Below are 224,061 nucleotides of genomic sequence, written 5' to 3'. Positions count from 1 at the left end.
GTTCTGCGCGCCCGGCCTGTGGGCCGCTACACGCCGATCATCGTCAGCATCACGAAGGTGGCAAACAGCACGAAGTGCGTCATGCCTTCGATGGCATTGGTCTGGCCGTCGTTCAGGTTGATCGCGGCGACGATCAGGGTCACCAGCATCATCACGGTCTGCACCGGCGTCATGGCCATCTGGAAAGGCTGGCCCGTGTACAGGGCCAGCGCTTCCATCAGCGGCACGGTCAGGATGACGGTGGCCAGCGAGGCGCCCATGGCGATGTTGACCACGGCCTGCATGCGGTTGGCCAGTGCGGCCCGCAGCGCGGTAAGGATCTCGGGGCTGGCCGAGATGACCGCGACGACCAGCGCGGGCAGGGCGGGCGGCGCCGCCACGCCGCGCAACGTCTCGCCCAGCGTGTGCGACATCACCTCGGCCAGTGCGCCGATCAGCGCCACGCCGACAGCCAGCACGGCGATCGAGGTCCGAACGGGCAGCGCAGGAGCGGGCGGCGCGTCGAGGCTGGCCGGCGCCTTGCGGCCCCGCGGCTTGTCCGGATAGCTGTAGCTGAAGAAGTAGCTGTGAGGCCCGGTCTGCATGCGCAGGAACACGGCGTACAGCGTGATCATCGCGACGATGGTGAACGCCGAATAGATGTGCCAGACCTCGCGCGGAATGAACTCGGGCACCACCATGGAGACGGCGATGGCGGTAAGAATCATCACGCCATAGGTGCGGCCCGAGTCGTCGTTGTACGACTGCTCGCCATGCTTGAGGCCGCCCATCAGGGCGGCCAGGCCCAGGATGCCGTTGATATCGAGCATCACGGCGGAATAGATCGTGTCGCGCACCAGCGTGGGCGAGTTCTGGTTGGACATGACGATGGCCAGCACCACCACCTCGACCAGCACGGCCGACAGCGTCAGCACCATCGTTCCGTAAGGGTCTCCGACCCGATGGGCAATGGATTCGGCGTGGGCGGCCACGCGCAGCGAAGCGCACACGATGGCCGCCACCAGGGCAGCCGTCGCCGCGCCCGCCACTGCCGTGCCGCCGTGCGCCAGCGCATCCTGGAAGACATAGGCGAGCACGGCCGCGCCCGCCGCCACCCACAGCAGGGTTTCCTCCTTGGCCAGGCGCAGCATCGTATGCATTCTCCGAAAAAGGCAGTGGACGGCGCGGCCAGCGTACCGCGCGACGCAGGCTTGAGCAAAGCCCATGCCGGAACGAGCCCGGCGCCAGGCCTGGGCACGCCGGTTGCTTCAGTGCCGGCGACGGGTGGGGCGATCCAAAGGACGGACCGTCCAGCCGCCATCCGCTGGCTTCAAAACTTTTGCGAGGGACTTTTCCATGAAAGTGCAGATTCTGGCCTTGAGCATCATCGCGGGCGGCGCCATCGCCTGGACCCAGCCTGCCGCCGCGCAGCCAGCGCCGGCCACGCCGGCTCCGGCCGAACGCGCCGACGCCAAGCAGGCCGACATGAAGCAGAAACTGGACGGCGAGGACGAGGACTTCCTCGAGCGCGCCGCCCAGGCAGGCCATACCGAGATCGCCGGCAGCAAGCTGGCGCAGCAGAAGGCGCGCTCGGCGGACGTGAAAAAGTTCGCCGAACAGATGGTCGCCGACCACACCAAGGTAGGCGAGCAACTGGCGGCGCTGGCCAGGAGCAAGGGCTACACCCCGCCCGACGAGCCGTCGCTGATCGACAAGGCCAAGCTGAAGACGCTGGAAATGCGCGACGAAGGCTTCGACAAGGCCTATGCCGATGAGATCGGCGTGCAGGCGCACCAGGACACGGTGGACCTGTTCAAGAAGGCGGCCGAGCAGGCCAAGGACGCCGACGTGAAGGCCTTTGCCGCCAAGACGCTGCCCGCCCTGGAGCAGCATCTGACGATGGCGAAGGAACTGCAGCAGAAGGTGGGCAAATAAGCCCCCGGCCGTGCGGTGGAGGCGCGGCCGCCTCCGCCGCCGTCAGGCCGGCAGACCGGGAGCGTCGTCGGCGTAATCCTCGTCGGCGGCGCTCTGCGCTTGAGGCCGGGCCCCGTCGTCCAGCCTCAGGCCGCGCGTCAGTTCGAGCGCCTGGCGCTCGAACAGGCGCCGGTAAAGGCCGTTGGGCAACTGGATCAGCGATTCATGGCTGCCTTCTTCCACGACGCGGCCGCGGTCCAGTACCAGCAGCCGGTCCAGCGCTCGAACGGTGGACAAACGGTGCGCCACTACCAGCGTGGTGCGGCCTACCATCAGCCGCTCCATGGCGTGCTGGATCAGCACCTCGCTTTCGCTGTCCAGGCTGGAGGTCGCCTCGTCCAGGATCAGGATGGGCGCGTCGGCCAGGAAGGCGCGCGCGATGGCCACGCGCTGGCGCTCGCCGCCCGACAGCTTGATGCCGCGCTCGCCCACCAGGGTGTCGTAGCCCTTGGGCAGCCGCTCGATGAAATCGTGCGCGCTGGCCAGGCGGGCGGCGTGCTCGATGTCGGCCCGGGTGGCGCCGGGCCTTCCATAGGCAATGTTCTCGGCCAGCGTGCGGTGGAACAGCACGGGTTCCTGCTGCACGATGGCGATCTGGCTGCGCAGCGACTCCTGCCTTACCGTGGCGATGTCCTGCCCGTCGATCCTGATCTGTCCGCCGTTGATGTCGTACAGGCGCTGGATCAGCTTGATGAACGTCGTCTTGCCCGAACCCGAATGGCCTACCAGGCCGACCCGTTCGCCCGGCGCGATGCGGATCGAGAAATCGTCGTACAGCGGGTCCGGATGGTTGCCGTACCGGAACGTGACGTGGTCGAAGCGGATCTCGCCGCGTTCGATGCGGATCGCCGGCGCGCCGGGCCGGTCTTCGATGCCCAGCGGCTGCGCGTCCAGCGCGACCAGTTCTTCCATGTCGTTGACCGAGCGCTGCAGGTTGCGGATGTGCTGGCCCACGTCGCGCAGATAACCTTCCATGATGAAGAACATGGTCAGCGCGAACGTGATGTCGCCCACGCTGGCCTCGCCCCGTACCCACAGCAGCAGCGCCACGCCCAGGATGGCGGCCTGCATGGCGGTCAGCATCAAGCCCTGTGCGCCGCCGTTGAGCGTGCCGCGCCGCCAGGTGCGGCGGGTGCGGTTGCGCCACTTGCCGACGACCCAGCCCAGGCGCGTCTCTTCGCGCGACTCGGCGCCGAAGGCCTTGACCACGGGGTTGCAGCTGACCGCGTCGGCCAGCGCGCCGCCCATGCGCGTGTCCCAGGCGTTGGCCAGACGCGCCGCCGGCGCCACGTAGCCCAGCGACAGCATGACCGTCACGCCGATGTACAGCAGGGAGCCCAGGCCTACCACCAGCCCCATCACGGGCCAGTGCCAGCCCAGCAGCACGGTGGCGCCCACCAGCATGGCCACCGACGGCAGCAGGGCGGTCAGCAAGGTGTCGTTGAGCAGGTCCAGCGCCCACATGCCGCGCGTGATCTTGCGCACGGTGGAGCCGGCGAAGCTGTTGGCGTGCCAGTCGGTGGAGAAGCGCTGCACCTTGTGGAAGGCGTCGCGGGCGATGTCGCTCATCATGCGCAGGGTCAGGCTGATGATGTTCATGTACACGAACTGGCGCAGCACCGTGCCGCCCAGGCTGAGCGCGGTCAGCGCCCAGAACGCGGCCACCGCCGCATTCCACGCGACGGTTCCGGCGCCGGCGCCCGAAGCCAGCGCGTCGACCAGCCGGCCGGCATACAGCGGCGTCAGCACGTCGCTCAGTGCGGCCAGCAGCATCAGCGCGACGATGGCGCCTATGCGGCCCGGTTGGTGGCGCCAATGGCGGAAAGTGAAGCCGAGGACGTCCTTGAAGGCCTGTCCGCGTAGATCGAGTTTTTTGCGAGTCATGACTGCACCCCGGGCGCGCGGCGCCCATGGGGTTCCTGGAAAGAAATGACGAACACGGCCGCGGAGGCGGCGTGGGGAAATCAGGATTGCTGGAAGAAGCGTCGCGGGCGGGCCGCGGGCGCGTTGTCCGCCGGACGGGATCGCCTGGGCTCGGCAGGCCCGCGGACGACTTGGTGAGCGGACCTAATGCGGCGACATGCGACGCGGGAGGACGGTACGTGCGATGAACATGAAGCGCCTCCCTGGTGTGGTGTGGAGAATGCGGCGGGGCGACGCCCGGGAGCCGCTGGACCTAGGGATTCTACCAATGCATGGACGGGCAGGCAACGCCGGCGGCCAATGCCCGCTGTGCTCGCGCGCGAGGGACGCGTCGGCTCAGTGATCGAAGTGCAGCCGGAACCACGACTGTCCGCCGCGCTCGCCGGCGCCCAGCCGGTCGGCCAGCCTGTGCAGCAGCACGGCGGAGACGCCGGGCAGGGCGCGGTCAAGCGCGGCGTGGAAGGCGTCGTCATCGGCATCCAGCAGGTCGGCGGCCGCCGGCGCATGGCCCGCCAGCTGCAAAGGAGGGCCGCTGTGCAGCAGCTCGATGTCCAGGTTGAACTCGTCGAAGCTGCCGCGGATCTCGCGCACCGCGCGCCCGCCGCCGGCCGCGGCGATGGCCTCGGCGGCTTCCAGCGCGGCCGAGGCCGCCCGTCGCACCACGTCGCGGCGCGCGCCCCAGGCCGCGCCCTGCGTCTCGACGAAGTCGACGATGGCGCCGGCCAGTCCCCCCGCCGCGGGATGCGGCGTGTGCGCGGCCGTGTCGTCCGGCAGGGCGGACAGGTCGCGCACGGCGCGCCGCGAGGTGCCCAGCCGGAACAGCAGGTTCAGCAGGATGGCCGCCAGGCCGGCGACGATCACGCTGTTCTCGACCAGGAAGCGCAGGGACTGTGGGAAATGCCCGGGCAGGCCGGGCACCAGTATCACACCCATGCCCGCCACGAACGACAGGCCGACCATGAAGGTGCCGCGCGCATCGATGGCCCGCGAGGCGATCAGCTCGACGCCCGATACGATGAGGTAGGCCGCCGCGTAGAGTTCGACCGCGCCGATCACCGGCGTGGGGATCAGCGTGAGCGCCACCATGGCTTGCGGCGCCAGTGCCAGCAGTACCAGCAGCGCGCCGGCCGCCAGGCCGACATAGCGCGACGTCGACCGGCTGATGTGGGCCAATGCGATGTTGGCCGACGAGGTGACGCTGGGATATCCGCCGAACAGGCCGACGAATATGTTGGACAGCGAGCCGGCCCGCATGCCGCGGCCCACCATGCGCATGTCGGCGCGGCGCCAGTCGGCATCGTCCATCTTGTCCAGCAGGATGGCGGTGCCCAGCGTGTCCAGCTGCGCCATCACGGACAGCAGCGCGACCGCCACCAGCAGGCCCGGATCCACGTTCAGCGTCGGCATCACCAGTTCGGGCAGGGCGAAGACAGGCGCGGCCAGCAGTGCGTCGGCGCCGTGCAGCCGGCCCAGCACGCCGGACAGCGCCACGCCGGCAAGCACGCCGGCCAGCAGCGCGAACAGCCGCATGCGGCGAGTGCCCCACACCGACAGCACGATGATGACGGCCAGCGTCACGGCCCCCACCAGCACGCTGCCGGCGTCGTAGCCGCCATCGTGCAGGCCGCCCGCGTGCCGCAGGGCGGGCGCGATCAGCGACAGCCCCGTCACGCAGATGACGACCCCGGCGACGGGCGGCGGAAACAGCGCGCGCAGGCGCGGAATGACCTGGCCGATCAGCAGCCCCGTCAGGCCATTGACGATGCCGGCCAGGAGCAGCGCGGCCGGACCGTACTGCAGCAGCAGCGTGCCCGCGACCATGACGACGATGGCATCGGGCATGTGCACGATGAGCGCCCCGGCGCCTACGCGCCCGCCCCAGGCCTGCAGGATGGTGGCCAGGCCCATGCCCAGCACGGTGGCGGTGACCAGGCTGCTGGTGGCGTGGGTCGACAGGCCGGCGAGGTGCGCCGCGGCCAGCACGTAGGCGATCAGCCCCAGCGCGGTGGCGGCATGCTGCATGCCCAGGCCCAGCAGGGCGCCTGGCGTGGGCAGCTCGTCCGCGGCATAGACCAGGTCGGGCGGGCGCCGCCGCGACGAGGGGGAAGGGGGCAGACGCAGGCTGGGCAGGAGCGGCATGGCTGGGCTGGCGGTGGAAGGGGACCGTATTATCGGCGCGCGCGGGCGGCTTGGCGAGCGTGACGCCGGGAAGCCGGGCCCCGGTCCGCACGACGGCGGCATAAGCATTCGCCTAATTCTTCGTCGTCCTGCGCGCGGCGATGCCGCACACTGCCCGCCACACGGCAACAGCAACGAGGCGGTGATTTCGATGGATACGAACCTGGGCGCCGACGGCGCGGTGCGGCGGCAGGCCGCGCTGGCCGCACTGCCCGAACTGGCGCGGCGCATCGGCGAGGATGCCGCGGGCCGCGAGGCGCGGCGCGAACTGCCGTACTTCGCCTTCACCCTGTTTCGCGACTCGGGGCTTGGCGCGTTGCGCATTCCCGTGGAGCAGGGCGGGCTGGGCGGCTCGCTGGAGGAGGTGTTCGAACTGGTGGCGTCCCTGGCTGCCGAAGAGCCGAACGTCGCGCATGCGCTGCGGCTGCATTTCGACGTGACGGAGACCTTGCTGCTGGGCCCGCGCACGGCGCACGCCGAGCTGCAGGTGCAGCGCGTGCTGGCAGGCGCGCTGTATGGCGGCGCCTCCACCGAACTGGGCACGGCGCGGCCGGGACAGATCGAGACGGTGCTGGTGCGGCATGGCGATCACTATCGTATGTCCGGGCGCAAGTACTACTCGACCGGCACGGCCTTTGCCGATTATGCCCGCCTGAACCTGAAGGACGAGCAGGGCGCCGACGTGATCGCCTTCATTCCCGTGGACAGAGAGGGCGTGCGCGTGCTGGATGACTGGGACGGCATGGGCCAGCGCATGACGGCCAGCGGCACGCTGGAACTGAACGAGGTGCGCGTCGAGGATGACGAGGTGCTGCCGCGCGCATCGGGCACGCTGGTCGGCAGACATACCGGCGCGCTGCGCCAGCTGCACCTGGTCGCCACCGCGGCCGGCATCGTGCGGCGCGTCTATGCGGACGCGCGCGACTACGTGCTGTCGCATGGCCGGCCGGTACAGCACAGCCCCGCGCCCACCGCGCGCGAGGATGCCTTCGTGCAGCAGGTGGTGGGCGAGCTGGCCGCGCACTCGCTGGCCATCGATGCCCTGGTGCGCGAGAACGCGCGTGCGCTGGACCGGTCCGCGCGAGCGCTGCTGGACGGCGATGCAGAGGCCGGGCAGCGCGTGCTGGAGGGCGCGCTGGTCACGGCCAAGACGCAGCTGGTGGTGGCGCAGCTGGCGTTGCGCGCGGGCGAGCGGCTGTTCGAGGCGGGCGGCGCGTCGATGACGGGGCGCAAGTACAACTTCGACAGGCACTGGCGCAGCCTGCGCACGATCTTCAGCCACAACCCGCTGCTGCACAAGGCCAGGGTGGTGGGCGACTATCACTTGAACGGCACCACGACGCACTTGCAGGAAGGCAAGGTGTTCTGAATGCAGCGTACATAACCGGCGGCCATTGCGCGGCGCCGGCACCGCCGGGCGGGCGCATATCGACATGCCGAGTAAGTATTTTTCGCGCGCTCAGGCGCGGTGCAGAATCCTCCCGGTCGGCCGCATTCTCCTTCTTACATGCACTCGCGGCCTGCGCGTCGCGGCACACGCCGCATCGCGTGCCCTTATCGGTTGTACACAATGAGCATTCTGACTTTGGCAGGCAGCCCGTCGAGTCGTTCGCGGTCCTCCGCGCTGCTGCGCCATGCGGCCCAGCGCCTGGAACAGCGGGGATTGAGCGTGCGCGAGATGGGCCTGCGAGACATACCGGCCGAAGAACTCATCGAGGGGCATTACACCAGCCACGCGGCGGCCGCGCTGCGGCGGCGCGTCGAGGGATGCGGCGCGGTGCTCATCTCCACGCCCGTCTACAAGGCCTCGTTCGCGGGCGGCCTGAAGGCCGTCCTGGACCTGCTGGACGAGAAGGCGCTGGCCGACAAGATCGTGCTGCCCATCGCCACCGGCGGCAGCCCGGCCCATCTGCTGGCGCTGGAATACAGCCTGAAGCCGGTGCTGTCGTCGCTGGGCGCCCGGCACATCCTGGCCGGCGTGTATGCCACCGATCGCCAGGTGACGTTCGACGAGCACGGACGCGCGAGCATCGACGACGACGTGCTGCACCGGCTGGACGATGCCGTGGACCGCGTGCATCGCCACCTCTACGCCACTCGACCCGCCGCGCACGCCGTCGACCTGGGCCCCCTGGCCGCCAGCGGCCAGCTCAGCGTATAGCCGTATAGCGCGGCAGTCACCGGGCGGCACGCCGGGCGGGATGCATCGCCTGGCCGAAGCTCCGGTTCTTTGCCAGCAACTCCAACCGCAATTGATCACGAGACCCTGATTCATGGACATTCTTTGGTTCATTCCCACGCACGGCGACTCGCGCTACCTGGGCACCAGCACGGGCGCGCGCGCCGGCAGCCATGACTACTTCAGGCAGATCGCCGTGGCAGCCGACACGCTGGGCTACGACGGCGTGTTGCTGCCCACCGGGCGTTCGTGCGAAGACGCGTGGGTGGTGGCCTCCAGCCTCATCGACGCGACGCGGCGGCTGAAATTCCTGGTGGCGGTGCGGCCAGGCGTCACGTCGCCGCAGATGGCCGCGCGCATGGCGGCCACGTTCGACCGCCTTTCCGGAGGGCGCCTGCTGATCAACGTGGTGACGGGCGGCGATCCCGGCGAACTGGAAGGCGACGGCGTCTTCGTCGACCACGACCAGCGCTATGCCATCACGAGCGACTATCTGCGCATCTGGCGCGGCGCGCTGGAGGCCAGCCACCACGGAGGCGACTACAGCCTGGCCGGCGAGCAACTGATCGCCAGGGGCGCCAAGGTGCTGTATCCGCCGGTGCAGCGGCCCTATCCGCCGCTGTACTTCGGCGGATCGTCCGAGGCCGCGCACCAGCTGGCCGCGGAACAGCTGGACGTGTATCTGACCTGGGGCGAGCCGCCGGATGCCGTGCGCGCCAAGATCGCGGACGTGCGCGAACGCGCGGCGCGGCTGGGCCGCACGCTGCGCTTCGGCATCCGGCTGCACGTGATCGTGCGCGAGACCGAGGCCCAGGCCTGGGCCGCCGCGGATGCGTTGATCAGCCACCTGACCGAGGACACCGTGCGGTCCGCGCAAGCCGCCTTCGGCCGGATGGACTCCGAAGGGCAGCGCCGCATGGCAGCGCTGCACGGAGGCAGGCTGGACGATGGCCGGGGCGGACGCGCCCATCTGGAGATCGCGCCGAACCTGTGGGCCGGCGTGGGACTGGTGCGCGGCGGGGCCGGCACCGCCCTGGTGGGCGATCCGCGGACGGTGGCCCGGCGCATCCAGGAGTATGCGGAACTGGGCATCGATACCTTCATCTTCTCGGGGTATCCGCACCTGGAGGAGTCTTACCGCTTCGCGGAGCTGGTGTTTCCGCTGCTGCCGGGCAAGACCCGGGCGGCGGTCACCGGCACCGGAGTGCTGACCGGTCCGTTCGGCGAGGTCATGGGTACCGAACTGGTGCCTCAGGCCACGGCGCGATAAGCCACGAGGAACGATGCGATGAGCACGATACACGCGTATTCAGGCGGGCTTGCCGAGGCGCTGGAAGCGCTGGCGGCGCAGCTGGCGGCGACGGCGGTCGAGCGCGACCGCGCTGGCGGGCATGCGGCGCACGAGCGCGAACTGATCCGCGCCAGCGGCCTGCTGGCGCTGTCGGTGCCCACCGAGTTCGGCGGGGCGCAGGCGCCGTGGTCGGTGACGCTGGCGGCGGTGCGGCGGCTGGCCCAGGCCGACAGCGCGCTGGCGCACCTGTTCGGCTTTCATCACCTGCAGGTGGCCGGCGTGCTGCTGTTTGGCAGGCCCGAGCAGCACGAATACTTCCTGGCGCCCACGGTGCGGCGCAAGCTGTTCTGGGGCAACGCGCTGAATCCGCTGGACAGGCGGGTGCTGGCCGCGAACGAAGGCGAGGGCTTCCGGCTGGATGGGGTGAAGAGCTTCAGTTCAGGCTCCGTCGGATCGGACATCCTGACCCTGTCGGCATGGCACAAGCCCACCGAGACCGCGCTGATCGCGGCATTGCCGACCGATGCCGACGGCATCACGGTCAATCCCGACTGGGATGCGTTCGGACAGCGGCAGACCGACAGCGGCACGGTGCGGTTCGACCACGTGCGGCTGGATCCCGTGCAGATACTGCAGGCGCCGGGCGTCACGCCCACGCCCAGGGCCACGCTGCGGTCACAGGTGGCGCAACTGATCATCACCAATCTGTACCTGGGCATCGCGCAGGGCGCGCTGGCCGAGGCGCGCCGCTTCGTGCACGACGACGCGCGGCCCTGGTTCGCGGCGGACGTTGCACGGCATGCCGACGACCCGTACGTGCAGGAACGATTCGGGGAATTCCGGCTGGCCGTGCGCGCGGCCGAGGCGCTGGCCGACCAGGCCGGCATCCGGCTGGACGCCGCCCTGGCGCGGGGAGATGCGGTGAGCGCTGCCGAACGCGGCGAGGTGGCCGTGGCGGGCGCCGAGGCGAAGGTGTGGGCGCATCGCGCGGCGCTGCGCCTGGGCACCGAGCTGTTCGAAGTCACCGGCGCGCGCTCGACCTCGGCGCGCTACGGCTACGACCGCTACTGGCGCAACGCGCGCGTGCATACGCTGCACGATCCCGTGGCCTACAAGGTGCGCGACCTGGGCCGCTACGCGCTGGACGGCAGGGCGCCCGAACCCACTGCCTATTCCTGAGCGCCTGCAAGCTTTCGTCCGGGCCGTCGGTTCGCGGCGGCCGGGCCTTGTTCGATTCTTCATTCCAACACAGGAGTACGCCATGAGCACCCCCACCATCAACGCCCGCAACCAGTTCCGCGGCAAGATCCGCGAGATCGTGCACGGCCCCGTGCTGTCCGAACTGGACATCGAGACGCCGGCCGGCACGGTGACTTCCGTCATCACCACGCGGTCGGTAAAGGAACTGGACCTGCAGGTGGGCACCGAGGTGCTGGCCTTCGTGAAGGCAACCGAGGTGGCGGTGGCAAAGCTGTGATCCCTTCGCGCCGGCAAGGCTGCCGGGTCACGCGGCGCTGATATCGAAGCCGATGCGAGTGACGCCATCGCGCGACTGCGCCACGGGGCGGCCGGCGTGCATGCGCGCGATGGCGGCCACGATGGCCAGTCCCAGGCCATGGTGGCTTTCCCCGTCGGCGCGTCCCGCCTCGATGCGGAAGAACCGGTCGAACAGGCGTTCCAGCGCGGCTTCCGGGATGGTCTGTCCGAGGTTCTCGACCGCGACCTCGACGCGGTTGCCGCGCGCCTCCTGCAGAAGAATGCGGATGGTCGACCCGGGGGCGGCGAAGCGCGCCGCATTGTCGAGCAGGTTCGACACCGCCTGCTTGAACAGGTTCTCGTCGATGCGCGCGCATGCCTGGCCTATCACCGCCAGCTTCAGTGCCCGCTCGTCGAGCACCGCTTCATGGAAGTCCGCCACCTCGTCCACGATGTGGGCGAGCACCTTCGCATCGCCGCGCCTGGCGGTCTCGCCGCGGTCGGCTCGCGACAGAAACAGCATGTCCTGCACCAGCCGCGCCAGCCGCTGCAGTTCCTCCAGGTTCGATTGCAGCGTCTCGTGCAGCTGGTCCGGCGTACGGGGGCGCGAGAGCGCGACCTCGGTCTGGCCGATCAACACCGAGAGCGGCGTGCGCAGTTCGTGCGCGACGTCGGCGTTGAAGCATTCGAGCTGCTGATAGGCCTGTTCGACGCGATCCATCAGTCCGTTGAATTGGTCGACGGCCGGCTGCAGTTCCCGCCTGGGCGCGGCCAGGGCGACGCGCTTGCGCTCGCTGCCCGGGGAGATCGCCCGCATCTGGCGCGCCAGGTCGTCCAGTGGACGCAGGCCGCGGCGTGCGGCCAGCCAGGCTGCGGCGCCTATGCCCAAGGTACCCAGCAGCGTGGCCATGGCGAGAATGATGCCCAGGCTGGCCAGCATGTCCTCGTCATGGGCGACGTCTATCGCGAAGCGTCCTCGCAGCGCGGCGCCGCCGTCGGGGGACGGCAGGTCGAATTGGATCTCGCGTTGCGAGCGCGGCGGCAGCAGGAACGGCGATGCGGCGGGATCGGCATAGAAAACGCGTCCGTCGGTGTGCCGGAGTTCGAGCCGCGAGCCCGGACGGCGCGGCGCGTTCTCCGCAAGCAGGGCGACGAAGGCGGCGCCGCCCTGCTGGCGCATGGCCTGCGCCGTTTCGACCAGCTTGTTGACCTTGACGGCGAGCAGCCGGTCTTGCGCGCGGCTGAGCTGTGCGCTGCTTGCCCAGTAGATGCCCGCGCACATCAGGCACAGTCCCAGGCTGGCGATCGCCATGAGACTCCATGACAGCCGCCGCACGATCGAGGGGGCCAATGCGTGGCTCATGAGCCGCGTGCCTCCAGCACATACCCCATGCCGCGCACATTGTGCAGCAGCTTGGGGGAGTAGGGATCGTCGATCTTGGCGCGCAGGCGGCGGATGGCGACCTCCACCACGTTCGTGCCGGAATCGAAGTTGATGTCCCAGACGCGTTCGGCCAGCGTGGTGCGCGAGAGAATCTGGCCCTGCCGCCGCAGCAGCAGGGTCAGCAGTTCGAACTCGCGGGCGGTCAATCCGAGCGGCTGCCCGGCGCGCCAGGCCTTGCGGCTCTCCAGGTCCAGTTCCAGGTCGGCCAATGAGAGACGCGTCGAGGCCGAGACCGGCGATTGCCCGCGCCGCAGGATGGCGGTGATACGGGCCAGCAGTTCCGAGAAGGCGAACGGCTTGACCAGATAGTCGTCGGCCCCGGCCTGCAGGCCGCGAACGCGGTCGTCCACGCGTTCGCGCGCCGTCAATACCAGGATGGGCAGGTGGGATGTCTGCCGGACGGCCTCGAGCAACGCGAAGCCGTCCAGGCCGGGCAGGCCGATGTCCAGCAGCGCCAGGTCGTAGCTGCCATGCAGAGCCAGGCGGCGCCCGGCGATGCCGTCGCTGGCAACGTCCACCACGTGCCCGTGCTCGCTGAGACCGCGGCGCAGGTAAGCGGCGATTTTCTCTTCGTCTTCTACGACCAATAGGCGAGCCATGGCAAGCAGCAGCGGTGATATTCCGCGATTCTAGACGCGCGCAGGAAGCGCGTTGATTACTTATTTGTAATCCCGTTGTTCGGTCGAACGCCGGGTTGGCGGCCTAGAGTGCATGACCATGGAGGGCCAGCCGAGTCGGCGTAGCGGCGGGCTCCCATCCCCATTACCGAACCCGCTGAATGGACGCGACGACTATGCTTACCCAACCCGAATTCATCTCCCATCGCGATGGTCGCAGAGACTTCTTGCGCGCGGGCGTATCCGCCGCCGCGCTGACTGGCGCCGGCCTGCTGCCCCTGGCCGGCCTGGCGCAGCGCGCGCCGGCCACTACGGTGGCAGCGGCTTCCGCGCCACCCGTGCTGACCCGCAGGATTCCCAGCACCGGAGAGGTGCTGCCCGCCATCGGGCTGGGCACCTTCCTGACCTTCGACGTACTGCCCGGCCAGCCGCGCCAGCACTTGCGCGAGGTGATGCAGCGCTTCTGGGAAGCCGGAGGCCGCGTGCTGGATACCTCGCCGCTTTATGGCACCGGCGAGATCAGCGTGGGCGACCATGCCGCCTCGCTGGGCATCGCCGAGGGGCTGTTCATGGCGAACAAGATCTGGTCCACCGGCGAGTTCCTGGCCGACGAAAGCCATGCCTCGCGCAGCCTCGCCCAATCGCAGAACCGGCTGTGGCGCGAGCGCATGGACCTGATGCAGGTCCACAGCCTGACGAACATCGAGTTCGTATTGCCCTACCTGAAGGCCTGGAAGAAGGAAGGCCGCATCCGTTATACCGGCATCACGCATTACGAGGATGCCTATCTGCCCTTGCTGGCCGCCTGGATCGAACGCGGCCAGCCGGATTTCGTGCAGGTGCAGTACTCGATCGCGTCGCGACGCGCCGAGGAACGGGTGCTGCCGCTGGCGGCCGAGCGCGGCGTCGCGGTGCTGACCAATCTGCCTTTCGAGAAGGCGCGATTGTTCGCGCTGGTGGAGGGGCGCCCCGTGCCGGATTTCGTCAAGGAGATCGGCGTGCAGACCTGGGCGCAGTACTTCCTCAAATGGGTGATCTCGAACCCCGTAGTGACGTGCGCCTTGCCATCCACGTCGAATCCGGCGCACATGGCCGAGAACATGGAGGCACTGCGCGGTCCCTTGCCCGATGCGGCCATGCGCGCCCGCATGCTCAAGCACATGGAAGGCATCCCGGGATTCGACAAGGTGACCCAGATGCCGTGGTATCCGGGCAAGCGCTACCAGGGCCTCATCGCCAGGAACCAGGCTGCGTTGCGGGCGCGTACTTAGCGGGGTGTATCCTGTGGATCAGCCATGAGTTCATAACCAGATCTTCGCAGGTACGGCCCATGGCATGGCCCGCGCTGGAGGACAATCGGTGTCACGCCCATCGCGGCTGCATCGCCATCGCGCGTCCTCCCCGCTTCAATCGAGATCGCAGAATCCATCATGCCCGCCATTCAAGTCACTCCCGCCGTTGCGCTTTCCGACGTATCCCGCCGCATCCAGTTGACCGGCTTTCCGGCTGACGCCGAGGTGCGGCTGACGGCCACTTCGCGCCAGCCCGATGGCGGCCTGTGGCAGAGCCAGGCCGTGTACCGAGCCGATTCGACGGGCACGGTGGACGTGTCGGCCGCTGCGCCGTTGTCGGGCTCGTATCAGGGCGTGGACGGCGGCGGCCCGCTGTGGTCGCAGGCGCCGTTGGGCGCCGAGGTGGTCGAGGCGGCGGCCGCGCTGCCCAAGAGCATCGGGCCGGGCGAAGCCGTCGTCGTGTCGCTCGAGGCCAGCGCCGGCGCGCAGCGCGCAGAAGCCACGCTGACGCAGGTATACGCCGACCAGGGCGTCACGCGCCGCGAGGTGCGCGGCAACGGCCTCGTGGGATCGCTGTACACGCCGGCCACGCCCGGCCCGCATCCCGCCATCGTCGTGCTGAACGGCTCGGGCGGCGGCATCAACGAATCGCGCGCGGCACTGTTCGCCTCGCGCGGCTATGCGGCGCTGGCGCTGGGCTACTTCGGCGCGCCGGGATTGCCTTCGCACATCTCGCAGACGCCGCTCGAGTATTTCGAGAAGGGCCTGCAATGGCTGCGCGACGAGGTGCGGCCGGCGCATGGGTTCATCGCGGTCTCGGGCCAGTCGCGCGGCGGCGAACTGTCGCTGCTGCTCGGCGCCACCTATCCCGGGCTGGTGTCGGCCGTCATCGGCTACGTGCCCAGCTCGGTGGTGCACAGCGTGCTGAACGCCGGGCGGCCGGGCGAGGGCCGCTTTGCGCCGACGTGGATGCTGCGCGGCGAACCCGTGCCGCACGTGTGGCAGGACAATGCGGCGACCGACTGGTCGGGCATCGACAGCCTGCCCGAGCCGCGCCGCCAGGCCCAGGCCTTCGTCGATGCGCAGCGCGACGCGGCCGCGGTGGCGCGCGCGCGGATTCCGGTGGAACGCATCGCCGGCCCCGTGCTGCTCATCTCGGGCGGCGACGACGGCTACTGGCCGTCCACCGCCTACTCGCGCGAAGTGGCGCAGGCGCTGCGCGAGGCGCATCATCCTTATCCGGTCGAGCACCTGGATTATCCCGACGCGGGCCACGCCATCCAGGCGCCCAACGTGCCCACCACCGAGATCGCCAAGGCGCATGCGGTGTCCGGCATCGTGTTGACGGGCGGTGGCACGGCGCTCGCCAATGCGCGGGCCAATGCGGAGTCTTGGGAGGGCGTGCTGCGCTTCCTGAAGGAAGCGGTGGCGGCGCGCGCTGCCGCCGCGGCACGCTGACAGATCGGGCGCGCACCTTGGCCGGCATCCTGCCGGCCAGCAGCCGCGCCGCCGCCGCGCCACCTCGGGCGGCCGGTGGCTTGCGCGGCCCTTGCTACATCACGTCTGTGCCGCCGTGCGCGATCGCTCGGCGCGTTCCGCTTCCCAGAACACCACTTTGCGATGCAGCAGGCGCACGGTCTCGGTGCCGGCGATGCCGATGACGGCCAGCAGCATCACCGCGGCGAACATCGTGCTGACGTTCATGTTGACGGCCGACGAGCCGATCAGGTAGCCGAGTCCGGCTTCGGACGACACCAGTTCGCCGACCACGGTGCCGATCAGCGCCAGCGAGATGCCGATCTGCAGGCCCGCGAAGATGTCGCCGGCGGCGGCCGGCAGCTTCACGTGGCGGAACAGATACCACCTGCTGGCGGAGAACGCCTTGCACGCATCGATGAGGTCGGGGTCGACGCGGCGGATGCCCACGATGGTGTTCACGAACAGCGGGAAGAAGCAGATCAGCACGACCAGCACGATTTTGGACGCGACGCCGAAGCCGAACCACACCAGGATCAGCGGCGCCAGGGCCACCTTGGGCGTGGCCTGCACCGCCACCAGCACGGGATAGACGAACTTCTCGAAGGTGCGCGATTCGGCCAGCAGCGCGCCCAGCAGCAGCGCCAGCACGCTGCCGATCAGGTAGCCGACCAGCGTCGCGTACAGGGTGTAGCCGATGTGGCGCCAGATGGTGCCGTCGGCGAAGCCGGCCACCAGCGCGCGCAGCACGGCCATGGGGCCGGGCAGCACGTAGTCGGGCATTTCCAGCAGCACCACGGCGTAGTGCCAGGCCGCCAGTATCACGGCCAGGGTGATGAGGGGGTAAACCAGGTCCAGCAGGCGTCGCATGATCTCTGCGCCTCAGTGCGCGAAATGTTGCCGCAGGTGGCGGCAGGCCTCGGTGAATTCGGGCGTGGCCATGGTGTCCAGCGTGCGCGGCCGAGGCAGGTCGATGCGGAAATCTTCCACGATGCGGCCGGGACGCGGGGACATGACCAGCACGCGATCCGACAGGAACACGGCCTCGGGGATGCTGTGGGTGATGAACATCACCGATTTCTGGTCGCGCATCCACACGCGCTGCAGTTCCAGCGACAGGTGCTCGCGCGTCAGGGCGTCGAGCGCCGAGAAGGGCTCGTCCATCAGCAGCAGGCGCGGGTCGCGCAGCAGCATGCGCGCCAGTCCCACGCGCTGCTGCATGCCGCCGGAGAGCTCGTTGGGATAGTTGTCGGCGAAGGCGGACAAGCCCATCAGGTCGAGCAGCGCGCGAGCGCGTTCGCGGGCCCGGCCGAGGTCCTGGCCCAGCGTTTCCGCGGGCACGATCACGTTGGCCAGCACGGTCTTCCAGGGCAGCAGGGTTGGCTTCTGGAAGGCGATGCCGATGTCGGGGCGCGGCCCGCGCACCGGCTCGCCGGTGATCTCCATGACGCCCGAGGTAGGCGCCAGCAGGCCGGCGGCGATCTTCAGCAGCGTCGACTTGCCGCAGCCCGACGGGCCCAGCAGGGTGACGAACTCGCCGGCGCCGATGCGCAGGTCCACGTCGCGCAGCGCCTCGATGGCGCCGCGGCGCGTGCGATAGACCAGTGACAGGCGCTGGGTGTCGAGCATGGCGGCTTCGCGCGCGGCGGGCGCCGCGTCCCCGGCCTGGACTGCTGCCTGCGTCATTTGGCCGCCTGCGCCTTGGCGCGCACGGCCGCGGCGTCGAAGCGCGAGAACTCCGGCACCAGCGCGTTGCTGAAGATGCGGTCGACGGGAATCTGCTCCGTGTTGAATTCGCCGGCCGCGTGCATGGCCTTCACGAAGTCCGCGATGACGGGCAGGTCGAACTGGCCCGGCACGCGCGGCTGGCCTTCAGGCGTGCGCAGCACCTTGGACATGCGCAGCCTGGCCAGCGCGACAGCCTGGTCCAGCTGCTGCGCGCTGTCGCCTTCCTTGGGCTTCGATTCGGGCTGCATGCGCCAGAACGCTTCCACGCACAGGCGCGGGTTGGCGTCGCAGGCCACCAGCGCCTTGGTGTAGGCGCGGCCGAAGCGGGCGAGCAGCTGGGGCTGGTCCTTCAGCGTGTCCTGGTGCGCGATGAAGCCGTTGCTGTTCATGCGGCGGAAAGTGCCGGGGTAGGGCAGGCGACGGATCTTGGTGCCGCTCTGCTCCAGCATGGCGTGCCAGATGCTGTTGTAGTTCAGCGCGTCGACCCGGCCCTGGCGCAGCGCCAGGAAGCCCGACCCAAGCACGCCGACGGCGACGATGTCCACGTCCTTGCCGGCGGTGAGTCCCTGGGTGCGCAGCAGCGCGCGGGTGCTGGGTATCGTGCCCCAGGTCAGCGCGCCCACGCCGATCTTCTTGCCCTTGAGGTCGGCGATGGTCTTGATGTCGCTCTCTTCCAGCACGGCCAGCTCGATTTCGTTGGCCGGCGTGGCGTTGTAGAAGTAGGTGACGGGCAGCGGCGTCTTGCCGGTCTCGTACGAACCCAGCACGGGTTCCGGCAACGGGAAGCCGACCGTGATCTTCCTGGATGCCACCTGCGGCAGCAGCGCGCCGGCGCCCTGGAACACGATGGTCTTGACGGAGATGTGCTCTTCGGCGAAGAAGCCCAGCTCGTTGCCCAGCGCATACACGCCGCCGCTGTCGGCGGTGAGCGGGATGGCCAGGCCGACGGTGACCTCGTCGACTTGCGTCGCGGCGGCCTGCGCGGCGGCGCCCGCGCCGCCCAGCAGCAGCGCCGCGCCCAGCGCGGCCACGCGGGCACGGCCGCGGGAATACAGGTGATGGAGCATGCTTGCCTCGATTCGGTAGGTATTCAGTGAAACTGCGTCGCGCGGCCGCCGGCCTGCCCGTCGCGGTGGCGCGCATCCGTCGCGCGGCCGACCGGCGATGATGCCCGCGCATCGCGCCATCGCCAAAGAACGGTTGCTTGTATGGGAAGGCGCGCCAGGCATATGCGGCGCCGGCACGCGTTGCGGCGCGCCGCGCCACGACGTGCCCAGGCGGCCGCCACGTTCATCCGGCGCGGTCCTGCGCGCCCATCAGCGCCTGCGCCTCGGCCTGCAGCACTTTGCGGTCCAGCTTGTTGGTGGAGGCCAGCGGCAGCGCGTCGACGATCCAGACGCGGCGCGGATGCTGGTAGGCGGCGGCGTTGGCCAGGGTGTACTGGCGGATCTCGTCTTCGGTCAGCACGGCGCCGGCGCGCGGCACGACGAAGGCCACGGGCTTGGTGCCCTTGATGTCGTCGGGCACGGGCACCACGCAGGCCTGCTGCACGCCCGGATGGGTCTCGATGATCTTCTCGACCTCGCCGGGATAGATGTTCTCGCCGCCGCTGACGAACATGTCGTCGCGCCGGCCCACGAAATAATAAAAGCCGTCGGCGTCGCGGCGGAACACGTCGCCGGTGACGTAGTAGCCATCGGGCGTGAAGGGCTCGGCGAGGTCGGGCCGCTGGTGGTATCCCAGCATCAGGCCCGGACTGCGCAGCTCCAGCATGCCCTGGTCGGGCCCGTCGGCGGGGCCGCGCGACAGCCGCACCGAAACCTCGGGGTGCGGATAGCCCACCGACATGGGCGGCGTGGGCAGGCCCTGCGGGTGGGGGCCGAACACCACCGGACCGCCTTCGGTGGTGCCGTAGGCATTGATGACGCGCGCATTGGGCAGCATGGCGTGGATCTGCGCCAGCAGGCTGGCGCTGACCGGCGCCGAGCCCATGCGTATCACGCGCACCGAGGACAGGTCCGTCTGCGCCAGCAGGTCGCGCTCGCGCAGCATCATGGCGATCATGGGCGGCACGGCGGTCAGCCAGGTGCAGCGGTAGCGCTCGATGCAACGGATGTAGGCCGGCGCGGTGAACTGCGGCAGCAGCACCGTGGTGGCATGGCTGGCCACCGACAGGAACACCAGCGCCAGGGCGTTCATGTGGTACAGCGGGGCGGCGATCAGCGCGCGCTCGTCGTCCAGCGGAGTGGCCTGGCGGCGCATCTGCACCGTCCAAAGGTGGCTGGCGTGCGACAGGCGCACGCCCTTGGGCTTGCCGGTGGAGCCCGAGGTGTACAGCATCAGCGCCACGTCGTCGGGCGCGGGCTGATGCGGGTCTTCCGCGCCGGGCCGCAGGAATTCGAGGAACGCGTCGCCGTCCAGCGGCACGGCGTCCAGGCCCGCGGGAACGCTGTCCCGGCGCGGGGCGTCGTACAGCACCAGGCGCGCCCCGCTGTCGGCCAGCACGTAGGCGATGGTGGCAGCCGGAAACTTGAAGTTGACCGGCACCGCCGTGAGGCCGGCGCGCATGATGCCCATCACCGAGGCGACGTAGCGCACCGAGTTGGCGGCCAGCAGCGCGATGCGCGTGCCGCGCGGATAGCCGGCCAGCGCCTGCGCCACGCCCTGGGCCATCGCGTCCAGTTCGGCGTAGGTGCAGCGGGTCTCGTTCAGTTCGGCGTCCACGCCGATCAGCGCGACCCGCTGCGGGTCGGCCGACCGGTCGATCAGGTCGCCCAGGTTCGGGATGCTCATCATGGGTACGGCCTCGTGCTGTATGCGCCGCCTCAGGCCTTGGGCGTGGCGGTGGAGTAGGCGCCGCGGCCGCTGGCGACCAGCTTGCCGTCGGCGTCGAACACCTGGGCCTCGGCCACCGAGATCTGCGACCCGAACTTGACGACCTTGCCGCGGGCGGTCAGGTCGCCGGGCGCGGCGGCGCGGTGGTAGTCGACGCGCAGGTCGATGGTCGGCACGCCGCGCCCGGTGTACGACACCAGCGCCCAGTCGGCCGTCAGGTCGACCAGCGCGGCCAGAATGCCGCCGTGCGTGTAGCGCTTGTCGGGATTCACGACCCATTCTTCGCGCCACTTGGCGCGCAGCTCGATCTCGCCTTCGGCCACGGACAGCACTTCGATGCCCAGCCACTGGTGATAGGGGCCGCGCGTCAGGCGGGCCTGGATGTCTTCTTTGGTGGGGACGGTGTTTTCGCTCATGGGATGCTCCCCTCAAGGATTGACGATGACTTTGCCCAGCACTTCGCGGTCGCGGATCAGCGCCAGGCCCTCGGCGGCCTGCTCCAGGGGCACGGCGCGGTCGATCAGCGGGTCGACGGTGCCGTCGGCCACCATGTCCAGCAGGGCCTTCAGGTTGTCGTCGTAGAAGCTGTTGGAGCCGCGGATGTTCAGTTCGAAACTCCACACGTAGCGCAGGTCCTCCTTGGGATCGTGGCCGGCCGTGGCGCCGCACACCAGCAGGGTGCCGCCGCGCTTCAGGCACTTCAGCGAGGGCACCCAGGTGTCGCCGCCGGTGAAGTTGATGACCACGTCCACGCCGCCCTCGTGGGTGCGGCGCTGCGGCTTGCCGTACTGGGCGATCGCCCACTTCGAGAAGTCGGTGTCGCGGTAGTTGATGACGTGGTCGGCGCCCAGTTCCTTCAGGCGCTGCGCCTTGGCATCGCTGCCCGCGCAGGCGATCACCTCGGCGCCCAGCAGCTTGGCCAGGATGACGCAGGCCGTGCCTACGCCGCCGCTGGCGCCCAGGATCAGCACGCGGTCGCCTTTTTTCACGGTGTTGTGGGTGATCAGCATGCGGTGTGCCGTGCCATAGGCGACGGGCAGCGCGGCGGCGTCGTCGAAGCTGACCTTCTCGGGCATGGCGATCAGCTGCTCGGCCGACACGAGGCAGTATTCGGCCATGCCGCCGTCCAGCATCTCGCCCATCAGGCCCTTGGAGCGGTTCAGGGGGTTGACCAGCACGCGGTCGCCCACGTTCCAGCCGGTGACGCCCGCGCCGACCTCGGCGATCTCGCCGGCCATGTCCAGGCCGATGACCACGGGCAGCGGCACCTTGATGCCGGGCATGCCCTGCACGGTGAACACGTCGTGGTAGTTGAACGACGACGCGCGCACGCGGATGACCACGTGGCCTTCGGTGACCGCAGGCACGGGCTTGTCGGTGACGACCTTCAGCTGGTCCAGGCCGCCGTGCTGATCCAGGACCAGCGCTTTCATCGTCTTGCTCATGGGGATTCCTTGTATGAGGGAGTCATTTGATGGATTTGGATTGCTGCCAGGGACCCGCGACGAACAGGTCTTCAGACAGCGCGCCCTTGATCAGGCCGCTTTCGGCGAACACCTGGTGCTGGCGCTTGAGGGTCTCGATGTCGGCCGGCTCGAACGAGATGCGGTACATGTCGTTCCACAGTCCGGCATACACCTTGGCGTCGTTCTCGGGCAGGTTGGCCGACTTCTGCAGGATGCCGACCACTTCGGTCTCATGGCCCTGCGCCCAGCCCAGCGCGTTGCGCAGCCCGGCGATGACGCGCGCCACCACCTCGGGATGCTTCTGCACGAACTCGGTACGCACCGCCCCGATGCCGATGTAGGGCACCGAGTCGGACTTGGTCAGGCGGCGCCATTCGTCGGCGAACGAGCCCAGCTTCGTCACCTTCAGCTCGTCGAGCTGTGCCACGGTGACCGAGCGCAGCGCGGCCGCGTCCACCTGCTTCTGCGCGAGGAACTGCGCCAGGCGCGATTCGTTGCCGCCCACCAGCGAGAAGTCGCCGGCCTTGATGTTGTGATTGCCGGCCAGCACGGCGCCGGCGATGACGGCCACCGAGCTGCCGGCGGGCGACATGCCGACCTTCTTGCCGCGCAGTTCGTCCAGCGACTTGATGGGCGAGCCTTGCGGCACCACGAACTGCACGTCGGCCGGCTGGGTGGCGGCGAAGATCTTGATGGGCACGCCTTCGGCGGCGCTGCTGAACACGCCGGCGGCCGGCGCGCCATAGGCCAGGTCGATGGAGTTCGAGGCCAGCGCGCGCAGCGGCGCGTTGACGTCGGGGAAGCGCACGAACTCGACGTCCAGGTCCTGCTGCTTGAGGAACTCGGTGGCCTCCAGCACGGCGCCGTAGCCCAGGCTGACGCCGCTGCTCCAGTAACCGATGCGCACCTTGTCGGCGGCGTGCGCGGCGCCGCCGGCGACGGCGGAGAGGGCGACCAGCGCCACGGAGAGGGTTTTCTTCCATTGCATGGTGGGGACTCCCGATGTCAAAGAGGTTTCCAGCGGAACAGGCGGCGTTCCAGGGGCTTGAGCACGCCGCTTTCCAGCAGCAGCATCAATACGATCAGCAGCAGGGTCCAGGCGAACACCTGGTCCGTCTGCACCAGGTCGGCGGCCTGCCGCAGGCGATAGCCGATGCCATCGGACGACCCCAGCGTCTCCGCCACCAGCGACACGCGCCAGCCGAAGCCGAACGCAAGCCGCGCGCCCGAGAAGAAGTAGGGCAGGATGCTGGGCAGGTAGATCTTGCGCAGCACCTGCGCGCGGCCCATGCGGAAGCTGCGCGCCAGCTCGACGTGCTGGCGATCCACATTCTGGGCGCCTTGCCACACGTTGGTGAGGATCAACGGCATGGCGGTCATGAACACCACGAACACCGTGGTGGCATTGGAGATGCCGAACCAGATGATGGCGAACACGGCCCAGATGGCCGACGACACGGTGTTCATCACGGCCAGCAGCGGCTCGAAGAACCGCGCCAGCGCGCGGCTGGAGCCGAGCGCCAGACCGAGCGGCGTGCCCACCAGCGCGGCCAGGATGAAGCCAGTGACCACGCGCGACATGGTCACGCCGATGTCGTGCAGGAAGGTGTCGGTGCGGGTAAGCGCCAGCAGGGCGTTCAGCACGCGCTCGGGGCCGGGCAGCACGAAGGCCGGCATGCGCTGCGCGGCCAGGTACCAGATCGCGACGAAAATGGCGGCCAGCGCGATGCGCTGCGCGACGAGCAGGCCGATGCGGGCGGCGGGATGGGTCGCGACAGTCATTGCTGCACCTTCATGCGCAGCTGCCGCGTCTGCTCCGCCACGTCGCGGTCGGTGGGCACGCGGGGCCGCGCCAGGGGAACCGGAACGACCTCGCGCACGCGTCCCGGCCGCGGCGCCAGCAGCACGATGCGATCGGCCAGCACGACGGCCTCTTCGACGTCGTGCGTGACGAACAGCACGGTGGTGCCTTTCTGCGCCTGGATGCGCATCAGTTCTTCATGCATCTGCGAGCGAGTGTGCGGATCGAGCTTCGAGAAGGGCTCGTCCATCAGCAGGATGTCGGGTTCGATGACCAGGCTGCGCGCCAGCGCCACGCGGCTGCGCATGCCGCCCGACAGCTGGTGCGGCCAGGAGCGCGAGAAGCCGGCCAGGCCCACCATCTCGAGCGCGGCTTCGGCACGGCGGCGGCGTTCGGCGCCCGGCACGCCCTGCGCCTCGAGTCCCAGCGACACGTTGTCGCGCACGCTGCGCCATGGCAGCAGGCGGTCTTCCTGGAACAGGTAGGCCATGCGGTGCCAGTCGCGGAAGCGTTCGGCGGGCTCGCCGGCGATCTCGAGCGCGCCGCTGTCGTACGGCATCAGGCCCGAGATGATGTTGAGCAGCGTGCTCTTGCCGCAGCCGGACGCGCCCAGCAGGGCCACGACCTCGCCCTGGCCGACGGTGAAGGAGATGTCGCGCAGCGCCTGCAGGTTGCCGAAGTGCTTCGAGACGTTGTCGACGCGCAGCATGGCCGGACCGGCGCCGGGAACGGCGGCGGGCGGTGCGGCCTTCGCATGGACGGCTAGAGTGTTCATCGCCAGCTTCCTGGACCGTTGACGGGGATCGCCGCGCCGGTCTCTGCCAGGCTGGCGTACAGTTTTTCCAGGGTCATGGCCTGGAATGTCTCGATATGGCGGCGCGCGATCGTCTCGGCGCGCTTGCCATCTCCCTCCGCCAACGCGTCTATCAGCGCGTTGTGGTCATGCTTGATCTCGGGCTTGGTCTTCTGCACGCCGAAGCCCAGCGCCACCAGGCGCGACATCTCGTCCAGCAGCAGCGCCAGCGTGCGATGCAGGCGGACATTGCCGCTGGCCGCGGCGATGGCCAGGTGAAAGGCCTTGTTCGCGTCCATGAAGGCGTCGATCTGCTCGGTGAGCTGCAGCACCGGATGCTGCACGCGGCAGGCCGCTTCGAGTTCGCGCAGCCGGGCGATGTCGGCGCGGCCGGCGGCCAGGCGCGCCGCCAGCGGCTCGAGCTGCACGCGCAGCGTGAACACTTCTTCGACGTCGCGCAGCAGGATGGGGGCGATCTGGTAGCCCTTGCGCGGCCGCGACCGCACGAAGCCTTCCTGCGCCAGGCGCGTCAGCGCGATGCGGCAACTGGTCTTGCGTATGGCGTAGCGCGCCATGAGCTCGGGTTCGGTGACGAACGCGCCCGGCGGAAGCCGGCACGACAGCACGTCGCGACGGATGCGCACATAGGCGTCGTCGCCGAAGCTCAGGGCCGGCGTGACGTCGGCGGTCGATGCGGAAGATTGAATATCTGACATCCTGGTGGGGCTTTCTCATCGCTGCGTTGAGCGGCTCACAGAAGCGATGAAGTGCGCTTACACCTGGACGATTCTAGGTTTGCACCCGGCCGATGCGAACGAAGAAAAAGCGCTATGCATATATCGCGCAGGAGGGGTTTGAGGGGTCTGGTGAGCTGCTTAGCTAGGCCGCCTACAAGGCGCGCCGCACCGTCATGGACATTGCACCGCGCCGGGGCGAAGCACGATCACGGCGGTTTTGCGGGCTTGCCAGCCATGACGGCCGAAATTATCATGATGAACATAATTTATTTTCGGGCATCGAGCATTTAACGTGCCCGGCGCGCTCGCGCATGGTGCGGGCATGGCCGCGCACCAGGGCAGGGCGCACTTCCGCGTTCCTCATCAATGGAGTTCGCATGAGCACTGAAGACCCCGTCGTGATCGTTTCCGCGGCCCGTACGCCGCTGGGTCGCTTCCAGGGCGCGTTGGCGCCGTTGTCCGCGCCGGCGCTCGGCGCGCACGCCATACGCGCGGCCCTCGAGCGCGCAGGGCTCGACCCGGCCCGCGTGGACGAAGGATTCATGGGCTGCGTGCTGCCGGCGGGCACGGGTCAGGCCCCTGCGCGGCAGGCCATGCGCGCGGCGGGCCTGCCGGATGCCGCCGGAGCCACCACGGTCAACAAGGTGTGCGGATCGGGCATGAAGGCCGTGATGCTGGCCCACGACCTGTTGCGCGCGGGCTCGGCCGACGTGGTGCTGGCCGGCGGCATGGAGTCGATGAGCAATGCTCCGTACCTGCTGGCCAAGGCCCGCGGCGGCTATCGCTATGGCCACGACAGGCTGTACGACCATGCCGCGCTGGACGGCCTCGAGGACGCCTACGAGGCCGGACGCCCGATGGGCGACTTCGGCGAGGCCGCGGCCCAGGCCTATGGGTTCGGCCGCGCCGAGCAGGACGCCTACGCCATCGAGACGCTGCGGCGTGCCCGCGCGGCCATCGAGAACGGCGCCTTCGCCGACGAGATCGTCGCGGTGCCGGTGCCCGGCAAGGGCGGCGACACACCGGTGGCGCAGGACGAGATCCCTTTGCGCGTGTCGCCCGACAGAATCCCCGCGCTCAAGCCTGCCTTCCGGGACGACGGCACCATCACGGCCGCCAGCGCATCGGCCAATGCGGACGGCGCGGCCGCGTTGTTGCTGACGCGGCGGTCGCTGGCCCTGCGAGACGGCTTGCCGGTACTGGCCGAGATTCGCGCCCATGCGACCCACAGCCAGCAGCCGGCCTGGTATACCACCGCGCCCATCCCCGCGATCCGCAAGGTGCTGGACCGCGCGGGCTGGCGCGTGGCCGACGTGGACCTGTTCGAAATCAACGAGGCCTTCGCCGTGGTGGCCATGGCCGCGGCGCGCGACCTGGAGATAGCGGCCGACCGCCTGAACGTGCACGGCGGCGCATGCGCGCTGGGACATCCCATCGGCGCCACCGGGGCTAGGCTGATCGTGACCTTGCTGCACGCGCTGCGGCAGCGTGGGCTGCGCAGGGGCGTTGCGGCGCTGTGCATCGGCGGCGGCGAGGCCACGGCCGTCGCGCTGGAAATGGCGCGGGCTTAGGAAGGCCGCCACCCGCCGAGCACGCCGCGAGGCCGGGCGGCGCGCCCTTTGCATGCGTGGGCATGGAGCTACTGCAGCATCTGCCTGGCGCGTTGCTGCAGCAGTTCCTGTTCGCTGCTGTTGTGGGTCATCGATGCGGCGCGCAGGAATTCGGCGCGCGCCTCTTCGTGGCGCCCCAGCTTGGCCAGCAGGTCGGCGCGCACGCTGGGCAGCCAGTGATAGTTGGCCAGCGCCGCGTTGCCCGCGAGCGTATCGACGCAGTCCAGACCGGCCTGCGGACCATAGGCCATGCCCACCGCGACCGCGCGATTCAGTTCCACGACGGGAGACGGCGCGACCTGCGCCAGCGCGTCGTACAGGCCGACGATCTGCGCCCAGTCGGTATCCGCGGCGGTGGCGGCGCGCGCATGGCAGGCCGCCAGCGCGGCCTGCAGCGCATAGGGGCCGCGCGCGCCGCCCAGCGACTCGGCCCGGGCCAGCGCTTCCAGGCCGCGCCGTATCAACAGGCGATCCCAGCGGCCGCGGTCCTGGTCCATCAGCAATACCGGTTGCCCGCGCGCGTCGCTGCGGGCGTTCAGCCGCGAAGCCTGTATCTCCATCAAGGCGCACAGGCCATGCACTTCGCTTTCCTGCGGCGCCAGCCCCGCCAGTACCCGGCCCAGGCGCAGGGCTTCCGTGCACAGCGCGGGACGGGTCCAGTCGTCCCCCGCGGTCGCGGAGTAGCCTTCGTTGAAGATGAGATAGATCACCTCCAGCACGGAAGCCAGGCGGGCGCCGCGCTCGTCGGCGCGGGGCACTTCGAACGGCACGCGGGCGGCCGACAGGGTGCGCTTGGCGCGCACGATGCGTTGCGCGATGGTGGGCTCGGGCACCAGATAGGCGCGCGCGATCTCCGTGGTGGACAGGCCCCCCAGCACGCGCAGCGTCAGCGCCACGCGCGCGTCGGCCGACAGCACGGGATGGCAGGCGGTGAAGACCAGGCGCAGCAGGTCGTCGCCGATGTCATCCTGCCGCGCCGCGTCCAGCGCATCGACGAAATCCGGCTCGACGTGTTCGCTGCGCGATTCCATTTCCTGGCCCAGTTCCTCGTGCTTGCGCGCGTGCAGGGTCTGCTGGCGCAGCAGGTCGCGCGCGCGGTTCTTGGCGGTGGTCATCAGCCAGGCTCCGGGATTGTCCGGCACGCCGCTGGCGGGCCAATGCTCCAGCGCCGCCAGCAGCGCGTCCTGCGCCAGTTCTTCGGCCAGGCCGACGTCGCGCACCAGGCGCGCGACGCCCGCGATCACGCGGGCGGCCTCGATGCGCCAGACCGCTTCGATGGCGCGATGCGCCGCCTCTTGCGTCATTGCTCGCCGCCCATGGCGCCAGGCTCCATGTAGAACACTTCCCACGCATGGCCGTCCAGGTCGTCGAAGCCGTGCTGGAACATGAAGCCGTGGTCCTGCGCCGCGCGCGGCGCACTGCCGCCGGCGGCCAGCGCCTTGGCCACCATCTGTTCGACTTCCGCCCGGCTGTCGCAGTTCAGCGCGATCAGCACTTCGGTGGCCTGCCTGGCGTCGGCGACGGGCTTGCTGCAGAAACCCTGGAAGTAATCTCGCACCAGCAGCATGACGTGGATGTTCTCGCCCACGATCATGCAGGTGGCCTTGTGGTCGGTGAACTGGGGATTGAAACTGAAACCCAGTGCCGTGAAGAAAGCCACGGACTTGTCCAGGTCGGCCACGGGCAGGTTGACGAAGATTTGCTTGGGCATGATGGTCTCGCTTGCGTTCAGGGTAGGGGTGTGGGCTATACGGGTGGCAATCGTTTCAGGCTTATCGGTCGATGGACGAGCCGGGCGCCAGGTCTTCCATTTCGAAGACGCGGCGGACCTCGATGGCGCATCGGCTGCCCGCGCTGCGCGGGTTGGGATATCGCTTGCTCCACTCCAGCGCTTCCTCGCGCGTGCGCACCTGGATGAGGGTGTAGCCGGCGATGAGCTCGTGGGTCTCGGCGAACGGGCCGTCCGTCACGGTTCGGCGGTCGTCGGCGCCGTACTCGATGCGCCAGCCGTGGCGGGTGGCGCGCAGGCCATTGAAGTCGAGCAGCACGCCGGCGCTGGCCAGCTCGGCGTGGTAGGCGCGCATGGCCGACATCATGGATGGGTCGGGCGGCGCCTCGGCCTCGCTTTCGGGGCTGGCCTTGACGATGATCATGTATCGCATGTCGATCTCCCTGGATTCGGACATGCCGCAAAATCGCGGCGTTCGTGTACACGACGAACGGCGCGGCGTCGGATCGACAGGACTTTCGCCGACCCTGGGGAAAACCCTTGAGCTACTCGAAGCAGGGGCCCAGCTTGCGGACCTCGACCGTGCACCATTGAGCGGCGGGGCAATCCCGGGCAATGGCGATGGCTTCCTCGTAGGTGACGTCCTGCAGCAGGAAGAAGCCGCCGATCATTTCCTTGGCCTCGGCATAGGGACCGTCCAGCAGCGTGGTGCGTCCGCCGCGGGCTTGCACGCGCACGCTGTCCGAGGTGGACGCCAGCGACCGGGCATCCACCAGCTTGCCGCGCGCCTCTAGGCTCTGGGCGTAGTCGACCATGGCGGCATAGGCTTCGCGGCCTTGCTCGGGCGTGCGTTCGGCGCGCTGGCCAACGGGTTCCACGATAAGCAGCATGTATGACATAGGGCCTCCACCCTCGATATCCGTCGACCGGCCGGCGTGCCGGCTCAAGCGGCGGTTTTACGCCGTGGCGGGGGCGGCGCGCAAGAGGCGTTTACGCCGTGGGGTGGGGCGTTTGCGACAATGCAGGATTCAGTCCCATAGGTCCGCCGAAGGCTGGCGTGCGGCGCCAGACGCCTGTATATTTGTACAGTACTTCTTTTATCCGAGCCTGGCCGGCCCCGCCCCGACGGGCGTTACTTCGATTCCCATGCAAGCTTCCTCTTCCGACTGGACGTCCCGATTCATCGCCATTGCCACGGCGCAGGCCGACGGCGACGGCGCGCACGACCTGAACCATCTGCATCGCGTCTGGCGCGTGGCCGCGGCGCTGCTGGCCGAATATCCCCAGGCCGACAGGCTGGTGGTGCAGGCCGCCTGCTATCTGCACGACCTGGTCAACCTACCCAAGAACCATCCCGAACGCACGCAGGCCTCCCGCATGGCCGCCGAACTGGCGGCACGCATGCTGGCCGAGGCGGACTTCCCGGCCGATCGCCTGCCGGGCGTTTGCCATGCGATCGAAGCGCACAGTTTTTCGGCCGGCATCGCCCCGCGCACCATCGAAGCTCGCATCGTGCAGGACGCCGACCGCCTGGATGCGCTGGGCGCCGTCGGCCTGGCGCGGCTGTTCTATACCGCCGGGCGCATGGGTTCGGCGTTCGCGCATCCGTCGGATCCGCTGGGGCACACGCGCGAACTGGACGACCAACGCTATGCGCTGGACCACATCGAACGCAAGCTGGCCGGCCTGCCGGCCTCCATGCAGACCGAGGCCGCTCGCCGGCTGGGCCAGCAGCGGCTGGAATGGCTGCGTGGTTTCAGGGATACCTTCGTGGCCGAATGGGGGCAGTCAGCGCCGGCCCAGGGAATGGCGGATTAGCGCTGTTCGACTGTGCGGCTGGCTTGGGGCGCGGCGGGCGCCGATGTTGAAGTGCTCGATGCCGGATCGCCGGACGGGGAGCTGGCCCCTGTCGGGATGGTGGATGCAGAAGCAGCTGCTGCAGAGTTGGTCGATGCAGTCCCGGCCGGTGCTGCGCCACCGATGGCCGTGGTCTGGCTCGCAGCCGGCGCAGCGGCCAATGGCGCGGCGCGAGAATGGGCCGCGCCGGCCCCGGCTTTCGCCGCCGGCGTGCGCGGCGCCTCATCCGCGGGTTTCGGCGTGATGCGCATGATCAGTTCCACGCGCCGGTTGGCGGCGCGGCCCTGTGCGGTGTCATTGGGCATCAGGGGCTGGGTGTCGGCGTAGCCCACCGCGCGCAGCCGGCTGCCGTCCACGCCGTCACGAACCAGTTCGCGCAGCACGCTGGTGGCGCGGCTGGTGGACAGTTCCCAGTTCGACGGGAACTGGCGCGTCTGGATGGGCACGTTGTCGCTGTGGCCTTCGATCGACAAGGGATGGCCGCTGCGGTTGATCACCTCGGCCAGCTTCTTGATCAGGCCCAGGCCCGTGGGGCTGAGCGCGGCCTGGCCGGACGGAAACAGCAGTTCGGTGCTGATGCGGAAACTGACCGACTGGCTGTTGACCAGCACCTGGATGGAATCCCCCAGGTCGCCCAGGCCCAACTCGTCCAGCGTAGGCGGAGGTGCAGGCGCCGGTACGGTGTGCTGGGCGTCGACGGCGGTCGGCGCGGATGCGCCGATCGTTTTCATGGCCAGCGGCGCGGCAGCCGCGGGGTCCGGCAGATGCGCCCAGGCCGCCGGGATCGTCGGCAGGTCCTCCAGGCGCGCGTAGTCGCCCTGGTAGGCGGGCAGCCCGCTCTTGGCCACCGAGCCCACCAGCGCCACCGGTTTGTCGTCCGCGGCATGCCAGCCGTACACGCGCGTGACGCCCAGCATGACGACCAGCATGGCCAGCAGCAGCGTCAGCAGGTCCAGGTAGGTGACGAGCCAGTTGTCGGGTTCGTGGTCGACCACTTCGGGAACGTGCCAACGCGCGAAGCGGTCGCCGTTCTGGCGATTCGCGCGCGCCAGCGGCGACGACCGCCGCCGCTCGGCCTGGCGCCGTTCCTCGATCAGGTCGGCCAGGGTCGGCCGTGCCGCACTCATTGCCGTGCCGCCGCCTTGATGGGGGCCGGCGCGACGCCCGGACCCTGCGCCGCTGGCACTGCCGCCGGGCGGCCGGGCGCCGCGCTGCCGCGAGCCCGGCGCGCGGCCGGCTTGGGCTCGGCGACGCCGCCGTCATAGACCTCGTCCTCGATGTGCAGCATGAACGAATTGAGCGTCTCGCGCACCACGGCCGGACCGCGCCGCTCGCACATCATCGAGATGCCCTGCAGCACCATGTTCAGCAGCGTGACGCGGCGTTCGGTGCGTCGCTCGAGCTTGACGGCCACGGGCTTGCAGACCAGGTTGGCGATCAGCAGGCCGTAGAACGTGGTCATCAGCGCCACCGCCAGGTGCTTGGCGATGGCGTCCATGGCGCCGTCGCCCAGCACGGACATCAGGTTGATCAGGCCGACCAGCGTGCCCAGCATGCCGAAGGCGGGGGCGAAGCTGGCCATGGTGCGGAACATCTGCGCCTCGGCCTGTTCGCGCGCGCGCATGCGGGCGATGCGCCATTGCAGCAGTTCGATGATCTGTTCTTCGGGCGTGTTGTCGATGATGAGCTGCACGCCGGTGCGCAGGAAGGGATTGGAGACCTTCTTCAGGGCCTCTTCGACCTTGCGCACGTCGTTGTTCATCCACAGCTGCGCCATGGCCACGAGTTCATCGATGTCGCGCTGGGTGTCGACGCGGTCGTTGCGGAACACGGTGCGCAGCAGGTGCGGAATGCGGCGCACCTCGGCCAGCGGGTAGCTGATGAAGAGGGCGGCGGCGGTGCCGCCGAGCACGATGGCCAGGCCGGGCAGGTTCAGGTAGGCCAGGGAGTCGATGGCGGAGGACGCGATCACCAGGATCAGCGTGACCACGCCGAGCAGCAGGCCGATGAGAGTGGAGAGATTCATGAATTCAGGCCCCGGAAAGGAAGGGGAGCTCGGGAACTGGGGCAGGCATGATGCGCTGCGCCGGCAAGACGCCCCGGCCGGAGGATTCTAGCCACGGAGGCACGCGGCCAATCGGCCGAAAAAGGCCCAAATCCGCGGGCTTGCCGATGGCTAGCCGTACCATCTTCAGGGCTTACCCGGACGTGCCGGCCGTGGGGTCGTGCGATCATGATGGCTCTGTGATCCGACCCCATCAATCTGGAGCAGCCTATGGCGGTCCTCAACGAAAACGTCAACATGGCGGTGTTCTGCGACTTCGAGAACGTCGCGCTGGGCGTGCGCGACGCCAATTACCCGCGCCTGGACATACGGCTGGTGCTGGAAAGGCTGCTGCTCAAGGGCAGCATCGTGGTCAAGAAGGCCTATTGCAACTGGGACCGGTACAAGGAATTCAAGGACGGCATGCACGAGGCCAATTTCGAGATGATCGAGATCCCGCACGTGAGGCAGTCGGGCAAGAACTCGGCGGATATCCGCCTCGTCGTGGATGCGCTGGACCTGTGCTACACGAAGGCCCACGTCGATACCTTCGTGATCGTCAGCGGCGACTCCGACTTCTCGCCCCTGGTGTCCAAGCTGCGCGAGAACGCCAAGCGCGTGATCGGGGTGGGGGTGAAGCGCTCGACCTCGGATCTGCTGGTGTCCAACTGCGACGAGTTCATTTTCTACGACGACCTGGAGCGCGAGCGGCGACGCGCCAGCGAAATGCGCGCGGCCGCCATGCCGGCGGCCGTTCCGGCGCCCGCGAGCACGCCGCCGCAGCCCGTGGACGAGGCCGAGAAGCGCATGCGCGAAGCCCTGGAGATGGTGGTGCAGACGCTGGACGCCCTGGGGTCCGAAGCGGGCGACGGCCAGCGCGTGTGGGCGTCGACGCTGAAAAGTGCGATCAAGCGCCGCAAGCCGGATTTCGCCGAGTCGTACTACGGCTTCAAGGCCTTCGGCCAGTTGCTCGAAGAGGCGCAGGCGCGCGGCTTGATCACTGTGGGCAGGGACGAGAAATCGGGCACTTATGTGGGGCGGCCAAGCGCGCCCGACCCGGCGCCCGAGCCGGCTCGCCCGGGGCGCACGCGATCCGGCCGGGGAAGCGGGCGCAAGGCGGCCGCCAAGGTGGCCGGCCGCGTGGCGGCGAAAATGGCGGAAGAGGTGGCGTCAAAGGCCGCCAGGCGCAAGGCGACGGAGGAGAATGCTGCAACGTCCAAGCCGGCGCGGACTAGACGGGCTCGCAAGACCGCGCCGGCAGCGGACGAGTGAAGCATGCATCAGTGATGCGTGGTTGACGAACTCTTGTGGCGCGGCTTGCCGCTGCGGGGCGTCGAGGCCATCTTCTTCAGTTCCGTCTGATCCATGGACTTGTACATGGACTTCGACGCGCCTTTCAGTTCACTGGGCTTGGTGTCGCCGCGCTTGGCGGACAGGGCCGCACCGGCGGCCATCTGCTGGGCTTTGGACTTGGCTGGCATGGAGCACCTCCTTGACAGGGTTGTCGCCGGCCTGCGCGCGCCAGACGGGAAGCCGGCAGCCGCGCAGGCATGACCCATCCTATCAAGCGGGCCCGGGCCTGAATGCAACCTGCGGTTGCCGGATGAAAACCCGCTGTGCCGCGCACGGGCACGGGGGCCGCGATGTCGACAGGCGTTACATAAAAACCGACGGATCGGCTTTCCTACACACCCAGATATCGCGCCAGCTGCGCCGGCTGTGCGGCGAACGCGGCGCTGTCGCCGCTTTCCACCAGCTCGCCTTTCTCCATGACCACGCAGCGATCCGTATGGGCCAGCACCGCGCGAAAATTGCGGTCGACGATCAGCGTGGACATACCGGTGGCGCGTATGCGGCCGACGATGTTCCAGATCTCGGCCACGATCAGCGGCGCCAGGCCCTCGGTGGCCTCGTCCAGCACCAGCAGCTCGGGGTTGGTCATCAAGGCTCGTCCGATGGCCAGCATCTGCTGTTCGCCGCCCGACAGCTGCTGGCCGCCATGGCCGATGCGCTCGCGCAGCCGCGGAAAGGTCTCGAGTACCCGTTCGTAGGTCCAGTCGGGCCGTTGGCCGCGTCCGGGCCGGGCGGCCACCAGCAGGTTCTCGCGCACGCTCAGGTTGGGGAAGATGCCGCGCCCCTCGGGCACGTATGCGATGCCCAGCCGAGCGATGGCATGCGGCGCCGCGCGCGTACAGTCGCGGCCACTCACGCTGACGCTGCCGCGCGCGGGCCGCACCAGGCCCAGCAGGGTGCGGATCAGCGTGGTCTTGCCCATGCCGTTGCGGCCGACCAGCCCGATGGATTCGCCCGGGGCCACGTCGAGGTCGACGCCGCGCAGCACGTGGCTGGCGCCGTAGTACGTGTGCAGGCCGCGCGCCTGCACCAGGCCCGCGCGCGACGCGATGGGCGCCGTCATTGGTGTTCTCCCAGGTAGGCGGTCTGCACCGCGGGGTTGGCACGGATGGCGGCCGGGTCTCCGCTGGCGATGGCGCAGCCGTTGACCATCACGGTGATGGTCTCGGCCACGCGGAACACGGCGTCCATGTCGTGCTCGACCAGCAGGATGGCGTGGTCCCGCTTCAGCGACTGCAGAAGTTCGAGGATGCGGTCCGTCTCCTCCGGCCCCATGCCGGCCAGCGGCTCGTCCAGCAGCAGCACGTCGGGCTGCCCGGCCAGGCACATCGCGATCTCCAGCTGGCGCTTGCGGCCGTGCGGCAATTGCCCCGCCGGACGGTGGGCGTCGGGCTGCAGGCCGGTGCTTTCGATGGCCTGGCGCGCCAGCCCGGTACTGTGCGCGCAGTCGACGGCGCTCCGCCACCAATGCCAGAAGCGCTGGCGGCCGGCCTGCGCGGCCAGGCGGCAGTTCTCGTGCACGCTCAGTTCGGGAAAGATCGTCGAGCGCTGGTAGGTGCGGCCCAGGCCCGCGCGGGCGCGGCGCGGCTGTGGCCATGCGGTGACGTCATGCGGGCCCAGGCGCACGGTGCCGCCGCTGGGCGGCAGCTCGCCGGAAAGAATGTTGATGAGGGTGGACTTGCCGGCGCCGTTGGTGCCGATGACGGCGTGCACGGCGCCGCGCGCCAGTTCGAGCGACACGCCGTCCACGGCCACCAGCCCGCCGAAGCGGCGCGAGATACCTTGCGCGGCGAGCATGACTTCAGCCATGGGGACCTCCGGAGGTGATGAGCGCGGCGGCGCGGTCGCGGACCGGGGCGCCTGCAGGCCCCCTGACAGCGGTGCCTGTGGATGCGGCCGTCGCGCCGGCAGGCGCGGAAGAGGCGGCAGGCGCAGCGGCGCCCGCCGCGCCGCCGCCGGGCGGTGCGCCGTCCGGAGTAACAGGCGCTGCGCCGGCATCGCCGCCGCGCCGGGCGGCCATGCCGCGCAGTCGGTCCGGCAGGGCGATCAGGCCATCGGGCAGCAACGCCACCAGCGCGATGATGGACAGGCCCAGCGACAGGTGCCAGTGCGTGGCGAAGTCGCCGAACACGGCCTCGGACTGGAACAGTTCCTGCAGCAGCACCAGCCCCACGGCGCCCAGCACCGCGCCGCCGGGCCGGCGCAGGCCGCCCAGGATCACCATCAGCAACGCCATGCCCGACTGTTCCCAGGCCAGCAGTTCGGGCGTGACGAAACCGTCCTTCAACGCATACAGGAAGCCGGCCAGTCCGGCCAGCATGCCTGCCGCCACGTAGGCCGTCAGCTTGTACGGATACGTGTCGTAGCCGGCCGCGCGCATGCGCTGCTCGCTGATGCGGATGCCGGCCAGCGCCGCGCCGAACGGCGAGCGCCGCAACAGCCCCAGGAACAGCCAGCCCAGCGCCAGGCATGCCAGCGCGAACAGATAGAACACCGTGTCGTCGCCCAGGTCGAACAGCAGGCCGCCGGCCATCGCGGCCTCGGGACGGAAGTACAGGTAGATGCCGTCGCTGCCGCCGCCGATCCTGGTGTCGTGGAACACGTAATAGGCCATCTGGGAAAAGGCCAGCGTGACCATGATGAAGTAGATGCCGCGAGTGCGCAGCGCCAGCGCGCCGGTGAGCAGCGCATACAGGCCCGCCGCGCCCAGCGCCGCGGGCAGCAGCCACCACAGCAGCGCGGGCCCGCCGTCGGGCGTCAGCAATGCCGCGGTGTAGGCGCCGATGCCGAAGAACGCGGCGTGTCCCAGGCTGACCAGCCCGGCCCCGCCCACCAGCAGTTGCAGGCTGAGCGCGAACAGCGCGTAGATCATGATCTTCAGCGCCAGCCCGGCGGCATAGCCGCCCGCCAGCCAGGGCAGGGCGCCGAGCGCCAGCAGGGCGAGCACGGGTAGCAGTAGCGGTACGGCCTTGCGCATGGAATCAGCCTTGTTTGAACAGCCCTTCGGGCTTGCACAGCAGGATGCCGGCCATCAGTACGTACACCAGCACGCCGGCGGCGGCCGGGAACAGCACCTGGCCGAAGGTCTCGACCAGGCCCACCAGCATGGCGGCCAGGAAGGCGCCGCGGATGGAGCCGATGCCGCCGATCACCACCACCACGAAGCACACGATCAGCACGCCGTGCCCCATGCCGGGGTACACGGAGGACACCGGCGCCGCGATGGCCCCGGCCAGCGCCGCCAGCGCCACGCCGGCCGCGAACACCAGCCGGTACAGCCGGTTGATGTCGATGCCCAGCGAGCCGATCATCTCGCGGTTGCTGGCGCCCGCGCGCACCATCATGCCCAGGCGTGTGCGCGTGATCACCAGGTACAGCAGCAGCCCGATGCCCAGCCCCACCGCCGAGATGAACAGCCGGTAGACGGGGTAGGTCATCACCTCGCCCAGCGAGATGGAACCCTGCAGCCAGGCCGGCACCGGCACGCCGTGCACGTCGTTGCCCACCAGGATGCTGCGCAGCTCTTCGAAAACCAGGATCAGCCCGTACGTCATCAGCACCTGCTGCAAGTGGTCCCGCCGGTACAGGTAGCTGAAGAACGCGGCCTCGAGCAGGTAGCCCAGCAGTGCGGCGGCCGCCACGCATACCAGCAGCGTGACGAAGAAGCCGCCGCCCAGCAGGCGATCGACCCACGGCCCCAGCGCGAACGCCATGTAGGCGCCGATCATGTAGAAGCTGCCATGGGCCAGGTTGATGATGCCCATGATGCCGAAGATCAGCGTCAGTCCGCTGGCCACCAGGAACAGCAGCAGGCCGTACTGCAGGGCATTCAGGCACTGGATGAGGAAGACGCCGGGATCCATCGCCGCTCCGGATTACAGGCGGCAGCCGCGTGCCGGGTCGGCCAGCTTGCGCACGGCCACTTCCTGCACCACGTTGTCCAGGCCGGCGACCTTGCGCAGGTAGATGTCCTGCACCGGATTGCCGGCCGGCGACAGCGTGAACTGTCCGCGCGGGCTGTCGATGGTGGCAGAGCGCATGGCCTTGCGGAAGTCGTCCTTCCGGCCGATGTCGCCCTTCACGGCCGCCAGGCCGGCCTGCATCATCTGCGCGGCGTCATAGCCCTGCACCGCGTACACGTCGGGCGCGATGGTGTGGGCCTTGGTGTAGGCGGCGCGGAAGGCGTTGTCGCGCGGGGTGTTCAGGCCGTCGGCATAGTGCAGCGTGGTCAGCAGGCCCTGCGCCGAATCGCCCTGCGCTTTCAGGGTGCCGTCGGTCAGGAAGCCCGAGCCGTACAGCGGAATGGTCTTGCCCAGGCCGGCCGCGTGATAGTCCTGCACGAACTTGACGGCCCCGCCGCCCGCGAAGAAGGCGAACACCATGTCGGGCTTGGCCGCGGCGATCTCGGTCAGCAGCGACTGGAACTCGACGTTGGGGAACGGCACGGACAACTGCTTCTGCACCTTGCCGCCCGCCTTCTCGAAGCCTTCCTGGAAACCGTTGACGGCCTCGTCGCCCGCCGCGTACTTCCAGGTGACCGTGATGGCGGTCTTGTGGCCCTTGGCCGCGGCCACGGGGCCCATGGCGAAGGCGGGCTGCCAGTTAGTGAACGAGGTGCGGAAGATGCCGGCGCCGCACATGGGGCCGGTGATGGCGTCGGCGCCTGCGTTGGGCACGATCAGCGTGGTGTTGCTGTCCTTCGCGGCCTTGGCCAGCGCCATCGCCACGCCGGAGTGCACGGTGCCGATCAGCACGTCGACCTGGTCGCGCTTGATCAGCCGGTTGGCGTTCTCGGAAGCCTTGGCGGGATTGGACTCGTCGTCCACCTTGAAGTATTCGATCTCCCTGCCGCCCAGCTTGCCTCCCTGTTCGGCCACGTACAGCCGGAACCCGTTCTCGATGGCGGTGCCCAGCGCGGCATACGTGCCGCTGTACGGCAGCATGAAGCCTACCTTGATCTTGTCCTGGGCCGATGCGCCGGCCGCGAGGCAGAGCAGGGCGCCGGCCGTGGCGCCGCGTAAAAAGGCATGTTGCATGACGTTGTCTCCTGGTTTTTTGTGTGTGTGGCGGTGTGGCCTCCGGCGCTAGCCGGGTCGTGCAAGACCGTGGACGAAGTCGGCCACGGCGCGGATGACGATGTCGGGCTGGTCCCGGTGCGGCGAATGACGGCAGTCCGGTATCTCGAACAGGCGGGTCTGGGGCGCGCGCCGGCGGATGCCGCGGATCTGTTCCAGCGTGCCGTACTCGTCGTCCACGCCCTGCAGCGCCAGCACCGGGCAGCGGATGCCGTCCAGGTACTCCTCTATGTTCCAGCGGCGGAAGTCCGGATTCAGCCAGATGTCGTTCCAGCCCCAGAAGGCCGAGTCGGGGTCGGCGTGGTGGCGGCCCAGCCGGGCCGGCAGGTCGGTGCTGCGGTACTGGGTGCGGGCGGTCTCGATGTGCGCCACCGTGACGTCCTCGACGAAGATGTGGGGCGCGGCCACCACGATGCCGCCCACGGCGTCCGGGTACATGGACGCGTACAGCAGCGCGATGGAGCCGCCGTCGCTGTGGCCATACAGCAGCGGCGGTTCGCGCCGGGCATCGACGCCCAGCGCCGCCAGGAACGCCGGCAGTACGTCGCGCGCCTGTTCGTGCATGAAGTCCACCGGCCATTTCTCGTCGGCCGGGCGCGGCGTGGATTGTCCATAGCCATAGCGCGAATAGACCAGGCCGCGGCACCCCGCCGCGGCACAGGCCTGGTCGGGCCAGTCGCGCCACATGGACACCGAGCCCAGCCCCTCGTGCAGAAACACCATGAGCGGCGCGTCGCGCCGGTCGGGCGCGATCCAGCGGTACTCCAGCCGCAGCGCGCGGGCCGGCGTGTCGAATTCGATCCAGGCGGTGGGGGACGCCGAGGCGGCGGCTTGGGTCACAGCGTGGCCTCTTCGAGCTGCCGCAGGCGGAACCGCTGGATCTTGCCCGTGGCGGTCTTGGGCAGTTCTTCGGTGAAGTTGATCTGGCGCGGATACTTGAAGGGAGCCAGGTGCTGCTTCACGTACTGCTGCAGCGCCGCGCCCGTGTTGTCGTCCGGCTGGAAGCCCGGCCGCAGCACCACGTAGGCCTTGGTCTTGACCAGGCCGTCGTGGTCGGGCACGCCGATGACGGCGGCCTCGAGCACGGCCTCGTGCTGGATGAGCACGTTCTCGACCTCGACCGGCGAGACGTACTGTCCGCTGACCTTGATCATGTCGTCGCTGCGGCCCGCGTACGTGTAGTAGCCGTCGGCGTCGCAGATGTACTTGTCGCCGCTTTTCAGCCAGTCGCCCAGGAAGCACTGGCGGGTCTTGTCGCGGTTGTTCCAGTACATCAGCGCGGTGCTGGGGCCCTTGATGTACAGGTCGCCGATGGCGCCGGGCGGCACGGGCTGCCCCGCGTCGTCGCGCAGCTGCACTTCGTAGCCGGGCACGGGCTTGCCGGTGGTGCCGTAGCGCAGGTCGCCGCTGCGGTTGGACAGGAAGATGTGCAGCATCTCGGTGGAGCCGATGCCGTCGAGGATCTCGCAGCCGAAATGCCGCGTGAAGCGGTCGCCGATGTCGCGCGGCAGCGCCTCGCCGGCGGAGGCACAGACGCGCAGCGCCACTTGGTCGCGAGACGGCAGGTCGGGCGCGGCCAGCATGCCCGCGTACAGCGTGGGCACGCCGTAGAAGATGGTGGGACGATGCGTGACCAGGCGCTTGAACACCGCCTGCGGCGTGGGCCGTTCGCCCATCAGCACCGTGGTGGCGCCCACCGACAGCGGAAAGGTAAGTCCGTTGCCCAGGCCATACGCGAAGAACAGCTTGGCGGCCGAGAACACCACGTCGTCCTCGCGGATGCCGAGCACGGGCTTGGCATACAGCTCGGCGGTATGCCACAGGTTGCCGTGCGTGTGCACCACGCCCTTGGGCTTGCCGGTGGAGCCGGACGAATACAGCCAGAACGCGATTTCATCGGCCAACGTGCGCACGGCCGGCACGGTGGGCGCGGCCGACAGCAGCGTGTCGAAGTCGTGTACGTTCGGCGCCAGCGTGCCCCCGGGCTGCGACACCACGATGTGCTCGAGGTCGCCCGCGCCTTGCGCCATTGCGGCCTGCAGCACCGGCAGCAAGGGGCCCGACACGAGCGCGGCGCGCGAGCGGCTGTGCTGCAGGATATAGGCGTAGTCGTCGGGCGTGAGCAGCGTGTTCACCGCCACCGGCACCACGCCGGCGTGCAGCGCGCCCAGGAAGGCCACGGGCCAGTCCACCGTGTCGTGCATCAGCAGCAGCACCCGTTCCTCGCGGCGCAGGCCCAGGCCGCGCAGCAGGCCGGCGCAGCGCGCCACGCGCTCGGCCAGTTCGCCGTAGGTGAGGCGGCGCTGGTCGTCGATATAGGCCGTCTTGGCCGCCCGCGCGGCATTCAGCGCGGCCAGGTGGCTGGCGAAATTCAGTTCGGCGGGGCAGTGGTTCATGCTTGTCTCCGGTTCTTGTGTGGGTGCGGGCCGTGCGCCGCGGCTTCAGTCCGTGCGCGGCGAGACATCCAGCGCGCGCAGCCGCCCGGGCGCGCCCTGTACCGCGCAACGCCGGTGATAGAAGCCCAGCGCCCGCAGCCCGCCCAGCTCTTCGCCGCCGCCGGCGCGGCCGGGCCCGCCATGCATGGACTGCGGCATCACGTTGCCATGGCCGGTATGCGCGCGCGCCGCTTCGGGGCTGACCAGATGCACGCGGCCGTGGCTGTCGGCCAGTTCGGCGGCGGTGCGGGCCAGGAAACCCGTGTCATCGCTGTAGGCCGATACCACCAGCGAGCCCTGGCCGCGCCTGGCCATGTCCCAGGCGTGATCGACATCGCGATAGGGCAGCAGCGTGGCCACGGGCCCGAAGACCTCGGTGTGGTGCGCGGAGGGATGGGCGTCGGGGTCGGGCGCGCCCAGCAGCCACGGCGCCATGCAGGTGGCCACCGCCGGATCGGCGTCGACCAGCGCGACGCTGCCGCCGTCGAACAGCACGTCGCTGTCGGCGCGCAGGCCAGCCAGGCCGGCCTGCACGGCGTCGAACTGCGCGCGGCTGACCAGCGCGCCCATGCGCACGGATTCATTGCGGGGATTGCCCACGGTGACCTCTTCCAGCCTGGCCGCGATGGCCTCGGCGGTGGCCTGGTAGTGGGCGCTCGGCACCATGATGCGGCGGATGGCCGTGCATTTCTGGCCCGACTTCACGGTGATTTCGCGGACGGCCTCTCGCACCAGGCTGTCGAAGGCGGGAGCGCCGGGGGCGGCATCGGGGCCGAGGATGGCGCTGTTGACGCTGTCGGTTTCGGCATTGAGCCGCACGCCGTCATGCGCCAGGCGCGGATGCGCGCGCAGCCGGGCAGCGGTGTCGGCCGATCCCGTGAAGGACAGCAGGTCCAGTGGATGCAGCGCGTCGAGCAGTCCGTCGGCGCCGCCGCAAACGACGCTGAGCGCGCCGGGCGGCAGCACGTCGGCCGCAATGGCGTCGCGCACCATCTCGTGCGCCAGCCACGCGGTGGCGGTGGCCGGCTTCAGCACGATGGGCACGCCGGACAGCAGCGCGGGGGCGGCTTTTTCCCACAGCCCCCAGGCCGGGAAGTTGAAGGCGTTGATCAGCAGGGCCAGTCCGCGCACCGGCGCCAGCACGTGCTGCGAGGCATAGGCGTCGTTCTTGGCCAGTGCTGCCTGCTCGCCGTCCAGGCGCAGCGCCCCGCCTTCCAGCGTCGCGCCCAGCCTGGCGTAGTAGCCCAGGGTGTACAGGGCCCCGTCGATGTCCACGGCGGAGTCGTTGCGTACGGTGCCCGAATTGCGCAGGGCGATGTCGTAGTACTTGTCGCGGTGGGTCTGCAGCGCCTCGGCCAGCCGCGCCAGCATCGCCGCGCGCCCCGCGTAGCCCAACGCTCGCAGTGCCGCGCCGCCGTGGCGGCGGGCATGATCGAAGCCGGCGGCGAGGTCTAGTCCGGCGCTGCTGGCCCGCGCCAGCGCTTCGCCGGTGACGGGATCGCGCAAGGTGGCGCCCGCGCCCTGGCCGTCCAGCCAGCGGCCGCCCAGGTAGTTGGATAGCGTATGCAGGGACAAGGCGGCCTCTCTAGTGGCGGGTGAACTCGATGGCGCCCTGCGGCAGCAGGTACAGCACCAGGGCGCGCCCCTGGGTGACGGTGGGGCGATGCGCCGAGCCGGGCCCATAGACCAGCCACCCGGCGCCCCGGCCGTCGAAGCGCGCGGCCGCGTCCAGCGGCATGATCAGGTCGATCTCGCCGTTCGGATGGGAGTGGTGGGGGCCGGCCAGGTCGTCCATGTCGACCACGTCGACCGAGAAGCCGGCCAGGTCGTCGGCCGGCTTGATGACGCGGCCGTAGCGGACGCCGCCGCCTTCGCGCTCGCACATCCAGCCGGCTTCGATGGCGCTTCGACAGGCGAGAAAGATGTCCTGGTATTGCGCGCTGCCCGGCCCAAAATCCTGGTTCAGCCGCGCTTGCAGCCGGGCGTCCAGCGGCGCGCCGGCAATGCGATCGGTGACCTGCCGGATCAGCGCGCGGAACTGTTCCGGCGTGCTGGCGGGTTGGCCTGCGTCGGGGTGGGTGCCGGGCTGGCTCATTGCTTGTCTCCTTTACACTGTGCGCGGGCGGTTGCGGCATGAATTCCACTGCTTCTTCGTGCCTGTCCGCCTGATGATGTGCGTCAGTTTTTGGAAAAATAGTGCTTTGACGAAGACGCGTCAAGCATTATAGTGCATGAAACTGCGATCTAAGGGTTATTGCGGAGCAACGAACAGTCATGACTCAAGCGCTCGATATGGCGCCTTCCGAACCGCGGCGCGAGCCTTTCCTGGTGGCGCTGGGCGAGCGCGTGCGCCGCCTGCGCGCCATCCGCGGCATGACGCGCAAAAGCCTGGCGCAGGCCACCGGCGTGTCCGAGCGTCACCTGGCCAATCTCGAACACGGCGTGGGCAATGCCTCGGTGCTGGTGTTGCTGCAGATCGCGCGCGCGTTCAATTGCGCGCTGGCCGAACTGGTGGGCGACGTCACCACCGAATCGCCCGAATGGCTGCTGATCCGCGAACTGCTCAGCGGCCGCAGCGAATCCGACCTGCAGCGCGCGCGCGAGTCGCTGACCCAGCTGTTCGGCGCCGGCTCGCAGCGGCCCAACCGCTTCCAGCGCATCGCGCTGATCGGCCTGCGGGGCGCGGGCAAGTCCACGCTGGGCCAGATGCTGGCCGAAGACCTGGGCTATCCGTTCGTCGAGCTGAATCGCGAGATCGAGCGCGTGGCCGGTTGCGGCATCCTCGAAATCCACAACCTGTACGGCCCCAACGCCTACCGCCGCTACGAGCGGCGCGCGCTGGAAGAGGCCGTGCAGCTGTATCCCGAAATGGTGCTGGCCACACCGGGCGGGCTGGTCTCCGAGCCCGCCACCTACAACCTGCTGCTGGCGCATTGTTATACGGTGTGGCTGCGGGCCACGCCCGAGGAACACATGAGCCGCGTCATGGCGCAGGGCGACTTCCGCCCGATGTCGGGCAACAACGAAGCCATGGCGGATCTGAAGCGCATCCTGGCCGGGCGCGAGGCCTTCTATGCCAAGGCCGATCTCACGTGGCCCACCAGCAATCTCGATCTGCAGGAGTGCTTCGCCGGCCTGCGCACGCAGGTGCGCAAGGCGGGCGGGCTGCCGTTGTAGGCGCACAAGCTTGTCCGCAGACACCGAGCCCCTGGCCAGGCGCAAGCCGCTGCGCGGGCATCCTGCAGGGGCATGGCCCGTATCGTTTCAGGGCCGCGCCAGCCGCCTGCGCAGCCACGGCAACGCCAGCAAGGCGGCGCCGGCCAGCACCGCGCCCGCCAGAAAGGTGCCCTGATAGCCCAGCTTGTCCCATAGGGCGCCGGCCAGCACACTGGCCAGCAGCAGCGCCACGCCCGTCATCAGATTGAAGGCGCCGAATGCCGTGCCACGCAGTTCGGGCGGCGCGTGATCGGCGATCAGGGCGCCGAACAGTCCCTGCGTAAAGCCCATGTGCAGCCCCCACAGCACCACGCCCGCACCCAGGCCGGCGAGGCCAGGCATGAAGGCCAGCACGAGGTCGGCCGCGACCAGCAGCAACAGGCCGATGGCCATCATGCCCAGGCGCCCGTGGCGGTCGGACAGCGCGCCCGCCGGGTAGGCCGACAGCGAGAACGCCAAGGACATCACCACCAGCACCGCCGGGGTCCAGACGGCATCCACGCCGGCCGACTGCGCCCGTAGGATCAGGAAGGCCTCGCTGAAACGCGCCAGCGTGAAGATGACCGCCACGGCCACCACCGACCAATACGCGGCGCCCAGGCGCGCCAGCTCGCGGCGGGACAGGGGCGCGCGCACGACGCGTGTGCCGGGCGGCCGGGCGGGCTCGCGCACGAATATCGCCAGCACGCCCACCGCCAGGAAGGCCGGTATCACCGCGACCCAGAAGATGGATTGGTAGTGGCTGGCCGTCAGCCACATCAGCCCGATGGCCAACAGCGGGCCGATGAACGCGCCGAAGGTGTCCAGCGTCTGGCGCAGTCCGAAGGCGGCGCCGCGCATCGCCGGTTCGGTGACGTCGGCGATCAGCGCGTCGCGCGGCGCGCCGCGGATGCCCTTGCCGATGCGGTCGACGAAGCGGGCCCCGACCAGCCACTCCAGCCCGGTGGCCAGCGGAAACACGGGCTTGGTCACGGCCGCCAGGCCGTAGCCGATGACGGTAAGCAGTTTGCGCCTGCCCAGCCTGTCGCTCAAGGCGCCCGAGAACACCTTGGTAATGGAGGCGGTGGCTTCCGCGATGCCTTCGATGATGCCCACGGCCAGCACCGAGGTGCCCAGCACCGCGACCATGTAAAGCGGCAGCAGCGCGTGAATCATCTCCGACGAGATGTCCATCAGCATCGAGACGAAGCCCAGCGCCCAGACGCTTCGGGGGATGCCGGGACGGGCGGACGACGGCGTCGCCGCAGAGCCGGCGACCTTCATCGGGCGCCTCGCAGGCTGGGCGTAACGGTGCGGGTGACGGGGCGGCGGTAGGGCGTCTGCATGAGTCGATGCGGGGTATGGCCAAGTTGGGGAGCTTATACCCGGGCGCCGTTACCGGAATCGTGGCGGTAGCAGCGAACGGCGCGACGGGCGCGTCACCTGCACTTTGGTGCACATTTTGTTGACCACCGTGAAGCGATGCATTATTCTGCATGTCATGCAGTATTCTGCTGGTAGAGGAGACCCAACATGAACAGCAATGCCGCGCCGGTCGAGTTCCGCACCGCCCCGGATCAATACCGCCATTGGCGCCTCAGCGTCGATGGCCCCATCGCCACCCTGGCCATGGACGTGGCCGAAGACGGCGGGCTGCGGCCGGGCTACAAGCTGAAGCTCAATTCCTACGACCTGGGCGTGGACATCGAACTGCACGACGCCTTGCAGCGCATCCGCTTCGAGCATCCCTCGGTGCGCACCGTCGTGGTCACCAGCATGAAGGAACGCGTCTTCTGCTCGGGCGCCAACATCTTCATGCTGGGCCTGTCCTCGCATGCCTGGAAGGTGAACTTCTGCAAATTCACCAACGAAACGCGCAACGGCATCGAAGATTCCAGCCGTCATAGCGGCCTGAAGTTCGTGGCGGCGCTCAACGGCGCCTGCGCGGGCGGCGGTTATGAACTGGCGCTGGCCTGCGACGAGATCCTGCTGGTGGACGACCGTTCGTCGGCCGTCGCGCTGCCCGAGGTGCCGCTGCTGGGCGTATTGCCGGGCACGGGCGGGCTGACGCGGGTTACCGACAAGCGCCGCGTGCGGCACGACCATGCCGACATCTTCTGCACGCTGGTGGAGGGCGTGCGCGGCGAGCGCGCCAAGGCCTGGCGCCTGGTCGACGACGTCATCAAGCCGGCCCAGTTCGAAGCCGCCGTCAAGGCGCGCGCGCTCGAATTGGCCGAAGGCAGCCGCCGCCCGGCACAGGCGCAGGGCGTGGCGCTCACGCGCCTGGAACGCACCGATTCCGCCGACGGCATCGCGTACCGCTATGTCGACGTGCGCATCGACCGCGAAAAGCGCCTGGCCACCTGGACCGTGCGCGCGCCGCAGGCGGACCTGCCCACGGGCATCGACGCCATCGTGGCCGCGGGCGCGGGCTGGTGGCCGCTGCAAATGGCGCGCGAACTGGACGACGCCATCCTCTACATGCGCACCAACGAACTGGACATCGGCACCTGGCTGCTCAAGACCGAAGGCGATGCGCAGGCCGTGCTGGCCGCCGACGCCGCGCTGCAGGAACATGCCGGCCACTGGTTCGTGAACGAAACGGCCGGCATGCTGCGCCGCACGCTGGCGCGTCTGGACGTCACTTCACGTTCGCTGTTCGCGTGCATCGAGCCGGGTTCCTGCTTCGCCGGCACGCTGTTCGAGCTGGCCCTGGCCGCCGACCGCATCTACATGCTGGACGACGGCCAGGGGCAGTCGCCGGCCTGCATCCAGCTGAACGAGCGCAACTTCGGCGCCTATCCCATGGTCAGCGGGCAAAGCCGCCTGCAGCGCCGCTTCCACCAAGAGGCCGAGCCGCTGGAGGCCGTGCGCCGCAGCACGGGCCAGCCGCTGTCGCCGTCGCAGGCCGAGCAGCTTGGGCTGGTCACCTTCGCGCCCGACGAGATCGACTGGGACGACGAACTGCGCATGGCGCTCGAAGAGCGCCGCGCGCTGTCACCCGATGCGCTGACTGGTCTCGAGGCCAACCTGCGCTTCGGTGCCGCCGAAACCATGGAGACCCGCATCTTCGGCCGGCTGACCGCCTGGCAGAACTGGATTTTCAACCGGCCCAACGCGGCCGGCGAGAAGGGCGCCCTGAAGCTGTACGGCAAGGGCGAGCAGGCCGCATTCGACTGGAACCGCGTCTGACGGCGCGAGCGCGCGGGCCTGCATCGCCCGCACGGGCGCAGACCCGCGCCCGGCCCGACGACAACCGCCCGCATACCGCGCCGCCCGGCACCGACCGGCGGCACACCGAGGAGACAAGCATGTCCGGCATCAACTACAGCGAGAAGATACCCAACAACGTCAACCTGTCCAGCGATCGCACGCTGCAACGCGCGCTGGAGCACTGGCAGCCCAACTACCTCAAGTGGTGGCAGGACATGGGGCCCGATGGCTCGCACGACTTCGACGTGTACCTGCGCACCGCGGTCAGCGTCGAGCCCGACGGCTGGGCGCATTTCGACCACGTGAAGATGCCCGACTATCGCTGGGGAATCTTCCTTGCTCCGCAGGACGGCCAGCGCAAGATCCACTTCGGCGAGAACATCGGCCGCGATGTCTGGCAGGATGTGCCCGGCGAACATCGCGCCAACCTGCGCCGCATCATCGTCACGCAGGGCGATACCGAACCCGCGTCGATCGAGCAGCAGCGCCACCTGGGCCTGACGGCGCCGTCGCAGTACGACCTGCGCAACCTCTTCCAGATCAACGTCGAGGAAGGCCGCCACCTGTGGGCCATGGTGTACCTGCTGCACCGCTACTTCGGGCGCGACGGCCGCGAAGAGGCCGATGCGCTGCTGCAGCGCACCTCGGGGGATGCCGACAACCCGCGCATCCTGGGCGCGTTCAACGAGAAAACGCCCGACTGGCTGGCCTTTTACATGTTCACGTACTTCACCGATCGCGACGGCAAGTTCCAGCTGTGCGCGCTGGCCGAGTCGGGATTCGACCCGCTGGCCCGCACGACCAAGTTCATGCTGACCGAAGAGGCGCACCACATGTTCGTGGGCGAGTCGGGCGTGTCTCGGGTCATCCAGCGCACCTGCCAGGTGATGAATGAGCTGAAGACCGACGACCCCGCCGCGGTGCGCGCGGCCGGCGTCATCGACCTGCCCACCATCCAGCGCTATCTCAACTTTCATTACAGCGTCACCATCGACCTGTTCGGCGCCGACCAGTCGTCCAACGCCGCCATCTTCTACAGCGCCGGCCTGAAAGGCCGCTACGAAGAAGGCAAGCGCACCGACGACCACCAGCTGAAGAACGACACCTATCGCATCCTGTCGGTGGACGGCGGACGCCTGGGCGAGATCGAGGTGCCGATGCTGAACGCGCTGAACGAGGTGCTGCGCGACGACTTCATCCGCGATTCCATGGCCGGAGTGGGGCGCTGGAACAAGGTCATCGAGAAGGCCGGCATTCCGTTCCGGCTGTCGGTGCCGCACAAGGCCTTCAACCGCCAGATCGGCACCCTGGCCGGCCTGCGCGTGTCGCCCGAAGGCGACGTGCTGACCGAAGAACAATGGAAGGCCAACGTCGACAAGTGGCTGCCCACGCCCGAAGACCGCGCCTTCGTGGCTTCGCTGATGGGCCGCGTCGACCAGCCAGGCAAGTTCGCCAACTGGATCGCGCCGCCCGTCATGGGCGTGAACCGCCAGCCCGTCGACTTCCAGTACGTCCGTTTCAACTGATCCGGCCGGGCCGCCGCGTTGCAGGCGGCCCGCGCCCGAGTCCGGAATCACGCCATGAACGCGCCCCTGCCGCCGCAAGTTCTCAAGCAGCACCTGATCGACCCCGAGATCTGCATACGCTGCAATACGTGCGAAGAAACCTGCCCGATCGATGCCATCACGCATGACGGGCGCAATTACGTGGTGGACCCCGCCATCTGCAATGGCTGCATGGCCTGCGTGCCGCCGTGTCCCACGGGCTCCATCGACAATTGGCGCATGGTGCTGCGCGAGCAGGCCTATACGCTGGACGAGCAGTTCGGCTGGGACGAGCTGCCGGGCGAGAAACCGTTGCCCGCCGACGGCGCCGTGGCCGACGCGGCGGCGGACTACGCCGTGGCGGGTGCGGCAGCGGCCGATCAACAAGCCGCCACGGCCGAAGCGGCCGCGATGCTGGCCGAGCCCGCCGTGGCCTATGTCGCGCCCGGATCCACCGTGCCGCCCTGGTCGGCTGCGCATCCCTACGTCAACCTGTACACCCACAAGACCCCCATCACCGCCACCGTGGTGGGCAACTACCGCGTCACCGACGACGATACCGACAGCGACATCCATCACATCGTGCTGGATTTCGGCAAGCTGCCGTTCCCGGTGCTCGAGGGCCAGTCCATCGGCATCCTGCCGCCGGGCGCCGATGCGCAGGGCCGCGCGCATCATGCACGCCAATACTCGCTGGCCAGCCCGCGCGATGGCGAACGGCCCGGCTACAACAACCTGTCGCTGACGGTGAAGCGCGTCACCGAAACCCATGAGGGCCAGCCGTTCCAGGGCGTGTGTTCGAACTATCTGTGCGACCTGGCCAAGGGCGATCGCGTGCAGGTCATCGGCCCGTTCGGCAATACCTTTCTCATGCCGAATCACCCGCGCGCCAACCTGGTGATGATCTGTACCGGCACCGGCGCCGCGCCCATGCGGGCCATGACCGAGCATTGCCGGCGCCGGCTCGAACAAGGCGTGAACGGCAAGCTGATGCTGTTCTTCGGCGCGCGCACCCAGCGCGAACTGCCGTATTTCGGGCCGTTGATGAAGCTGCCCAAGGACTTCATCGACATCAACCTCGCGCTGTCGCGCGAGACCGGCCAGCCCAAGCGCTACGTGCAGGACGCCATCCGCGAGCGGGCCGCCGACATGGCGGCGCTGCTGGCCGACGAGGAAACCTATCTGTATGTGTGCGGCCTGAAAGGCATGGAGGCGGGCGTGCTGCACGCGCTGCGCGAGGTCGTCGAGCAGGCGGGCCGCCAATGGGAACCGCTGCATGCCGAGCTGCGCACGCAGGGGCGGCTGCACCTTGAGACCTATTGATTCGTGCGCGTCGTCGCGTGCAGCCATTGCTGCCTGAAAGACGGGCGCCGCCTGCCTGCGTAAAATCTCCGCAGTCCTCATGGCTTCCGAACGAACCGCGAGGCCGAAGGATGATGGCAGAACAATACGCAGGTGGAGATGGATTCGGTCTATGTGGCAGTGGTGGCGGGCGCCGTCCTGGCGGGTTTCGTGCAGGGCTTGTCGGGCTTCGGGTTCAGCCTGGTATCCATGTCGTTGTGGGCATGGACGGTAGACCCGCAGTTGGCCGCCGTACTGGCGGTGTTCGGCGGGCTGACCGGCCAGGTCATCGCGGCCGTGTCCATGCGGCGCGGCTTCGATGCGCGCCTGCTGTGGCCCTTTCTGGCGGGCGGGCTGGTGGGCATTCCGGCGGGGGTGGCGATATTGCCCATGCTCGAGGTGCATGTCTTCAAGGCCGCGCTGGGCGTGCTGCTGGCCGTGTGGTGTCCCGTCATGCTGTTGTCGCGCCACCTGCCCGCGATCAGGGCGGGCGGGGCTGCGGCCAACGGCGTGGTGGGCCTGATCGGCGGCGTCATGGGAGGACTGGGCGGGTTCACCGGTGTGATTCCCACGTTGTGGTGCACCCTGCGCCGCTTCGACAAGGACGTGCAGCGCAACATCATCCAGAACTTCAACCTGGCGACGCTGGCCTTCACCATGCTGGGCTATGTGGTGTCGGGCGCGGTCACGCGCGAGATGCTGCCCATGTTCGCCGTGGTGGCCCCCGCCATGCTGGTACCCACCTTGATAGGCGCGCGGCTGTATCTGGGCATCAGCGACGCGGCGTTCCGCCGCATCGTGCTGACCATGCTGACCTTGTCGGGCGTGGCGCTGCTGGCATCTTCGATTCCGACTTTCTTCGCCGGCTGAATGGTAGTCCGCCGCGTGGGCGATCACGCCTTCGGCTTCAATCGTCGAACGGATTGCGCAGTCGGATGCCCAGGCCGGAATAGTCGCTGGTGTTGCGCGTGACAACGGTAAGGTCGTGAATCAGCGCGGTGGCGGCGATAAGCTTGTCCAACGCGTGTTCGGGATGGGGTACGCGCAGCCGGCCCCATATCACCGCGACGTCATGGTCCACGGGAAGTACCTGTCGGGCGAACTGATCGAGCAGCGCCGTCAGCCATTGGTCCAGGCGGTCGGCCTGCTGGTCGTCGCCACGGTGGCGCAATAGGTCGACGCCGCGGCGCAATTCGCCGACCGTGATGGCGGACAGGTATAGCGGGGTATCCGCCGCCGCGGTCTCGCGGAAGAACGCCCGTACGCCCGGATGGGCACGCCTTCCTTTCCGGGCCTCGCTGATGACGTTGGTGTCAATCAAATACATTCGGCTCGGCCCCGGCTTCATCTTCGCGCCGTGCGAAGTCAGCGTCATGGCCGACATCAGGCATCGAGGCCAACACTTCGGCGAAGCTGCGCCGCCGCGGGCCGCGCAAGGCACGCGCGAGAATATCGCGATGTTCCGCCTCGGCGCTGCGCCCATGGGCGGCAGCGCGTTCGCGCAGGCTTTGGACCAGGGCTTCGTCGATGCCACGGACAAGTAGATTGGCCATAAGCGCCTCCCGTTGAATGATATCAATGATATCACTGTCGGAGGGCGCAGAATGATGAGTTTCGTACGGCAAACGGAGCTCCATGGACGAGGCCGATCCTGGCCATCCCAAGCGTTGGCCCAGCTTGGATTCTCTCGCCTGATCTGCGTATTGTCTTCCCGGCGCCGGCTTACCGCTGCAATGCACCCGCGGATCGCCCATGCTGCGCAGGCTCATACTCTCCATCGACCGTTCGTTGCAGCTCGGTAATCCTGAAAAACTTTCGTACACCTCTCGCGCCAGCCTTGCGATAGAGTCGTCCGCATTCCGATAACAAACACGGATTGCCTTGCCGCGCCGCGCCACGCCGCCGCGCGTCCATGGCAACGTACGAGGGAGACACCATCTCGCCATGCGTTCCGCATGGCTGCCCGCAGTTCACGGCGACCGTTCCTGCGCGGCAGCATTGCCCGCGCCTGGCCGGCGCCCGGCTTGCGCATTACCCACCACAGAGAAAGGAAGAGGAGACATGTCCAGGAACCATGGAATGCGCCGGCCATATGGCCCGGCCCGCACTGTGCTGCTTGCCGCCATCGTCGCGTTGATGGCCACCGCGTGCGGGGGCAGCGACGATGACGACGACGATGAAGAGACTCCGCCACCTCCCCAGGGGCAATCGCTGTCCATGACCACCGTGTCCTCGCTGCCCGACTATGTCAGCGGCGGCGACGCATTGGTCCAGGTGCAGTTGCCCGCCGGCGTCAGCGGTCCGCCCACGGTCTCGCTGAACGGCAGCAAGGTCTCGCGCGCGTTCACCGACCTGGGCGACGGGCGCTGGCAGGGATTGGTGGAATCGATGGAGCTGGGCGAGAGCACGCTGCAGGCCAGTGCCGGGGACGCCTCGGGCAGCCTGACGGTGACCAACTATCCGATCACGGGACCCATGCTGTCCGGCCCGCACGAGATGCCCTTCGTGTGCAAGCTGACCAGTTTCGGCCGGCTGGGCGGCGGCGCCCTGGACGGCCCGCTGGACGCGAACTGCTCGGCCAGCACGCGCATCGACTACTTCTACCGCAATACGTCGGGCGGCAATTCGCGCTGGAACAATCCGACCGCGCACCCGGCGGACATGAGCTATCTGACCATCGACGCCGGCAAGCCCACCGAGCGCCGCGTCGCCTACCTGGTGCGGCTGGAAACCGGCACGATCAACCGCGGCATCTATCAGTCGGCCATGCTGCACGACCCGCTGGTGGACGGACCGATCGGTCCGGACAAGCGGTCCGCAGGCTGGAACGGCAAGCTGATCTATCCGTTGGGCGGCGGCTGCCAGGGCGGCTGGTACACGCAGGGCGATACCTTCGGCACGCTGATCGTGGACGACTGGATGCGGCGCGGCTATGCCGCCGTGACGTCCACGCTGAACGTGTTCGGCTCGAACTGCAATGACCTGCTGTCGTCGGAAACCGTGGCCATGACCAAGGAGCGCTTCATCGAGGCCTATGGCGTGCCCACCTACACGATCGGCACGGGCGGGTCGGGCGGCGCCTATCAAAGCTTCCAGACCTCCGACAATTTTCCCGGGCTGTTCGACGGCATCATCGTCAACATGGTGTTCCCCGACGTGACCTCGGCCACGCTGTTCAAGGTGTTCGATTCGCGCCTGCTGAACAATTACTTCAACCGGCCGGGCGGGCTGGCGTACAGCGACGACAAGAAGCGCGCCATCTCGGGCTACCTGCAGGTGGGCAACATCGCCGCGATGAGCGGCAGCGCCGGCCGGCTCGATCCGCTGGTGTCGTTCCCCTCGGGCTTCCCCAGCGAACTGCGCTATCACCCGGTCAACAACCCCACCGGCTCGCGCGCCACGGTCTACGACCATACGGTGAACGTGTACGGCAAGGACGCGCGCGGCTTCGCGCTGCGTCCGATCGACAACGTGGGCGTGCAGTATGGGCTGAAGGCGCTGAACAGCGGGGCCATCACCGTGGACGAGTTCCTCGACCTGAACGAGCACATCGGCGGGCTGGACGTGGACCTGCAGCCTACCGCGCAGCGCACCGCGGGCGACCTGCCGGCGATACGGCGCGCGTACCAGTCGGGGCGCATCACGAACGGCGGGGGCGGGCTGGCCGGCACCGCCATCCTGGAGCACCGCGACTACTTCGACGACGCGGTCGGCGGGGACATCCACAACAAGATCCACTCGTATTCGGTGCGCGAACGCCTGAAGAAGGCCAACGGCGACTTCGACAACCACGTCATCCTGGGCCCCGGTCCGATCGCCGGCGCCGGCAACCTGTTCGACCACATGGACCGCTGGCTGATGGCCGCGCTGGACGACGAGGCGCCGGGCGACAAGGCCGAGCGCATCGTGCGCGCCAAGCCTGCCGACCTGGTGGATGCGTGCTTCGCCGCCGACGGCACGAAGATCGTGGAGCCGTCCACGGCCGACGGTCCGGGGCAGTGCAACACGCTCTATCCCGCCGGCACCACGCCGAGGCTGGTCGCGGGCGCGCCGCTGGCCGACGACATCGTCAAGTGCCAGCTCAAGCCGGTGGACGCCGCCGATTACGCGGTCACGCTCACCGGCACGCAGCTGGACAGGCTGCGCGGGATATTCCCCGAAGGCGTGTGCGACTGGAACAAGCCGGGCGTGGAGCAGCAGCCGCTGCAGGGCACGTGGCTGTCGTTCGGCCCGTCGACGAAGAACCAGGTGTTCGACGTGACGCGGCCTTGACGAGGCAAGGGGCCGGTCCGGGCCGGCCCCTTCGGCGCGCCGCGCGTCACGCGTCGCGCATTTTCAGCCGCGCGCATCCCCAGCCTGCGCGCGGTTTCAGCGATGGCCCAGTCTCAGCCTGCGCCCAGGCAGCCTTGCAGCGCCCGGTTGTAGCTATCCACGGCGACTGCCGTGGTCCAGGCCGAGGGGCTGGCCGGATCGTAGCCGCTGTAGTTGACGGCCTGGCGATGGCACTGGGCACGGTCGCCGGCTGCGGACGCGGCGCGAGGCGCGGCCTGCGGCGCCTGCCTCTGGACCTGCGGCTGGGCCTCATAGGATCGCGCAGCGGAGTCGTACGCCTGCGGCGGCGATGCGTAGGCCTGCGGCGGTTGCGCTGCGTAACCCTGTTGCGACGGCCGATCGACCGATGCGGGCGGGTTGTACGCGTCCGGCGGCACCGAGTACGTGACCGGCGGGTCGACCGGAGCGGCGTAGCCGTACCCCTGGTCGCCGTAGGAATACGAGTACGTGCCGGGCGAGGCGTAGTCGGGCCCGTCATCGGCCGAGGCCAGCACGAGGCCCGTGGCCAGCAGCGCCAGGGCACCGCCTATCCACCAGCCGTCGGAACTGCTGCTGTGGCCGCCGTGATGGTGGTGGCCGTGGTGACCGTGGCGGCCGCCCCAGTCTCCGCGATGGCCCCAGCCGCGGTCGCCGCGGCCCGCCAGGGCAGGCGTGGCCAAGGTGACCATCAGGGCCGCGACAGCGGTGCGGCGCAGAATGAGGGAAGTGCGCATGATCGAAGCTCCTGCACCGCGGCCGGCCACGGGCTTGCGCCCGGCCGCGGTCGATATCCCACTTTACTGCGGCGCGGGCCGTGCGGTGGTTCCGACCCGGCGCAAAGGTGATGCAGCGCGTTTCAGGGCAGGCCTCGGCTACCATGGAACGGAGCCGGCGCCGTCCGCGGGGCGGCATACCCGCAGCCGATCCGGATGGCGCACACATTCCACACGCGAGACGACAACCCGATGCACGTGCGAACCCCCGCCATGGCCTTGCGGCCGGCCACCGAGGCAGACGTGGACTTCCTGCTGGCGCTGCGCAAGGCCACCATGGGTCCGCATATGCGCGCCGCGGGCCTGCCCGACGATGACGCGGCCCACATGACGCGCCTGCGGTTTCACTGGGCGGACGCCCAGGTGATCCTGCTCGACGGGCGACCCGCGGGCCTGTTCAAGGCCTTTCGCGAATCCGACCATTGGTACGTGCAGCAAGTGCAGGTGTCGCCGGCCTGGCAGGGGCACGGCGTGGGGGCCAGGGTGTTGGCCACGCTGCTCGAGCAGGCCGACCGCGACGGCCTGCCGGTGAGGCTGTCGGTGCTGCATGCCAATCCCGCCCGGCGGCTGTACGAGCGGCTGGGCTTTCGCGTCGTCGCCACGGAAGGGCCCGAGTATGTGATGCAGCGCGACGCGCGCGTCGACCGCTAGGGCCCGTTGAACGCTGAATTGCCGTACGACAGGCCGCAGGTGCGGCGTCTCGTCAAGCGAGCGCCACGAGCATTCGATATCATGGCGGCGGAGCCGGTCCGCGGGATCGGCCCTCCGGCCCGCGCGGGCGGCCCGGAAGCCTCATCATCCTGCCTTCATTCCATGCGACTGCTTCTGGCGATTTTCCTGCCCTTCATGGTGTTTTTCACGATCGGCCGTCCCATAGCCGGCATCATCTGCCTGATCCTGCAGATCACGCTGATCGGCTGGATCCCGGCCGCCCTGTGGGCGGTATACGCGCTCAGCCAATACAACACGGACAAGAAAATCCGCGAGTCCATGCGCTGAGACGGCGCCGCGCCCCGGGGCCTTCGGGCAGCCCGGGTTGCCACGTCGGCAAGGCCGGCGGCGCGAGGCCGAATCGCCTCGCGCGGCCGGGATGACCTCAGGCCGCGCGCCCGTCGTAGTGCTGCACGGGTATGCCCGTCAGGTCGATGCCTTCCAGGCAGCGCAGGTTGATGGCCGCCATGGCGGTGCCGTCGGGCGCCGTGCCTTCGCCGTAGGCGTGTATGCCGCAGGTCTTGCAGAAGTTGTGCTTGATGACGTGCCGGTTGAAGGTATAGGTGCCGATGGCATCGGGCGCCGCGTCCAGCCGCAGCGCGTCGCGCGGCACGAACCACAGCAGGGCGCCCTTGCGCACGCACATCGAACAATTGCAGTCCAGCGCTCCGTCGATGGTGCCGGTGACCTCGAACGAGATCGCGCCGCAATGGCAGCTGCCTTGGTAATTCATGGTCTTCCTCCGGTTGGCAAAGGCGGCGTCATGCTGCCGCACTGGTATCGATGGCGGCCGCGCGATTGCGGGTGCGCACCAGAAGCAACGCCAGCACGCCGGCCAGCGCGGCGAACAGCGCGCCCACGCCGAAGGCCAGCTGATAGCCCGCGTTCAGCGCCGTGCCCTGGGCGGCGCCCACGGCAATGGCATGACCGGTACGCGCCGAGGCCAGGCTGGCCAACACCGCCAGGCCCAGCGAGCCGCCCATCATGAAGGCGGTATTCACCACGCCCGAGGCCAGGCCGGACTCGTGGGTATCCACGTCGCTCATGGCGGCCAGCAGCAGCGGGTTGAATGCGATGCCGCCGCCCAGGCCCAGCAACAGCATGCCCGGCAGCACGTCCACCGCGAAGCTGCCGTCGGCGGGCGCGCGCGCGAACAGCAGCAGCCCCGTGGCGGCGACCAGCAAGCCGCCACCCAGAGGCAGGCGTATGCCCAGGCGCATCACCAGCCAGGCCGAGACCCCCAGCGAGAACACGCCCATGATGAGGTTGGCCGGCAGGAAGGCCAGGCCTACGTCCATGGCGTCATAGCCCAGCACCAATTGCAGGTACAGGGCCGAGATGAAGAACCAGGCGAACATGCCGGCCGCCCACAGCACGGCGATCACGTTGGCCGCGGCCACGTTGCGCAGCCGGAACAGCCCCAGCGGCATCAGCGGGTTCGCCACCCGCGACTCGATGACGAGAAACACGGCGAACAGCGCCACCGCGGCGGCCAGCAGGCCGATGGACTGCGCCGAGGTCCAGCCGGCCTCGTTGCCGTTGACCACGGCGTACACGGCCAGCATCAAGGCCAGCGTCACGGTCACGGCTCCGCCCGTGTCCAGCTTCGCGCCGCCGGCCCGGCCCTGGCCCTGGCCGCGCGGCAGCAGCGCCACGCACAGCGCGTACACGGCCACGCCGATGGGCAGGTTGACCAGGAAGATCCAGTGCCAGCTGAGGGAGCTGGTCAGCAATCCGCCCAGCAGCACCCCGATGCTGCCTCCGCCCGCGCACACGAACCCGTAGACGCCCATGGCCTTGGCGCGTTCGGCGGGTTCGGTGAACAGCGTCATGATGAGCGACAGCGATACCGCCGACACGACGGCGCCGCCCAGTCCCTGCACCGCGCGCGCGGCCACGAGCATGTGCTGCGACCCGGCCACGCCACAGGCCAGCGACGCCACGGTGAACAGCGTGATGCCGGCCAGGAACACGCGGCGGTGGCCAAACAGGTCGCCCAGGCGCCCGCCCAGCAGCAGGAAGCCGCCGAACGTCAGCATGTAGGCGTTCACCACCCATACCAGGGCGGTCTCGGTGAATTGCAGGTCGGCCCGGATGGAGGGCAGCGCCACGTTCACGATGGTCGTGTCCAGCACGATCATCAAAACTCCCAGGCACAGGACTGCCAATGCCCACCAGCGTTTTCGGCCTTCGATGCCGTGCGTCATGCGATGTGTCTCCGTGGCCTGCGCCGCCGCGTATCGCGCGGCGCGTCAGGCTGCATTAGAAGGGCGGGCAGGGCGCGTTGGCAACCGGCGGCCCGCCGATGGCCCGACAGATGAGCCCGCCAGCCGCCGCCCCGGGCCGACCGGCGTCCGGGAGGACCGTGAACCATTCCCCCCGGCGGCGTCGTACACTGGACCTGGCCCGTCCAGCCCTGTCAGGCCCTGGATGAGATCGTCGCAGGCGGGCCGGCCTTGCCACGGTCTTCATGTCATCATTGCATATGGCCGAGATTCCCCTGTTTCCGCTTTCCACCGCCTTGTTCCCCGGCGGAACGATGCATCTGCGCGTCTTCGAGGTGCGGTACCTCGACATGGTCAAGCGCTGCCTGGCCGACGACACCGGCTTCGGCGTCGTCGTGCTGCTGTCCGGCCGCGAGGTGCGCACGCCGGAAGGCACGGAAACGCTGGCCACGGTGGGCACCATGGCGCGCATCCTGCAATGCGACGCCCCCACGCCGGCCTTGCTCGAACTGTCGTGCACGGGCACGACGCGCTTTCGCCTGGCCGCGGCGCGGCAGGGCCGCTACGGGCTGTGGATGGGCGAGGCCGAGCTGCTGCCCGAAGCGCCCGCCGTGCCGGTTCCGCGCACGCTGCAGCCCAGCGCCGATGCGCTGGGCAGGCTGATCGCCGGCATGCAGCGCGACGGCGTGCCGGCCCAGGCCATGCCGCTGGCGCCGCCGTTCCGGCTGGACGACAGCGGCTGGGTGGCGGACCGCTGGGCCGAGCTGCTGCCCCTGCCACCGGCGGACAAGGCGCGGCTGCTGGCCATGGACGACCCACTGGCGCGCCTGCGCATCGTCCAGGACGCGCTGCAGGGATTGCCGTCGGCCGACGACCAGGCATAGGGCGCCCCGCGCCGCGGGCTCCCGGGTTCCATTTTCAGGACTATGACGACGATACGTATCGAAGAAGAACTGCGCGCGTATATCGAACCGCTGACGCCGGACGAGTACGCCACGCTGGAACGCAGCCTGCTGGCCGAAGGGTGCCGCGACGCGCTGGTGCTGTGGGGCGACCTGCTGGTCGACGGGCACAACCGCTACGAGATCTGCCAGAAGCATGGCATTGCCTTCAACACCGTGCAGAACGATCGCTTTCGCAGCATGGACGACGTGCGGCTGTGGATGATAGAGAACCACCTGGGGCGTCGCAGCGTGTCGGATTTCCAGCGGGGCGTGCTGGTGCTGCGCAAGAAGGAAATCCTGCAAATGCGCGCGCAGGCGCCGTCACAGGCCGCCGAGGATGCCGCGGGGGCAGCCGCGGCGCCCACGGGCCAGGCCGACGACGGCTCGCCGCCATGGGACCAGGAGGGCGATTCGCGCACGGCCCCGGTCGCGCAGGCGGTGCACGCGGCGCGTCAGCCCGCCGCCGCCGTGCCGGTGCCGTCGCGCCAGGCCATGGCCCGCGAAGCGCGGCTGAGCAGCGTGGCGCTGGGCCAGATCGAGAAGATCCAGCGCCAGGCCACCCCCGAGGTGCTGCGCGCGGTGCGGGCGGGCGACCTGTCGATCAATGCGGCCGCCGCGGTGGCCAGCCTGCCCGTGGACCGCCAGGCCGCGGCCGCCAGCGGCGGCGCCAAGTCGCTGCGCGAAGCGGCCCGCGAGGCGCGAGCGTTGGCCGCTGCCGCGCGGCCGCTGCCGGAGCCGCCCGAGCCGCCGCCGCTGCCCGAGAACGTCGAGGACTATCCGGCGGAGCTGACCCGCCTGGCGCAGCGCGTGGCCGAACTCACGCAGGAACGCGATGCGTTGAAAAAGAAGGTGGCGCAGCTGACGGTGGCGCTGTCGCAGGCGCGCCGCGGCGAGGAATGATGCGGGAATGATCCGGCGCGCGACGATGGGTCGGCTTCGGGCGCCGCGGCTTCGGGCGTCGTAGCGGCGGGTTTCGGGCTGCCTAGCCGCGGCCTGCGGCCATCGCGCCCGTTCCCCAGCCCGCATCGCGCAGCCGCGCCACGTCGCGCACCGGCGGCGCGCCATACATGCGACTGTACTCGCGGCTGAACTGCGAGGCGCTTTCGTAGCCGACGCGGTGCGCGGCGGTGGCCGCGTCCAGCATCTCGGCCAGCATCAGCCGCCTTGCCTCGTGCAGCCGCAGCTGCTTCTGGTATTGCAGCGGGCTCATCGCCGTCAAGGACTTAAAGTGATGATGCAGCGAGGACGCGCTCATGTTGACGCGCTGCGCCAGGTCGTCGATGCGCAGCGGGTCGGTGTAGTGGCGCTTGAGCCAGTCGATGGCGCGCGAGATCTGGTTCATGGCGCCGTGGTTCAGCACGATGTGGCACAGACGCTGGCCCAGCTCGCCCTTGAGCAGGCGATAGTGGACCTCGCGTTCGATCAGCGGCGCCATCACGGGGATCTCGTCGGGAGTATCCAGCAGGCGGGCCAGGCGCATCAGCGCCTCCAGCAGTCCGGCATCCAGCTGGGCGGTCGCCAGGGCGCGCGGCGCCGCTCCGCCCTCGGCCCGGGGCGCGCAGTCCATCTGGCTCATCAGGTCCGCGATGCGCTGGATGTCCAGGTCGAACCCCATGCACAGATAAGGCGTGCCGCTGCTGGCCAGCGTGATGCGCGAGGCCACCGGCAGGTCCACCGAGCTGAGCAGGAACTGCCCGCTGGTGTACTCGTGCACCTCGCTGCCCAGTTCGACGCGCTTGGCGCCTTGCGCCATCACGGCCAGCGAGGGGCGCACCACGCCGTGCGTCTTCTCGGTGGGCGCGGAGGCGTGATGAAGGCTCAGGCCGGGCACCGGCGTGCGCGTCGACCCATCGGCCGGCGCGTGGCGTGCGATGAGGGCGACGAGGTCTGACTGACCCGGCAGCGGCAGGGGCCGCGCATCGGGCCGCGGCTGCAGCCGCAACCCGGGCCGGTCCATCGGCAGTGACCGCGGGTCGGCGCTCATGCGGCGCGGCCGCCGGCCTCGCGTGCCAGCGCGTTCTTCGCGGTGCCCACCGCGACCTCGCCGGGCAGCGCCACGCCATTCTTCTGCGCGACGATCTCGGCCAGGATGGACAGGGCGATCTCGGGGGGCGTGCGGCTGCCGATGTACAGCCCCGCCGGCCCGTGCAGGCGCGAGAGCTGCGCCTCGGTCAGGTCGAAATGCTCGCGCAGGCGTTCGACGCGCTTGGCGTTGTTCACGCGCGACCCCAGCGCGCCCACGTAGAAGGCCTCGGACTGCAGCGCGTAGATCAGCGCCATGTCGTCGAGTTTGGGGTCGTGGGTGAGGGCCACGATGGCGGTGCGCGCATCGGGCTTGGCCGCCAGCACCACGTCGTCGGGCATGTCATGCGTGATGCGGACGCCAGGCACGTTCCACTGCGCGCGGTACTCCTCGCGGGGGTCGCACACGGTGACGTCGAAATTCAGGCCCACCGCGATCTCGCACAGGTAGCGCGACAACTGTCCCGCGCCGATCACGATCAGGCGATGGCGCGGCCCCAGCACGCAGGAGAACCGGTCTTCCTGCAGCTGCGGCTCGGCATCCGCGGGCGCCGCGCCCAGGGTGACGTCGCCGCTGCGCATGTCCACCGCGCGGCAGATCGAATCGCGCTGTTCCAGCCGCGCCACCAGTTCGTCGACGCGGCTGCGGGCCGCCAGGGGCTCCATTACCAGCTGCAGCGTGCCGCCGCAGGGCAGGCCGAAGCGGTGCGCGTCCTCGGCCTTCACGCCGTACGTGGCGACGGCGGGGCGGTCGCCGGGGCACAGGGCGGCGATGCCCTGGCTGCGGACCTTGTCGATCAGGTCGTCCTCGATACAGCCGCCCGATACCGAGCCGCTGACCACGCCGTCCTCGCGGATGGCCATCATGGCGCCGGGCGGGCGGGGCGAGGAACCCCAGGTGCGCACGACCGTCAGCAGCACGACCTTGCGGTCCAGCGCCATCCAGTCGCGGCAGGCGAGCAGTACGTTCAGATCGGCGGCGTGCATGGCGAGACTCCTGTTCAGACTGGTTTCAACGTAGTGCCCATCGGCAGCGTGCGCACGCGCCGGCCCACGGCATGATGCAAGGCATTGGCCACGGCGGGCGCCACCGGCGGCACGCCGGGTTCGCCGACCCCGGTGGGCAGTTCGCCGGACGGCACGATATGCACTTCGACGGCGGGCATCTCGTCGATGCGCAGCACCGGATAATCGTGGAAGTTGCTCTGCTGCACTTCCCCGTCCTCGAGTGTAATGGCTCCGTGCAGGCAGGACGCCAGGCCGAAGCCGATGCCGCCCTCCATTTGCGCCCGCACCACGTCGGGGTTGATGGCCACGCCGCAATCCACGGCGCAGACGACGCGGTCCACCTTGAAGCTGCCGTCGGCCGCCACGGTCACTTCGGCCACCTGCGCCACCACGCTGCCGAACGAGGCGTGCACGGCCACGCCGCGGCCGCGCCGGGTGCCGAGCTTGCCCGGGGCCAGCGGCCGGTCCCAGCCGGCCTGTCGTGCCGCCAGCGCCAGGGTGCGGCGATGACGCGGATGGCGGGCGAGCAGCGCGTCGCGATAGGCGACGGGGTCTGCGCCCGCCGCGGCGGCCGCCTCGTCGATGAGGGTCTCGGCCGAGAAGGCGGTGTGGGTGTGGCCCACCGATCGATACCACAGCACGGGCACGCGTACGTCGCGCGGCGTGTGCAGTTCGACCTGCAGGTTCGGGATGGCGTAAGGCAGGTCGGCCTGGCCCTCCACCGACGTGGGGTCGATGCCGTCTTTCACCAGGCCCGCCAGCGGGGTGTCGGCCAGCACCGACTGGCCCACCAGCCGCGCATGCCAGCCGATCAGGCGGCCGTCCGCGTCCAGCGCCAGGCGGGCGCGATGCAGGTTCATGGGGCGGTAGTAGCCGGCCCGCATGTCGTCCTCGCGGGTCCAGACCAGCTTGATGGGAACGTGCAGCCCCTGGCGGCGCGCGGCGCGCGCGATGGCCACTGCCTCGATCAGGTAGTCGGCATGCGGATTGGCGCGCCGGCCGAAGCTGCCGCCCGAATACAGCTGGGTCAGCGTGACGCTGCCCACGGGCAGTCCCAGATAGCGTGCCACCGCCGCCTGGTCCGAGGTCTGGAACTGCTCGCCGTTCCAGATGTCGCAGCGCCGCTCTTCCAGGCGCACCAGGCAGTTCAGCGGCTCCATGGCGGCATGGGCCAGGTAGGGCACGTGGTAGTCGGCCTCGATGACGCGCGCGGCGCCGGCAAAGGCCGCCTCGACGTCGCCGCGGCGCGCCGCCACGGCGCCGGGCGTCGCGGCGGCGGCGCGGTACTGCTCGAGTATCTCGGCCGATCCCAGGCGGTAGGCCTCGCTGTCGTCCCAGCGCGCCTGCAGCGCATCGCGGCCGGTGCGTGCGGCCCAGGTGTTGTCGGCCAGCACCGCCACGCCGCCCGCGCCGTGCGGGGTGGGCGGAAACTCGACGACGGCCCGCACGCCGGGCACCGCGCGCGCCGCCTTGGCGTCGTAGCCGGCCAGCCGCGCGCCGAAGCGCGTGGGATGGGCCACCACGGCGACCAGCATGCCGGGCAGTTTGAAGTCCTGCGTGTAGACCGCGGTGCCGTTGGTCTTGGCCGGGCCGTCGGTGCGGCGCAGGCTTTCCTTGCCGATCAGCTTGAACTCGGCGGGCGTCTTCAGCCGCGGCTCTTGCACGGCGGGCAGGGCGGCGGCCGCGCCGGCCATCTGCCCGAATCCCGCCTGGCGCTGCGTGGCGGCGTGCCGCAGCACGCCTTCGCTGACCGTGATCTCTTCCGCCGGCACCTGCCATTGCTGCGCGGCGGCCTGGACGAGCATGGCGCGCGCGGCAGCGCCGGCGCGGCGCATGGGCAGGTATGAGTCGGCCATGGCGGTGCTGCCGCCGGTACCCTGCACGCCCAGCAGGCCATTGCGATACAGGGCGGCATTGGCGGGCGCGCCTTCCACGCGCACCTGGCGCCAGTCGGCGTCCATCTCTTCTGCCACCAGCGTGGCCAGGCCGGTGTACACCCCCTGGCCCATCTCGAGGTGCTTGGCCAGCACCGTGATCCAGCCGTCGGCGCCAATGCGCACGAAGGCGTTGGGCGAGAAGGCCGCCGTGGTATCGGCGGCGGTGCGGGCCGAAGCGGCGCGCGGGGCGACCGCGCCGATGCTCATGCCCAGCACCAGGCCGCCGGCGGCGTGCATGAAGCGGCGGCGGCTGACGTTGTGGATGGGGTGTTCGGGCAATACGACGTAGCTGTCCATGGAGGCTCCTCAGGCAAGGGCCGCGGCGGCGTGGTGAATGGCCGCGCGAATGCGGCCATAGGTTGCGCAGCGGCACAGATTGCCGCGCATGGCGTCGTCTATCTGGGCGTCGGTGGGACGGGAATGCTGGCGCAGCAGGCTGACCGCGGCCATGATCTGGCCGGACTGGCAATAGCCGCATTGGGCCACGTCCAGTTCACGCCATGCGTTTTGCACGGCTTGCCCAACCCTGTCGGCGCCCGCGCCCTCGATGGTCGTGACGCGCTGTCCCGCGACGGCGGAGGCGGGCGTGATGCAGGAGCGCACGGCCGCTCCGTCGACGTGGACCGTGCACGCGCCGCACAGGCCCATGCCGCAGCCGTATTTGGTTCCCGTGAGGTCGGCGGCGTCGCGCAGCGCCCACAGCAGAGGCATCTCTGCCGGGACGTCCAGGGACGTGGCCTTTCCGTTGATATCGAGTGTAAGCATCGCGGATTTCCTCTGCTGGTCGTACCGTGACGTAGCATAGGAAAACCGCTTGTTGCACCGCAATGCCGATTACTGTTCGATTCTTGCCTGATCCTGTCAGGCAAGGCCGCAGCGGTGCGGGAAGGCGGCCTCAGCCGCAGCGCAGCGCCTCGATGGCGCCGCTGCCATTCAGGATGATGTTGAGGCGGGCTTCGTCGTATTCCATGGTCATGACCTGGCCGGGCTTGAGCACGCGGACCGATTTCGAACCCGAACCGTTGCGCGCCGACTGGGCGACGGCTTCGGAATAGGTCTGGCCCAGCATGTTCTGCACGCGCTGCGAATCGCATACCTGGCGGGAGCTGCTCGGCGCGCCCATCTGGGACCCCGATGCGGAGGCGGACGGCGCCGACTGGCTCGACGGGGTGGGCGTATCGCCCGTGCGCTGCGTGCCGCTGCTGCAGGCGGCCAGGGTGGCCAGCAGGACGACGGGGATCAGTTTCCGGATCATGGGGGCTCCTCGTACTGGGGGGTGAAACCGAATCGTCATCATAGTGGAAGGAAGACGATCCGGAGCCGGTACGACCCGCCCTGGTTGTTACTTTTAGCGGCTGCCAGCGCCGCGGCGCTCGCGCACCGCCGCGGCCAGTTCGTGCAGCAGCGGCTCGGTCTGCGCCCAGCCCAGGCACGCGTCGGTGATGGACACGCCGTGGCGCAAGGACACGCCGGGTTTCAGATCCTGGCGGCCGCCCTCGAGGTGGCTTTCGATCATGACGCCGACGATGCGCCGGTCGCCCGCGGCGATCTGTCCGGCCAGGTCGCGCGCCACGTCCACCTGGCGCTCGTGCGATTTGTTGGAGTTGGCGTGCGAGCAATCCACCATGACCTGCGGGCGCAGGTCGGCCTTCTGCAGCGCGGCGCAGCAGGCGTCGATGCTGGCGCGGTCGTAGTTGGCGCCTTGCTTGCCGCCACGCAGGATGACGTGGGTGTCGTCGTTGCCGCGCGTTTCGAATATGGCCGCCATGCCCATCTTGGTCATGCCCATGAAGGCATGGCTGGCGCGCGAGGCGACGATGGCGTCGGCCGCCACCTGGATGCCGCCGTCGGTGCCGTTCTTGAAGCCCAGCGGGCAGCTCAGGCCGGACGCCAGCTGGCGGTGGCTCTGGCTTTCGGTGGTGCGGGCGCCGATGGCGCCCCACGCCACCAGGTCGGCGATGAACTGCGGGCTGAGCAGGTCCAGGAACTCGGTGCCCACCGGCAGGCCCAGGCCGCCGATCTCGAGCAGCAGTTCGCGGGCGCGGCGCAGGCCCTCGTTGATGCGGAAGCTGCCGTCCAGGCGCGGATCGTTGATGTAGCCTTTCCACCCCACCGTGGTGCGCGGCTTCTCGAAGTAGACCCGCATCACCACCAGCAGATCGTCGGCCAGCGCGTCGGCCGCCTGTTTGAGATGCCGCGCATACTCCATGGCCTGGCCATGGTCGTGAATGGAACAGGGACCGACCACGGCCACCAGCCGGTCGTCACGGCCGTGCAGCACGTCGGCGATGCGCGCCCGGCTGTCCTCGACCTGGTCCAGCAGGGCGTCGGGCACGGGCAGCTCGTCCAGCAGCAGGGCGGGCGAGATCAGCGGACGCACGGCGCCGATGCGCACGTCGTCGACGCGGGTGGTGTCCTGGGTGGCGTCGGCCTGGCCGACTTCGTGGTCGTGGGTGGGGTCGTCGATACGGGTCACAGCAGTCTCCGGCGCGGCGCGCGCATGCCGGATTATCGCATTGCCGGTGGCGCCTTCCGCGTGCGGCAGCGCCCGCGATAGGGCGGCACCCACGGTGCGCGCCCCTCGGCACGTGGTCAGCGCCGCGCCGCCAGCGCCCACAGGCCGGCCGCGCCCAGCAACGACCCGCCCGCGAGATTGAAGCGCCGTTGCGCGCGCGGCGACGCCAGCAGGCGCCGCGCCTGAGCGGCGAATGCGGCGTAAAGAGATGCGTTGATCGTGCCCAGCGCCACGAAGGTGAGCGACAGCGTCCACAGTTGCGGCGCGGCGGGCGCGTCGGCGCGGATGAACTGCGGCAGGAAGGCGACGAAGAAGATGATGCCCTTGGGGTTCAGCGCTGTCACCAGGTAGGTGCTGGCGAACAGCTTCGCGCGCGAGGCGGGCGCGGCGGGCGCCGGCGAGCCGGCCGGCGCCACGCCGGCGCGCAGCAGCTTGATGCCGAGGTACAGCAGGTAGAGGCCGCCCACGGTCTTGACTACCGTGAACCAGAAGGCCGAGGTGGCCAGCAGGGCACCCAGGCCCACCAGCGAAGCCAGCAGGGCGGTGGAATCGCCCAATGCCACACCCGCCACCAGCGGCAGGCGGGCGCGGCGGCCGTGGGTCGCCGAATAGCTGATGACGGCCAGCAGCGTGGGGCCGGGAATGACCAGCATCACCGTGGAAGCGGCGACGAAGGCGAGCCAGGTATCGAAAGGCATGGGGACGACTCCTGCTTGTGATGGGCGGCGTGGCGCGGCCCGCTACGGTATCAGCGCCGCGAGTCCAGCGCCAGGCGCACGGCCAGGCCGGCCAGCACCAGTCCCATGAACCAGCGCTGCGCGGCCAGCCACAGCGGGTTGCGCGCCAGGAAGCCGGAGATGGTGCCGGCCGTCACGGCGAGCAGGCCGTTGACGCATACGCTGATGACGACCTGCGTGAAGCCCAGCGCCAGGGCCTGGGTCAGCACGCTGCCGCGCTCGGGGTCGATGAACTGCGGCAGCAGCGACAGGTAGAACATGGCCACCTTCGGATTCAGCAGGCTGGTCAGCAGGCCCATGCCGAACAGCTGGCGGCGGCTGCTGGGGGGCAGCTGGCGCACCTCGAACGGCGAGTGACCGCCGCTGCGCAGAGACTGCCAGGCCAGGTACAGCAGGTATGCCGCGCCGCCGATGCGCAGCGCATCATAGGCGTACGGTACCGACAGCAGCAGGGCGGTCAGCCCGAATGCCGTGCACAGCACATAGAAGGTGGCGCCCAGGCCCACCCCGCACACCGACACCAGGCCGGCACGGCGGCCCTGCGACAGCGAACGCGACACCAGGTAGATCATGTTCGGGCCTGGCGTCAGCACGAGGCCCAGGGCCAGCAGGGCGAAGGTGAACAGCGTGGTCGGTTCGGGCATGGGACGAGCTTGCGAGAGGGACGATAACGGCGACGATATCCCACCTCTGTATCGGCGGGCGCGAAATATCTGTCGTGGCGGGGGCGGACGACGCCGGACAGGCGCGTGGCAACTTTGCCTGCCGTCGCCGCCCCGCCTCGCGATCAGGCCACGGCCGTGCGCATGGTCACGAACTCTTCCGCCGCCGTCGGGTGGATGCCGATGGTCTCGTCGAACACCTTCTTGGTGGCGCCGGCCTTCAGCGCCACGGCCAGGCCCTGCACGATCTCGCCGGCGTCGGGACCGACCATGTGGCAGCCCAGCACGCGATCGGTGTTCGCGTCGACGACCAGCTTCATCAGCGTTCTTTCCTGGGACTCCGTCAGCGTCAGCTTCATGGGCCGGAAGCGGCTTTCGTACAGGCGGACCTCGTGGCCGGCGGCGCGCGCCGCTTCGGTGGTGAGGCCCACGGTGCCGATGTTGGGCAGGCTGAATACCGCCGTGGGAATCAGGCTGTAGTCGACCTTGCGGTACTCCTCGGGACGGAACAGGCGGCGCGCGATGGCCATGCCTTCGGCCAGGGCCACCGGCGTGAGCGGCACGCGATTGATGACGTCGCCCAGCGCGTAGATGGACGGCTCGGCCGTGCGGTATTCCTCGTTCACTTCGATGAAGCCCTCGTCGTCCAGGCGCACGCCGGTGTTCTCGAGGCCCAGGCCGTCGAGCATGGCGCGTCGGCCCGTGGCGTAGAACACGCAGTCGGTGTCGATGTGCTCGCCGGTCTTCAGCGTGACGCGCAGCGACCCGTCTTCCTGGCGGTCGATGCGGGCCGGGTCGGCGTTGAAGCGCAGGTCCAGGCCCTTCTTGCGCAGTTCGTCGCGCAGGTGCTCGCGCACGCCGCCGTCGAAGCCCCGCAGGAACAGCTCGCCGCGGTACAGCTGCGTGGTCTGCGCGCCCATGCCGTGGAAGATGGACGCGAACTCGACCGCGATGTAGCCGCCGCCCACCACCACCACGCGGCGCGGCAGCTCCTTCAGATAGAAGGCTTCGTTCGAGGTGATGGCAAGTTCGCGGCCCGGCAGGTCGGGCACCATGGGCCAGCTGCCGGTGGCGACCAGGATGTGGGCGGCGGTGTGCCGGCGGCCGTCGACTTCGACGGTATGCGGATCTACGATGCGCGCGTGGCTCTCGTGCAGCGTCACGCCGCTGCCGGTCAGCAGGTTGCGGTAGATGCCGTTCAGGCGCTCGATCTCGCGGTTCTTGTTGGCGATGAGCGTGGGCCAGTCGAAGCTGGGCTGGCCGGGGTTCCAGCCGAAGCCGGGGGCCTGTTCGAAGTCGTCGGTGTACGAAGCGCCGTAGACCAGCAGCTTCTTGGGCACGCAGCCCACGTTGACGCAGGTGCCGCCCAGGTAGCGGCTCTCGGCAACGGCCACGCGGGCGCCGAAGCCGGCGGCGAAGCGCGAGGCGCGCACCCCGCCCGAGCCGGCGCCGATGACATACAGGTCGAAATCGAAATCCATGCTGATCCTTCGGGCGCCGGGCGCCCCAATGCGTATTGAATGACTGCAGCCCGTATTAAACCGCTTTTCCCGTGGGTGGCCGGACGACCGTCGCCGGGATGGGATATAAAGAGCGCATTCGGGCGCCGGGTCTGCCGGGCCTACGACCGCCGCAATGGAGCAGCATGCAGACGGAAGACAGTTTTTTCGGATCCCTGGGGGCCATCCTGGGCGGCGTGATCCGCGCCATCGTCGAAGCCCTGCAGGGCGTGTTCGGCGGCCTGGGTACCGCGCTCGCCCAGTTTTTCTCGGGCCTGGCCCATGCGATGGGCATGAACCCTTCGGTTTTCAACTTCGCGCTGCTGTTGCTGGGACTCCTGCTGTTGTGGGCGGCGCTGCGCGCGTTCGTGGCACGGTCCATCATCGCGGGCCTGTTCTGGCTGTTGCTGGCCCTGCTGCTGCTGGGCGGCCTGATCGGCGGATAGCGCTTTTGCGCAGTACACCGATGCGGGACAATGGTCCCGGAGGCTAGATCATGGAATACCGCCTGCTCGCCGACCTGACGCTCGCCGTCCATGCCCTGTTCGTGTTGTTCGTGGCCCTGGGCGGCCTGCTGGTGCTGCGCTGGCCGCGCGTGGCGTGGCTGCACCTGCCGGCCGCGGCCTGGGGGGCCGGCATGATGTTCGCGGGCGCGATCTGCCCGCTGACGTATCTCGAGAACCACTGGCGCGTCCTGGCCGGGCAGCAGGGCTACCCTGACGGCTTCGTGGCCCATTACCTGCTGGCGCTGGTCTATCCGCAAGGCGTCACGCGCACGATGCAGGCCGTGCTGGGCGTGCTGGTGGTGGGCGGCAATGCCGCCGTCTATGCCTGGGCCTGGCGCCGCGCCAGGCGCCAGGCTGGCGACCCGGTCAAGCGGTCCGCATGACGAGGCTAGCGTGCGGGCCCTGTTCGACAGGCCACGGCTTGCCTATCGTAAGGCCGGGTCGCGCGCGCGGGCCGCTTTCCCATCGCGAATCAGAGGCGCCGATTCGCCGCCAACCACAGCCGCCAACCACAGGAACCGCCTGGCATGTCCTCCACGCCCCTGACCAATGAATACGGCCAGCCCGTCGGCCAGCCGCTGCCCGACTGGCAGCCGCGCCCGCTGCCTCCGCGTACCGCCATGCAGGGCCGGCTGTGCCGCCTCGAGCCGCTGGACGCCGCCCGCCACGCCGAAGACCTGGCCGAGGTGTTCGGCACAGAGCCCGACGGACGCGGCTGGACCTATCTGTTCAAGGGCCCGTTCCTCGGCGACCGCGCGGGATATCGCGCCTATCTGGAAGAACTGGCGGCCAGCAAGGACACGCTGCACCACGCCGTGGTCGACCTGGCCACGGACCGGCCAGTGGGTCACCTGGCGTTGATGCGCATGGATCCGGCCAACGGCGTCATCGAAGTGGGCCACGTGACGTTCTCGTCGCGCCTGCAGCGCACGACGATCGCCACCGAGGCGCAGTATCTGCTGATGCGCCGGGTGTTCGACGAACTGGGCTATCGCCGCTATGAATGGAAATGCGACAGCCTGAACGAACCCTCGCGCGCGGCCGCCGCACGGCTGGGCTTCCAGTTCGAGGGCGTGTTCCGGCAGGCCGTCGTGTACAAGGGCCGGTCTCGCGACACGGCGTGGTTCTCCATCATCGACGCCGAATGGCCGGCCCGCAAGGCCGCGTTCGAACGGTGGCTGTCTCCGGACAATTTCGATGCGGCGGGCGCGCAGCGCCGCAGCCTGCGCGAGCTGGCACAAGAGCGGCGCTAGCGCCCGCGCAGGCGCAGTTTTTCGCTCAGCAGTTCGGCGCCGCTTACCAGCACGATGCCCGCCAGCACCAGCAGCGCGCCCACCGCGAAGCTGGGCTCGATGGGTTCGTCCAGGATCAGCACGCCGAATATCACGCCGAACAGGGGCGTCACGAAGGACAGCACCGACAGGCGCGTGGCCAGGTAGCGGCGCAGCAGCCAGAACCACGCCAGATAGCTGGACAGCGCCACTACCACGCACTGGAACGCCATGCTGGCGATGGCGGGCGCGCTGAACACCGGGGCCGGGTCGCCCGATACGGCATGCCAGGCGCACAGCAGCAGCGCGGCCATGGCCATCTGGTAGAACAGGGTCTTGGCGGGCCGCGCGTCCGCCAGCGCCGAACACCGGATGGCGACCGTGGTGGCGCCCCAGCCGGCGCCCGCCAGCAGGGCCAGCAGGTCGCCCAGCAGCATGTCGGGGGCCGATGCGATGGCGGTTTCGCGCTTGCCCAGGAAGGCCGCCGCGATGCCCGCGAAGGCGATGGCGATGCCCAGCCATTGCAGAGGCCGCATGCGTTCGTCGGGATGGCGCAGATGCAGGCCCAGCGCGGTGAAGATGGGCGCGGTGTACAGGAACACCGCCGCATGCGAGGCCGTGGTGTAGCGCAGCGCAAGCCCGAGAAGCAGGAACTCCAAGGCGAACAGCGTGCCCACCAGCAGGCCCGCGGGCAAGGTGCCGTCGCCCAGCACGCGCCGACCTTCGGCGCGCAGCAGCACCAGGCCCAGCACGAGGGCGGCGAAGACGGAGCGCAGGCCGATCTGCAGCGTGGCGGAGATGTCGTCGGCGACCATCTTGATCGCCACTTGCTGGAAACCCCAGCACAGGCACAGCACCAGCATCGTGCTGGTGGCGGTCAGGTCCAGCGGTTTGCGTGCGCAGGGCGGCATGGCGGGTCAGGGCAGTTCGGCAGGATGATTGTCCAGCGCAAGCGAGATCTGCTGCTGCAGGTCCCATTGCGCCAGTTGGGCGGCCACGGGGCCGTAGTAGGCGCCATCGCGCACCACGAACAGCGCGGGCAGGTGGAACACCTCGTAGCGCTCCACCAGGCCGCCGTTGTCGCCCGCGTCGATCCAGCACAGGCGCTGCACCGGCAGTTCCAGGTCGGGCAGTTGCGCGCGCGCCACCTTGCAGGCGCCGCAGGTGCGGCTGTAGAAGGCCAGCAGCGATATTCCCGGCGCATCCAGCAGGAAGCGGTCGGCGGTGCCGTCGTCCAGTTCGTGCTGGTCCATGCTCATCCCTGGCGCGCCAGCACGGCGTCCAGTTCGAGCACCGTCTCGTACAGCACGCGCGTGCCATCCAGCAGCTGCGAGGGGTCGATCCACTCTTCGGGGCAGTGGCTGCGGCCGTTCAAACAGGGAATGAAGATCATGCCGATGGGACCGGTGCGCGCCATCTGCACCGCGTCGTGGCCGGCGCCGCTGGGCAGCCGCATCGAGGCGTAGCCCAGCCGGTCCGTTGCCGCCTGCACCGCGTCCATCACCAGCGGCGTGCAGTCGGTGGGCCGTGCGCGCGTGACGTCGTCGCAGGCCAGTTCGAGCCGCAATGCCGTCATGTCGGCTGCCACGCTGCGCACCACTTCTTCGGGAAAGCTGTCCAGCACGGCCTGGCTGTCGCTGCGCACCTCGAGCATCATCTCGGCGCTGCCGGGCACCGCGTTGGTGGCGTTGGGCGTGATCGCGATGCGGCCCACGGTGGCCACCACATAGTGCGGCTGGCCGGTCAGTTCGCTGGCGTGGCGGTGCGCCGCGTCGATCACGCGGGCGGCGCCGACCAGCGCGTCGCGGCGGATGTCCATGGGCGTGGTGCCGGCGTGGTCGGGCTGGCCGGTGACCCGGACACGCACACGGCGAATGCCGACGATGTTGGTGACCACGCCGATCGGCAGTCCGCGCGCTTCCAGCACGGGACCCTGCTCGATGTGCAGCTCGACGAAGGCGGCGGTGGCGTCGGGGCCGCGCCGGATGGAGTCCAGGGCCGTCGGGTCCGCGCCGATGCGCGCCAGCGCCTGGTCCAGCCGTTCGCCGCCGGGATTGGTGGCGGCCAGCATGTGTTCGTCGAGCGTGCCGGCCAGCGCGCGGCTGCCGATGCACGACACGCCGTCATAGTCGCTGGGCTCTTCGGACAGGAAGTCGATGACTTCGAAGGGATGGCGCAGTTGCACTCCCTGTTCCTGAAGGGTGTGCGCGACTTCGATACCCGCCAGCACGCCGATGATGCCGTCGAAACGGCCGCCGCTCATCACCGTGTCGCAGTGCGAGCCCGTGACGATGGGCTTGCGCGCGGCGTCCGTGCCCGCGCGCCGGCCCACCAGGTTGCCGCCCGCGTCCTGCGCCACCGCCAGGCCGGCCGCGGCGAACTCGTCGCGCAGCCATTGCCGGGCCTGCACGAACTGCGGCGAGAAGGCGCGTCGCGTCCATGGCAGATCGGGCAGGGTATGGCGAGAGAGGACTTCGACGCGGGACCACAGGCGGTCCGCGTTCAAGGGTGGAAAGGCGGGCATTGCGACTTAGGCTGAACGGCGGTGTAGGGGCAGCCGATTATGTCATACGCCCGAACGGCGGCATTAGGCCAGGTGATGGATCGGACCCGGCACGGCGCCGATGAAGAACACAACAAAGAAGTACAGCCAAAGAAGTAGAGCCGTTGCAACGAGGTTTGTCGGAAGCCTTGCACGTTGCTTTTGCTTGCATCCTTGTTCCGGAGGTGCGCCGGGCGCAAGTATGATGGTCCTGTTTCATTCGCGCGGCGACGGTCGTTGGCGCCGCCGCGTGGCCGATAAATCCAGGAGACCCACCATATGATGTCCCGTTCCGCTTCCTCCAAGGTTACGCCCGTCGATCTCAACGTGCCGTCGTACGTCAAACACCAGCGGCTGATCGATTGGGTGGCCAGCGTGGCCGCGCTGACCCGCCCCGAACGCGTGGTCTGGTGTGATGGCTCGCAGGAGGAATACGACCGCCTGTGCGAGATGATGGTGCAGGCCGGCACGATGCGCCGCCTCGATCCCGCCAAGCGTCCCAACTCTTATCTGGCCTGGTCCGATCCTTCGGACGTGGCGCGTGTCGAGGACCGCACGTTCATCTGTTCCGAGCGCGAGGAAGACGCGGGCCCCACCAACAACTGGGCCGCGCCCGACGAGATGCGCGACACGCTGGGCCAGCTGTTCGACGGATCGATGGAAGGCCGCACCATGTATGTGGTGCCGTTCTCGATGGGCCCGCTGGGTTCGCCCATCGCGCACATCGGCGTCGAGGTCTCCGACAGCCCCTATGTGGCCGTGAACATGCGCATCATGACCCGCATGGGTCGCGCGGTGTTCGACGTGCTGGGCGCCGACGGCGAGTTCGTGCCCTGCGTGCACAGCGTGGGCGCTCCGCTGCGCGAGGGCAAGGCCGACGTGCCGTGGCCCTGCAACGACCTCAAGTACATCGTGCACTTCCCCGAGACCCGCGAGATCTGGAGCTTCGGCTCGGGCTATGGCGGCAACGCGCTGCTGGGCAAGAAGTGCTTCGCGCTGCGCATCGCGTCCACCATGGGCCGCGATCAAGGCTGGCTGGCCGAACACATGCTGATTCTTGGCGTGACCTCGCCGCAGGGGCAGAAGTATCACGTCGCTGCCGCGTTCCCGTCGGCCTGCGGCAAGACCAACTTCGCCATGCTGATCCCGCCCCAGGGCATGAACGGCTGGAAAGTCAGCACCATCGGCGACGACATCGCATGGATCAAGCCGGCGGCCGATGGCCGCCTGTATGCGATCAACCCCGAGGCGGGCTACTTCGGCGTGGCGCCGGGCACCGGCGAGAAGACCAATCCGAACGCCATGGCCACCCTGAAGGAAAACGTGATCTTCACCAACGTGGCGCTGACCGATGACGGCGACGTGTGGTGGGAAGGCATGACCGACGAGCCGCCCGCGCACCTGATCGACTGGCAGGGCCAGGACTGGACGCCCCAGATCGCGAAAGAAACCGGCCGCAAGGCGGCGCACCCCAATGCGCGCTTCACCGTGCCGGCGCAGCAATGCCCGTCCATCGATCCCGACTGGGAGAACCCGCGCGGCGTGGCCATCGACGCCTTCATCTTCGGCGGCCGCCGCTCCACCACGGTGCCGCTGGTGACCGAGGCGCGCAACTGGCGCGAGGGCGTTTACATGGCCGCCACCATGGGCTCCGAGACCACCGCCGCGGCCGCCGGCCAGCAGGGCGTGGTGCGGCGCGATCCCTTCGCCATGCTGCCGTTCTGCGGCTACAACATGAGCGACTACTTCAACCACTGGCTGAAGCTGGGCGAGCGCCTGGAAGCGGACGGCGCCACGCTGCCGCGCATCTACTGCGTGAACTGGTTCCGCAAGGGCCCGGACGGCAAGTTCGTGTGGCCCGGCTATGGCGAGAACATGCGCGTGCTGCGTTGGATCCTGGGCCGCCTGCAGGGCGAGGCCCAGGGCGTCGAGCAGGTCTTCGGCATCTCGCCGAGCTACGAAGACATCGACTGGACCGGCCTGGACTTCAGCCGCGAGCAGTTCCGGCAGGTCATCTCCGTCGACCTGCCCGCGTGGCGGGACGAGCTGGCGCTGCACGACGAGCTGTTCGCGCAGCTGGCCCAGCGCCTGCCTGCCGACCTTCCGCGCACCAAGACCGAGATCGAGAAACGCCTGGCGGCGTGATGCGGCGCGGGGCGCGTGTAGCGCCCCGTCGGTTTGCAACGAATGAAGGCCGCGAGGATATCCTCGCGGCCTTTCCTTTCTACGTTGCCAGTCAGGTCTGGATCTGCGGCGCGGGCGCGTGCGGCCAGGGCTCGCGCTGCGCATGCGCCTCGCTCCACAGCGCGGCAAGGTCGGCGGCGCGATAGAAGCCCACGCCCGGCCTGCGCTGCAGGTTGCGCAGGAACTCGGCCACCAGCTTCATCTGCGGCAGCCGCCCCGAACCGGTATCGCCGCGCGTATGCAGCGTGAAGTTCACGTAGCCGCCGGCGCAGTACTGCGCGTCCGCCTCCTCGGCCCAGGCCTTGGCCGCGCGCTGGTGCGTGTGCCGCTGCGCGAAGAAAGGAGCGTCGGTCAGGTAGTCGAATACCGGCAGCTCCACCAGCGTGGCGCCGCCGTCGTCCGCCATCACGTAGGGCACGTCGTCGTCCTGGAAGCTGCTGTCGTAGCGATATCCCGCCTGCGCCAGCGCGGGCAGCGTGGCCTGAGTGACCAGGCCGTTCAGCGCCCGCCAGCCCAGCGGCGCGCTGCCGGTCAGGCGCTGCACGGCCTCGCGGTCGCGCGCCAGCGCGTCCAGCGTCTCGGCGGCGTCCGGCTTGGCGCAGACCATGCCGCGCACGGCGATCTCATGCCCGCCGTCCAGCAGCGCGCGCATCAAGTCGGGGTGCCGCTGCAGGTCGTCGGGCGTGCAGAAGAAGGTGGCGGGGATGCCCAGTTCGGCGAATAGGTCGAGCATGCGCCAGGCGCCTTCGCGCACGCCATAGCGGCCATACGAGTAGCGGCCGAACAGGCCGGCCTGGCCGGCATTGGCATGGTCCAGGGTCTCGACGTCGACGTTCACCCCGACGACGACCGGGCAGGATTGCAGGGCAGGGCTCATACGCGCACCTCGTCGTGGCTGTCGGCCGTGCCGGCTACCCAGGCCTGTATCTCGGAAAGACTCGCGAAGCGCACGCCGCTGTGCTGCTGCATGTGGCGCAGAGTGCGCTCGATCGCCGCCGTGCGGCTGGGCGTGCCCGAGCCCCAGCCGGCGCGCGGATGGACGGTCAGCATGAAGAAGCCGCCTTCGGCGTAGCGCGCGTCGAACTCGGCCTGCCATTGCGCCTGCACTTCCGAGACGGGCGTCATCGAGAAGTGGAAGAACGGAAAGTCGTCCAGGCTGTAGGTGTTGTTGGGAATCTCTACCATGGTCCGGCCCTGGCCGATGTCCAGCATGTAGGGTGCGTCCGCGTCCTTGTCGCTGCTGTCGTAGACATAGCCCAGTTCGTGCAGCACCGGCAGCGTCACGCTGGTCTTCTGGCCCGAAGGCGAGCGCCATCCGCGCGGCGCCTGGCCCAGCAGGTCGCCCAGTATGGCGTGCGTCAGCCGCAGCCGGCGCGCTTCTTCCTCGGGCGGCATCAGCGTGCCCTCGTGCACATAGCCGTGGGCGCCCACCTCGTGGCCCCGCTCGGCGATGCGCTTGACCACCTCGGGCGCGCATTGCGCGTCGTAGCCCGGCACGAAGAAGGTGGCCGGAATGCCCAGGCGGTCCAGCATGTCCAGGTGGCGGTCCACGCCGCGGCGCGCCGAATAGCGTCCGGCCGAGTGCATGCCGTAGGGGGCAAGGCCCTTGCCGACCTCGTTGCCCATGCCGTCGAAGTCGACGGTGAAGGCGGCCAGGCAGCGGACGCCATCGGGCAGCGGCGGCGGGCCCCGGCGCGTGACGCGCCGGTTTCTCGCGATGACGGGGTAGGTCATGGACATCGTGGTCTCCTGCGTCAGTCCGTGAACAGATAAGTCGTGAAGGGCGTGTCCAGGGCGGGCAGCGGCGCGATCTCCATGATGCGGGCGGCAGGCCGCATGACCACGGTGGCCACGGTGGCGCTGAGGTTGTTGGCCAGGTTCATGCGCGGCGGCCGGCACACCGACCACGGCGAGGCGAAGTCGTCCAGCAGCGCGGCCTTCACCTCCGCCACGCCGATGGCGTTGCCATGGGCCCGCAGCAACTGGCGCACGCGCACGTCGCGGTACAGCGTGTCCGGCGTGGACATGATGCCCATGTCCTTCAGCTTGCCCAGGGCCACCGGGCTTACCCAGTGGTTGGCATGCACCAGCAGTCCGTCCTCGGGATGCAGCAGGAAGGTCTCGTCGGGCGCGCATTCGAAGTTCAGCGCGCAGCCGCCTTCGTGGCCCACCATCATGTTGTTGGAGCCGGACTTGGCCGTGACGTAGGCCGCCCGGTAGGCCAGTGGCAGGTGCTCCTGTTCGAGGATCTTGCGGCGTATCAGGGCCAGCGGCACGCCGATGCGCTGGAAGTCCAGGCTGGATTCGAGGAAGTTCGCGGTCAGCGAGATGCCCGCGTCGTTCAGCCCCGACCGCGCCAGGCCGCCTGCCTCGGTAAAGGTCAGGATGTCGGGGCCGTCCTCGCGACGGATGCGCAGCACCACCGAGGTCTCGGCGCACTCCATCTTCCAGTCCCAGTTCTGCGCGTGTATCAGGCTGCCGTCGGCCGATCGCTCGGGCATCACCACCACGCCCGTGCAGCCGTCCGCGTCGTCCAGCCGCATAGTGTCGCGCAGGGCCGGCCGGGCCGCCAGCTTCAGGATCTCGGTGCGCGCGTTCAGCAGCATCACGTCCTCGAAAGAGATGTCGGCGCCGCTGGCGATGCCGTGCATCTCCTCGACGTAGGCCGCATCGAAGCGTTCGATGATGGGCACGTAGTCGCGCACCACCTTCTCGAGATCGGCGCGCTGCAGGGCCAGTTTGCGCAACTGCTCGGCATAGTGCGAGGCGCCCAGGTGGATGCGCTCGGCCGCCTGCCGGCCGTACTGAAGGCCGCGCTGCGCGGGCTTGCCGGAAACTTCTATCAGGGGAAAGGGAGTTGCTGTCGTCATGGAGAATAGGTCCAGCGGCGCCTCGGCCGCTTGTCGGATAGTGGTCAGGATTGGATGACGCCGGCCTTGCGCAGCAGCTCGCCGGATTCGGCATAGACCTGCCGGGCATAAGCCTCGAAGCCCGCCGGGTCGCGGTACCACTCCGGCTGGTTGAGCACGTCCAGCACGGCGGCGATCTGGGGCGCGCGCATGGCCTGGCGCAGGGCATCGTGCAGCCGCCGCACGACGGGCTCGGGAATGCCGCGCGGTCCGATCAGGCCCATCGGAGAGCTGAGCACCAGGTCGTAGCCCTGTTCGCGGGCGGTCTGTATCCCGGGCCAGGCCTTGAAGCGAACCTCGCCCAGCGCGGCCAGCAGGCGCAGCTTGCCGGCACGGATGTGCGGCACGTAGGTGCCCACGGAGTCGATGACGATGCCCACGTGCCCGCCCAGCAGCGCGGTCGCCATCTCGGAGCCGCTGTTGAAGGGGATGTGCTCCAGCTGCACGCCGAACTTTTCTTCCGAAGCCTTCAGCGTGACCGGACCCAGTGTGGTGGGATCGCCCGCGGCGTACTGCGTGCCGGGATTGGCGCGGGCATGGGCCATGAAATCAGCGAAGCTGCGCAGCGGCGAGTCCGCCCGCACGACGGCACAGAACTCCAGGCTGGTCATGCCCACGATGTAGCTGAAGTCCTCCAGGGGCGAGAAGCCGATCTGCGGCTGCAGCCATGGCGCCCGGAAGGTCGAGCCGCTGGTCATGGCGAGCGTGTATCCATCGGGCCTGGCGCGCGCCGCCATGGCCGAGGCCAGCGCGCCGCCCGCGCCGGGCTTGTTCTCGATGATGACCTGCTGGCCCAGCTGCTTTGCCAGCAGCGGCGACAGTGCGCGCATGTACTGGTCGACGGAGCCGCCCGCCCCGAAGGGGCACAGCAGGGTGATGGGCCGTATCGGGAAGTCGGCGGCCCTCGCGGCGCGGCCGGCCAGGCCGAGCAGGGGCAGCGCGCCCAGCGCCTGCAGCGCGCGGCGGCGTGTGCGATCGGTATGCATGTGTCTTGAGTCCCGTAGTGCGCGGCGGCGGCATGCGCACCGCCGCGCCGCGGCCGTCATGCGGCCGTGATCTTGCCGGCCTTGACCAGGCGGCCCCATTTCTCCGACTCGCGCGCGATGAACGCGGCCATCTCCTCGGGCGTGGTGTACTGCACCTCCAGGCCTGCCGCGGTCAGGTTGTCGAACGCGTTCGACTGCACGGTCTTGCGCATGGCCTCGTTCAACTGCTGCAGCATGGGCGCCGGCGTGCCGGTGGGCGCCATCACGCCGCCCCAGCCGATGGCCACGATGGAGGGATAGCCGCTTTCGGCCACGGTGGGCACGTCGGGCAGCACCGGCGAACGCTCGGCGCCGGTGGTTGCCAGCGCGATCACCTTGCCCGCGCGGATGTGCGGCAGCTGGTTGATCACCGTGTCCATCAACACCGGATACTGGCCGCCCAGGAAGTCCGACACCGCGGCCGGCGCGCTGCGATACGGCACGCCGGGCAGGTCCAGTCCGGCTTCGCTCTTGAGCAGCTCCATGGCCAGGTTGCTCGAGCTGCCGTTGGCCGTGATGCCGTAGAACTGACGTTCCTTCGAGGTCCGCACACGCTCGATGAACTCGGCGAAGGTCCTGGCGCCGTAGTCGGGCCGCACCACCAGCACGTTGTTGTACTTGCAGGCCAGCGACACCGGCACGAAGTCCTTCACGGGGTCGTAGGTGAGGTTGGGGTACAGGAACTGGTTGACCGTGTGCGTGCCCGTGATGGCGAAGAACAGCGTGTAGCCGTCCGGCGTCGCCTTGGCCACGTACTGCGCGCCGATGGCGCCGGCCGCGCCGGGCATGTTCTTCACCACGACCGAATGGCCCAGGTGGTCGTTCAGGCCCTTGGCCACCACGCGCGCCACCACGTCCGTGCCGGCGCCCGGGCCTCCCGGCACGATCAGCTCGATGGGACGGCTGCCGGTATAGCCGCCTTGCGCGGCCGTCGCGCGTCGCGGTGCGCCCATGCCCAGCAGGGGCAGGGCGCCGAGGCCGGCGAGGATGCGGCGCCGCAGCATGCTGCGGCTGGAAGCGTCGATGGACGCCGGATGATGGGATATCGCCATGCTTGCCCCTTGCGGTCTGGCCGGCCGGGCGATGCTGCCAACATGGAGCCGCCGCCGGTTTCTGGTCTGTGCGGCATGATGATTTTTCTACTGCGGAAAGTAAATCTAGAATAACTTTCGCCTGACTAAAGCAACTATTTATTCGAGACTAGGCGACATCATGAGCGGCATACGCAACTTTCGCACCTTCATCGAAGTGGTGCGACACGGGTCGTTCGCGGCGGCTTCCGAGCACGTCTGCCTTACCCCCGCAGCGGTGGGGCTGCAGATCCAGGCCCTGGAGAACGAGCTGGGCTTTCCGTTGTTCGATCGCGTCGGCCGCAGCGTCACCTTGAACCGTCGCGGCCATGCGATGCTGCCGATGGCGCGCCAGATGGTGGCGCTGTACGAGAGCATGCGCGCGCAGGACCCCGAGCAGCAGGAGCTTGCCGGCACGATCCGGCTGGCCACCATCGCCACGTCGATGAAGGTGGTCGTGCGCGCGCTGCTGGCCATGCGCAAGTCCTATCCCAAACTGGACGTGCAGCCCGGCATCAGCTATTCGGGCGACCTGATCGAGCGCATCAAGGAAGGCACGCTGGATGCCGCGCTGTCGGTGAAGAGCCATCACCGGTCGCCCGCGGGCGTGTTGTGGACCCGGCTGTACGAGGAACCCTTCGCCTTCATGTGCAGCGCGCAGGCCGCACGCGAGGCCGACATGGAGCAACTGCTGGCCACCCGCATGTTCCTGCGCGTGTCGCGCTCGTCCACCACCGGCACGCTGATCGACGAGCTGATGCGCAGTCTGCACCTGAAGCCTCGCGAGTTCATCGAAATGAACTCCATGCGCACCATCGCGGATCTGGTGAAGGACGACCTGGGCGTGACCATACTGCCGGTGCCGCACAGCGTGGACTGGGAAAACGATCCGCAGCTGCACGTGCAGCGTTTCGACGACCCGCGCGCCAGCCGCGTGGTGGGTCTGTTCGAAAGCGAGAGCCGCACGTTCCTGACCAGCGTGCTGCGGCAGCACCTGCTGGCGCAGCAGCCATGACGGCGATCGATTCCGCGCACTACGTGCAGGGCTTCGCGCCAGAGTCGCGGCCCGACGCGCGCGTGCTGGTGCTGGGCACCATGCCCGGCGTGGCCTCTCTGGCGGCGGGTCGCTATTACGCCCATCCGCGCAATGCATTCTGGCCCATCGCCGCGGCGCTGCTGGACTTCGACGCCGCCTTGCCCTACGAAGCGCGCATCGCCGCCCTGAACGCGGCGGGCGTGGCGCTGTGGGACGTGCTGGCGGCCTGCGAGCGGCCGGGCAGCCTGGATGCCGCCATCGCCGCGAAGTCGGCGCAGCCCAACGATTTCGCAGGCTTTCTGGCCGCGCATCCGCGCGTGTTCCGCGTCTGCTTCAATGGCGGCAGTGCGCAGGCGCTGTTCCGCCGCCATGTGCTGCCCGGCCTGGCCGGCATCGGGCGGGATCTGGAGTACGTGGCGCTGCCGTCCACCAGTCCGGCCCACGCCGCCATGCCGTATGCCGCCAAGCTGCAGGCGTGGCGGGCGATACGGCCCGATCAGCGGATGGTGCCGTAGATTGCGCGCGCCTGGTCGGCGTCCGCGATGGGGCGTCCCAGCACGAGCCCGCCTTCCGCGGCCTGCGCCACCAGCGCCGCATTGCCGGGCGCCTGCGTGCCGTCGCGCAGCAGCAGGTTGTTCTCGAAGCCCACGCGCATGTGGCCGCCGAACGCGGCGGCGGTCGTCACGCAGGCGTTCTCCTCGCGGCCGAATGCGCATACGGCCCAGGGCAGGCTGTGGTCGTAGACCTGCAGGAAGGGCAGCAGGTCGCGCGGCGACGAGGTCTGGCCGGCGCTGTAGCGGCCCAGCACGAACAGCACCGACCAGGCGCCTGCCGGCGCCAGGCCGCGCGCGCGCAGGCTCTGCCAGCGCGCCACGTCGGCCGCGTCGTACAGGATGATCTGCGTCATGATGCGCTCGGCAGCCAGCCAGCCCAGGAAGCGCGCCAGCTCGTCCTCGGGCACTTCGGGCACGGCGATCTCGCGCAGTCCGATGGACACGGCCTGCGGACGCAGTTCTCGCACCACGGCGATCTGCTCGGGCGCGCGGTATACGCCCGCGGCTTCGCTGGTGACCTGCACCAGCAGCGCTTCGCCAACCTCGGCGCGCACCGCCTTCAGGGCCGCGCGATAGGACTCTACGTCCAGCGTATGGCGGCCTTCGGGGGTGCGCACGTGCATGTGCATCATGGCGGCGCCGGCTTCCAGGCACGCCCGCGCCTCGGCGGCAAGCGTGGCCGGCGTCATGGGCACGGCCGGGTGCTCGCGCGCGGTCTTGTAGGCGCCGTTGGGCGCCACGGTAATGATGAGCGGGGAGTCCGCCAGCGCGGCGGGAGCGGATGCGTTCATGGCTTGATCTCCGGCAGTTCTTCGGCAAGCAGGTCGAGTCCGGCGCGCAGCAGGCGGTCGTAGCGCGCCCGTTCCGCCTGGATGGATTCGGGCGTCCAGCGGTAGAAGCCTTCGCCCGTCTTCATGCCGTGGCGTCCGTCCTGCGCGCGTTCGGTCAGGCAGCGGGCCGGACGGTCGGCGTTGCAGAACGTGGGATACATGGTGGCGCCCGCGGCGGCGTGCACGTCGATGCCGGCGTGGTCGCGCTGCATCACCGGGCCCGCGGCCAGGAAGCGGAAGCCGAAGCCGAAGCGCACCGCCGCGTCCACGTCCTCGGGCGTGGCGATGCCGCGGTCGATCAGGTCGAAGGCCTCGCGCGACAGCGCATGCTGCAGGCGGTTGGCCAGGAAGCCCGGCAGGTCCTGCCCCACGCGCACGGGCACCATGCCGCAGCGGCGCATGAAGGCGATCACCGCATCGGCGCATCGCGGGTCGCTGGCCTCGCCCAGCACGACCTCGACCAGCGGCACCAGGTGGGCGGGCATGAAAAAGTGCAGGCCCAGCATGCGGCCGCGGGTCGACAGACCCTGGCCGATGGCGCTGATGGGAAAGCTGGAGCTGTTGCTGGCCAGGATCGCGTCGGGCGGGGCCAGGCGCTCCAGTTCGGCGAACAGCGCCTGCTTGATGTCGAGCCGCTCGGGGATGCATTCGATGACCAGGTCCACCGTCGGCCAGTCGACCTCGTCCAGGCTGGCCACGACGGCGATGCGGTCGGCGCCCGCCTCGCGTCCGACGGCCTGCAGATTGGCGAGCGCGCGCTGGGGCAGGGCCTGCGCGCGGCCGGCGTCGGGTTCGATCACGGTGGTGCGGCACAGCGCGCGCGCCAGCACCACGGCCACGTCCGCCCCCATGGTGCCGCCGCCCACCACCACGGCGTGCGCAGCGCCGGGCGCGTGCAGGCGCCGGTCAGTGTTTGCGTTCATCTTCGGTTCGTTCCTCCAGCTCGATATGGCCGCAGTGTAGAGAAGCGACTTTGATAGATGAATCAGATTTTTTGGATAGAATGATCGGCCAAACAGATCAACGGCCGACGCCGGGATCGACCTCGACGGGGCACCCATGCAGATCAATCTGTCCATGCGCGACATCGACACCGTGCTGGTGCTCGGGCGCACGCTGAACTTTCGCCAGGCCGCCGTGCAATTGCACCTGTCGCAATCCGCGCTGTCCACGCAGATCCTGCGCATCGAGGAAGGACTGGGCGTGCGGCTGTTCGACCGCACCACGCGGTCGGTGCGCCTGACCGCGGCGGGCGAGGTCTTCATGCAGCAGGCGGCCACCCTGCAAGTGGCGTTTCGCGAGGCCATCGCGGCGGTGGGCGGCATCGCGGGCGCCGAGCAGGGGCACGTGGCGGTGGCGGCGCTGCCTTCGCTGGCGGCCCGCCTGTTGCCGCGTGTGCTGATGGCCTATCGGCAGGAACATCCCGGCGTGGCGCTGAAGGTGCACGACACGCTGTCCGGACCGGCATTCGACCTGGTGCGGGCGGGGCAGGTCGACTTCGCGCTGACCGCCGCCGATCCGCAGCAGGCCGATCTGCACTACGTGCCCATGATGTCCGACAGCTTCATCCTGCTGATTCCGGCGGGCCATCCGCTGGCCGCGCGGCGCGGGCCCGTGCGCTGGGCCGATACCGTGGACGTGCCGCACGTATCCATGGTCCACCCCAGCAGCGTGCGGCAGTACACCGAGTGGGCTTTTTTGCAGAACCGCATCCGCTTCCAGCCGGCCTTCGAGGCGGAGCATCTGGCCACCATCGTGGCCATGGTGGAATGCGGCTTCGGCGTGGCCGCCCTGCCCGAGATCGCGGCGGCCGCCGTGGCGCATCCGGGCGTGGCCGAACGCCGCCTGATCGGCCCGGTGACCGAACGCTCGATCGGCCTGGTCACCGCGCGCAACCGCAGCCTGTCGCCGGCCGCGGCCGCGCTGGTCGAGCTGCTGCGCGGCAGCCTGCCGTAAGGCGCGTCAGGGCTTGCGCGGCACGGTCTCGCGGGTGTGCTCGGCGCGCAGGAAGTCGAAGTCGACGCCCTGGTCGGCCTGCGTGACGGCCTGCAGGAACAGCTTGCGATAGCCGCGCGCCGCCGACGGGCGCTCCACCTTGTGCGCCGCGGCGCGGCGCGCCAGTTCCTCGTCGCTGACCAGCAGCGTGATCTCGCGCCTGCCGACCGACAGGCGGATGCGGTCGCCGTTCTGCACGTGCACCAGCGGGCCGCCCACGGCGGCCTCGGGCGTGACGTGCAGCACGATGGTGCCGGCCGCGGTGCCGCTCATGCGGCCATCCGAGATGCGCACCATGTCCTTCACGCCGGCCCGCGCCAGCTTGCGCGGGATGGGCATGTAGCCGGCCTCCGGCATGCCGGGCGCGCCCGTGGGCCCGATGCGCTTGAGCACCAGGATGTCCTCGGCGGTGACGTCGAGGTCGTCGTCGTCGATGCGCCGCGCCATGTCCTCGGCGTCCTCGAACACGACGGCCCGGCCCTCGTGCTCCATCAGCTTCGGATTGGCGGCCGATTGCTTGATGATGGCGCCGCCGGGCGCAAGGTTGCCGCGCAGCACGGCCAGGCCGCCCAGCGGATAGATGGGCGAGTCGAAAGGCCGGATGACATCCTGCACGAAGGGCGGGGGGGCCTCGTCCAGCATCTCGCCCAGTGTGCGGCCGCTGACCGTCAGCACGTCCAGGTGCAGCAGCGGGCGCAGTTCGCGCAGCAGCGCCGGCATGCCGCCGGCCTTGTGGAAGTCCTCCATGTAATGCTGGCCCGAAGGCTTGAGGTCGACCAGCACGGGGGTCTCGCTGCTCATGCGGTCCAGGCCCGCCAGGTCGATGTCGATGCCCAGGCGGCCCGCGATCGCGGTCAGGTGCACGATGCCGTTGGTCGAGCCGCCGATGGCCAGCAGCACGCGCAGCGCGTTCTCGATGGCCTTGCCGGTAAGGATGCGGTCGGGCGTCAGGCCCGAGGCCGCCATGGCCACGGCGGTGGCGCCGGTGCGCTCGGCGACCCGCACGCGGTCGGCCGTGACGGCCGGCGCCGAGGCGCCGCCGAACACCATCATGCCCATGGCCTCGGTCACGCATGCCATGGTGCTGGCGGTGCCCATGACGGAACAGGTGCCCACGCTGGCCACCAGCTGGTTGTTGACGTCGCTGATCTCGGCGGTGTCGATCTCTTCGGCGCGATACCGGCCCCAGTAGCGGCGGCAGTCGGTGCACGCGCCCACGCGTTCGCCGCGATGCGCGCCGGTCAGCATCGAACCCGTGACCAGCTGGATGGCCGGCACGCCGGCCGAGGCCGCGCCCATCAGCTGGGCCGGCACGGTCTTGTCGCAGCCGCCGATCAGCACGACGGCATCCATCGGCTGCGCGCGGATCATTTCCTCCGTGTCCATCGACATCAGGTTGCGCAGGTACATGCTGGTGGGATGCGAGAAGCTCTCGTGCACCGAGATCGTCGGGAAGTCGACGGGCAGGCCGCCGGCCAGCATCACGCCGCGCTTGACGGCCTCGACCAGCTGGGGCGCGTTGCCGTGGCAGGGGTTGTAGCTGCTGCCCGTGTTGACGATGCCGATCACGGGTCGCGACAGGGCGTCGTCGGTATAGCCGGCGCCCTTGATGAAGGCCTTGCGCAGGAACAGCGAGAAGCCGGTGTCCCCATAGTTGGTCAAGCCCTTGGACAAGCCCTGCGCGCCGGCCGGCGCTGCTTTTTTCTCGCTCATGCGTGTTCCGACTCTTCAACAAGATTATTGATAATTCGACCGGGCATCATAGCCAGACTGCTTTTAGCCCAGCAAGCACTTTCTGGTCTCGAAAAAAATTGATCAATATGGCCGATTAGTTGATGGAAAAATACTGATTAATGAATCAAGGCCGTACCCCTAAACTGCTGCAACACAAGAGCCGGGCGTACACGCTACAGCCATCCTCGATAGCCCGGCCCATTCAGGAGACAATCCATGCCCGTATCCCGCTGCACGGCGGCCGGGCGGCCCATGCGCCGCGCCGTCGTCCGTTCCCTGTTCGCGCTGGCCGCCTGTGCCGCCGGCCTGCCGGCCGTCCAGGCGCAGACTGCCTATCCCGATCGACCGGTGCGCCTGATCGTGCCGTATCCGCCCGGCGGCGCCACCGACGTGATCGGCCGGGTGCTGGCGCAGGAACTGAGCGGCGCGCTTGGGCAGAGCGTGGTGGTGGAGAATCGCGCGGGCGCCGCGGGCAACATCGGCGCCGACCAGGTCGCCAAGGCCGCACCTGACGGTTATACGTTGCTGATGGGCGCCCTGACCAGCCATTCGATCAATGCCGTGTTGTACCAGGGTCGCGTGTCATACGACATCGAAAAGAGCTTCGCGCCGGTGTCCATCGTGGGCACGGTGCCGCTGGTGTTCGTGGTGAACCCGTCGGTCAAGGCCAGCACGCTGCAGGAGTTCATTGCGCTGGCCAAGGCGAAGCCGGGCAGCATCACCATGGCTTCCGCGGGCAACGGCTCCCCGCAGCACCTGGCGGGCGAAATGTTCAAGCGCGTGGCTGGCGTGGACGTGCTGCACGTGCCGTACAAGGGCAGCGGTCCCGCCATGACCGACCTGATGGGCGGCCAGGTGCTGAGCATGATCGAGACGGCGCCGGCGGCACAGGCCAACATCAAGGCCGGCAAGCTGCGCGCCCTGGCCGTGGCGGCCTCGGCGCGCTCCGAGACCCTGCCCGACGTGCCCACCGCCACCGAGGCCGGGCTGAAGGGCTTCGAGGTGAGCTCGATGTTCGGCATCGCGGCGCCCGCCGGTACTCCGGCCGCGGTGGTGGACAACCTCAACGGTACGCTCAAGACCATCCTGGCCAAGCCTGAGGTGCGCCAGGCGCTGCTGAACCAGGGCGCGATCGCAACCTGGACGACGCCGGCCGATGCCGCCGCGCGCATCGCGGCCGAACGCAGGCAGTGGGCCGACGTCATTCGCGATGCGGGAGTGAAGGCCGATTGACAGGGCGGTGCGAGGTGCGATGCAGCGCACCTCGCCTCGCGATCGCCGGATTGAAGCAGAACGGGGCGCACGTCGGTGCGCCCCGTTCTTCATGGCGTTGCGGGAAGCGCCCGCAGGCGCTTCGTGCCTACTTCTTCTTGGCGCTCTGGGCCAGGCGCTCCTGCATGCGCGCGGCGCGTTCGGGCGAGGAGGGGTGCGAGTCGAACATGCTGTGCTCGGCGCCGCTTTCCAGCTTGGCCAGTTTCTCGAACGCCGTCACCAGACCCTTGCGGTTCATCTTCTTCTCGGTCAGCAGGTCGAACGAGTAGTCGTCGGCCGCGATTTCCTGAGATTGCGAGAACTGCGCGTTGATGAACTTCTCGGTCAGGTCGCCCAGCTGAGACTGGGACAGCGAGGACACCACGCTGCCGCCCGCGGCGCCGGCGGCCGACCGTGCGGCGCTGACCGTGTAGGCGGTCTGCATCGCTGCCTTGCTGTGGCCCAGGGCCACGTGGCCCATTTCGTGGCCGATGACGCCGCGCAGCTCGTCGTCGTTCATCAGGTCCATCAGGCCGGCGTAGACGCGCACGCAGCCGTTGCCCATGGCCCAGGCGTTCACGTCCTTGGTCATGTAGACCTTGTAGTCGACCTTCTGGCCGTTCAGCGTCATGTTGCCGAAGCCCTTCATCAGGCGGTTCAGGCGGACCGTGTACTTGCTCTTGGGACCGGCGACCTGCGATTCGGCGTCGCTTTGCTTGCACGCGGCGTCCGACATCTGCACGATTTCCGCATCGGACAGCGTGGCGGCCTTGTACAGGCCGGCGCCGGCCTGCAGCAGGCCTTCGGTGCTCTGCGCCCCGCCCATGTTGTTGCAGCCCGCCAGGAACATGCTGGCGGCGAGCGCCGTCAGGCCGTACGTGATCTTGCGCATGGAAGTCCTCTTTCTTGAAGTTAGCTTTGTCTTATGCAGCGGCCTGGGCTTTCACCCTTGAAGGGCGGAAAGATGGCGCGGGCTAGACTTTAAAGAGGCGTCCGGCGGGTCCGGGTGTTTTTGCTTATCAGTGTGCAACAAATGCCAACCGCGCTGGAAGATGCAGCAGACGTGTGCTCGCGATTGAAGCAAGGGACGCGCGTCGAGGCGCGCGCGGCTCGCGAGACGAGCAAGCGGGGCGGTATGGTGACGTGCCGAGGGCACGTCGCATGCTCAGTGGCGATGGCCGTGGTTGTGGCCGTGATCATGGTCGTGCTCGTGATCGTGGCCGTGGCCGTGGTCGTGACCATGATCGTGGCCGTGGGCGTGGCCATGATCATGGCCGCAGCCCGGCCCGTGCACATGGCCGCCGTGTTGATGACCCGCATGGCCGTGGCCATGACTATGATCATGCTCATGATCGTCGCCGGGCCCTTCGTAGGTCTCGCGCTCGGGGTCGAACGCCGCCTCGACGTGCTCAGCCTGCAGGCCCAGGTGCCGCAGCAGTCCATGCACCCCTTCGTCATCCGGCGCCAACAGCGCATCGCCCTGCACCTGCACCGGCACGTGATACTGACCCAGCTGATAGGCGGCACGCAGCAGCGCCCCGGGCTCGGCGCCGGTGGCGCGCAACAGCCGCTGGACCGCCGCGGTAATGCGTACCAGCGTGCCGTCGGTGGCCACCACGATGGCGCCGTCATGGAGCACGGTACCCTCGGGCATCGACAGTTCGGCCTCGCGCCCGTCGTCCAGCTTCACTGTCAGCTGGTGGCGGCAGCGGTCTTCGAACGGCAGGGTAAGCGACACGGCGCGGCGACGAAGCACCGGCGCCAGGCCGGCTTCGTCTCCCAGGACTTTCTCGATATGGATCATGGCGATTCAAGCGGTGAGTGGCAGTGCGCCGCGTCGGCGCGGCGACTATGTGGCGGCAGTGTGGCACATTTGCCGGGCCGCTGCCATGGCGCCCGCCAGGCAGACGGGCGCGGAGCAGGCCCTTCCGCCGACTTCAGGCCGCCAGGCTCTGCGCCACCGGCGGCGTCGGATAGTGCGTGGCGCACACCAGCCGGCCCTGCGACCACGCGTGGCTGACCACGGGCAGCTTGCCCACCTGGGTGACCGCGATCAGGTCGGCGCGCAGCCCGGGCGCGATGCGGCCGCGGTCGCCGAGGCCGCACGCGTCCGCGGGGTTGGCCGTCACCAGCGCCGCGGCTTGCGGCAAGGTCAGGCCGGCCTGCGAAGCCGCCACGTATACCGCGGCAATCAACGTGGAGGGCTGGTAGTCGGAGCACAGGCAGGTGACCGCGCCGGCGCGGATCGCGTCGATGGCCCGCATCGAGCCGCTCTGGCTGGCGCCGCGCAGGATGTTCGGCGCTCCCATGATGGTGGCCAGCCCGCACGACACCGCCGCCTTGGCGGTGTCCATCGTGATGGGAAACTCGCTCAGCGTCACGCCCAGGTTGCGCATGGCCGCGATGCGGTGCACCGTGTCGTCGTCGTGGCTGGCGGTGGGCACGCCGGCGCGTTGCGCGTGCGACAGCAGCTGCTCGACCCGTGCGCCCGCGCCCGCCGCGGCCAGCGTCTTGGTCTGCGCCGCGATCTCGGCCTGCTGACGGTCCATGCCGTGGTTGCCCATCATGTACTGCACGTAGGATTCCAGCGTCTTGAACTGGCCCTGGCCGGGCGAGTGGTCCATCACCGACAGCAGGTCCACCACGCCCTCGTCCAGCAGCGTGCGCAGCACGTCCACGGCCTGCGCGTCGGTGATTTCATAACGGCAGTGCACCCGGTTGTCCACCAGGCCATGGCCGCGAAACGCGCGGATGCTGCGCGCCAGCTGAGCCGCGGTCGCGTTGTTGCGCACGCCCCATTCGTTGTTGGCGAAGGACAGCGCGTGATAGGGCGTGGTGATGCCGGCGGCGGCGTTGCGGCGATCCACCTGCGCCACCGCGAAGTCCATGGGGAACTGCACGCGTGCCCGGGGCTCGGTCTCTTTCTCGATGGCGTCGCAGTGCAGGTCTATCAGCCCCGGCATCAGGGTCTGGCCCGCCAGGTCGATAACGTGCGCGCCGCGCGGCGCGCCGGCCGGTTCGATCGCCGAGATGCGGCCGTCCTGGATGAGCAGCGCACTGTTCTCGAGCATGCGGTCCGGCATGACGATCCGGGCGCCGGTCAGGTAGGTAGCGGACATCCTCACTCCATGGTGGCGGCCGGCGCGGGTGCGGCGGCGCGCAAGGTTAGCAGGCGTGTGGCGACGGCGTCGCGCACCGCTTCGTCGTGGAAGATGCCGACCAGGCAGCGCCCGGCCGACAACGCTTCGCGGATCAGGTCCACCACGACGGCCCGGTTGCCGGCATCCAGCGAGGCGGTGGGCTCGTCGAGCAGCAGAATGGGATGGCCGGCGATGAAGCCGCGCGCGATGTTCACGCGCTGCTGCTCGCCGCCCGAGAAGGTGGCGGGCGCCAGCGCCCACAGGCGCTCGGGCACGTTCAGGCGCGCCAGCAGTGCGGCGGCGCGGTCGCGCGCCTCGGCGGCGGGGGCGCCGCGTTGGCGCAGGGGCTCGGCCACGACGTCCAGCGTGCCCACGCGCGGAATCACGCGCAGGAACTGGCTGACGTACGAGACCGTCTCGCGCCGCAGCGCCAGCACCTGTTGCTCGGTGGCTTGCGTCAGGTCGGTCCACCGCGTGCCGTCGCGCACGCGGATGCTGCCCGCCGTGGCCAGGTAGTTGCCATACAGGCAGCGCAGAAGCGTGCTCTTGCCCGCGCCCGACGGCCCGGACAGCACCAGGCAGTCGCCCGCCGCGGCGTCGAAACTCACCTCGTCCAGCACCGGCAGTTCGATGCCGCCTTGATTGTGCAGGGTGAACCGCTTGCGCAGGCCGCGCACTTCGATCATGGTGTCGCCTGGCGTCATGCTCAGCTCTGCAGAATGGAAGAGACCAGCAGCTGCGTGTACGGGTGCTGGGGATCATCGAGAATCTGGTCCGTCAGCCCGCTTTCCACCACGGCGCCGCCGCGCATCACCAGGGTGCGCTGCGCCAGCAGCCGCGCCACCGCCAGGTCGTGCGTGACGATGACGGCGGCCAGTCTCAGTTCGGTGACCAGGCGGCGCAGCAGGTCCAGCAGGCGGGCCTGCACGGAAACGTCCAGCGAGGCCGTGGGTTCGTCCATCAGCACCATGCGCGGATGCGTGACCAGGTTGCGCGCGATCTGCAGCCGCTGCTGCATGCCGCCCGAGAAGGCCGTCGGCGGCTCGTCCAGGCGATCCGCATCGATCTCCATGGTGGCCAGCCAATCCGCCGCCGCGCCGCGCAGGGACCCATAGTGCCGCTTGCCCACCGCCATCAGCCGCTCTGCGATGTTGGCCCCCGCGCTGACCTGCATACGCAGGCCGTCGCGCGCATGCTGGCGCACGAAGCCCCAGTCGGTGCGCGACAGCAGCCGGCGCCGCGCGCCGGACAGGCTCGCCAGGTTCACCAGGCCGTTGCGGTCCAGGTCGTACCAGATGCTGCCCGCCTCGGGCTCGACTTGCCAGGACAGGGCCTGCAGCAGCGTGCTCTTGCCCGAGCCCGATTCGCCGACCACGCACAGCACTTCGCCGGGGTAGAGATCGAAACTGACGTTGCGGCAGCCATGCACGCCGTCCCAGGTGCGCGTCAGGTTGCGTACCGAAAGCAGGGCGTTCATCGGCGCCCGCCGCAGTATTCGGTGTCCGAGCAGACGAAGCGGCGCGTGCCCCGGTCGTCCATGATGATCTCGTCCAGGTAGCTGTCGCGCGAGCCGCACAGCGCGCAGCAATGCGACCACTTCTCCACCGTGAAGGGATGGTCGTCGAATTCCAGACTGGCCACGCGGGTGTAGGGCGGCACGGCGTAGACGCGCTTCTCGCGTCCTGCGCCGAACAGCATCAGCGCGGGGTTGGCGTCCAGCTTGGGATTGTCGAACTTCGGAATGGGCGAGGGGCGCATCATGTAGCGTCCATTGACGATGACGGGGTAGTCGTAGGTGGTGGCGATGCGGCCGTAGCGCGCGATGTCCTCGTACAGCCGCACGTGCATGGCGCCGTACTCGGCCAGCGCGTGCATGGTGCGCGTCTCGACCTCGCTGGGCTCGAGCCAGCGCAGCGGCTCGGAGATCGGCACCTGGAACACCATGACCTGGCCTTCGCGCAGCGGCGTCTCGGGGATGCGATGGCGGGTCTGGATGATGGTGGCCTCGCGCGTCGATTCGGTGGTGCGCACGCCGGTGACGCGGCCGAAGAAACGCCGGATGTTGATGGCGTTGGTGGTGTCGTCCGATCCCTGGTCGATGACTTTCAGCACGTCGTCGTGGCCGATGATCGAGGCGGTCACCTGGATGCCGCCCGTGCCCCAGCCGTAGGGCAGCGGCATCTCGCGGCTGCCGAAGGGAACCTGGTAGCCGGGAATGGCCACGGCCTTGAGCAGCGCGCGGCGCAGCATGCGCTTGGTCGATTCGTCCAGGTAGCCGAAGTTGTAGTGCGGGTCTCGCTCGGAGCGCGGGGCGGTGGCGTTCATGGTGTGGCGGCCTCGGCGTCGTCGCTCGTGGGATGGCGCAGGGACTCGTGGGCCATGTCGTGTTCGGCGCGCATGCGGCGCAGCAGGTCCAGATTGGCCTGGAAGTCCACATAGTGCGGCAGTTTCAGGTGCTGCACGAAGCCGGAGGCCTCGACGTTGTCGCTGTGGTACAGCACGAACTCCTGGTCGTTGGCCGGGGCCAGCGCCGGCTCGCCCAGTTCGGCGGCGCGCAGTGCGCGGTCCACCAGCGCCATCGACATCGCCTTGCGTTCGCCGTAGCCGAAGGCCAGGCCGTAGCCGCGCGTGAACTTCGGTCCGTCCTGGGCCGTGCCCGCAAACTGGCTGACCATCTGGCACTCGGTGACTTCGATCTCGCCGACCACCACCGCGGCGTCCACTTCCTCGATGATCATTTCCACTTCCAGGGAGCCGTAGCGGATCTCCGCGGCGAAAGGGTGCGTGTTGCCATAGCCGCGCTGCGTGGAATAACCCATGGAAAGCAGGAAGCCCTCGTCGGCGCGGGCCAGGTTCTGCAGGCGAGCCGGGCGGTCGGCCGGAAAACCCAGCGGCTGGCGCGTCAGGTCGAACGGGGCGGGATCGCCGGGCGGCGGCACGTCGCTGTCGATCAGCGCGTCGCGCTGCAGCAGATCGGTGACGCGCGGCATCGCATGGTCCGCCGCCCCGTTATCGACTTCCGGCTCGGCCGCCGGTGGAGGGTCGGTAGCCGTGGGCCCCTCCAGGCTGAAGTCCAGCAGGCGCTGCGTGTAGTCATAGGTGGGACCGAGCATCTGGCCGCCCGGCAGATCCTTGAACGTCGACGAGATGCGGCGCCGCAGCTGCATGGCGCCGGTGTCGATGGGCTCGGTGTATCCCAGGCGCGGCAGCGTGGTGCGGTAGGCGCGCAGCAGGAAGACCGCCTCGAGCGTATCGCCGGCCGCCTGCTTGATGGCCAGCGCGGCCAGATGCGGATCGTACAGTGCGCCTTCGGCCATGACGCGCGACACCGCCAGCGGCAGCTGCGCCTGGATCTGTGCCAAGCTCAGTTCGGGCAGCGCCGGATCGCCGCGACGGTATTGGTCCAGCAGTCGGTATGAATTCAGGATGGCCCGCTCGCCACCCTTGACGGCTACGTACATTCAGCACTCCATGCGGCAGGTGCGCGGCAGCCCGCACAGCAGGCGGCCGCTGGTCAGCAGTATGTCCACCCCGAGTGGAAAGCGCTCGTGGTTGGCCTGCCACTGGACGGGGAAGTCGGGCGGCAGGCCCTGGATTGCCAGCGCCTGCGTATCGGGGATGCCCGGGCCGGACAGGGTGTACGGCGTGCCGTCCCGCAGCGACTGCACTTCCAGCACCAGCGTGGCCGAGCGATCCGGATAGGAAGGGTCACCGGGATTCAGGTCTGCCAACTCGGGCATGGGGAATCCCGCGGGGATGGCCACGAAGGTCGCCATGGCGGGCCGGCCCATGACGCGGCTGCCGGTGTGAAAGCGCAGGAAGCGCGCGACGTCCCCGCTCGCGCCGGGCGGCAGCCACAGAGGGGCGTCGCCATCGGCCAGGGCAAGCAGTACGGCCGTCATCGCGGGGGACAGGCCGGGCGGCACGCCGCAGGCAGGATCCAGCTGAACGATTCGACCGGGATGGGACAGCGCGTGCAGCACGTTGCGGAACACCGCCTGGGCGCCGGCCACCGGATCGTCGAAGCCCGGCAGCATGGCGGCCGGCGCGCGGAAGGTCATGGCCTCTTGCATCAGTCTTCTCCGCGCACCAGGGTGAAGAAGTCGACCTTGGTCTGCGCGGCCTCGCGGGCGCGCGCGGCGCGCCGTTCGGCATGGGTGCGGGCCAGCGGTTCGATGACGTCGGCCTGCACGCGCAGCCGCCATTGCGGCAGCTGCAGCAACGCATCGGCCACGGCCGCCTGCTCGGCATGCCGCGCCGCCCGGCCGCGCACATAGGCCACGCCCATGACGCTGTCGCCGTCGCCCACGGCGACCGCGCAGCGGGTGATGGTGATCTCGCCCAGGTTGAACTGCGCGCCGGTGCCGCCGGTGCGGGCTCGCACCATGGCCATGCCGGTTTCCGGCTTGCGCAGCCAGCGCCGTGGGGGCAGGGGACCGAGGGCGGATAGCGCGCGTTCCAGTTCGGAGGCATCGGCCAGCGCCAGTACACGCATCCAGCTGCGGCGCGCGGGGTCCGCGCCAGGGGCAGTTTCGACAGCCGCCATATTTCCTCTAAACGTCTAGATGATTTGCATAGTATGATCGTTCACGCGTTGGGATTCAAGCGCCGCGTCGTGAATCTGTGATGACAGCTGCGGTGTGCAGGCGTTGGGCACAAGCGGCAAAAATCGCGGCACAATCGCGTAACGCACGAGACGGTTCGTCAATACACAATACAAGCAGGCAAATATGGTCGAGCGAGGTTCCGGGGTAGCGGTGTGGCGCCAGATCGGCGAACTGCTGGCCACCGACATACGCAAGAAGCTGTACTCACCGGGCGAACAATTGCCGCCCGAGCCCGAGCTGGCGGCGCGCTATGCGGTCAATCGCCACACGATACGGCGCGCCATGGGCGAGCTCGAGCAAAGCGGGCTGGTGCGCATCGAGCAGGGCCGCGGCACCTTCGTGCAGGAACACGCCATCGACTACGCCATCGGCAAGCGGACGCGCTTTTCCGAGAACCTGCGTCGGCAGGGCCTGCCCGGCCACCTCGAGCTTCTGGGCAAGCAGTTGCTGCGCAATGCCGAGGCCGCCGGCCATCTGGGGCTGCCTCGCGCCGCGCCGCTGCTGCGTGTGCAGATGCGCGGCAAGTCCGGCGAGCGCACCATCGACGTCTCCGAGCATTACTTCGACGCCAGGCGCTTTCCCGACCTGGCGGAAAAGCTGGACGCGCTGCGTTCGGTGTCCAAGGCTTATGCCGAGTACGGCATCGCCGACTACACCCGCAAGTGGTCACGCATCACCGCCACCTTGCCGGATCCCGACACCGCCCGCCTGCTGGGCCAGCCCAGGACCCGGCCCATCCTGCAGGTCGAGGCGCTGAACGTGGACGTGCGCCAGGCGCCGTTGCAGTACAGCGTGACGCGCTTCGGCGGCGACTGGGTGCAATTGGTGGTGGGCGACGAGGAAGCTTGAACGTCCGGCGGCAAGCCGGCTGGCTTGCCGCGACGCTATCGAACTCGAATCAAAGTCATCTAGACATCTGGTGGTCACGGAGCCCTTTCAGGACAGGCCGATCATGCAAACTCATTCCGAATCATCCGATCAGTTGGCCGGCATACGCGGCGCGCGCGTGCTGACGCCGGGCGGGCTGCGTCCCGCCGCATTCGACTTCGACGCCGGCCGGCTGGCGCCCGCCAGCGCGGACGCCGCGCATCTCGACGCAGCGGCTCTCCTGGTGCTGCCGGGCATCGTCGATCTGCATGGCGACGCCTTCGAACGCGCCGTCATGCCGCGCCCCGGCGTCACGTTCCCGTACGAGGACGCGCTGCGCGACGTGGACTGCCAGTTGCTGTCCAACGGCATCACCACCGAATTCCACGGCGTGACGCTGTCGTGGGAAGGCGGGCTGCGCGGCGAATCGTATGCGAGGCGCATGCTGGACACGCTGGCCCGCATGCGTCCGTCGCTGGGCGCGAATCACCACGTGCACCTGCGCTTCGAGACGCATCACGTGGCGGGCGTGGAGACCGCCCAGGCCTGGATCCGCGACGGCCTGGTGCGCTTCCTGGCGCTGAACGACCACCTGCCCGCCATGGTCCGCCGACTGGGCGACGATCGCAAGCTGCTGCAGTATGCCGAGCGCGCCGAGTGCGACCTGGACACCTTCCGGGACCGCATCCGCCGGGCCATGCGCTGCGCGGACGAAGTGGCCGGCGCCATGCGCGCGCTGGCCGATACCGCGCGCGAGGCCGGCCTGCAGGTCGCCTCGCACGACGATCCCGATTGCGCCACGCGCCGCTACTACCACCAGCTGGGATGCCGCGTCGCCGAGTTCCCGCTGACGCGCGAGGCGGCCCAGGTGGCGCGCGACCTGGGCGATGCCATCGTGTTCGGGGCCCCCAACGTGGTGCGCGGCGGCAGCCATATCGCCGCGCCCAACGCCACCGACATGATCCGCGCGGGCCTGTGCGATGTGCTCACGTCCGACTACTACTATCCCGCGCCGCTGGCTGCCGTCATGCGGCTGGCGCGCGACGGCGTGCTGCCGCTGGAGCGCGCATGGCACCTGGTGTCGCGCAACCCGGCGCGCGCCGCGGGCCTGGCCGGCCACGGCGAACTGGCGCCCGGCATGAAGGCCGACCTGATCCTGGTGGACGACAGCGATCCGGCGCAGCCCCGCGTGTGCGCCGCCATCGTGGCCGGGCGGTTGCGCTATGCCAGCCGGTCCTTCGCACGGCCGCATGCCGGCGCGCTGGCGGCCTGAAGACCATGCCGCTCGCCCATCGCTATGCGCTGTATCTGGCGCCGCCCGAACCGTGGCGCAGCGTAGGCGCGCAATGGCTGGGCCGCTGCGCCGACACCGGCGCCTTGCTGCCGCCGGCGCCGGATGGCGATCCGCGCCAGCGGACGTGGACCGAGGCGCCGCGCCGCTACGGCCTGCACGCCACGCTGAAGCCTCCGTTCCGCCTGCGCGCGGGCTGTAGTCCAACCGGCCTGGACGAGGCCGTGCGCCGCCTCGCGCACTCGACGGCCCCGTTCGCGGTGCGCCTGCAATGCCAGTCGCTGCGCGGCTTCCTGGCCTGGCGCCTGGCCGGCGACGCCGCCGAGCAGGCGCCCATGCAGGCGCTTGCGGCCGAGGCCGTTCGGCGGCTGGACAACTGGCGTGCCCCGCCCGACGAGACCGAACTGGCGCGGCGCCGCAAGCTGCCGCTGAGCGCATCGCACGAAGCGATGCTGGAACGCTGGGGCTATCCGTATGTGATGGAGCAGTTCGTCTTCCACATCACGCTGACGGGCACGCTGGCCGGCCCGGAGCAGGAGGCCGCGTTGCGGTGCATACAGGGTTTCAGCGCGCCGTTGCTGGGCACGCCGATGCCAGTTCGCGATGTCAGCGTTTATGTGCAGCCCGGGCCTGGCGCGCCTTTCGTGGTGGCGCGGCATTATGGGTTCGATGGCAGTGCCGCCGACGGCGTGGGCGCCGTCTATCTGGACGGGACCCTCGTGCGTTGAAGGCCGGGGCGGCGTCGCGATGGCTGCCGGAGGCGGGCCGTTGTCGTCCCGGTTTTTGGCGCTTCGCGCGTCCTGCATCGGGGACGCAACCGCATCGGGAATGCAACTGCATCGGGAACGCAACGCCCGATCCGGTGTCCATGAAAAACCGGATCAAGCACAGCGGAGCAGGAAGCACGATGACGCTGATGGAGTTTCCCGATGAACTGGTCGCGGTGCTGCGCGATGCCACGAAGGTCGTCTTCCTGACCGGCGCTGGTGTTTCGGCCGAAAGCGGCATTCCCACTTTCCGCGATCCCATGACCGGGCTGTGGGCCCACTACGACGCGGCCGAGCTGGCCAGCGCCGACGCGTACCGGCGCGACCGTGAACTGGTGTGGGGCTGGTACGAATGGCGGCGCATGGGCATTCTGCGCGCCCGGCCCAACGGCGCGCATCTGGCCATTGCCGCGATGGCCACGCGCGTGCCGCGCGCCACCGTGGTCACGCAGAACGTGGACGACCTGCACGAACGCGCGGGCAGCCGCGACGTGGTGCACCTGCATGGCCGCATGGACCGTCCATACTGCTTCGATTGCCGCGCCAGCTACCGGTTCGCCGAAGGCATCGTGCCCGACGAGCCCGAGGGCGGGCGCCGGCTGGCGCCGCCGCGCTGCCCGGCCTGCGGCGGAACGATCCGGCCCGGCGTGGTCTGGTTCGGCGAGATGCTGCCCGAAGCCGAATGGGAGACCGCGGTGACCGCATGCGACGATTGCGACGTGCTGTTCAGCGTAGGCACCTCGGCCCTGGTGCAGCCTGCGGCCGGCCTATCGGCCCAGGCCGCCCGGCGCGGCGCGTGCGTGGTGCAGGTCAATCCGAATCCCACGCCGCTGGACGGCGTGGTGTCCTACAACCTGGCCGGTGCGGCGGGCACGGTGCTGCCGGCGCTGTACGAGCGGGTATGGGGGAAGCGGCGCTGATCGCGTTCGGCCCCCGGACGAGGGCAGGGCGGTTCGCGGCGGCACCCAGGACGTGCTACAAGCGTGCCAGCGGCGCCGGCCACCGCGGTGCCCCACTGCCCCTTCCCGCCATGGCCGACCTGAAGCTCTTCGAAGACCTCATTGCGCTGGCCCAGACCGGCAGCTTCGTGCGCGCGGCCGAACTGCGCCACGTCACGCACCCCGCATTCGGGCGCCGCATCAGGGCGCTGGAGGCGTGGGCCGGGGTGCCGCTGGTCGATCGGCAACGCACGCCGGTGGCGCTGACGCCGGAAGGCGAGGAACTGCTGAAGACCGCCAGTCAGGTGGTCGAACGCGTGGGCCAGGCGCGCCATCGCATCCGAGCGGGCGGTCCCACGGGCAACGCGGTGGTGCGCATCGCCACCGGACGCAGCCTGGCGCGTACGCTGGTGTCGGACTGGATCGGCCGGCTGCGCCACAAGCCGCCGCGCGTGCTCGCCAAGGATGCCGAGGTCGACATCTCCACCGGCCGCATGTCGGACATGGCCCGGCTGCTGGAGCATGGCCGGGCCGACCTGCTGTGCGGCTACGAGCATCCCGCCCTGTCGGTGGAGTTGACGCCGGGACGCTATCGCTACATGACGCTGGCCACCGACAAACTGGTGCCCGTGTGCCAGGCCGACAGCCGCGGCCGTCCCCGCCATGCGCTGGCCGAAGGTGGCGCGCCCGCGCCGCTGATCAATTACGCGGGCGGCTTGGCGATGGCGCGCATTGCGGGCGACCGGCTCGACACCTTTCCCTATGCGCTGGCGCCGTTCATCTGCTGTGACTCGCCTGATGCCGTGCACGGCCTGGCGTTGAAGGGCCTGGGCGTGGCGTGGCTGCCGTGGTCGATGGTCGCGGGCGATTGCCGCCGCGGCGCGCTGGCCGTGCTGGGCGGACGCGCCGAAGAGATCAGCTTCGAGGTGCGCCTTTATCGGCCCCGCATGCGGCTGTCGGACCTGGCCGAAGCCGTCTGGGACGCCACGCAGCGCGGGCAATAGCGCGACATTCGTGCCGGCGTGCGTGCGCCGCCACATGCCTGGCAATTGTCGTCACGTGTCATGTGCGATATTGGCACGGCTTCGTGCCGGTTCTGCACGTCATCCGCGTGCCTCGGCGCGCACAATTTCACCGCCGGCACTTCAATAACAGATGCGGACGCCATGCGCGGCCGCGCCATCCAAGGGAAACCCTCATGCAGATTTCGCATCTCGCACGCGCCGTCCTGGCCGTCGCTTGTACCGTCGGCTCCTTCGTCCCTCTGGCCGCCCGGGCCGACTACCCCGACCGTCCCATCTCGCTGATCGTCGGTTACCCCGCGGGCGGCAGCGTGGACCTGACCGCTCGCCTGTTTGGCGAGGAACTGGCGAAGAAGCTGGGCCAGAGCGTGGTCATCGAAAACGTAGGCGGAGCCGGGGGTACCATCGGCGCCCAGCGCGCGTCGCGCGCACAGCCGGACGGCTACACGCTGTTGGTGGGCTCGTCCAACGAGATGGCGATCGCCGCCATGGTCAATCCCGCGGTGAAGTACGACGGCGCCAAGGACTTCACGGCGCTGGGCGTGATCGCCTCGCAGCCGCTGCTGCTGACGGCCTCGAAGTCGTCGGGCGTAACCAGCGCCGCGCAGTACCTGGACAAGCTGCGCGGGCAGTCGCCGGGTACCTACAACTTCGGCTCATCGGGCGTGGGCACCTCGCTGCACCTGGCCGGCGAGATGGTCAACCAGTCCACCGGCACGCACGCCGAGCACGTCCCCTATCGCGGCGTAGCGCCGCTGGTGACCGACCTGATGAGCGGCCAGCTGACGTTCGGCGTATTGGTGCTGTCCTCGGGCCTGCCGCAGGTGCGCGGCGACAAGGTCGTGGCGCTGGGCGTGACGGAGAAGAAGCGTTCGCCCGTCGCGCCCGACATTCCCGCATTGGCCGAGACGCCGGGTTTCGAGAACGTCGACATCAATGTCTGGTTCGCCTTGTACGGGCCGGCCGGACTGCCCCAGCCCGTAGCGGCCAAGTTGCGTGCCGCGGTGGCCGACGTACTGAAGTCAGAAGAGTTCCGCCGCAAGATGCAGGATGCCGGCGGCGAACTGGCGGAGTCCGGCCTCGACCCCGTCCGGTTCCAGGCCACTGAAACGGCCAAGTACGCTGCGCTGGTGAAGGCCGCCAGGATCGAAGCCCCGTAACCGTCGGCGGCCATCGGCCGCCCTTGCACAGGAGAGCCGGCGCGACGCCGGCTTTTTCAATCGATGTCCTTTCTGCTTCCCTGCCCGGACCTGAGCGCCGAACGCGCGGGCAACACCGACACCCCCGGCGTGTGGCATTTCGATTCCGGCCTGTCCGGCAGGCACGTCATGATCACGGGCCTGGTGCACGGCAACGAGCTGTGCGGCGCCTGGGCCTTGAAGGACCTGCTGGCGGCCGGCGTGCGACCCCGCCAAGGCAGCCTGACGCTGGCCTTCGGCAACCTGGCGGCGTTCGACCGCTTCGATGCCGCGCGCCACGATGCATCGCGCTTCCTGGACGAAGATATGAACCGCGTCTGGAGCGACGCGTGCATGGCCCGGCCAATCACGCAAGAGCGCCGCCGCGCCGCCGAACTCGCGCCGTGGGTGGCGCGCGCCGACTGGCTGCTGGACCTGCACTCGATGCACGAGCCCGGCGCGCCCCTGCTGCTGACAGGCACGTTGCCGCGCAACGTCACCCTGGCGCGCCGGCTGGGCGTGCCCGGGCACGTGGTGGTGGACGCGGGGCACAAAGATGGCGTGCGCATGCGCGATTATGGGCGCTTCGGCGATGCCGACGAAGACGCGTGCGCGCTGCTGATCGAATGCGGCTTCCACGGCGATCCCGCCTCGCATGCCGTGGCGCTGGACATGTGCGCGCGTTTCCTGGCCGAGGCAGGCTGCGTGGACGCGGGCGACCTTCCGGCGCAATGGCGGCTGCCGGCGCCTGCGGCGCAGCGCGTGCTGGAAGTGACCGACGCGGTGGTCGCGCCATCGATGGACGTGCGGTTCGCGCGGGATTGGCAAGGGCTGGAGACCTTGGCGCAAGCTGGAACGGTATTGGGATGGGCCGACGGAGCGGCCATCGAAACGCCCTATGATCAGTGCACGCTGATCATGCCGTCGCTGCGGCAATTGAAGCCTGGCGTGACGGTGGTCAGGCTGGCTCGGGACTATGTGGGATGAGGTGCAAAGCAGAACCGCTCGGACCAACTGCATGCTGCTCGAGCGTTTCGTTCGGCTAGCCCCAGGTGCTTCCCGCTAAAGAGAAAACCGACCCTGTAGGTCGGTTTTCCAAGGCTTTTTCGTCTGGAATTTTTGGTGGAGCGGAGGAGGATCGAACTCCCGACCTTCGCATTGCGAACGCGACGCTCTCCCAGCTGAGCTACCGCCCCAATGAAGACGGCAACTATACCCGAATTTCATGCCAGGTGTAAACGCCGCCGGCGTGCCCGCGCGGCCAAGCGCGACAGGCCATCGCCGCCCACTCGAACCAGGCCCGCGCCGGCGACGATCGCTCAGCCCAGATCCAGCGTCGCCACCACCGGCGCATGATCCGAAGGCTGCTCGTTGCGCCGCGGCTCTTTGTCGATGACGCACGCGGTGCATGCCTGCGCCAGCGAAGCGCTGAGCAGCGCGTGGTCGATGCGCAGGCCCGCGTTGCGGCGGAACGCGAACTGGCGGTAGTCCCACCAGCTGAAGGATTTCTCGGGCTGCTCGAACAGGCGGAAGGCATCGGTCAGGCCCAGTTCGAGCAGGGCGCGGAAGGCCGCTCGCTCGGGCTCGGAGACCAGCACCTGTCCTTCCCACTTCTCGGGGTTGTGCACGTCGGCGTCGGCCGGCGCGACGTTGTAGTCGCCCAGGATCGCCAGGCGAGGGTGGGCCTCCATCTCTTCGCGCAGCCAGCGCTTCAGTTCCGAGAACCACTCGAGCTTGTACACGTACTTTTCCGAGTCGACCGATTGGCCGTTGGGGCAGTACGCGCTGATGACGCGGACGTCGCCGGCGGGGCTGGGCAGGGTCAGCGCGATGACGCGCTGCTGCAGGTCTTCGTAGCCCGGGATGTTGCGCACCATGTCCTTGCCGGGCTCGCGCGACAGGATGGCCACGCCGTTATACGTCTTCTGGCCCGCGAAGACCGCGTGATAGCCGATTTCGGTGAAGGCCGCCAGCGGGAACTTGTCGTCCGCCAGCTTCAGCTCCTGCAGGCACAGGGCATCGACGGGGTTGGCCGCCAGCCAGTCCAGCACCTGGGGCAGGCGGACGTTCAGGGAGTTGATGTTCCAGGTAGCCAGGCGCACGGGATTTCCAGGTCGTTCGTTCGAATTGAGAGCGGGGCGCGGCCGAGGGGCCGGCCGGGGCGGCTTGCGCGGCGTGCATGTCGACTGCGCGCGGTCACCGGATACGCGCATGATAACGTGTGGCCCAGGAGGCCGAGCAACGCCATGCGGGTGGGCATGACGCATGCTGTCGCGGAGGTGCCGGCGCAATGCCGGCCGGTCCGAAATCGGGGCGCACCGCGGACAGACCCATGCCGCGGCCGCCGGAAACAGGGAGAACCGTCATGGACAAGAATGTGCACTACGACGACCGCCAGGACCTGATCGTGTTCTGGATGCAGGGCGAGACCAGCGAATGGGTCGAGGCTGCGGTCACCGGCCAGGCACTGGCCGAAGCCTACGGATGCGGCGAAGGCGAGGCCGAGCGCCTGCGTGCCTTTGCCGAGAACGAGCGCCATATCCGCGACCGCGCCGAACAGCTGCTGGACGAGGGGCTGGAGCCGCTGGTGAAGGCCGAGGACCTGGCGCCGCATGGCGAACGGTCCTCGGGCAAAGAAACCGTGAAGGCCATCGGCCAGGATGGCGAGGGCGAGGCCGACTAGCCGCCGGCGTCGCAGCCGGCAACGCGCACAGGAGGGCCCCGCGCCCCCGCCCGCCAGCCGCTAGCGCGCTGCCTTTCCGACCCGCTTCTGTTCGTACATCGACGCGTCGGCGTCGGCCAGCAGTGACTGCACCGTGGCGTGGCGCTGCGCGTCGTAGGCGGCCCGCCCCACGCTGTAGCGCAGTTCATAGCCGCGCTGCATGGCGTGATTGCGCTCATCCAGGGCATTGCGCATACGGCGCACGATGCCGTCCACTTCGCTGTCCAGGGCATCCACCAGCAAAACCACGAATTCATCGCCGCCCAGCCGCGCGATGATGTCCATGTTGCGCAGCGAGCTGCGCAACACCGCGGCGAAGGTGACCAGCGCGCGGTCGCCTTCGGCGTGGCCGAACTGGTCGTTGATGGGCTTGAAGTCGTTCAGATCGAAATAGAGCAGGGTGGCGGACTTGCCCATGCGCTGGCAGAAGCTCAGCGCGTGCTGCGCCAGCGTCTCGAAGCCCAGGCGGTTCGACAGGCCCGTCAGCGGGTCCGTGCCGGCCAGGTGCACGCTGGACAACTCCTCCTGCACCATGCCCGCCAGGTCGCGCAGCAGGCCCTGGTTCTCTTCGTCCATGCTGCGCGGCTCGAAGTCGAGCAGGCACAGCGTGCCCAGCTTGCTGCCGTCGGGCGCTGCCAGGGGGCAGCCGGCATAGAAGCGGATGTGGGGATCGCCGGAGACCAGGGGATTGTCGTGAAAGCGCTCGTCATTGCGCGCGTCGGGCACCAGCAGGACCCCGTCGCCCAGAATGGCATGGCCGCAGAACGACACGTCGCGCGGCGTCTGCGGCACGTCCAGTCCCATGCGCGACTTGAACCACTGGCGGTCGGTGTCGATCAGGCTGACCAGCGACACCGGCACGCCGAACAGCCGCCTTGCCATGCGCGTGTATCGGTCGAAGCGCTCTTCGGGCAGGGTATCCAGGATGTTCAACGTACGCAGCGCCGCGATGCGGGCTTCTTCGTTGGACGGGATGGGCGCGGGCTGCATGGCACGTACCTCTGGACGGGACGGTGGTGTAGCGCGTGTGGGGGCAACTGGCATCCTGTTACGGGCCTCCCCGCCACACTGTGACGATTCTAGTGCAATGTTGCATGGGGGCCGGGCCGCGAGAGACCCGGCTGCCTCGGGATGCGTGGGTCGCGCGACTGTTGCGCGTTTGCGTCCACACGGCGAGAAAAACGAGCGCGGCGCCAGGGCGGCATATGCGCCGCCGGACCCGCGCCCTACAATTCCAGGCGCTCGTCGGCCGCGGCGCGCGTCTTGCGCATTGAAGATAATGTTCCGTTCCGCTATCCGTCCCGACCTGCGTCACCTCATCCTCTGGGCTTCGTTGCTCATCGTCGCCGTTGCGCTGGCCAATACCTTCATCGCCGCGTATCGGGTCCAGCAGAGCGCGCTGCTGCAGACCACGCTGGAACTGAACCGCGTCTATGCCAACAAGGTCGCCCAGGCCACCGACGTGTTCCTGGGCGGCGCGCGCCAGCTGCTGGGCGCGGGCGCCGACGAACTGGGCGGACGCAGCCACGTCGAGCCCCTGGCCGCGCGGCTCGTGGTCGAGCGACTGTCGCGCGTCACCAATGCCTTCAACTCGCTGGTGGTCGTGGATCCCCAAGGCGTGGTCACCGCCACCATTCCGCCCAACCTCGGGCTGCTCGGCACCGCGTTGCCCAGTGCGCGAAGCCGCAGGCTGCTGGACGCGCGTACGCCCGTTATCTCTGAACCTTTCCGCGCCATCACCGGGCGCTGGGTGGTCACGGTGTCGCATCCCATCTTCGACGTCGACAGCCGCTATGCCGGAGCGCTGATCGGCACCATCTACCTGCATGAGCAGAACGCCTTGCACACGGTCCTGGCGGAACACGATTTCACCGACGGCTCCGCGCTGTATGTGGTGGACGTGTCGGGCCGCGTCATTTATCACCCGCGGATCGAGCAGGTGGGCCAGTCGGTCTCCACCTCGCCCGCCGTGCGGGTGGCGCAGGCCGTGCCGACAGGCCGGGCGCGGGTGCGCGAGGGTGACGGCACGGATGCGCTGGCCGGCTATGCGCGCGTCGCGTCCACGAACTGGACCGTCATCGCCGAGCGGCCCACTGCGATGGCCCTGGACACCGTGCGCTCGCTGTTCTGGCGCATGTTCCTGTTCTCGCTGCCGGTGATCGCCATGTGCCTGGCCGGCATCTGGTGGCTGGCGGAGTTCGTGTCCGTGCCCTTGCGCACGCTGGCCGACGCCGCGGGCGAACTGGGCTCGAACCATGCCGCGGACCGGATCCGCCGCGTCAACGGCTGGTACGTCGAGGTGGCCCAGCTGCGCGCGGCCATGCTGCGGGCCGCGCATGCCGTCGCCGGCCGCATCGGCCGTCTGAAGCGCGAGCGTGCCGCCGATCCGCTGACCGGCCTGCTGAACCGGCGCGGCGCCGAAGAGGCCTTGGACGAGCCGCGCTATGCCGGCGTGCCGATGGCGGTGGTGACGATGGACGTCGACGATTTCAAGCGCATCAACGACACGCAGGGCCATGCCGCGGGCGACGCCGTATTGCGGCGCCTGGCCGACGTGGTGCGCAGCGAGGTGCGCGAGGGCGACGTGGCCGCGCGCCTGGGCGGCGAGGAGCTGGCGGTGTTCCTGCCGGACGTCGACCGCGAAGCGGCGCTGGTCTTCTCCGAGCGGCTGCGCGGCGCCGTGCAGGAGAGGGTGGGCAACGGCGTGACGGTGTCGATCGGCGTGGCCCGCATGCCCGACCACGGCACGACCATCGACGCCGTGGTGGCGCTGGCGGACCAGGCCATGTACGAGGCGAAGCGCGCCGGGAAGAACTGCGTGCGCTACTGCGCGGCGTAGGCCGCGGCCGTTCACGCTTCCGGTATCACGTATTCGGGGTAGCGCCGGCAGATCTCGTCCACCTGGCTCAGCGTGCCGGACAGATGTTCGCGCAGCGCCTGCTGGGCGCGCGTCGCGTCCTGCGCCGCGATGGCTTCGACGATGCGCTGGTGGTCGCGCAGGACCCGTTCGGCCTTGCCTGCCTCGGGCAGGTGCAGGCGGCGCAGGCGGTAGACGTGGCCGCTGTTGCGCTGCTCCAGTTCCCACAGGCTGCTGACGTCCGCGGCCTCGTGCATTTCACGGTGGAAGTCCTGGTCGGCGGCGATGAAGCGCTGGTGCCGTTCGGGGCCCAGATTGGCCCGCTGCACGTCGATGTGCGCCCGCAGGCGGTCCACCAGCGCGGCGTCGGCGCGGCTGGCCAGCAGATGCACGATCTCGAGCTCGAGCGAGCGGCGCAGAAAATGGGCCTGGCGCGCGGCCGCGATGTCGATGCGGCTGACCGCCGTGGTGTGCTGCGGGAAGATGTCGACCAGGCCTTCGTCGCGCAGTTGGATCAGGGCATCGCGGATCGGCGTCTGGCTGAGCCCGAAGGCCTCGGCCAGTTCGCCGCGGGACAGCACCGTGCCCGGCTTCAGTTCCAGCGACATGATCAGTTCGCGCAGTTTCTCGAATACCTGCGGGGCGGCATGGCGGGATCGGTCCAGGCGCAGGTCGGACGGCAGGGTTTCCAGTACGGACATGTGCGATAACGGGGTTAGGGCCTAGGGATTGTACCGGGGTGGGCTTGCATTGACGCACTAATATATTAGTGTTTCAATCCACCGACTCCAACTAGTTTCGCTGCCGCCCCAGCCCGCCAGACATGACCCGCTCCTACGAAGACCTGCGCAGCGCCCGCTGGATGGCCCACGACGATCTGCGTTCGTTCGGCCATCGCTCGCGCATGATGCAGATGGGCTACGGCCCGCAAGACTGGGCCGGCCGCCCGGTTATCGCCATCATCAACACCTGGTCCGACCTCAACCCCTGCCACAGCCATTTCAAGCAGCGCGTGGACGACGTCAAGCGGGGCGTGCTGCAGGCCGGCGGCTTTCCGGTGGAGCTGCCGGCCATCTCGGTGTCGGAATCGTTCGTCAAGCCGACCACCATGCTCTATCGCAACTTCCTGGCCATGGAAACGGAGGAACTGCTGCGCAGCCACCCGGTGGATGGGGCGGTGCTGATGGGCGGCTGCGACAAGACCACGCCTGGCCTGTTGATGGGCGCCATCAGCGCCGGGCTTCCGTGCGTGTACGTGCCGGCCGGCCCCATGCTGCGCGGCAACTGGAAGGGCAAGGTGCTGGGTTCGGGCTCCGATGCCTGGAAGCTGTGGGACGAACGCCGCGCCGGCAACATCAGCCAGGCCGAGTGGACAGAGGTGGAAGGCGGCATTGCGCGCAGCTATGGCACCTGCATGACCATGGGCACCGCCAGCACCATGACGGCCATCGCCGAAGCCATCGGCATGACGCTGCCCGGGGCCTCGTCGATTCCGGCGGCCGACGTCAATCACATGCGCATGGCCGCCGAATGCGGGCGGCGCGCCGTGCAGATGGTCTGGGAAGACCTGACGCCGCAGCGCATCCTCACGCCCGCATCCTTCCACAACGCCATCAACGTCGCCATGGCCATGGGCTGTTCCACCAACGCCATCGTGCACCTGGTCGCCATGTCGCGCCGCGCGGGCTGTGCGGTGGGCCTGGACGACTTCGACGCGGCCAGCCGCAAGGTGCCCGTCATCGCCAACATCCGGCCCAGCGGCAGCACCTACCTGATGGAAGACTTCTATTACGCGGGCGGCCTGCCCGGCCTGATGACGCGGCTGGGCGCGCGGCACCTGGACCTGTCGGCCATGACCGTCACCGGCCGCACGCTGGGCGAGAACCTGGCCGGCGCCGAGGTCTACAACGACGACGTGATCCGTCCGCTGGACAACGCCATCTACGACGAAGGCGCGCTGGCGGTATTGCGCGGCAACATCGCCCCCGACGGCTGCGTGATCAAGCCCAGCGCCTGCGCGCCGCGGTACCTGCGGCACACCGGCCCGGCCCTGGTGTTCGACGACTATCCCAGCATGAAGGCCGCGGTGGACGACGAGAATCTGGACGTCACCGCCGACCACATCATGATCCTGCGCAACGCCGGACCGCAGGGCGGCCCGGGCATGCCCGAGTGGGGCATGCTGCCCATACCCGTGAAGCTGGTGAAGCAGGGCGTGCGCGACATGCTGCGGCTGTCCGACGCGCGCATGAGCGGCACCAGCTACGGCGCCTGCATCCTGCACGCGGCGCCCGAGTCGTACGTGGGCGGGCCGCTGGCCCTGGTGCGCACGGGCGATCTCATCACCGTCGACGTGCCGGCGCGCCGCATCCACCTGAACGTCAGCGACGAGGAACTGGCCGCGCGCCGCGCCGCCTGGACCCGGCCGCCGCGCCGCTACGAGCGCGGCTATGGCTGGATCTACAGCCAGCACATCCTGCAGGCCAACGAGGGCTGCGATTTCGATTTCCTGGAAACCGGCTTCGGCGCCGCCGTGCCCGAGCCCGCCATTTTCTGATCCCATGCGCCGCGCCCTGCGGGCCGGCGCCGCATCGCACCCGGAGGCCTTCGTGTCCCAACTCGCTGCAGAAACCCGCGCCCGCCTGATGGGCGTCAGCACCGCCACGCTGTGCACCGCGCTGTTCAAGCGCGGCCTGCGCAACCAGTTCATCCAGGACGTCCATCCTCTCAATCCGGCGTTGCCCAACATGGTGGGCCCGGCCTACACGCTGCGTTATATCCCGGCCCGCGAAGACCTGAACCCCATCAAGGTGTTCGAGGACCGTTCGCACCCGCAGCGCGTGGCCGTCGAGACCTGCCCCGAGGGGGCGGTGATGGTCATCGACAGCCGCAAGGACGCGCGCGCCGCCTCGGCCGGGTCCATCCTGGTGACGCGGCTGATGAAGCGCGGCGTGGCGGGCGTGGTCACCGACGGCGGCTTTCGCGATTCGCCCGAGGTCGCGCGGCTGGCGATTCCCTCGTACCATCAGCGGCCGTCCGCGCCCACCAATCTGACGCTGCACCAGGCGTTGGACGTGAACGTGCCCATCGGCTGCGGCGACGTGGCGGTTTTCCCGGGCGACGTGGTGGTGGGCGACGGCGAGGGCGTGGTGGTCATCCCGGCCGCGCTGGCCGACAAGATCGCGGTCGAGGCCGTGGAGATGACCGCGTTCGAGGACTTCGTCACCGGCGAGGTGCTGCGGGGCAGCTCCATCCTGGGCCTGTATCCGCCCACCGATCCCGGCACGCGCGAGAAGTTCGCCGCCTGGCGCGCAGAGCAGGGGCGTTGACGCCTCGACCGCTTTGACGTCGCCGGCCGCGCAAGTGCGGCGGCCGGCGCCGGCAGTCACTGGCAGTACCGATCCGCCATCCGCGCGGGCTCATATCTACAAGTACAGGAGACAGTCATGCAAGCTATCCGCCGCCGCCTCGCGGCAGTTCCCCTGGCCACCGTGCTGGCCGCCGCGCTGGGCACGCTGAGCCTGCCCGCGCACGCCGAATGGCCCGCCGACAAGCCCATCAGCTACGTGGTGCCGTTCACCGTGGGCGGCTCGACCGACGTGGTCGGCCGCGTGCTGGCCCAGAAACTGGGCGAGCGCCTGCACCAGAGCGTCGTGGTGGAGAACCGGCCCGGCGCGGCAGGCGGCATCGGCGCCGCCTATGTGGCCAAGGCCACGCCGGACGGGTATACGCTGTTCGGCGGCACCATCAGCACGCACGCCATCAACGCCAGCCTGTACAAGAGCCTGAAATACGACCCGGTCAAGGACTTCGAGCCCGTTTCGCTGGTCGCCACGCTGCCCAACGTGCTGCTGGTCGATCCGAATCTGGGCGTGAACTCGGTGGCCGACCTGGTCGCGCTGCTCAAGCGCGATCCGACTAAGCGCACCTTCGCGTCCTCCGGGGCGGGCACATCGACCCACCTGACCGGCGAGCTGTTCGCCGGCATGATAGGCGTGCCGCTGACGCATGTGCCGTACAAGGGCACGCCGCCCGCCATGGTCGACGTGTCGTCGGGCGCGGTCACGTTCATGTTCGACCAGATGACCGCCGCCTTGCCGCTGCTGCAGACCGGCAAGCTGAAGCTGCTGGCGGTCACCACGAAGAACCGCATCAGGCTGGCGCCGGACACGCCGACCATGGAAGAGGCCGGCGTGCCTGGCTTCGACGTGGCCTCGTGGCAGGCGGTGTATGCGCCCAAGGGCACGCCCAAGCCCGTGGTGGACCGCCTCTCGCGCGAGATCGCCGCCATCCTGAAGGAGCCGGACGTGCAGGAGAAGCTGGGCAAGACCATGGGCATGGAACTCGTGGGCAGCACGCCCGAACAGCTGCGCGAGCTGATGGCCGCGGAGATACCGCGCTGGGCCGAGGTGGTGCGCAAGTCCGGCGCCAGCGTCGAATAGGCCGGCGTTTCCGTCATGCCGAGGGGGCGCCGGGTACTACTACGGTGGCGCGGCCCCGGCCAGGATGTGCCGCATCAGTTCGACCACGTAGCCGGGCAGTTCGGCGGCATCGCGCACGGCCAGCACCAGGGTGCGCCGGGCCCACGGGTCGGTCAGGGCGACGCGGCGGATGCCGGCGCCGCGCGCGTGGCGCAGCGCCGCGGCGCGCGGCACCACGCCGATGCCGATGCCCTGGCCCACCATCCGGCACACGGCCTCCAGGCTGCGCAGGCGGATGCGGTAGGCCAGCGGCTTGCCGGCGCGCCGCGCGTGGCCCGCGACGTGGGCCTGCAGCGCGCTGCCTTCGGCCAGGCCGACGAAATCGAGGTGGGCCACCTCGGACAGGCTGACACGGCCACGCTGGGCCAGCTCGTGGTCGCGCGGCACGATCAGCGTCAGCGGGTCGGGGCGGAACGGATGCACTTGCAGGCCGTGCAGATCGGCCGAGTCGGCCAGCACGCCGATGTCGCACAGGCCGGCGCGCAGGGAGTCGGCGATGTCGCGGCTGACGCGTTCTTCCAGGTCGATGGAGATGGCGCGATGCCCGGCCAGGAAGGCCGCCAGCGATTCGGGCAGATACTCGCTGAGCGCCGAGGTGTTGCATTGCAGGCGCACGTGGCCCCTGAGCCCGTGGCCGTATTGCTCGAGGTCGCCGCGCAGGCGGTCCATCTGCAGCAGGACCGTGCGGGCGTGGTGCGCCAGGGTGCGGCCGGCCGGGGTCAACTCCACGCCGCGGCGCTTGCGCGTCATCAGCGGCACGCCCAACGCATCCTCCATGCCGCGTATGCGCTCGCTGGCCGCGGCCAGCGTCATGTGCGAACGGGCCGCAGCGGCCGTGATGGTGCCGGTCTCCTGGACGTCCAGGCACAACCGCAGATCGGTGAGATCGAAGCGCATGGCGCCGAGCGTAGCACGCGGTGGCTCAGGCTGTGCCTGAGCCAGGGCCGCGTTGCGCCGCGTGGCACAATCCGTTCGAAAGGAGCGCCGCGCAGGGGCCCGCATGTTGCCGGCCGCACGCCAAGCCGCGCGGCCGATGACACGCCATGGATATCCCCGCAACGCGTCCGCGCATCGCCATCCAGTACTGCACCCAATGTCAATGGCTGCTGCGCGCGGCCTGGATGGCGCAGGAACTGCTGTCCACGTTTTCCACCGACCTGGGCGAGGTCGCCCTGTTGCCGGGAACGGGCGGGGTGTTCCGCATCCATTACGAAGACCAACTGCTGTGGGACCGCCAGACCGATGGCGGCTTTCCCGATGCGAAGACGCTCAAGCAGCGGGTCCGCGACCGCATGGACCCGGGCCGCGACCTGGGCCATATCGACGGGAAGAAGAAAGAGGGCTGACGGGCCGCGCCGGTCGCACGGCCCTAGTCGCTATTGGCCGGCGGCGATCGGCCGGGTCCATTCCTCGGGCAGGCTGCTTTGCGTCAGCGTGGACACGAAGGCGGCGGTGCGCGGGTCGGCCGGACGGGTGAACAGCTGTCGCGGCGAGCCGGTCTCGACCACCTTGCCGGCTTCCAGGAAGATGACCTGATGCGCGATGGCCGCGGCCAGGCGCAGGTCGTGAGTGGCCATCAGCATGGTCATGCCTTCGGCGGCCAGCCGGCGCAGCACGTCCACCACTTCCTCGGCCAGCGTCGGGTCCAGCGCCGACGTAGGCTCGTCGCACAGCAGCACGCGCGGCGAGGGCGCCAGCGCGCGGGCGATGGCCACGCGCTGCTGCTGTCCACCCGACAGCGTGGCCGGCCAGGCGTCGGCCTTGGCCGACATGCCCACTTTTTCCAGCAGGTCCAGGGCACGCTGGCGGGCGCGGGCCTTGTCCCACTTCTGCACCGTGATCAAACCTTCCATCACGTTGGCCACCACCGTCTGGTGCGGGAACAGCTGGAAGTTCTGGAACACCATGCCGGTCTGGCGGCGGATGCGCTGCACGGCCTCGAGCGAGGGCGGCGAGGCCGTGAAGCGCAGTGCTTCCTGGCCCAGGGTCAGGTCGCCCGCCTCGGGAACCTCGAGCAGGTTCACGCAGCGCAGCAGCGTGCTCTTGCCGCTGCCGGAGGGTCCGATCAGCGCCGTGACGCTGCCTTCGGGGATGTCGACGTCCACGCCATGCAGCACCTGGTTGCCGTCGAAGGTCTTGGAGATGGACTGCAGCCGTATCATCGCAGCGTTCCGGCAAAGGCGGCATGTTGCCCGTAGCGTCGCTCCAGACGAGTCTGCAGCGCGGACAGCACCGAACTGAAGGCCAGGTAGATCAGCGCGGCCTCGACGTACAGGATCAGGGGTTCGTACGTGACGGCGGCGATGCGCTGCGCGGCCTGGAAGATCTCGGGCACCGTCAGCACGGCGGCCAGCGACGTATCCTTGACCAGCGAGATGAAGGAATTGGCCAGCGGCGGCACGGCCACGCGCGCGGCCTGCGGCAGGATGGTGCGGCGCATGGCCTGGCCGCGCGTCATGCTGAGCGAATACGCGGCCTCCCATTGGCCCTTGGAAATCGACTCGATGGCCGCGCGTATCACCTCTGAGTTATAGGCGCCCACGTTGAGCGTGAAGCCGATCAGCGCCGCGGGCAGCGGATCGAGCACGATGCCCACGCTGGGCAGCCCGTAGAAGATCACGAACAGCTGCACCAGCAGCGGCGTGCCCCGGATCAGCCACACGTAGAAGCGCACCAGCGCCACCAGGGGCCACGGGCCGAACAGCCGTATCAGCGCCACCACGAACGCCAGCACCAGGCCGGCGGCGAAGGACAGCAGAGTCAGCGGAACGGTGAATGTCAGGCCGGCCTGCAGCAGCGGCCAGAACGAGTCGGCCATCAACTGCAGCCATGCCGGTACCAGCGTGGCGTTATCCTGGGGCATCGGGGCGCGGGTCTATTACTGGGCGGTGGTCAGGTCGGTGCCGAAGTACTTCTCGGAGATCTTCTTGTAGGTGCCGTCCGACTTGATGGTTGCCAGCGCCTTGTTGATGGCCTCGCGCAGCTCGGGGTTGTTCTTGCGCATCAGCACGCCCGACGCGTTCAGGTCCTTGCCTTCGGCATAGGCCACGGCCTGCACGGGCGCATTGGGCTTCTGCTTCTTGAAGTCCAGGTACGACAGCTTGTCGTTGACGGTGGCGTCCACGCGCCGCGACAGCAGCAGGTCCACGGACTCGTTGAAGCCCTGCACCGGCACGATCTCGGCGCCGTAGCTCTGCGCCAGCTTGCCGAAGTTGCTGGTCAGCGTGTTGGCCGAGCGCTTGCCCTTCAGGTCGGCGAAGGTCTTGATGTCCTTGTTGTCGTTGCGCACGATCAGGGCGGCGGGCGAGGAGATGTACGGATCCGAGAAGTCGTACTTGGCCTGGCGGGCCTCGGTGATGCCGACCTGGTTGATGACCACGTCGTAGCGCTTGACGTCCAGGCCCGCGATCAGGCCGTCCCACTTGCCTTCGATGAACTCGGCCTTCACGCCGAGCTGCTGCGCGATGGCGCGGCCGATCTCTACGTCGAAGCCGGTCAGGCCCGAGGCGTCATGGAAAGTGAAGGGCGCATAGGTGCCTTCGGTGCCGATCTTGATGGCGCCGGCCTTCTTGATGGCGTCCAGTTCGGACTGGGCATGGGCGGCGCCCAGGGCGGCCAGCTGCATGACGCCGGCGACGAGCAAAGTGCGGACAGAGAATTTCATCGTGGAACTCCAGGTGGACGTTCACCGAAAGGATAAAGGGGGCTCACTGTAACCACCGTGCCATTGTTCCACAAAGAATAAGAAATGCTGACTTGCAAACCGCAAGTTATTTGGCGGCCCGCAGCAGGCGCAACCCGTTGGCTACCACCAGCAGCGCGGCGCCCACGTCGGCGAACACGGCCATCCACAGCGTCGCGTGGCCGGACACCGCCAGCACCAGGAACAGGGCCTTGATGCCCAGCGCCAGCGCGATGTTCTGCATCAGTACGCGGTGCGTGGCGCGCGACAGGCGCACGAAAGTGCCGATCTTGCGCAGGTCGTCGTCCATCAGCGCCACGTCGGCGGTCTCGATGGCGGTGCCCGTGCCGGCCGCGCCCATGGCAAAGCCGATGTCGGCGCGCGCCAGCGCGGGCGCATCGTTGATGCCGTCGCCCACCATGCCCACGCGGCCCCGGGTGCCGAGCTTGCTCTCGATGGCGGCCAGCTTGTCTTCCGGCAGCAGGTCGCCGCGGGCCTCGTCGATGCCGGCCCGGTCGGCCATGGCGCGCACGGTGCGGGCGTTGTCGCCGCTGAGCATCAGCGTGCGCACGCCCAGCGTGTGCAGATCGGCCACGGCCTCGGCGCTGCCTGGCCGCAGCGTGTCGGCCACGGCGGCCACCAGCAGCACCTGGCCGCCGGCCGCCAAGGCCACGGCGGTCTTGCCGTCCTGCTCCAGGGCGTCGATGCGGGCCTCGAGCGCGGCGTCCGCCAGGCCCAGTTCGCGCATCAGCCGCCGGTTGCCCAGGTACATGGTCTCGGCGCCGATGCGGCCGCTGACGCCGCGGCCGGGCAGGGCGGCGAAGTCGTCCACCGGCAGCGCTTCGGGCGCGTCGGCGGCCACGGCCAGTGCGCGTGAGACGGGATGGTCGGACCTCGCGGCCAGGCTGACCGCGGCCTGCAAGGCCGGCGTACCGCCCGGGCTGCCTGCCCGGATGACGTCCATGTCGGTCTGCACGGGGGCGCCGCGCGTCAGCGTGCCGGTCTTGTCCAGGGCCAGCCACGCAAGGCGGCGGCCTTCTTCCAGATACACGCCGCCCTTGACCAGGACGCCGCGCCGCGCCGCCGCGGTCAGCCCGCTGACCACGCTGACCGGCGTCGAGATCACCAGTGCGCACGGGCACGCGATGATCAGCAGCGCCAGTGCGCGGTACACCGCGTCCAGCCACGCCTGGCCCCACAGCAGGGGCGGCGCCACGGCCACCACCAAGGCCAGGCCCACCACGGCCGGCGTGTATACGCGCGAGAACCGGTCGATGAAGCGCTGGGTCGGCGCGCGGGCGCCCTGGGCCTGCTCGACGGCATGGATGATGCGGTCCAGCGTGGTGTTGCCGGCCGCGGCGGTGACGCGGTAGTCGAAGCTGCCCGAGGCGTTCACGGTGCCGGCATAGACCGGGTCGCCCGGCTCCTTGTCCACGGGCAGGCTCTCGCCGGTGATGGGCGACTGGTCGACGGACGAGCGGCCCTCGGCCACGTCGCCGTCGGCCGCGATGCGCTCGCCGGGCCGCACGCGCACCAGGTCGCCGGGCTTGAGATGGGCGGCTGGAACCTCGGCCCAGCCGCCATCGGGCTGTCGCACCGTGGCGCTTTGCGGCGCCAGGTCGAGCAGGCCGCGCACGGCGTTGCGCGCCCGGTCCAGCGCCCGCGCCTCGATGAGCTCCGCCACGTTGAACAGGACCATGACCATGGCGGCCTCGGGCCATTGGCCGATCAGCACGGCGCCCGTCACCGCGATGCTCATCAGGGCATTGATGTTGAGATTGCCGTTGCGCACGGCGATCCAGCCCTTGCGGTAGGTCGAGCCCCCGCAGGCCAGCAGGGACAGCAGGGCCAGCACCGCGGTCGCGGCCAGCGGCAGTCCGGCGAAATGCGCCGCCTCGGATGCCGCCGCCAGCACGCCGGCCACGGCCAGCATGCGCCAGCCGCGCGGGGCCTCGGCGGGCGTCGGGCCCGCGGGCGCGTCGTCCCGCAGCGGCTCGGGCGTCATGCCCAGCGAGCGGATGGCGGCCATGATCCGGTCCAGCGCATCCTCGGCATGTACGACGGTCAGCACGCGCTGCATCAGGTTGAAATCCAGATCGTGCACCTCGGCCATGCCGGCCAGCTTGCGTCGGATCAGCGTTTCCTCGGTGGGGCAGTCCATCTGCCCGATGCGCAGCCGTGCCAGATGCTGGCCCGCGCCGGCGCGCAGGATGGAGGGCGTCGGGTTGGCGGCGGCCTGCCCGCCCGCCATGCCGCCGTGGTGCCGGGCATGGTCCTGGGCGTGCTCGTGTTCGTGCTCGTGTTCGTGGTCGTGGGAATGTCCATGCACATGGTCATGGACGTGGTCGCGGCCCGATTGGCCTTGCGGGACGCGATCGTGGGCATGGCCATGGCAGCAGCCGTCGTGGGCGTGCGGTTCGGCCACGGCAACGGGAACGGCTGTGGGGCGTAGTGTCTTGCGAGCGGAGCTTGGCGTGCTGGGCATGGCGATTTCCGTACGAAGCGCTGGCTTGGAACCAGGTATTGCCTGCATTGCACACCCTGGAGTTACTATAGGGTCAACAGGCACCGCGTCGGGTTTCCCACCCGGGAGGACACATGAAGATCGGCGAACTTGCCAAGGCGGCCGGCACCACGGTGGAGACCGTCCGCTATTACGAAAAGGAAGGCCTGCTGCCGGCGCCGCAGCGCGGCCTGAACAACTACCGCAGCTATGGCCAGCCGCACCTGGAACGCCTGAAGCTGATCCGCAACTGCCGCGCGCTGGACATGACGCAGGAAGAGATCCGCGCCATCCTTGCGCTGGCCGACAATCACGAAACCGGCTGCGGCCCCATCAACGAGCTGTTCGACGAGCACATCGCGCATGTCGACGCCCGTATTGCGGAGCTGACCCAGCTGCGCGTCCAACTGAGCGATCTGCGCCGGCGTTGTCTGTCCGCCCGCCCGGACGCGGAAGACTGCGGCATCCTGCATGGCCTGGCCGAGATGGAAACCGAGGAGCGTCCCGCGCGTCATACCCATCTGGGATAGGGCAGTTCGGCCAACAGCGACGACGGCTTGGCGTATGATGAGAATTCTTCTCGACTAGCCTTTTGCCTTTCCTGATGACTGCCAACGCTCTCGACGCTCTGCTCAGCCGCCGTTCCACCAAACTATTGCGCGCGCCCGCGCCCAACGAAGACGAACTCGCCCGGATCCTGCAGGCGGGCATGTGCGCGCCCGATCATGGCGCGCTGCGCCCGTGGCGCTATGTGCTGATCCGCGGCGAAGCCATCGGCCGTCTGGCCGACATGGCGCTGGACGCGGTCAAGCGCAGCGGCGACAAGCGCATGACGCCCGAGAAGGAAAAGTCGGTGCGCGAATGGCTGGCCGCCGTGCCGCTGGTGATCGCCGTGGCGCAGAAAATCGAGCACGACAACCCGAAGATTCCGGAGCAGGAGCAATTGCTGGCCACCGGTGCCTCGGTGATGAACGTGTTGAACGCGGTCCACATGCTGGGCTATGCGGCCTTCTGGAGCACGGGCCTGGGCACCTACGTGGAAGAAGTGCAGGAGTCGCTGGGCCTGGATGCGCTGGACTATCGATTCCTGGGCTTCGTGGCGGTGGGCACGCTGGCCGTGGAACTGCCTCCGCTGCGTCGCCCCGACTATCGCGAGTTCGTCACCGAATGGACGGGCGTGGCCGCTTAGGCGTAGGCGTGACACGCACAGTGTCTGAGCGCGGGCCATCCATGTAGAAACGGGGCCGTTGCCGGCCCCGTTTTTGTCACATCAGGCCGTTTCGGCCAGCACGCGCTGCGCTTCCTCGCGTACGCGTTCGGGGGCGGTGCCGCCGATGTGCTTGCGTGCGGCCACCGAGCCTTCCAGGGTCAGCACCTGGTGGATGTCGGCCTCGATGGCGGCGTGGTAGCCCTGCAGCTCGGCGAGCGACAGGTCGGCCAGGTCGATGCCGCGCTGTTCGCAGTCGCGTACCGCGTGGGCGACCACTTCGTGGGCGTCGCGGAACGGAAGGCCGCGCTTGACCAGGTAGTCGGCCAGGTCGGTGGCGGTGGCGAAGCCCTGCAGCGCGGCCGCGCGCATGTTGTCTGCCTTGACGCGGATGCCGCCGGCCATGTCGGCGAACAGGGTCAGCGTGTCGCGCAGCGTATCGACGGTGTCGAACAGGCCTTCCTTGTCTTCCTGGTTGTCCTTGTTGTAGGCCAGCGGCTGACCCTTCATCAGCGTCAGCAGGGCCACCAGATGGCCGTTGACGCGACCGGTCTTGCCGCGCGCCAGCTCGGGCACGTCGGGGTTCTTCTTCTGCGGCATGATGGAGCTGCCGGTGCAGAAGCGGTCGGCCAGGTCGATGAAGCCCACGCGCGGGCTCATCCACAGCACCAGCTCTTCGGACAGCCGCGACACGTGCGTCATGACCAGGGCGGCGGCGGCGCAGAATTCGATGGCGAAGTCACGGTCGGACACGGCGTCGAGCGAGTTGCGGCATACGCCATCGAAGCCCAGCGTGGCGGCCACGCGTTCGCGGTCGATGGGGTACGAGGTGCCGGCCAGCGCGGCCGCGCCCAGCGGCAGGCGGTTGACGCGCTTGCGGCAGTCGGCCAGGCGCTCCGCGTCGCGGCCGAACATCTCGGCGTAGGCCAGCAGATGGTGGCCGAAGGTGACCGGCTGTGCCACCTGCAGGTGCGTGAAGCCCGGCATGATGGTGCCGGCGTGCTCGAGCGCCACGGTGGCCAGCGCGCGGCGCAGCTGGCGCAGCAGGTCGATGATGGTGTCGATCTCGTCGCGCAGCCACAGGCGGATGTCGGTGGCCACCTGGTCGTTGCGCGAGCGGCCCGTGTGCAGCCGCTTGCCGGCATCGCCCACCAGCTCGACCAGCCGCTTTTCGATGTTCAGGTGCACGTCTTCGAGGTCGAGCAGCCACTGGAACGTGCCGGCGTCGATTTCGGACAGGATCTGCTGCATGCCGCGCTGGATGTCGGCCAGGTCTTGGGCGGGGATGATGCCCTGCGCGGCCAGCATGTCGGCGTGGGCCAGCGAGCCGCGGATGTCGTGGCGCGCCAGGCGCTGGTCGAAGCCTACCGAGGCGGTGTAGCGCTTGACCAGGTCGGAGACGGGTTCGGAGAACCGGGCGGACCAGGCCTGCGCCTTGTTTGCGAACTGGTCCTGCGAGGAAGAGGGGGTATTTGCCATGGTGGCGGGATTATAGGCCGCGCGCCGGCGATGCCCAACCTACCAAAACTGGTAGCTCGTGACGCCCGCGGCGCCATGCGATAATTTTTTCCTTCTTTTTCCCACCGGATCCGGAATCGTTCCCCATGAGCGTCGCCAGGGTAGCAATCGCGCAAATCAATGCCGTCGTCGGCGACCTGGCGGGCAACGCCGCCAAGGTGCGGCGGGCCGCCCGCAGCGCGCATGAACAGGGCGCCGACGTGCTGGTCACGCCCGAGCTGGTGCTGCCGGGCTATCCGCCCGAAGACCTGCTGCTGCGCCCGTCCTTCATCCAGAAGCAGGAAGAGATCCTGCTCCAGTTGCGCCGCGACATGGCGGGCCTCGATGGCCTGCACGTCGTGGTGGGCTACGTGCAGCAGCGGCAGGGCCGGCTGTACAACGCGGCCGCCGTGCTGTGCGGCGGCGCCGAGATCGGCGTCTATCGCAAGCGCGAGCTGCCCAACTACTCGGTGTTCGACGAACAGCGCTACTTCGCCGCCGATGGCGCGCCGCTGGTGTTCAGCGTGAAGGGCGTGCCGTTCGGCCTGAACATCTGCGAGGACATCTGGTTCGATCGCGCGCCCGGCGCTGCCGCCGAAGCGGGTGCGCGCGTGCTGCTGGTTCCCAATGCCTCCCCGTACAACACCGGCAAGCAGGACGAGCGCCAGGCCGTGGCCGAGCGCTGTGTGCGCGATACCGGCTGCGCCGTGGTCTACGCCAACATGGTGGGCGGCCAGGACGAACTGGTGTTCGACGGCGCCTCGTTCGCGCTCGATGCCCAGGGGGTGCGCGCGGCGCGCCTTCCCGACTTCATCGAGGGCGTGAACCTGGTCGAGGTCGACGCGCAGGGCGGCGTGCGGCCGGTGTCGCGCCAGGCCGACGTGGCGCCGGCGTGCCTTGAAGAACAGGTGTGGAACGCGCTGGTGCTGGGCACGCGCGACTATCTCGGCAAGAACGGCTTTCCTGGCGCCATCATCGGCCTGTCGGGCGGCATCGATTCCGCGGTGGTGCTGGCCGTGGCGGTGGACGCGCTGGGCGCGGACAATGTGCGCGCGGTGATGATGCCCTCGCGCTATACCGCAGACATCTCGCAGATCGACGCCACCGACATGGCGCGCCGCCTGGGCGTGCAGTACGACGAGATCGCCATCGCGCCGGCAGTGGGCGCGTTCGACGAGATGCTGGCTGCGCAGTTCGCCGGCCTGCCGGTGGACGCCACCGAAGAGAACATCCAGGCGCGGGTGCGCGGCACGCTGCTGATGGCGCTGTCCAACAAGACCGGCCGGCTGGTGCTCACCACCGGCAACAAGTCCGAACTGACCACGGGCTACTGCACGCTGTACGGCGACATGGCGGGCGGCTTCGCCGTCATCAAGGACGTGCCCAAGACCCTGGTGTACCGCCTGGCGCGCTGGCGCAACGCCCAGGGCGCCACCGAGGTCATCCCCGACCGCATCATCACGCGTGCGCCGTCGGCCGAACTGCGCCCCGACCAGACCGACCAGGACAGCCTGCCGCCCTACGACGTGCTGGACGGCATCATGGAACGCTACATGGAGCGCAATGAATCGCCCGCCGCCATCGTCGCCGCCGGCTATCCCGCCGAAGCGGTCGAGCAGGTTGTGCGCCTCATCCGAATCAACGAATACAAACGCCGCCAGGCGCCTCCGGGACCGCGCGTCACGCCGCGCGCGTTCGGTCGGGATTGGCGCTATCCTGTCACCAATGGCTTTCGCGAAACGCTGTAGCCCCGCGCCGCGGGCCGTCCCACCGTTCTATCGTCCCAAGCATAATCAGGAACACACGTGAAACAAGTCACCGCCATCATCAAGCCGTTCAAACTCGACGAAGTGCGCGAGGCACTGGCCGAGGTCGGCGTCAGCGGCCTGACGGTTGCCGAGGTCAAGGGCTTCGGACGCCAGAAGGGCCACACCGAGCTGTACCGCGGGGCCGAATACGTGGTCGATTTCCTGCCCAAGATCCGCATCGACGTGGTGCTGTCCGACAAGATGGTCGAGCCCGCCATCGAAGCCATCCTGAAGGTGGCGCGCACCGGCAAGATCGGCGACGGCAAGATCTTCGTCACCCCCGTCGAGCAAGCCATCCGCATCCGCACCGGCGAGAGCGACGAAGAAGCCCTGTAATAGAACCCACCCCCGAAGCGCTGCGCGCTTCCCCCTCAAGGGGGCGGGCGACGCTGGCGGACCGGCAAAGCCCGGATCCGCGGCGTCCTGGATCGAGCACCACCTGTTTCATGCGTCGGTGTACTCCTGGCCCGCAATGAGGCTCGGAAACGACGCGGCCGGGGCCAAGCGCGCCGGCGCAGCGCTTCGGGGGGGGCTATCTCACCAGCTGGTTCATCTCCAGGATCGGCATCATCACGGCCAGCACGATCAGCAGCACGATGCCGCCCATCACCACGATGAGCAGCGGCTCGAGCAATGCAGTCATGGCCATGGCGCGACGCTCCAGGTCGCGCGACAAGTTGCTCGCGCCGCGTTCCAGCAGTTCGGGCAGGCGGCCGGTCTTCTCGCCGCTGGCGATCAGGTGGATCAGCAGCGCCGGGAAGCACTTCTGGGCCGCCAGCGAGGCCGACAGCGAGGCGCCTTCGCGCACGCGCTCGCTGGCCTCGTCCACGGCGGCGCGCAGCTTGTCGTTGCGCAGCGTGCGACGCGCCGCGTCCAGCGAGGTCAGCAGCGCCACGCCGCTGCCGGTAAGAATCGCCAGGGTCGAGGCGAAGCGCGCGGCGTCCACGCCCAGCACGAAGCGTCCGGCCATCGGCATGCGCAGCATGCGCGCGTGCCAGGCCAGGCGTGCCGCCGGCGCGCGCAGCGTGTAGCGCCACAGCGCCACGAGCAGCGCGATGGCCAGGGCGGTAAGCCATCCCCAGTCACGCACATAATCGCTGGCCGCCAGCATCATGCGCGTGAGCAGCGGCAGCTGCTGCTTGGCGTGACTGAAGGCCGTCACCACCTGGGGCACCACATAGCCCAGCAGGAAGATCACGATCACCACCGACACGCAGGCCACCACTGCGGGGTAGATGAATGCGGTCAGCACCTTGCTGCGCAGCGCGTTGCGCTCTTCGATGTAGGTGGCCAGCTTTTCCATGACCTGGGCCAGGTCGCCGGATTCTTCGCCGGCGCCGACCAGCGCGCGATAGATCTCGGGAAAGTCCCGTGGACGCGAGGCCAGGGCGACCGACAGCCGGTGCCCCGCGCGCACGTCGGCCCGCACTTCCGCCAGCAGGGCGGCCATGTGCTTGTTCTCGGTCTGCTCCAGCGTGGCCGACAGCGCGGCGTCCAGCGGCAGGCTGGCCGCCAGCAGGCTGGACAGCTGCCGCGTCATCCACGCCAGGTCGGCGTCGGACAGGCGCGGCCGGAACATCGCGGACACCGATCCGCCGGCCGCCGCCGTGGGCGCAGTCGACAGAGGCAGCAGGCCGCGGCTGCGCAGCTGGTTGCGGGCCCCGCGCTCGGTCTCGGCCTCGATCGTGCCGTGCACGATCTTGCCCAGGGCGTCGGTGGCTTCGTAACGGAAAGAGGGCATGTCAGTAGAAACTCAGATTGGGCAGTGCTTGGGGATGACACCATGCAGGGCAATTATGACTGTAGTGTTTCTCTGTCACCTCGTATACTCGCCGCATTTTCCCGCCCAGTGATGTAGGTTTTCATGCGTCAAATCCTGTCGTTCGGCCTGGCTGCCGTCATTGCCACGAGCAGCTGCGCCCTGCCGGTGCAGACCGCGTACGCGCAACAGAGCGACAATCGCGTCAGTCTCAATTTCGTGGACACCGATATTCCCGCCGTACTGCGCGCGCTGTCGGTGTTCACCCAACGCAACTTTCTGGTCGACCCGCGAGTGAAGGGCAAGATCACCCTGGTGTCCGAGCGGCCCGTCGGCCGCGACCAGGCCTTGGCCATGCTCACTGGCGCGCTGCGCATGCAGGGCTTCGCCATCGTCGACGTGGACGGCGTCACCCGTGTGGTGCCCGAGGCCGACGGCAAGCTGCAGGGCAGCCCGGTGGTGTCCGACCGCGGCGCGGCGCCCGGCACGGGCCGCCAGCCGAACGGCTCGGTGTCGCTGGAAGATTTCGCGCGCGGCAGCCAGATGATCACGCGGGTGTTCTCGCTGAAGTACGAGAATGCCGCCAACCTGGTGCCGGTGCTGCGCCCCATGGTGCCGCCCAACAATCCCATCAATGCGTACCCCGGCAACAACACGCTGGTCATCACCGACTACGCCGACAACCTCGAGCGCATCGCCCAGGTGATCGCGCGCGTGGACGTGCCGACCGCGATGGACACCGACGTGGTCCCGATCCAATATGGTATCGCCTCGGATATCGCGGCGCTGGCCTCGCAGCTGATGGATGGGCAGGGCGGCGGACAGCCCGGCGGCGGAGGCGGCGACGGCCGCATCGCCATCGTGGCCGATCCGCGCAGCAACAGCGTGGTGATCCGCTCGGGCAGCCCCGCGCGCACCCGTCTGGCTCGCGAACTGATCGCCAAGCTCGACGCGCGCCAGCAGAACGCCGGCAACCTGCACGTGGTGTATCTGCGCAACGCGCAGGCCACGCGCATCGCGCACGTGCTGGGCGGCCTGCTTACCGGGCAGGGGCAGACCCAGTCCATCGGCGGCACGGGCGGGCCGGGGGCATCGGGCTCGGTGGCGGGCGCCGGCACGGGCCTGAGCGGCCGCAGCACCTCCACTGCCTCGCGCGGCAACACCAGCAGCGCCATGCGCGGCTTCGGCGGCAGCTCCAACGGGCTGGGCAGCAGCAGCCAGAGCGGTTTCGGAAACCAGCAGCAGATCTCGCGCGAGGATCCCGGTTCCGCGGCCGAACCGGTGTCGTATGCGGCGGGCGGCGCGGTCATCCAGGCCGATCCGTCCACCAACACGCTGATCATCTCCGCGCCCGAGCCGCTGTACCGCAGCCTGCGCGAGGTGATCGACCAGCTCGACCAGCGCCGCGCGCAAGTGCTGGTGGAAAGCCTGATCGTCGAGGTGACCGACGACGCCGCCGCGCAGTTCGGCATCCAGTGGATGGCTGGGGGCAGCAGCCTGTCCAGCGGCAACACCAGCTTCATCGGCGGCACCAACCTGGGCGGCAGCGGCATCACGGGCAACGGTCCCACCACCATCGACGCGCTGGGCAGCGGCCTGAGCCTGGGCGTGGTGAAGGGCACGGTCGACGTGCTGGGCAACGAGGTCATCAACCTGGGCGTGCTGGCGCGCGCCATGCAGGGCACGGGCCAGGCCAACATCCTGTCCACGCCCAACCTGCTGACGCTGGACAACGAACAGGCCAGCATTCTGGTGGGCCAGACCGTGCCGTTCGTCACCGGCCAGTACGTCACGTCCGGCAGCGGCGACAGCAACAACCCGTTCCAGACCATCGAGCGCGAGGACATCGGCCTGAAGCTGAACATCCGGCCGCAGATCTCCGAAGGCGGCGCGGTGAAGCTGGACATCTACCAGGAAGTCAGCACCATCGACGACTCGCGTTCCAGCGCGGCCGGCGGCATCGTCACCAACAAGCGCGCCATCGACACCAGCGTGCTGATCGACGACGGCCAGATCATCGTGCTGGGCGGCCTGCTGGAAGACAGCGTGACCATCTCTTCCGACAACGTGCCGGGGCTGAGCCGCATTCCGGTGCTGGGCGCGCTGTTCCGCTACGACACGCGGCGCCGCACCAAGACCAACCTGATGGTGTTCCTGCGGCCCTACGTGCTGCGCGATTCGCGTGCCAGCGCCAACGTCACGCTGGACCGCTACGACTACATGCGCCGGGCGCAAAGCAACGCGCAGCCCGGCGACCACTGGCTGCTGCCCGACATGCAGGCGCCTCAGCTGCCGCCCGCCAATGTGCCGGGCGTGGGCGAGCGGCCCTATGACATGCGTCCCGAGCATCTGTCCGACACGATGCGTCGCCCCGGTCCGCAGACGTCGCAATCCACCGCGGTGCGCCACCTGCCGCAAGGCCCGGACAGTGTCGACGCCAACCAGCCGATCCGCGCCAGCCTGCCGCTGGGCGTGAGCATCGCGCGCGATCCGTCGGCGCTGTACGGCCAGCCCGACAACTCCAGCACCACCCTGCAGATCGCCTCGGTCGAACGCCAGGAAGACGCCGACCAGATCGTCAAGCGCGTGCAGATCAGCGGGCTGAACGCTTATTCGCGCGTCGGTCCCGGAGGCATGGGCGTGGTGGTGCGCGCGCAGGTCGCGCGCGACGCCACCACCGTGGACACCGCGCTCACGCTGTTGCGCCAGCTGGGCTATCGTCCCGAGCTCGTGACCAATATGTAGGCCGGCGATGAATCCCCATCCCTTGCCCTATGCCTGGGCGCGCGCGCACCGCGCCATGCTGTCGCTGCGCCCCGGCGCGGCGCAGCTGACCATCACCTCGCGCACGCCGTCGTGGGCCGTGCGCGAGATCCTGCGCTGCCACGGCGAGGTGCCGGTGGTGCGCGTGGAGGATGGCGCGCTCGAGACCATGCTGACGGCCGCCTACAGCGATACCGAGGACGCGGCCTCGGTGATGGGCGTGGCCGAGAGCGAGATCGACCTGGACCGGCTGCTGCAGGACATGCCCGAGGTGGCCGACCTGCTCGAGGCCCAGGACGACGCGCCGGTGATCCGCATGATCAACGCGCTGTTCGCCCAGGCCGCGCGCGACAACGCCAGCGACATCCACATCGAGCCGTTCGAGACGCATTCGGTGGTGCGCTACCGCGTCGACGGCACGCTGCGCGACGTGGTCTCGCCGCGCAAGGCGCTGCATTCGGCGCTGATTTCGCGCATCAAGATCATGGCGCACCTGGACATCGCCGAGAAGCGCCTGCCGCAGGATGGCCGCATCGCGCTGCGCGTGGGCGGCCGGCCCATCGACGTGCGGGTGTCGACCCTGCCCACGGGCCACGGCGAGCGCGCCGTGCTGCGCCTGCTGGACAAGGAAGCGGGACGCCTGCAGCTGGAGAAGCTGGGCATGAGCCCCCTGGTGCTGGGCAGGCTGGACAAGCTGGTGCGCCAGCCGCACGGCATCGTGCTGGTCACGGGCCCAACCGGCAGCGGCAAGACCACCACGCTGTATGCGGCGCTGGCCCGCCTGGACGCCAGCACCAGCAACATCCTGACGGTGGAAGACCCCATCGAATACGACCTGCCCGGCATCGGCCAGACCCAGGTCAATCCCAAGATCGACATGAGCTTCGCCACGGCCCTGCGCGCCATCCTGCGCCAGGACCCGGACGTGATCATGATCGGCGAAATCCGCGACCTGGAAACCGCGCAGATCGCCGTGCAGGCGTCGTTGACGGGCCACCTGGTGCTGGCCACGCTGCATACCAACGACTCGGTGTCGGCCGTCACGCGTCTTACCGACATGGGGGTCGAGCCCTTTCTGCTGGCCTCGTCGCTGCTGGGGGTGCTGGCGCAGCGCCTGGTGCGCAAGCTGTGCCCCGAATGCCGGGCGCCCGAGACGCAGGCCGACGGCCGCACCGTGTATCGCGCGGTGGGCTGCCCGCATTGCAATCACACCGGCTACAGCGGCCGCTCGGGCATCCACGAGCTGTTCGTGGTGGATGACGTGACGCGCGCCCTGATCCACGAAGGCCGCGACGAGCAGGCCCTGCGCAACGCGGCCGCGGCCGCGGGCATGCACAACATGCGAGAGGACGGCCAGCGCTGGATCGACGCCGGCGTGACGTCTCCGGAAGAGATCATCCGCGTCACGCGCGACGATTAGCGGCGCGTGCCGCGGCGGCGGTCGCGCGAGGCGCCGCGCCGCGAACGCCGAGAGCCAGGGCCGCGTCTAGCGGCCCGTGCCGAAGGTATGGGCCCCGTCGCGCTCCGGCCCGATGGCGGTCAGCAGGCCGACGAGCGCGGCCTGCTGCGCATCGCTGGCGTTGTCCGAGGCCTTGGCCTGGCCGCGGAAAGTCAGCCTTCGGCCGTTCCATTCCCCCAGTCCCGTCAGCTGCAGCGCGCCCTTGTCGGTGCTGAGCGTCAACTTCACGTTGCGGCCCGCGCCTTCGGCGCGCAGGCGGTAGTCGCCGATGGGCGTGATGGGCGACAGGGCGGAACTGGCGTTGCGCCAGTAGACATCGGCCAGGTTGCCTTGCGAGACGGAACCGGTGTCGAAGGCGCGCCACTGCACATCGAGCTGCCCGCCCGGCGCGAGGGTATTCCAGGGCATGCCCAAGCCGGCCAGCACGGCGGCCGGAAGCGTGGCCTGCTGGGCCGACACCGACATGCCGCCCAGTCCGGGCGTCAACCGCACCGGCCCGCGCAGCCAGGGATGGCGCACTTCGATCGACAGGCCGTTCCAGCGCCATTGCACCGGCTCGGTCAGCATGCGGCGCGACTGCGGGCTGCCCAGCGCGATCCAGGCGCTGCCATCCCACAGGGTGCCGCCGGCATCGACGACCGTGATGGGCGCGTCGGACGGCATCAGCCACAGCAGCCAGCGGGCCGGCAGTACCGCCAGCGCGGCGGCGATGGCCACGGCCGCCGCGAGCAGCACCGTGCCGATGCGGAACTTGCGCAAGGACTCGATCATCGCGGCTGCGCGTTCTGCGCCGCGTCGTAGGGCATCAGGGTCACGGTGCCGCTGAGGCGGCCCGGCAGGCGCCGATCGTCGGCATCGCGCGGACGCGTCATGTCCACGTCGACCACCACCAGCCGCCAGTCGCGCGGCGCGCCGTCGAGCCAGCGCAGCGCGGCCACGGACGGGGCCTCGGTGAACGACAGGGTGAGGCGCTGGCCCTCGGCCTTGCCGTCGGGCGGGACCACGGTCCACTGATTCTCGGCCAGTCCTGCCTGGCGCAGGCTGGCGCGCAGTTCGGCATCGGTGGGCAAGGCGCCCGCGGTCGCCGTGCCGCCGCGCTGCAGGCTGCGCGCGCGGGCCGTCAGGTCGGCCACGGTGGCGGACTGGGCGCGCAGCTTGGGCAGTTCTGCGCCCAGGTCGCGCACCGACTTCATGGCGGGTTCGATCAGCAGCAGCCACACGATGGCGGCGCCGGCCACGGCGGCGCCCGCGCCCAGCAGGCGCCGTTCGCGCGGAGCCAGGCGCGCCAGCCAGGCCTGGAAATCGCGCCGTATGCGTGCGTAGCGGTCGCCCAGCTTGCGCAGGGCAGGTTGCAAGGTGGAAGTTCTCGTCGTCATGGTTGCGCCTGCACGATGCGCCAATTGGGGGTGCTCTCTTCGCGTTCGACGCGCAGGCCCAGCGCCGTGGCCTTCTGGACGATGGCGGGCACGTCGCCCACGCGGTCATCGTCGCCGTCCTTGCTGGGGGCCAGTTGCAGCGTCAGGGTCCGGTCTTTGTAGACCAGACGGTCGACGTGGTCGGCGGCAAAGGGCAGCACCTGCGCGGCGCCGCGCGCCAGGGTCATGAAGTCGCCCGCATTGCCGGAACCGCTGCCCGCCAGCAGCGCGTTGTAGCCTTGTTCGGCCTGGCGCACCGCGTCCAGCACGACGGGCGTGCCGGGGAAGGTGTCGCGCACCTGCGTCACCATGGTCTCGCGCAGGCGCGTGGCCTCGCCGCGCAGCTGCGCGGCGTACAGGTTCAGGCCGGCGATCCACAGCACGGCCGCCACGGCGGCCCAGCGCAGCGCCGGGCGCCAGCGCGAAGCCTGCTGCGGAGCCAGGTGCGGCAATGCCAGCGACCAGGCCGGCGCCTCGGCCAGCCAGCGCGGATCGTCGGGCGAGCCCAGCGGCGCCTCGGCATCCGCATCGTCCGGACCGGCCAGCGTTTGCGCGGGCACCAGGGCGCGCACCGGCAGGCCGGCCTGGGACAGCAGCGTCCAGGCGCGCTGCAGCGCCGCGCTGTCGGCCCAGGCCACGAGCACCGTGCCGTCCGAGGCGCGCGTGCCGTGGCCCACGGCCAGGCTGTCCATGTCGCTCAGCACGAGCGCCTCGAGCGCGCCGCGCACCGCGGCGCCGAAGCGCGAGGCGGCCACGGCGGGCACCTGCACGGTGGCCACGATGGCGTCGTGCGGATGCAGCACGGCCTGCACCGGCACGTGAGGGAAGGCGCCCGCCAGCGCCGCGGGCGCCAGGGTGCCGTGACGGGCGCGCTGGCCGCGGCGGTCGAACCACGCGTAGTCCAGCAGCGTGGCGGCCGTGAGTTCGGCCAGCGGGGGTAGGGCGATACGCAGGATATTCTTCACATGATTTCCCGGGTCCAGAGGGTGCGCGGAGCCCCCCCGGCCGAACTTTGCAGCAGGGCCTGCATGGAGACGCGCGCGCGCTGGTATACCACGGTGCCCGTGGCCATGTACCAGTCGCTGGTGGTGACCACCGTGGGCACCTGGATCTCGCTGCCCGTGCCGGCGACACGGTTGGCGAAGTCTCCGCTATTGAGGAACCAGCGGCCGCGGTCGCGCTCGCCGGCGATGTTGCGAGCCTGCCCCAACGACAGGCCGGGCACCAGCGCGGCCAGCACTTCGGGCGGGGCGGTATTGACGTTGACGCTGGTGCGCGTGGGCAGCACGGTCATGGTACGCCGCATGGCCTGGCGCGTGGCGTCGTCCGCGCCCAGCAGGCCGGCCAGGTCGTCGATGCCGCGCGGCAGCGGCGCATCGGCCTTGGCTCGTGTCGCCGCTCCGGCGGCCGCCTCGGCGGCCGTCGAGCCGGTCTGGCCGTCGGCCGAGGCCTGCGGCGCGGGCGGCTGGGCCAGCGCGATCAGTCCTGCCATCTGCGGCGCCAGCTGGGCGGGCATGCCCACGTTGGACAACAGCCGGCCCAGGGCCTGCAGGTCCTCCTCGGATATCGTCCCGCCGGTGGCCAGGTTGTACAGGTTGAACTTGCCCTGTTCGTCTTCGATGTAGCCCGAGAACACGGCCACGCGTTCGTCGCCCGGCTGCTCGATGCGGGTGTCCAGGATGGGCGTGGCCCACACCTGGTCGCCCTGGGTGGTGGCCTCGCGCCGCGCATGGTCGCGCAGCATCAGCCGCGCCCAGTCGATGCCGCCCATCAGCAGCCAGCGCGCCTGCACGCGCGCCTCTTCGTTCTCGACCTGCCGCATGGTGGCGGTCTGGCGCAGGAACAGGCTGCTGCTGAGCGCGGCCACGACGGCCACGATGATGAGCGCCCCGATGACCGCGGCGCCGCGCTGGCGGGAGGACTGGCGGGGCTTCATTGCAGCACCAGCACGCGGTTGAACTGCTGCATGACGGTGCGATGCCGCCGTTCGAGCTCGATGTCCAGGCCGGTGGCCTGCGCGGGCAGATCGGCCGGCAGGTTCGCCCAGCCGCTGCCCGGCACCCAGGCGCGCAGCCGCAGCGCCGTGACCTGCGGCATGACCAGCGCGCCGCTCTGCGGCGCGGGCAGCGGATAGCGGTTGCCCGCCAGCCCCACGTAGCGCCACAGCCCGTCGGAGCGCAACTGCCACACCACGCGCTGCCACATGCCGGGCTGGTCGGGGGAGGCGCGGACGATATCCAGCAGCGGCGCGGCGGCGCCGTCGCCGCGCAGCACTTGCACGCCTTCCGGCAGTCCGCCATCGGCGGCGGCCGCATTGCGCAGGCCGCCCACGTAGGCCTGGTTCACGTCGCGTTCGAGCTGGCCCAGCACGCGCACGATCATGTCGTTGTCCTGCGCCTCGGCGTCGATCCACTCGCGCGCATCGGACACCTGCGCCAGGCCGCGCCACGCCATCAGGCTGACCAGCGCCAGCAGCGCGATGGCCACCAGCACCTCGATCAGGGTGAAGCCGCGCTGGCGCCGGGAAGGGGGACGACGTCTCATCGCAGCGTCGACACGAGGCCGCTCAGTTGCGCGATGGTGGTCTCGCCCGCATCGCCCGCCGGATGCACGCGCACCGTCACCTGGCGGAAGCTGCGGTTCAGGGAGCTGGTGACGATGAGTTCGCACTGCATGGCCTGCCCGCCTTGCGGACAGGCGACGGTGCGCTTGCCGGGCTGCGGCAGCGTCTGTTCCAGGCGCAGCTGGGCCAGCGCGTTCTCGGCGGCCATCAGCGCCAGGGTCTTGTCCTGCAGTGCGCGATTGTTGCTGATCATCACGCTGGTGGCGCGCATGGCCGCGCCCATGGCGACGGCGATGATGGCCAGCGCGACCAGCACCTCGATGAGCGTGAAGCCGCGCTCGCGCTTCGCGCTATTCGATCGCATACCGGCCCGCGGCGTCGCGCGTGATGGTGAGGCTTTCGCCATCGGCCTGCAGCTGCAGGACCATGGGCGGCGCGATCCATTCGGTGCCGAACGTCAGCGGCAGCGCGGGGTCGGCGCGCACCGCGACCGGAGCCTTCTGCCAGGCGCGTTCGGCCAGCAGGTCGTCGCCGGCGAACCTGTCCGGCACGGCCGGGCCGTCGTCCTGCGCGCTGATTTGTTCGGAACGGCCGCGCCGTTCGAAATACCAGCCGCCGTCGTCGGCGCGCCAGCGAATGGTGCGGCCATCGCCGCGCGCTTCGCTTTGGGCGGCGGAGAAGGCGTCGACCAGGCGTTCGGCATCGCTGCGCAGGCGCCGGTCGGGCCCCGAGAAGGCCGCCAGGCTGACCATGGAAGCCCCGATGCCGATGATGACCAGGACTACCAGGACCTCGACGAGCGTGAAGCCCCGTTCAGAGCTCCCACGAACCGATGTCCGCATCGCCTTGCTCTCCGCCCGGTTTGCCGTCGGCGCCGAACGAGAACACGTCGATCTCGCTCTTCACTCCGGGGTTGAGGTACTGATAGGGCTGGCCCCAGGGGTCGTTGGGCAGGCGGTCGAGATACGGGCGCCAGGCCTTGGCGCCTTCGGGACGCTCGACCAGGGCGCGCAGGCCCTGCTGGGTGCTGGGATAGCGGCCATTGTCGAGACGGTACAGCTTGAGCGCCTGCATCAGGCCGGAGATGTCCTGCTTGGCGGCCACCTGGCGGGCCTGGTCGGGACGGTCGAGGACGCGCGGCACGACCAGGGCGGCGAGAATGCCCATGATCACGACCACCACCATGATCTCGATCAGCGTGAAGCCTTGCTGGCGGCGAGCCTTGAGTGGGTACCGACGCACAGTGTCCTCCGGGGAATCAGTCAAGCCGGGCATTGTCGCGTTCCAATGTGACAAATTCACGTAGTCTGCTTGAAATGTCATTGAATTGAAAGATGGGCGGACAGAGCGCCCCGTGACCCTAGCGCACCGGCACGATGCCGCCCGGCACCGCGTCGAAGGGCGGCGCGGCGACCCGGGTGCGGGTGCCGTTGGCGTCCAGGATCACGCCCTGCGCATCGACGCCGGCCAGCACGATGCCCGGTGCGGCTGTCTGGCCCACCGCCAGCGCCGTCGGGGGCCCGCCGTTGACGCTGACCACCGCGGCGCCGTTGCTGCCCTGGGCGATCAGGCCCAGCACGGCGATCTGCGTCTGCAGCACGCCATCGCGGCCGAACCACAGCGCGACGGGCTCGACATTGGACTGCCGCACCGGCGCCGCCGCCACGGCCGGCGGCAGCCGCGACGGACTGGGCGCCAGCAGGACCGCACCCCATACCCCGATGGCCGCCGCCGCCGCGACGATGGCGGCCAGCCGGGCGGCGCCGGGCAAAGTGGGGCGGAACGAGCGGGCGGTGAAGCGCATGAAGAGGGTGTCTGGGATGGCGGCAAGCGGGGAATGGCGGACCATACCGGCGCGGTATGACAGTTTATGGACAGCCAGGCCGCAGTGTACAGGCTGGCCGCACGGCCCGCCGCGATGGGCGCAATTCCGCATCCGACGGGCGGGCGTATTGCCGCCGCGATCCCAAAGATTTCCTGATTCTTCGATCAGCCGATTTCCGCTCCGCTTCATCCCCGGTTCACCTCGCCCCTCCAGCATGTCGGGCTGATCGGTCGCGCAAGCGCTGACCGGCTCCCGGTGTTTTCACTCGCGACACAAGAGAGGAACCATGCTTGACGAAAGCTATGCACGTCCGTGGCGGCGCCTGGGCGCCTGCCTGCTGCTGGGTATGACCCTGGCACTGTCGGCCTGCGGCGGCGACGACCACGACTCGGACCCGGACGACGGCGGCGGCGAGACCCCGACCGAGCCCGGCACGCCGCCCGCCGAGCAGCCGCAGCTGCGCTGCGCTCCCTGAACCCGGCACGACGCATCCAAAGGAAAACACAAAGATGTCCCGACACGACGATACGTTCGGCCCCGCCGACACCGGCAAGCGCCGCTTTCTGCGCAATACCGCGATGGCCGCGGGCGGCATGACCGCGCTGTCGCTGTTCCCGCCCAGCATCCGCCGCGCGCTGGCGATTCCCGCGAACAACCGCACCGGCACGATCCAGGACGTCGAGCACGTGGTGATCCTGATGCAGGAAAACCGCTCGTTCGACAACTACTTCGGCACATTGAACGGCGTGCGCGGTTTCGGCGACCGCTTCACCATCCCGCTGCCCGACGGCCGCACGGTATGGGAGCAGTCCAACGGCACGCGCGTGGTGATGCCGTATCACCTGGACAGCAGCCGCGGCAACGCCCAGCGCGTGCGCGGCACGCCGCACGACTATGTCGACGCCCATCAAGCCTGGGACCGCGGCCGCATGCAGGAATGGCCGCGCTACAAGCAGGACCAGTCCATGGGCTATTTCCGCGAGGCCGAGCTGGCTTTCCAGTTCGCGCTGGCCGACGCCTTCACCCTGTGCGATGCCTATCACTGTTCGACGCACGGCGGCACCAACACCAACCGCCTGTTCCTGTGGTCCGGCACCAACGATCCCGCCGGCGAGAACAACGGCCCGTCCACGCGCAACCAATGGGATGGCCTGGGCGCCTCGACCACGGGCTGGACCTGGAAGACCTATCCCGAACGCCTGCAGGAAGCGGGCGTGAGCTGGAAGGTCTACCAGAACCTGCCCGACAACTTCACCGACAATTCGCTGGCCGGCTTCCAGCAGTTCCGCCGCGCCAACGAGGCGGCGGGGAACGGCCCGGACGGCGCGCCGTATCCGGCCTGGACGCCGGCGGTGGATGCCGCCAATCCGCTGTACAAGGGCGTGGCCAACACCATGCCGGATGGCGGCCTGCTGCAGGCGCTGCGTGACGACGTGGCCAACGGCAGCCTGCCGCAGGTGTCGTGGATCGTGGCGCCGGAAACGTATTCCGAGCACCCCGGCCCGTCCAGCCCGATCCAGGGCGCGTGGTACATCCAGGAGGTGCTGGATGCGCTGACCGCCAACCCCGAGGTGTGGAGCAAGACCGTGCTGTTCGTCAATTTCGACGAGAACGACGGATACTTCGACCACGTGCCGCCGCCCGCCGCGCCGTCGTACAACGCGGACGGCACGCTGGCCGGGGCCTCGACCGTGGAGACGCAGGCCGAGTATCACACCGTGGCCTCGGTGCAGGATCCTGCCGACAACGAGGTGTACGGCCCGGGTCCGCGCGTGCCCATGTATGTGGTCTCGCCGTGGAGCCGCGGCGGCTGGGTCAACTCGCAGGCCTCAGATCACACTTCGGTGCTGCGTTTCCTGGAAGCCCGCTTCGGCGTGGCCGAGACCAACATCAGTCCGTGGCGCCGCGCGGTGCTGGGCGACCTGACCTCGGCCTTCGACTTCGAGAACCCGAACGCCCAGGCCTTGCCCGACCTGACGCTGCTGACCAGGACCGAGGCCGACGCCGTGCGCGCGGCGCAGCAGGTGCTGGCCCAGGTGCCCGTGCCCGCCACGGGCGACCAGTCGCTGCCGCGCCAGGCCGCGGGCATGCGCTTCTCGCGCGCGCTGCCCTATGAACTGCACACCAGCGGCCGGGTGGACGTGTCGGGCATGCGCATGGGGCTGGTGTTCTCGAACACCGGCACGGCGGGCGCGGTATTCCAGGTGTACGACCGCCTGCACCTGGACCGCGTGCCGCGCCGCTACACGGTGGAGGCCGGCAAGCAGCTGGAGGACAGCTGGAGCGTGGTGGACGACGCCGGCGCGTACGACCTGTGGGTGCTGGGGCCCAACGGCTTCCATCGCCACTTCCAGGGCAACGTGAACACGCTGCGCGCGGCCGGCGCCGCGGCGCCCGAGATCCGCGTGTGCTACGACGTGGCCAACGGCGACGTGTACGTCACTTTCATCAATACGGGTGACGCCGAGTGCACGTTCGACATCGTGCCCAATGCCTATTACCCCAACGGCGCCAGCTGGAGCGTGACCGTGCCCGCGCAGGGACAGGCGGAACAGCACTGGCCCCTGCAGCGCAGCGGCAGCTGGTACGACTTCACGGCCACCGTCCGCGGCGACGACGCCTATGCGCGCCGGTTCGCGGGCCGCGTCGAAACCGGCAAGCCGTCGGTCAGCGATCCGGCGATGGGGCAGTAGTCCGGTCTGCGGGGCCGGCCAAGGCCCCCGCACCGACACATGAGCGCACAGCGCCCGACGTGGCCCGGAGGTCGGGCGTAGAGGACGCCGCCGCGAGGCGGCGTTCTCTTTGCTGCGCATCGTGCGGCATCAATCCGCCGACCCGCCGCGCTTGCGGAAGGCCGCGCCGGCCAGTGCGCAGATCTCGGCGGTGACGGCCTGGCGCGCATGTTCCCGTCGTTCCAGCATGCCCACCGCCCGCGCGATGGGCCCCAGGTCGCCGGGCAAGGCCAGCACGCGCAGGTCCGCGCTGTGCTGCCAGTTGGCGCCGTTCAACAGCGGCAGCAGGGCCACGCCGACCTCCTGCCGCACCAGCTCCACCAGCGTCTCGATCGCGTTCAGTTCGAGGAAGTCGTGCACCGACACGCCCAGCCGGCGCAGCACCCGGTCGATCTGCAGGCCCGTGCGCTGGGTGCGGTCGAAACGCAGGAAGGGATGGCTGGTCAACACGGTTCGCGGGTCGTCGCCGCGCGTCGAGGCGGGGGCCACCACGACCAGCGGCTCTTCATACAGCGTGGTCCAGCGCGTGCTGGCCATCTTGCGGCCGGCCTCGACGACGAAGGCGGCATCCAGGTCGCCTGCCTCGACCTTGCCGGCCAGCTCGCTGGCCTTGCCGGAGAACAGGCGCACGTCCAGACCGGGATGGTCGCGCTTCATGCCGGACACCACCTTGGACAGCGTGCCCATGCAGGACACGATGGCGCCCACCGAAACCGAGCCCGCCAGCTCGTCCGCCGCCCCGCGCGGCCGGCGCAGGCGGTCGTACAGGTCCAGCAGATGCTTGATCTCGGGCAACAGCTCGCGGCCCGCGGCGTTCAGCAGCGCCAGCCGGCCGCTGCGGTCGAACAGTTCGCGGCCCAGCTCAGTTTCCAATGAGCGCATCTGGAAGCTGACGGCCGCCTGCGTCAAGGCCACCTGCTCGGCGGCTTCCGAGAACGAGCCATGATGCGCCACCGCCAGGAAGGTCCGCATGAAGCGTATGGTGCTCATAAAAAAATCTTTAATGACAGAAAAAATATTCAAATTGATTTAATTAAATCACGGGAGTAACTTGGCCGGTTCCGCTTCCGTTCATCCGCAGAGCCGCCGCATGAAATCCTTCGATTGGGCCAATCCCTATCCCTCGTATCGCATTCCGCTGTTCGCCCGCAACGTCGTGTCCACCTCGCATCCACTGGCGGCGCAAGCCGGGCTGCGCATGCTGCTCAAGGGCGGCAACGCCGTGGACGCGGCCATCGCGGCGGCCGCCGCCATCGTGCTGGTCGAGCCGGTGTCCTGCGGCCTGGGCGGCGACTGCTTCGCCATCGTCTGGGACGGCAAGCGCCTGCACGGATTGAACTCCTCGGGCGTCGCGCCCGCCGCCTGGAACGTCGAGTACTTCAAGCGCAAGTACGGCACGGGCGCCGACGGCCTGGCCAACCGGCCCAAGCGCGGCTGGGACGCCGCCACGGTGCCCGGCGTGGTGGCCGGCTGGGCCGCCCTGCACGAGAAGCTGGGCAAGCTGCCTTTCGAGCAGTTGTTCGAACCGGCCATCGAGATCGCCGAGCGCGGCTACGCCGTGCCGCCGGTGGTGGCGCACAAGTGGGCTGCCGCCGCCGAGGAACTGTCGGGCCAGCCGGGCTACGCCCAGGCCTTCATGCCGAATGGCCGCGCCCCGGCAGTGGGAGAGCATTTCCGCTTCAAGGACGCCGCCTTCGCGCTGCGCCGCATCGCCGAAAGCCGCGGCCGCGATTTCTATGAAGGCGAGCTGGCCGAGCGCATCGCCGCCTTCAGCAAGGAACATGGCGGCGCGATGACGCTGGAGGACCTGCGCAACTATCGCCCCGATTGGGTCGACCCCATCTCCAAGTCGTATCGCGGCTACGAGCTGCACGAGATTCCGCCGAACGGTCAGGGCATCGCGGCCCTGATCGCCCTGGGCATCTGCGAACGCTTCGACCTGGCTTCCATGCCGGTGGACTCGGTGCAATCGCAGCACGTGCAGATCGAGGCCATGAAGCTCGCCTTCGCCGACCTGTACCGCTACGTGGCCGATCCGCGCAGCATGGAAGTGACGCCCGAGCAGATGCTGGACGACGCCTATCTGGACAGCCGCGCCAGGCTGATCAAGCTGGACCAGGCCACGCACTTCCAGGCCGGCCGTCCGCACGCCGGCGGCACCATCTACCTGACGGCGGCCGACGAGAACGGCATGATGATCTCGTTCATCCAGTCCAACTACATGGGTTTCGGATCGGGCATCGTGGTGCCGGGCACCGGCATCAGCATGCAGAACCGCGGCGTGGGCTTCTCGATGGATCCGAAGTCGGCCAACGTGGTCGAGGGCGGCAAGCGCCCGTTCCACACCATCATCCCTGGCTTCCTCACGCAGGGCGGCCGTCCCGTGATGAGTTTCGGCGTGATGGGCGGCGACATGCAGCCGCAGGGCCATCTGCAGACGGTCGTGCGCATGATCGACTATCACCAGCAGCCGCAGGCCGCGTGCGACGCGCCGCGCTGGAAGGTGAACCGCGACTTCACGCTGGACGTCGAGTCCAACATGAACGCGCAGACGGTGGCGGGCCTGAAAGACCTGGGCCACGCGCTGAAGTCGGTGGATGATCCCTACATGGACTTCGGCGCCGGCCAGTTCATCTGGCGCATGTCGGCCAACGACAACGAAACCGGCTACGTCGCGGCCAGCGATACGCGTCGCGACGGTCAGGCCGTGGGCTTCTGATATCGACGATGTCCGGGTCCTCGAAGCACTCGAGGACTCCGCGGTTTTTCAAGCGAAGCGCCCACGGCGATGGGCGCGCGACAAGAAGGGGTAAGTGAATGATGAAACACAAACGTGCCGGCGCCATCCTGGGCGCCGTGCTGCTGGCCGGGGCCTGCGGCGCGGCCGTCGCGCAGGAACTGCGCATCGGGCTGCAGGAAGACGTGGACGTGCTGGACCCGCACCGGGCGCGCACCTATGTCAGCCGCCTGGTCTTCACGTCGCTGTGCGACAAGCTGATCGATCTCGACGCCAAACTGCAGTTCGTGCCGCAGCTGGCCCGGTCGTGGTCGTGGAGCGAGGACAACAAGGTCCTGACGTTCAAGCTGCGCGACGGCGTGGTGTTCCATGACGGCGCCAAGTTCGACGCGGCGGCCGCCAAGGCCAACCTGGACCGCGCCCTGACCCTGCAGGACAGCATGCGCAAGAGCGAGCTGGCCTCGGTCGAGAAGGTCGACGCGCCCGACGCCAGCACGCTGGTGCTGACGCTGAAGGCCCCCGACGCGACGCTGCTGGCCAACCTGTCGGATCGCGCCGGCATGATGCTGTCGCCGGCCACCTTCGCCGACCAGGGATCGGTGGCCCGCACGCCGGTCTGCTCGGGTCCGTACAAGTTCGTGCAGCGCGTGCAGAACGATCGCATCGTGCTCGAGAAGTTCGACCAGTACTACGACGCGAAGGACTTCCACTTCTCGCGCCTGGTGTATCTGCCGGTGCCCGATACCACGGTGCGGCTGTCCAACCTGCGCGCCGGCGGCCTGCAGCTCATCGAGCGCCTCAATCCTTCCGACGTGGCCCAGGTCAAGGGCGACGCCAGCCTGAAGCTGGAGTCGGTGGACGGCCTGGGCTTCCAGGAGATCATCTTTAACATCGGCAATGGCCCGCGCGCCGAGAACAGCCCGTTCAAGGACGCCCGGGTGCGCAAGGCGTTCGAGCTGTCGATCGACCGCAACGCCATCAACGAAGTCATCGGCGGCGGGCTGTTCACGCCCGCCAGCCAGCCGTTCCCGCCGGCGAGCCCCTACCACAGCGACAAGTTCCCGGTGCCGGCGCGCGACGTGGCCCGTGCCAAGGCGCTGCTGAAGGAAGCGGGCGTCACGACGGTGAAGGGCGAACTGGCCTACGGCAACAACACCACCACGGCGGCCATCGCCGAGATGGTGCAGGCCATGGCCAGCGAGGCGGGCATCCAGCTGAACCTGCGTCCCACCGACTATGCCGCGCTGCTGTCGGGCAACCTGCAGGGCAACTTCGAGGCCTCGATCCGCGGCTGGTCGGGCCGGGTGGATCCGGACGGCAACGTGCATCAGTTCCTGTCCAGCAAGGGCTCGCAGAACGACGGGCGCTACAGCAATCCCGAGGTCGACAGGCTGCTGAACGAGGCGCGCCGCGTGCCCGACCAGGCCAAGCGCAAAGCGCTATACGACCAGGCCGAGACCATCCTGCAGCAGGACAAGCCCAACTTCTACGTGTACTACCAGCCCTGGCCCTTCGCCATGACGAAGAACCTGGTGGGCTTCAAGCCCTATGCCGACGGCATGATCCGCCTGAGGGGCGTGACGCTCGTGAAATGATGCCCCCACGCTGCGCCTTCGGCTTGCTGCCCCCCAAGGGGGCGCATTTTGCCTTGGGGCGGCCCGGCGGCAAAATGATGCCCCCGCGCTGCGCCTTCGGCTTGCTGTCCACCTCGCGGCTTGCAAGCCGCTCGGATTCGCCAGGCATGGAACAGTCCTCAAGGACTGTTCCATGTCCAGGCTCATCCCCCAAGGGGGCGCATTTTGCCTTGGGGCGGCCCGGCGGCAAAATGAGCCTGTAGTGCGGCCGTCCCGTCCGTATCCGCGAGCGGGACGGCCCGTTTTCTTTTTCGTGGTTTACCTATGCTAAGACTCATATTGCGCCGCGTGGTCGTCGCCATTCCGACCCTGGTGCTGGTGTCGATGCTGGTCTTCATGTTGCAGAAGATCCTGCCCGGCGACCCGGTGCTGACCCTGGCGGGCGAAGAGCGCGACCCCGCCGTCCTCGACTACCTGCGCGACAAGTACCGCCTGAACGACCCGCTGCCCGTGCAGTACGGCGCCTGGATCAGCCAGGTGCTGCAGGGCGACCTGGGCAAGTCCATGCGTACCGACGTGCCGGTGCTCTCGCTGATCGCGCAGAAGCTGCCGGTGACGCTGCAGTTGTCGGTCATGGCCATGTTCTTCGCCGTGATCATCGGCATCCCCATGGGCATCATCGCCGCCGTGCGCAAGGGCACCGCGCTCGAGATGGGCGCCAACGTGGCGGCGCTGTCCGGCATGTCCATCCCCAACTTCTGGCTCGGCATCATCCTGATCATGCTGGTGTCGGTGCAGTGGCAGCTGCTGCCGGCCTCCGGCTACGTGCCGCCCAGCGAAGACCTGTGGCTGTCCCTCAAGACGCTGCTGATGCCCTCGCTGGTGCTGTCCACCGCCATCGCGGCCTACCTGATGCGGCACACCCGCTCGGCCATGCTGGAAGCCCTGAGCGCCGACTACGTGCGCACGGCGCGCGCCAAGGGCGCATCGCCGCGCGCCGTGGTGCTGCGTCATGCGCTGCGCAACGCGCTGATGCCCATCGTCACGCTGGTCACGCTGCTGTTCGGCGAACTGCTGGCGGGCGCGGTGCTTACCGAGCAGGTCTTCACCATTCCGGGCTTCGGCAAGCTCATCGTCGACGCCGTCTTCAATCGCGACTATGCGGTGGTGCAGGGCGTGGTGCTGTGCGTGGCCGTGGGCTTCATCGTGATGAACCTGCTGGCCGACATCCTGTACATCCTGGTCAATCCCCGGCTGAGGCACGCATGAGCATGAACACCGCAACCGCAACGGCCGCCGCCGCCGCGACGCCTCCCGTCGTTCCGCCGCGCAGCGGCAACCGCGCCTGGCGCAAGTTCCGCCGCAACCGCGTGGCCATGCTGGGCGCCGGCATCGTGCTGCTGTTCGTCCTGATGGCGCTGCTGGCGCCGTGGCTGGCCACGCACGATCCCTTCCAGACCAGCTTCATGACCATCCGCAAGGCGCCCTCGGCGTCGTTCTGGCTGGGCACCGACGAACTGGGCCGCGACATCTACACCCGCCTGCTGTACGGCGCGCGCGCCTCGCTGATGGCGGGCCTGGTGTCGGTGGTCATCGCGCTCATCGTGGGCGTGCCGTTCGGCCTGGCGGCCGGCTATTTCGGCGGCTGGACCGACAGCGTGATCTCGCGCTGCACCGAGGCGCTGCTGGCCATTCCGTTCCTCATCCTGGCGATCGCGCTGGCGGCCTTCCTGGGACCCAGCCTGGTCAACGCCATGGTGGCCATCGGCGTGTCGGCCGCGCCCAAGTTCATCCGCATCACGCGCGGCCAGGTGCTGGCGGTGAAGAACGAGGACTACGTCCAGAGCGCCCGCGCGCTGGGCGCGTCCGACCTGCGCATCATCGGCCGCCACGTGCTGCCCAATGTCATGCCGCCGCTCATCGTGCAGGCCACCATCACCATCGCCACGGCCATCATCGCCGAGGCGAGCCTGTCGTTCCTGGGCCTGGGCCTGCAGCCGCCCAATCCGTCGTGGGGCTCGATGCTGAACACGGCCAAGAATTTCATGACGCAGGCGCCGTGGATGTCGATCTTCCCCGGATCGGCCATCTTCCTGGCGGTGCTCGGTTTCAACCTGCTGGGCGACGGGCTGCGCGATGCCCTGGACCCGCGCCAGGAGAAGTAAGCAAGATGGCAAGCATGGACAACAGGCGCGTGGTGCAGGTGGATGGCCTGACAGTGCGCTTCAACACTCCGTCGCGCGTGGTAGAAGCCGTGCGCGACGTCTCCTTCCACGTCGACCGCGGCGAGACCCTGGCCATCGTGGGCGAATCGGGCTCGGGCAAGTCGGTGACCTCGCTGTCGCTGATGCGCCTGGTCGAGTATGGCGGCGGCAGGATCGCCTCGGGCAGCATGCAGCTGCGGCGCCGCAATGGCGAAGCGTTCGACCTGGCGCGCGCTGACGAGTCGGCCTTGCAGCGCGTGCGCGGCGCCGACGTCGCCATGATCTTCCAGGAGCCGATGACCTCGCTGAACCCCAGCTTCACCGCCGGGGCGCAGATCGCCGAAGCGCTGCAACTGCACCAGGGGCTGGACGCCGCCGGCGCGCGCGCCGAGGCGCTGCGCATGCTCGAGCGCGTGCGCATTCCCGAGGCGCGCGCCATCCTCGACCGCTATCCGCACCAGTTGTCGGGCGGCATGCGCCAGCGCGTGATGATCGCGATGGCGCTGTCGTGCAAGCCGCAATTGCTGATCGCGGACGAGCCCACCACGGCGCTGGACGTGACCATCCAGGCGCAGATCCTGCAGCTGATCCGCCAGCTCCAGGAAGAGATGGACATGGGCGTGATCTTCATCACGCACGACATGGGCGTGGTGGCCGAGGTGGCCGACCGCGTGCTGGTCATGTATCGCGGCGAGAAGCTCGAAGAGGGCGCGTCGGACGCCATCTTCGCCGAGCCGCGGCACCCCTACACGCGCGCGCTGCTGTCGGCGGTGCCGCGGCTGGGGGCCATGCGCGGCACCACGCAGCCCGCCCCATTTCCGCTCTTGCGCGTGGATGGCGGCGCCGAGCCCGTGGCCGCGGCCGAAGGCGCCAGCACGGTGCGCCACGACCAGGGGCCGCTGTTGAAGGTGCGCGGCCTGACCACGCGCTTCGACGTCGCCACCGGCATATTCGGGCGCGTGCACAAGCGCGTGCACGCGGTCGAGCAGGTGGACTTCGATCTCTATCCGGGCGAGACGCTGTCGCTGGTGGGCGAATCCGGCTGCGGCAAGACCACCACGGGACGCTCGCTGCTGCAGCTGGTCAAGAGCCAGGGCGGCAGCATCGAGTTCGACGGCCAGAACATCGGCTCGCTGCGCGGTTCGGCCATGCAGTCGCTGCGCCGGCACATCCAGTTCATCTTCCAGGACCCGTTCGCGTCGCTGGATCCGCGCATGACGGTGGGCTATTCCATCATGGAGCCGCTGCTGATCCACCGCGTGGCCAAGGGCCGCGAGGCGCAGGCGCGCGTGCGCTGGCTGATGGACAAGTGCGGGCTGCTGCCCGACATGATCGACCGCTATCCGCACGAGTTCTCGGGCGGCCAGCGGCAACGCATCAGCATCGCGCGGGCGCTGGCGCTGAACCCCAAGGTGGTGATCGCCGACGAGTCCGTGTCGGCGCTGGACGTGTCGATCCAGGCGCAGATCGTGAACCTGCTGCTGGACCTGCAGCGCGAACTCGGCGTGTCGTACCTGTTCATCTCGCACGACATGGCGGTGGTCGAGCGCGTCAGCCACCGCGTGGCGGTGATGTATCTGGGGCAGATCGTCGAGATCGGCCCCCGCCAGGCCATCTTCGAGAACCCGCAGCACCCCTACACCAAGAAGCTGATGGCCGCCGTGCCGATTGCCGATCCGCAGCGCCGGCATCGGCAGCGCTCGTTGCTGGTGGACGAGATTCCCAGCCCGGTGCGCAAGGTGGGCGACGAGCCGCTGGTGCGGCCCCTGGCCCAGGTGGGCGAGGGCCATTTCGTGGCCAGGCACGCGATCGGGGTGTATTGACCCAAGACCGCGCGTGGGCCGCGCCGCGGCCCTAGCGCCGCTCCAGCGCCAGGCGCAGGCCGAACGCGATGAACACCGCGCCGGTCAGGCGATCCAGCCCGCGAGCCACGGCCGGGCGCGCGAGCCAGCGGTTCAGGGGCATGGTAGCGGCGGCCAGCACGGCAAACCACGCCACGCCCAGCGCGGCGTGGATGGCCGCCAGCAGCAGGGTGAAGCCGAACACGTCCGCCCCCGCCGGCACGAACTGCGGCAGGAAGGTGACGTAGAACACGCCGATTTTCGGATTGAGCAGATTGGTCAGGCAGCCGCGCAAGAACCATTGCCGGGGCGACAGGGCGCGGCCATCGGCGCAGCCCGGCTTCACGGCCGTGGCGCCGGCGTCCCCGGCCTGCGCGGACCGCGCCGCCTGTACCTCCGAATCGCGTCCGCGTCCGGCACCTGGACGTGTCCGGCTGCGCCACAGCAGCTGCACCCCAAGGTAGCAAAGGTACAGCGCGCCGCCGATGCGCAGGATGTCATAGGCCAGCTCGGACGCCGCCAGCAGCGAACCCAGTCCAAAGGCCACCACCGCGCCCCACACCAGGCAGCCCGCGCTGATGCCCGCGCCCGCCAGCAGCGCGCGGCGCGGGCCTTCGCGCATGGCGGTGCGCAGCACCAGGGCGCTGTCCAGGCCGGGGGTGAGGGTGAGTACGATGGCGGCGGCGGTGAAGGCGAGCAGGGCGGCGAGCGGAGTCATGGCGATGGTGGTCGGTGTCGGGAGGTTCGCTGGCGTGGGCGGCCGGCCAGGCGTGGCTGGCCAGGCGCGGCCCGGCCAGGTGTGGCCCAGCCAAGCGTGGCCCGGCGCGTCCGCAAGCTTAACGCGCCCGGCGCGAGCCCGCGCGAACGGCGCCGCCCGCGCCGCCCCGCGATGGCAGGTATCATGCGGGTCGCCGCCGGCGGCATTCTCGTCCGGCATTCACGTTTTTCCGGTGTTCCCCCATGGCCCTGCGCGCAACCATCTACAAGGCCGACCTGCACGTCGCCGACAGCGATCGCCACTACTACGGCAGCCATTCGCTTACCATCGCCCGCCACCCGTCAGAGACGGACGAGCGCATGATGGTGCGCCTGCTGGCCTTCGCGCTGCACGGCGACGAGCGGCTGGCCTTCACCAAAGGGCTGAGCGAGACGGACGAGCCCGATGTCTGGCTCAAGGACCTCACCGACGACATCGAGTTGTGGATCGAGGTGGGCCAGCCCGACGAGCGCCGCGTCCTGAAGGCCTGCGGCCGCGCGCGCCAGGTCGTGGTGTACTGCTACGCCCATGCCAGCAAGCTGTGGTGGGACGGCGTGCGCAACAAGCTCGAACGCGCCCGCAACCTGCGCGTGGTCTACCTGCCGTCCGCGCAGACGCAGGCGCTGGGCGAACTGGCCCAGCGCACGATGAGCATGCACGTCAACGTGCAGGATGGCGAAGCCTACGTGTCCTGCGATGCCGGGCAGGTGACGGTGCAGCCGGAGACCTGGCGCTAGCCTGCTGACCGGCGCCGGCCCGGCGCCGCGCTAGCCGCGCTGTTCCAGCGCGCGGCTGATGCGGTGACGCGCCACGGTCGTGCGCGGCACCTTGAACGGAAACCAGCTGCGCACGTCCTCGTCCAGGCCGATGCCGTGCATGTAGTTGTAGATGGCCTTCTTCAGCGCGCGGCCCAGGGCATCATGGTCCACGCCCGTGGGATCGTGGAAACCGACGTCGTTCTTGGCGAAGGTGATGGGCGGCAGGGGCCGCAGCGTTACCCCGTACTCCTCGGGATGCTTGCCCACCGGCGAATGCACGGTGCAGGCAAAGCGGTGAAAGAACCCGCTTTGGATGCAGTCGTTGGCAAACAGCTGCCGCACATATTCCAGTGCGTCCACGGTGTCCTGCACCGTCTGCGTGGGAAAGCCGTACATCAGATAGGCGTGCACCAGGATCCCAGCGTCGGTGAAGGCGCGCGTCACGCGCGCCACCTGGTCCACCGAGACGCCTTTCTTCATCAGGTTCAACAGCCGGTCGGACGCCACCTCGAGTCCGCCCGACACGGCGATACAGCCGCTGTCGGCCAGCAGCTGGCACAGCTCGGGGCTGAACGTCTTTTCGAAGCGGATGTTGCCCCACCACGAGATGCCGGCGCCGCGTTCGATCAGTTCGGTCGCCAGCGCCTTCAGCGACTTCGGCGGCGCGGCCTCGTCGACGAAGTGAAAGCCCGTCTGTCCGGTCTCGCGCACGATGGCCTCGATGCGATCCGCCAGCACCTTGGCCGAGGCGCCCTCGTAGCGGCCGATATAGTCCAGGCTCACGTCGCAGAAGCTGCACTTCTTCCAATAGCAGCCGTGCGCCACGGTCAGCTTGTTCCAGCGCCCGTCGCTCCACAGGCGGTGCATCGGGTTCAGCATGTCCAGCAGCGACAGGTAGCGGTCCAGGGGCAGGCCGTCCCACGTCGGCGTGCCGACTTCTTCGAAGGCGACGTCGGGCTCGACCATGTTCACGTACCGTACCGCGCCGGTTTCCGGGTCGCGCAGGAACGTGCGCACCAGGCGCTGGCGCGACCGCTGGCTTTGCACGTGCTCCATCAGCGCCAGCAGGGGCCGCTCGCCGGCGTCCAGCGTGACATAGTCGAAGTAATCGAACACGCGCGGGTCTTTCAGTTCGCGCAACTCGGTGTTGACGAAGCCGCCGCCCAGCACGGTGACAATGCCGGGGTCCTGTTGCTTGATCGTCTGCGCGATACGGAAGGCGGCATACACGTTGCCCGGGAAGGGCACCGACAGCAGCACCATCGTGGGCGCATGGCGAGCCAGGGCCTCCACGGTCAGTCCGCGCAGCGTCTCGTCGACCAGGTTGGCCGGCGCCGCCAGGGCCTCTGCCAAGGGATCGAACGTGGGCTGGCTGCCGGCCAGCGATTCTGCGTAGCGCACGAACTCGAACCGTGCATCGATGGCGTCGCGCAGTACGTCGGCCAGGTCGTTCAGGTACAGGGTGGCCAGGTGCTTGGCCCGATCATGCAGGCCCAGCGCGCCGAATGCCCATCCCAGCGGATCGCCGCCTTCCTCGTCGATGTACACGTCCAGCGAGCGAAAGCGCGGGCCCTCGGGCAGATAGTTGCGTCCCGCGATGCGATGGGCCAAGGTCGAGTCGCGCCCCTGCAAAAATGCGATCGCGGGCTCGATGGTGGCCAGGTAGCGCGCCTGCTGCGCCACGAACGCCTGCACCGATGGGCTGTGTCGGCCGGCTGGCAGCGCGGCGACACGCTCGGCTACGGCCCGCAGCCCGTCCGCCGACAACAGCCGCAGTACCAGCGCGAGCGCCAGATCTTCCTGGAACGACGCGACCCCGCGCGAACGCAGGAAGCCGGTAAGGTAGGCGGTGGAGGGATAGGGCGTATTCAGCTGCGTCATCGGCGGAATGACGGACAGCACGCGCAAAGGCAAGGCGCACATGAAACTCGGCCGGACTGTGGCAGGCCGGGCGCGGTAAGGGATCCAGGGCCGGTAATTATAGGCAGGACGCCCCGGCCCGCCTCTTACCGCCGCCGCGCCGCGCCGCCCGCGTCCCAGGCTTGCTGCCCGACCGCCTCGGGTCTGGCCGCGGCGGCCGCCCAGAAGCCCGGCATGAAGCACTCGGTGACCAGCAGCGGCTGGCCCGCGCGCCAGAACGCCGAACGGCGCGCCCACAGCCCGGCGCTCTCCCGCGTGTCCGCCGGCAGCACGTTGCGCGCCGGGCCGCGCAGCGCCACGCCGCGTTTCACCGTGCTGCATGCGAAGGCCGAGCGGCGGATGCCGCGGTCGTGATACAGCATGTCCGCCAGCGGCCGCGTGCGCAGCCGGCGCATGCCTTGCCAAACGCCGTGCGAGGCTTGCAAAGGCGTCAGGCTGCGCGCCATCACCGCGTCGACGCCGTCGACGGACATCACGATCTCCCGCACCCAGACGGGCGTACCGGGCGCCAGGCCCATGCCGTGCGCCTCGTCGGGCGGCACGCCTTGCGCGTACTCGCCCAGCACGCGCAACCGGAAGGCGCCCAGGGCGCGCAGTCCGGCAGTGAGGGCGCCAGGCCGCGCCAGCCAGGTTTTGACCAGGGGAGGCGCCGACGGGGCAGGCGCGGCATGCCAGCCGAGGCTGCTGGTGGGGCAGGGAATCTTCATGGGCCGCTATTATGCCAAGCCGCCGCGTGGGCCGGCGTCGCCGGTCCACGCAGGCTTTCCGGCCCGGCCCTCGCGCGGCCGGCCCGCGGCCTGAACGGGCCTACAATACCGCCCCATGGAAAAAGTGCGCATCTCCAAGCTGATGTCCGAGCGCGGTCTCTGTTCGCGGCGCGAGGCCGACGCCTACATCGAGCGCGGCTGGGTGCGGGTGGACGGCGAGGTGGTGTCCGAGCTGGGCGCGCGCGCCTATCCGAATCAGGTCATCACGCTCGAGCGCGCCGCGCAGGCCCGCCAGACCGCGCGCGTCACCGTGCTGCTGAACAAGCCGGTGGGCTACGTGTCCGGACAGGCCGAGAAGGGCTACACGCCGGCGGTGGCGCTGGTGCAGGCCGCGTCCCGCTACGCCGGCGACCGCTCGCCTCGGCGTTTCGAACGCTCCCACCTGATCGGGCTGGCCGCCGCCGGGCGGCTGGACATCGATTCGCAGGGCCTGCTGGTGCTGACCCAGGACGGTCGCATCGCCAAGATGTTGATCGGCGAAGACTCGTCGGTCGAGAAGGAATACCTGGTGCGCGTGCAGGGCCGGCTCACCGAGAACGGCCTGGCGCTGCTGAACCACGGCTTGTCCCTGGACGGCAAGGCGTTGCGGCCCGCGCAAGTGCGCTGGCAGAACGCCGACCAGCTGCGCTTCGTGCTGCGCGAAGGCAAGAAGCGGCAGATCCGTCGCATGTGCGAAATGGTCGGGCTGAAGGTGATCGGCCTGAAGCGCGTGCGTATCGGCGGCGTGTCGCTGGGCGATCTACCGCCCGGCCAATGGCGCTATCTGCGCGACGACGAGCGCTTCTAGCCGGCCGCCGCGGCTCGTTTACTTACAGCAACACCTATTTCAGCGCGTTTCTCCGCGTTTGAACGGCCCGGCCGCGGCGTTATCCTGCCCGGCTGCGGATGTGCGCCGGCGGGAACTCCCGCCGGTTTCTTCGGGTCAAGCGTTGTGCTGCACCGCGTCGCAGAGGTCGCCAGCCCGCGTGTCGCGCCCCATTGTCCCGTCACTGGAACACTGTTTTCGCCAGGGGTTTGTTGGTTCCGTCCCGATAATGGCGCACAATGGCGGTTTTTTGCGCCGCAGCATACCGCTGCTGCGGGCAGTACGAAGTCAACTCTCCCAGCCAGCCGGCAACGGCGGGCGTGGTGTGTCAATGTTCCGGGAATGCAAGGTATGAACAAGAACAATCTGGTCTCGCGTGGCGCCAGCGCGCTGGTCGTCACCGCGTTGGCGTTCGGGCTGGCCGCGTGCGGCAAGCAGGACGCGCCGCAACAGGCTCAGGCCGCCAAGCCGCAAGTCGGCGTGGTCACGCTCAAGACGCAGCCCGTTTCCTTGTTCACCGAGTTGCCCGGCCGCACCTCCGCCTTCCGCAGCGCCGAGGTCCGCCCGCAGGTCAACGGCATTCTGCAGAAGCGCCTGTTCACGGAAGGCGGCGAGGTCAAGGCTCGCCAGCAGCTCTACCAGATCGATCCCGCGCTATACCAGGCCGAGTTCGACAGCCGCAAGGCGGCGCTGGCGCGCGCCGAGGCCCAGGCTCGCACGGCCAGCCTGCTGGTGCAGCGCTACAAGCCGCTGGCCGAGACGCGCGCGGTCAGCCGCCAGACCTACGACGACGCCGTGGCCGCGCGCGACCAGGCGGCCGCCGACGTGCTGGCGGCCAAGGCAGCGCTGGACACCGCCCGCATCAATCTGGTCTACACCAAGGTCCTGTCGCCCATCGACGGCATCATCGGCCGCTCGGCGGTCACCGAAGGCGCGCTGGTTACGGCCAACCAGACCACGCCCATCGCCACGGTGCAGCAGATCGACCCCATCTACGTCGACGTCACGCAGTCCAGCGTGCAGCTGCTGCGCCTGAAGAGCGCGCTGGCCGAGGGCATGCTCAAGCAGAGCGGCGGCGAGCAGGCGGCCGAGGTCACGCTGACGCTCGAGGACGGCACGCGCTACGCGCAGACCGGCAAGCTGCAGTTCTCCGAGGTCACCGTCGACCCCTCCACCGGATCGGTCGTGGTGCGCGCCGTATTCCCCAACCCCGACCGCAAGCTGCTGCCCGGCATGTACGTGCGCGCGCGCTTGTCCGAGGGCGTGGCGCCCGAGGGCCTGCTGGTGCCGCAGCGCGGCGTCACGCGCAACCAGCGCGGCCAGCCGACGGCGCTGGTGGTCAACGCCGAGAACAAGGTCGAGCTGCGCCTGCTCAAGGCCGACCGGGCCGTGGGGGATCAGTGGCTGGTCACCGACGGCCTGTCGGCCGGCGAGAAGGTCGTGGTCGAAGGGCTGCAACAGGTACGACCGGGCATCGAGGTGGCGGCTTCCGAATGGACCCCGCCGGCCCAGCCCGGCCAGGCGCAAGCCGCCCAATCCGCCCCTCAAGCGAAGTAACGGAGCCTGCGCATGGCCAAGTTTTTCATCGACAGGCCCGTCTTCGCCTGGGTCATCGCCATCGTGCTGATGCTGGCGGGCGCGCTGTCCATCCTGTCTCTGCCCGTCGCCCAGTACCCCAACATCGCGCCGCCTTCCATCGCGGTGCAGGTCACGTACCCCGGCGCCTCCGCGCAGACGGTGCAGGACACCGTGGTGCAGGTCATCGAGCAGCAGATGAACGGCCTGGACGGGCTGCAGTACATCTCGTCCGAGAGCAATTCCGATGGCAGCATGACCATCACGCTGACCTTCGCGCAAGGCACCAGCCCCGACATCGCGCAGGTGCAGGTGCAGAACAAGCTGGCGGTGGCGCAGCCTTTGCTGCCGCTGGAAGTGCAGCAGCAGGGCATCCGCATCACCAAGGCCACCAAGAACTTCCTGATCGTGGCCGGCTTCGTGTCCAGCAATCCCGACTTCGGCCGGGCGGACATCGCCGACTACGTGGCGTCCTACGTGCAGGACCCGATCAGCCGCACGTCGGGCGTGGGCGACTTCCAGCTGTTCGGCTCGTCGTACGCCATGCGCATCTGGATCGATCCGGACAAGCTGGTGAACTATAGCCTGACGGCTCCCGACGTCACGCAGGCGATCGAAGAGCAGAACGTGCAGGTGTCCTCGGGCCAGGTCGGCGGCCTGCCGGCGCTGCGCGGGCAGCAGCTCAACGCCACCGTCGTCGGCCCGTCGCGCCTGCAGACGCCCGAAGAGTTCGGCCGCATCCTGCTCAAGGTCAATCCCGACGGCTCGCGCGTGCGCCTGGCCGACGTCGCCCGCATCGAGCTCGGTCCGCAGACGTACGCCATCGACAGCACCTACAACGGCCGCCCGGCCGCGGGCCTGGCCATCAAGCTGGCGCCCGGCGCCAACGCGCTGGACACAGCGGACAACGTGCGCGCCACGATCGACCGCCTCAAGCCGTTCTTCCCGCCCGGCATGGACGTGGTCTATCCGTACGACACCACGCCGTTCGTGACGCTGTCGATCGAGGGCGTGATCCACACGCTCTTCGAGGCCATCATCCTGGTGTTCCTGGTGATGTACCTGTTCCTGCAGAACCTGCGGGCGACGCTGGTGCCGACGCTGGCCGTGCCGGTGGTGCTGCTCGGCACCTTCGGCGTGCTGGCCGCCTTCGGGTACTCCATCAACACGCTGACCATGTTCGGCATGGTGCTGGCCATCGGCCTGCTGGTGGACGATGCCATCGTGGTGGTCGAGAACGTCGAGCGGGTCATGGAGGAAGAGGGCCTGTCGCCCAAGCAGGCCACCCGCAAGTCCATGGACCAGATCACCGGCGCCCTGGTGGGCATCGCCATGGTGCTGTCGGCGGTGTTCGTGCCCATGGCGTTCTTCGGCGGCTCCACCGGCGTCATCTACCGGCAGTTCTCCATCACCATCGTGTCCTCGATGGTGCTGTCCGTCATCGTGGCCATCGTCTTCACGCCGGCCCTGTGCGCCACCATGCTCAAGAAGCCCAGCCACGGCCCGCGCAAGGGGTTCTTCGGCTGGTTCAACCGGCATTTCGACCGCGCCAGCCACGGCTATGCGAACTCGGTGTCGCGCAGCCTGGGGCGCGGCAAGCGGCTGCTGCTCATCTACGCGCTCATCCTCGTCGGCATGGCGTGGCTGTTCACGCGCATTCCCACGGCCTTCCTGCCCGAGGAAGACCAGGGCATTCTGTTCGCCCAGGTGCAGGCGCCTCCCGGCGCCACCACCGAGCGCACCCGCCAGACCATCGACCAGGCGCTGAAGTACTTCCTGGAGCAGGAAAAGGACAGCGTGCAGTCAGTGTTCATGGTGTCCGGCTTCAACTTCGGCGGTCGCGGCCAGAACGCGGCCATCATGTTCGTGCGCCTGCGCGACTGGGAAGAGCGCACGACCGACGAGCAGCGCGCGCCGGCCGTGGCCGCGCGCGCCAACGCCGCGTTCGCCAAGACCCTGCGCGACGCGCAGATCGCGGTGTTCGCGCCGCCCGCGGTGCTCGAGCTGGGCAACGCGTCGGGCTTCGACTTCCAGCTGATGGACCAGGCCGGCCTGGGCCACGAGAAGCTGCTCGAGGCCCGCAACAAGCTGCTGGGCGAGGCCCGCCAGAGCCCGCTGCTGGCGGCGGTGCGGCCCAACGGCATCGAGGACGCGCCGCAGTATCAACTGAACATCGACCGCGAGAAGGCGCGCACGCTGGGAGTGTCGATCGCGTCGATCAACCAGACGCTGTCCACCGCGTGGGGCGGCTCGTACGTCAACGACTTCATCGACCGCGGCCGTGTGAAGAAGGTGTTCGTGCAGGGCGATGCCTCGGCGCGCATGCTGCCCGAAGACCTGCAGAAGTGGTACGTGCGCAACGCGGAGGGCCAGATGGTGCCGTTCTCGGCCTTCGCCACGGCGGAATGGACCTATGGTCCGCAGAAGCTCAACCGCTACAACGGCGTGCCCTCGTACAACATCCAGGGCCAGGCGGCGCCCGGCTACAGCTCGGGCGAGGCCATGGCTGAGATGGAGCGCATCGCGCGCACGCTGCCGGCCGGCATCGGCTTCGAATGGACGGGCCTGTCGTTCGAGGAACGCCTGGCGGGCGCGCAGGCGCCGGCGCTCTACGCCATCTCGCTGATCGTGGTGTTCCTGTGCCTGGCCGCGCTGTATGAAAGCTGGAGCATTCCGACCGCGGTGATGCTGGTGGTGCCGCTGGGCGTGGTGGGCGCGCTGCTGGCCACCTTGCTGCGCGGGCTGTCCAACGACGTGTACTTCCAGGTGGGGCTGTTGACCACAGTGGGCCTGACGGCGAAGAACGCGATTCTCATCGTCGAGTTCGCCAAGGAGCACTTCGAAAGAGGGGCCAGCCTGGCCGAGGCCGCGGTGCATGCCGCGCGCCAGCGCCTGCGGCCCATCCTGATGACGTCGCTGGCTTTCATCCTGGGCGTGGTGCCGCTGGCCATTTCCACCGGCGCGGGCTCGGGCAGCCAGAACGCCATCGGCACCGGCGTGATCGGCGGCATGCTGACCGGCACCTTCCTGGCCATCTTCTTCGTACCCCTGTTCTTCGTCATGATGCTGCGTCTATTCCGGGTCAAGCGCCAGAGCGAAAGCGAGGAGGCGCACGACGCTCACGGCCGTCCGGCCGACACCTCCACCGGAGGCCACGCATGATGCGGTTCGCCCTCAAGCCTCTGTCGTCCATGGCGCTGGCGGCCGCCCTCGCGGGCTGCTCCCTGGCACCCACTTACGAACGTCCCGCCGCGCCGGTGGACGCTGCCTATCCCACCGGCCCGGCGTACGACCGGCAGGCCGGGCAGGGCACGCCCGTGCAGGGCGCCGCGGCCGACGTGGGTTGGCGCGATTTCTTCCGCGATCCGGTGCTGCAGCGGCTGATCGAGCTGTCGCTAGCCGACAACCGCGACCTGCGCGTGGCCGCGCTGAACGTCGAGGTGGCGCGCGCGCAGTACCGCATCGAGCGCGCCGACCTGCTGCCGGGCCTCGGGGTGGCGGGCACGGCGCAGGCCCAGCGCACGCCGGGCGACCTGACCCAGTCGGGCAACGCCGCCACCAGCCGCAGCTACCAGGTGGGCCTGGCCACCACGGCGTGGGAACTGGACCTGTTCGGCCGCATCCGCAGCCTCAGCGAACAGGCGCTGCAGACTTACCTGGCGCAGGACGAGACCCGCATCGCCACGCAACTCGCCCTGATCGCGGAAACGGCCAACGCCTATCTGACGCTGCGCGCCGACCAGGAACTGCTGGGCCTGACCCGCGATACGTTCAAGGCCCAGAAAGAGTCATACGACCTGACCCGCCAGAGCTACGACCTGGGCGTGGCCACCGACCTCGACCTGAGCCAGGCCGAGATCTCGCTGCGCACCGCCGAAGCAAATCTGTCGCAGTACACGCGGCAGGTGGCGCAGGACCGCAACGCGCTGGTGCTGCTCATCGGCCAGCCGCTGCCCGCCGACGTGGCGGCGCAGCTGGACCAGGTGCGCCCGCTGCCCGACGACGTGCTGCCGCTGGATCTGCCGGCCGGCCTGCCGTCCGACCTGCTGGTGCGCCGTCCCGACATCCGGGCCGCCGAGCACCTGCTGCAGGGCGCCAACGCCAACATCGGCGCGGCGCGCGCGGCGTTCTTTCCCAGCATCAGCCTGACCGGCAGCATAGGCACGGCCAGCGCCAGCCTGGGCGGCCTGTTCGATTCGGGCTCGGGAGCCTGGAGCTTCGCGCCCCAGATCACCACGCCCATCTTCGCCGGCGGCTCGCTGCTGGCCGGGCTGGACGTGGCCAAGCTGCAGAAGCGCATCGAGATCGCGCGCTACGAGCAGGCCATCCAGGCCGGCTTCCGCGAAGTGGCCGACGCGCTGGCCGGACGCGGCACGCTGGACGAGCAGATCCGCTCGCAGCGGCTGCTGGTGGACGCCAGCCAGCGCGCCTACACGGTGTCGCGGCAGCGCTTCGACCAGGGCATCGACAACTACCTGACGGTGCTGGATTCGCAGCGTTCGCTGTACTCGGCGCAGCAGACCCTGATCAATACGCGCCTGGCGCGGCTGTCCAACCTGATCGCGCTGTACCGGGCGCTGGGCGGGGGCTGGACCGAGCACACCGTCGCCACGCAGCCCGCCGCCGCGCAGGCGGGGCAGGGCTGAGGGCGGCGCCGCGCACGCGCCAGCGCCGCGCGAGCGCCCAGCAAAAAGGCCGGCAGTTCAGCGAACTGCCGGCCTTTCTTTTCGCGCCTTGCCGAGCGTCAGACGCGCTTGCGGGTGACCAGGCCCACGACGAACAGCACGATGATCGCGCCCACCACCGAGGCGATCCAGCCCGCGGGCTCGCCCGGCTGGTACCAGCCCAGCGACTGGCCGAGGAAACCGGCCACCACTGCACCCACGATGCCCAGGAGGGTGGTCATGATGATGCCCATGCTCTGATTGCCCGGCATGATGGCCCGTGCGATCAGCCCCACGACAAAACCAACGATGATCATGATGATGATGCTCATGCGCTCACTCCTAGGGTGGAAATATGGGGCCATGATACTGACACCACCCTCGCGGCGGCTGTAACAACACGTGCCGGTCGGGTACAAGACCCGGCGCGCTCAGTCGGCGGAGGCCAGCAGGCGCTTGAGGTCGCCGGTGACGGCGGCGACGCTGTCGGTGTCCGAAGCCAGCAGGCGAGCCTTGCCCCGGCCGTCGAAGATGTAGACGCCGCGGCTGTGCGTGACCTCGTATGTGTCGGGCGCGTCGCCCGGCCGGGGCTTTTCGATCTGGTAGGCCACGCGGTAGCGCCGCGCCAGGTCGGCGATCTGCTTCTCCGTGCCCGTCAGGCCCACGGCCTGCTTGTTGAACGCATCGACATAGGCCTGCAGCATGTCCGGCGTGTCGCGGTGCGGGTCGACGCTGACGAACACGATGCGCACGCGGTCGGCCTGGTCGCCCAGTTGTTGCACCACCGCGGACAGCTGCGCCATGGTCGTGGGGCAGATGTCGGGGCAGCTGGCATAGCCGAAAAACAGCAGCACCGCCTTGCCGCGCATGTCATCGCTGGATACCGTTTTGCCGCCGGCGCCGGCGAGTTTGAACTGCAGATCGGGCAGGTGCCCGCGCACGTTGTACAGCGACCAGTCTTCCGAGCGTTCGCTGCAGGCGGCCAGCAATACGCACAGGCCCAGCAGCAGGGCGCGCCATGGACGTGCTGAAAAGAGTTGCGGCATGGTGTCTGGCCGCCGCGCCCCGAGGCGCGGCCTAGTCGGTGTCGGGAAGGTCGGGCAAGCGAAGATTCTACCGCCGCCGCACTGCACCGATGGATCCGGATCAAACGGCGGCGATGAACGCCATCCGTTCCGGCGGGCGGCGTGCCTCAGGCCGCCGCGACCGCCTCGGCCGCCATGCCGCTGTGGCGCAGCAGCGCGTCGATGCTGGGCTCGCGGCCGCGGAAGGCGCGGAACGAGTCCGCCGCGGGGCGCGCGCCGCCCACCGCCAGGATCTCGCGGCGGAACCGCGCGCCCGTGGCGGCGTCCAGCGTGCCGGCGCCGCGGTTCGCCGCTTCCTCGAAGGCCGCGTAGGCGTCGGCCGACAGCACCTCGGCCCACTTGTAGCTGTAGTAGCCAGCCCCGTAGCCGCCCGCGAACAGGTGCGAGAAGCTGTGCGGCAGGCGATGCCACGCCGGCGGATGCAGCACCGCCACCTCGCGGCGCACCTGCTGCAGCAGGTCCAGCACGCTGCCGATGGGCGTGGCCTGCGCATGGGCATGCAGCAGCATGTCGAACAGCGCGAACTCGATCTGGCGCACTGTCTGCATGCCGCTCTGGAAATTGCGGGCCGCCAGCAGGCGGTCGTACAGGTCGCGGGGCAGGGGTTCGCCGCTGTCGACGTGCGCCGACAGTTGCTGCACCACCGACCATTCCCAGCAGAAGTTCTCCATGAACTGCGAGGGCAGCTCGATGGCGTCCCATTCGACGCTGGAGAACGCGGAGGCGCCCGGCTCGTCCACCTCGGACAGCAACGCATGCAGGGCGTGGCCGGTTTCGTGGAAGAGGGTGATGACGTCATCGTGCGTCAGCAGCGCCGGCTTGCCGCCGTTGGGGCGCGCGAAGTTGCAGGTCAGATAGGCCACCGGCGTCTGCAGCCGGCCGCCGGCCAGGCGGCGCGTACGCTCGCTGTCCACCCAGGCGCCGCTCTGCTTGCCCGAGCGGGCGTACATGTCCAGGTACAGGTGGCCCACCAGGGCGCCGGCGGTCGTCTCGACCTGCACGCCCCGCACGTCGGCATGCCAGGCCGATACCGGCACCTCGCGCAGGCGTACGTCGAACAGTTTCTCGATCACCTGGAACAGCCCCGACAGCACGCGCGGCTCGGTGAAGTACTGCTTGATTTCGTCCTCGGAGTAGGCATAGCGCGACTCGCGCAGCCGCTCGGAGGCAAACGGCACGTCCCAGGGCTGCAGGTCGTCCATGCCCAGCTCGCCGGCGGCATACGCGCGCAGTTCGGCCAGGTCGCGCTGGGCAAAGGGGCGGGCGCGGGCAGCGAGGTCGCGCAGGAACGTGGTGACCTCGTCGGCGCTGCGCGCCATGCGGGTCTGCAGCCGCAGCGCCGCGAAATGATCGTAGCCCAGCAGCGACGCCTCTTCGGCGCGCAGGGCCAGCAGTTCCTCGATGAGGGGCGAATTGTCCAGTTCGGCGGCGCCCTGTTCCGAAGCCACCGTGCCATAGGCGCGGTACAGCGTCGCCCGCAGTTCGCGGTCGCGCGCATACTGCATCACCGGCAGATAGCACGGCATTTTCAGCGTCAGCTTCCAGCCGGGCTTGCCGTCGGCCTCGGCCGCCTGGCGCGCGGCGTCGAGCACGTCGGCCGGCAGGCCGGCCAGGCGCGCCTCGTCCTCGATGTACAGCGCCCAGGCGTCCACCGCGTCCAGCACGTTCTCGGAGAACTTCTGCGACACCTGCGCCTCGCGCTCGGAATTCTGCGCATAACGCTCGCGCGCCTCGCCCTGCAGCTCGACGCCGCTCAGGCGGAAGTCGCGCAGCGCCAGCTCGACCACACGCCGGCGCACCGGGGACCAGGCCGCGAAGCCAGGCGCGTCGTGCAGGCGCTGGTACTGCCGGTACAGCCCTTCATGCAGGCCCACCCAGGTCGAGAACTCGGTGACCTTCGGCAGCGCGGCGTTGTAGGCCTCGCGCAGTTCGGGCGTGTTGACCACGGCATTCAGGTGCCCGGCTACCGACCAGGCGCGCCACAGCCGCTCCGTGGCGCCGTCCAGCGGCTCGACCACCGCTTCCCATGTGGCGGGCAGGTCTGCCGAGGCAGCCCGTTCGACGGCCTGTCGTGCGATCTCCAGCAGCTCGTCGACCGCCGGCACGATGTGCGCGGGCGTGACGCTGGCATAGTCGACCAGGTCGGAAACGGGAGCGAGCAGGGGATTGGTAATCATCGCGGCCTCAAGGGGGCTAGGAAAATGGGCGGAAGAATAGGAAGCAGATGGGGACTGACGCGCGCGCTGCAAGGTGGGCGCGCAGATCCTCTACAAGAAAGAATGCGCCGGCCGCATCGGCCGGCGCACGATTGCTGCGAGGCCTGTGCGGCCCGGCGTGGCCCTCAGCCGCGCTGGCCGGCCGCGCGTTCCGCGGCTTCCAGGGTGTTGACCAGCAGCATGGCGATGGTCATGGGGCCCACGCCGCCCGGTACCGGGGTGATGGCGCCCGCCACTTGGCTGGCAGAAGCGAAGTCCACGTCGCCGCGCAGCTTGCCGTCCTCGCCGCGGTTGATGCCCACGTCGATCACCACCGCGCCCGGCTTGATCATGTCGCCCGTCACCATGCCGGCACGGCCCGTGGCCACCACGAGCACGTCGGCGCGGCGCGTGTGCGCGGCCAGGTCGCGGGTCTTGGAGTTGCACAGCGTGACCGTGGCGCCGGCCTGCAGCAGCAGCATGGCCATCGGCTTGCCGACGATGTTGCTGGCGCCGACCACCACGGCTTCGGCGCCGCGCAGCGCCACGCCTTCGGATTCGAGCATCTTCATCACGCCGTACGGCGTGCAGGGGCGGAACAGCGGCTGGCCCGTCATGAGCAGGCCCGCGTTGCTGATGTGAAAGCCGTCCACGTCCTTCTCGGACGCAATGGCCTCGATGACCTTGTGCGAGCTCATGTGCGCGGGCAGCGGCAGCTGCACCAGGATGCCATGGATGGAGGGGTCGCGGTTCAGCGCGTCGATGCGCGCCAGCAGCTCGGCCTCGGTCATGTCGGCCGGGTACTGCTCTTTGACGGAATGCAGGCCGGCCTTTTCGCAGGCCGCCACCTTGTTGCGCACGTAGACCTGCGATGCGGGGTCTTCGCCTACCAGCACGACCGCCAGCCCGGGGCGCATGCCGCGCTCGCTCAGGTTGCGGGCGCGTTGCGCGACTTCGTCGCGGATGCGTGCGGAAAGGGCATTGCCATCAATGATGCGTGCGGTCATGCATGAGCCTCGGGTTTCGCCAGCGCGACCTTCATCAGGTCGGCGACGGTAGTGACTTCCAGTTTTTCCATGATGTTGGCGCGGTGCGCCTCGACGGTCTTGATGCTGATGCCGAGGTCGTCGGCGATCTGCTTGTTCAGGCGCCCGGCGACGATGCGCTCGAGCACCTGCTGTTCGCGCGCCGTCAGGCGCGCCAGCATGGCTTCGTGATCCTTCTGCGCCTGGAACTTGCTGACGCGCTGCACCGCCTGCTCGAGCATGCGGGCCACGATCTCGCGCAGGTCGGCCTCGTTGAAGGGTTTTTCCAGGAAGTCGACCGCTCCCTTCTTCATGGTGGACACGGCCATGGGCACGTCGCCGTGGCCGGTGATGAAGACGATGGGCAGGGGGGCATTGCGGGCGAGCAGCTGCTCCTGCAGTTCCAGGCCGCTCATGCCCGGCATGCGCACGTCGGCGATCAGCACGCCGACCTGGCTGGCGTCGTATTCGTCCAGGAAGGTCTCGGCGCTGGAGTAGGCCCGCACGCGGTAGCCGTTGGCTTCCAGCAGCCAGCGCAGCGAGTCGCGGACGGCCTCGTCGTCGTCAACAATGAATACCGTGCTCGACAGGTGTGGGGTGTTCATGCGGGCAACTCCTCGGACTGTTCATTGACTGTTTGCGTTTGTGGCGCAGCACAGGGCAAGGTAAACCGGAAGATGGTCCCCCCGGCCGGATTCGGGTCGGCCCACAGGCGACCGTGGTGCGATTCGATAATGGTACGGCATATGTTCAGCCCCATCCCCAGGCCTTGGGACTTAGTGCTGAAGAAGGGTTCGAACAGGCGTTCGGGCTCGGCCAGGCCGTGGCCGCGGTCCACCACGGCCACCTCGATGTGCTGTTCGTGCACGATCACCGCCACCTTGAGTTCGTCGGAGTCGCTCTTTTCCATGGCCTCCAGCCCGTTCTTCAGCAGGTTCAGCAGCACCTGCTCGATGAGGATGGGGTCGGCCAGCACCTCGGGCGCGTTGGAAGGCACGAAGCTGTCGATGCGGATGCGGCGCTTGCGGGCGTCGATCTCGGCGAAGCCGATGGCGTTGTCGACGATGCTGCGGATGGCCACGCGCTGGCGGCGCGGCTCGCTGCGCTTCACGAATTCGCGGATGCGGCTGATGATCTTGCCGGCGCGCTCGGCCTGCGAGGCCGCTTTTTCAAGCGCCGGCAGCAGCATGTTGGGACTGGTGTGGCCCGCCTTGACCAGCGCCACCGCGCCCATGCTGTAGTTGGCGATGGCCGTGAGCGGCTGGTTCAGCTCGTGCGCCAGCGAAGACGCCATCTCGCCCATGGTGGTGAGGCGGCTGGTCAGCTGGATCTTCTCCTGCTGCACGCGCGACGCTTCTTCGTGGTCGCGCCGCTCGGTGATGTCGCGCGCCACCTGCATGCGCACGCGCCGGCCATCCGTCCAGGCCAGCATGCGGTGGTGCACTTCGAACCAGCGCTGCACCGAGGGCGAGAACACCTCGACCGATTCGTCGGTGAAGCGGCCGCGCCGGCCCGCCAGCAACTCGTCGTGCCCGCCGGTCTGCGCGCCGAACACCCGCCGGTAGGTGCGGTTGGCGAACAGCAGTTCCAGTCCGTCGTGCGTGTCGGCCGTGACCGAGATGGCGTCGTCCAGGCCTTCCAGCACCGTCATGAACCGCTCGTGCGCGGCGGTCAGCGCTTCGCGGATGCGCTTGGACTCGGTGATGTCGGTCATGGAGGTCATCCAGCCGATCTGGTTGCCATTGGGATCGAGCAGGGGCGACACGTACATGCGCGCGGTGAAGCGCGAGCCGTCGCGGCGCTGCGCCTCGACCTCGAGCCCGCTGCTGGGCGTCTTGCCCGACAGCAGGACGTCGAGAGTATGCTGGTGCTGCTCGTGGCGTCCGGGCACCCAGTACGGAAAGGGCGGGCTGCGGCCGATCAGGTCTGCCTCGTTCCAGCCGATCATGCGGCAGAAGGCCGGGTTCACATAGGCGATGCGGCCTTCCATGTCGAGCACGCGCATGCCGGTGGACATGGAGTTTTCCATGGCGCGGCGAAAGCCCGTCTCGGCGATCAGGGCCGCCTCGGCCTCGGAACGGAAGCCGGTATAGCGCCACAGCATCAGCAGGCTGATGATGATGACGCACGACAGCGCAAGCACTACCCAGATCAGGCGCTGCTGGCGCAGCTCCTGGTCGATGGTGACGAACATCACGCTGTCGTCGTGGATGCGCTGCAGCCAGAAGAACACGCCCATCACGCACATGTACAGAATGAGCACGACGACGGGCGTCAACCAGTACAGCCCACGCCGCCGCAGGCGGGCATGGTCGTGGAACGACACCGATATATTGGGTTTGGCGCTGGACATGAATTCTTTGCGTGAATGCGGCATTTTAGTGCGGGTTCGCGGCGCCCCGGTACGCGGCAGAACGCAGTTGCGCGCAAACTGGTTCTATTTTCACATTACGAAATGCCGTACCGCAACATGAAATTTTCCTTGCGACAGGGTAGGCTTGTTCCTAGAATGCCGGTTTTTGGCAAGTCCGAGGCAGGGCGCTGCCCGTGTACCCCACGGCGCCACAAGCCCTGCCCGCAGCCACGTCGCGCCGGGCCGTATCGGTCCGGACGCGCTCCGAACCCCCCACAGGAGACAGACGATGTCCTCTCACGCCCAGGCCGGCGCCCTAGCCGCCGCCAACGACGACGATACCCTCGAGACCCAGGAATGGCTGGAAGCGCTGGCCGCGGTGCTGGATCGCGAAGGCCCTGAGCGTGCCCATTATCTGCTCGAGCGCCTGATCGACCTGGCGCGCCGCTCGGGGGCACACATCCCGTTCTCGCCGAACACCGCGTACGTCAACACCATCCCCGTGGGCCTGCAGCCTGCGCATCCTGGCAACCTCGAACTCGAAGCGCGCATCCGCTCGTACGTGCGCTGGAACGCCATGGCCATGGTGGTCAAGGCCAACAAGCACAATCCGCCCGATGGCGGCGACCTGGGCGGCCACATCGCCTCGTTCGCCTCGCTGGCCACCATGATCGGCTGCGGCCAGAATCACTTCTGGCACGCCGAGAGCGAAGACCACGGCGGCGACCTGGTCTACTTCCAGGGCCACTCGTCGCCCGGCGTCTATGGCCGCGCCTACCTCGAAGGCCGCCTGACCACCGAGCAGCTCGACAACTTCCGCCAGGAAGTCGACGGCAAGGGGCTCTCGTCGTATCCGCATCCCAAGCTGATGCCCGACTTCTGGCAGTTCCCCACCGTGTCCATGGGCCTGGGCCCGCTGATGGCCATCTACCAGGCGCGCTTCCTGAAGTACCTGCACGCCCGCGGCATCGCCGACACCGCCAAGCGCAAGGTGTGGGTGTTCTGCGGCGACGGCGAGATGGACGAACCCGAATCGCTGGGCGCCATCGCCCTGGCCGCGCGCGAGAAGCTCGACAACCTGATCTTCGTCATCAACTGCAACCTGCAGCGCCTGGACGGGCCGGTGCGCGGCAACGGCAAGATCATCCAGGAACTCGAGGGCGATTTCCGCGGCTCGGGCTGGAACGTCGTCAAGCTGATCTGGGGCGGCTACTGGGATCCGCTGCTGGCCGCCGACAAGGAAGGCATCCTGCGCCGCGTGATGGAAGAGAGCGTCGACGGCGAGTACCAGGCTTACAAGGCCAACGACGGCAAGTTCGTGCGCGAGCACTTCTTCGGCAAGCATCCCAAGCTGCTCGAGATGGTCGCCCGCATGAGCGACGAGGACGTATGGCGCCTGAACCGCGGCGGCCACGATCCGCACAAGGTCTACGCGGCCTTCCAGGCGGCCGCCACCCATACCGGCCAGCCCACCGTCATCCTGGCCAAAACCATCAAGGGCTATGGCATGGGCCACGTCGGCCAGGCCAAGAACCCCACGCACCAGCAGAAAAAGCTCGAGCTCGAAGCCATCCGCGAGTTCCGCGACCGCTTCGCCATTCCCATCCCGGACGACCAGCTCGAGAAGGTGCCGTACTTCAAGCCGGCCGAGGATTCGCCCGAGATGAAGTACATGCACGAACGCCGCAAGGCCCTGGGCGGCTACCTGCCCAAGCGCCGTGAAAAGGCCGACGAGCAGCTCAAGGTGCCGACGCTGGACGCCTTCAAGGCCGTGCTCGAGCCCACTCCCGAAGGCCGCGAAATCTCGACCACGCAGGCCTTCGTGCGCGTGTTCAACACCATCCTGCGCGACAAGCAGATCGGTTCGCGCGCGGTGCCCATCCTGGCCGACGAATCGCGCACGTTCGGCATGGAAGGCCTGTTCCGCCAGATCGGCATCTATGCGCCCGAAGGGCAGAAGTACGTGCCGGTCGACAAGGACCAGGTCATGTACTACAAGGAGTCGGTCGACGGCCAACTGCTGCAGGAAGGCATCAACGAAGCGGGCGCCATGAGCTCGTGGATCGCGGCGGCCACGTCGTACTCCACGAACAACCGCATCATGATCCCGTTCTTCATCTACTACTCGATGTTCGGGTTCCAGCGCATCGGCGACCTGGCCTGGGCCGCCGGCGACATGCAGGCGCGCGGCTTCCTGCTGGGCGGCACCGCGGGGCGCACCACGCTCAACGGCGAAGGCCTGCAGCACGAGGACGGCCACAGCCACATCCTGTCGTCCACCATCCCGAATTGCGTGTCGTACGACCCGACGTTCGCGCACGAGCTGGCCGTCATCGTCCAGCACGGCTTGAAGCGCATGGTCGAAGACCAGGAGAACGTGTACTACTACCTGACCGTGATGAACGAGAACTACCCGCAGCCCGGCCTCACGCCCGGTGACGAGGAAGGCATCATCCGCGGCATGTACAAGCTGAAGTCGCACGGCAAGGGCAAGAACCGCGTCCAGCTGATGGGCTCGGGCACCATCCTGCGCGAAGTGCTGGCCGCGCAGGATCTGCTGGAAGCCGACTGGGGCGTCGCCTCCGACGTCTGGAGCGTCACCAGCTTCACCGAGCTGCGCCGCAACGGCCTGGACGCCGACCGCCACAACCTGCTGAATCCGGAAGCCGAGCCGCAGAAGGCCTACGTCACGCAACAGCTGGAAGGCACCGAAGGCCCCGTCATCGCGTCCACCGACTACATGAAGCTGTTCGCCGACCAGATCCGTCCGTTCGTGCCGGCCGGCCGCGCGTACCGCGTGCTGGGCACCGATGGCTTCGGCCGTTCGGATTTCCGCAGCAAGCTGCGCGAGCACTTCGAGGTTGATCGCCACTTCGTGGTGCTGGCGGCGCTGCGCGCCCTGGCCGACGAAGGCAAGGTGCCCGCCGCCAAGGTCTCCGAGGCCATCAAGAAGTACGGCATCAATCCCGCCAAAGCCAACCCGCAATACGCCTGAGGGGTAACAGATGAGCAATCTCGTGGAGATCAAGGTCCCCGACATCGGCGACTTCAAGGAAGTGGAGATCATTGAAGTGCTGGTGTCCGAGGGCGACACGATCAAGGCCGAGCAGAGCCTGATCACCGTCGAGTCGGACAAGGCGTCGATGGAGATCCCGGCCTCGCAGGGCGGCGTGGTGAAGTCAGTGAAAGTGAAGGTGGGCGACAAGGTCGGCGAAGGCAGCGTCATCGTCGAGATCGAAGGCGAGGGCGCCGGCAAGGGCGCCGGCGATTCCCAGGCGTCCGAGGCGCCCAAGGCCGAGGCCTCGAAGCCCGCGGCCGCGCAGTCCGAGCCGCAGAAGTCCGACGAGCAGGCCGCCGCCTCCAAGGCTGCCGCGCCCGCGCAAGAGCAGGCCCCGGCCGGCGGGTCGGGCGGACCCGTCGACATCGCGGTGCCCGACATCGGCGACTTCAAGGAAGTGGAAGTCATCGAGGTGCTGGTGGCCGAGGGCGACACGATCAAGGCCGAGCAAAGCCTGATCACCGTCGAGTCGGACAAGGCCTCGATGGAAATCCCGGCCTCACAGGGCGGGGTGCTCAAGTCCCTGAAGGTCAAGGTGGGCGACAAGGTGTCCAAGGGCACCGTCATCGCCGTGGTCGAAGGCCAGGCTGCCGCGCCGTCCGGAGCGCGTCCGCAGCTGCAGCCCGAAGGCGCCGAGCAGGCGCCCCGCGCCCAGGCGGCGGCTGCCAGCCAGCCGCAATCGAAGTCCGAGGCCCCCAGCCAGGCGTCGTCCGAGCAGGCCGCGCCCGCCATCGCCGTCGAGGACGCCGGCCTGCCCCCGGGCAAGCTGCCGCATGCCTCGCCCTCGGTGCGCAAGTTCGCGCGCGAATTGGGCGTGAACCTCAGCCGCGTGCAGGGCAGCGGACCCAAGAGCCGCATCACCGCCGACGACGTGCGCGCCTACGTGAAGCAGGCGCTGTCGTCTGGCGCCGGCGCCGGCCAGGCTGCCGCGGCCGGTTCGGCCGACGGCGCGGCGCTGGGCCTGCTGCCGTGGCCCAAGGTCGACTTCACCAAGTTCGGCCCCATCGAAGCCAAGCCGCTGTCGCGCATCAAGAAAATCTCGGGCGCCAACCTGCATCGCAACTGGGTCATGATCCCGCACGTCACCAACAATGACGAAGCGGACATCACCGACCTGGAAGCCCTGCGCGTGGCCCTGAACAAAGAGAACGAGAAGTCGGGCATCAAGGTCACCATGCTGGCCTTCCTGATCAAGGCCGTGGTCGCCGCCCTGAAGAAGTTCCCCGAGTTCAATGCCTCGCTGGACGGCGACACGCTGGTGCTGAAGCAGTACTACCACATCGGCTTCGCGGCCGACACGCCCAACGGGCTGGTGGTGCCGGTGGTGCGCGACGCCGACAAGAAGGGCATCCTGCAGCTGGCGCAAGAGACGTCCGAACTGGCCAAGAAGGCGCGCGACGGCAAGGTCTCGCCCGCCGACATGCAGGGCGGCTGCTTCTCGATCTCGTCGCTGGGCGGCATCGGCGGCACGCACTTCACCCCCATTATCAACGCGCCCGAAGTGGCCATCCTGGGCGTGTCGCGCTCGGCGCACAAGCCCGTGTGGGACGGCAAGCAGTTCGTGCCGCGCCTGACGCTGCCGCTGTCGCTGTCGTACGACCACCGCGTCATCGACGGCGCCGCGGCCGCACGCTTCAACGCCTACCTGGGCCAGCTGCTGGCCGACTTCCGCCGCATCGCGCTGTAACCCGGGAGACACCATGAGCAAACTCACGGAAATCAAAGTCCCCGACATCGGCGACTTCAAGGAAGTGGAAGTCATCGAGGTGCTGGTGGCCGAAGGCGACACGATCAAGGCCGAGCAGAGCCTGATCACGGTCGAGTCGGACAAGGCATCGATGGAAATTCCGGCCTCGCAAGGCGGGGTGGTGAAGTCGGTGAAGGTGAAGGTGGGCGACAAGGTCGGCGAGGGCAGCGTCATTGTCGAGGTCGAGGCTTCGGGCGAAGACGCCGGCGATGCCAAGCCTGCCGAGTCGGCGCCCAAGCCGGATGCGAAGGCCGATGCCAAGGCCCAGGCGCCCAACGGCGAGGCCGATAAAAAGGCCGACTCCGCGCCCGCGCAGTCGTCCAGGCCCTCCGCCCCTGCGCCGGCGGCCGCCCGCTACGAGGGCCAGGCCGATCTCGAATGCGACGTGCTGGTGCTGGGCGCGGGCCCCGGCGGCTATTCCGCCGCCTTCCGCGCGGCCGACCTGGGTCTGAAGACGGTGCTGGTCGAGCGCTACGCCACGCTGGGCGGCGTGTGCCTGAACGTAGGCTGCATCCCGTCCAAGGCCCTGCTGCACAACGCCGCCATCATCGACGAGGCGCGTGCGCTGGCGGCCCACGGCATCAGCTTCGGCGAACCCAAGATCGACCTGGACAAGCTGCGTGCCTACAAGGACAGCGTGGTGGGCAAGCTGACCGGCGGCCTGGCCGGCATGGCCAAGGCCCGCAAGGTGACCGTGGTGACGGGCGTGGGCGAGTTCGCCGACCCCTATCACCTGACGGTGAAGGCTGAGGATGGAAAAGCGCAGACCATCCGCTTCAAGAACGCCATCATCGCCGCCGGTAGCCAGTCCGTGAAGCTGCCGTTCCTGCCCCAGGACGACCGCATCGTCGACTCGACCGGCGCGCTGCAGCTGCGCGCCATCCCGAAGAAGATGCTGATCATCGGCGGCGGCATCATCGGCCTGGAAATGGGCACGGTGTACTCCACGCTGGGCGCGCGCCTGGACGTGGTCGAAATGCTCGACGGCCTGATGCAGGGCGCCGACCGCGACCTGGTGAAGGTGTGGCAGAAGATGAACGCCCCGCGCTTCGACAACATCATGTTGAAGACCAAGACGGTGGGCGCCGAAGCGAAGGCTGACGGCATCTACGTCAGCTTCGAAGGCGAGGGCGCGCCGAAAGAGCCGCAGCGCTACGACCTGGTGCTGCAGGCCGTGGGCCGCAGCCCCAACGGCAAGAAGATCGGCGCCGAGCGCGCCGGCATCGCGGTCACCGAGCGCGGCTTCATCGAGGTCGACAGGCAGATGCGCACCAACGTGCCGCATATCTTCGCCATCGGCGACATCGTCGGCCAACCCATGCTGGCCCACAAGGCCGTGCACGAGGGCCACGTGGCCGCCGAGGCGGCAGCCGGCCAGAAGTCCTTCTTCGATGCGCGGGTGATTCCGTCCGTGGCCTACACCGACCCCGAGGTGGCCTGGGTGGGTCTCACCGAGGACGAGGCCAAGAAGCAAGGCATCAAGGTCGAGAAGGGCCTGTTCCCGTGGGCCGCTTCGGGCCGAGCCATCGCCAACGGCCGCGACGAAGGCTTCACCAAGCTGCTGTTCGACGCCGAGACCCACCGCATCGTGGGCGGCGGCATCGTCGGCACGCACGCGGGCGACCTCATCAGCGAAATCGCGCTGGCCATCGAGATGGGCGCCGACATGGTCGATATCGGCAAGACCATCCACCCGCATCCCACGCTGGGAGAATCGGTCGGGATGGCGGCCGAGGTGGCGGAAGGCGTGTGCACGGATCTGCCGCCGGTGCGGAAGAAGTAGACCGACGGACCAGTCTCGTAGGCGCGTCCGATAGCGGCCCTGGTGGCCGCTTTTTCATGGACGCTAGGTCAAAGCGAGACGTACTGGCCGCTTAGGCTCTTTCGATAACTCATGCGGCTCGGCGGCTCGGCGAGACGCGCGAGCAGGGGGCGAGAAGCCAGTCTGCGCCTGGGGATGAGCAGGCGCATTGAAGGAAATGAAGCCGTCGCTCAGGCGTGCGTATCGATGTTGCCGCCCAGCGTGCCGTCAACCGCCAGGGGCGGGACCGAGCCCATGAGCGTGGCCATGGTGTCGGCCTGCGAGGCCAGAACTTTCTTCAGCAGCGCGACTTGGACCTCCTGAGCGGTGTTCACGTCGCGCATCGCGAGGGCCGTATTCACTGCGTTGTTCACATCGACGTCCATTCCTAACTCTCCTGGTGGCTGGCGGAGCCAGCATGTTGGGGTGACGCAATCAGTGCCAGAGGCTTGCGGAGCAAGACCTTGCAACAGAGTGGCGGCCCGCGTAGTGTGGCGTTTGGGGATGACGTTGGCAAGACAGCTGGGCACCGCACCCGGACGCGTCATGGTGCCGTGCCACGAGTCAAAGCCGCGTCAGGCAGAACGAAAAATGCCCGTGGTATTCGAGCGTCACGTATTCGTACTGCCAACCATCCTCGACGCAGAATTGCGTCACCGCCTCGACGACGCCATAGGGCACAGGTGAGATCACGTTGCCGGTGCAGAAGTCATGTCCCGCGATGCGGCCGCCGGGCTTGACCTTGCGGTTGCAGATCTTCAGTTCGTCCAGCGTGGTTTCGTAGGAATGGTTGGTATCGATGTAGACCCAGTCAAAGAAGTTGTCCTTGAATTCCAGCAGCTTGTCCACCGACAACCCCTGGTGGATGCATAGCTGGTCGGCTTGGATCTCTTTGGCGAACTTGTGCCGGATCTGTTGCAGGCCTTGGCGGTAGCGGTCCGAATCCCATGCATCCACCAGGTGCAGTTGCTTGGGCTTGTTGAGGGACAGGATCGAGTCGGTGTAGTCACCGAAGGCGGCGCCGATTTCGGCGCAAACGCCGCCGCTGGGGATGCGAGAAAGCAGCAGTTCGCGGTCCGGCAGCACGCGGCAGTTCTCGGTGTGCTGTATGCCCAGATGCGAAACGGCCATCTGTGCCTTGTAGCCGCGCCGGCGCTCGGTCTGCTGTTGAAGCGCGTTATTGACAATGGCCTCGATCTGCTTCATCGGCACGACATCCTGCGCCGGCACCGGGGCAGGGGAGCGGGTCCCCGCGGCGGAGCTGGGTTGCCTGACCGGCTGCGGCGGCTTGGTGGCGTTGGTGACGGAGATCTTCATGGTCGGTGTCCTTGCTACTGATATCCGAAGTTCGAGGTCAACTTCAACTGGCCGTCGAACAGTTTCTTTGCATTCTCGATCGTCGCGGCAAGCCGGCGGTGCGGCATGATGCGGTAGTCCCGTTCGACTCGGGCGAGCCGCTCGCGGGCGGCGTCTGGCATTCCGGCGGAGAACATGTAATTCACGACGCAGATCTCGGAGTACCCCTTGAATTCCGAAAAGGGGGCCCGCGCCGCGGCCCTTTCGAGCAGTTCGATGGATTCGGCGACCGACAGGTCTTCCAGGAAGTCCCTTTCGAAGAGCTCCGCGGGGAGCGGGCTTTTCAGCCGGAATACCGCGGTCGTGGCAATTGCGCCCAAGTATTCGAAGTGGTCGCTCAGGTACTCTTGCCGAAGCTTGATGTAGGGCAGGGCTTCGTAGAAATAATCCTGGTGGACCACGACGGTTTCGCCCGGCACATATGCCGGCCCGAAAACCTTGAAGGCCGCCCAGTCCACGTAGTGTTCTTTGAGGCAGTCGTAGAAGGCGATCTCGACGTTCTTGCCGGCCGGTACGCGCGCAAGCGCCGCCATATCACCGAAGAAATACTCGATCAGGCCCTCGTGCTGCTTGAGCAGGGCTCTAAGCAGGTCGGAATAATCATCGCCGTCGGAATAGGATTTCCCCATCTTCTGGGATACCGAGACGGGGTTGCTCCAGTGCTTGTCGTAAACCGCGGCGTCCCATCGGGCGAGATCGTAGGCATGGATTGGACGCAGCCTGTTCTTTTTCACCGTCTCCCACGCCGTTGGGTTGGCTTTTATCCCATGTGCCAGGGCATTGGTCGACGCGCCGAGATACAGGCCGGCGTCGACGATAAGACCCTTGCCTTGGTAGTACTGGCTCGCGAGCATGTACAGCAGCTGCTTTTCCTCGGGCGAGGTCATCGCGGGATAGGAAACCACGCTTCCCGGAAACGAGGCGGAGACTTTCTCCCCTAGCAGGCTGCGCAGGATTGCAAGAGAGTTTGTGTTCATGAAAGGAGTCAGATCTGCTGCATTGAGTTGGGGCAGTTCGTATAGGTCGGGATGCCTGCCCGTGAACAGGATGCTCCGGCGGTGCTAAGCACGTGCGAAGCGAATGTCGTTTCTCAAGGGATGACGCATACGCCCAGCGCAGGATCGAGGGTCATCACCGCACGCGCGGGAGATCCCTGATAGTGGCGCAGTGACTCAGCGTCGTGCGTCAACAGCGATCCTGCGGCGATCAATGTGTCATCGCCGATGATCTTGTGTTGCAGGACAATCGAAGAAAAACCCAAGAAATTCCGACTACCTACCGACACTTCGCCACCGACCGTGACGTTGCTCGCGAAGAAATTGTGGTTACCCACGCGGGTATGGTGGCAGAGGGTCGCGTTGGACCACACGACGTTGTTCGCACCGAGCAAAGCTTCGGGCTCGATCACGGCTCCGGGCATGATGAAGTTGTTGGAGCCCATGCGGGCCGTTTCCGCGATGAACGCGGCATTAGAAACGATACTGGGCAGGTCGTAGCCTGCGGACGTCGCCCGGTCGTACGCATGTTGGCGGCCTTTCATGCTGCGGTACCCGACCGCCACGAACATCGACGCGCACTGAGGCGGATACTGCTCGGGCAACTGGTCTTCCCAGCAGAGGACCGGGAGGCCCAGCATGGTGTCAACCGTCTTGAAACGTGCGTCGACGGCGAACGCGGCAACCTGAAGCCGCATTTCCCGCGTGGCATAGTAGTGCGCCAGTTGGGCAAGCGAACCGATGCCGAAAATGATCAGCGGCTTGGACGTCATTTCACGAATACGAAACGCAGGTATTTGAACAGGTGCGACGAGACAGGCATGACCGAGTTCAGGTACTTCTCGACCGTATCGGCGTCCGCTCGGGATTGTTCATGCATGACTTTGGCTTGGCCCAGGAACCACTCGAACTCGACGCGGCAGTCTGAAAAACCGATCTCCCGGGCCGCGCGCAGCACCTCTGCAGAGTCGAACCCCTTGTCTTGTGTCTTGATCGGCTCAGCCTTCTCCAGCATGTCGGCATCGAGACCGAAATTCTGCTGGTAGTACTCACCGTTGTGCATGGCGCCCTGGATTTCCCGGGTAACGATGGGCATCGTGGGCACCAGGCCATTCAAGCGGGTTTCGGCGTCGGCGATGGCCAGGATGAAATCGCGGTTTGGGTTGAGGTCGGAATAGAAGATCCCGCCCGGCTTGAGCACGCGATAGGCTTCCTTGAGGAAAGCTTTGTAATCCCTCAGGTGGTCCATGAAGGAGTAGGCCGTCGCGAAATCAAACGTGTCTCGCGAAAAAGGCGTGTCCTCCGCGAGGCTCTCGTGCAGGAACACGTTGCCGGAGCTGGTGTCGACCTGCTTCATCATGTCCAGGGTGATGTCCACCCCGTGGATTTCCCGAAACAGGTCTCGCATGAGGTGGATGAGGAAACCGGTTCCGCAGCCGAAATCGATGGCCTTGGCGTCCGGCCGGCGTCCGCCCAACAGGCGAAGCAGGATGGTGCGGACTTTTTCCTGGTTCTCGGGGCGGAAGTGCGGGCTTTTGTTGTATTCACCAGAGTTCGCCAGGAAAGCATGCACATAGATGTTGGCCTGGATGGCCTCGTCCTGGCCGGGAAGAAAAGGCTTGGTCATGGCGGGGCTATCCTTGATTCGGTTTGTACAGACGTTGCGCTTCGGGCAGAAAGAACTCTTCCAGGTCGGCCGGCAGGCGGGTGTCGAAGCCGATCAGCCGCCGTGCCTGCGGGTTCAGCTGCGCGGTGATGCTCTCGGGAATGAAGCGCACCCAGTCCATGCGTTGCTTCATGAATGACCTGCACACGTTGATCGTCATGGAATGGTTCCATTGCGCGGTCCGGTTCTCGAAGGTGCGGTGATACATCCGGGCGTTGAAGATAAGGAGCGAACCGGCCTGGCAGGTCAGGTGCACGGCATGCTTTTCGAACACTTCAGGCTCCGGTGGCATGCCGACGTGCTGGGACCCTGGCAGAACCTTCAGCGCGCCGCCGTTTTCCAGCGTGTAGTCGTCCAGTGCCCAGATAATTCCCATGTTGAAGATATACCCCGGATGAAAGCGCGGGCTGTCCACGTGCAGGCGGCTGGCGTAATTGGTGCCGTGGGGCGGGATAGAGGAAGAGGTCGCCGCATACATGATCCAGTGTTCGCCCAGGTGAGGGGCGACCAGTTGTTGCAGCCGTGGATCCTCCAACAAGCGGGCATAGTTGATGTCCCGGTTCAGCAGGTCATGTATCTGATAACGGTCCAGGAAGCTCCTTTCTACGCCTGGAACCGGCTTGAAGTCCTCGATGGCCTGTTGCATGCTGTTCTTCAGCAGGACGACCTCGTCGGGCCCCAGAAAGCCCGGCAGCAGGCTGTAGCCTCGGGTCCGGATGTGGTAGGCATGCTCGGCGACCTCGGTTTCCGGCAGCAGAGGCCTGTCACGCAGATTTATCTGGTTCACGGGGTCTCTCTCATGAAAGATTTGATTCGGGCGATGGGGCGAACTTCATATGGCGCGAGGCGTCCTTGCCGCAATTGAAGAGCAGATCGAGTACCGAAACGCCATGCTCGAACGGGCCCCATAGCTGTGGGTATTCCGGATATCCTGTGTAGTCGAACCACGTCACCGCGATACCGGCTTCCGAGAACAGGCTTTCCTGAAGATAGCCTTTGGCTGCGGGGCCCGAGATGTAGGCTTTCGCCCCGGCCTGCACGCAGAGGTCGACCAGACGTTCGGTCTTGCCTCCTCCCAACGCGTAGTCCCAGGAATTGCGGATGACCGTGGCGATGCCTAGATAGCGGCAGATGATCTCGATCAGCACCCGGTTGATGTCCGAGAGGCGGGTATGCCGCTGTCGTAGATAGATGGGATCGAGCAGGTCGGCGATTTCGCGATAGTGTGCGGCTCGACTGTAGTTGGCGGCTAGGGTCTTCCAGTGCTTTTCCTGCCACTGCGCATTGGGCAACTCCACATCCCGTATGCGGCGGGTGATGCCGGCACCCACCGGGATGCTGATCCACTCTACGCCCTTGGGGGTTTTAATCTTGTTGCGGTTACGCCAGTCATTCTTCGTGAATTGCATGTCGTCGTAGAGGATGAACTCGTCGACAGCGCCGATCAGGTCGAAATACCCTTTCCAGGGGATATAGTTGGATTGCAGTATGGCAACGGTCTTCATGCGGAGGACTCTGTCAGCGAGGCTCGTCGGCCAGGCGTAGCAGGTACTGCGCATAGCCGCCATTGCCGTACTTGCCGGACAGCACACGCAGGTCGGATGCATCTATCCAGCCCTGGCGCCAGGCAATTTCTTCGATGCAGGCGATCTTGAACCCTTGCCGGTTTTCGACCGTGGCGACGAAATTGGCTGCGTCTAGCAAACCTTCCGGCGTTCCCGTGTCCAGCCAGGCGAAGCCCCGGCCCAGTGGCTGAACATGCAGTTGACCCTGTTCCAGATAATGCCGATTCAGGTCGGTGATCTCGATTTCGCCCCGCGCGGAGGGTTTGAGGCGCCGGGCCATCTCCACCACCTGGTTGTCGTAGTAATACAGCCCGGTGACAACGTGGTTTGATTTCGGAACCTGGGGCTTTTCTTCCAAATCAACTGCGCGGCCGTCCTGATTGAATGAGACCACGCCGAACGGCCGGGCGTCACGGACCTGGTAGCTAAACACCGTGGCGCCGGTGGTACGCTGGTTGGCGCGTTCGAGCATGGTGCTCAGGCCCATGCCATAAAAGATGTTGTCGCCCAGGATCATGGTGACGTCGTCTCCGCCGATGAAGTCTGCGCCCACTAGAAAGGCATCTGCCAGGCCGCGGGGGCGGGACTGGCTGGCATAGGAGAGTCGGATACCAAGGGTCTCGCCGCAGCCCAGCAGGTGCTCGAAGCGTGGTAGGTCTTCCGGCGTGGAGATGATCAGGATGTCCCGGATATCGGCCAGCATCAGCACCGACAGCGGGTAATAGATCATGGGTTTGTCGAACACCGGCAGCAGCTGCTTGCTCGTGCTGCGCGTCATGGGGTAGAGCCGCGTGCCGTTGCCGCCGGCGAGGATGATGGCTTTCCGTCTCGACGAGGTAGGATTGGTTTGCATGCTTCTCTCTATGCGGTCACGCCGCCATCGCGTGAGCGCCGGCGAACAAACCGACAATGCTGTCTTGGTCTTGCGGCGTCAGGCCGACCCACAGCGGCAGACGCACTAGTTGTTCCGATACCGCATCGGTGACGGGCAGATCGCCGTGCGCCCGCGCATATCTGCGTCCGCCGGGCGAGGAGTGCAGGGGCACATAATGGGAAACGGCGCAGACTTGGTGGTCTCGCATCGCCGCCAGGATGCGTTGGCGATTCAACGAAGGATCGAGCAGCACGTAGTACATATGGGCATTGTGCTGACAGTGGGCGGGGATGATGGGGCGGCGCAGGATGCCTTCGGCCTCGAACGGCGCCAGGGCTTCGTGGTAGTTGTTCCATAGCGCCAGGCGCTGTTGCGTCAAGCTCTTGGCCTGTTCCATCTGGGCCCACAGGAAGGCGGCAATAATCTCACTCGGCAGGAACGATGAGCCCACTTCCTGCCAGGTGTACTTGTCCACCTCGCCCCTGAGAAAGCGGCTGCGGTCGGTGCCCTTCTCGCGAATGATCTCGGCGCGCAGCGCCAGTTCGGGCCTGTTCACCAGCACCGCGCCGCCTTCGCCGGAGATGATGTTTTTGGTTTCATGGAAGCTCAGGGCTCCCACATCACCTATGGCACCCAGCGGTCGGCCCTTGTACGAAGCCATGATGCCTTGCGCGGCGTCTTCGATCACATACAGGCCGTGGCGGCGAGCAATATCGAGGATGGCGTCCATCTCGCAGGCGACGCCGGCGTAATGAACGGGCACGATGGCCTTCGTGCGATCGGTGATCGCGGCCTCCAACAGGCGTTCGTCCAAGTTGAGTGTGTCCGGCCGGATATCGACGAAGACGGGAACCGCACCCCTCAGAACAAACGCATTGGCGGTCGATACGAAGGTGTAAGACGGCATGATCACTTCGTCGCCTGGCTTGATGTCCAACAGCAGGGCCGCAAGTTCCAGCGCCGCAGTGCACGAGTGCATCAGCAGAGCCTTGGGGCACCCGGTGCTGGCCTCCAGCCAAGCATTGCACCGCTCGGTGAACATTCCGTCGCCGGAAAGTTTCAGCCGGGAGGCGGCCTCGGCAATGTAGGCGAGTTCTTTACCGGTCTGGTGCGGCCGGTTGAACGGCAAGCTTTGGATCATGATCGTGTGGCGGGGCGAAGTGTGCGGTTTGGGAAACGGCGTACCAGCGCCGCGGTTACAGCAGAGCGGCGGCGGAGAACTGTTGCTTCAGCATGTCCTTGAAGGTGCCGGTCCCCTGGAAGTCCAGCACTCCCGCGCGTTGTTGCTCGAGCTGTTCATCCGCGACGACCGGCAAAGCTGCGAGCTTCTTCGTCGCCAGGAAGTCCGCGTAGTCGATCGGATGGGTACCCATCCTGCTGGTTAGAAGTTCCCAGCCGGGATTGAGCATCTGCGTGCCATTCAGCACGATCTCCTTGCGCAGCACGGATTTGCAGCCGAAATAGAGAGCCGCCATCAGGTTGCCGAGCGCCTGCTGCCGATGATGCGCTGTGATGACCATCTCTGAATTCGCCAGCAGTTTGAAGTAGTCCTTCGACGGCATGAACTCTGTCAGCATGCGAACCTGGGATTCGAGCTTCAGATTTGCAATGCCGACGCGTAACTCCTGCTCGTACGCGGGCGAGAGGTTGTACGAGAGCGGCAGCACGATCTCGTAATCGCCGATGTCGGGCTTCGTGGACAGGGCTTCGAGGATCTCCAGGTGCATATTGGCCGGGTCACCGCTGTTGCCGACGAAAATCGTCTTGGATTTGATTCTCGGCTGCTCAATGCTCTGGAATTCGGTCTTGCTCGGGTAGGCGAACTGCAACCTGGGCCGCTCGCCATAGGTTTCGCGAAACAGGCGATAGTCCCCGTCAGTGCCGGTGGCCACGGCGTCGATGTGCTCCACGACATCGAATAGCGGCTTGCCGCCCTTGATGGGGTTGTAGAGGTCACCGCCCCACATGATCCAGATGATTTTCTTCTTGTCGCCGATGGCCCGGATCAACGTCTTCTGCCATTCAAAGAACAGGCCATGGATGAAAACGCCCTCGACATCGGACTGAAGGATGTGCGCGAGCACGGACTGCATGTCTGCCGCGTGGCTGAAATACACCGCGTTCGGATTGTCTCCAAGATCGATGTCGTAGTTGGGAATGCTGCGGGCCTTCTCGACGAGGATCTGATGGGCGAAGTCCTCTGCGAAGGCGCTGTCGGCCATCAGGTCGATGAAGTTCTGCGTATGGACGTTGTTGTAGCAGAGGTGCACGAATCGCTTCTTACCGGTGGCGGAAGGCAACTCGTCGAGCGGCGACTTGGCCGCTTCGGCGTGCGCCTTCACGGTGTCCGGCACCAGCCAGCCGGTGCTGGCAAGGTAGCGGTCGGCTATTCCGCCTTCCGAGTGCCTCAGTGCGGCATACGCCACGTCCGGGGCGCCATAGCTAGTGTGCAGAAGGAATGCCAGCTTCAGTCTCTGATTGGCGGTCAGCGACTTCAAGCGGGCTTCGCTCGGGACGAAGACGGCGTCCATGCCTAGCAGTTGGGAGCCGCGATGCGGTGCGGTGCTGCCGTCCTCGGGGAAGTAACTGCCGTACTCGGGATTGCACAGCTGCAGCAGGTTGAAACCCTGCGCCGCCAGCAGTCTGATCAGGGACGACAGGTCGGGCTGCTTCTCGAACAGCTGCGCCATCAGCACGCGGATATGCACGACCAGCACCTGTTCCAACAGGCGCTGGCCGCCCAGCAGGATCTTCTCGTTGTCGTACGTTTCGTTCAGGATCAGCCAGTCGAGCTTGTCCAGGCCATCGATGTTGTCCAACCGGACCGTGGAGATGGGCAGCCTGGCCAGTACGCTGGCATGCTGCCGCATGAATGACAGTTGCCTGGCCGGGGGCAGGGGCTCCAGGGTCCCGCTGACTTCGGCATTGAGGCAGGCATAGAGGACGCCGGGTTCGCCGTCGCCCAGGGCGATGTGGTTGTGGTACGAGCTGATGTACTTTTCGCGCGTCTTGCCCATGGCCTCCTGGAGCCGGCTGGCAGGGTCCAGGGCGATGACGTTCAGCGTGCCCATCTGGCCGGGGCCTTGAAGCAGCGGGTTTTCGATCAGCGCGCCGCCGTGGTCCAGCGCCACGATCTTGCCCTGGAAGGAGAAGGAGAAACTGTCTTGCGCGTCGGCGTCCGCCAGTGCGGACGCGTCGGGCTGCAACAGTGTCGTCGGGCCATCCTTGTCTTCGAACCAGGGCTGGCCATCCGGCGTGAAGGCCAAGGCGGCCGGCGCGTCGCCCTCGCAGTAGCGCTGCCAGATGGCCCGCAGTGCATTGGCCAGGTTGCTGCCGAATCGAGCGCTGTCGCAGACGGGCGATTCCAGCAGCATCTGCCGCAAGTGGCTGCGTATCGTGGCAAGGCTCTGGAGATCGGAGGCCAGCTCCATGGCGCGTCCGCGGTACTGGTCCCAGTCCTGCACCACCAACTCGGGCATGCCGGCATTGACCAGGTGCGTCGCGGAGTGCCGTCCGGCAAAGGTCGGGCCAGGCAAGGTCACTACCGGTACGCCCATCAGCATGGCTTCGCACGTCGTCAGCCCGCCAGAGTACGGCCAGGGATCGAGCGCGATGTCCACTTCGTTGTAGCGGGCCAGCAACTCGAGGTGGGGCGAACGTCCCTCGATGCGCACGCGCCCGGCCTCGATACCGTGCTTTTCCAGCCCGGACAGGATGCGCTGGCGCAAGGCTTCGGTGCCGTAGGCGGCGCCCTTCAGGAACAGGCGCGACTGCGGCACGTCGTGCATGAGTTGCGCCCATTGAGCCAGCACGACCTCATTGATCTTGGTCGGGTTGTTGAAGCAGCCGAAGGTGATGTAGCCATTTCTCAGCGCGGGCAGCTCGGCAACGGCAGGGGGCGACTGCGGCGGCATGAAGCAGATGTAGTCGTCCGGCAGGCGGATCAGTTTCTCCGTGTACAGATAATCGCTGCCCGGAGGAGACTCGATGCTGTCGGTGATCAGGTAGTCGATGGCCTCGACTCCCGTGGTGTTGATCAGGCCGCCTACCCATTTCACCAGCACGGGGGCGGGCTCCAGCGCCACGGCGCGCATCCTCGAGCCGGCATTGTGGCCGGATAGGTCGATCAGGATGTCTATCTGATCGTCGCGGATCAGTTGAGCGAACTGATCGTCGTTGAGGTGCGATATCGACGTCCACCGGCGTGCCAGCGCCTTGACGCGCTGAGTGATGTGGTCTTCTTTGGCATTGGTGGTGTAGGCGTAGACGTCTACGCCGAGCCGGCACAGGTGTTCCAGTGCCGACGTGGTCATCATGCCTACGGGATGCTGCCGGAACCCATCCGAGAACATTCCGACGCGCAGGACCTTGCCGGGCGAACGATCGGCCGGAGTGGGCCTGGTCGGGCGCGTCTGCGGCACGAACATGGCGCCCCAGTCCTTGCAGACCTGCAGGATGGACTCGACGGTGGCCTGCGGGTTGTAGTGCAGCGCCGTCAGCCAGTTCGACCGGGGCAGCGGGTCGTCGCGCGTCATCGAGGAGGCCCTGGCGTAGCAGGCCTCCGCCTGCTCAAGATCACCGAGATCGCGATGCACGTTGCCCAGGTTGTTCCAGGCGGAGTACTGCTTCGGCTCGATGGCGATCAGTGCTTCGAATGCCTGGCGGGCGTCGTCGTACTCGGCACGGCCCAATTGCACCAAGCCCCGCCACGAGAGCAGCGTGGCGCGATGCTTTCCCTTCGAGGGTATTTGATCCAGGCACTGGATGGCTTCGTCGAGCAGTCCGAGGCGATACAGGATCTCGGCCAGCTTGACCTGGCCCAGTATGTGGGTCGGCTCGATGTCCAGCGCCGTCTGCAGCGCCTCGCGAGCGGCGGCCAGGTCGCCTACCCTGGTTTCCAGATCGGCCAGCACCCGCAGCGCTTCCGGGTCTTGCGGGGCGAGCCGCAAGGCCTGGTCCAGCGCCGAACGGGCTTCATCGAGGCGACCGCTTTCCAGGTGATGCGCGCCCAGGCTTTTCCAGCCCACCGGATCGGCCGGCTGCTGTTCGGTTCTGGACTGCGCCTGCGAGGCCGACAGCCCCATGATGGTGACGGCCTGTGGCGAGGAACGGACGGAGCGGACGGTCTTGGGCATGATGATGCGAATGTTCTTAAGATGCCCGCCAGTAGGGCGATCTTCGGGATGCCTAGGCTACACCTGCCCCTCCACTTTCAATTGCGAGGTATGAATCGGGAAATAGGCCCAATTTTCGAGCGCTGGAATGCAAGAAACCCGCCGAGGCGGGTTTCTTGGGACTGCCGGTCAAGGGGAGGGCGGTAGGTCGCCCCTCCCTTGTGTTGCGAATTAACGCAGCAGCGACAGAACGGTCTGCGGAACCTGGTTGGCCTGGGCCAGAACCGAGGTGCCAGCCTGTTGCAGGATCTGGGCCTTGGTCATGTTCGACACTTCGGTCGCGTAGTCGGCATCTTCGATGCGCGAACGCGAAGCCGACAGGTTGTTCACGATGTTGTTCAGGTTGGAAACGGTCGATTCCAGACGGTTCTGAACGGCACCGAGGTTGCTGCGCAGCGTGTCGACCTGGTTCAGGGCGGTGTCGAGCGAGGTCAGCGGATCGTCGCTGGCGACGCTCAGTTCCTTGGTCGAGTCGTACGTGACGGTGGCGGTGGGGTTGGTCGTGGCAGCAGCCGTGCCCGTGCCGCCCTTGACGGTCACGGTGGCAGCGTAGTACGTGGCAGCAGCGCCGGTGCCGCTTTGGACGTACCAGTTGCCGCGGTCGTCTTGCACCAGATCCAGCGTGCCGGTGGCGCCGCCTTGCGTGGTGCCCGTGCTCACGTCCTTCAGGGTGACGTTGGCGGCGCTGACGGCGGTCGCTTCGCCTTCGCCGTTGGTCGACTTCAGCGTGACGGCGCCAGCCGCGGTGCCGCCAGCGTAGGCTTCGGTCGTGCCTTGCGGGCCGGCGATGCTGAAATCGGCCAGGTTCAGCGTGCTGGAGCTGATTTCCTTCAGGCTGACGGTGATGGTTTCGCCGTCGCGCGAACCGACTTGCAGGGTCATTTCCTGGTCGGACGACAGAACCTTGACGCCGTTGAAGTCGGTCTGTTGGCTGATACGGTCGATGTCGGCGACGCGCTCTTCGATTTCTTCCTGCATCGAAGCCAGGTCGGTCGAGGAGTAGGTGCCGTTGGCGGCCTGCACCGACAGTTCGCGGATGCGCTGCAGGTGGGTCGTGATTTCGGCGGTGGCGCCTTCGGTCGTCTGAGCCAGCGAGATGCCGTCGTTGGCGTTGCGGGCAGCTTGCGACAGGCCGCGGACGCTCGAGGTGAAGCGGTTGGCGATCGCCAGGCCGGCGGCGTCATCCTTGGCGCTGTTGATGCGCAGGCCGGAGGACAGACGCTCGATGGCGGTGCCGAGCGACGACTGGGACTTGTTCAGGTTGTTTTGAGCAACCAGCGACAGGTAATTGGTGTTGATAACAGCAGCCATGAATAGCTCCCAAGAGAGAAAGGCTTCTTCAAACCGGGCAGCTGAGGCCGCCCTGCGTTGCGGGCCGCATCTCGACCCGCTGCCTGGGTTACGGCCTGTCGATCGCAACCTTTAGGGGATCAGGTCGCTGGATTGCGAGTTTTTTTCGCGGACCCGCGTTGAAGCGGTGTGGGATCGGTGGCGGCCGGCGCGTTTGGCCGGCGCCGAAGGCGTATGGGCGGATGATGTGTTCAGACGACCTGGGCCAGATGCACGTCGGACGGCAACTGCTGCCAGGCCTGTTCCTTCAGGTAGGCGCGGATGCGCGCCGTGGCCTGCGAACGCAATTGGCACACGCGCGCTTCGGTGACGTTGAGCACTGCGCCGATTTCTTTCAGGTTCAGCCCCTGTTCGTAGCACAGGGACATCAGCAGCTTTTCGCGCTCGGGCAGGGCGTTGATCGCCTCGATGAGCGCGCGCCGCAGGTCGCTGGCCAGCAGGCTGTCGAGCGGGGTGGCTTGGTCGCCAGCGGGCGCGTCGATCCATTGGCCGTCGCTTTCGCCGTCGCGGCCGAAGTCTTCGTAATGCAGGATCTGGATGCCCTGGGCGTCGGCCAGCATGTCCCGGTACTCGGTCAGCGGCACGCCGAGCTCGGCGGCGATCTCGGCTTCGCTGGGCGCCCGCATCAGCAGCTGTTCCTGGCGCTGGATGGCAGTCTCGATGCGTCGGCTCTTGCTGCGCACGCTGCGGGGCAGCCAGTCCTGGCTGCGCAATTCGTCGAGCATGGCGCCGCGGATGCGGGCCGTGGCGTAGGTCTCGAACTGCGCGTCGGGGTTCTCCTGGTAGCGCCGAATGGCGTCCAGCAGTCCGATCATGCCGGCCTGGACGAGGTCGTCGAGCTGCACGCTGGCCGGCAAGCGCGCGAGCAGCTGCAGCGCAAGTTTGCGGACCAACGGAGCGTATTGAACCAGGCTTTCTTCAGCGTTCGGCATTCAGTGTCTGTCTGCAGGGAGCTCGCACAGTGCGCTGGCGATGGCGTTGCAAACGAGCTACAGGTCGAGCTGTCGCGCGGCCCGGAGCGGGTTGTGCCTTGCTGCGAGATTGTCGGGGAAACGCGACGATTCATTCGTGCAAGAACGCAACTTTTTGAGCACTTATTTACTCTTTTGCGGGGATTGTGGCGTAATGGCTGTAACCGCAATGTTTCGGCTACGGCGCTCACCCCGGTAAAGATCAAACTTTTGACATGACTGTCATAAAAATTGACGAAGTGCGTGGTAAATTGCTGGCAAATTGCGATGAAATGACACATTTCGCATAAGTTCACAGAACGACAGGCGGTGCGAGTACACGGGGGCGCCGCCTGCACCCAGCAACGTGGCGAATGTCACAGGAGTAAAGAATGAAACCAGCAGACAATTCATTGCTCGCCGATATCCGCGAAGTCAACTTGTCGTATCTTCTTCTGGCGCAACGCATGCTGCGCGACGATCATGCCGCATCGATGTTCCGCCTTGGTTTCAGCACCGAGGTCGCGGACATCCTCCTGCGCCTGTCGCCGGCGCAACTGGTCAAGCTGGCCAGCTCCAGCTCGCTACTGTGCCGCTTCCGCTTCGACGACTACAGTCTGCTGTCCGCGTTGACGCAAGACGTACTGGGCGGCGCGCTGCAGCAGGCGCACGCCACCATCCTGCTGGCCAAGCAGCCCGTAGAAGAACTGGCCTGACGGCCGCCCGCCATGGCAATCAAGAGTGTTTCGCAGGAAGCGGACGAGATCCTGCTGGCCAGTTCCATGATCACGCTGGGCGCACGGCTCCAGGTGCTCGAGGCCGAAACCAGTCTCAGCCATGACAGGCTGGCGCGCCTGTATCGCGAGATCCGCGGTTGCTCGCCCCCGAAGGGCATGCTGCCGTTCTCGGTCGACTGGTTCATGACCTGGCTGCCGAATATCCATTCGTCGCTGTTCTACAACGTCTACTCTTTCCTCAATGCGCGCACGTCGAGCAAGGGCATCCGGGCGATCATCGACGCCTATCGCCTGTATCTCGAGCATGCCGGCGTCGACGGCGTGCCGGCCGACGAGCCTGTGCTGAGCTTCACGCGCGCCTGGATGCTGGTGCGCTTCTTCGATGGCGGCATGTTGCAGCTCTCGGCATGCCGGCAGTGCGGCGGGCATTTCATCGCCCACGCGCATGATCCGCAGTCCGATTTCGTCTGCGCCATCTGCCGTCCGCCTCCACGAGCGGGCAAGACGCGTGCCGCCAAGGCGCGCGGGGTGTCCGGCAAGGCCAGCCTGGATACGGCACGCTCCTGACATCCTTAAGGGTGCGCAAACTCGGCAAAAACCCCGAAAAACCCCCCGTAACCCGCGTTTTTGCTGGTGCGTCGGCGGGGGATCATTATCGAGGGATTGTCTGGACTACATTGGCAGGGGCCTGATGTGTTGATCGTTATCGGTTATCTGGTGGTCATCGTCGCGGTGATCGGCAGCTACGTGGGGCTCGGCGGCCATCTGGGCGCGCTGTATCAGCCTCTCGAGCTGGTCTTGATCGGAGGCGCGGCCTTCGGCGCCTTCCTGGCGAGCAACAGCAAGAAATCGCTGGCGCTCGTCAAAGAGTCGATTCCGCACGCGCTCAAGGGGTCGCCGTACAGCAAGCAGGTGTACATGGAGCTCATGGCTCTGCTGTACGTGCTTCTGAACAAGGCGCGGCGCGAGGGTCTGATGGCGATCGAATCGCACATCGAGGATCCTTCCTCGAGCCCGATCTTCAGCGAGTATCCGGGCATCATGCGCGATCCCAAGCTGATGGAGTTCATCACCGACTATCTGCGCATCATGATCAGCGGGAACATGAGCTCGTTCGAGATCGAGACGCTGATGGACGAGGAAATCGACACGTATCGCCACGAGCGCGACGTGCCGGTGAACGCGCTGCGCCACGTGGCGGACGGCCTGCCGGCCTTCGGTATCGTGGCCGCCGTGCTGGGGGTGATCAAGGCACTGGCCGCGGTCGACCAGCCCCCGGCGATCCTGGGCGACCTGATCTCCAAGGCGATGGTCGGTACCTTCCTGGGCATCCTGCTGTCCTACGGTTTCGTCGGTCCGCTGGCCTCGCGGGTCGAGCGCCGCAACGAAGAATCGATCAAGGTGCTCGAGTGCATCAAGGTCACGCTGCTGGCCAGCATGAACGGCTACCCGCCGCAGCTGGCCGTCGAATTCGGCCGCAAGGTGCTGTATTCGGCGGTGCGTCCCACCTTCAGCGAACTCGAAGAACACGTGCGCCAGGCCAAGTCCGCGTCGCCTGGCCGCGCCTGACGGACATAGGTCACCATGAGCACCGTCAACAACCACCGCGTCGTCATTCGCCGCAAGCGGTCGGGGCACGGGAGCGCGCATCACGGCGGCAGCTGGAAGATCGCCTACGCCGACTTCATCACCGCCATGATGGCGTTCTTCCTGGTCATGTGGCTGATCAGCATCGTGCCCCGGGAAGAGTTGAAGGGTATCGCCGACTACTTCCGCATGCCGCTCAGCGTCGCCATCGCGGGCGGGCCGAAGAACTCGGCCGAGCGCAGCGCCATTCCTGGCGGCGGTCCCGACACGCTGCGCGACGAAGGCGAGGTCCGTCGCTCGCAAGGCACGCGCATGCAGTCGCAGCAAGTCAATCCCGACGCCGATCGCCGCGACCGACATCGCCTCGAGCGCCTGCGCCAGCGGCTCGAGTCCGTCATCGAGAACAGCCCGGTGCTGCAGAAGTTCCGTCCGCAGCTGCTGATCGACATCACCACCGAAGGGTTGCGCGTGCAGATCGTCGACAGCCAGAACCGGCCGATGTTCGCCACGGGCAGGGCGGAGGTGCAGCCCTATATGCGCGACATCCTGCGCGAGCTGGGGCCGGTGCTGAACGAGCTGCCCAACAAAGTCAGCATCGCCGGCCATACCGACGCTACGCAGTATGCGCGCGGCGAGCGCGCCTACAGCAACTGGGAACTCTCCGCCGATCGCGCCAATGCATCGCGGCAGGAACTGGTGGCCGGCGGCATGAACGAAGGCAAGGTCATCCGGGTGCAGGGACTGGCCTCGAGCATGAGCATGGTTAAGGATGACCCGTACGCTGCCGTTAACCGCCGCATCAGTCTGGTGGTACTGAACGAAGCGACGCAGCGCCGCCTCGAGACCGAGAACGCCGCCGCGGCGGACGTCTCGGCAGGCAGCGCGCAACAAGTCGGACAGACCCTCAGCACGCAATCCGGCGCCGAAGCGCCGGCGACGCAATAGGAATAGCAATGGCATCCACGATTCTGGTGGCGGACGATTCGACGACCATGCGCATGATCGTCAAGAGCGTGCTGTCGCAAGCCGGATGGCAGGTGCTGGCGGCCAGCAATGGCAAGGAAGCCCTGGACCTGGCGCAAACCAGCCAGGTCGACCTGGTGGTCAGCGACTGGAACATGCCCGTACTGGGCGGGCTGGGGCTCATACAGGGCCTGCGCGAACAGCCCCAGTACCAGGACGTGCCCGTCCTGGTGCTCACCACCGAAGAAGACGACATCAGCAAGTCCGCCGCGCGCGAGCTGGGTGTGAGCGGCTGGCTGAACAAGCCGCTCGACCCGCAAGTGCTGGTGGACCTGGCTGCCGAGCTGCTGGGCGAAATGCCTCAGGGTTGACCCGGTTTACATCAAAGGCAAATACCTGTCATGAGTTCTGGCCTGGACCTCAGTCAGTTCTACGAGACTTTCTTCGACGAAGCCGACGAACTGCTGGCCCAAATGGAGCAATTGCTGCTCGAACTGGACGTGCAAGCGCCCGACATCGAACAGCTCAATGCTATCTTCCGCGCCGCCCACTCCATCAAGGGCGGCGCGGCGACTTTCGGCTGCTTTCAAAAGCTGGCCGGCACCACCCACCTGCTTGAGAACCTCCTGGACGCCATTCGTCGGGGAGAGATGGCGCTGCGCGTCGACATGGTAGATACTTTCCTGGAGACGAAGGACGTGCTGAAGAGCCAGTTGGACGCCTATCGGGCATCCGAGGAGCCCGACGAGGCCGTATTCGAGCGCATCTGCGCCGTGCTGCGGCAACTGGCGCTCGAAGATGGCGCAGGTGCCGCGCCCGCAGCCGCGGCACAGCCTGCCGCGGCGCCGGCTCCCGTGGCCGCGCCTGCGCCGGTCCCCGCGGCCGAACCCGCCGCTGCCGCTGCCGCTGCCGCTGCCGCGGCGCCCGCGGGCGACCTGCCCACCCGCGTACGGTTCCGCGCCGTATCCGACAAGGATGCCGCCTCGCTGCTCGAAGAGATGGGCAACCTGGGCAAGGTGCTGGCCAGCGACCGCACCGGCGACGCGCTGACCGTCTGGGTGCAGACGACCTGCTCGCCGGCCGACATCGAGGCGGTCTGCTGCTTCATCATCGATTCCGACCAGCTCGACATCGGCCGCGAGGCCGCGCCGACGCAGGGCCGCCCGGCTGAGCCCGCCCAGGGCGTGCTCGCGCAGTTCGAGCAGGCCGCCGCCACGTTCACGCCAGCGGCGCCCGTTGCCGCGGCGCAACCCGCGGCGGAACCCGCTGCAGCGCCCGCCGCGGCCGCGAACCGCGCCGCCGCCCGGCCGGCCGCCGCGCCGCACGCCGACAAAGAGTCCACGTCGATCCGCGTCGGCGTCGAGAAGGTGGACCAGATCATCAACCTGGTCGGCGAACTGGTCATTACGCAGGCCATGCTGGCGCAAACCGCCTCCACGCTCGACCCGGTCCTGCACGATCGGCTGCTCAACGGCATGGAGCAGCTCGAACGCAATGCGCGCGACCTGCAGGAATCGGTGATGTCCATCCGCATGATGCCGATGGACTACGTGTTCAGCCGTTTCCCCCGCCTGGTCCGCGACATCGCGAGCAAGATGGGCAAGCAGATCGAGCTGCAGACCTACGGCCGCGCCACCGAGCTCGACAAGAGCCTGATCGAGCGCATCATCGATCCGCTGACGCACCTGGTGCGCAACAGCCTGGACCACGGCATCGAGACGCCCGAGAAGCGTATCGCCGCCGGCAAGGATCCGGTGGGGCAACTGGTCCTGTCCGCGCAGCACAACGGCGGCAACATCGTCATCGAGGTCAGCGACGACGGCGGCGGGCTGAACCGCGAGCGCATTCTCAAGAAGGCGCTGTCGCAGGGCATGGCCGTCAACGAGAACATGCCCGACGAAGAAGTCTGGCAGCTGATCTTCGCGCCCGGCTTCTCCACCGCCGAGCAGATCACCGACATCTCCGGACGCGGCGTCGGCATGGACGTCGTCCGCCGCAACATCCAGGACATGGGGGGCCACGTGCAGCTGTCCAGCGAGACGGGCAAGGGCACCACCACCCGCATCGTGCTGCCGCTGACGCTGGCCATCCTGGACGGCATGTCCGTGCGCGTGGGCGAGGAAGTCTTCATTCTTCCGCTGAACCACGTCACCGAATCGCTGCAGCCCACCGAAGACCAGCTGTACACGGTGGCCGGCAACGAGCGCGTCATGCACGTGCGCGGCGAGTACCTGCCGCTGGTCGAGATGCACCGGGTGTTCTCGGTGGGCGGGGCGCAGCCCGACCCCACGCAGGCCATCGCGGTCATCATGCAGGCCGAGGATCGCCGTTTCGCATTGCTGGTCGACCATCTCGTCGGTCAGCACCAGGTGGTGGTGAAAAACCTCGAGGCCAATTACCGCAAGGTGCCCGGCATCTCGGCCGCCACCATTCTTGGCGACGGCAGCGTAGCGCTGATCGTCGACGTATTCGCACTGGCACGCGCCAACCGCGAGAAATGGGCCCAGCCCGAAGCCATCCTGAATTGACGGAGTAAGACCATGGCAGCCAAACCGCAAACCCAGGCGACGCGCGTGGAAGACCAGGGCAGCGAGTTCCTGGTGTTCACGCTGGGCGAAGAAGAGTACGGGATCGACATCCTCAAGGTACAGGAAATCCGCGGCTACGACGCGGGCGCGGTCACGCGCATCGCCAACGTGCCGCCTTTCATCAAGGGCGTCACGAACCTGCGCGGCATCATCGTGCCCATCGTCGACCTGCGCATCAAGTTCAACCTGGGCAGCGTCGAATACAACGAGCAGACCGTCGTCATCATCCTCAACCTGGATCGCCGCGTGGTCGGCATCGTGGTCGACGGTGTGTCGGACGTGCTGATGCTGAATTCCGGCCAGATCCGCCCGGCGCCCGAGTTCGGCGCCACGCTGTCCACCGAGTATCTCACCGGGCTGGGCACCGTGGACGAGCGCATGCTGATCCTGGTGGATATCGAGCGCCTGATGACCAGTGACGAAATGGCGCTGGTGGAGAAGGCGGCTTCCTGAACCTTCTCTGCGGGGCGGGGCGCACCTTACCCCGTGCCCGAGGCATGGCAGCTATCGCGGACCGGGACTCACAAACATCGTGCGCAATATTCTCGCAAACTTGACTATTCGCAGCAGCCTGCTGGGCGTGCTGGCCTTCTTCTCCTTCCTGCTGGTGGTGGGCGCTGTGCTGGGCGTGTACTCGCTGCGCCTGGGCAATGACACGATGGCCGCGCTCAAGCGCACGGAAGACGTGTCCGATGCCATGGGCAAGGTAGTTGGCCACACGAAGGACGCGTCCGGCGCACTGAGCCGCGGCGCGGTGGCGCACTACGGCGTCACGGTGCAGGCCCTCGAGACGGCGCACTCGGCGCAGGTCGAGCAGACCAAGACGGCCATCGGCGCGGCCAACGCCGCGATGGCGGCAGCCGTGGCCGCTGCGGCCACGCCGGCCGCGCCCGCCGCCGATGGCGCGGCGGCACCCGCGGCCGCGCCCGCCGCCGATGGCGCGGCGGCACCCGCGGCCGCGCCTGCCGCCGCGCCCACCCCCATCGCCGTGCCGGCCGCCGTGGCGCCCGTGATCCCGCAGGGCCTGAACGGCCCGGCCGCCGCCATGGTGCAACGCGCCCAGTCCAGCCTCGGCCGCGCGCAGACCGAGTTCGAGCGCTACCAGGCGCTGCCCAAGCCTGAAGAGGCCAAGGCCGTACTCACCGAATTCGAAGACGCGTATCGTGCCATCGTGCAGCAAGGCATCACGCCCACGGTTGGCGCGCTGCAGCGCGGCGACCTGGCCGCCTACCGCAAGCAGGCCGACGGCGCGCTCGAGGCGGCGGAAGCCCGCTTCCAGCGGTCGGCCGATGCGTTCGATACGTGGCGCGCCGAACGGGGTGCCGAGGCCTATGCCCTGGCCGAGACCCGCTATCAATACATTCTGGGCGCCGTGGCGCTGGGCGCCGCGGTGGCCTCGGTGCTGGTGTTCATGACCTATGTCTTCCTGCGCGGCCGCGTGCTGCGGCCCTTGAAGGAAGCCGGCCATCATTTCGACCGCATCGCCGCGGGCGACCTGGCAACGCGCGTCGAGATGCGCAGCAACAACGAGATCGGCCAGCTCTTCGCCGCGCTGCGACGCATGCAGGAAAGCCTGACGCGTACGGTCAGCGCGGTGCGCCGCGGGGTGGACGAGATCAACGTCGGCGCCCAGGAAATCTCGGCCGGCAACACCGACCTGTCCAGCCGCACCGAACAGCAGGCGGCCTCGCTGGAAGAAACCGCGGCTTCGATGGAGCAACTGGCTTCGACGGTGAAGCAGAACGCCGACAACGCGCGCCAGGCCAATCAGCTGGCGGCCAGCGCGTCGCAGGTCGCCGAGCGCGGCGGCGTGGCCGTGTCCGAGGTGGTTCACACCATGGACGGCATCTCGGCCAGCTCGCGCAAGATCTCCGAGATCGTGTCGGTCATCGACGGCATCGCGTTCCAGACCAACATCCTGGCGCTGAACGCGGCGGTGGAAGCGGCCCGTGCCGGCGAGCAGGGCAAGGGCTTCGCGGTGGTGGCGGGCGAGGTGCGCTCGCTGGCGCAGCGCAGCGCGCAGGCGGCCAAGGAAATCAAGGTGCTGATCGAGGATTCGGTCAGCAAGGTGGGCACGGGTTCGCAGCAGGTCGAACGAGCTGGCGCGACGATGCAGGAGATCGTGGCCTCGGTCAAGCGGGTGACGGACATCATGGGCGAGATCTCGGCGGCGTCCGAAGAGCAGTCCAGCGGCATCGACCAGGTGAACCGCGCGGTGTCGCAGATGGACGAGGTGACGCAGCAGAACGCGGCGCTGGTCGAAGAGGCCGCCGCTGCCGCGGGCTCGCTGCAGGAACAGGCGCAGCGCCTGGCCGAGGCCGTGGCGGTGTTCCGCATCAACGCGCGCGAAGTCATCGACGCTCCCGCCGCGCAGCTGCAAGGCCGTGGCCGACCGGAGCTGGTGCAGGGCGGCGATCCGCCCTCCGGCCTGGCGCTTGCCGGCTCCTGACGCGAAGGATTGCGTGTGGCCACCGCCCAGCTCTCGCCGGCCTTCACTTCCGAACGCCAGTTCGAGTTCCGCGACCAGGACTTCTCGCGCGTACGGCGCATGATCTATGCGCGCGCCGGCATCTCGCTGGGCGAGCACAAGCGCGAGATGGTCTACAGCCGACTGGCGCGGCGCCTGCGCGCGCTGGGCCGGCAGGACTTCGGCGGCTACCTGGACCACCTGGAGCACGAGCCGGGCGCGGCGGAGTGGGAGAACTTCGTCAATGCGCTCACCACCAACCTGACGGCGTTCTTCCGCGAATCGCATCATTTTCCGATCCTGGCCGAATTCGCGCGCTCGCGCGGCGGGCCGGTGTCGGTGTGGTGCTGTGCCGCATCCACCGGTGAAGAACCTTACTCCATCGCCATCACCCTGGCCGAGACGCTGGGCCCGCGCGCCTCGTCCTGCCGCGTGGTGGCCACCGACATCGACACGCAGGTGCTGGCGCGCGCGCGGGCGGGGGTCTATCCCTACGAGCGCGTGTCCAAGCTGGACGAGGCACGCCTCAAGCGCTTTTTCCTGCGCGGCAAGGGCGAGAACAGCGGGCAGGTGAAAGTGCGGCCCGAGATCCAGGAGATGGTGACGTTCGAGACGCTGAACCTGCTGGCCGCCGACTGGCCGCTGTCCGAACGCTTCGACGTCATCTTCTGTCGCAATGTGATGATCTACTTCGACAAGCCCACGCAGTCGAAGATCCTGCAGCGCTTCGTGCCGCTGCTCAAGCCGGGCGGGCTGCTGTTCGCGGGGCATTCCGAGAATTTCACCTATATAAGCCGCAGCTTCCGCCTGCGTGGACAGACCGTCTACGACTGCGTCGGACATCCTTGAGCGGAAGAGCAAGTACAGCATGAAGAAAATCAAGGTTCTTTGCGTAGACGATTCCGCGCTGGTGCGCGGCCTGATGACGGAGATCATCAACGCGCACCCCGACATGGAGGTGGTCGCCGTCGCACCCGATCCGCTGGTGGCGCGCGACCTGATCAAGCAGCACAACCCCGACGTCCTGACGCTGGACGTCGAGATGCCGCGCATGGACGGCCTGGACTTCCTCGAGAAGCTGATGCGCCTGCGCCCCATGCCGGTGCTGATGGTGTCCTCGCTCACCGAGCGCGGCGGCGAAATCACGATGCGCGCGCTCGAACTGGGCGCTGTGGATTTCGTCACCAAGCCGAAGCTGGGCATACGCGACGGCCTGCTCGAGTACAGCGAGATCATCGCCGAGAAGATCCGCGCCGCGTCCCGGGCACGCCTGCGCAAGCCTGCCGCGGCCGTCGAAGGGCATGTCGCGCCCGCGCCGCAGCGGCTGCGCAGCCCGTTCGCCAGTTCGGAAAAGCTGGTTATCATCGGTGCGTCCACCGGCGGCACGGAAGCCATTCGCGAGGTGCTGCTGCCGCTGCCTCCGGACAGTCCGGCGATCCTGATCACGCAGCACATGCCCGCGGGCTTCACGCGTTCGTTCGCGCAGCGCCTCAATTCCATGTGCGCCGTCACGGTCCAGGAGGCGGTCGACGGCGAACGCGTGCTGCCGGGCCACGTGTACCTGGCGCCCGGCGGCGACATGCACATGCGCCTGGGCCGCAGCGGCGCCAACTACGTCATCGAATTGCTGGCCGGGGAACCGGTCAACCGGCATCGGCCGTCCGTGGACGTGCTGTTCCATTCGGCGGCGGAAGCCGCCGGCCGCAACGCCATCGGCGTCATCCTGACCGGCATGGGCAAGGACGGTGCGGCGGGACTGCTGGCAATGCGCAGGGCAGGAGCGCACACCATCGCCCAGGACGAGGCGAGCTGCGTGGTATTCGGCATGCCGCGCGAGGCCATCGCCATGGGTGGCGCGGCCGATGTGGTCTCGCTGTCGCACATGAGCCAGCGGATCCTGGAGCGTCTGGACGATCGCGGCCATCGCGTTTGAAAACACACGGGGCGCGGCAACGCGTTCGCAATCATTCTTGGAGTGAAGATGGTAGACAAGGGCTTGAAAATTCTGGTGGTGGACGACTTCCCCACCATGCGGCGGATCATCCGCAACCTGCTGAAAGAGCTGGGCTTCGAGAACGTCGATGAGGCAGAAGACGGCGCCATCGCGCTCGAGAAGCTGCGCACCGGCGGCTTCCAGTTCGTCGTGTCCGACTGGAACATGCCGAACCTGGATGGTCTCGAGATGCTCAAGCAGATCCGACTGGACCCCAACCTGAAGAGCCTGCCGGTGCTGATGGTGACGGCCGAGGCCAAGAAGGAGAACATCGTCGCGGCCGCACAGGCCGGCGCCAACGGCTATGTGGTCAAGCCGTTCACGGCCGCCACCCTGGAAGAGAAGCTGAACAAGATTTTTGAAAAACTGGCCGGCTGAGTCGAGAGTCCCGCATGAATGCCACGAATAGCGCCGAGAAACCCGAATCCGGCGACCTGATCCATCGCATCGCCTCGCTGACGCGCATGCTGCGCGACAGCATGCGAGAACTGGGACTGGACCAGGCCATCAAAGACGCCGCCCAGGCGATTCCCGACGCACGCGACCGGCTGCGCTACGTCGCGCAGATGACCGAGCAGGCCGCCACCCGCGTGCTCAACGCGACCGAGGCCGCCGGTCCCATTCAGGACGGCATGGCCCGCAACGCGCGCGCGCTGGACGAGCGCTGGCAGGCATGGTTCGACCAGCCGCTCGAGATGCCCGAGGCCCGCGAACTGGTCAAGGACACGCGCGCCTTCCTGGCGGACGTGCCCAAGCAGGCTCAGGAAACCCAGTCGCAGCTGATGGAAATCATCATGGCGCAGGATTTCCAGGACCTTACGGGCCAGGTCATCATGCGCATGATGGACGTGGTGGGCGCCATCGAGCGCGAGCTGCTGCAGGTGCTGCTGGACAACGTGCCGCAGGAGCGGCGCGACGAGGCCTCCAGCCTGCTGAACGGGCCCCAGGTCAACCCCGAGGGCAAGGCCGACGTGGTGACCAGCCAGGACCAGGTCGACGACCTGCTGGCCAGCCTGGGCTTCTGATCCCGGTCTTCAGATGGGCGTGCGATGCCGGAACGCCGGCATCCGCCCATCGATCTGCGCCAGGTCGGGCCTCGTGCAGTTGCGCCCGGCGTGCCGGGCCACGTAGGCCTGCTGGCTGGCCCGGTCCAGCAGGTCGGTGAAGCCGCGATCGCTGGCGATGCGCTCGGCCAGCCCGCAGCTGGCGGACAGGCCAGGAAATCCCTGGTCGGCCAATCGTTCGAGATGGCGCCGCAGCCGCTCGCTGACCGTGTGGGCGCCGTGCAGGCCTTCGCCGGGCAGCAGGACGGCGAATTCCTCTCCGCCGATGCGGCCGATCGACGTGTCGGGCCGCAGGCTTTCACGCAATATGCCGCCGATCTGGCGCAGGGCGTCGTCGCCGGCGTCATGGCCCAGCGCGTCGTTCAGCCGGCGGAAGTCGTCCAGGTCCAGGATCACGCAGCTCAGCGCCTGCCGCTCGGGCAGGCGGCTGTTGAACACCCGCTCGCCCTCCGCCAGGAACGCACGGCGCGACTGCACGCCGGTCAGCACGTCGGTGCTGGCCTGGGCGCGCAGCTCCATGCACTCGGCGGCCAGGCGGCCGAAGTCCTTCAGGGTGGCGAGCGCTTCCGCCGTGGCCGGGCGGGGAACGTGATCCAGCAGGGACAGCGCACCCACCTGCATGCCGGCGCGCGTCGCCAGCGGCGTGCTCCAGCAGGCGCGGATGTGCGGCGCGTCCACCACCTGCGGAAAGCGGGCGAAGCGCGGATCTTCCGTCGTGTCCGGCACCACCAGCGGTTCAGGGCTGTGCAGCGCATAGGCCGCGAAGGCGGTTTCACGGCTGCCCGTGGAGACGGGCAGGGCGGTTCGCGTCTTGATGATCTCGTGGTGCCGGCCGATGATGGAAACGTAGCCTATCGGAAAGCGCAGGGCAGCGCGGGCCAGCCGGGCGATGCGCTCGAACAGCGCATCCGGTCCGCCATCGAGCACCTGCAGGTCTGCCAGGGCGTCCAGGCGGGCCTGTTCGCGCAGGGAATCCCGGGCCGAGTAGTCGTTCAAGCCAAGCATGCCGTCGTGCTCCCCGGCGCGGTGCCGCCCCGATTCGTAACTTGTATCCGATGACGGGCGTGGCGGTTCGTGCGCAGCCGGCAACACCCGCATGGAATAACGTGGCTTTCCCCCCGCTTCTTAAATGATCGCGCGCATGGGGTCTCGCCTAGAATCTCGCCGGGCAGCCTGCAACCCGCCAGCGGGCCGCGTAGCACACGTCGAGCATGGCCGAAGACAGCGATCTTGAGAAAACAGAAGCCGCCTCTCCCAGGCGCCTGGAAAAGGCGCGCGAGGAGGGGCAGATCGCGCGTTCGCGCGAGCTGGGCACGTTTCTGTTGCTGGCGGCCGGCGTGGCCGGTCTCTGGATGGGCGCCGGCGCCCTGTATCGCGGGCTGACCAGCGTGCTGCGCGCCGGCCTGGCGTTCGACCCGCGGGTGGGGCGCGACTCGGCGGTCATGGTCGAGCAGGCCGCCACGGGCATCGCCGAGGCGCTGATGCTGGTGCTGCCGCTGTTCGGCATCCTCGCCGTGGTGGCGGTCTTCTCCAACGTGGCATTGGGGGGCTTCATCCTGACCACCAAGCCGCTGATGCCGAATTTCGACAAGCTCGATCCCATCGCCGGCGTCAAGCGCCTGTTTTCCGCGCAGACGGTGGTGGAACTGCTGAAGGCCGTCGCCAAGGCGCTGCTGGTGGGCGGCGTGGCGGCATGGGTGCTGTGGTACTACCACGAGCAGATGCTGGGCCTGTCGGCCGCCGCGCCCACCGCGGCCATCTCGCAGACGCTCAAGCTGGTGGCGTTGTGCAGCGCGCTGATCGTCGCGTCGCTGGTGCTGATCGTGGTGCTGGACGTGCCATGGCAGATCTACAGCCACTTGAAGAAGCTGCGGATGACGAAGGAAGACGTCAGGCAGGAACACAAGGAAAGCGACGGGGATCCGCACGTGAAGGCGCGCATCCGCCAGCAGCAGCGCGCCATGGCCCGGCGCCGCATGATGTCCGAAGTGCCTACCGCCGACGTGGTCGTGACCAACCCGACTCACTACGCTGTCGCCTTGCGCTATGCGGAAGGCCAGGCCGGCGCGCCGAAGGTCGTGGCCAAGGGCACCGGCCTGATCGCGCTGCGCATCCGCGAGCTTGCGGCCGAGCACCGCGTACCGACTCTCGAGGCGCCGCCGCTGGCGCGCGCCCTGCATCAACACGTCGAACTGGGGCAGGAAATCCCGGTTGCGCTTTACACCGCCGTGGCGGAAGTGCTGGCGTGGGTTTTCCAGTTGCGCAGCTGGCGCGCGGGGAGCGGAGCCGAACCGGCGCCGCCGTCCGCGTTGAACGTGCCCGCCGAACTGGACCCGCACGCCGCCCAAGCCGCGGCTCAAGGAGCTTAAGGAATGAGCACGCTGCTCTCCGCGTTGAAAACACATGGCGCCGCCAACGCGCGCCTCATGGCAGGCCCGGTCCTCATCGTGCTCGTGCTGGGCATGATGGTGCTGCCGCTGCCCACCTTCCTGCTGGATCTGCTGTTCACGTTCAATATCGCCCTGTCGGTGATGATCCTGCTGGTGGCGATGTTCACGCGCAAACCGCTGGACTTCGCCGCCTTTCCGACGGTGCTGCTGTTCGCGACGCTGCTGCGCCTGTCGCTGAACGTGGCGTCCACGCGCGTCGTGCTGCTGCACGGCCACGAGGGCCCCGACGCGGCGGGCAAGGTGATCGAGGCCTTCGGCCACTTCCTGGTGGGCGGGAACTTCGCGGTCGGGATCATCGTCTTCGTCATCCTGACCATCATCAACTTCATCGTCATCACCAAGGGCGCGGGGCGTATCGCGGAAGTCGGGGCGCGCTTCACCCTGGACGCGATGCCCGGCAAGCAGATGGCGATCGACGCCGACCTGAACGCCGGGCTGATCGGCGAGGAAGAGGCGCGCCGCCGCCGCGCCGAAGTGGCGCAGGAAGCCGACTTCTTCGGCTCGATGGACGGCGCCAGCAAGTTCGTGCGCGGCGACGCGATCGCCGGCCTGCTGATCATGGTCATCAACGTCATCGGCGGCCTGATCGTCGGTGTGGCGCAACACGACCTGTCGTTCTCCGAGTCGGGCCGCGTCTACACGCTGCTGACCATCGGCGACGGCCTCGTGGCGCAGATACCGGCGCTGGTCATCTCCACGGCCGCCGGCGTCGTGGTGTCGCGCGTGTCCAACGACCAGGACGTGGGCCAGCAGATGCTGGGGCAGCTGTTCGCCAACCCCAACGTGCTGTTCCTCACGGCCGCCATCATCGGCATCATGGGCCTGATCCCGAACATGCCGCATCTGGCATTCCTCTCCCTGGCCGCCATGCTGGGCACCGCCGGCTGGATGGTGCTGAAGCGTCAACGGGTCGCCGCGCAGGCCACCGCCGAGCAGCCGTCGCAGGTCGCCGCGCAGGCCCAGGCGGCCGCGGCCGAGGCCACCTGGGAAGACGTGTCCATGGTCGACCAGCTGGGGCTGGAGGTCGGCTACCGCCTGATCCCGCTGGTGGACCACGCGCAGAACGGCGAACTGCTGCATCGCATCCGCAGCCTGCGCAAGAAGTTCGCCCAGGACGTGGGCTTCCTGCCGCCCGTCGTGCACATCCGCGACAATCTCGAGCTCAAGCCCAACGACTATCGCATCCTGCTGTCCGGCGTGGAAGTCGGCCGCGGGGTCGCCATGCCGGGGCAGTGGCTGGCCATCGACCCGGGCGGCGTCAGCGTGACGGTCAAGGGCGTGCCCACCACCGATCCGGCGTTCGGCCTGCCCGCGTTGTGGATCGACGCGGCGCAGCGCGACCAGGCCCAGGTCGCCGGCTACACGGTGGTGGACGCCAGCACGGTGGTGGCCACGCACCTGAACCACCTGATGCACCGCCACGGCGCCAGCCTGCTGGGCCGCCAGGAAGTGCAGCAGCTGCTCGACCGCCTGGGACGCGACGCGCCCAAGCTGGTGGAAGACCTGGTGCCCAAGACCATTTCGCTCACCTCGCTGCAGAAGGTGCTGCAAGGCCTCCTCGCGGAAGAGGTGCCGATCCGCGATATGCGCACCATCATCGACACCGTGGCCGAACATGCGCCGCGGCTGTCCGCCCTGGCCGCGAATACCGGCGGCCATGCCGACGTGCCCGAGCTGATCGCGCTGACGCGCCGCTCGCTGGGCCGCGCCATCACGCAGCAGTGGTTCCCCGGCGAGGGCGAGCTGCGCGTCATCGGCCTGGACGTGAAGCTCGAGCGCGTGCTGTCGCAGGCCATGGCCACCAGCGGCGGACTCGAGCCGGGCCTGGCCGAGACCCTGCTGCGCGAGACCGAGGCCGCCGTGGCGCGCCAGGAGTCGCAGGGCAACGCGCCCGTGCTGCTGGTGTCGCCGCCGCTGCGCGCGCCGCTGTCGCGCTTCCTGCGCCACCATCTGCCGCAGCTGGGCGTACTCTCCAATGCCGAGATTCCCGACGAGCGCGTCGTGCGCGTGACCGCGCTGATCGGAGGTAGCGGCGAATGAAGTTGTCCCGTTTCGTAGGCGCCAGCGTCCGCGAGGCCATGCGCCAGGTGCGCGAGGCGCTGGGGCCCGACGCTCTCATCGTCTCCAACCGCAGTATCGACGGCGGCATCGAAGTGGTGGCCACCGCGGATTCGGAGTATTCCGACGAGCCGCCCGTGTCCAGGCAGCCTGCCGCGCAGCCCGACGCGGCATCGCAGGCCGGCGGGCACCAGCCGGCGCCGCGCCCGTCCGTGCCGCCGCGGTTCGGCCCGCAGTCCGTGCCGCAGCAGCCCGCGCCGCCGCCCGAGGTGATGCGGACCTCGGCTTTTGGGGCCGCGCGCGCCTATGCCGCGCAGATTCCCCTGGCCGATCCGGATGCCGTGCCGCCACGGCCCGCCGAGGCGGCGCCCGCTGCCGGCGCACCCGCGGGGCCGGCAACGCGTCCTTCCGAGCCCATCGTGGCGCGGCTGCCCGATCTCCCCGTGGCGCCATCCGCCGCCGCACCTGCGTCGCGCGCGTCCTTCGCGACGTCGGATGCGGCCCCGTTGGGGCCCGCCACGTCCCCGCATGTCGGCGCCGCACCGGCGGGCAGTCCGGCTTCCGCGGCAGCGATGGGAGCGTCCGCAGCGCCCGCCAGCAGGTCTGCTCCAGACCGTGCGCCGATCGCTCCCTCCGCTCCCGCTATGCCGTCCGCGCCAGCTGCGGTGAGCATGCCGGCGACGCCTGCGGCGATGGGCATGCCCGCGACGGCCCCCACGCCTGCAGCGGCGAGCATGCCCGCGACGTCCGCCACGCCTGCAGCGACGGATATGCCCGCCGCGCCCATGGCCAACGCCGCGCCGCCGGCCGAGGTTCCATCACCGGCGGCTCGGCCCACGACGGCCGGCGCGCCGCCGCCTTCGATGGCGCGCACGCCCGATGCGCCGCTGCCTTCGGCCTTTCCCGCGCCGTCGCTGCCCGCCGACACGGGCAGCCAGGTCCAGGCCGCGCTCAACGCCTTGCGCAGCGCGATGGAATCGCGCATGGACGGATTGTTGTGGGGCGGGGCCCAGGCCCAGGGCCTGCAACCGGTCAACGCCGCGCTGTTCCGCAGTCTGCTCGAGGCCGGTTTCAGCATGCCGCTGGTACGGGCGCTGGTCGAGCGGCTGCCGGCGGGGCTGGACCGCCAGGCGGCCATGGCGTGGGCACGCAATGAACTGGTGACTCATCTGCCGGTCATGCGCAGCGAGAATGATTTCCTGGCGGGCGGCGGCGTCATCGCCCTGGTCGGTCCCACCGGCGTGGGCAAGACCACGACGCTGGCCAAGCTGGCGGCGCGCTGCGTGGCCCGCGAAGGCCGCGACCAGGTGGCGATGCTGACCACTGACCTGTTCCGTATCGGAGCGCTGGAGCAGTTGCAGATCTATGGCCGCCTGATGGGCGTGCCCGCGCATTCCATCCGCGACGGCGAAGAATTGAAGCAGGCGCTGGCCCACCTGGGGCATCGCAAGATCATCCTGATCGACACCACCGGCATCAGCCAGCGCGATCGCAAGGTCGCCGCGCTGGCCGCCTTGCTGCACGCGGCCGACCGGCCGGTGCGCAGACTGCTGGTGCTGAACGCCGCCAGCCAGGGCGATACGCTGGACGAAGTGGCGCACGCCTACCGCAATGGCGCCAGCGAGGACGTGGTCGGGTGCATCATCACCAAGCTGGACGAAGCGACCCGCATCGCGCCGGCGCTGGACACCGCCATCCGCCACCGACTGCCCATCCACTACGTGTCGATCGGCCAGAAGGTGCCCGAGGACATGGAGGCGGCCGAGCGGCAGGCGCTGGTCGACCGCGCCCTGGCGCCGCTGCCGCGCGAAGCCGACCCGCTGTATGCGCCCAGCGAGGCCGACCTGGCAGCGCTGTGGCGGTCCTCGACGCGCGAGGATGCGCAACAGAAGCAGGAGGCCGAGGCCAGCGCCGCGGCCCGCCGCCGCCAGCTGCTGGCCGCCGCGGTTTTGCCGCAGGCTGGCGCGCAAGTGCCGTTGGAGCAAGGCATCGCCTGGCTGGAGGCGGATGCGGCCTGCGCACAGGCGCGCGAGAACTGGCGCCTGGCGAGCACGGGATCCGTTTCCGCGCAGGCCCTGGGTGAGGCCGGACTGAAGCGCGCGCGGGAGGCCTATGCCGCAGGCAGCGAACGGCACCTGCTGGCGATGCACGGCAAGGCGGCGTTGAAGGGGCAGGGCGGCTCGGCCGACGGCGCGCTGCTGGCTTCGCTGCTGATGACCGACCGCGGCGCCGCATTGGCCGCGCCGCTGGCACACCTGGCGCTGCCGCACGGCATCCTGAACGCCTGCGACATCGCGGCGCCCATGCCCGCGAATGCGGTCGACGCCTTGCTGGCTCGCGTGCAGGCCCTGCATGCCTCGCTGGACGGCGTGCCGCTGGTGCATCTGTTCGAACTGACGAGCGCCACTTTATGGCAGGCGATGGCTGCCGCAGACGCCGCATGGGTGGCGCGCGGGGCCGGCACGCTGCGCGTCATGCAGGAGGACAGTCCCACGACCTTGGCCGCCGTATCGCGCGACCTGGGTTACCTGCCGGTGGGCACGGCCCCGGCGGCCGATGGATCCGGCGCCGCGCTGGATCTGTGGGCCAGCGGCACCGAGGTGCGCCTGGCGGCGCGAGGCCATGAGGACCTGGCATTGCGCATGGTGTGCGCGCGCCTGACGGATCCCGCCGACGGCAAGGTCGTCAATCAGTTGTACGGCTTGACCAACATGAAGGCCGCGCAGGCCGGGGCGCCCGTCGTGGCGCGCTGGCTGGTGCAGCAGGAACAGGCCCGGATGGCCTTTCGCCACATGGCGCACGCGTGGACGGCGCTGCCGCCAGCCTCCGGGCTCCAGGCCATGCCGGGCCAGGCCATGTTGGCCTCGCAGCTGGGCGCAGCCTGCTGGCAGCTCGCCCAAGCTCCGCAGGCGGCCGCCGCGCGCGCCATGTTGCAGGCGATGGCGGCGGGTGGGCGCAAGCTTACCGGGCCGGCACTGCCCGGCGCCCTGGCAAAGGGATTCGCGATGCTGGAGATGGCGGCCTGACCTGGCTGGGAATGGCGCGCCGGGCCCGATGTTCTCGGGGCCGGCGGGAGGGGGATGCTGGCGGCCGAGGATGAGTCGCACAGCTCGCGTGAGACAGGTCTTAGGGACGGCGCGCGGTAGGAACGACGCGGAGCGTCAAGTGGCGATGATGCTGCGCTGGCCGTAGCCGCGGCGGCCGCGGCCCTGGGCGTCATAGGTGGCCGTCGTGTCGCCCTCGGTGAGCTGGCGCAGCGCGTCCAGGGCCTGCTGCGTATGCTGCAGGCTGACGCTGATCATCATGCCGTTGCGTTCGTTGCGTTCGCGGGCCACCGCGGCGTATTCCAGCAGGCGGTTCCAGCTTTCGGCCAGTTCGGGGAATTGCGCGGCCGCCTGTTCGGTGCCTTCATTCCCCGGGGGCAGGCCCAGCCCGGCCAGCAGTTCGTCGCGCTGCACGCTGAGCGCAACCAGTTGTTCGGCCAGGTTTTCCTTTTCCTGGGCGGCTTGTTGCAAGGCTTGATGAGCGGTGCGGTCGGCCAGCGCCAGGCCCTCGGCGTCGACGGCCTCGATGAAGGCTTGGACCAGGGCGCTTTCGCGTTCGATACAGATCTGCAGGGCGGCGGACATGACAGAAGAAAAAAGCGTCGTCGGGCAGAGGAAAAAACGGGCCGAGCCTTGAATCGGGGGCGGGGAGTCGTCCGAAGTGTTACTTCAGCAATTCCTGCGCGCTGGCGATGAGGCTGTCGGCGATGCGGGAGGGGTCGATCTTCAGTTCACCGGCGGCAATGGCGGCGCGGATGGCGTGCACGCGTTCGACGTTGATGTCGCTGCCGCCTTCCTGCAGTGCCAGCAGCTGGCGGGAGGCCGAGCTGAGCGCCACCTGCGCGCTGCCCGCATTCGGCTGACTGCTGCTGGTCGCGCCATAGGCCTGGGCGACCGCATTGTCGGCGCGCAGGTTGACGCTGTTGGCAGCAACCGAGGGGGAAGTGATATTGATCTTCAAGGTAATCTCCGCTGGGCAGGTTTCGGATAGCGGCCGATCTGCCTTGGTCTTGTCTTCGTAACGGCCCCGGCGCCAGCAACTTTAGCCTGGTTGCGTGACAGGAGCGAAAAATATGTAACGCGACTACAGGGTGATTTCGACCAGGCCGGCATTGCGCGCCACCCCGCTGACGACCTGGCCGGACGTCGTCCGGACCTGCACGCGGTCACCGGGGGCCGCGTTGTCCAGCGCCTGGCCTTCGCCCGACACCGTGAACCCTTTGCCGCTGATGACGATATTGACGTTCTGCCCACGCTCGATGGATTGAGCATTGCGCAGCACCGCGCCCTTGATCGGCTGGCCGGCGGCAATGCGGCTGCCGGCGCGCATGCCGACGATGCGCGCCGCGTCCGTAATGATATCCGGAGACAGGGTCGCCAGGTCGGCGTCGCGGGCCTCGATGTCGGTGGAGGCGATCAGCCGGCCGGCGCTAAGCGGCTGCGCGGCGACGTAATACCGGCCGGCCACGCTGACCGTGGCCTGGACATAAGTGGTCCAGGTATGCGGGGCGGAGCAGCGCACGCCGATCGACATCCGCGGACGCAGCCGCACCGGCGATGACAGGAACGGCGTGAGTTTGTCGCAGGCCGACAGCCGTTCGGTGCGCAGCGGGTCCAGTGTGATGCTGACCGTGCCTGGCAGGTCCGCCAGCTGCCCCCGCAGATAGGCCTGAGCCGTGGCGCCCAGTACCGCCGGATCCTGGGTGGCGCCGGCATTCGCGCCAGCCGGCAGGCCGAGGCCGGCGGCCAGCAGAGCGGCAGCCAGCGCGGGGCGCAGGACGGTGGGGCAGGGGTATTGCGGCATGAGAAGGATTGTAGAAGCCGAGGCGCCCGCGCAATAACGGAATTGACTCGGAAATGGCGGGTTATTTGGGTGATTGTGGCGGCCTGCCGCCACCTATGATGCCGTCATGCCAAAAAGGACCGGGTATCGCCCGGGTCTTTCCAACCCGCACAGATCTTGTAAGGCGCGACTCAATGCTAGACCGGCTCAGTGAGGACCTCCGCTTTTTCCAGCAGTCCATCAGCCTGCGCGCACAGCGCCAGGAAGTCCTGTCGTCGAATATCGCCAACGCGGACACGCCGAACTACAAGGCGCGCGACTTCGACTTCAAGACCGCCATGGAAAACGCGTTGGGCGACCGCATGCGTCTGCCCGATACGAACCTGGCACTGACCTCGGCCCGCCATATTCCCGGCAAGGCGGTCTCGCCGTCCAACGTCGAGCTGCAGTATCGCCTGCCTTACCAGGCCAGCCTGGACGGCAACACGGTCGACATGGACAACGAGCGCGTGCGCTTCGCCGACAACACCCTGCATTACCAGAGCAGCCTGCAAGTGCTGTCCGGCCGCATCCGTTCGATGCTGACGGCCATCCAGGAATGATCTAGGAGTCTCCCCGCATGTCCCTGCTCAGCATTTTCGATATCGCCGGTTCGGCCCTCACGGCCCAGTCCCAGCGCATGAACGTGTCGGCCAGCAATCTGGCCAACGCCGAGAGCGTGGTGGGTCCGGATGGCCAGCCGTATCGCGCGCGTCAGGTGGTGTTCCAGGTCAATCCCAGCCCCGGCCAGGCGCTGGGCCAGGAGGTCGGCGGCGTCCGCGTGGCCGGCGTGGTCCAGGACGACTCGCCCTTGAAGCAGATCTACGATCCCACCCACCCCATGGCGAACGAGCAGGGCTACGTGTTCATGCCCAATGTCGATCCGGTGGCTGAAACCGTCAACATGATCGCGGCGTCCCGGTCGTACCAGGCCAACGTCGAAGTGCTCAACACGGCCAAGCAGCTCATGGCCAGGACCCTCACCATCGGCCAGGCCTGACGCGCCCGACCCTTCCACGTTCACCTATCCACGACTAGCCATGGCAACCAACGTCAACGGTGTTTCGAACACCAGCAGCTCGAATGGCCTGGGCGGCTCCGGCAGCGCCAGCGCGGCGCAGGAGATCCAGGACCAGTTCCTGACGCTGCTGGTGACGCAGCTGCGCAACCAGGATCCGCTCAACCCCATGCAGAACGCCGAGCTGACTTCGCAGCTGGCGCAGATCTCCACGGTGGAAGGCATCACCAACCTGAACAACACGCTGCTGGCCATCAGCGGCCAGGTCGACGTGTCGCAGTCCATGAACGCCGCCGCGCTGATCGGCCGCGGCGTGCTGGTGCCGGGCAACGAGATCGCGCTGGGCACGGATGCGCAGGATGCCACCAAGCGCTCCGCCACCCCCGTGGGCATCGACCTGCAGGCCGATGCGGCGGAGGTCGAGGTCAAGGTGCTGGACTCGGCCGGCAACGTGGTTCGCACCATGAAACTGGGCAAGCAGGACACCGGCGTCCTGGACGTGACCTGGGACGGCAAGAACGACGGCGGCCAGGACGTCGCCGATGGAAAGTACACGTTCACGGTGGCGGCCACCGATGCCGAAGGCAAGCGCGTCGAGGCCGATGCGCTGCAGTACGGCCTGGTCAACGGCGTGGCGTACGGCACCAACGGCCTGCGCCTGCAGCTGGGCATGGGCAAGCAGGCCAGCATGCTGGACATCCGCAAGATCTACGGCAATACCTGAGATTCATCGACTTGATGCTGCGCCGCGGCGCAGCGGACATCTAAACAATTCGACAGCGAGATAGCACATGGGATTCGGACAAGGACTGAGCGGCCTGAACGCCGCCGCGCAAAATCTGGACGTCATCGGCAACAACATCGCCAACTCGGGCACCGCCGGCTTCAAGTCGGGCGTGGTGTCCTTCTCTGACGTCTACGCCAACTCCCGCGTGGGCCTGGGCGTGAAGGTCGCGGCGGTCAACCAGCGCTTCACGGTAGGCAACGTGGCGACGACCGGCGGCGAGTACGACATCGCCATCGACGGCGAGAAGGGCTTCTTCCGCCTGGCGGACCAGTCCGGCGGGGTGTTCTACTCGCGCAACGGCGAGTTCCTGCTGGACAAGGACTTCTTCATCGTCAACCAGATGGGCATGCGCCTGACCGGCTATGCCGCCGGCGCTGTCGGCGCCGCTCCGGTTCCGCTGACCGTGCCGCAAGGCAACATCGCGCCGGTGGCCTCGACCGGCGTTGGCGTCCAGACCAACCTGGACGCCAACGCGGATCCCATCGACCCCGCCACCACGCCGTTCGACCCCACGATCCGCAGCACCTACACCGATCAGGTGCCGACCACGGTGTACGACTCCCTGGGCAATGCCCACGAAATGCAGCAGTATTTCGTCAAGCGCGAGGCCAACGCTGCCGGGGAAAGCGTGTATGACGTCTACTACACCTTCGATGGCAACCCCATGCCGGTCGGCGCCGGCGGAGCCGCCTTTGCCACGCTGCGGTTCGACACCAGCGGCGTGCTGCTGAACACGCCTCCGACGGTCGACGTCAGCTTCGCCACTCCCGGCGGCGTCAACTCGCCGGCCGACCCGATGGCCATCGCGCTCAACTACGACGGCGTCACGCAGTTCGGCAACGATTTCAATCCCGTGCTGACGCCCGACGGCTATGCCAGCGGCCAGTTCCTGGGCATCGAGATCGCCGCCGACGGCAGCGTGATGGCCCAGTACAGCAATGGCGAGAGCCAGGTCGTCGGCGTCATCGCGCTGGCCAAGTTCAACAACGTGCAGGGTCTGCAGCCGGTGGGCAACAACGCCTGGCAGGAGACCGCCGCGTCGGGCCAGGCGCAGCTGGGCCAACCGGGCACCAACAGCCTGTCCACGCTGAGCGGGCAGTCGCTGGAGCAGTCCAACGTCAACCTGAGCAACGAGCTGGTGAACATGATCATCGCCCAGCGTACGTATCAGGCCAACACGCAGACCATCAAGACTCAGGACGAAGTCCTGCAGGTCCTGATGAACATCTGACGCCGACTCGGGCTTCGACACGGAATAGACGATGGATCGCGTCATCTACACCGCCATGAACGGCGCTGCCCGGATCACCGAGCAGCAGGCCGTGCTGAGCAACAACCTGGCCAACGTCAACACGCCGGGGTTTCGCGAGCAGATCGCGCTGTACCGTTCGGTGCCCATGCTGGACGGCACGTCGCTGCCCACCCGCGTGTCGACGGTAGCCACCACGCCGGGCAGCAATTTCGCGCTCGGCACGGTGAACAGCACCGGGCGCGATCTGGACGTGGCGATCGCCGGCAGCGGCTGGCTGGCGGTGCAGACGCCCCAGGGCGAGGCCTACACGCGCGCCGGCAGCCTGCAGGTCGGCGTCAATGGCCTGTTGCAGACTTCGCTGGGCCAGCCCGTGCTGTCCGACCAGAACGCGCTCATCGAGATTCCCGACCAGGCATCGCTGTCCATCGCTTCCGACGGGACTGTGACGGCCATCGGAGCGGGGGACCCGCCCAACAACATCCTGAACCTCGGGCGCCTGAAGCTGGTCAGCCCGCAGGAGACGGCGCTGCTGCGCGGCGACGACGGCGTGTTCCGCATGGCCGCCGGCACGCCGCCGCTGCCGGCCGACCCGGCGCTGCGCCTGATGTCCGGCGTGCTCGAGGGCAGCAATTCCAGCCCCACCGAGGCGATGGTCGGCATGATCGAGAACGCGCGGCGCTTCGAGATGCAGATGCAGATCATCCGCGACGCGAACGAGAACGCCGGCAGCGCCAACCAGATTCTCGCCGTCAGCTGATTTCAATGATTCATGCGCGGCCCGGCGGGTCGCGCCCAGGAGCAACTAGCCATGATGCGTTCGCTGTGGATTTCCAAGACCGGCCTCGAGGGTCAGCAGACCTCGATGGACGTGATCTCCAATAATCTGGCCAACGTCCAGACCAACGGGTTCAAGCGCGGCCGCGCGATCTTCCAGGACCTGATGTACCAGACCCTGCGCCAGCCGGGCGCCCAGGTCGGCGACGCCAACCAGCTGCCGTCGGGCCTGCAACTCGGTACCGGCGTGCGCGTGGCCGCCACCGAGCGGGTGTTCAACCAGGGCAACCTGAACAACACCGGCAACGACATGGACATCGCCATCGACGGCCGCGGTTTCCTCCAGGTCGAGCTGCCCGACGGCACGCAGGCCTACACTCGCGACGGCTCGCTGCAGACCGACCAGAACGGCCAGCTCGTCACGGCCGGCGGCTACGTGATCCAGCCGCCCATCAACGTGCCCGACAACGCGCTCACCCTGACCATCGGCAAGGACGGCACCGTGTCGGTCACCCAGCCGGGCAACGCCGGCATCAACGTGCAGATCGGCCAGCTGCAGATCGCCACCTTTATCAACCCGGTGGGCCTGCAGAGCATCGGCGAGAACCTGTACCTGGAAACCGATTCGTCGGGCCCGGCCAACCTGCTGGCTCCGGGCGTGGACGGCGCCGGTTCGATCCAGCAGCAGTACGCCGAGACCTCGAACGTGAACGTCGCCGAAGAACTGGTGAACATGATCACCACGCAGCGCGCGTACGAAATGAACAGCAAGGCCGTGCAGACCTCCGACGAGATGCTGGCCCGCCTGTCGCAACTGTGACTATGGCTGCGTCGATGCTGCGCCTGCTCGCCGCTTCGGGTGTACTGCTTGCCATGGCGGGCTGCGCCCTGGTTCCGCCCGAGCCCGTGGTGCTCGGGCCGACCACGGCCGTGCCGCCGGCGCCGCCCATGCAGGTGGCCCGCCCCACGGGATCGATCTTCCAGCCCACGGTGTACGGCAACTATCCGCTGTTCGAAGACCGCCGTCCGCGCAACGTGGGCGACGTCGTCACCATCGTGCTGGAAGAGCGCACCAACGCCGCCAAGAACGTGGCCACCAACACCAACCGGCAGGGTTCCGTGGGCCTGGGCATCGGCGCCATGCCCAACTTCATCGATGGCGTGGTGAATGCCGACATGGACGCCGACGCCTCGGGCGAGAACGCCATGCAGGGCACCGGCAACAGCTCGGCCAACAATACCTTCACCGGCAACATCACGACCACGGTGGTGGGCGTGCTGCCCAATGGCAACCTGCAGGTGGCCGGAGAGAAGCAGATCGCCATCAACCGCGGCAGCGAGTACGTCCGCTTCTCGGGCGTGGTCGACCCTCGGTCCATCACCGGCAACAATTCGGTCTCGTCCACGCGCGTGGCCGATGCCCGTATCGAGTATCGCAGCAAGGGCACCATGGACGAGGTCCAGACCATGGGTTGGCTGCAACGTTTCTTCCTGCTGGCCTCGCCGTTCTGAACATGCCATTGCCGACTATGCCCCGATTCCTGTTCGTCCTCGCGACCCGCCTGTTCGCCGCGCTGTGCCTGCTGGCCGGCGGGGCCGCCCACGCGGACCGCCTGAAAGACCTGGCTTCGGTGCAGGGCGTGCGCGGCAACCAGCTGATCGGCTACGGCCTGGTGGTGGGGCTGGACGGCACCGGCGACCAGGTGCGCCAGACGCCCTTCACCCAGCAGAGCCTGACCAACATGCTGTCCCAGCTGGGCATCACCGTGCCTCCGGGCAGCAACATGCAGCTCAAGAACGTGGCGGCGGTCATGGTTACCGCCACGCTGCCGTCGTTCGCCCGGCCCGGCCAGACGCTGGACGTGGTGGTGTCCTCCATGGGCAACGCCAAGAGCCTGCGCGGCGGCACGCTGCTGATGACGCCGCTCAAGGGCGCGGACAACCAGATCTACGCCATCGCCCAGGGCAACCTGCTGGTGGGCGGCGCCGGCGCGTCCGCGGGCGGATCCAGCGTGCAGATCAATACGCTGAACGGCGGCCGCATCAACGGCGGCGCCATCGTCGAGCGCACCGTGCCGACCACGGTGGGCCAGGACGGCATGGTGTATTTCGAGATGAACGACACCGATTTCGGCACGGCGCAGAACGTCGCCGCGGCCATCAGCCGCCAGCTCGGCCCCGGCTCCGCCGTGGCGCTCGACGGCCGGGTGGTGCAGGTGCGCGCACCGGCCGATCCGTCGGCCATGCCGGCTTTCCTGTCGCGGCTCGAGAACCTCCAGGTGACCCGGGCGCCCGCCAGCGCCAAGGTCATCATCAACGCCCGCACCGGCTCGGTGGTCATGAACCGCAACGTCATGATCGACGAGGCGGCCGTGTCGCACGGCAACCTGTCGGTGATCATCAACCAGCAGACCCAGGTGTTCCAGCCCGACACGCCGTTCACGCAGGGCCAGACCGTGGTCGCGCCGAACACGCAGATCGAAGTCCGCCAGGATGGCGGAGCCATCCGTCGCCTGAACACCAGCGCCAATCTGGCCGAGGTGGTGAAGGCGCTGAACGCGCTGGGCGCCACGCCGCAGGACCTGCTGGCCATCCTGCAGGCCATGAAGGCCGCCGGCGCGCTGCGCGCCGAACTCGAAATCATCTAGGACCGCTTCATGTCTTTCGGCAGCTATACCCCTCGTTCCGTTTCGCAGGAATCGGTCTTCGACATGGGCAGGCTGGCCGACCTGAAGCGCGGAGCGGTGGACAAGCCCGGCGGCGAGACCGAGCAGAAGCAGGTGGCCAAGCAGTTCGAGGCCCTGTTCCTGCAGCTCATGATCAAGCGGATGCGGGCGGCCACGCCGAAGGACGGCCTGTTCGACAGTCAGCAGACCGAGATGGTCCAGGCCATGACCGACGAACAGTTGGCGCTGCAGCTGGCCGATCCCGGCATCGGTCTGGCCAAGTCGCTGCTCGAACACATGCAGCCGGCGCAATCCCAAACGGGCGGCGAGCCCGGCGCCGGGCAGCCGGAGCAGGGCGGCCGCGTAGGCGTGTCGGCCTTGCTCGACGTGCTGCGCAACAACCGCCCGCGCGATCGCGCCATGGCGGCGGCCGAAGGGGCGCCCGATCACGTCGTGGACTTCGTGTCCCGCATGTCCAACGCCGCCAATGTGGCGTCGCAGCAGAGCGGCGTGCCGGCCCGCCTGATCCTGGGCCAGGCCGCCCTGGAATCCGGCTGGGGCAAGCGCGAGATCCTGCATCCCGACGGGCGCACCAGTCACAACCTGTTCGGCATCAAGGCGGGTTCGAGCTGGTCGGGCAAGGTGGTCCACGTCACGACCACCGAGTACGTCGACGGCGTGCCGCAGAAGATGGTGCAGCCGTTCCGCGCATACGGCTCGTACGAAGAGGCGTTCGCCGACTACGCGAAGCTGATCGGGGACAGTCCGCGCTACGAAAGCGTGACCCAGTCGCGCAACGAGATCGAAGCCGCGCGCAACATACAGAAGGCCGGCTACGCCACCGATCCTTCCTATGCCGACAAGCTGATCCAGATCATGGCCCAGATGCGCGCCGCGGTAATGCCATCGGCTTTTTCGGATCGCCGCTAAATTCGGCTGCAAACTTGCCGTTAACCAGACGTCTGTAACTGATCGCCGTCGACTACGGGGCTATGCATGAATCTGTATAACTTGGCCAAGACTGGATTGAATGCCTCGCAGGCTGGCATGGAAGTCACCAGCCACAACATCAACAACCAGACCACGATCGGGTACAACCGCCAGCGCGTCGTCACCTCGACGGCAGGCGCCACCGGCACCGGTGAGGGGTTCTTCGGCCGCGGCGTCAAGGTCGACACCGTCCAGCGCCAGTACGACAGCTTCCTGTATCGCCAGCTGGTCACGTCGCAGGGCACGGGCGCCGGCCTCACGTCGCACCTGGACCAGCTGTCGCAGATCAATGACTTCCTGTCCGATCGTACGGTGGGCATCACGCCGGCGCTCAACGGCTTCTTCACCGGCCTGAACAACGGCGCCAGCAAGCCCGGCGATCCGGCGGTGCGGCAGGACCTGCTGGGCAAGGCAAACAGCCTGGCGACCCAGCTGAACCTGGCCTATCGCGAGCTGCAGAACCAGCGCGACGGCCTGAATACGCAGATCAGCACGACCGTCGAGCAGGTCAACAGCTATCTGAACCGCATCAACGAACTGAACCAGCAGATCACCATCGCCGAAGGCAAAAGCGGCCAGCCGCCCAACGATCTGCTCGACCAGCGCGACCAGGCCGTCAGCGAACTGAACCAGCTGGTCGGCATCCGCTGGTACAACCAGAACGGCAGCCTGACCATCACCATGGACAATGGCCAGACCCTGCTGTCCGGCACCACGGTGCGCCCGCTGAAGGCCGTGGCCTCGGCAGCCGATCCGCGCCGTACCGTGCTGGCCTATGAAATCCCTGCCGGCGGCGGCACCACCGCCACGATCGAACTGGCCGACAGCGAAGTGTCCGGCGGCAAGCTGGGCGGCCTGCTCGCCTTCCGCAACGAATCGCTGGATCCCGTGCAGAACCAGCTGGGCCAGCTGGCGATCGGCCTGGCCATGGCCTTGAACGAGCAGCACGAGCAGGGCGTGGACCTGAACGGCGACCCCGGCGAGCCCCTGTTCGGCTTCATGCAGCCCTCCGCCATCACCAACCGCAGCAACGCCGGCACTGGCTCGCTCGCCGTCGAGTACTCCGACGCGAACGAACTGAAGGCCAGCGGCTACACGGTGGAGTTCGACGGTACCGACTACCGCGTCACCCGCATGTCCGATGGCGAAACCTTCACGCCGGTTCCGGATGCCACGGGCGCCCTGACGTTCGATGGCCTCACCGTGACCCCCGCAGGCGTTCCCGCGGCGGGCGACAGCTGGCAGATCGAGGGCACCCGCGATGCCGCCCGCGACCTGACCGTCCTGATCACCGATCCCGCCAAGCTGGCACTTGCCGACGCCGCCGGCGGCACGGCCAACGGCAACAACGGCCTGGCGATGGCCGAGCTGCAGACCAAGAAGGTGCTGGGCGGCGGCTCGATGAGCCTGACGGAAGCCTACGCCACGCTGGTCAACAACGTCGGCGTCCAGGCGCAGGCCCTGAAATCGTCGTCGACGGCCCAGGACAACCTGATCAAGCAGCAATACGGCGCCCAGCAGGCGGTGTCGGGCGTCAACCTGGACGAAGAGTACGTCAATCTGCAGATCTACCAGACGCAGTACCAGGCCAGCGCCAAGATCCTGGAAGTGGCCGGCACGGTGTTCGACACCCTGTTGGGCCTGCGCTGATACCCGTCCCAGAACGCCGACCCGCACGCATAATCCGGAGTACAGACCATGCGTCTCAGCACCTCGATGATGTACCAGAACGGCCTGAACAGCCTCCTCGACCAGCAGGCCACGCTGGCGCGCCTGCAGGAGCAGCTGGGCACCGGACGGGCCTTCCTGTCGCCTGCCGACGATCCTCTGGCCGCCGCGCTGACCGTGAACATCACGCAGACGGCCAGCATGAACGAGACCTACAAGTCGAACCGGGCCACGGCAAACCGCACGCTGGGCCTCGAAGACAACGCCCTGAAGTCCATCGGCACGACCGTGCAGGAAATCCTGACCCGAATCGTCCAGGCCGGTAACGGCACCATGAGCGACGCCGATCGCCAGACGCTGACCGCGGCGCTGACCAGCGCCCGCGATCAACTGGTCGGGCTGGGCAACACCACCGATGGCAACGGGCAATACCTGTTCTCGGGCTACCAGGGCGGCACCGAACCGTTCGTCATGGACGGCGCCGGCAACGTCAGTTACCAGGGTGACCAGGGCCAGCGCATGATCCAGGTGGACCAGACCCGTCAGCTGGCCAGCAGCGATACCGGCACCGACATTTTCGGCAAGGCGGCGGCGGGCACGCTGGCCTACATCACCCGCGCCGACCTGGGCAACGCGGGCACGGGCAAGTTCAGCGTCGCGTCCTACGACGTTCCCAGCGCCACGAACTTCGTGAAGAGCGATTTCTCAATCGAGTTCAACGCCGCGGCCGGCGGGGGCATGGAATACACGGTGACGGTCACGCATCCGACCGTTCCTCCCACCACCACCGTGATGCCGACCCAGCCCTATACGTCGGGCGACACCATCGACATGAACGGCGTCTCGCTGCGCATCTCGGGCGAGCCCGCGGACGGAGACACCTTCACGGTCGAAACGCCCAAAGCCTCGAACATGGACATGTTCGAGGGCCTGAACAAGTTGATCGACGTGCTGGGACAGCCGATCGCGAACGATCCCGTGGCCAATGCGCGCCTGATCAACGAGCTGGCCTCGGCCAACAAGCAGATCACGCTGGGCTACGACAACATTCTCACCGTCCAGGCCTCCGTCGGCGCCCGGATGAACGAACTCGATGCACTGGAAGCCACGGGCACCGAGAAAGGGCTGTCATACGGCAAGCAACTCTCCGATCTGGAGGACGTCGATCCTTACAAGGTCACCAGCGAGCTGGTGATGCGGCAAACCGCGCTGAGCGCGGCGGCACAGGCTTACACGCTGATCCGGGGTTCCAGCCTGTTCAGCATGAACCGCTAACCCTGGACGGGGTTGGCCGGCAGGTAATTTCTCACGCGCTCCCGCTAAAGGAGCGCGTTTTTTGATAGATAGGCAAGTCATGTTTTCCAATCTGAAGGTCCGCACCTGCATAGGCATCGTGTTGGGGTTGTTCTGCCTGTTCATGGTGGTGTCCAACGGACTGTCGCTGCTGTCGTTTACCGCCAGCAACGACAAGCTGGACCGAGTCAACAACGCCTACTCTGACCAAGTCGTGCCGGCGTATGCGGCATATTCCAACCTGCTGCGCTCGCGCCTGAATCTGAATCTGGCCATGATCCACATGCAGGACGGCCGCAAGGGCGAGGCCGACACCGCCCTTCAGCGTGCCGACCAAACCCTGACCAAGGGCCGCCAGGACTTCGAATCGCTAGGCAAGTCCGGGATGCCCCCCGACGTTGCCGAACGCGTCAAGCCGATGATGGCGGCGCTGAACGGTTATTTCGACACCAGCAGCCGGCAGGCCAATGCGCTGCGCTCGCAGTCGCTGCGCGAGTATGCCGACCTGATGCCCACCGCCGTGCAACGCTCGGCCGAGCTCGAAAGGACCATGGGAGAGTTCCTGGCCTATGTCGACCAGGTGACGGACAACCTGGTCGTGCTGGGACGAGAGGACTTCGAGCAGTCGCGCCTGATCACCGTCGTCCTGTTCCTGCTGTCGCTGGTGGTGTGCGTAGGCTGTGGATTCTTCATCAGCCGCAACGTCCTGCGTCCGCTGAAAGAGGCCGGTCAGCACTTCGACAAGATCGCCGCCGGCGACCTGACCAATCGGGTCGAGGTCCGCAACAACAACGAAATCGGCCAGTTGTTCGCCGCGCTCAAGCGCATGCAGGAAAGCCTGACGCGCACGGTCACCGCGGTACGCCATGGCGTGGACGAGATCAACGTGGGCTCGCGCGAGATCTCTTCGGGCAACACCGACCTGTCCAGCCGTACCGAAGAGCAGGCCGCCTCGCTGGAGGAAACCGCGGCCTCGATGGAAGAGCTGGCCTCGACGGTGAAGCAGAACGCCGACAACGCGCGCCAGGCCAACCAGCTGGCGGCCAGCGCCTCGCAGGTCGCCGAGCGCGGCGGCGTGGCGGTATCCGAGGTCGTCAGCACGATGGAAGACATCTCGGCCAGCTCGCGCAAGATCTCCGAGATCGTGTCGGTCATCGACGGCATTGCGTTCCAGACCAACATCCTGGCGCTGAACGCGGCAGTGGAAGCGGCACGTGCCGGCGAGCAGGGCAAGGGCTTCGCGGTGGTGGCGGGCGAGGTGCGTTCGCTGGCGCAGCGCAGCGCGCAGGCGGCCAAGGAGATCAAGGTGCTGATCGAGGATTCGGTCAGCAAGGTGGGCACGGGCTCGCAGCAGGTCGAACGCGCGGGCGCGACGATGCAGGAGATCGTGGCCTCGGTCAAGCGGGTGACGGACATCATGGGCGAGATCTCGGCGGCGTCCGAAGAGCAGTCCAGCGGCATCGACCAGGTGAACCGCGCGGTGTCGCAGATGGACGAGGTGACGCAGCAGAACGCGGCGCTGGTCGAAGAGGCCGCCGCTGCCGCGGGCTCGCTGCAGGAACAGGCGCAGCGCCTGGCCGAGGCCGTGGCGGTGTTCAAGGTCAATGCGGGCGAGGTCATCGAGGCGCAGGCACAGCTTGCCGGCGGCCGCGTGCCGCGCGTTCCGGCCCCGGCGTCTCGGGTTGCCGCGCCCGTGGCCGAGCCGGTGAAGCCTGTGGCCGCGCCGCCGCGCCTGCCGGCCACGGCACGCGTGGTCGAGCCTGGCACGGCCGAGGGCGCCAGCGTGCGTCGCCCGCCGCGCCGTCGCCCCGAGCCTGATGCCGATGCCGCTGCGGCGCCGGCCACCGCGCCCGCCAAGCGCAAGACGCCGCCCGCGACCGCCTCTGATGACTGGGAATCTTTCTGACCTTCTGACGCTTCGTGACGCCGGCGCGGTGCGCCGGCTGTCGGTCCATTTCGATCACGCACCTCTATGTTCTCGAACCTGAAAGTAAAGACCGGATTGCTTGCGGTGGTGCTGGGCCTGGCGTTGCTGGCGCTGGCCTCCATCGGCCTGGGGTGGGATGGCGCGCGGGACGGGCGGAACGCGCTCGACCGGTTGGACAGCCTCAGCGTCAGGCAGAATAACCTGGTGAAGGATGCGTATGTCCTGACGCTGCGTTCGGTGGTGCGCGGCGACATCGCGCTGGGACAGCACCAGGCGGGTGACGAGGCCGGCTTCGCGCAGAGCCTGCGCATGTTGCAGGACCAGGTCGCCGGTGCGCAGAAGAAAATCGAAGAGTTCCGCGCCATTCCGAAAGTGACGGAAGTCGGCAAGGCAAGCGAGTCCGAGCTGGTCTCCGCCTTTCAGGCGTATATCGGCGCGCTGAACGAGATGGCCTCTGCGCTCGCGGCCAAGGACGCCGCCCGGTACACGGCCGTGAAGAACGGCAGGGCAGGCGCCGCCAGCGCGGGGCTGTCCACCCAGCTGACCACCTTCGCCGAGAACATCCGCAGCACGAGCGAGGAGACGCTGCGGAATTATCAGCGCCAGGCGATGCTGGTCAACGTCCTCTATGTCGTGATGGCCGTATTGATCGTGCTGGCGGCGGTGGGCGCCTATGTGTTCATGTCGCGAGGTGTGCTGCGCCCGTTGCGCGAGGCCGGCCAGCACTTCGACAAGATCGCGGCCGGCGACCTGACCAGCCGCGTCGAGGTCCGCAACAACAACGAGATTGGCCAATTGTTCGCCGCGCTCAAGCGGATGCAGGAAAGCCTGACGCGCACCGTGGGCAGCGTGCGGCGCGGGGTGGACGAGATCAACGTCGGCGCCCGCGAGATATCGGCCGGCAACACCGACCTGTCCAGCCGGACCGAGCAGCAGGCCGCCTCGCTGGAAGAAACCGCGGCCTCGATGGAAGAACTGGCTTCGACGGTGAAGCAGAACGCCGACAACGCACGCCAGGCCAACCAGCTGGCGGCCACGGCTTCCAGCGTGGCCGAGCGCGGCGGCCAGGCGATGGCCGAAGTGGTCAACACGATGGACGGCATCTCGGCCAGTTCGCGCAAGATTTCCGAGATCGTGTCGGTCATCGACGGCATCGCGTTCCAGACCAACATCCTGGCGCTGAACGCGGCGGTGGAAGCGGCCCGTGCGGGCGAGCAGGGCAAGGGCTTCGCGGTGGTGGCGGGCGAAGTGCGCTCGCTGGCGCAGCGCAGCGCCCAGGCGGCCAAGGAAATCAAGGTGCTCATCGAGGACTCGGTCAGCAAGGTGGACACGGGTTCGCAGCAGGTCGAACGCGCCGGCGCCACCATGCAGGAGATGGTCAGCTCCGCCAAGCGCGTTACGGACATCATGGGCGAGATCTCGGCGGCGTCGGAAGAGCAATCCGGCGGCATCGACCAGGTGAACCGCGCGGTGTCGCAAATGGACGAGGTGACGCAGCAGAACGCGGCATTGGTCGAACAGGCCGCCGCTGCCGCCGGCTCGCTGCAGGAACAGGCGCAGCGCCTGGCCGAGGCGGTGGCGGTGTTCAAGATCAACGCGGGCGAGGTCATCGAGGTATCCGCGCAGTTGGCGCAGCGCCAGGCTCCGCGCATGCCGGCGCCCAAGCCGCGCGCGGAAGCACGAGCCGAATCCGTGCCGCCCGCCGCGTCCAGGCCGGCGGCTCGTGTGGCGCTGCATCTCGACAAACCGGCTGCGCCCGACGCCGCCAGCGCCCGCAGGCCTGCCCGCGAGCGCCCAGCCGTTGCCGCCAAGGCCGCCGTGGCGCCCGCCGCAACCGCAACCGCAACCGCAACCGCAACCGCGCCTGCTACCACACCCGCGGCTCGCCGTGCGCCGGCCGCCGACGATTGGGAATCCTTTTGACGGCGGACCAACCGCCCAAGACGAGGCAAGCGATGCGATATCTGAAGACCTTGGCCGTGGCCGGATTGGTGATGCTCGGCGGCTGCACGGCCACCGGACACAACTTCGATCCCGGCAAGCTGTCGATGCTGACGCCGGGGCAGACGACCATCGCCCAGGCGGCCCGCACGCTGGCCGCGCCTCCTGACCAGACATACGCCCAGAGCGACGGCACCACGCTGGCGCTGTGGCGCTTTCACATCACGTTCGTGCCCGAAGGGCTGTACAGCCGCAAGGAAGCCTTGCTGCAGTTCGGTCCCGATGGGCGTCTCATGCGGCTGGTGGACAGCACCAACATCCTGCTGGAGCCATGGGAGCGCCAGAAGCTGTTGGGGCCGGAGCCGACGCCGGTTCCGCCCGTCGCAGTCGCGCCGCAGGCGGAGCAGCCCGAGTCCGGCTGGATCGTCATCCCGCCGGGGGCTACGCAGTAAGCGTCGTATGTGCGGGCCGTTGCGGGCCCGGTAGGGACTCTCCCTGCAGTCGCTGTGGCGAGCGTGGGGAAAGTGGTCACTTTTTGAATTTTCCTGGAAGCAGGGGGAGCTATGGAAACCAATCTCGAAGCAGGCGAACAAACGGGCAAAGCCAAGAAGCGCAAGCGGGCGCCCAAGCAGAAGCGCTCCTTCAAGCTGCGTGACGCCCGCGTCGGCACCATGCTGATGTGGGTCATGGGCGTCTTCTTGATCCTGGTGGCCGCGATGGGCCTGATGGCCGCCTATTTCCTGCAGCAGAACTACCAGTCGGTGCAGCAGATCGCCCAGCTGACCGACCGCGGCAAGCAGGTTGAGATCATCAACAGCGACATGCTGCGCGCTCGCGTGGCGTTGATGGTGTCGGCACGCCACCTGCAGGAAGCGGGTTGGGGCAGCGGCGGCACCGGCAGCGGCGGCGGCGCCGCCAATGGCGGTTCCACGCAGGCCGCGCAGGACTCGCTGAAGGAAGCCACCGACCTGCTGAACGGCGTGCGCAACCGCTTCGCCGAGTTCCAGAAGAACATGCTCGAGGACGAGACCGGCCGGCAGCTGTCGATGAACCTGGTGCGCCGCTATCGCTCGTACATCGATGACGGCGTGGACACCATGCTCGAGGCCCTGCGCAGCGAGGACTATTCGACGTTCTACATGGTCAACAACGAGTACGGCACGCCGCGCAGCGCGTCGTTCATCGAAGCGATCGGCCAGTTCACCAACTACATCCAGGACACGCAGAACCAGACCGTCGAACAGGCTGGGACCAGCTTCAACCGCGCCATCATGGCCGTAGTTGCCGCCGTGGTGCTGGCGCTGATTCTGATGATCATGGCGCGCATCGTGTTCGGTCGCCTGGTGGTGCGTCCGCTGGTCGAGGCCGGCCAGCACTTCGACAAGATCGCCGCCGGCGATCTGACCAGCCGCGTCGAGGTGCGCAACAACAACGAGATCGGCCAGCTGTTCAGCGCCCTGAAGCGCATGCAGGAAAGCCTGACGCGCACGGTCAGCGCGGTGCGCCGCGGCGTGGACGAGATCAACGTCGGCGCCCAGGAGATCTCGGCCGGCAACACCGACCTGTCCAGCCGTACCGAAGAACAGGCCGCCTCGCTGGAGGAAACCGCGGCCTCGATGGAAGAGCTGGCCTCGACGGTGAAGCAGAATGCCGACAACGCGCGCCAGGCCAACCAGCTGGCGGCCAGCGCCTCGCAGGTCGCCGAGCGCGGCGGCGCGGCCGTGTCCGAGGTGGTGAACACCATGGACGGCATCTCGGCCAGCTCGCGCAAGATTTCCGAGATCGTGTCGGTCATCGACGGCATTGCGTTCCAGACCAACATCCTGGCGCTGAACGCGGCGGTGGAAGCCGCCCGTGCGGGCGAGCAGGGCAAGGGCTTCGCGGTGGTGGCGGGCGAGGTGCGTTCGCTGGCGCAGCGCAGCGCGCAGGCGGCCAAGGAGATCAAGGTGCTGATCGAGGATTCGGTCAGCAAGGTGGGCACGGGCTCGCAGCAGGTCGAACGAGCTGGCGCGACGATGCAGGAGATCGTGGCCTCGGTCAAGCGGGTGACGGACATCATGGGCGAGATCTCGGCGGCGTCCGAAGAGCAGTCCAGCGGCATCGACCAGGTGAACCGCGCGGTGTCACAGATGGACGAGGTGACGCAGCAGAACGCGGCATTGGTCGAAGAGGCTGCCGCTGCCGCGGGCTCGCTGCAGGAACAGGCGCAGCGCCTGGCCGAGGCCGTGGCGGTGTTCCGCATCAACGCCGGCGAAGTCATCGAGGTCCCGGCTGCGCAGCTGCAGGGTTACGGCAGTGCTCCGATGGTGACGCAGGGCTGATCGGAGCATCCCCCTCCCAGGCCGTCGCAGTACCGCGCGGGCCAGGTTCCTCAAGGGACCTGGCCCGCGCGGCTTTTGGGAATCCCGATGGGGCGCGGCGGATGCGAACGCGCGGGCACAGGCCGCCGGGGCAGATGGCGGCTCCATGCGCGGCCACGTCGCCAGTAGTTACGGCGCGACGCGCGGCGCGGTGGACAGAGGGTCTTGTCCTGAAACGGATGAGAGCAATGGCGCGCGATGGCACGGTCTGCGTGCCGGCACGGCTGGCGGCTGTCCTGGCCTGCCAAGCCTGCTCGTGAGGGAAGGGCTGTCGTGCGGTGGCGCCAGCTGGGCGACGATGCCGCGGGCGCATTGGGCATCCGCGTCTTGCCGCATGCGCCTGAGGCGCTGCGCCGGCGTTGCGGGGCTGCTTCAGTGCGGAATCCGGACCTGTTCCGGGAACCTGCAGGCTCTAGCGTCCCGCCAGCCTGACGATCAGGTCGCCGATGGTGCGCAGCGCCGCGTGGAACTGGTCTTCGAAGAACGACCCGGCATGCGGCAGGACCACGGACAGCAGGATCAGTCCACCAATTAGGTGGATGGGGAAGCCGATGGCGAACACGGTCAGCTGCGGCGAGGCGCGGTTCAGGATGCCCAGCGCCAGGTTCAGCGTGAGCTGCGCGCAGATCAAGGGCAGGGCCAGCAGCAGGCCCGCGGTGAAGATCGTGCTGCTCCAGTCGATCAATACGCCCCAGCCGTTGGGGTCCAGTCCCGCCGTGCTGATGGGCAGGCTTTCGAAACTGCCCGCCAAGGCCGCAAGCATGAGCAGGTGGCCATCCAGCGTGAGAAACACCAGGACCGCGATGATGTTGAACATCCGCGACAACACGGCGGTGTTCGCGCCCGTTGAAGGATCGAAGAATGACGCGAAGGAGAGGCTCATCTGCAGCCCGACGAATTCGCCGGCCGTCTGCACCGCGGTGAACACGATGCGCATGACCAGGCCCATGGAGAGGCCGATCAGCACCTGCTGCAGCACGATCCACAAGGCGTCGTAGGAATTCAGCGGCACGGCGGGCATCGGTCCCAGGCTGGGCGCGATGGCGACGGTCAGCATGAACCCCAGGCCGATCTTCACGAGCGTGGGAATGTTGGACTCGGCGAACAGGGGCGAGGCGCCCAGCAGCGCCAGCACGCGCACGAAGGGCCAGAGATACTGGCCGATCCAGCCGTTGAGCTGGTCCATGGTAAACGAAATCATGGCGCGCGCCGGCCCGGCCGGCTAGGAGACCAGCGAGGGGATCTGGGCGATCAACTGGCGGATGTAGTCCGTCATCAGGCCCAGCAGCCACGGTCCCATCAATACCATGCCGGCGCACATGGCCAGCAGTTTGGGAATGAAGGACAGCGTCATTTCGTTGATCTGCGTGGCGGCCTGGAAGATGCTGATGACCAGGCCGACGACCAGCGTGATGATGAGCAGGGGACCGGCCAGGACGAGCGTGATCTTCATCGCCTGGTAGGTCATGGACATGACGGTTTCCGGGGTCATCGCGCGTACACCTGCTGGGTCATTGATAGAAGCTCTGCGCCAGCGAGCCCAGCAGCAGGTGCCAGCCATCGGCCAGCACGAACAGCATGAGCTTGAAGGGCAGGGATACCGTGACGGGAGGAACCATCATCATGCCCAGCGCCATCAGCACACTGGCCACCACCAGGTCGATGATGAGGAACGGGATGAAGATGGTGAACCCGATCTGGAACGCCGTCTTGAGTTCGCTGGTGATAAAGGCCGGGATGAGCACCCGCATCGGCACCTGCGACGGGTCTTCCATGGCCGGCATCTTGGCCATGTCGGCGAACAGCGCCAGGTCGGTCTCGCGCGTCTGGTGCAGCATGAAGGTATGCAGCGGCGCGCCGGCGCGCTGCACGGCGGTCTCGAAGGTGATGGCGCCGG

206 protein-coding genes, 1 tRNA gene and 1 pseudogene (1 of these 208 running past the window's edge) are annotated in these 224,061 nt (G+C 68.3%); 93 read left to right on the top strand and 115 right to left on the bottom strand.

Annotation, left to right across the window (positions count from 1 at the left end; translation table 11 throughout):
• Positions 1–26: 26 nt before the first annotated feature.
• Entirely contained in the window at positions 27–1,139 is a 1,113-nt protein-coding gene (locus CAL15_RS08895) for a calcium:proton antiporter (RefSeq protein ID WP_232468161.1), read from the bottom strand.
• Between the two features lie 196 nt (positions 1,140–1,335).
• On the opposite strand from CAL15_RS08895, the gene CAL15_RS08890 reads away from it, so the two are divergent.
• On the top strand, positions 1,336–1,914 hold the full coding sequence (locus CAL15_RS08890) for a DUF4142 domain-containing protein (RefSeq protein WP_086078257.1): 579 nt from the start codon (positions 1,336–1,338) through the stop codon (positions 1,912–1,914).
• Between the two features lie 42 nt (positions 1,915–1,956).
• Here CAL15_RS08890 and CAL15_RS08885 read toward each other — a convergent pair whose 3' ends face one another.
• Positions 1,957–3,837, bottom strand: coding sequence for an ABC transporter ATP-binding protein (locus CAL15_RS08885; RefSeq protein WP_086078256.1), 1,881 nt, complete (start codon positions 3,835–3,837; stop codon positions 1,957–1,959).
• Between the two features lie 375 nt (positions 3,838–4,212).
• Positions 4,213–6,015, bottom strand: a complete 1,803-nt coding sequence (locus CAL15_RS08880) for a uracil-xanthine permease family protein (protein WP_157666630.1) — start codon at positions 6,013–6,015, stop codon at positions 4,213–4,215.
• A 190-nt stretch (positions 6,016–6,205) separates the two neighbouring features.
• On the opposite strand from CAL15_RS08880, the gene CAL15_RS08875 reads away from it, so the two are divergent.
• From CAL15_RS08875 to CAL15_RS08855, 5 genes are all read left to right on the top strand, one after another.
• The gene (locus CAL15_RS08875; RefSeq protein ID WP_086078254.1) at positions 6,206–7,423 is read left to right on the top strand and encodes an acyl-CoA dehydrogenase family protein; all 1,218 of its coding nucleotides are present in this window, start codon (positions 6,206–6,208) and stop codon (positions 7,421–7,423) included.
• Between the two features lie 201 nt (positions 7,424–7,624).
• Positions 7,625–8,215 carry an NADPH-dependent FMN reductase gene (gene ssuE, locus CAL15_RS08870; RefSeq protein WP_086078253.1) on the top strand — a complete coding sequence of 197 codons (591 nt, stop codon included), beginning with the start codon at positions 7,625–7,627 and terminating at the stop codon, positions 8,213–8,215.
• Between the two features lie 112 nt (positions 8,216–8,327).
• Positions 8,328–9,503 (top strand): FMNH2-dependent alkanesulfonate monooxygenase, encoded by a 1,176-nt coding sequence (gene ssuD / locus CAL15_RS08865; protein ID WP_086078252.1) that lies wholly within the window; start codon positions 8,328–8,330, stop codon positions 9,501–9,503.
• An 18-nt stretch (positions 9,504–9,521) separates the two neighbouring features.
• Entirely contained in the window at positions 9,522–10,703 is a 1,182-nt protein-coding gene (locus CAL15_RS08860) for an acyl-CoA dehydrogenase family protein (RefSeq protein WP_086078251.1), read from the top strand.
• Positions 10,704–10,785: 82 nt separating this feature from the next.
• Complete coding sequence (locus CAL15_RS08855; protein ID WP_086078250.1) at positions 10,786–11,001, top strand: TOBE domain-containing protein; 216 nt, start codon at positions 10,786–10,788, stop codon at positions 10,999–11,001.
• Between the two features lie 27 nt (positions 11,002–11,028).
• Here the strand turns inward: CAL15_RS08855 and CAL15_RS08850 are convergent, their stop codons facing one another.
• Complete coding sequence (locus CAL15_RS08850; RefSeq protein WP_086078249.1) at positions 11,029–12,363, bottom strand: heavy metal sensor histidine kinase; 1,335 nt, start codon at positions 12,361–12,363, stop codon at positions 11,029–11,031.
• Positions 12,360–13,043, bottom strand: coding sequence for a heavy metal response regulator transcription factor (locus tag CAL15_RS08845; protein WP_086078248.1), 684 nt, complete (start codon positions 13,041–13,043; stop codon positions 12,360–12,362). Before CAL15_RS08845 ends, CAL15_RS08850 begins: the two co-directional genes overlap by 4 nt.
• Before the next feature lie 179 nt (positions 13,044–13,222).
• Here CAL15_RS08845 and CAL15_RS08840 point away from each other — a divergent pair, with 179 nt between their 5' ends.
• On the top strand, positions 13,223–14,332 hold the full coding sequence (locus tag CAL15_RS08840; RefSeq protein WP_198299183.1) for an aldo/keto reductase: 1,110 nt from the start codon (positions 13,223–13,225) through the stop codon (positions 14,330–14,332).
• Between the two features lie 159 nt (positions 14,333–14,491).
• Positions 14,492–15,811, top strand: a complete 1,320-nt coding sequence (locus CAL15_RS08835; RefSeq protein WP_086078246.1) for an acyl-CoA thioesterase/bile acid-CoA:amino acid N-acyltransferase family protein — start codon at positions 14,492–14,494, stop codon at positions 15,809–15,811.
• Positions 15,812–15,910: 99 nt separating this feature from the next.
• Here the strand turns inward: CAL15_RS08835 and CAL15_RS08830 are convergent, their stop codons facing one another.
• From CAL15_RS08830 to CAL15_RS08785, 10 genes are all read right to left on the bottom strand, one after another.
• A complete protein-coding gene (locus tag CAL15_RS08830) occupies positions 15,911–16,699 on the bottom strand; it encodes an ABC transporter permease (RefSeq protein ID WP_086078245.1) in 789 nt (262 codons plus the stop codon).
• Positions 16,700–16,711: 12 nt separating this feature from the next.
• Entirely contained in the window at positions 16,712–17,515 is an 804-nt protein-coding gene (locus CAL15_RS08825) for an ABC transporter ATP-binding protein (RefSeq protein WP_086078244.1), read from the bottom strand.
• On the bottom strand, positions 17,512–18,624 hold the full coding sequence (locus CAL15_RS08820) for an ABC transporter substrate-binding protein (RefSeq protein ID WP_086078243.1): 1,113 nt from the start codon (positions 18,622–18,624) through the stop codon (positions 17,512–17,514). The genes CAL15_RS08825 and CAL15_RS08820 overlap by 4 nt, the downstream gene beginning before the upstream one ends.
• Before the next feature lie 223 nt (positions 18,625–18,847).
• Positions 18,848–20,353 carry a class I adenylate-forming enzyme family protein gene (locus CAL15_RS08815; protein WP_086078242.1) on the bottom strand — a complete coding sequence of 502 codons (1,506 nt, stop codon included), beginning with the start codon at positions 20,351–20,353 and terminating at the stop codon, positions 18,848–18,850.
• Between the two features lie 29 nt (positions 20,354–20,382).
• Positions 20,383–20,808: a PaaI family thioesterase gene (locus tag CAL15_RS08810; protein WP_086078241.1), complete on the bottom strand. Its 426-nt coding sequence runs from the start codon at positions 20,806–20,808 to the stop codon at positions 20,383–20,385.
• 12 nt (positions 20,809–20,820) lie between these two features.
• Positions 20,821–21,825: a zinc-binding dehydrogenase gene (locus CAL15_RS08805; protein WP_198299244.1), complete on the bottom strand. Its 1,005-nt coding sequence runs from the start codon at positions 21,823–21,825 to the stop codon at positions 20,821–20,823.
• Between the two features lie 34 nt (positions 21,826–21,859).
• Complete coding sequence (locus CAL15_RS08800; protein WP_086078239.1) at positions 21,860–22,846, bottom strand: ABC transporter substrate-binding protein; 987 nt, start codon at positions 22,844–22,846, stop codon at positions 21,860–21,862.
• Positions 22,847–22,863: 17 nt separating this feature from the next.
• A complete protein-coding gene (locus tag CAL15_RS08795) occupies positions 22,864–23,640 on the bottom strand; it encodes an ABC transporter permease (protein ID WP_086078238.1) in 777 nt (258 codons plus the stop codon).
• On the bottom strand, positions 23,637–24,434 hold the full coding sequence (locus CAL15_RS08790; protein ID WP_232468160.1) for an ABC transporter ATP-binding protein: 798 nt from the start codon (positions 24,432–24,434) through the stop codon (positions 23,637–23,639). The genes CAL15_RS08795 and CAL15_RS08790 overlap by 4 nt, the downstream gene beginning before the upstream one ends.
• Positions 24,431–25,168, bottom strand: coding sequence for a GntR family transcriptional regulator (locus CAL15_RS08785; RefSeq protein ID WP_086078237.1), 738 nt, complete (start codon positions 25,166–25,168; stop codon positions 24,431–24,433). Before CAL15_RS08785 ends, CAL15_RS08790 begins: the two co-directional genes overlap by 4 nt.
• Before the next feature lie 398 nt (positions 25,169–25,566).
• Between CAL15_RS08785 and CAL15_RS08780 the strand changes: the two genes are divergently transcribed.
• On the top strand, positions 25,567–26,760 hold the full coding sequence (locus tag CAL15_RS08780) for an acetyl-CoA C-acyltransferase (RefSeq protein WP_086078236.1): 1,194 nt from the start codon (positions 25,567–25,569) through the stop codon (positions 26,758–26,760).
• A gap of 68 nt (positions 26,761–26,828) precedes the next feature.
• Here CAL15_RS08780 and CAL15_RS08775 read toward each other — a convergent pair whose 3' ends face one another.
• The 4 genes from CAL15_RS08775 to CAL15_RS08760 all read right to left on the bottom strand — a co-directional run bounded on the left by CAL15_RS08775 (position 26,829) and on the right by CAL15_RS08760 (position 29,427).
• Positions 26,829–28,103 carry an RNA polymerase sigma factor gene (locus tag CAL15_RS08775; protein WP_086078235.1) on the bottom strand — a complete coding sequence of 425 codons (1,275 nt, stop codon included), beginning with the start codon at positions 28,101–28,103 and terminating at the stop codon, positions 26,829–26,831.
• Positions 28,100–28,510 carry a VOC family protein gene (locus CAL15_RS08770; protein ID WP_086078234.1) on the bottom strand — a complete coding sequence of 137 codons (411 nt, stop codon included), beginning with the start codon at positions 28,508–28,510 and terminating at the stop codon, positions 28,100–28,102. The genes CAL15_RS08775 and CAL15_RS08770 overlap by 4 nt, the downstream gene beginning before the upstream one ends.
• 61 nt (positions 28,511–28,571) lie before the next feature.
• Positions 28,572–28,961, bottom strand: coding sequence for a YciI family protein (locus tag CAL15_RS08765; RefSeq protein WP_086081005.1), 390 nt, complete (start codon positions 28,959–28,961; stop codon positions 28,572–28,574).
• A 112-nt stretch (positions 28,962–29,073) separates the two neighbouring features.
• Entirely contained in the window at positions 29,074–29,427 is a 354-nt protein-coding gene (locus CAL15_RS08760; protein WP_086078233.1) for a YciI family protein, read from the bottom strand.
• Between the two features lie 247 nt (positions 29,428–29,674).
• Between CAL15_RS08760 and CAL15_RS08755 the strand changes: the two genes are divergently transcribed.
• On the top strand, positions 29,675–30,346 hold the full coding sequence (locus CAL15_RS08755; RefSeq protein ID WP_086078232.1) for an HD domain-containing protein: 672 nt from the start codon (positions 29,675–29,677) through the stop codon (positions 30,344–30,346).
• Here the strand turns inward: CAL15_RS08755 and CAL15_RS08750 are convergent.
• Positions 30,343–31,512, bottom strand: a complete 1,170-nt coding sequence (locus tag CAL15_RS08750) for an OmpA/MotB family protein (protein ID WP_086078231.1) — start codon at positions 31,510–31,512, stop codon at positions 30,343–30,345. The genes CAL15_RS08755 and CAL15_RS08750 overlap by 4 nt on opposite strands.
• Positions 31,509–32,411 (bottom strand): motility protein A, encoded by a 903-nt coding sequence (locus CAL15_RS08745; RefSeq protein WP_086078230.1) that lies wholly within the window; start codon positions 32,409–32,411, stop codon positions 31,509–31,511. The genes CAL15_RS08750 and CAL15_RS08745 overlap by 4 nt, the downstream gene beginning before the upstream one ends.
• A gap of 249 nt (positions 32,412–32,660) precedes the next feature.
• On the opposite strand from CAL15_RS08745, the pseudogene CAL15_RS08740 reads away from it, so the two are divergent.
• Positions 32,661–33,464 (top strand): annotated as a pseudogene (locus tag CAL15_RS08740) (NYN domain-containing protein); the annotation flags it as partial.
• Positions 33,465–33,709: 245 nt separating this feature from the next.
• Here the strand turns inward: CAL15_RS08740 and CAL15_RS08735 are convergent.
• The 10 genes from CAL15_RS08735 to CAL15_RS08690 all read right to left on the bottom strand — a co-directional run bounded on the left by CAL15_RS08735 (position 33,710) and on the right by CAL15_RS08690 (position 43,387).
• Positions 33,710–33,910 (bottom strand): DUF3008 family protein, encoded by a 201-nt coding sequence (locus CAL15_RS08735; protein WP_086078228.1) that lies wholly within the window; start codon positions 33,908–33,910, stop codon positions 33,710–33,712.
• Between the two features lie 203 nt (positions 33,911–34,113).
• Positions 34,114–34,845, bottom strand: a complete 732-nt coding sequence (locus CAL15_RS08730) for an ABC transporter ATP-binding protein (RefSeq protein WP_086078227.1) — start codon at positions 34,843–34,845, stop codon at positions 34,114–34,116.
• Positions 34,842–35,591 carry an ABC transporter ATP-binding protein gene (locus CAL15_RS08725; RefSeq protein WP_086078226.1) on the bottom strand — a complete coding sequence of 250 codons (750 nt, stop codon included), beginning with the start codon at positions 35,589–35,591 and terminating at the stop codon, positions 34,842–34,844. Before CAL15_RS08725 ends, CAL15_RS08730 begins: the two co-directional genes overlap by 4 nt.
• A complete protein-coding gene (locus tag CAL15_RS08720; protein ID WP_086078225.1) occupies positions 35,584–36,759 on the bottom strand; it encodes a branched-chain amino acid ABC transporter permease in 1,176 nt (391 codons plus the stop codon). Before CAL15_RS08720 ends, CAL15_RS08725 begins: the two co-directional genes overlap by 8 nt.
• Before the next feature lie 4 nt (positions 36,760–36,763).
• Entirely contained in the window at positions 36,764–37,645 is an 882-nt protein-coding gene (locus CAL15_RS08715; protein WP_086078224.1) for a branched-chain amino acid ABC transporter permease, read from the bottom strand.
• A 12-nt stretch (positions 37,646–37,657) separates the two neighbouring features.
• Positions 37,658–38,818, bottom strand: coding sequence for an ABC transporter substrate-binding protein (locus tag CAL15_RS08710; RefSeq protein WP_086078223.1), 1,161 nt, complete (start codon positions 38,816–38,818; stop codon positions 37,658–37,660).
• 48 nt (positions 38,819–38,866) lie between these two features.
• A complete protein-coding gene (locus tag CAL15_RS08705) occupies positions 38,867–39,658 on the bottom strand; it encodes an alpha/beta fold hydrolase (protein WP_420042553.1) in 792 nt (263 codons plus the stop codon).
• 35 nt (positions 39,659–39,693) lie between these two features.
• On the bottom strand, positions 39,694–41,253 hold the full coding sequence (locus tag CAL15_RS08700; protein WP_086078221.1) for a benzoate-CoA ligase family protein: 1,560 nt from the start codon (positions 41,251–41,253) through the stop codon (positions 39,694–39,696).
• A gap of 45 nt (positions 41,254–41,298) precedes the next feature.
• A complete protein-coding gene (locus CAL15_RS08695) occupies positions 41,299–42,861 on the bottom strand; it encodes a 3,4-dehydroadipyl-CoA semialdehyde dehydrogenase (protein WP_086081004.1) in 1,563 nt (520 codons plus the stop codon).
• 16 nt (positions 42,862–42,877) lie between these two features.
• Positions 42,878–43,387, bottom strand: coding sequence for a DUF4863 family protein (locus CAL15_RS08690; RefSeq protein ID WP_086078220.1), 510 nt, complete (start codon positions 43,385–43,387; stop codon positions 42,878–42,880).
• Between the two features lie 179 nt (positions 43,388–43,566).
• Between CAL15_RS08690 and CAL15_RS08685 the strand changes: the two genes are divergently transcribed.
• Positions 43,567–44,469: a helix-turn-helix transcriptional regulator gene (locus CAL15_RS08685; RefSeq protein ID WP_086078219.1), complete on the top strand. Its 903-nt coding sequence runs from the start codon at positions 43,567–43,569 to the stop codon at positions 44,467–44,469.
• Between the two features lie 87 nt (positions 44,470–44,556).
• Here CAL15_RS08685 and CAL15_RS08680 read toward each other — a convergent pair whose 3' ends face one another.
• Entirely contained in the window at positions 44,557–45,771 is a 1,215-nt protein-coding gene (locus tag CAL15_RS08680) for an MFS transporter (RefSeq protein ID WP_086078218.1), read from the bottom strand.
• 249 nt (positions 45,772–46,020) lie between these two features.
• On the opposite strand from CAL15_RS08680, the gene boxC reads away from it, so the two are divergent.
• From boxC to CAL15_RS08660, 4 genes are all read left to right on the top strand, one after another.
• Positions 46,021–47,679 carry a 2,3-epoxybenzoyl-CoA dihydrolase gene (boxC, locus tag CAL15_RS08675; RefSeq protein ID WP_086078217.1) on the top strand — a complete coding sequence of 553 codons (1,659 nt, stop codon included), beginning with the start codon at positions 46,021–46,023 and terminating at the stop codon, positions 47,677–47,679.
• 119 nt (positions 47,680–47,798) lie between these two features.
• Positions 47,799–49,226 (top strand): benzoyl-CoA 2,3-epoxidase subunit BoxB, encoded by a 1,428-nt coding sequence (gene boxB / locus CAL15_RS08670; protein ID WP_086078216.1) that lies wholly within the window; start codon positions 47,799–47,801, stop codon positions 49,224–49,226.
• Between the two features lie 54 nt (positions 49,227–49,280).
• Complete coding sequence (gene boxA / locus CAL15_RS08665; protein ID WP_086078215.1) at positions 49,281–50,567, top strand: benzoyl-CoA 2,3-epoxidase subunit BoxA; 1,287 nt, start codon at positions 49,281–49,283, stop codon at positions 50,565–50,567.
• Positions 50,568–50,705: 138 nt separating this feature from the next.
• Entirely contained in the window at positions 50,706–51,455 is a 750-nt protein-coding gene (locus CAL15_RS08660) for a sulfite exporter TauE/SafE family protein (protein ID WP_086078214.1), read from the top strand.
• 37 nt (positions 51,456–51,492) lie between these two features.
• Here CAL15_RS08660 and CAL15_RS08655 read toward each other — a convergent pair whose 3' ends face one another.
• Both CAL15_RS08655 and CAL15_RS08650 read right to left on the bottom strand, forming a co-directional pair.
• Positions 51,493–51,912, bottom strand: coding sequence for a type II toxin-antitoxin system VapC family toxin (locus tag CAL15_RS08655; protein WP_086078213.1), 420 nt, complete (start codon positions 51,910–51,912; stop codon positions 51,493–51,495).
• Positions 51,899–52,222 (bottom strand): FitA-like ribbon-helix-helix domain-containing protein, encoded by a 324-nt coding sequence (locus CAL15_RS08650; protein WP_420042541.1) that lies wholly within the window; start codon positions 52,220–52,222, stop codon positions 51,899–51,901. The genes CAL15_RS08655 and CAL15_RS08650 overlap by 14 nt, the downstream gene beginning before the upstream one ends.
• A 442-nt stretch (positions 52,223–52,664) precedes the next feature.
• Between CAL15_RS08650 and CAL15_RS08645 the strand changes: the two genes are divergently transcribed.
• The gene (locus CAL15_RS08645; RefSeq protein WP_232468159.1) at positions 52,665–54,857 is read left to right on the top strand and encodes a DUF6351 family protein; all 2,193 of its coding nucleotides are present in this window, start codon (positions 52,665–52,667) and stop codon (positions 54,855–54,857) included.
• A gap of 113 nt (positions 54,858–54,970) precedes the next feature.
• On the opposite strand, the gene CAL15_RS08640 is transcribed toward CAL15_RS08645, so the two are convergent.
• Positions 54,971–55,630 (bottom strand): hypothetical protein, encoded by a 660-nt coding sequence (locus CAL15_RS08640; RefSeq protein ID WP_086078211.1) that lies wholly within the window; start codon positions 55,628–55,630, stop codon positions 54,971–54,973.
• A 231-nt stretch (positions 55,631–55,861) separates the two neighbouring features.
• Between CAL15_RS08640 and CAL15_RS08635 the strand changes: the two genes are divergently transcribed.
• On the top strand, positions 55,862–56,320 hold the full coding sequence (locus CAL15_RS08635; protein ID WP_198299181.1) for a GNAT family N-acetyltransferase: 459 nt from the start codon (positions 55,862–55,864) through the stop codon (positions 56,318–56,320).
• A 162-nt stretch (positions 56,321–56,482) separates the two neighbouring features.
• Positions 56,483–56,668, top strand: a complete 186-nt coding sequence (locus CAL15_RS08630; protein ID WP_086078209.1) for a YqaE/Pmp3 family membrane protein — start codon at positions 56,483–56,485, stop codon at positions 56,666–56,668.
• A 97-nt stretch (positions 56,669–56,765) separates the two neighbouring features.
• Here CAL15_RS08630 and CAL15_RS08625 read toward each other — a convergent pair whose 3' ends face one another.
• Together CAL15_RS08625 and CAL15_RS08620 are read right to left on the bottom strand one after the other, a co-directional pair.
• The gene (locus tag CAL15_RS08625; protein ID WP_086078208.1) at positions 56,766–57,113 is read right to left on the bottom strand and encodes a GFA family protein; all 348 of its coding nucleotides are present in this window, start codon (positions 57,111–57,113) and stop codon (positions 56,766–56,768) included.
• A 28-nt stretch (positions 57,114–57,141) separates the two neighbouring features.
• On the bottom strand, positions 57,142–58,587 hold the full coding sequence (locus CAL15_RS08620) for a DHA2 family efflux MFS transporter permease subunit (protein ID WP_086078207.1): 1,446 nt from the start codon (positions 58,585–58,587) through the stop codon (positions 57,142–57,144).
• Between the two features lie 278 nt (positions 58,588–58,865).
• Between CAL15_RS08620 and CAL15_RS08615 the strand changes: the two genes are divergently transcribed.
• Together CAL15_RS08615 and CAL15_RS08610 are read left to right on the top strand one after the other, a co-directional pair.
• Positions 58,866–59,489 (top strand): LON peptidase substrate-binding domain-containing protein, encoded by a 624-nt coding sequence (locus tag CAL15_RS08615; RefSeq protein ID WP_086078206.1) that lies wholly within the window; start codon positions 58,866–58,868, stop codon positions 59,487–59,489.
• A 42-nt stretch (positions 59,490–59,531) separates the two neighbouring features.
• Entirely contained in the window at positions 59,532–60,449 is a 918-nt protein-coding gene (locus CAL15_RS08610) for a hypothetical protein (RefSeq protein ID WP_086078205.1), read from the top strand.
• Positions 60,450–60,531: 82 nt separating this feature from the next.
• Here CAL15_RS08610 and CAL15_RS08605 read toward each other — a convergent pair whose 3' ends face one another.
• The 9 genes from CAL15_RS08605 to gorA form a co-directional block, all read right to left on the bottom strand.
• Positions 60,532–61,506, bottom strand: a complete 975-nt coding sequence (locus CAL15_RS08605) for an AraC family transcriptional regulator (RefSeq protein WP_086078204.1) — start codon at positions 61,504–61,506, stop codon at positions 60,532–60,534.
• Between the two features lie 23 nt (positions 61,507–61,529).
• Positions 61,530–62,558, bottom strand: a complete 1,029-nt coding sequence (locus CAL15_RS08600) for an XdhC family protein (RefSeq protein ID WP_086078203.1) — start codon at positions 62,556–62,558, stop codon at positions 61,530–61,532.
• A 14-nt stretch (positions 62,559–62,572) separates the two neighbouring features.
• Positions 62,573–64,813 (bottom strand): xanthine dehydrogenase family protein molybdopterin-binding subunit, encoded by a 2,241-nt coding sequence (locus tag CAL15_RS08595; RefSeq protein WP_086078202.1) that lies wholly within the window; start codon positions 64,811–64,813, stop codon positions 62,573–62,575.
• A 9-nt stretch (positions 64,814–64,822) separates the two neighbouring features.
• A complete protein-coding gene (locus CAL15_RS08590) occupies positions 64,823–65,281 on the bottom strand; it encodes a (2Fe-2S)-binding protein (RefSeq protein WP_086078201.1) in 459 nt (152 codons plus the stop codon).
• 130 nt (positions 65,282–65,411) lie between these two features.
• The gene (locus CAL15_RS08585; RefSeq protein WP_086078200.1) at positions 65,412–65,771 is read right to left on the bottom strand and encodes an I78 family peptidase inhibitor; all 360 of its coding nucleotides are present in this window, start codon (positions 65,769–65,771) and stop codon (positions 65,412–65,414) included.
• A gap of 93 nt (positions 65,772–65,864) precedes the next feature.
• On the bottom strand, positions 65,865–66,992 hold the full coding sequence (locus CAL15_RS08580) for a 3-deoxy-7-phosphoheptulonate synthase (protein ID WP_086081002.1): 1,128 nt from the start codon (positions 66,990–66,992) through the stop codon (positions 65,865–65,867).
• 116 nt (positions 66,993–67,108) lie between these two features.
• Positions 67,109–67,729, bottom strand: a complete 621-nt coding sequence (locus tag CAL15_RS08575) for a LysE family translocator (RefSeq protein ID WP_086078199.1) — start codon at positions 67,727–67,729, stop codon at positions 67,109–67,111.
• 50 nt (positions 67,730–67,779) lie between these two features.
• A complete protein-coding gene (locus tag CAL15_RS08570; RefSeq protein WP_086078198.1) occupies positions 67,780–68,412 on the bottom strand; it encodes a LysE family translocator in 633 nt (210 codons plus the stop codon).
• 143 nt (positions 68,413–68,555) lie between these two features.
• Positions 68,556–69,911 (bottom strand): glutathione-disulfide reductase, encoded by a 1,356-nt coding sequence (gene gorA / locus CAL15_RS08565; RefSeq protein ID WP_086078197.1) that lies wholly within the window; start codon positions 69,909–69,911, stop codon positions 68,556–68,558.
• A 164-nt stretch (positions 69,912–70,075) separates the two neighbouring features.
• Between gorA and CAL15_RS08560 the strand changes: the two genes are divergently transcribed.
• The 3 genes from CAL15_RS08560 to CAL15_RS08550 all read left to right on the top strand — a co-directional run bounded on the left by CAL15_RS08560 (position 70,076) and on the right by CAL15_RS08550 (position 71,688).
• Positions 70,076–70,375 carry a hypothetical protein gene (locus tag CAL15_RS08560; protein WP_086078196.1) on the top strand — a complete coding sequence of 100 codons (300 nt, stop codon included), beginning with the start codon at positions 70,076–70,078 and terminating at the stop codon, positions 70,373–70,375.
• Between the two features lie 50 nt (positions 70,376–70,425).
• Positions 70,426–70,818, top strand: a complete 393-nt coding sequence (locus tag CAL15_RS08555) for a DUF2784 domain-containing protein (RefSeq protein ID WP_086078195.1) — start codon at positions 70,426–70,428, stop codon at positions 70,816–70,818.
• Between the two features lie 144 nt (positions 70,819–70,962).
• Complete coding sequence (locus CAL15_RS08550; protein WP_086078194.1) at positions 70,963–71,688, top strand: GNAT family N-acetyltransferase; 726 nt, start codon at positions 70,963–70,965, stop codon at positions 71,686–71,688.
• Here CAL15_RS08550 and CAL15_RS08545 read toward each other — a convergent pair.
• Genes CAL15_RS08545 through CAL15_RS08535 form a run of 3 tightly spaced genes read right to left on the bottom strand, consistent with a single transcriptional unit; the run spans position 71,685 to position 74,230 of the window.
• Complete coding sequence (locus tag CAL15_RS08545; RefSeq protein WP_086078193.1) at positions 71,685–72,617, bottom strand: DMT family transporter; 933 nt, start codon at positions 72,615–72,617, stop codon at positions 71,685–71,687. The genes CAL15_RS08550 and CAL15_RS08545 overlap by 4 nt on opposite strands.
• Before the next feature lie 6 nt (positions 72,618–72,623).
• The gene (locus CAL15_RS08540; RefSeq protein WP_086078192.1) at positions 72,624–72,959 is read right to left on the bottom strand and encodes a thioredoxin family protein; all 336 of its coding nucleotides are present in this window, start codon (positions 72,957–72,959) and stop codon (positions 72,624–72,626) included.
• A 2-nt stretch (positions 72,960–72,961) separates the two neighbouring features.
• A complete protein-coding gene (locus tag CAL15_RS08535) occupies positions 72,962–74,230 on the bottom strand; it encodes a Zn-dependent hydrolase (protein WP_086078191.1) in 1,269 nt (422 codons plus the stop codon).
• Positions 74,231–74,530: 300 nt separating this feature from the next.
• Here CAL15_RS08535 and CAL15_RS08530 point away from each other — a divergent pair, with 300 nt between their 5' ends.
• Positions 74,531–76,393, top strand: coding sequence for a phosphoenolpyruvate carboxykinase (GTP) (locus tag CAL15_RS08530; protein WP_086081001.1), 1,863 nt, complete (start codon positions 74,531–74,533; stop codon positions 76,391–76,393).
• A gap of 91 nt (positions 76,394–76,484) precedes the next feature.
• Here the strand turns inward: CAL15_RS08530 and CAL15_RS08525 are convergent, their stop codons facing one another.
• From CAL15_RS08525 to CAL15_RS08505, 5 genes are read right to left on the bottom strand one after another with little or no spacing between them, the layout of a single operon-like run.
• On the bottom strand, positions 76,485–77,309 hold the full coding sequence (locus tag CAL15_RS08525) for a polysaccharide deacetylase family protein (protein WP_086078190.1): 825 nt from the start codon (positions 77,307–77,309) through the stop codon (positions 76,485–76,487).
• Positions 77,306–78,172, bottom strand: a complete 867-nt coding sequence (locus CAL15_RS08520) for a polysaccharide deacetylase family protein (RefSeq protein WP_198299180.1) — start codon at positions 78,170–78,172, stop codon at positions 77,306–77,308. The genes CAL15_RS08525 and CAL15_RS08520 overlap by 4 nt, the downstream gene beginning before the upstream one ends.
• Positions 78,173–78,186: 14 nt before the next feature.
• Complete coding sequence (locus tag CAL15_RS08515) at positions 78,187–79,302, bottom strand: C45 family autoproteolytic acyltransferase/hydolase (protein ID WP_086078189.1); 1,116 nt, start codon at positions 79,300–79,302, stop codon at positions 78,187–78,189.
• A gap of 44 nt (positions 79,303–79,346) precedes the next feature.
• Positions 79,347–80,327, bottom strand: a complete 981-nt coding sequence (locus CAL15_RS08510; RefSeq protein WP_157666629.1) for a Bug family tripartite tricarboxylate transporter substrate binding protein — start codon at positions 80,325–80,327, stop codon at positions 79,347–79,349.
• Between the two features lie 56 nt (positions 80,328–80,383).
• Positions 80,384–81,418, bottom strand: coding sequence for a Bug family tripartite tricarboxylate transporter substrate binding protein (locus tag CAL15_RS08505; RefSeq protein ID WP_086078187.1), 1,035 nt, complete (start codon positions 81,416–81,418; stop codon positions 80,384–80,386).
• Positions 81,419–81,578: 160 nt separating this feature from the next.
• Between CAL15_RS08505 and CAL15_RS08500 the strand changes: the two genes are divergently transcribed.
• Positions 81,579–82,451 carry a LysR family transcriptional regulator gene (locus CAL15_RS08500; protein ID WP_086078186.1) on the top strand — a complete coding sequence of 291 codons (873 nt, stop codon included), beginning with the start codon at positions 81,579–81,581 and terminating at the stop codon, positions 82,449–82,451.
• Positions 82,448–82,987: a DNA-deoxyinosine glycosylase gene (locus tag CAL15_RS08495; RefSeq protein ID WP_086078185.1), complete on the top strand. Its 540-nt coding sequence runs from the start codon at positions 82,448–82,450 to the stop codon at positions 82,985–82,987. The genes CAL15_RS08500 and CAL15_RS08495 overlap by 4 nt, the downstream gene beginning before the upstream one ends.
• Here CAL15_RS08495 and CAL15_RS08490 read toward each other — a convergent pair.
• Positions 82,969–83,817 carry a 3-keto-5-aminohexanoate cleavage protein gene (locus CAL15_RS08490; protein ID WP_086078184.1) on the bottom strand — a complete coding sequence of 283 codons (849 nt, stop codon included), beginning with the start codon at positions 83,815–83,817 and terminating at the stop codon, positions 82,969–82,971. The two genes, CAL15_RS08495 and CAL15_RS08490, sit on opposite strands and share 19 nt — an antisense overlap.
• Positions 83,814–84,779, bottom strand: a complete 966-nt coding sequence (locus tag CAL15_RS08485) for a 3-hydroxyacyl-CoA dehydrogenase family protein (RefSeq protein ID WP_086078183.1) — start codon at positions 84,777–84,779, stop codon at positions 83,814–83,816. Before CAL15_RS08485 ends, CAL15_RS08490 begins: the two co-directional genes overlap by 4 nt.
• A gap of 136 nt (positions 84,780–84,915) precedes the next feature.
• On the opposite strand from CAL15_RS08485, the gene CAL15_RS08480 reads away from it, so the two are divergent.
• Positions 84,916–85,812: a LysR family transcriptional regulator gene (locus tag CAL15_RS08480; protein WP_086078182.1), complete on the top strand. Its 897-nt coding sequence runs from the start codon at positions 84,916–84,918 to the stop codon at positions 85,810–85,812.
• A gap of 6 nt (positions 85,813–85,818) precedes the next feature.
• On the opposite strand, the gene CAL15_RS08475 is transcribed toward CAL15_RS08480, so the two are convergent.
• Positions 85,819–87,564 (bottom strand): IlvD/Edd family dehydratase, encoded by a 1,746-nt coding sequence (locus tag CAL15_RS08475; protein WP_086078181.1) that lies wholly within the window; start codon positions 87,562–87,564, stop codon positions 85,819–85,821.
• 237 nt (positions 87,565–87,801) lie between these two features.
• Between CAL15_RS08475 and CAL15_RS08470 the strand changes: the two genes are divergently transcribed.
• Positions 87,802–88,818 (top strand): Bug family tripartite tricarboxylate transporter substrate binding protein, encoded by a 1,017-nt coding sequence (locus CAL15_RS08470; protein WP_086078180.1) that lies wholly within the window; start codon positions 87,802–87,804, stop codon positions 88,816–88,818.
• Between the two features lie 127 nt (positions 88,819–88,945).
• On the opposite strand, the gene CAL15_RS08465 is transcribed toward CAL15_RS08470, so the two are convergent.
• From CAL15_RS08465 to phnG, 9 genes are all read right to left on the bottom strand, one after another.
• Positions 88,946–89,728 (bottom strand): M48 family metalloprotease, encoded by a 783-nt coding sequence (locus CAL15_RS08465; RefSeq protein ID WP_198299179.1) that lies wholly within the window; start codon positions 89,726–89,728, stop codon positions 88,946–88,948.
• Positions 89,729–90,001: 273 nt separating this feature from the next.
• The gene (locus CAL15_RS08460; RefSeq protein WP_086078179.1) at positions 90,002–90,640 is read right to left on the bottom strand and encodes a hypothetical protein; all 639 of its coding nucleotides are present in this window, start codon (positions 90,638–90,640) and stop codon (positions 90,002–90,004) included.
• Positions 90,641–90,773: 133 nt separating this feature from the next.
• A complete protein-coding gene (locus CAL15_RS08455; RefSeq protein ID WP_086078178.1) occupies positions 90,774–91,955 on the bottom strand; it encodes an alpha-D-ribose 1-methylphosphonate 5-triphosphate diphosphatase in 1,182 nt (393 codons plus the stop codon).
• Positions 91,956–91,957: 2 nt separating this feature from the next.
• Positions 91,958–92,680 carry a phosphonate C-P lyase system protein PhnL gene (phnL, locus tag CAL15_RS08450; RefSeq protein ID WP_086078177.1) on the bottom strand — a complete coding sequence of 241 codons (723 nt, stop codon included), beginning with the start codon at positions 92,678–92,680 and terminating at the stop codon, positions 91,958–91,960.
• A gap of 2 nt (positions 92,681–92,682) precedes the next feature.
• A complete protein-coding gene (phnK, locus tag CAL15_RS08445; protein ID WP_086078176.1) occupies positions 92,683–93,453 on the bottom strand; it encodes a phosphonate C-P lyase system protein PhnK in 771 nt (256 codons plus the stop codon).
• Positions 93,450–94,301, bottom strand: coding sequence for an alpha-D-ribose 1-methylphosphonate 5-phosphate C-P-lyase PhnJ (locus CAL15_RS08440; RefSeq protein ID WP_086078175.1), 852 nt, complete (start codon positions 94,299–94,301; stop codon positions 93,450–93,452). The genes phnK and CAL15_RS08440 overlap by 4 nt, the downstream gene beginning before the upstream one ends.
• Positions 94,298–95,437, bottom strand: a complete 1,140-nt coding sequence (locus CAL15_RS08435; protein WP_086078174.1) for a carbon-phosphorus lyase complex subunit PhnI — start codon at positions 95,435–95,437, stop codon at positions 94,298–94,300. Before CAL15_RS08435 ends, CAL15_RS08440 begins: the two co-directional genes overlap by 4 nt.
• Positions 95,438–96,049, bottom strand: coding sequence for a phosphonate C-P lyase system protein PhnH (gene phnH / locus CAL15_RS08430; RefSeq protein ID WP_086078173.1), 612 nt, complete (start codon positions 96,047–96,049; stop codon positions 95,438–95,440). It lies immediately after the preceding gene.
• Positions 96,049–96,522 carry a phosphonate C-P lyase system protein PhnG gene (gene phnG, locus CAL15_RS08425; protein WP_086078172.1) on the bottom strand — a complete coding sequence of 158 codons (474 nt, stop codon included), beginning with the start codon at positions 96,520–96,522 and terminating at the stop codon, positions 96,049–96,051. The genes phnH and phnG overlap by 1 nt, the downstream gene beginning before the upstream one ends.
• 184 nt (positions 96,523–96,706) lie before the next feature.
• Here phnG and phnF point away from each other — a divergent pair, with 184 nt between their 5' ends.
• The 7 genes from phnF (at position 96,707) to CAL15_RS08390 (ending at position 103,633) form a co-directional block, all read left to right on the top strand.
• Positions 96,707–97,432 (top strand): phosphonate metabolism transcriptional regulator PhnF, encoded by a 726-nt coding sequence (gene phnF, locus CAL15_RS08420; RefSeq protein WP_086078171.1) that lies wholly within the window; start codon positions 96,707–96,709, stop codon positions 97,430–97,432.
• A 103-nt stretch (positions 97,433–97,535) separates the two neighbouring features.
• Complete coding sequence (locus CAL15_RS08415) at positions 97,536–98,723, top strand: alpha-D-ribose 1-methylphosphonate 5-triphosphate diphosphatase (RefSeq protein ID WP_086078170.1); 1,188 nt, start codon at positions 97,536–97,538, stop codon at positions 98,721–98,723.
• Positions 98,724–98,728: 5 nt separating this feature from the next.
• On the top strand, positions 98,729–99,469 hold the full coding sequence (locus tag CAL15_RS08410) for a DUF1045 domain-containing protein (RefSeq protein ID WP_086078169.1): 741 nt from the start codon (positions 98,729–98,731) through the stop codon (positions 99,467–99,469).
• Positions 99,470–99,609: 140 nt separating this feature from the next.
• Complete coding sequence (locus CAL15_RS08405) at positions 99,610–100,428, top strand: SIR2 family NAD-dependent protein deacylase (RefSeq protein WP_269768318.1); 819 nt, start codon at positions 99,610–99,612, stop codon at positions 100,426–100,428.
• A gap of 110 nt (positions 100,429–100,538) precedes the next feature.
• The gene (locus tag CAL15_RS08400; RefSeq protein WP_086078168.1) at positions 100,539–101,450 is read left to right on the top strand and encodes a LysR family transcriptional regulator; all 912 of its coding nucleotides are present in this window, start codon (positions 100,539–100,541) and stop codon (positions 101,448–101,450) included.
• A gap of 194 nt (positions 101,451–101,644) precedes the next feature.
• Entirely contained in the window at positions 101,645–102,628 is a 984-nt protein-coding gene (locus CAL15_RS08395) for a Bug family tripartite tricarboxylate transporter substrate binding protein (RefSeq protein ID WP_086078167.1), read from the top strand.
• Between the two features lie 63 nt (positions 102,629–102,691).
• Positions 102,692–103,633, top strand: a complete 942-nt coding sequence (locus tag CAL15_RS08390) for a succinylglutamate desuccinylase/aspartoacylase domain-containing protein (protein ID WP_086078166.1) — start codon at positions 102,692–102,694, stop codon at positions 103,631–103,633.
• 133 nt (positions 103,634–103,766) lie between these two features.
• Here the strand turns inward: CAL15_RS08390 and CAL15_RS08385 are convergent.
• Together CAL15_RS08385 and xth are read right to left on the bottom strand one after the other, a co-directional pair.
• Positions 103,767–103,842: transfer RNA gene (locus CAL15_RS08385), tRNA-Ala, on the bottom strand.
• 123 nt (positions 103,843–103,965) lie between these two features.
• Positions 103,966–104,748: an exodeoxyribonuclease III gene (gene xth, locus CAL15_RS08380; protein ID WP_086078165.1), complete on the bottom strand. Its 783-nt coding sequence runs from the start codon at positions 104,746–104,748 to the stop codon at positions 103,966–103,968.
• A gap of 263 nt (positions 104,749–105,011) precedes the next feature.
• Between xth and CAL15_RS08375 the strand changes: the two genes are divergently transcribed.
• The gene (locus CAL15_RS08375; RefSeq protein WP_157666628.1) at positions 105,012–105,329 is read left to right on the top strand and encodes a DUF1488 family protein; all 318 of its coding nucleotides are present in this window, start codon (positions 105,012–105,014) and stop codon (positions 105,327–105,329) included.
• A gap of 60 nt (positions 105,330–105,389) precedes the next feature.
• Here CAL15_RS08375 and CAL15_RS24760 read toward each other — a convergent pair whose 3' ends face one another.
• The gene (locus tag CAL15_RS24760; protein WP_086080997.1) at positions 105,390–106,358 is read right to left on the bottom strand and encodes a sensor domain-containing diguanylate cyclase; all 969 of its coding nucleotides are present in this window, start codon (positions 106,356–106,358) and stop codon (positions 105,390–105,392) included.
• Between the two features lie 289 nt (positions 106,359–106,647).
• On the opposite strand from CAL15_RS24760, the gene CAL15_RS08365 reads away from it, so the two are divergent.
• Positions 106,648–108,207, top strand: coding sequence for a sensor domain-containing diguanylate cyclase (locus tag CAL15_RS08365; RefSeq protein WP_198299178.1), 1,560 nt, complete (start codon positions 106,648–106,650; stop codon positions 108,205–108,207).
• Positions 108,208–108,218: 11 nt separating this feature from the next.
• On the opposite strand, the gene CAL15_RS08360 is transcribed toward CAL15_RS08365, so the two are convergent.
• A complete protein-coding gene (locus tag CAL15_RS08360; RefSeq protein ID WP_086078162.1) occupies positions 108,219–108,926 on the bottom strand; it encodes a GntR family transcriptional regulator in 708 nt (235 codons plus the stop codon).
• A 122-nt stretch (positions 108,927–109,048) separates the two neighbouring features.
• Here CAL15_RS08360 and araD point away from each other — a divergent pair, with 122 nt between their 5' ends.
• The 3 genes from araD to CAL15_RS08345 all read left to right on the top strand — a co-directional run bounded on the left by araD (position 109,049) and on the right by CAL15_RS08345 (position 112,667).
• Entirely contained in the window at positions 109,049–110,782 is a 1,734-nt protein-coding gene (gene araD / locus CAL15_RS08355; RefSeq protein ID WP_086078161.1) for an L-arabinonate dehydratase, read from the top strand.
• Between the two features lie 88 nt (positions 110,783–110,870).
• Positions 110,871–111,554 carry a ribonuclease activity regulator RraA gene (locus CAL15_RS08350; protein WP_232468215.1) on the top strand — a complete coding sequence of 228 codons (684 nt, stop codon included), beginning with the start codon at positions 110,871–110,873 and terminating at the stop codon, positions 111,552–111,554.
• A 117-nt stretch (positions 111,555–111,671) separates the two neighbouring features.
• Positions 111,672–112,667, top strand: a complete 996-nt coding sequence (locus CAL15_RS08345; protein ID WP_086078159.1) for a Bug family tripartite tricarboxylate transporter substrate binding protein — start codon at positions 111,672–111,674, stop codon at positions 112,665–112,667.
• A 39-nt stretch (positions 112,668–112,706) separates the two neighbouring features.
• On the opposite strand, the gene CAL15_RS08340 is transcribed toward CAL15_RS08345, so the two are convergent.
• Positions 112,707–113,603 carry a LysR substrate-binding domain-containing protein gene (locus CAL15_RS08340; protein ID WP_086078158.1) on the bottom strand — a complete coding sequence of 299 codons (897 nt, stop codon included), beginning with the start codon at positions 113,601–113,603 and terminating at the stop codon, positions 112,707–112,709.
• Positions 113,604–113,749: 146 nt separating this feature from the next.
• On the opposite strand from CAL15_RS08340, the gene CAL15_RS08335 reads away from it, so the two are divergent.
• Positions 113,750–114,052: a SelT/SelW/SelH family protein gene (locus CAL15_RS08335; RefSeq protein WP_086078157.1), complete on the top strand. Its 303-nt coding sequence runs from the start codon at positions 113,750–113,752 to the stop codon at positions 114,050–114,052.
• Between the two features lie 30 nt (positions 114,053–114,082).
• On the opposite strand, the gene CAL15_RS08330 is transcribed toward CAL15_RS08335, so the two are convergent.
• From CAL15_RS08330 to CAL15_RS08315, 4 genes are all read right to left on the bottom strand, one after another.
• Entirely contained in the window at positions 114,083–114,868 is a 786-nt protein-coding gene (locus CAL15_RS08330; RefSeq protein ID WP_086078156.1) for an amino acid ABC transporter ATP-binding protein, read from the bottom strand.
• Positions 114,865–115,569 carry an ABC transporter permease subunit gene (locus tag CAL15_RS08325; protein ID WP_086078155.1) on the bottom strand — a complete coding sequence of 235 codons (705 nt, stop codon included), beginning with the start codon at positions 115,567–115,569 and terminating at the stop codon, positions 114,865–114,867. The genes CAL15_RS08330 and CAL15_RS08325 overlap by 4 nt, the downstream gene beginning before the upstream one ends.
• A 15-nt stretch (positions 115,570–115,584) precedes the next feature.
• Positions 115,585–116,370, bottom strand: a complete 786-nt coding sequence (locus CAL15_RS08320) for an amino acid ABC transporter substrate-binding protein (protein ID WP_086078154.1) — start codon at positions 116,368–116,370, stop codon at positions 115,585–115,587.
• A 106-nt stretch (positions 116,371–116,476) separates the two neighbouring features.
• Complete coding sequence (locus CAL15_RS08315) at positions 116,477–118,873, bottom strand: heavy metal translocating P-type ATPase (protein ID WP_198299177.1); 2,397 nt, start codon at positions 118,871–118,873, stop codon at positions 116,477–116,479.
• Between the two features lie 113 nt (positions 118,874–118,986).
• Between CAL15_RS08315 and cadR the strand changes: the two genes are divergently transcribed.
• A complete protein-coding gene (cadR, locus tag CAL15_RS08305; protein WP_086078151.1) occupies positions 118,987–119,421 on the top strand; it encodes a Cd(II)/Pb(II)-responsive transcriptional regulator in 435 nt (144 codons plus the stop codon).
• A 74-nt stretch (positions 119,422–119,495) separates the two neighbouring features.
• A complete protein-coding gene (locus CAL15_RS08300) occupies positions 119,496–120,080 on the top strand; it encodes a nitroreductase family protein (RefSeq protein WP_086078150.1) in 585 nt (194 codons plus the stop codon).
• Between the two features lie 81 nt (positions 120,081–120,161).
• On the opposite strand, the gene argH is transcribed toward CAL15_RS08300, so the two are convergent.
• Positions 120,162–121,577 carry an argininosuccinate lyase gene (gene argH, locus CAL15_RS08295; protein ID WP_086078149.1) on the bottom strand — a complete coding sequence of 472 codons (1,416 nt, stop codon included), beginning with the start codon at positions 121,575–121,577 and terminating at the stop codon, positions 120,162–120,164.
• Between the two features lie 125 nt (positions 121,578–121,702).
• On the opposite strand from argH, the gene CAL15_RS08290 reads away from it, so the two are divergent.
• A complete protein-coding gene (locus CAL15_RS08290) occupies positions 121,703–123,343 on the top strand; it encodes an NAD+ synthase (RefSeq protein ID WP_086078148.1) in 1,641 nt (546 codons plus the stop codon).
• A gap of 57 nt (positions 123,344–123,400) precedes the next feature.
• Positions 123,401–123,739, top strand: a complete 339-nt coding sequence (locus CAL15_RS08285) for a P-II family nitrogen regulator (protein ID WP_086078147.1) — start codon at positions 123,401–123,403, stop codon at positions 123,737–123,739.
• 196 nt (positions 123,740–123,935) lie between these two features.
• On the opposite strand, the gene gspF is transcribed toward CAL15_RS08285, so the two are convergent.
• Positions 123,936–125,144 carry a type II secretion system inner membrane protein GspF gene (gspF, locus tag CAL15_RS08280; RefSeq protein WP_086078146.1) on the bottom strand — a complete coding sequence of 403 codons (1,209 nt, stop codon included), beginning with the start codon at positions 125,142–125,144 and terminating at the stop codon, positions 123,936–123,938.
• A 123-nt stretch (positions 125,145–125,267) separates the two neighbouring features.
• Between gspF and gspD the strand changes: the two genes are divergently transcribed.
• Both gspD and gspE read left to right on the top strand, forming a co-directional pair.
• On the top strand, positions 125,268–127,907 hold the full coding sequence (gene gspD, locus CAL15_RS08275) for a type II secretion system secretin GspD (RefSeq protein WP_086078145.1): 2,640 nt from the start codon (positions 125,268–125,270) through the stop codon (positions 127,905–127,907).
• Positions 127,908–127,914: 7 nt separating this feature from the next.
• Positions 127,915–129,345, top strand: a complete 1,431-nt coding sequence (gene gspE / locus CAL15_RS08270) for a type II secretion system ATPase GspE (RefSeq protein ID WP_086078144.1) — start codon at positions 127,915–127,917, stop codon at positions 129,343–129,345.
• Positions 129,346–129,411: 66 nt separating this feature from the next.
• Here the strand turns inward: gspE and gspN are convergent, their stop codons facing one another.
• The 9 genes from gspN to CAL15_RS08225 form a co-directional block, all read right to left on the bottom strand.
• On the bottom strand, positions 129,412–130,155 hold the full coding sequence (gspN, locus tag CAL15_RS08265; RefSeq protein ID WP_086078143.1) for a type II secretion system protein N: 744 nt from the start codon (positions 130,153–130,155) through the stop codon (positions 129,412–129,414).
• Positions 130,152–130,760 carry a type II secretion system protein GspM gene (gspM, locus tag CAL15_RS08260; protein ID WP_086078142.1) on the bottom strand — a complete coding sequence of 203 codons (609 nt, stop codon included), beginning with the start codon at positions 130,758–130,760 and terminating at the stop codon, positions 130,152–130,154. The genes gspN and gspM overlap by 4 nt, the downstream gene beginning before the upstream one ends.
• Complete coding sequence (gene gspL / locus CAL15_RS08255) at positions 130,757–131,764, bottom strand: type II secretion system protein GspL (protein WP_086078141.1); 1,008 nt, start codon at positions 131,762–131,764, stop codon at positions 130,757–130,759. Before gspL ends, gspM begins: the two co-directional genes overlap by 4 nt.
• Positions 131,761–132,735: a type II secretion system minor pseudopilin GspK gene (gspK, locus tag CAL15_RS08250; protein ID WP_086078140.1), complete on the bottom strand. Its 975-nt coding sequence runs from the start codon at positions 132,733–132,735 to the stop codon at positions 131,761–131,763. The genes gspL and gspK overlap by 4 nt, the downstream gene beginning before the upstream one ends.
• Positions 132,732–133,343 carry a PulJ/GspJ family protein gene (locus tag CAL15_RS08245; protein WP_086078139.1) on the bottom strand — a complete coding sequence of 204 codons (612 nt, stop codon included), beginning with the start codon at positions 133,341–133,343 and terminating at the stop codon, positions 132,732–132,734. Before CAL15_RS08245 ends, gspK begins: the two co-directional genes overlap by 4 nt.
• Positions 133,340–133,726, bottom strand: coding sequence for a type II secretion system minor pseudopilin GspI (gspI, locus tag CAL15_RS08240; RefSeq protein ID WP_086078138.1), 387 nt, complete (start codon positions 133,724–133,726; stop codon positions 133,340–133,342). The genes CAL15_RS08245 and gspI overlap by 4 nt, the downstream gene beginning before the upstream one ends.
• Positions 133,713–134,204, bottom strand: a complete 492-nt coding sequence (locus tag CAL15_RS08235; protein WP_086078137.1) for a GspH/FimT family pseudopilin — start codon at positions 134,202–134,204, stop codon at positions 133,713–133,715. Before CAL15_RS08235 ends, gspI begins: the two co-directional genes overlap by 14 nt.
• Positions 134,176–134,637, bottom strand: a complete 462-nt coding sequence (gene gspG / locus CAL15_RS08230; protein WP_086078136.1) for a type II secretion system major pseudopilin GspG — start codon at positions 134,635–134,637, stop codon at positions 134,176–134,178. Before gspG ends, CAL15_RS08235 begins: the two co-directional genes overlap by 29 nt.
• An 85-nt stretch (positions 134,638–134,722) precedes the next feature.
• Entirely contained in the window at positions 134,723–135,166 is a 444-nt protein-coding gene (locus CAL15_RS08225) for a hypothetical protein (RefSeq protein ID WP_086080996.1), read from the bottom strand.
• A 307-nt stretch (positions 135,167–135,473) separates the two neighbouring features.
• Here CAL15_RS08225 and CAL15_RS08220 point away from each other — a divergent pair, with 307 nt between their 5' ends.
• Together CAL15_RS08220 and CAL15_RS08215 are read left to right on the top strand one after the other, a co-directional pair.
• A complete protein-coding gene (locus CAL15_RS08220) occupies positions 135,474–135,662 on the top strand; it encodes a hypothetical protein (RefSeq protein WP_086078135.1) in 189 nt (62 codons plus the stop codon).
• Between the two features lie 34 nt (positions 135,663–135,696).
• Positions 135,697–137,880 carry a phosphocholine-specific phospholipase C gene (locus tag CAL15_RS08215; protein WP_086078134.1) on the top strand — a complete coding sequence of 728 codons (2,184 nt, stop codon included), beginning with the start codon at positions 135,697–135,699 and terminating at the stop codon, positions 137,878–137,880.
• A gap of 129 nt (positions 137,881–138,009) precedes the next feature.
• On the opposite strand, the gene CAL15_RS08210 is transcribed toward CAL15_RS08215, so the two are convergent.
• Entirely contained in the window at positions 138,010–138,909 is a 900-nt protein-coding gene (locus CAL15_RS08210; protein WP_086078133.1) for a LysR family transcriptional regulator, read from the bottom strand.
• Positions 138,910–139,009: 100 nt separating this feature from the next.
• Here CAL15_RS08210 and ggt point away from each other — a divergent pair, with 100 nt between their 5' ends.
• The 5 genes from ggt (at position 139,010) to CAL15_RS08185 (ending at position 146,257) form a co-directional block, all read left to right on the top strand.
• Positions 139,010–140,638: a gamma-glutamyltransferase gene (gene ggt / locus CAL15_RS08205; protein ID WP_086078132.1), complete on the top strand. Its 1,629-nt coding sequence runs from the start codon at positions 139,010–139,012 to the stop codon at positions 140,636–140,638.
• A gap of 98 nt (positions 140,639–140,736) precedes the next feature.
• A complete protein-coding gene (locus CAL15_RS08200; protein WP_232468158.1) occupies positions 140,737–142,251 on the top strand; it encodes an ABC transporter substrate-binding protein in 1,515 nt (504 codons plus the stop codon).
• A 303-nt stretch (positions 142,252–142,554) separates the two neighbouring features.
• On the top strand, positions 142,555–143,499 hold the full coding sequence (locus CAL15_RS08195; protein WP_086078131.1) for an ABC transporter permease: 945 nt from the start codon (positions 142,555–142,557) through the stop codon (positions 143,497–143,499).
• A gap of 2 nt (positions 143,500–143,501) precedes the next feature.
• Positions 143,502–144,395 carry an ABC transporter permease gene (locus CAL15_RS08190; protein WP_086078130.1) on the top strand — a complete coding sequence of 298 codons (894 nt, stop codon included), beginning with the start codon at positions 143,502–143,504 and terminating at the stop codon, positions 144,393–144,395.
• A 14-nt stretch (positions 144,396–144,409) separates the two neighbouring features.
• Positions 144,410–146,257: a dipeptide ABC transporter ATP-binding protein gene (locus CAL15_RS08185; protein WP_086078129.1), complete on the top strand. Its 1,848-nt coding sequence runs from the start codon at positions 144,410–144,412 to the stop codon at positions 146,255–146,257.
• Between the two features lie 31 nt (positions 146,258–146,288).
• Here the strand turns inward: CAL15_RS08185 and CAL15_RS08180 are convergent, their stop codons facing one another.
• Positions 146,289–146,993 (bottom strand): LysE family translocator, encoded by a 705-nt coding sequence (locus CAL15_RS08180; RefSeq protein ID WP_086078128.1) that lies wholly within the window; start codon positions 146,991–146,993, stop codon positions 146,289–146,291.
• Between the two features lie 242 nt (positions 146,994–147,235).
• On the opposite strand from CAL15_RS08180, the gene CAL15_RS08175 reads away from it, so the two are divergent.
• Positions 147,236–147,769: a YaeQ family protein gene (locus CAL15_RS08175; RefSeq protein WP_086078127.1), complete on the top strand. Its 534-nt coding sequence runs from the start codon at positions 147,236–147,238 to the stop codon at positions 147,767–147,769.
• Between the two features lie 30 nt (positions 147,770–147,799).
• On the opposite strand, the gene CAL15_RS08170 is transcribed toward CAL15_RS08175, so the two are convergent.
• A complete protein-coding gene (locus CAL15_RS08170) occupies positions 147,800–149,713 on the bottom strand; it encodes a B12-binding domain-containing radical SAM protein (protein WP_198299176.1) in 1,914 nt (637 codons plus the stop codon).
• An 83-nt stretch (positions 149,714–149,796) separates the two neighbouring features.
• Positions 149,797–150,417, bottom strand: coding sequence for a chorismate--pyruvate lyase family protein (locus CAL15_RS08165; RefSeq protein WP_086078126.1), 621 nt, complete (start codon positions 150,415–150,417; stop codon positions 149,797–149,799).
• Positions 150,418–150,532: 115 nt separating this feature from the next.
• Here CAL15_RS08165 and CAL15_RS08160 point away from each other — a divergent pair, with 115 nt between their 5' ends.
• The 4 genes from CAL15_RS08160 to CAL15_RS08145 all read left to right on the top strand — a co-directional run bounded on the left by CAL15_RS08160 (position 150,533) and on the right by CAL15_RS08145 (position 157,503).
• Positions 150,533–151,264: a pseudouridine synthase gene (locus tag CAL15_RS08160; protein WP_086078125.1), complete on the top strand. Its 732-nt coding sequence runs from the start codon at positions 150,533–150,535 to the stop codon at positions 151,262–151,264.
• 369 nt (positions 151,265–151,633) lie between these two features.
• Positions 151,634–152,839 carry an efflux RND transporter periplasmic adaptor subunit gene (locus tag CAL15_RS08155; RefSeq protein ID WP_086078124.1) on the top strand — a complete coding sequence of 402 codons (1,206 nt, stop codon included), beginning with the start codon at positions 151,634–151,636 and terminating at the stop codon, positions 152,837–152,839.
• A 12-nt stretch (positions 152,840–152,851) separates the two neighbouring features.
• On the top strand, positions 152,852–156,019 hold the full coding sequence (locus tag CAL15_RS08150; RefSeq protein WP_086078123.1) for an efflux RND transporter permease subunit: 3,168 nt from the start codon (positions 152,852–152,854) through the stop codon (positions 156,017–156,019).
• Positions 156,019–157,503, top strand: a complete 1,485-nt coding sequence (locus tag CAL15_RS08145; protein WP_086080993.1) for an efflux transporter outer membrane subunit — start codon at positions 156,019–156,021, stop codon at positions 157,501–157,503. Before CAL15_RS08150 ends, CAL15_RS08145 begins: the two co-directional genes overlap by 1 nt.
• Before the next feature lie 98 nt (positions 157,504–157,601).
• Here CAL15_RS08145 and CAL15_RS08140 read toward each other — a convergent pair whose 3' ends face one another.
• From CAL15_RS08140 to CAL15_RS08115, 6 genes are all read right to left on the bottom strand, one after another.
• Complete coding sequence (locus tag CAL15_RS08140) at positions 157,602–157,853, bottom strand: GlsB/YeaQ/YmgE family stress response membrane protein (protein WP_086078122.1); 252 nt, start codon at positions 157,851–157,853, stop codon at positions 157,602–157,604.
• 99 nt (positions 157,854–157,952) lie between these two features.
• A complete protein-coding gene (locus CAL15_RS08135) occupies positions 157,953–158,567 on the bottom strand; it encodes an SCO family protein (RefSeq protein ID WP_086078121.1) in 615 nt (204 codons plus the stop codon).
• A 146-nt stretch (positions 158,568–158,713) separates the two neighbouring features.
• Complete coding sequence (locus tag CAL15_RS08130; protein ID WP_086078120.1) at positions 158,714–160,783, bottom strand: M3 family metallopeptidase; 2,070 nt, start codon at positions 160,781–160,783, stop codon at positions 158,714–158,716.
• 164 nt (positions 160,784–160,947) lie between these two features.
• A complete protein-coding gene (folD, locus tag CAL15_RS08125) occupies positions 160,948–161,808 on the bottom strand; it encodes a bifunctional methylenetetrahydrofolate dehydrogenase/methenyltetrahydrofolate cyclohydrolase FolD (protein WP_086078119.1) in 861 nt (286 codons plus the stop codon).
• Positions 161,805–162,431: a response regulator transcription factor gene (locus tag CAL15_RS08120; protein WP_086078118.1), complete on the bottom strand. Its 627-nt coding sequence runs from the start codon at positions 162,429–162,431 to the stop codon at positions 161,805–161,807. Before CAL15_RS08120 ends, folD begins: the two co-directional genes overlap by 4 nt.
• Positions 162,428–164,179: a PAS domain-containing sensor histidine kinase gene (locus tag CAL15_RS08115; protein WP_086080992.1), complete on the bottom strand. Its 1,752-nt coding sequence runs from the start codon at positions 164,177–164,179 to the stop codon at positions 162,428–162,430. The genes CAL15_RS08120 and CAL15_RS08115 overlap by 4 nt, the downstream gene beginning before the upstream one ends.
• A 289-nt stretch (positions 164,180–164,468) precedes the next feature.
• On the opposite strand from CAL15_RS08115, the gene aceE reads away from it, so the two are divergent.
• From aceE to lpdA, 3 genes are read left to right on the top strand one after another with little or no spacing between them, the layout of a single operon-like run.
• Positions 164,469–167,174, top strand: coding sequence for a pyruvate dehydrogenase (acetyl-transferring), homodimeric type (gene aceE / locus CAL15_RS08110; RefSeq protein ID WP_086078117.1), 2,706 nt, complete (start codon positions 164,469–164,471; stop codon positions 167,172–167,174).
• Between the two features lie 10 nt (positions 167,175–167,184).
• Positions 167,185–168,924 carry a dihydrolipoyllysine-residue acetyltransferase gene (gene aceF / locus CAL15_RS08105; protein WP_086078116.1) on the top strand — a complete coding sequence of 580 codons (1,740 nt, stop codon included), beginning with the start codon at positions 167,185–167,187 and terminating at the stop codon, positions 168,922–168,924.
• A 13-nt stretch (positions 168,925–168,937) separates the two neighbouring features.
• Positions 168,938–170,767 carry a dihydrolipoyl dehydrogenase gene (gene lpdA, locus CAL15_RS08100; protein WP_086078115.1) on the top strand — a complete coding sequence of 610 codons (1,830 nt, stop codon included), beginning with the start codon at positions 168,938–168,940 and terminating at the stop codon, positions 170,765–170,767.
• Between the two features lie 209 nt (positions 170,768–170,976).
• Here the strand turns inward: lpdA and CAL15_RS08095 are convergent, their stop codons facing one another.
• The 12 genes from CAL15_RS08095 to CAL15_RS08040 form a co-directional block, all read right to left on the bottom strand.
• Positions 170,977–171,171, bottom strand: coding sequence for a YjfB family protein (locus CAL15_RS08095; RefSeq protein WP_086078114.1), 195 nt, complete (start codon positions 171,169–171,171; stop codon positions 170,977–170,979).
• 178 nt (positions 171,172–171,349) lie between these two features.
• Positions 171,350–172,102, bottom strand: coding sequence for a class I SAM-dependent methyltransferase (locus CAL15_RS08090; RefSeq protein ID WP_198299175.1), 753 nt, complete (start codon positions 172,100–172,102; stop codon positions 171,350–171,352).
• Positions 172,103–172,116: 14 nt separating this feature from the next.
• Complete coding sequence (locus CAL15_RS08085) at positions 172,117–173,118, bottom strand: hypothetical protein (RefSeq protein ID WP_157666626.1); 1,002 nt, start codon at positions 173,116–173,118, stop codon at positions 172,117–172,119.
• Between the two features lie 113 nt (positions 173,119–173,231).
• The gene (locus CAL15_RS08080) at positions 173,232–173,909 is read right to left on the bottom strand and encodes an acetyltransferase (protein ID WP_086078112.1); all 678 of its coding nucleotides are present in this window, start codon (positions 173,907–173,909) and stop codon (positions 173,232–173,234) included.
• Positions 173,906–174,763 carry a class I SAM-dependent methyltransferase gene (locus CAL15_RS08075; protein WP_086078111.1) on the bottom strand — a complete coding sequence of 286 codons (858 nt, stop codon included), beginning with the start codon at positions 174,761–174,763 and terminating at the stop codon, positions 173,906–173,908. Before CAL15_RS08075 ends, CAL15_RS08080 begins: the two co-directional genes overlap by 4 nt.
• A gap of 7 nt (positions 174,764–174,770) precedes the next feature.
• Complete coding sequence (locus CAL15_RS08070) at positions 174,771–175,589, bottom strand: phytanoyl-CoA dioxygenase family protein (RefSeq protein ID WP_157666625.1); 819 nt, start codon at positions 175,587–175,589, stop codon at positions 174,771–174,773.
• 10 nt (positions 175,590–175,599) lie between these two features.
• Positions 175,600–176,307 carry a WbqC family protein gene (locus tag CAL15_RS08065; RefSeq protein WP_086078109.1) on the bottom strand — a complete coding sequence of 236 codons (708 nt, stop codon included), beginning with the start codon at positions 176,305–176,307 and terminating at the stop codon, positions 175,600–175,602.
• Between the two features lie 13 nt (positions 176,308–176,320).
• Positions 176,321–177,220: a glucose-1-phosphate thymidylyltransferase RfbA gene (gene rfbA / locus CAL15_RS08060; protein WP_086078108.1), complete on the bottom strand. Its 900-nt coding sequence runs from the start codon at positions 177,218–177,220 to the stop codon at positions 176,321–176,323.
• A gap of 16 nt (positions 177,221–177,236) precedes the next feature.
• Entirely contained in the window at positions 177,237–178,382 is a 1,146-nt protein-coding gene (gene rffA / locus CAL15_RS08055) for a dTDP-4-amino-4,6-dideoxygalactose transaminase (protein ID WP_086078107.1), read from the bottom strand.
• Between the two features lie 55 nt (positions 178,383–178,437).
• Positions 178,438–182,376, bottom strand: coding sequence for a TDP-N-acetylfucosamine:lipid II N-acetylfucosaminyltransferase (locus CAL15_RS08050; protein WP_086078106.1), 3,939 nt, complete (start codon positions 182,374–182,376; stop codon positions 178,438–178,440).
• 210 nt (positions 182,377–182,586) lie between these two features.
• Complete coding sequence (locus tag CAL15_RS08045; protein WP_086078105.1) at positions 182,587–183,726, bottom strand: FliC/FljB family flagellin; 1,140 nt, start codon at positions 183,724–183,726, stop codon at positions 182,587–182,589.
• A 230-nt stretch (positions 183,727–183,956) separates the two neighbouring features.
• Positions 183,957–184,697, bottom strand: coding sequence for an RNA polymerase sigma factor FliA (locus CAL15_RS08040; protein ID WP_086078104.1), 741 nt, complete (start codon positions 184,695–184,697; stop codon positions 183,957–183,959).
• 410 nt (positions 184,698–185,107) lie between these two features.
• On the opposite strand from CAL15_RS08040, the gene flhD reads away from it, so the two are divergent.
• The 12 genes from flhD to cheZ all read left to right on the top strand — a co-directional run bounded on the left by flhD (position 185,108) and on the right by cheZ (position 196,075).
• Positions 185,108–185,431 carry a flagellar transcriptional regulator FlhD gene (gene flhD / locus CAL15_RS08035; RefSeq protein WP_086078103.1) on the top strand — a complete coding sequence of 108 codons (324 nt, stop codon included), beginning with the start codon at positions 185,108–185,110 and terminating at the stop codon, positions 185,429–185,431.
• Between the two features lie 12 nt (positions 185,432–185,443).
• Positions 185,444–186,019, top strand: a complete 576-nt coding sequence (gene flhC, locus CAL15_RS08030; protein ID WP_086078102.1) for a flagellar transcriptional regulator FlhC — start codon at positions 185,444–185,446, stop codon at positions 186,017–186,019.
• Between the two features lie 126 nt (positions 186,020–186,145).
• Positions 186,146–187,021 carry a flagellar motor stator protein MotA gene (gene motA / locus CAL15_RS08025; protein WP_086078101.1) on the top strand — a complete coding sequence of 292 codons (876 nt, stop codon included), beginning with the start codon at positions 186,146–186,148 and terminating at the stop codon, positions 187,019–187,021.
• Positions 187,022–187,036: 15 nt separating this feature from the next.
• Complete coding sequence (gene motB, locus CAL15_RS08020) at positions 187,037–187,984, top strand: flagellar motor protein MotB (protein WP_086078100.1); 948 nt, start codon at positions 187,037–187,039, stop codon at positions 187,982–187,984.
• An 8-nt stretch (positions 187,985–187,992) separates the two neighbouring features.
• Positions 187,993–188,373, top strand: coding sequence for a response regulator (locus CAL15_RS08015; RefSeq protein ID WP_086078099.1), 381 nt, complete (start codon positions 187,993–187,995; stop codon positions 188,371–188,373).
• 30 nt (positions 188,374–188,403) lie between these two features.
• Positions 188,404–190,530, top strand: a complete 2,127-nt coding sequence (gene cheA, locus CAL15_RS08010) for a chemotaxis protein CheA (RefSeq protein ID WP_086078098.1) — start codon at positions 188,404–188,406, stop codon at positions 190,528–190,530.
• Between the two features lie 12 nt (positions 190,531–190,542).
• Complete coding sequence (gene cheW / locus CAL15_RS08005; protein ID WP_086078097.1) at positions 190,543–191,043, top strand: chemotaxis protein CheW; 501 nt, start codon at positions 190,543–190,545, stop codon at positions 191,041–191,043.
• A gap of 100 nt (positions 191,044–191,143) precedes the next feature.
• Positions 191,144–193,039, top strand: coding sequence for a methyl-accepting chemotaxis protein (locus CAL15_RS08000; protein ID WP_420042540.1), 1,896 nt, complete (start codon positions 191,144–191,146; stop codon positions 193,037–193,039).
• Positions 193,040–193,054: 15 nt separating this feature from the next.
• Positions 193,055–193,906, top strand: a complete 852-nt coding sequence (locus CAL15_RS07995; RefSeq protein WP_086078095.1) for a CheR family methyltransferase — start codon at positions 193,055–193,057, stop codon at positions 193,904–193,906.
• A gap of 19 nt (positions 193,907–193,925) precedes the next feature.
• A complete protein-coding gene (locus CAL15_RS07990) occupies positions 193,926–194,990 on the top strand; it encodes a protein-glutamate methylesterase/protein-glutamine glutaminase (protein WP_086078094.1) in 1,065 nt (354 codons plus the stop codon).
• A gap of 48 nt (positions 194,991–195,038) precedes the next feature.
• Positions 195,039–195,428 carry a chemotaxis response regulator CheY gene (gene cheY / locus CAL15_RS07985; RefSeq protein WP_086078093.1) on the top strand — a complete coding sequence of 130 codons (390 nt, stop codon included), beginning with the start codon at positions 195,039–195,041 and terminating at the stop codon, positions 195,426–195,428.
• Positions 195,429–195,442: 14 nt separating this feature from the next.
• Entirely contained in the window at positions 195,443–196,075 is a 633-nt protein-coding gene (gene cheZ, locus CAL15_RS07980) for a protein phosphatase CheZ (RefSeq protein WP_086078092.1), read from the top strand.
• 9 nt (positions 196,076–196,084) lie between these two features.
• On the opposite strand, the gene CAL15_RS07975 is transcribed toward cheZ, so the two are convergent.
• Positions 196,085–197,119 carry a GGDEF domain-containing protein gene (locus CAL15_RS07975; RefSeq protein WP_198299174.1) on the bottom strand — a complete coding sequence of 345 codons (1,035 nt, stop codon included), beginning with the start codon at positions 197,117–197,119 and terminating at the stop codon, positions 196,085–196,087.
• A 206-nt stretch (positions 197,120–197,325) separates the two neighbouring features.
• Here CAL15_RS07975 and flhB point away from each other — a divergent pair, with 206 nt between their 5' ends.
• Genes flhB through flhF form a run of 3 tightly spaced genes read left to right on the top strand, consistent with a single transcriptional unit; the run spans position 197,326 to position 203,648 of the window.
• Complete coding sequence (gene flhB / locus CAL15_RS07970; RefSeq protein ID WP_086078090.1) at positions 197,326–198,483, top strand: flagellar biosynthesis protein FlhB; 1,158 nt, start codon at positions 197,326–197,328, stop codon at positions 198,481–198,483.
• Between the two features lie 3 nt (positions 198,484–198,486).
• Positions 198,487–200,604 carry a flagellar biosynthesis protein FlhA gene (gene flhA, locus CAL15_RS07965; protein ID WP_086078089.1) on the top strand — a complete coding sequence of 706 codons (2,118 nt, stop codon included), beginning with the start codon at positions 198,487–198,489 and terminating at the stop codon, positions 200,602–200,604.
• On the top strand, positions 200,601–203,648 hold the full coding sequence (gene flhF / locus CAL15_RS07960; RefSeq protein ID WP_086078088.1) for a flagellar biosynthesis protein FlhF: 3,048 nt from the start codon (positions 200,601–200,603) through the stop codon (positions 203,646–203,648). The genes flhA and flhF overlap by 4 nt, the downstream gene beginning before the upstream one ends.
• 135 nt (positions 203,649–203,783) lie before the next feature.
• Here flhF and CAL15_RS07955 read toward each other — a convergent pair whose 3' ends face one another.
• The 3 genes from CAL15_RS07955 to flgA form a co-directional block, all read right to left on the bottom strand.
• Positions 203,784–204,251, bottom strand: coding sequence for a flagella synthesis protein FlgN (locus tag CAL15_RS07955; RefSeq protein WP_086078087.1), 468 nt, complete (start codon positions 204,249–204,251; stop codon positions 203,784–203,786).
• A gap of 79 nt (positions 204,252–204,330) precedes the next feature.
• A complete protein-coding gene (gene flgM, locus CAL15_RS07950; protein WP_086078086.1) occupies positions 204,331–204,627 on the bottom strand; it encodes a flagellar biosynthesis anti-sigma factor FlgM in 297 nt (98 codons plus the stop codon).
• Between the two features lie 123 nt (positions 204,628–204,750).
• Positions 204,751–205,470 carry a flagellar basal body P-ring formation chaperone FlgA gene (gene flgA, locus CAL15_RS07945; RefSeq protein WP_086078085.1) on the bottom strand — a complete coding sequence of 240 codons (720 nt, stop codon included), beginning with the start codon at positions 205,468–205,470 and terminating at the stop codon, positions 204,751–204,753.
• A gap of 173 nt (positions 205,471–205,643) precedes the next feature.
• Here flgA and flgB point away from each other — a divergent pair, with 173 nt between their 5' ends.
• The 15 genes from flgB to CAL15_RS07870 all read left to right on the top strand — a co-directional run bounded on the left by flgB (position 205,644) and on the right by CAL15_RS07870 (position 222,125).
• A complete protein-coding gene (gene flgB, locus CAL15_RS07940; protein WP_086078084.1) occupies positions 205,644–206,051 on the top strand; it encodes a flagellar basal body rod protein FlgB in 408 nt (135 codons plus the stop codon).
• A gap of 17 nt (positions 206,052–206,068) precedes the next feature.
• Entirely contained in the window at positions 206,069–206,488 is a 420-nt protein-coding gene (gene flgC, locus CAL15_RS07935; protein ID WP_086078083.1) for a flagellar basal body rod protein FlgC, read from the top strand.
• A gap of 40 nt (positions 206,489–206,528) precedes the next feature.
• Positions 206,529–207,230, top strand: coding sequence for a flagellar hook capping FlgD N-terminal domain-containing protein (locus CAL15_RS07930; RefSeq protein WP_086078082.1), 702 nt, complete (start codon positions 206,529–206,531; stop codon positions 207,228–207,230).
• Between the two features lie 67 nt (positions 207,231–207,297).
• Positions 207,298–208,524 carry a flagellar hook protein FlgE gene (flgE, locus tag CAL15_RS07925; protein WP_086078081.1) on the top strand — a complete coding sequence of 409 codons (1,227 nt, stop codon included), beginning with the start codon at positions 207,298–207,300 and terminating at the stop codon, positions 208,522–208,524.
• 31 nt (positions 208,525–208,555) lie between these two features.
• Entirely contained in the window at positions 208,556–209,302 is a 747-nt protein-coding gene (locus CAL15_RS07920; protein WP_086078080.1) for a flagellar basal body rod protein FlgF, read from the top strand.
• Between the two features lie 51 nt (positions 209,303–209,353).
• Positions 209,354–210,139 (top strand): flagellar basal-body rod protein FlgG, encoded by a 786-nt coding sequence (gene flgG / locus CAL15_RS07915; protein ID WP_086078079.1) that lies wholly within the window; start codon positions 209,354–209,356, stop codon positions 210,137–210,139.
• Between the two features lie 2 nt (positions 210,140–210,141).
• Positions 210,142–210,831, top strand: coding sequence for a flagellar basal body L-ring protein FlgH (locus CAL15_RS07910; RefSeq protein ID WP_086078078.1), 690 nt, complete (start codon positions 210,142–210,144; stop codon positions 210,829–210,831).
• 17 nt (positions 210,832–210,848) lie between these two features.
• Positions 210,849–211,967, top strand: coding sequence for a flagellar basal body P-ring protein FlgI (locus tag CAL15_RS07905; RefSeq protein ID WP_198299243.1), 1,119 nt, complete (start codon positions 210,849–210,851; stop codon positions 211,965–211,967).
• A 9-nt stretch (positions 211,968–211,976) separates the two neighbouring features.
• Positions 211,977–212,915 carry a flagellar assembly peptidoglycan hydrolase FlgJ gene (gene flgJ / locus CAL15_RS07900; RefSeq protein ID WP_086078076.1) on the top strand — a complete coding sequence of 313 codons (939 nt, stop codon included), beginning with the start codon at positions 211,977–211,979 and terminating at the stop codon, positions 212,913–212,915.
• Positions 212,916–212,981: 66 nt separating this feature from the next.
• On the top strand, positions 212,982–214,625 hold the full coding sequence (flgK, locus tag CAL15_RS07895) for a flagellar hook-associated protein FlgK (RefSeq protein WP_086078075.1): 1,644 nt from the start codon (positions 212,982–212,984) through the stop codon (positions 214,623–214,625).
• Positions 214,626–214,673: 48 nt separating this feature from the next.
• Positions 214,674–215,918: a flagellar hook-associated protein FlgL gene (gene flgL, locus CAL15_RS07890; protein WP_086078074.1), complete on the top strand. Its 1,245-nt coding sequence runs from the start codon at positions 214,674–214,676 to the stop codon at positions 215,916–215,918.
• Positions 215,919–215,997: 79 nt separating this feature from the next.
• A complete protein-coding gene (locus tag CAL15_RS07885) occupies positions 215,998–217,842 on the top strand; it encodes a methyl-accepting chemotaxis protein (protein ID WP_086078073.1) in 1,845 nt (614 codons plus the stop codon).
• A gap of 66 nt (positions 217,843–217,908) precedes the next feature.
• Complete coding sequence (locus CAL15_RS07880) at positions 217,909–219,786, top strand: methyl-accepting chemotaxis protein (protein WP_086078072.1); 1,878 nt, start codon at positions 217,909–217,911, stop codon at positions 219,784–219,786.
• 32 nt (positions 219,787–219,818) lie between these two features.
• Positions 219,819–220,256 (top strand): hypothetical protein, encoded by a 438-nt coding sequence (locus CAL15_RS07875; RefSeq protein ID WP_086078071.1) that lies wholly within the window; start codon positions 219,819–219,821, stop codon positions 220,254–220,256.
• A 111-nt stretch (positions 220,257–220,367) separates the two neighbouring features.
• Positions 220,368–222,125, top strand: a complete 1,758-nt coding sequence (locus tag CAL15_RS07870; protein ID WP_086078070.1) for a methyl-accepting chemotaxis protein — start codon at positions 220,368–220,370, stop codon at positions 222,123–222,125.
• A 451-nt stretch (positions 222,126–222,576) separates the two neighbouring features.
• Here CAL15_RS07870 and fliR read toward each other — a convergent pair whose 3' ends face one another.
• The 3 genes in view from fliR to fliP are tightly spaced (at most 21 nt apart) and all read right to left on the bottom strand, a layout consistent with a single transcriptional unit that may run on beyond the window.
• Positions 222,577–223,365 carry a flagellar biosynthetic protein FliR gene (fliR, locus tag CAL15_RS07865; protein WP_086078069.1) on the bottom strand — a complete coding sequence of 263 codons (789 nt, stop codon included), beginning with the start codon at positions 223,363–223,365 and terminating at the stop codon, positions 222,577–222,579.
• A 21-nt stretch (positions 223,366–223,386) separates the two neighbouring features.
• Positions 223,387–223,656: a flagellar biosynthesis protein FliQ gene (gene fliQ / locus CAL15_RS07860; protein WP_086078068.1), complete on the bottom strand. Its 270-nt coding sequence runs from the start codon at positions 223,654–223,656 to the stop codon at positions 223,387–223,389.
• Between the two features lie 19 nt (positions 223,657–223,675).
• Positions 223,676–224,061, bottom strand: partial view of a flagellar type III secretion system pore protein FliP gene (gene fliP / locus CAL15_RS07855; protein ID WP_086078067.1) — the 3' portion only. Its footprint extends 409 nt past the window's final position; the window shows 386 of its 795 coding nt (coding positions 410–795); its start codon lies beyond the right edge, outside the window; the stop codon is at positions 223,676–223,678.

The sequence above is a fragment of the Bordetella genomosp. 13 genome, from assembly GCF_002119665.1.
Taxonomy (GTDB): domain Bacteria; phylum Pseudomonadota; class Gammaproteobacteria; order Burkholderiales; family Burkholderiaceae_B; genus Bordetella.
The sequence above is the reverse complement of the archived record's forward strand: the minus strand, read 5'-3'. Positions and strand labels throughout refer to the sequence as shown.

Bases quoted from the DNA above. Each gene is read 5' to 3' on its own strand.
- CAL15_RS08895 (WP_232468161.1), bottom strand. From the start codon at position 1,139: ATGCATACGATGCTGCGCCTGGCCAAGGAGGAAACCCTGCTGTGGGTG.
- CAL15_RS08890 (WP_086078257.1), top strand. From the start codon at position 1,336: ATGAAAGTGCAGATTCTGGCCTTGAGCATCATCGCGGGCGGCGCCATC.
- CAL15_RS08885 (WP_086078256.1), bottom strand. From the start codon at position 3,837: ATGACTCGCAAAAAACTCGATCTACGCGGACAGGCCTTCAAGGACGTC.
- CAL15_RS08880 (WP_157666630.1), bottom strand. From the start codon at position 6,015: ATGCCGCTCCTGCCCAGCCTGCGTCTGCCCCCTTCCCCCTCGTCGCGG.
- CAL15_RS08875 (WP_086078254.1), top strand. From the start codon at position 6,206: ATGGATACGAACCTGGGCGCCGACGGCGCGGTGCGGCGGCAGGCCGCG.
- ssuE (WP_086078253.1), top strand. From the start codon at position 7,625: ATGAGCATTCTGACTTTGGCAGGCAGCCCGTCGAGTCGTTCGCGGTCC.
- ssuD (WP_086078252.1), top strand. From the start codon at position 8,328: ATGGACATTCTTTGGTTCATTCCCACGCACGGCGACTCGCGCTACCTG.
- CAL15_RS08860 (WP_086078251.1), top strand. From the start codon at position 9,522: ATGAGCACGATACACGCGTATTCAGGCGGGCTTGCCGAGGCGCTGGAA.
- CAL15_RS08855 (WP_086078250.1), top strand. From the start codon at position 10,786: ATGAGCACCCCCACCATCAACGCCCGCAACCAGTTCCGCGGCAAGATC.
- CAL15_RS08850 (WP_086078249.1), bottom strand. From the start codon at position 12,363: ATGAGCCACGCATTGGCCCCCTCGATCGTGCGGCGGCTGTCATGGAGT.
- CAL15_RS08845 (WP_086078248.1), bottom strand. From the start codon at position 13,043: ATGGCTCGCCTATTGGTCGTAGAAGACGAAGAGAAAATCGCCGCTTAC.
- CAL15_RS08840 (WP_198299183.1), top strand. From the start codon at position 13,223: ATGGACGCGACGACTATGCTTACCCAACCCGAATTCATCTCCCATCGC.
- CAL15_RS08835 (WP_086078246.1), top strand. From the start codon at position 14,492: ATGCCCGCCATTCAAGTCACTCCCGCCGTTGCGCTTTCCGACGTATCC.
- CAL15_RS08830 (WP_086078245.1), bottom strand. From the start codon at position 16,699: ATGCGACGCCTGCTGGACCTGGTTTACCCCCTCATCACCCTGGCCGTG.
- CAL15_RS08825 (WP_086078244.1), bottom strand. From the start codon at position 17,515: ATGACGCAGGCAGCAGTCCAGGCCGGGGACGCGGCGCCCGCCGCGCGC.
- CAL15_RS08820 (WP_086078243.1), bottom strand. From the start codon at position 18,624: ATGCTCCATCACCTGTATTCCCGCGGCCGTGCCCGCGTGGCCGCGCTG.
- CAL15_RS08815 (WP_086078242.1), bottom strand. From the start codon at position 20,353: ATGATGAGCATCCCGAACCTGGGCGACCTGATCGACCGGTCGGCCGAC.
- CAL15_RS08810 (WP_086078241.1), bottom strand. From the start codon at position 20,808: ATGAGCGAAAACACCGTCCCCACCAAAGAAGACATCCAGGCCCGCCTG.
- CAL15_RS08805 (WP_198299244.1), bottom strand. From the start codon at position 21,825: ATGAAAGCGCTGGTCCTGGATCAGCACGGCGGCCTGGACCAGCTGAAG.
- CAL15_RS08800 (WP_086078239.1), bottom strand. From the start codon at position 22,846: ATGCAATGGAAGAAAACCCTCTCCGTGGCGCTGGTCGCCCTCTCCGCC.
- CAL15_RS08795 (WP_086078238.1), bottom strand. From the start codon at position 23,640: ATGACTGTCGCGACCCATCCCGCCGCCCGCATCGGCCTGCTCGTCGCG.
- CAL15_RS08790 (WP_232468160.1), bottom strand. From the start codon at position 24,434: ATGAACACTCTAGCCGTCCATGCGAAGGCCGCACCGCCCGCCGCCGTT.
- CAL15_RS08785 (WP_086078237.1), bottom strand. From the start codon at position 25,168: ATGTCAGATATTCAATCTTCCGCATCGACCGCCGACGTCACGCCGGCC.
- CAL15_RS08780 (WP_086078236.1), top strand. From the start codon at position 25,567: ATGAGCACTGAAGACCCCGTCGTGATCGTTTCCGCGGCCCGTACGCCG.
- CAL15_RS08775 (WP_086078235.1), bottom strand. From the start codon at position 28,103: ATGACGCAAGAGGCGGCGCATCGCGCCATCGAAGCGGTCTGGCGCATC.
- CAL15_RS08770 (WP_086078234.1), bottom strand. From the start codon at position 28,510: ATGCCCAAGCAAATCTTCGTCAACCTGCCCGTGGCCGACCTGGACAAG.
- CAL15_RS08765 (WP_086081005.1), bottom strand. From the start codon at position 28,961: ATGCGATACATGATCATCGTCAAGGCCAGCCCCGAAAGCGAGGCCGAG.
- CAL15_RS08760 (WP_086078233.1), bottom strand. From the start codon at position 29,427: ATGTCATACATGCTGCTTATCGTGGAACCCGTTGGCCAGCGCGCCGAA.
- CAL15_RS08755 (WP_086078232.1), top strand. From the start codon at position 29,675: ATGCAAGCTTCCTCTTCCGACTGGACGTCCCGATTCATCGCCATTGCC.
- CAL15_RS08750 (WP_086078231.1), bottom strand. From the start codon at position 31,512: ATGAGTGCGGCACGGCCGACCCTGGCCGACCTGATCGAGGAACGGCGC.
- CAL15_RS08745 (WP_086078230.1), bottom strand. From the start codon at position 32,411: ATGAATCTCTCCACTCTCATCGGCCTGCTGCTCGGCGTGGTCACGCTG.
- CAL15_RS08735 (WP_086078228.1), bottom strand. From the start codon at position 33,910: ATGCCAGCCAAGTCCAAAGCCCAGCAGATGGCCGCCGGTGCGGCCCTG.
- CAL15_RS08730 (WP_086078227.1), bottom strand. From the start codon at position 34,845: ATGACGGCGCCCATCGCGTCGCGCGCGGGCCTGGTGCAGGCGCGCGGC.
- CAL15_RS08725 (WP_086078226.1), bottom strand. From the start codon at position 35,591: ATGGCTGAAGTCATGCTCGCCGCGCAAGGTATCTCGCGCCGCTTCGGC.
- CAL15_RS08720 (WP_086078225.1), bottom strand. From the start codon at position 36,759: ATGCGCAAGGCCGTACCGCTACTGCTACCCGTGCTCGCCCTGCTGGCG.
- CAL15_RS08715 (WP_086078224.1), bottom strand. From the start codon at position 37,645: ATGGATCCCGGCGTCTTCCTCATCCAGTGCCTGAATGCCCTGCAGTAC.
- CAL15_RS08710 (WP_086078223.1), bottom strand. From the start codon at position 38,818: ATGCAACATGCCTTTTTACGCGGCGCCACGGCCGGCGCCCTGCTCTGC.
- CAL15_RS08700 (WP_086078221.1), bottom strand. From the start codon at position 41,253: ATGAACCACTGCCCCGCCGAACTGAATTTCGCCAGCCACCTGGCCGCG.
- CAL15_RS08690 (WP_086078220.1), bottom strand. From the start codon at position 43,387: ATGAGCCAGCCCGGCACCCACCCCGACGCAGGCCAACCCGCCAGCACG.
- CAL15_RS08685 (WP_086078219.1), top strand. From the start codon at position 43,567: ATGACTCAAGCGCTCGATATGGCGCCTTCCGAACCGCGGCGCGAGCCT.
- CAL15_RS08680 (WP_086078218.1), bottom strand. From the start codon at position 45,771: ATGAAGGTCGCCGGCTCTGCGGCGACGCCGTCGTCCGCCCGTCCCGGC.
- boxC (WP_086078217.1), top strand. From the start codon at position 46,021: ATGAACAGCAATGCCGCGCCGGTCGAGTTCCGCACCGCCCCGGATCAA.
- boxB (WP_086078216.1), top strand. From the start codon at position 47,799: ATGTCCGGCATCAACTACAGCGAGAAGATACCCAACAACGTCAACCTG.
- boxA (WP_086078215.1), top strand. From the start codon at position 49,281: ATGAACGCGCCCCTGCCGCCGCAAGTTCTCAAGCAGCACCTGATCGAC.
- CAL15_RS08660 (WP_086078214.1), top strand. From the start codon at position 50,706: ATGGATTCGGTCTATGTGGCAGTGGTGGCGGGCGCCGTCCTGGCGGGT.
- CAL15_RS08655 (WP_086078213.1), bottom strand. From the start codon at position 51,912: ATGTATTTGATTGACACCAACGTCATCAGCGAGGCCCGGAAAGGAAGG.
- CAL15_RS08650 (WP_420042541.1), bottom strand. From the start codon at position 52,222: ATGGAGCTCCGTTTGCCGTACGAAACTCATCATTCTGCGCCCTCCGAC.
- CAL15_RS08645 (WP_232468159.1), top strand. From the start codon at position 52,665: ATGCGCCGGCCATATGGCCCGGCCCGCACTGTGCTGCTTGCCGCCATC.
- CAL15_RS08640 (WP_086078211.1), bottom strand. From the start codon at position 55,630: ATGCGCACTTCCCTCATTCTGCGCCGCACCGCTGTCGCGGCCCTGATG.
- CAL15_RS08635 (WP_198299181.1), top strand. From the start codon at position 55,862: ATGCACGTGCGAACCCCCGCCATGGCCTTGCGGCCGGCCACCGAGGCA.
- CAL15_RS08630 (WP_086078209.1), top strand. From the start codon at position 56,483: ATGCGACTGCTTCTGGCGATTTTCCTGCCCTTCATGGTGTTTTTCACG.
- CAL15_RS08625 (WP_086078208.1), bottom strand. From the start codon at position 57,113: ATGAATTACCAAGGCAGCTGCCATTGCGGCGCGATCTCGTTCGAGGTC.
- CAL15_RS08620 (WP_086078207.1), bottom strand. From the start codon at position 58,587: ATGACGCACGGCATCGAAGGCCGAAAACGCTGGTGGGCATTGGCAGTC.
- CAL15_RS08615 (WP_086078206.1), top strand. From the start codon at position 58,866: ATGGCCGAGATTCCCCTGTTTCCGCTTTCCACCGCCTTGTTCCCCGGC.
- CAL15_RS08610 (WP_086078205.1), top strand. From the start codon at position 59,532: ATGACGACGATACGTATCGAAGAAGAACTGCGCGCGTATATCGAACCG.
- CAL15_RS08605 (WP_086078204.1), bottom strand. From the start codon at position 61,506: ATGGACCGGCCCGGGTTGCGGCTGCAGCCGCGGCCCGATGCGCGGCCC.
- CAL15_RS08600 (WP_086078203.1), bottom strand. From the start codon at position 62,558: ATGCACGCCGCCGATCTGAACGTACTGCTCGCCTGCCGCGACTGGATG.
- CAL15_RS08595 (WP_086078202.1), bottom strand. From the start codon at position 64,813: ATGGACAGCTACGTCGTATTGCCCGAACACCCCATCCACAACGTCAGC.
- CAL15_RS08590 (WP_086078201.1), bottom strand. From the start codon at position 65,281: ATGCTTACACTCGATATCAACGGAAAGGCCACGTCCCTGGACGTCCCG.
- CAL15_RS08585 (WP_086078200.1), bottom strand. From the start codon at position 65,771: ATGATCCGGAAACTGATCCCCGTCGTCCTGCTGGCCACCCTGGCCGCC.
- CAL15_RS08575 (WP_086078199.1), bottom strand. From the start codon at position 67,729: ATGCCTTTCGATACCTGGCTCGCCTTCGTCGCCGCTTCCACGGTGATG.
- CAL15_RS08570 (WP_086078198.1), bottom strand. From the start codon at position 68,412: ATGCCCGAACCGACCACGCTGTTCACCTTCGCCCTGCTGGCCCTGGGC.
- gorA (WP_086078197.1), bottom strand. From the start codon at position 69,911: ATGGATTTCGATTTCGACCTGTATGTCATCGGCGCCGGCTCGGGCGGG.
- CAL15_RS08560 (WP_086078196.1), top strand. From the start codon at position 70,076: ATGCAGACGGAAGACAGTTTTTTCGGATCCCTGGGGGCCATCCTGGGC.
- CAL15_RS08555 (WP_086078195.1), top strand. From the start codon at position 70,426: ATGGAATACCGCCTGCTCGCCGACCTGACGCTCGCCGTCCATGCCCTG.
- CAL15_RS08550 (WP_086078194.1), top strand. From the start codon at position 70,963: ATGTCCTCCACGCCCCTGACCAATGAATACGGCCAGCCCGTCGGCCAG.
- CAL15_RS08545 (WP_086078193.1), bottom strand. From the start codon at position 72,617: ATGCCGCCCTGCGCACGCAAACCGCTGGACCTGACCGCCACCAGCACG.
- CAL15_RS08540 (WP_086078192.1), bottom strand. From the start codon at position 72,959: ATGGACCAGCACGAACTGGACGACGGCACCGCCGACCGCTTCCTGCTG.
- CAL15_RS08535 (WP_086078191.1), bottom strand. From the start codon at position 74,230: ATGCCCGCCTTTCCACCCTTGAACGCGGACCGCCTGTGGTCCCGCGTC.
- CAL15_RS08530 (WP_086081001.1), top strand. From the start codon at position 74,531: ATGTCCCGTTCCGCTTCCTCCAAGGTTACGCCCGTCGATCTCAACGTG.
- CAL15_RS08525 (WP_086078190.1), bottom strand. From the start codon at position 77,309: ATGAGCCCTGCCCTGCAATCCTGCCCGGTCGTCGTCGGGGTGAACGTC.
- CAL15_RS08520 (WP_198299180.1), bottom strand. From the start codon at position 78,172: ATGTCCATGACCTACCCCGTCATCGCGAGAAACCGGCGCGTCACGCGC.
- CAL15_RS08515 (WP_086078189.1), bottom strand. From the start codon at position 79,302: ATGACGACAGCAACTCCCTTTCCCCTGATAGAAGTTTCCGGCAAGCCC.
- CAL15_RS08510 (WP_157666629.1), bottom strand. From the start codon at position 80,327: ATGCATACCGATCGCACACGCCGCCGCGCGCTGCAGGCGCTGGGCGCG.
- CAL15_RS08505 (WP_086078187.1), bottom strand. From the start codon at position 81,418: ATGGCGATATCCCATCATCCGGCGTCCATCGACGCTTCCAGCCGCAGC.
- CAL15_RS08500 (WP_086078186.1), top strand. From the start codon at position 81,579: ATGAGCGGCATACGCAACTTTCGCACCTTCATCGAAGTGGTGCGACAC.
- CAL15_RS08495 (WP_086078185.1), top strand. From the start codon at position 82,448: ATGACGGCGATCGATTCCGCGCACTACGTGCAGGGCTTCGCGCCAGAG.
- CAL15_RS08490 (WP_086078184.1), bottom strand. From the start codon at position 83,817: ATGAACGCATCCGCTCCCGCCGCGCTGGCGGACTCCCCGCTCATCATT.
- CAL15_RS08485 (WP_086078183.1), bottom strand. From the start codon at position 84,779: ATGAACGCAAACACTGACCGGCGCCTGCACGCGCCCGGCGCTGCGCAC.
- CAL15_RS08480 (WP_086078182.1), top strand. From the start codon at position 84,916: ATGCAGATCAATCTGTCCATGCGCGACATCGACACCGTGCTGGTGCTC.
- CAL15_RS08475 (WP_086078181.1), bottom strand. From the start codon at position 87,564: ATGAGCGAGAAAAAAGCAGCGCCGGCCGGCGCGCAGGGCTTGTCCAAG.
- CAL15_RS08470 (WP_086078180.1), top strand. From the start codon at position 87,802: ATGCCCGTATCCCGCTGCACGGCGGCCGGGCGGCCCATGCGCCGCGCC.
- CAL15_RS08465 (WP_198299179.1), bottom strand. From the start codon at position 89,728: ATGCGCAAGATCACGTACGGCCTGACGGCGCTCGCCGCCAGCATGTTC.
- CAL15_RS08460 (WP_086078179.1), bottom strand. From the start codon at position 90,640: ATGATCCATATCGAGAAAGTCCTGGGAGACGAAGCCGGCCTGGCGCCG.
- CAL15_RS08455 (WP_086078178.1), bottom strand. From the start codon at position 91,955: ATGTCCGCTACCTACCTGACCGGCGCCCGGATCGTCATGCCGGACCGC.
- phnL (WP_086078177.1), bottom strand. From the start codon at position 92,680: ATGACGCCAGGCGACACCATGATCGAAGTGCGCGGCCTGCGCAAGCGG.
- phnK (WP_086078176.1), bottom strand. From the start codon at position 93,453: ATGAACGCCCTGCTTTCGGTACGCAACCTGACGCGCACCTGGGACGGC.
- CAL15_RS08440 (WP_086078175.1), bottom strand. From the start codon at position 94,301: ATGAACGCCACCGCCCCGCGCTCCGAGCGAGACCCGCACTACAACTTC.
- CAL15_RS08435 (WP_086078174.1), bottom strand. From the start codon at position 95,437: ATGTACGTAGCCGTCAAGGGTGGCGAGCGGGCCATCCTGAATTCATAC.
- phnH (WP_086078173.1), bottom strand. From the start codon at position 96,049: ATGCAAGAGGCCATGACCTTCCGCGCGCCGGCCGCCATGCTGCCGGGC.
- phnG (WP_086078172.1), bottom strand. From the start codon at position 96,522: ATGGCGGCTGTCGAAACTGCCCCTGGCGCGGACCCCGCGCGCCGCAGC.
- phnF (WP_086078171.1), top strand. From the start codon at position 96,707: ATGGTCGAGCGAGGTTCCGGGGTAGCGGTGTGGCGCCAGATCGGCGAA.
- CAL15_RS08415 (WP_086078170.1), top strand. From the start codon at position 97,536: ATGCAAACTCATTCCGAATCATCCGATCAGTTGGCCGGCATACGCGGC.
- CAL15_RS08410 (WP_086078169.1), top strand. From the start codon at position 98,729: ATGCCGCTCGCCCATCGCTATGCGCTGTATCTGGCGCCGCCCGAACCG.
- CAL15_RS08405 (WP_269768318.1), top strand. From the start codon at position 99,610: ATGAAAAACCGGATCAAGCACAGCGGAGCAGGAAGCACGATGACGCTG.
- CAL15_RS08400 (WP_086078168.1), top strand. From the start codon at position 100,539: ATGGCCGACCTGAAGCTCTTCGAAGACCTCATTGCGCTGGCCCAGACC.
- CAL15_RS08395 (WP_086078167.1), top strand. From the start codon at position 101,645: ATGCAGATTTCGCATCTCGCACGCGCCGTCCTGGCCGTCGCTTGTACC.
- CAL15_RS08390 (WP_086078166.1), top strand. From the start codon at position 102,692: ATGTCCTTTCTGCTTCCCTGCCCGGACCTGAGCGCCGAACGCGCGGGC.
- CAL15_RS08375 (WP_157666628.1), top strand. From the start codon at position 105,012: ATGGACAAGAATGTGCACTACGACGACCGCCAGGACCTGATCGTGTTC.
- CAL15_RS24760 (WP_086080997.1), bottom strand. From the start codon at position 106,358: ATGCAGCCCGCGCCCATCCCGTCCAACGAAGAAGCCCGCATCGCGGCG.
- CAL15_RS08365 (WP_198299178.1), top strand. From the start codon at position 106,648: ATGTTCCGTTCCGCTATCCGTCCCGACCTGCGTCACCTCATCCTCTGG.
- CAL15_RS08360 (WP_086078162.1), bottom strand. From the start codon at position 108,926: ATGTCCGTACTGGAAACCCTGCCGTCCGACCTGCGCCTGGACCGATCC.
- araD (WP_086078161.1), top strand. From the start codon at position 109,049: ATGACCCGCTCCTACGAAGACCTGCGCAGCGCCCGCTGGATGGCCCAC.
- CAL15_RS08350 (WP_232468215.1), top strand. From the start codon at position 110,871: ATGGGCGTCAGCACCGCCACGCTGTGCACCGCGCTGTTCAAGCGCGGC.
- CAL15_RS08345 (WP_086078159.1), top strand. From the start codon at position 111,672: ATGCAAGCTATCCGCCGCCGCCTCGCGGCAGTTCCCCTGGCCACCGTG.
- CAL15_RS08340 (WP_086078158.1), bottom strand. From the start codon at position 113,603: ATGCGCTTCGATCTCACCGATCTGCGGTTGTGCCTGGACGTCCAGGAG.
- CAL15_RS08335 (WP_086078157.1), top strand. From the start codon at position 113,750: ATGGATATCCCCGCAACGCGTCCGCGCATCGCCATCCAGTACTGCACC.
- CAL15_RS08330 (WP_086078156.1), bottom strand. From the start codon at position 114,868: ATGATACGGCTGCAGTCCATCTCCAAGACCTTCGACGGCAACCAGGTG.
- CAL15_RS08325 (WP_086078155.1), bottom strand. From the start codon at position 115,569: ATGCCCCAGGATAACGCCACGCTGGTACCGGCATGGCTGCAGTTGATG.
- CAL15_RS08320 (WP_086078154.1), bottom strand. From the start codon at position 116,370: ATGAAATTCTCTGTCCGCACTTTGCTCGTCGCCGGCGTCATGCAGCTG.
- CAL15_RS08315 (WP_198299177.1), bottom strand. From the start codon at position 118,873: ATGCCCAGCACGCCAAGCTCCGCTCGCAAGACACTACGCCCCACAGCC.
- cadR (WP_086078151.1), top strand. From the start codon at position 118,987: ATGAAGATCGGCGAACTTGCCAAGGCGGCCGGCACCACGGTGGAGACC.
- CAL15_RS08300 (WP_086078150.1), top strand. From the start codon at position 119,496: ATGACTGCCAACGCTCTCGACGCTCTGCTCAGCCGCCGTTCCACCAAA.
- argH (WP_086078149.1), bottom strand. From the start codon at position 121,577: ATGGCAAATACCCCCTCTTCCTCGCAGGACCAGTTCGCAAACAAGGCG.
- CAL15_RS08290 (WP_086078148.1), top strand. From the start codon at position 121,703: ATGAGCGTCGCCAGGGTAGCAATCGCGCAAATCAATGCCGTCGTCGGC.
- gspF (WP_086078146.1), bottom strand. From the start codon at position 125,144: ATGCCCTCTTTCCGTTACGAAGCCACCGACGCCCTGGGCAAGATCGTG.
- gspD (WP_086078145.1), top strand. From the start codon at position 125,268: ATGCGTCAAATCCTGTCGTTCGGCCTGGCTGCCGTCATTGCCACGAGC.
- gspE (WP_086078144.1), top strand. From the start codon at position 127,915: ATGAATCCCCATCCCTTGCCCTATGCCTGGGCGCGCGCGCACCGCGCC.
- gspN (WP_086078143.1), bottom strand. From the start codon at position 130,155: ATGATCGAGTCCTTGCGCAAGTTCCGCATCGGCACGGTGCTGCTCGCG.
- gspM (WP_086078142.1), bottom strand. From the start codon at position 130,760: ATGACGACGAGAACTTCCACCTTGCAACCTGCCCTGCGCAAGCTGGGC.
- gspK (WP_086078140.1), bottom strand. From the start codon at position 132,735: ATGAAGCCCCGCCAGTCCTCCCGCCAGCGCGGCGCCGCGGTCATCGGG.
- CAL15_RS08245 (WP_086078139.1), bottom strand. From the start codon at position 133,343: ATGAGACGTCGTCCCCCTTCCCGGCGCCAGCGCGGCTTCACCCTGATC.
- gspI (WP_086078138.1), bottom strand. From the start codon at position 133,726: ATGCGATCGAATAGCGCGAAGCGCGAGCGCGGCTTCACGCTCATCGAG.
- CAL15_RS08235 (WP_086078137.1), bottom strand. From the start codon at position 134,204: ATGCGGACATCGGTTCGTGGGAGCTCTGAACGGGGCTTCACGCTCGTC.
- gspG (WP_086078136.1), bottom strand. From the start codon at position 134,637: ATGCCCGGCTTGACTGATTCCCCGGAGGACACTGTGCGTCGGTACCCA.
- CAL15_RS08225 (WP_086080996.1), bottom strand. From the start codon at position 135,166: ATGCGCTTCACCGCCCGCTCGTTCCGCCCCACTTTGCCCGGCGCCGCC.
- CAL15_RS08220 (WP_086078135.1), top strand. From the start codon at position 135,474: ATGCTTGACGAAAGCTATGCACGTCCGTGGCGGCGCCTGGGCGCCTGC.
- CAL15_RS08215 (WP_086078134.1), top strand. From the start codon at position 135,697: ATGTCCCGACACGACGATACGTTCGGCCCCGCCGACACCGGCAAGCGC.
- CAL15_RS08210 (WP_086078133.1), bottom strand. From the start codon at position 138,909: ATGAGCACCATACGCTTCATGCGGACCTTCCTGGCGGTGGCGCATCAT.
- ggt (WP_086078132.1), top strand. From the start codon at position 139,010: ATGAAATCCTTCGATTGGGCCAATCCCTATCCCTCGTATCGCATTCCG.
- CAL15_RS08200 (WP_232468158.1), top strand. From the start codon at position 140,737: ATGATGAAACACAAACGTGCCGGCGCCATCCTGGGCGCCGTGCTGCTG.
- CAL15_RS08195 (WP_086078131.1), top strand. From the start codon at position 142,555: ATGCTAAGACTCATATTGCGCCGCGTGGTCGTCGCCATTCCGACCCTG.
- CAL15_RS08190 (WP_086078130.1), top strand. From the start codon at position 143,502: ATGAACACCGCAACCGCAACGGCCGCCGCCGCCGCGACGCCTCCCGTC.
- CAL15_RS08185 (WP_086078129.1), top strand. From the start codon at position 144,410: ATGGACAACAGGCGCGTGGTGCAGGTGGATGGCCTGACAGTGCGCTTC.
- CAL15_RS08180 (WP_086078128.1), bottom strand. From the start codon at position 146,993: ATGACTCCGCTCGCCGCCCTGCTCGCCTTCACCGCCGCCGCCATCGTA.
- CAL15_RS08175 (WP_086078127.1), top strand. From the start codon at position 147,236: ATGGCCCTGCGCGCAACCATCTACAAGGCCGACCTGCACGTCGCCGAC.
- CAL15_RS08170 (WP_198299176.1), bottom strand. From the start codon at position 149,713: ATGTGCGCCTTGCCTTTGCGCGTGCTGTCCGTCATTCCGCCGATGACG.
- CAL15_RS08165 (WP_086078126.1), bottom strand. From the start codon at position 150,417: ATGAAGATTCCCTGCCCCACCAGCAGCCTCGGCTGGCATGCCGCGCCT.
- CAL15_RS08160 (WP_086078125.1), top strand. From the start codon at position 150,533: ATGGAAAAAGTGCGCATCTCCAAGCTGATGTCCGAGCGCGGTCTCTGT.
- CAL15_RS08155 (WP_086078124.1), top strand. From the start codon at position 151,634: ATGAACAAGAACAATCTGGTCTCGCGTGGCGCCAGCGCGCTGGTCGTC.
- CAL15_RS08150 (WP_086078123.1), top strand. From the start codon at position 152,852: ATGGCCAAGTTTTTCATCGACAGGCCCGTCTTCGCCTGGGTCATCGCC.
- CAL15_RS08145 (WP_086080993.1), top strand. From the start codon at position 156,019: ATGCGGTTCGCCCTCAAGCCTCTGTCGTCCATGGCGCTGGCGGCCGCC.
- CAL15_RS08140 (WP_086078122.1), bottom strand. From the start codon at position 157,853: ATGAGCATCATCATCATGATCATCGTTGGTTTTGTCGTGGGGCTGATC.
- CAL15_RS08135 (WP_086078121.1), bottom strand. From the start codon at position 158,567: ATGCCGCAACTCTTTTCAGCACGTCCATGGCGCGCCCTGCTGCTGGGC.
- CAL15_RS08130 (WP_086078120.1), bottom strand. From the start codon at position 160,783: ATGATTACCAATCCCCTGCTCGCTCCCGTTTCCGACCTGGTCGACTAT.
- folD (WP_086078119.1), bottom strand. From the start codon at position 161,808: ATGACCGCACGCATCATTGATGGCAATGCCCTTTCCGCACGCATCCGC.
- CAL15_RS08120 (WP_086078118.1), bottom strand. From the start codon at position 162,431: ATGAACACCCCACACCTGTCGAGCACGGTATTCATTGTTGACGACGAC.
- CAL15_RS08115 (WP_086080992.1), bottom strand. From the start codon at position 164,179: ATGTCCAGCGCCAAACCCAATATATCGGTGTCGTTCCACGACCATGCC.
- aceE (WP_086078117.1), top strand. From the start codon at position 164,469: ATGTCCTCTCACGCCCAGGCCGGCGCCCTAGCCGCCGCCAACGACGAC.
- aceF (WP_086078116.1), top strand. From the start codon at position 167,185: ATGAGCAATCTCGTGGAGATCAAGGTCCCCGACATCGGCGACTTCAAG.
- lpdA (WP_086078115.1), top strand. From the start codon at position 168,938: ATGAGCAAACTCACGGAAATCAAAGTCCCCGACATCGGCGACTTCAAG.
- CAL15_RS08095 (WP_086078114.1), bottom strand. From the start codon at position 171,171: ATGGACGTCGATGTGAACAACGCAGTGAATACGGCCCTCGCGATGCGC.
- CAL15_RS08090 (WP_198299175.1), bottom strand. From the start codon at position 172,102: ATGAAGATCTCCGTCACCAACGCCACCAAGCCGCCGCAGCCGGTCAGG.
- CAL15_RS08085 (WP_157666626.1), bottom strand. From the start codon at position 173,118: ATGAACACAAACTCTCTTGCAATCCTGCGCAGCCTGCTAGGGGAGAAA.
- CAL15_RS08080 (WP_086078112.1), bottom strand. From the start codon at position 173,909: ATGACGTCCAAGCCGCTGATCATTTTCGGCATCGGTTCGCTTGCCCAA.
- CAL15_RS08075 (WP_086078111.1), bottom strand. From the start codon at position 174,763: ATGACCAAGCCTTTTCTTCCCGGCCAGGACGAGGCCATCCAGGCCAAC.
- CAL15_RS08065 (WP_086078109.1), bottom strand. From the start codon at position 176,307: ATGAAGACCGTTGCCATACTGCAATCCAACTATATCCCCTGGAAAGGG.
- rfbA (WP_086078108.1), bottom strand. From the start codon at position 177,220: ATGCAAACCAATCCTACCTCGTCGAGACGGAAAGCCATCATCCTCGCC.
- rffA (WP_086078107.1), bottom strand. From the start codon at position 178,382: ATGATCCAAAGCTTGCCGTTCAACCGGCCGCACCAGACCGGTAAAGAA.
- CAL15_RS08050 (WP_086078106.1), bottom strand. From the start codon at position 182,376: ATGCCCAAGACCGTCCGCTCCGTCCGTTCCTCGCCACAGGCCGTCACC.
- CAL15_RS08045 (WP_086078105.1), bottom strand. From the start codon at position 183,726: ATGGCTGCTGTTATCAACACCAATTACCTGTCGCTGGTTGCTCAAAAC.
- CAL15_RS08040 (WP_086078104.1), bottom strand. From the start codon at position 184,697: ATGCCGAACGCTGAAGAAAGCCTGGTTCAATACGCTCCGTTGGTCCGC.
- flhD (WP_086078103.1), top strand. From the start codon at position 185,108: ATGAAACCAGCAGACAATTCATTGCTCGCCGATATCCGCGAAGTCAAC.
- flhC (WP_086078102.1), top strand. From the start codon at position 185,444: ATGGCAATCAAGAGTGTTTCGCAGGAAGCGGACGAGATCCTGCTGGCC.
- motB (WP_086078100.1), top strand. From the start codon at position 187,037: ATGAGCACCGTCAACAACCACCGCGTCGTCATTCGCCGCAAGCGGTCG.
- CAL15_RS08015 (WP_086078099.1), top strand. From the start codon at position 187,993: ATGGCATCCACGATTCTGGTGGCGGACGATTCGACGACCATGCGCATG.
- cheA (WP_086078098.1), top strand. From the start codon at position 188,404: ATGAGTTCTGGCCTGGACCTCAGTCAGTTCTACGAGACTTTCTTCGAC.
- cheW (WP_086078097.1), top strand. From the start codon at position 190,543: ATGGCAGCCAAACCGCAAACCCAGGCGACGCGCGTGGAAGACCAGGGC.
- CAL15_RS07990 (WP_086078094.1), top strand. From the start codon at position 193,926: ATGAAGAAAATCAAGGTTCTTTGCGTAGACGATTCCGCGCTGGTGCGC.
- cheY (WP_086078093.1), top strand. From the start codon at position 195,039: ATGGTAGACAAGGGCTTGAAAATTCTGGTGGTGGACGACTTCCCCACC.
- cheZ (WP_086078092.1), top strand. From the start codon at position 195,443: ATGAATGCCACGAATAGCGCCGAGAAACCCGAATCCGGCGACCTGATC.
- CAL15_RS07975 (WP_198299174.1), bottom strand. From the start codon at position 197,119: ATGCTTGGCTTGAACGACTACTCGGCCCGGGATTCCCTGCGCGAACAG.
- flhB (WP_086078090.1), top strand. From the start codon at position 197,326: ATGGCCGAAGACAGCGATCTTGAGAAAACAGAAGCCGCCTCTCCCAGG.
- flhA (WP_086078089.1), top strand. From the start codon at position 198,487: ATGAGCACGCTGCTCTCCGCGTTGAAAACACATGGCGCCGCCAACGCG.
- flhF (WP_086078088.1), top strand. From the start codon at position 200,601: ATGAAGTTGTCCCGTTTCGTAGGCGCCAGCGTCCGCGAGGCCATGCGC.
- CAL15_RS07955 (WP_086078087.1), bottom strand. From the start codon at position 204,251: ATGTCCGCCGCCCTGCAGATCTGTATCGAACGCGAAAGCGCCCTGGTC.
- flgA (WP_086078085.1), bottom strand. From the start codon at position 205,470: ATGCCGCAATACCCCTGCCCCACCGTCCTGCGCCCCGCGCTGGCTGCC.
- flgB (WP_086078084.1), top strand. From the start codon at position 205,644: ATGCTAGACCGGCTCAGTGAGGACCTCCGCTTTTTCCAGCAGTCCATC.
- flgC (WP_086078083.1), top strand. From the start codon at position 206,069: ATGTCCCTGCTCAGCATTTTCGATATCGCCGGTTCGGCCCTCACGGCC.
- CAL15_RS07930 (WP_086078082.1), top strand. From the start codon at position 206,529: ATGGCAACCAACGTCAACGGTGTTTCGAACACCAGCAGCTCGAATGGC.
- flgE (WP_086078081.1), top strand. From the start codon at position 207,298: ATGGGATTCGGACAAGGACTGAGCGGCCTGAACGCCGCCGCGCAAAAT.
- CAL15_RS07920 (WP_086078080.1), top strand. From the start codon at position 208,556: ATGGATCGCGTCATCTACACCGCCATGAACGGCGCTGCCCGGATCACC.
- flgG (WP_086078079.1), top strand. From the start codon at position 209,354: ATGATGCGTTCGCTGTGGATTTCCAAGACCGGCCTCGAGGGTCAGCAG.
- CAL15_RS07910 (WP_086078078.1), top strand. From the start codon at position 210,142: ATGGCTGCGTCGATGCTGCGCCTGCTCGCCGCTTCGGGTGTACTGCTT.
- CAL15_RS07905 (WP_198299243.1), top strand. From the start codon at position 210,849: ATGCCCCGATTCCTGTTCGTCCTCGCGACCCGCCTGTTCGCCGCGCTG.
- flgJ (WP_086078076.1), top strand. From the start codon at position 211,977: ATGTCTTTCGGCAGCTATACCCCTCGTTCCGTTTCGCAGGAATCGGTC.
- flgK (WP_086078075.1), top strand. From the start codon at position 212,982: ATGAATCTGTATAACTTGGCCAAGACTGGATTGAATGCCTCGCAGGCT.
- flgL (WP_086078074.1), top strand. From the start codon at position 214,674: ATGCGTCTCAGCACCTCGATGATGTACCAGAACGGCCTGAACAGCCTC.
- CAL15_RS07885 (WP_086078073.1), top strand. From the start codon at position 215,998: ATGTTTTCCAATCTGAAGGTCCGCACCTGCATAGGCATCGTGTTGGGG.
- CAL15_RS07880 (WP_086078072.1), top strand. From the start codon at position 217,909: ATGTTCTCGAACCTGAAAGTAAAGACCGGATTGCTTGCGGTGGTGCTG.
- CAL15_RS07875 (WP_086078071.1), top strand. From the start codon at position 219,819: ATGCGATATCTGAAGACCTTGGCCGTGGCCGGATTGGTGATGCTCGGC.
- CAL15_RS07870 (WP_086078070.1), top strand. From the start codon at position 220,368: ATGGAAACCAATCTCGAAGCAGGCGAACAAACGGGCAAAGCCAAGAAG.
- fliR (WP_086078069.1), bottom strand. From the start codon at position 223,365: ATGATTTCGTTTACCATGGACCAGCTCAACGGCTGGATCGGCCAGTAT.
- fliQ (WP_086078068.1), bottom strand. From the start codon at position 223,656: ATGACCCCGGAAACCGTCATGTCCATGACCTACCAGGCGATGAAGATC.